At 68.0% G+C, this 221,897-nt stretch carries 226 protein-coding genes, 1 tRNA gene, 1 other RNA gene and 1 pseudogene (2 of these 229 only partly in view); 133 read left to right on the top strand and 96 right to left on the bottom strand.

The features are described 5' to 3' along the window. From ACODSL_RS01705 to ACODSL_RS01695, 3 genes are all read right to left on the bottom strand, one after another. Nucleotides 1-132, bottom strand: the start of a protein-coding gene (locus ACODSL_RS01705; protein ID WP_488898895.1) for a DUF418 domain-containing protein. It extends 1,101 nt beyond the left edge of the window; the window shows 132 of its 1,233 coding nt (coding positions 1-132); the start codon lies at nt 130-132; its stop codon lies beyond the left edge, outside the window. After that, entirely contained in the window at nt 129-779 is a 651-nt protein-coding gene (locus ACODSL_RS01700) for a TetR/AcrR family transcriptional regulator (protein ID WP_488898894.1), read from the bottom strand. Before ACODSL_RS01700 ends, ACODSL_RS01705 begins: the two co-directional genes overlap by 4 nt. Nucleotides 780-1,176: 397 nt before the next feature. After that, nucleotides 1,177-2,265, bottom strand: a complete 1,089-nt coding sequence (locus tag ACODSL_RS01695) for a hypothetical protein (RefSeq protein WP_488898893.1) — start codon at nt 2,263-2,265, stop codon at nt 1,177-1,179. Between ACODSL_RS01695 and ACODSL_RS01690 the strand changes: the two genes are divergently transcribed. Together ACODSL_RS01690 and ACODSL_RS01685 are read left to right on the top strand one after the other, a co-directional pair. Further along, nucleotides 2,248-2,799, top strand: coding sequence for a hypothetical protein (locus ACODSL_RS01690; RefSeq protein WP_488898892.1), 552 nt, complete (start codon nt 2,248-2,250; stop codon nt 2,797-2,799). The genes ACODSL_RS01695 and ACODSL_RS01690 overlap by 18 nt on opposite strands. Before the next feature lie 43 nt (nt 2,800-2,842). Beyond that, a complete protein-coding gene (locus tag ACODSL_RS01685; protein ID WP_488898891.1) occupies nt 2,843-3,853 on the top strand; it encodes a YeiH family protein in 1,011 nt (336 codons plus the stop codon). On the opposite strand, the gene ACODSL_RS01680 is transcribed toward ACODSL_RS01685, so the two are convergent. After that, complete coding sequence (locus ACODSL_RS01680; RefSeq protein ID WP_488898890.1) at nt 3,845-5,362, bottom strand: FAD-dependent oxidoreductase; 1,518 nt, start codon at nt 5,360-5,362, stop codon at nt 3,845-3,847. The genes ACODSL_RS01685 and ACODSL_RS01680 overlap by 9 nt on opposite strands. Nucleotides 5,363-5,393: 31 nt before the next feature. Beyond that, nucleotides 5,394-6,518 (bottom strand): serine hydrolase domain-containing protein, encoded by a 1,125-nt coding sequence (locus ACODSL_RS01675; RefSeq protein WP_488898889.1) that lies wholly within the window; start codon nt 6,516-6,518, stop codon nt 5,394-5,396. 428 nt (nt 6,519-6,946) lie between these two features. Here ACODSL_RS01675 and ACODSL_RS01670 point away from each other — a divergent pair, with 428 nt between their 5' ends. Then, nucleotides 6,947-9,208 (top strand): TonB-dependent receptor, encoded by a 2,262-nt coding sequence (locus tag ACODSL_RS01670; RefSeq protein WP_488898888.1) that lies wholly within the window; start codon nt 6,947-6,949, stop codon nt 9,206-9,208. Nucleotides 9,209-9,347: 139 nt separating this feature from the next. Next, nucleotides 9,348-10,004 (top strand): TetR/AcrR family transcriptional regulator, encoded by a 657-nt coding sequence (locus ACODSL_RS01665; protein WP_488898887.1) that lies wholly within the window; start codon nt 9,348-9,350, stop codon nt 10,002-10,004. 15 nt (nt 10,005-10,019) lie between these two features. Here the strand turns inward: ACODSL_RS01665 and ACODSL_RS01660 are convergent, their stop codons facing one another. Then, complete coding sequence (locus ACODSL_RS01660) at nt 10,020-10,736, bottom strand: alpha/beta fold hydrolase (RefSeq protein ID WP_488899719.1); 717 nt, start codon at nt 10,734-10,736, stop codon at nt 10,020-10,022. A 214-nt stretch (nt 10,737-10,950) separates the two neighbouring features. Between ACODSL_RS01660 and ACODSL_RS01655 the strand changes: the two genes are divergently transcribed. The 12 genes from ACODSL_RS01655 (at nt 10,951) to ACODSL_RS01600 (ending at nt 20,476) form a co-directional block, all read left to right on the top strand. Further along, complete coding sequence (locus ACODSL_RS01655) at nt 10,951-11,928, top strand: extracellular catalytic domain type 1 short-chain-length polyhydroxyalkanoate depolymerase (protein WP_488898886.1); 978 nt, start codon at nt 10,951-10,953, stop codon at nt 11,926-11,928. 33 nt (nt 11,929-11,961) lie between these two features. Beyond that, complete coding sequence (locus ACODSL_RS01650) at nt 11,962-13,128, top strand: FG-GAP repeat domain-containing protein (RefSeq protein ID WP_488898885.1); 1,167 nt, start codon at nt 11,962-11,964, stop codon at nt 13,126-13,128. Next, nucleotides 13,125-14,297 (top strand): FG-GAP repeat domain-containing protein, encoded by a 1,173-nt coding sequence (locus ACODSL_RS01645; protein WP_488898884.1) that lies wholly within the window; start codon nt 13,125-13,127, stop codon nt 14,295-14,297. Before ACODSL_RS01650 ends, ACODSL_RS01645 begins: the two co-directional genes overlap by 4 nt. A 142-nt stretch (nt 14,298-14,439) precedes the next feature. After that, a complete protein-coding gene (locus ACODSL_RS01640; RefSeq protein WP_488898883.1) occupies nt 14,440-15,774 on the top strand; it encodes a spinster family MFS transporter in 1,335 nt (444 codons plus the stop codon). 42 nt (nt 15,775-15,816) lie between these two features. Beyond that, nucleotides 15,817-16,755: an extracellular catalytic domain type 1 short-chain-length polyhydroxyalkanoate depolymerase gene (locus ACODSL_RS01635; RefSeq protein ID WP_488898882.1), complete on the top strand. Its 939-nt coding sequence runs from the start codon at nt 15,817-15,819 to the stop codon at nt 16,753-16,755. Between the two features lie 16 nt (nt 16,756-16,771). Continuing rightward, the gene (locus ACODSL_RS01630) at nt 16,772-17,287 is read left to right on the top strand and encodes an SRPBCC family protein (RefSeq protein ID WP_488898881.1); all 516 of its coding nucleotides are present in this window, start codon (nt 16,772-16,774) and stop codon (nt 17,285-17,287) included. Beyond that, a complete protein-coding gene (locus tag ACODSL_RS01625) occupies nt 17,284-18,096 on the top strand; it encodes an RNA polymerase sigma factor (protein WP_488898880.1) in 813 nt (270 codons plus the stop codon). The genes ACODSL_RS01630 and ACODSL_RS01625 overlap by 4 nt, the downstream gene beginning before the upstream one ends. 85 nt (nt 18,097-18,181) lie before the next feature. Next, a complete protein-coding gene (locus tag ACODSL_RS01620) occupies nt 18,182-18,478 on the top strand; it encodes a TetR/AcrR family transcriptional regulator (protein WP_488898879.1) in 297 nt (98 codons plus the stop codon). After that, nucleotides 18,412-18,642 (top strand): TetR/AcrR family transcriptional regulator C-terminal domain-containing protein, encoded by a 231-nt coding sequence (locus ACODSL_RS01615; protein WP_488898878.1) that lies wholly within the window; start codon nt 18,412-18,414, stop codon nt 18,640-18,642. The genes ACODSL_RS01620 and ACODSL_RS01615 overlap by 67 nt, the downstream gene beginning before the upstream one ends. Continuing rightward, nucleotides 18,597-18,764: a hypothetical protein gene (locus tag ACODSL_RS01610; RefSeq protein WP_488898877.1), complete on the top strand. Its 168-nt coding sequence runs from the start codon at nt 18,597-18,599 to the stop codon at nt 18,762-18,764. Before ACODSL_RS01615 ends, ACODSL_RS01610 begins: the two co-directional genes overlap by 46 nt. 92 nt (nt 18,765-18,856) lie before the next feature. Further along, nucleotides 18,857-20,014 carry a hypothetical protein gene (locus ACODSL_RS01605; RefSeq protein ID WP_488898876.1) on the top strand — a complete coding sequence of 386 codons (1,158 nt, stop codon included), beginning with the start codon at nt 18,857-18,859 and terminating at the stop codon, nt 20,012-20,014. An 84-nt stretch (nt 20,015-20,098) separates the two neighbouring features. Beyond that, nucleotides 20,099-20,476 carry a hypothetical protein gene (locus ACODSL_RS01600; protein WP_488898875.1) on the top strand — a complete coding sequence of 126 codons (378 nt, stop codon included), beginning with the start codon at nt 20,099-20,101 and terminating at the stop codon, nt 20,474-20,476. On the opposite strand, the gene ACODSL_RS01595 is transcribed toward ACODSL_RS01600, so the two are convergent. Further along, complete coding sequence (locus ACODSL_RS01595) at nt 20,473-21,561, bottom strand: tyrosine-type recombinase/integrase (protein ID WP_488898874.1); 1,089 nt, start codon at nt 21,559-21,561, stop codon at nt 20,473-20,475. The genes ACODSL_RS01600 and ACODSL_RS01595 overlap by 4 nt on opposite strands. 113 nt (nt 21,562-21,674) lie before the next feature. On the opposite strand from ACODSL_RS01595, the gene dusA reads away from it, so the two are divergent. Continuing rightward, nucleotides 21,675-22,667 (top strand): tRNA dihydrouridine(20/20a) synthase DusA, encoded by a 993-nt coding sequence (gene dusA, locus ACODSL_RS01590; RefSeq protein WP_488898873.1) that lies wholly within the window; start codon nt 21,675-21,677, stop codon nt 22,665-22,667. Nucleotides 22,668-22,746: 79 nt separating this feature from the next. Here dusA and ACODSL_RS01585 read toward each other — a convergent pair whose 3' ends face one another. The 4 genes from ACODSL_RS01585 to ACODSL_RS01570 all read right to left on the bottom strand — a co-directional run bounded on the left by ACODSL_RS01585 (nt 22,747) and on the right by ACODSL_RS01570 (nt 25,545). After that, entirely contained in the window at nt 22,747-24,141 is a 1,395-nt protein-coding gene (locus ACODSL_RS01585; protein ID WP_488898872.1) for a CoA transferase, read from the bottom strand. A gap of 38 nt (nt 24,142-24,179) precedes the next feature. Next, nucleotides 24,180-24,695 (bottom strand): TIGR02281 family clan AA aspartic protease, encoded by a 516-nt coding sequence (locus ACODSL_RS01580; protein ID WP_488898871.1) that lies wholly within the window; start codon nt 24,693-24,695, stop codon nt 24,180-24,182. Between the two features lie 179 nt (nt 24,696-24,874). After that, on the bottom strand, nt 24,875-25,090 hold the full coding sequence (locus ACODSL_RS01575) for a DUF1289 domain-containing protein (RefSeq protein ID WP_488898870.1): 216 nt from the start codon (nt 25,088-25,090) through the stop codon (nt 24,875-24,877). After that, complete coding sequence (locus ACODSL_RS01570; RefSeq protein WP_488898869.1) at nt 25,087-25,545, bottom strand: PaaI family thioesterase; 459 nt, start codon at nt 25,543-25,545, stop codon at nt 25,087-25,089. The genes ACODSL_RS01575 and ACODSL_RS01570 overlap by 4 nt, the downstream gene beginning before the upstream one ends. 201 nt (nt 25,546-25,746) lie before the next feature. Here ACODSL_RS01570 and ACODSL_RS01565 point away from each other — a divergent pair, with 201 nt between their 5' ends. From ACODSL_RS01565 to ACODSL_RS01540, 6 genes are all read left to right on the top strand, one after another. Continuing rightward, nucleotides 25,747-26,049 carry a hypothetical protein gene (locus tag ACODSL_RS01565; RefSeq protein WP_488898868.1) on the top strand — a complete coding sequence of 101 codons (303 nt, stop codon included), beginning with the start codon at nt 25,747-25,749 and terminating at the stop codon, nt 26,047-26,049. A gap of 225 nt (nt 26,050-26,274) precedes the next feature. After that, nucleotides 26,275-26,676: a TonB family protein gene (locus tag ACODSL_RS01560; protein WP_488898867.1), complete on the top strand. Its 402-nt coding sequence runs from the start codon at nt 26,275-26,277 to the stop codon at nt 26,674-26,676. Between the two features lie 97 nt (nt 26,677-26,773). Continuing rightward, complete coding sequence (locus tag ACODSL_RS01555) at nt 26,774-27,373, top strand: TonB family protein (RefSeq protein ID WP_488898866.1); 600 nt, start codon at nt 26,774-26,776, stop codon at nt 27,371-27,373. A 133-nt stretch (nt 27,374-27,506) separates the two neighbouring features. Continuing rightward, nucleotides 27,507-28,709, top strand: coding sequence for an acyl-CoA dehydrogenase family protein (locus ACODSL_RS01550; RefSeq protein WP_488898865.1), 1,203 nt, complete (start codon nt 27,507-27,509; stop codon nt 28,707-28,709). 36 nt (nt 28,710-28,745) lie between these two features. Then, the gene (locus tag ACODSL_RS01545; RefSeq protein ID WP_488898864.1) at nt 28,746-29,888 is read left to right on the top strand and encodes an acyl-CoA dehydrogenase family protein; all 1,143 of its coding nucleotides are present in this window, start codon (nt 28,746-28,748) and stop codon (nt 29,886-29,888) included. A 172-nt stretch (nt 29,889-30,060) separates the two neighbouring features. Next, nucleotides 30,061-32,208, top strand: coding sequence for an ATP-binding protein (locus tag ACODSL_RS01540; protein ID WP_488898863.1), 2,148 nt, complete (start codon nt 30,061-30,063; stop codon nt 32,206-32,208). Here the strand turns inward: ACODSL_RS01540 and ACODSL_RS01535 are convergent. Continuing rightward, a complete protein-coding gene (locus ACODSL_RS01535; protein WP_488898862.1) occupies nt 32,196-32,807 on the bottom strand; it encodes a TetR/AcrR family transcriptional regulator in 612 nt (203 codons plus the stop codon). The two genes, ACODSL_RS01540 and ACODSL_RS01535, sit on opposite strands and share 13 nt — an antisense overlap. Nucleotides 32,808-32,880: 73 nt before the next feature. On the opposite strand from ACODSL_RS01535, the gene ACODSL_RS01530 reads away from it, so the two are divergent. Further along, complete coding sequence (locus ACODSL_RS01530; RefSeq protein ID WP_488898861.1) at nt 32,881-33,603, top strand: DUF4386 family protein; 723 nt, start codon at nt 32,881-32,883, stop codon at nt 33,601-33,603. Between the two features lie 220 nt (nt 33,604-33,823). Beyond that, the gene (locus ACODSL_RS01525; RefSeq protein WP_488898860.1) at nt 33,824-33,955 is read left to right on the top strand and encodes a hypothetical protein; all 132 of its coding nucleotides are present in this window, start codon (nt 33,824-33,826) and stop codon (nt 33,953-33,955) included. A gap of 3 nt (nt 33,956-33,958) precedes the next feature. On the opposite strand, the gene ACODSL_RS01520 is transcribed toward ACODSL_RS01525, so the two are convergent. Further along, complete coding sequence (locus tag ACODSL_RS01520) at nt 33,959-35,746, bottom strand: ABC-F family ATP-binding cassette domain-containing protein (RefSeq protein ID WP_488898859.1); 1,788 nt, start codon at nt 35,744-35,746, stop codon at nt 33,959-33,961. A gap of 271 nt (nt 35,747-36,017) precedes the next feature. Here ACODSL_RS01520 and ACODSL_RS01515 point away from each other — a divergent pair, with 271 nt between their 5' ends. After that, nucleotides 36,018-37,778, top strand: a complete 1,761-nt coding sequence (locus tag ACODSL_RS01515) for an ATP-binding protein (RefSeq protein ID WP_488898858.1) — start codon at nt 36,018-36,020, stop codon at nt 37,776-37,778. Here ACODSL_RS01515 and ACODSL_RS01510 read toward each other — a convergent pair. Then, on the bottom strand, nt 37,766-38,245 hold the full coding sequence (locus ACODSL_RS01510) for a YcgN family cysteine cluster protein (protein WP_488899718.1): 480 nt from the start codon (nt 38,243-38,245) through the stop codon (nt 37,766-37,768). The two genes, ACODSL_RS01515 and ACODSL_RS01510, sit on opposite strands and share 13 nt — an antisense overlap. A gap of 51 nt (nt 38,246-38,296) precedes the next feature. Between ACODSL_RS01510 and pbpC the strand changes: the two genes are divergently transcribed. From pbpC to ACODSL_RS01475, 7 genes and pseudogenes are all read left to right on the top strand, one after another. Then, a complete protein-coding gene (gene pbpC, locus ACODSL_RS01505) occupies nt 38,297-40,525 on the top strand; it encodes a multimodular transpeptidase-transglycosylase PbpC (protein ID WP_488898857.1) in 2,229 nt (742 codons plus the stop codon). 156 nt (nt 40,526-40,681) lie between these two features. Further along, on the top strand, nt 40,682-41,152 hold the full coding sequence (locus ACODSL_RS01500) for a hypothetical protein (RefSeq protein WP_488898856.1): 471 nt from the start codon (nt 40,682-40,684) through the stop codon (nt 41,150-41,152). Then, nucleotides 41,130-42,218, top strand: a complete 1,089-nt coding sequence (locus ACODSL_RS01495; protein WP_488898855.1) for a terminase large subunit domain-containing protein — start codon at nt 41,130-41,132, stop codon at nt 42,216-42,218. The genes ACODSL_RS01500 and ACODSL_RS01495 overlap by 23 nt, the downstream gene beginning before the upstream one ends. Before the next feature lie 288 nt (nt 42,219-42,506). Continuing rightward, nucleotides 42,507-43,655 (top strand): phage portal protein, encoded by a 1,149-nt coding sequence (locus ACODSL_RS01490; protein ID WP_488898854.1) that lies wholly within the window; start codon nt 42,507-42,509, stop codon nt 43,653-43,655. 39 nt (nt 43,656-43,694) lie between these two features. Next, nucleotides 43,695-43,940: a hypothetical protein gene (locus tag ACODSL_RS01485; protein WP_488898853.1), complete on the top strand. Its 246-nt coding sequence runs from the start codon at nt 43,695-43,697 to the stop codon at nt 43,938-43,940. Further along, nucleotides 43,940-44,353, top strand: a pseudogene (locus ACODSL_RS01480) (HK97 family phage prohead protease); the annotation flags it as partial. The gene ACODSL_RS01485 and the pseudogene ACODSL_RS01480, both read left to right, overlap by 1 nt. Nucleotides 44,354-44,540: 187 nt before the next feature. Further along, entirely contained in the window at nt 44,541-45,770 is a 1,230-nt protein-coding gene (locus tag ACODSL_RS01475; RefSeq protein ID WP_488898852.1) for a phage major capsid protein, read from the top strand. Between the two features lie 45 nt (nt 45,771-45,815). Here the strand turns inward: ACODSL_RS01475 and ACODSL_RS01470 are convergent, their stop codons facing one another. Next, entirely contained in the window at nt 45,816-46,172 is a 357-nt protein-coding gene (locus ACODSL_RS01470; protein WP_488898851.1) for a hypothetical protein, read from the bottom strand. A 104-nt stretch (nt 46,173-46,276) separates the two neighbouring features. Here ACODSL_RS01470 and ACODSL_RS01465 point away from each other — a divergent pair, with 104 nt between their 5' ends. From ACODSL_RS01465 to ACODSL_RS01455, 3 genes are read left to right on the top strand one after another with little or no spacing between them, the layout of a single operon-like run. Next, on the top strand, nt 46,277-46,543 hold the full coding sequence (locus ACODSL_RS01465; RefSeq protein ID WP_488898850.1) for a head-tail connector protein: 267 nt from the start codon (nt 46,277-46,279) through the stop codon (nt 46,541-46,543). Continuing rightward, nucleotides 46,540-46,863, top strand: a complete 324-nt coding sequence (locus ACODSL_RS01460; RefSeq protein ID WP_488898849.1) for a head-tail adaptor protein — start codon at nt 46,540-46,542, stop codon at nt 46,861-46,863. Before ACODSL_RS01465 ends, ACODSL_RS01460 begins: the two co-directional genes overlap by 4 nt. Then, on the top strand, nt 46,860-47,267 hold the full coding sequence (locus ACODSL_RS01455) for a DUF3168 domain-containing protein (RefSeq protein ID WP_488898848.1): 408 nt from the start codon (nt 46,860-46,862) through the stop codon (nt 47,265-47,267). Before ACODSL_RS01460 ends, ACODSL_RS01455 begins: the two co-directional genes overlap by 4 nt. Here ACODSL_RS01455 and ACODSL_RS01450 read toward each other — a convergent pair. Beyond that, nucleotides 47,264-47,749, bottom strand: coding sequence for a DUF6882 domain-containing protein (locus tag ACODSL_RS01450; protein ID WP_488898847.1), 486 nt, complete (start codon nt 47,747-47,749; stop codon nt 47,264-47,266). The two genes, ACODSL_RS01455 and ACODSL_RS01450, sit on opposite strands and share 4 nt — an antisense overlap. Before the next feature lie 30 nt (nt 47,750-47,779). Here ACODSL_RS01450 and ACODSL_RS01445 point away from each other — a divergent pair, with 30 nt between their 5' ends. The 5 genes from ACODSL_RS01445 to ACODSL_RS01425 all read left to right on the top strand — a co-directional run bounded on the left by ACODSL_RS01445 (nt 47,780) and on the right by ACODSL_RS01425 (nt 49,561). Further along, the gene (locus tag ACODSL_RS01445) at nt 47,780-48,196 is read left to right on the top strand and encodes a phage major tail protein, TP901-1 family (RefSeq protein ID WP_488898846.1); all 417 of its coding nucleotides are present in this window, start codon (nt 47,780-47,782) and stop codon (nt 48,194-48,196) included. Nucleotide 48,197: 1 nt separating this feature from the next. Beyond that, the gene (locus ACODSL_RS01440; protein ID WP_488898845.1) at nt 48,198-48,482 is read left to right on the top strand and encodes a GTA-gp10 family protein; all 285 of its coding nucleotides are present in this window, start codon (nt 48,198-48,200) and stop codon (nt 48,480-48,482) included. After that, the gene (locus ACODSL_RS01435; RefSeq protein ID WP_488898844.1) at nt 48,479-48,649 is read left to right on the top strand and encodes a phage tail assembly chaperone; all 171 of its coding nucleotides are present in this window, start codon (nt 48,479-48,481) and stop codon (nt 48,647-48,649) included. The genes ACODSL_RS01440 and ACODSL_RS01435 overlap by 4 nt, the downstream gene beginning before the upstream one ends. Nucleotides 48,650-48,677: 28 nt before the next feature. Next, nucleotides 48,678-49,205 carry a phage tail tape measure protein gene (locus tag ACODSL_RS01430; RefSeq protein WP_488898843.1) on the top strand — a complete coding sequence of 176 codons (528 nt, stop codon included), beginning with the start codon at nt 48,678-48,680 and terminating at the stop codon, nt 49,203-49,205. 65 nt (nt 49,206-49,270) lie between these two features. Next, complete coding sequence (locus tag ACODSL_RS01425) at nt 49,271-49,561, top strand: hypothetical protein (RefSeq protein ID WP_488898842.1); 291 nt, start codon at nt 49,271-49,273, stop codon at nt 49,559-49,561. Here the strand turns inward: ACODSL_RS01425 and ACODSL_RS01420 are convergent. After that, nucleotides 49,558-50,025, bottom strand: a complete 468-nt coding sequence (locus ACODSL_RS01420; RefSeq protein ID WP_488898841.1) for a DUF805 domain-containing protein — start codon at nt 50,023-50,025, stop codon at nt 49,558-49,560. The two genes, ACODSL_RS01425 and ACODSL_RS01420, sit on opposite strands and share 4 nt — an antisense overlap. Before the next feature lie 80 nt (nt 50,026-50,105). Here ACODSL_RS01420 and ACODSL_RS01415 point away from each other — a divergent pair, with 80 nt between their 5' ends. The 21 genes from ACODSL_RS01415 to ACODSL_RS01315 all read left to right on the top strand — a co-directional run bounded on the left by ACODSL_RS01415 (nt 50,106) and on the right by ACODSL_RS01315 (nt 73,510). Beyond that, nucleotides 50,106-50,717, top strand: coding sequence for a phage distal tail protein, Rcc01695 family (locus ACODSL_RS01415; protein ID WP_488898840.1), 612 nt, complete (start codon nt 50,106-50,108; stop codon nt 50,715-50,717). A gap of 3 nt (nt 50,718-50,720) precedes the next feature. Then, nucleotides 50,721-51,380 carry a baseplate hub domain-containing protein gene (locus tag ACODSL_RS01410; protein ID WP_488898839.1) on the top strand — a complete coding sequence of 220 codons (660 nt, stop codon included), beginning with the start codon at nt 50,721-50,723 and terminating at the stop codon, nt 51,378-51,380. Further along, entirely contained in the window at nt 51,373-51,822 is a 450-nt protein-coding gene (locus ACODSL_RS01405) for a C40 family peptidase (protein WP_488898838.1), read from the top strand. The genes ACODSL_RS01410 and ACODSL_RS01405 overlap by 8 nt, the downstream gene beginning before the upstream one ends. 1 nt (nt 51,823) lies before the next feature. Continuing rightward, the gene (locus tag ACODSL_RS01400; protein WP_488898837.1) at nt 51,824-55,531 is read left to right on the top strand and encodes a baseplate multidomain protein megatron; all 3,708 of its coding nucleotides are present in this window, start codon (nt 51,824-51,826) and stop codon (nt 55,529-55,531) included. A gap of 52 nt (nt 55,532-55,583) precedes the next feature. After that, nucleotides 55,584-56,528: a DnaJ C-terminal domain-containing protein gene (locus tag ACODSL_RS01395; RefSeq protein ID WP_488898836.1), complete on the top strand. Its 945-nt coding sequence runs from the start codon at nt 55,584-55,586 to the stop codon at nt 56,526-56,528. A gap of 78 nt (nt 56,529-56,606) precedes the next feature. Beyond that, nucleotides 56,607-57,023, top strand: a complete 417-nt coding sequence (locus ACODSL_RS01390) for a PepSY domain-containing protein (RefSeq protein WP_488898835.1) — start codon at nt 56,607-56,609, stop codon at nt 57,021-57,023. A 7-nt stretch (nt 57,024-57,030) separates the two neighbouring features. Beyond that, the gene (locus tag ACODSL_RS01385; protein ID WP_488898834.1) at nt 57,031-57,708 is read left to right on the top strand and encodes a response regulator transcription factor; all 678 of its coding nucleotides are present in this window, start codon (nt 57,031-57,033) and stop codon (nt 57,706-57,708) included. Next, nucleotides 57,705-59,090, top strand: coding sequence for a sensor histidine kinase (locus ACODSL_RS01380; protein ID WP_488898833.1), 1,386 nt, complete (start codon nt 57,705-57,707; stop codon nt 59,088-59,090). The genes ACODSL_RS01385 and ACODSL_RS01380 overlap by 4 nt, the downstream gene beginning before the upstream one ends. Before the next feature lie 109 nt (nt 59,091-59,199). Continuing rightward, nucleotides 59,200-60,510 carry a hypothetical protein gene (locus tag ACODSL_RS01375; RefSeq protein WP_488898832.1) on the top strand — a complete coding sequence of 437 codons (1,311 nt, stop codon included), beginning with the start codon at nt 59,200-59,202 and terminating at the stop codon, nt 60,508-60,510. 59 nt (nt 60,511-60,569) lie between these two features. Next, nucleotides 60,570-61,646 (top strand): c-type cytochrome biogenesis protein CcmI, encoded by a 1,077-nt coding sequence (gene ccmI / locus ACODSL_RS01370; protein ID WP_488898831.1) that lies wholly within the window; start codon nt 60,570-60,572, stop codon nt 61,644-61,646. Beyond that, the gene (ccmE, locus tag ACODSL_RS01365) at nt 61,643-62,122 is read left to right on the top strand and encodes a cytochrome c maturation protein CcmE (RefSeq protein WP_488898830.1); all 480 of its coding nucleotides are present in this window, start codon (nt 61,643-61,645) and stop codon (nt 62,120-62,122) included. Before ccmI ends, ccmE begins: the two co-directional genes overlap by 4 nt. Continuing rightward, the gene (locus ACODSL_RS01360; protein ID WP_488898829.1) at nt 62,119-64,077 is read left to right on the top strand and encodes a heme lyase CcmF/NrfE family subunit; all 1,959 of its coding nucleotides are present in this window, start codon (nt 62,119-62,121) and stop codon (nt 64,075-64,077) included. Before ccmE ends, ACODSL_RS01360 begins: the two co-directional genes overlap by 4 nt. Further along, nucleotides 64,074-64,526: a cytochrome c-type biogenesis protein gene (locus ACODSL_RS01355; protein WP_488898828.1), complete on the top strand. Its 453-nt coding sequence runs from the start codon at nt 64,074-64,076 to the stop codon at nt 64,524-64,526. Before ACODSL_RS01360 ends, ACODSL_RS01355 begins: the two co-directional genes overlap by 4 nt. A gap of 134 nt (nt 64,527-64,660) precedes the next feature. Next, the gene (locus ACODSL_RS01350; protein ID WP_488898827.1) at nt 64,661-66,217 is read left to right on the top strand and encodes a trypsin-like peptidase domain-containing protein; all 1,557 of its coding nucleotides are present in this window, start codon (nt 64,661-64,663) and stop codon (nt 66,215-66,217) included. Nucleotides 66,218-66,404: 187 nt separating this feature from the next. Further along, nucleotides 66,405-67,076, top strand: coding sequence for a response regulator transcription factor (locus ACODSL_RS01345; RefSeq protein WP_488898826.1), 672 nt, complete (start codon nt 66,405-66,407; stop codon nt 67,074-67,076). Nucleotides 67,077-67,094: 18 nt separating this feature from the next. Next, complete coding sequence (locus ACODSL_RS01340) at nt 67,095-68,501, top strand: sensor histidine kinase (RefSeq protein ID WP_488898825.1); 1,407 nt, start codon at nt 67,095-67,097, stop codon at nt 68,499-68,501. A 40-nt stretch (nt 68,502-68,541) separates the two neighbouring features. Continuing rightward, nucleotides 68,542-71,430, top strand: coding sequence for a bifunctional [glutamine synthetase] adenylyltransferase/[glutamine synthetase]-adenylyl-L-tyrosine phosphorylase (locus ACODSL_RS01335; protein WP_488898824.1), 2,889 nt, complete (start codon nt 68,542-68,544; stop codon nt 71,428-71,430). Between the two features lie 62 nt (nt 71,431-71,492). Next, nucleotides 71,493-71,939 (top strand): EF-hand domain-containing protein, encoded by a 447-nt coding sequence (locus ACODSL_RS01330; protein WP_488898823.1) that lies wholly within the window; start codon nt 71,493-71,495, stop codon nt 71,937-71,939. Nucleotides 71,940-71,995: 56 nt separating this feature from the next. Continuing rightward, on the top strand, nt 71,996-72,547 hold the full coding sequence (locus ACODSL_RS01325; RefSeq protein ID WP_488898822.1) for an RNA polymerase sigma factor: 552 nt from the start codon (nt 71,996-71,998) through the stop codon (nt 72,545-72,547). A 4-nt stretch (nt 72,548-72,551) separates the two neighbouring features. Further along, nucleotides 72,552-72,968: a hypothetical protein gene (locus ACODSL_RS01320; RefSeq protein WP_488898821.1), complete on the top strand. Its 417-nt coding sequence runs from the start codon at nt 72,552-72,554 to the stop codon at nt 72,966-72,968. Further along, nucleotides 72,965-73,510 (top strand): periplasmic heavy metal sensor, encoded by a 546-nt coding sequence (locus tag ACODSL_RS01315; RefSeq protein WP_488898820.1) that lies wholly within the window; start codon nt 72,965-72,967, stop codon nt 73,508-73,510. The genes ACODSL_RS01320 and ACODSL_RS01315 overlap by 4 nt, the downstream gene beginning before the upstream one ends. A gap of 21 nt (nt 73,511-73,531) precedes the next feature. On the opposite strand, the gene ACODSL_RS01310 is transcribed toward ACODSL_RS01315, so the two are convergent. Further along, the gene (locus ACODSL_RS01310; protein WP_488898819.1) at nt 73,532-74,776 is read right to left on the bottom strand and encodes a tyrosinase family protein; all 1,245 of its coding nucleotides are present in this window, start codon (nt 74,774-74,776) and stop codon (nt 73,532-73,534) included. Between the two features lie 73 nt (nt 74,777-74,849). After that, nucleotides 74,850-77,348, bottom strand: coding sequence for a sensor histidine kinase (locus ACODSL_RS01305; RefSeq protein ID WP_488898818.1), 2,499 nt, complete (start codon nt 77,346-77,348; stop codon nt 74,850-74,852). 245 nt (nt 77,349-77,593) lie between these two features. Between ACODSL_RS01305 and ACODSL_RS01300 the strand changes: the two genes are divergently transcribed. Further along, nucleotides 77,594-78,520, top strand: coding sequence for an EamA family transporter (locus ACODSL_RS01300; protein WP_488898817.1), 927 nt, complete (start codon nt 77,594-77,596; stop codon nt 78,518-78,520). Here ACODSL_RS01300 and pepN read toward each other — a convergent pair. Together pepN and ACODSL_RS01290 are read right to left on the bottom strand one after the other, a co-directional pair. Then, on the bottom strand, nt 78,517-81,096 hold the full coding sequence (gene pepN, locus ACODSL_RS01295; protein WP_488898816.1) for an aminopeptidase N: 2,580 nt from the start codon (nt 81,094-81,096) through the stop codon (nt 78,517-78,519). The genes ACODSL_RS01300 and pepN overlap by 4 nt on opposite strands. A 91-nt stretch (nt 81,097-81,187) precedes the next feature. Next, complete coding sequence (locus ACODSL_RS01290) at nt 81,188-81,763, bottom strand: hypothetical protein (RefSeq protein ID WP_488898815.1); 576 nt, start codon at nt 81,761-81,763, stop codon at nt 81,188-81,190. A gap of 377 nt (nt 81,764-82,140) precedes the next feature. On the opposite strand from ACODSL_RS01290, the gene ACODSL_RS01285 reads away from it, so the two are divergent. The 4 genes from ACODSL_RS01285 to ACODSL_RS01270 all read left to right on the top strand — a co-directional run bounded on the left by ACODSL_RS01285 (nt 82,141) and on the right by ACODSL_RS01270 (nt 87,700). After that, nucleotides 82,141-83,256: an acyl-CoA dehydrogenase family protein gene (locus ACODSL_RS01285; RefSeq protein ID WP_488898814.1), complete on the top strand. Its 1,116-nt coding sequence runs from the start codon at nt 82,141-82,143 to the stop codon at nt 83,254-83,256. 17 nt (nt 83,257-83,273) lie between these two features. Further along, entirely contained in the window at nt 83,274-84,503 is a 1,230-nt protein-coding gene (locus ACODSL_RS01280) for an acyl-CoA dehydrogenase family protein (RefSeq protein ID WP_488898813.1), read from the top strand. Nucleotides 84,504-84,848: 345 nt separating this feature from the next. Then, nucleotides 84,849-86,321, top strand: a complete 1,473-nt coding sequence (locus tag ACODSL_RS01275) for a tetratricopeptide repeat protein (protein WP_488898812.1) — start codon at nt 84,849-84,851, stop codon at nt 86,319-86,321. Then, complete coding sequence (locus ACODSL_RS01270; RefSeq protein ID WP_488898811.1) at nt 86,318-87,700, top strand: hypothetical protein; 1,383 nt, start codon at nt 86,318-86,320, stop codon at nt 87,698-87,700. The genes ACODSL_RS01275 and ACODSL_RS01270 overlap by 4 nt, the downstream gene beginning before the upstream one ends. A gap of 5 nt (nt 87,701-87,705) precedes the next feature. Here ACODSL_RS01270 and ACODSL_RS01265 read toward each other — a convergent pair whose 3' ends face one another. Beyond that, complete coding sequence (locus ACODSL_RS01265) at nt 87,706-89,265, bottom strand: amidase (RefSeq protein WP_488898810.1); 1,560 nt, start codon at nt 89,263-89,265, stop codon at nt 87,706-87,708. A 157-nt stretch (nt 89,266-89,422) separates the two neighbouring features. On the opposite strand from ACODSL_RS01265, the gene ettA reads away from it, so the two are divergent. After that, the gene (gene ettA, locus ACODSL_RS01260; RefSeq protein ID WP_488898809.1) at nt 89,423-91,090 is read left to right on the top strand and encodes an energy-dependent translational throttle protein EttA; all 1,668 of its coding nucleotides are present in this window, start codon (nt 89,423-89,425) and stop codon (nt 91,088-91,090) included. 23 nt (nt 91,091-91,113) lie between these two features. On the opposite strand, the gene ACODSL_RS01255 is transcribed toward ettA, so the two are convergent. Next, nucleotides 91,114-92,070 carry a GntR family transcriptional regulator gene (locus ACODSL_RS01255; RefSeq protein ID WP_488898808.1) on the bottom strand — a complete coding sequence of 319 codons (957 nt, stop codon included), beginning with the start codon at nt 92,068-92,070 and terminating at the stop codon, nt 91,114-91,116. A gap of 195 nt (nt 92,071-92,265) precedes the next feature. Here ACODSL_RS01255 and ACODSL_RS01250 point away from each other — a divergent pair, with 195 nt between their 5' ends. From ACODSL_RS01250 to metH, 9 genes are all read left to right on the top strand, one after another. Beyond that, entirely contained in the window at nt 92,266-93,222 is a 957-nt protein-coding gene (locus tag ACODSL_RS01250; RefSeq protein ID WP_488898807.1) for a 2-hydroxyacid dehydrogenase, read from the top strand. A gap of 240 nt (nt 93,223-93,462) precedes the next feature. Continuing rightward, the gene (locus ACODSL_RS01245; RefSeq protein WP_488898806.1) at nt 93,463-93,834 is read left to right on the top strand and encodes a VOC family protein; all 372 of its coding nucleotides are present in this window, start codon (nt 93,463-93,465) and stop codon (nt 93,832-93,834) included. Nucleotides 93,835-93,865: 31 nt separating this feature from the next. Continuing rightward, entirely contained in the window at nt 93,866-94,837 is a 972-nt protein-coding gene (locus ACODSL_RS01240; protein WP_488898805.1) for an ArsR/SmtB family transcription factor, read from the top strand. Continuing rightward, entirely contained in the window at nt 94,834-95,760 is a 927-nt protein-coding gene (metF, locus tag ACODSL_RS01235) for a methylenetetrahydrofolate reductase [NAD(P)H] (protein ID WP_488898804.1), read from the top strand. The genes ACODSL_RS01240 and metF overlap by 4 nt, the downstream gene beginning before the upstream one ends. Next, nucleotides 95,757-96,617 carry a subclass B3 metallo-beta-lactamase gene (gene bla / locus ACODSL_RS01230; RefSeq protein ID WP_488898803.1) on the top strand — a complete coding sequence of 287 codons (861 nt, stop codon included), beginning with the start codon at nt 95,757-95,759 and terminating at the stop codon, nt 96,615-96,617. Before metF ends, bla begins: the two co-directional genes overlap by 4 nt. Then, nucleotides 96,614-97,678 (top strand): homocysteine S-methyltransferase family protein, encoded by a 1,065-nt coding sequence (locus tag ACODSL_RS01225; RefSeq protein WP_488898802.1) that lies wholly within the window; start codon nt 96,614-96,616, stop codon nt 97,676-97,678. Before bla ends, ACODSL_RS01225 begins: the two co-directional genes overlap by 4 nt. Nucleotides 97,679-97,701: 23 nt before the next feature. Next, complete coding sequence (locus tag ACODSL_RS01220) at nt 97,702-97,968, top strand: hypothetical protein (protein WP_488898801.1); 267 nt, start codon at nt 97,702-97,704, stop codon at nt 97,966-97,968. Continuing rightward, the gene (locus ACODSL_RS01215; RefSeq protein ID WP_488898800.1) at nt 97,968-98,357 is read left to right on the top strand and encodes a hypothetical protein; all 390 of its coding nucleotides are present in this window, start codon (nt 97,968-97,970) and stop codon (nt 98,355-98,357) included. The genes ACODSL_RS01220 and ACODSL_RS01215 overlap by 1 nt, the downstream gene beginning before the upstream one ends. Next, nucleotides 98,354-101,026, top strand: a complete 2,673-nt coding sequence (metH, locus tag ACODSL_RS01210) for a methionine synthase (RefSeq protein ID WP_488898799.1) — start codon at nt 98,354-98,356, stop codon at nt 101,024-101,026. The genes ACODSL_RS01215 and metH overlap by 4 nt, the downstream gene beginning before the upstream one ends. A 27-nt stretch (nt 101,027-101,053) precedes the next feature. Here metH and ACODSL_RS01205 read toward each other — a convergent pair whose 3' ends face one another. Both ACODSL_RS01205 and ACODSL_RS01200 read right to left on the bottom strand, forming a co-directional pair. Continuing rightward, nucleotides 101,054-101,971: a hypothetical protein gene (locus ACODSL_RS01205; protein ID WP_488898798.1), complete on the bottom strand. Its 918-nt coding sequence runs from the start codon at nt 101,969-101,971 to the stop codon at nt 101,054-101,056. A 23-nt stretch (nt 101,972-101,994) separates the two neighbouring features. Next, nucleotides 101,995-105,603, bottom strand: coding sequence for a hydantoinase B/oxoprolinase family protein (locus ACODSL_RS01200; protein WP_488898797.1), 3,609 nt, complete (start codon nt 105,601-105,603; stop codon nt 101,995-101,997). Nucleotides 105,604-105,638: 35 nt separating this feature from the next. Here ACODSL_RS01200 and ACODSL_RS01195 point away from each other — a divergent pair, with 35 nt between their 5' ends. Both ACODSL_RS01195 and ACODSL_RS01190 read left to right on the top strand, forming a co-directional pair. Continuing rightward, nucleotides 105,639-106,334: a TerB family tellurite resistance protein gene (locus ACODSL_RS01195; RefSeq protein ID WP_488898796.1), complete on the top strand. Its 696-nt coding sequence runs from the start codon at nt 105,639-105,641 to the stop codon at nt 106,332-106,334. A 168-nt stretch (nt 106,335-106,502) separates the two neighbouring features. Beyond that, nucleotides 106,503-106,742 (top strand): hypothetical protein, encoded by a 240-nt coding sequence (locus ACODSL_RS01190; protein WP_488898795.1) that lies wholly within the window; start codon nt 106,503-106,505, stop codon nt 106,740-106,742. Here ACODSL_RS01190 and ACODSL_RS01185 read toward each other — a convergent pair. From ACODSL_RS01185 to ACODSL_RS01175, 3 genes are read right to left on the bottom strand one after another with little or no spacing between them, the layout of a single operon-like run. Continuing rightward, nucleotides 106,739-107,131 (bottom strand): hypothetical protein, encoded by a 393-nt coding sequence (locus tag ACODSL_RS01185; RefSeq protein ID WP_488898794.1) that lies wholly within the window; start codon nt 107,129-107,131, stop codon nt 106,739-106,741. The two genes, ACODSL_RS01190 and ACODSL_RS01185, sit on opposite strands and share 4 nt — an antisense overlap. Before the next feature lie 36 nt (nt 107,132-107,167). Beyond that, entirely contained in the window at nt 107,168-107,551 is a 384-nt protein-coding gene (locus tag ACODSL_RS01180) for a hypothetical protein (protein ID WP_488898793.1), read from the bottom strand. Continuing rightward, entirely contained in the window at nt 107,548-107,871 is a 324-nt protein-coding gene (locus ACODSL_RS01175; protein WP_488898792.1) for an autorepressor SdpR family transcription factor, read from the bottom strand. Before ACODSL_RS01175 ends, ACODSL_RS01180 begins: the two co-directional genes overlap by 4 nt. Before the next feature lie 126 nt (nt 107,872-107,997). Between ACODSL_RS01175 and ACODSL_RS01170 the strand changes: the two genes are divergently transcribed. Both ACODSL_RS01170 and ACODSL_RS01165 read left to right on the top strand, forming a co-directional pair. Continuing rightward, a complete protein-coding gene (locus ACODSL_RS01170) occupies nt 107,998-108,285 on the top strand; it encodes a putative quinol monooxygenase (RefSeq protein ID WP_488898791.1) in 288 nt (95 codons plus the stop codon). A 5-nt stretch (nt 108,286-108,290) separates the two neighbouring features. After that, complete coding sequence (locus tag ACODSL_RS01165; RefSeq protein WP_488898790.1) at nt 108,291-109,502, top strand: acyl-CoA dehydrogenase family protein; 1,212 nt, start codon at nt 108,291-108,293, stop codon at nt 109,500-109,502. 75 nt (nt 109,503-109,577) lie between these two features. Here the strand turns inward: ACODSL_RS01165 and ACODSL_RS01160 are convergent, their stop codons facing one another. Together ACODSL_RS01160 and ACODSL_RS01155 are read right to left on the bottom strand one after the other, a co-directional pair. After that, nucleotides 109,578-110,543, bottom strand: a complete 966-nt coding sequence (locus tag ACODSL_RS01160) for a CsgG/HfaB family protein (protein WP_488898789.1) — start codon at nt 110,541-110,543, stop codon at nt 109,578-109,580. A 165-nt stretch (nt 110,544-110,708) separates the two neighbouring features. Then, a complete protein-coding gene (locus ACODSL_RS01155) occupies nt 110,709-112,565 on the bottom strand; it encodes an alpha/beta fold hydrolase (protein ID WP_488898788.1) in 1,857 nt (618 codons plus the stop codon). Nucleotides 112,566-112,742: 177 nt separating this feature from the next. Here ACODSL_RS01155 and ACODSL_RS01150 point away from each other — a divergent pair, with 177 nt between their 5' ends. After that, entirely contained in the window at nt 112,743-113,843 is a 1,101-nt protein-coding gene (locus ACODSL_RS01150; protein WP_488898787.1) for an NADH:flavin oxidoreductase, read from the top strand. Nucleotides 113,844-113,893: 50 nt separating this feature from the next. Then, nucleotides 113,894-114,757, top strand: a complete 864-nt coding sequence (locus tag ACODSL_RS01145; RefSeq protein ID WP_488898786.1) for a VOC family protein — start codon at nt 113,894-113,896, stop codon at nt 114,755-114,757. On the opposite strand, the gene ACODSL_RS01140 is transcribed toward ACODSL_RS01145, so the two are convergent. The 4 genes from ACODSL_RS01140 to ACODSL_RS01125 form a co-directional block, all read right to left on the bottom strand. Beyond that, the gene (locus tag ACODSL_RS01140; RefSeq protein WP_488898785.1) at nt 114,754-116,619 is read right to left on the bottom strand and encodes a bifunctional helix-turn-helix transcriptional regulator/alpha/beta hydrolase; all 1,866 of its coding nucleotides are present in this window, start codon (nt 116,617-116,619) and stop codon (nt 114,754-114,756) included. The two genes, ACODSL_RS01145 and ACODSL_RS01140, sit on opposite strands and share 4 nt — an antisense overlap. A gap of 65 nt (nt 116,620-116,684) precedes the next feature. Continuing rightward, a complete protein-coding gene (locus tag ACODSL_RS01135) occupies nt 116,685-118,616 on the bottom strand; it encodes a sensor histidine kinase (RefSeq protein ID WP_488898784.1) in 1,932 nt (643 codons plus the stop codon). 9 nt (nt 118,617-118,625) lie between these two features. Further along, nucleotides 118,626-119,291 carry a response regulator gene (locus ACODSL_RS01130; RefSeq protein WP_488898783.1) on the bottom strand — a complete coding sequence of 222 codons (666 nt, stop codon included), beginning with the start codon at nt 119,289-119,291 and terminating at the stop codon, nt 118,626-118,628. 136 nt (nt 119,292-119,427) lie between these two features. Then, nucleotides 119,428-119,916, bottom strand: coding sequence for a hypothetical protein (locus ACODSL_RS01125; RefSeq protein ID WP_488898782.1), 489 nt, complete (start codon nt 119,914-119,916; stop codon nt 119,428-119,430). A gap of 140 nt (nt 119,917-120,056) precedes the next feature. Here ACODSL_RS01125 and ACODSL_RS01120 point away from each other — a divergent pair, with 140 nt between their 5' ends. Next, nucleotides 120,057-120,233, top strand: a complete 177-nt coding sequence (locus ACODSL_RS01120; RefSeq protein ID WP_488898781.1) for a hypothetical protein — start codon at nt 120,057-120,059, stop codon at nt 120,231-120,233. A gap of 91 nt (nt 120,234-120,324) precedes the next feature. Further along, nucleotides 120,325-120,459, top strand: a complete 135-nt coding sequence (locus tag ACODSL_RS01115; RefSeq protein WP_488899717.1) for a hypothetical protein — start codon at nt 120,325-120,327, stop codon at nt 120,457-120,459. Nucleotides 120,460-120,553: 94 nt separating this feature from the next. On the opposite strand, the gene ACODSL_RS01110 is transcribed toward ACODSL_RS01115, so the two are convergent. The 9 genes from ACODSL_RS01110 to ACODSL_RS01070 form a co-directional block, all read right to left on the bottom strand. Next, nucleotides 120,554-121,465: an SMP-30/gluconolactonase/LRE family protein gene (locus ACODSL_RS01110; RefSeq protein WP_488898780.1), complete on the bottom strand. Its 912-nt coding sequence runs from the start codon at nt 121,463-121,465 to the stop codon at nt 120,554-120,556. 73 nt (nt 121,466-121,538) lie between these two features. After that, a complete protein-coding gene (locus ACODSL_RS01105; RefSeq protein ID WP_488898779.1) occupies nt 121,539-122,054 on the bottom strand; it encodes a dihydrofolate reductase in 516 nt (171 codons plus the stop codon). Beyond that, nucleotides 122,051-122,614 (bottom strand): hypothetical protein, encoded by a 564-nt coding sequence (locus tag ACODSL_RS01100; protein ID WP_488898778.1) that lies wholly within the window; start codon nt 122,612-122,614, stop codon nt 122,051-122,053. Before ACODSL_RS01100 ends, ACODSL_RS01105 begins: the two co-directional genes overlap by 4 nt. A 5-nt stretch (nt 122,615-122,619) precedes the next feature. Next, nucleotides 122,620-123,051, bottom strand: a complete 432-nt coding sequence (locus ACODSL_RS01095; protein WP_488898777.1) for a PaaI family thioesterase — start codon at nt 123,049-123,051, stop codon at nt 122,620-122,622. Between the two features lie 4 nt (nt 123,052-123,055). After that, nucleotides 123,056-123,199, bottom strand: coding sequence for a hypothetical protein (locus ACODSL_RS01090; protein WP_488898776.1), 144 nt, complete (start codon nt 123,197-123,199; stop codon nt 123,056-123,058). Further along, a complete protein-coding gene (locus tag ACODSL_RS01085) occupies nt 123,196-123,384 on the bottom strand; it encodes a hypothetical protein (protein WP_488898775.1) in 189 nt (62 codons plus the stop codon). The genes ACODSL_RS01090 and ACODSL_RS01085 overlap by 4 nt, the downstream gene beginning before the upstream one ends. A 126-nt stretch (nt 123,385-123,510) precedes the next feature. Then, nucleotides 123,511-124,359 carry a thymidylate synthase gene (locus ACODSL_RS01080; RefSeq protein WP_488899716.1) on the bottom strand — a complete coding sequence of 283 codons (849 nt, stop codon included), beginning with the start codon at nt 124,357-124,359 and terminating at the stop codon, nt 123,511-123,513. Nucleotides 124,360-124,427: 68 nt separating this feature from the next. Next, the gene (locus ACODSL_RS01075) at nt 124,428-124,982 is read right to left on the bottom strand and encodes a DUF924 family protein (protein ID WP_488898774.1); all 555 of its coding nucleotides are present in this window, start codon (nt 124,980-124,982) and stop codon (nt 124,428-124,430) included. Nucleotides 124,983-125,013: 31 nt separating this feature from the next. Next, nucleotides 125,014-125,583: a hypothetical protein gene (locus ACODSL_RS01070; RefSeq protein WP_488898773.1), complete on the bottom strand. Its 570-nt coding sequence runs from the start codon at nt 125,581-125,583 to the stop codon at nt 125,014-125,016. Between the two features lie 174 nt (nt 125,584-125,757). Here ACODSL_RS01070 and ACODSL_RS01065 point away from each other — a divergent pair, with 174 nt between their 5' ends. Both ACODSL_RS01065 and ilvC read left to right on the top strand, forming a co-directional pair. Continuing rightward, nucleotides 125,758-126,063: an RcnB family protein gene (locus ACODSL_RS01065; protein WP_488898772.1), complete on the top strand. Its 306-nt coding sequence runs from the start codon at nt 125,758-125,760 to the stop codon at nt 126,061-126,063. Nucleotides 126,064-126,264: 201 nt separating this feature from the next. Next, nucleotides 126,265-127,284, top strand: coding sequence for a ketol-acid reductoisomerase (gene ilvC / locus ACODSL_RS01060; RefSeq protein ID WP_488898771.1), 1,020 nt, complete (start codon nt 126,265-126,267; stop codon nt 127,282-127,284). 6 nt (nt 127,285-127,290) lie between these two features. Here ilvC and ACODSL_RS01055 read toward each other — a convergent pair whose 3' ends face one another. Then, nucleotides 127,291-128,640 carry a hypothetical protein gene (locus ACODSL_RS01055; RefSeq protein ID WP_488898770.1) on the bottom strand — a complete coding sequence of 450 codons (1,350 nt, stop codon included), beginning with the start codon at nt 128,638-128,640 and terminating at the stop codon, nt 127,291-127,293. Between the two features lie 192 nt (nt 128,641-128,832). On the opposite strand from ACODSL_RS01055, the gene ACODSL_RS01050 reads away from it, so the two are divergent. The 3 genes from ACODSL_RS01050 to ACODSL_RS01040 are packed head-to-tail and all read left to right on the top strand — an operon-like array spanning nt 128,833 to nt 130,451. Continuing rightward, nucleotides 128,833-129,246 carry a hypothetical protein gene (locus ACODSL_RS01050; RefSeq protein ID WP_488898769.1) on the top strand — a complete coding sequence of 138 codons (414 nt, stop codon included), beginning with the start codon at nt 128,833-128,835 and terminating at the stop codon, nt 129,244-129,246. A gap of 38 nt (nt 129,247-129,284) precedes the next feature. Beyond that, complete coding sequence (locus ACODSL_RS01045; protein WP_488898768.1) at nt 129,285-129,875, top strand: YceI family protein; 591 nt, start codon at nt 129,285-129,287, stop codon at nt 129,873-129,875. Between the two features lie 9 nt (nt 129,876-129,884). Then, nucleotides 129,885-130,451: a nucleoside 2-deoxyribosyltransferase gene (locus ACODSL_RS01040; protein ID WP_488898767.1), complete on the top strand. Its 567-nt coding sequence runs from the start codon at nt 129,885-129,887 to the stop codon at nt 130,449-130,451. 18 nt (nt 130,452-130,469) lie between these two features. Here ACODSL_RS01040 and ACODSL_RS01035 read toward each other — a convergent pair whose 3' ends face one another. Beyond that, nucleotides 130,470-131,219 (bottom strand): tRNA1(Val) (adenine(37)-N6)-methyltransferase, encoded by a 750-nt coding sequence (locus ACODSL_RS01035; RefSeq protein WP_488898766.1) that lies wholly within the window; start codon nt 131,217-131,219, stop codon nt 130,470-130,472. Nucleotides 131,220-131,315: 96 nt separating this feature from the next. Between ACODSL_RS01035 and ACODSL_RS01030 the strand changes: the two genes are divergently transcribed. Then, nucleotides 131,316-132,326, top strand: coding sequence for a polyprenyl synthetase family protein (locus ACODSL_RS01030; protein WP_488898765.1), 1,011 nt, complete (start codon nt 131,316-131,318; stop codon nt 132,324-132,326). A 10-nt stretch (nt 132,327-132,336) separates the two neighbouring features. Next, nucleotides 132,337-133,284 (top strand): glycosyltransferase family 9 protein, encoded by a 948-nt coding sequence (locus ACODSL_RS01025; RefSeq protein ID WP_488898764.1) that lies wholly within the window; start codon nt 132,337-132,339, stop codon nt 133,282-133,284. Here the strand turns inward: ACODSL_RS01025 and ACODSL_RS01020 are convergent. Next, entirely contained in the window at nt 133,271-133,723 is a 453-nt protein-coding gene (locus ACODSL_RS01020; protein WP_488898763.1) for a GNAT family N-acetyltransferase, read from the bottom strand. The two genes, ACODSL_RS01025 and ACODSL_RS01020, sit on opposite strands and share 14 nt — an antisense overlap. Nucleotides 133,724-133,756: 33 nt before the next feature. Here ACODSL_RS01020 and ACODSL_RS01015 point away from each other — a divergent pair, with 33 nt between their 5' ends. Further along, nucleotides 133,757-134,155, top strand: coding sequence for a YccF domain-containing protein (locus ACODSL_RS01015; RefSeq protein ID WP_488898762.1), 399 nt, complete (start codon nt 133,757-133,759; stop codon nt 134,153-134,155). 128 nt (nt 134,156-134,283) lie between these two features. On the opposite strand, the gene ACODSL_RS01010 is transcribed toward ACODSL_RS01015, so the two are convergent. After that, complete coding sequence (locus tag ACODSL_RS01010) at nt 134,284-135,036, bottom strand: AAA family ATPase (RefSeq protein ID WP_488898761.1); 753 nt, start codon at nt 135,034-135,036, stop codon at nt 134,284-134,286. A 43-nt stretch (nt 135,037-135,079) separates the two neighbouring features. Continuing rightward, nucleotides 135,080-136,471 carry a class II fumarate hydratase gene (gene fumC, locus ACODSL_RS01005; protein ID WP_488898760.1) on the bottom strand — a complete coding sequence of 464 codons (1,392 nt, stop codon included), beginning with the start codon at nt 136,469-136,471 and terminating at the stop codon, nt 135,080-135,082. 121 nt (nt 136,472-136,592) lie between these two features. Between fumC and ACODSL_RS01000 the strand changes: the two genes are divergently transcribed. The 3 genes from ACODSL_RS01000 to ACODSL_RS00990 are packed head-to-tail and all read left to right on the top strand — an operon-like array spanning nt 136,593 to nt 137,670. After that, nucleotides 136,593-136,853, top strand: coding sequence for a type II toxin-antitoxin system Phd/YefM family antitoxin (locus ACODSL_RS01000; protein ID WP_488898759.1), 261 nt, complete (start codon nt 136,593-136,595; stop codon nt 136,851-136,853). A 2-nt stretch (nt 136,854-136,855) separates the two neighbouring features. Continuing rightward, a complete protein-coding gene (locus ACODSL_RS00995) occupies nt 136,856-137,269 on the top strand; it encodes a type II toxin-antitoxin system VapC family toxin (protein WP_488898758.1) in 414 nt (137 codons plus the stop codon). Beyond that, on the top strand, nt 137,266-137,670 hold the full coding sequence (locus ACODSL_RS00990) for a RusA family crossover junction endodeoxyribonuclease (protein ID WP_488898757.1): 405 nt from the start codon (nt 137,266-137,268) through the stop codon (nt 137,668-137,670). Before ACODSL_RS00995 ends, ACODSL_RS00990 begins: the two co-directional genes overlap by 4 nt. Here the strand turns inward: ACODSL_RS00990 and ACODSL_RS00985 are convergent. From ACODSL_RS00985 to ACODSL_RS00960, 6 genes are all read right to left on the bottom strand, one after another. Beyond that, nucleotides 137,594-137,938 (bottom strand): DUF5367 family protein, encoded by a 345-nt coding sequence (locus ACODSL_RS00985; RefSeq protein WP_488898756.1) that lies wholly within the window; start codon nt 137,936-137,938, stop codon nt 137,594-137,596. The two genes, ACODSL_RS00990 and ACODSL_RS00985, sit on opposite strands and share 77 nt — an antisense overlap. A 139-nt stretch (nt 137,939-138,077) precedes the next feature. Further along, complete coding sequence (locus ACODSL_RS00980; RefSeq protein ID WP_488898755.1) at nt 138,078-139,955, bottom strand: serine hydrolase domain-containing protein; 1,878 nt, start codon at nt 139,953-139,955, stop codon at nt 138,078-138,080. Between the two features lie 227 nt (nt 139,956-140,182). Continuing rightward, nucleotides 140,183-140,983, bottom strand: coding sequence for a C13 family peptidase (locus ACODSL_RS00975; protein WP_488898754.1), 801 nt, complete (start codon nt 140,981-140,983; stop codon nt 140,183-140,185). 5 nt (nt 140,984-140,988) lie between these two features. Next, nucleotides 140,989-141,456 (bottom strand): PaaI family thioesterase, encoded by a 468-nt coding sequence (locus tag ACODSL_RS00970; protein WP_488898753.1) that lies wholly within the window; start codon nt 141,454-141,456, stop codon nt 140,989-140,991. A 7-nt stretch (nt 141,457-141,463) separates the two neighbouring features. Next, a complete protein-coding gene (locus ACODSL_RS00965) occupies nt 141,464-141,955 on the bottom strand; it encodes an SspB family protein (protein ID WP_488898752.1) in 492 nt (163 codons plus the stop codon). Between the two features lie 78 nt (nt 141,956-142,033). Next, nucleotides 142,034-142,900: a LysR substrate-binding domain-containing protein gene (locus ACODSL_RS00960; RefSeq protein ID WP_488898751.1), complete on the bottom strand. Its 867-nt coding sequence runs from the start codon at nt 142,898-142,900 to the stop codon at nt 142,034-142,036. Nucleotides 142,901-143,022: 122 nt separating this feature from the next. Here ACODSL_RS00960 and ACODSL_RS00955 point away from each other — a divergent pair, with 122 nt between their 5' ends. Beyond that, entirely contained in the window at nt 143,023-144,012 is a 990-nt protein-coding gene (locus ACODSL_RS00955) for a sodium-dependent bicarbonate transport family permease (protein ID WP_488898750.1), read from the top strand. A gap of 21 nt (nt 144,013-144,033) precedes the next feature. On the opposite strand, the gene ssrA is transcribed toward ACODSL_RS00955, so the two are convergent. Continuing rightward, nucleotides 144,034-144,397: a transfer-messenger RNA gene (gene ssrA / locus ACODSL_RS00950) on the bottom strand. A gap of 93 nt (nt 144,398-144,490) precedes the next feature. On the opposite strand from ssrA, the gene ACODSL_RS00945 reads away from it, so the two are divergent. Next, nucleotides 144,491-145,156 (top strand): aquaporin, encoded by a 666-nt coding sequence (locus ACODSL_RS00945; RefSeq protein WP_488898749.1) that lies wholly within the window; start codon nt 144,491-144,493, stop codon nt 145,154-145,156. Nucleotides 145,157-145,308: 152 nt separating this feature from the next. On the opposite strand, the gene ilvN is transcribed toward ACODSL_RS00945, so the two are convergent. The 3 genes from ilvN to miaA all read right to left on the bottom strand — a co-directional run bounded on the left by ilvN (nt 145,309) and on the right by miaA (nt 148,799). Continuing rightward, nucleotides 145,309-145,860 carry an acetolactate synthase small subunit gene (gene ilvN / locus ACODSL_RS00940; RefSeq protein ID WP_488898748.1) on the bottom strand — a complete coding sequence of 184 codons (552 nt, stop codon included), beginning with the start codon at nt 145,858-145,860 and terminating at the stop codon, nt 145,309-145,311. 8 nt (nt 145,861-145,868) lie between these two features. Continuing rightward, nucleotides 145,869-147,686: an acetolactate synthase 3 large subunit gene (locus ACODSL_RS00935; RefSeq protein WP_488898747.1), complete on the bottom strand. Its 1,818-nt coding sequence runs from the start codon at nt 147,684-147,686 to the stop codon at nt 145,869-145,871. 177 nt (nt 147,687-147,863) lie between these two features. Continuing rightward, entirely contained in the window at nt 147,864-148,799 is a 936-nt protein-coding gene (miaA, locus tag ACODSL_RS00930; protein WP_488898746.1) for a tRNA (adenosine(37)-N6)-dimethylallyltransferase MiaA, read from the bottom strand. Between the two features lie 102 nt (nt 148,800-148,901). Between miaA and serB the strand changes: the two genes are divergently transcribed. Further along, a complete protein-coding gene (gene serB / locus ACODSL_RS00925; RefSeq protein ID WP_488898745.1) occupies nt 148,902-149,792 on the top strand; it encodes a phosphoserine phosphatase SerB in 891 nt (296 codons plus the stop codon). Nucleotides 149,793-149,908: 116 nt separating this feature from the next. Here serB and hflC read toward each other — a convergent pair whose 3' ends face one another. Further along, the gene (hflC, locus tag ACODSL_RS00920; protein WP_488898744.1) at nt 149,909-150,766 is read right to left on the bottom strand and encodes a protease modulator HflC; all 858 of its coding nucleotides are present in this window, start codon (nt 150,764-150,766) and stop codon (nt 149,909-149,911) included. After that, complete coding sequence (gene hflK / locus ACODSL_RS00915) at nt 150,763-151,719, bottom strand: FtsH protease activity modulator HflK (protein ID WP_488898743.1); 957 nt, start codon at nt 151,717-151,719, stop codon at nt 150,763-150,765. Before hflK ends, hflC begins: the two co-directional genes overlap by 4 nt. Nucleotides 151,720-151,973: 254 nt before the next feature. Between hflK and ACODSL_RS00910 the strand changes: the two genes are divergently transcribed. Then, nucleotides 151,974-153,071 carry an Mrp/NBP35 family ATP-binding protein gene (locus ACODSL_RS00910; RefSeq protein WP_488898742.1) on the top strand — a complete coding sequence of 366 codons (1,098 nt, stop codon included), beginning with the start codon at nt 151,974-151,976 and terminating at the stop codon, nt 153,069-153,071. On the opposite strand, the gene ACODSL_RS00905 is transcribed toward ACODSL_RS00910, so the two are convergent. Continuing rightward, the gene (locus tag ACODSL_RS00905) at nt 153,068-154,459 is read right to left on the bottom strand and encodes an MFS transporter (RefSeq protein ID WP_488898741.1); all 1,392 of its coding nucleotides are present in this window, start codon (nt 154,457-154,459) and stop codon (nt 153,068-153,070) included. The two genes, ACODSL_RS00910 and ACODSL_RS00905, sit on opposite strands and share 4 nt — an antisense overlap. Nucleotides 154,460-154,590: 131 nt before the next feature. Here ACODSL_RS00905 and ACODSL_RS00900 point away from each other — a divergent pair, with 131 nt between their 5' ends. Continuing rightward, nucleotides 154,591-155,499, top strand: coding sequence for a hypothetical protein (locus ACODSL_RS00900; RefSeq protein ID WP_488898740.1), 909 nt, complete (start codon nt 154,591-154,593; stop codon nt 155,497-155,499). Between the two features lie 100 nt (nt 155,500-155,599). Here the strand turns inward: ACODSL_RS00900 and ACODSL_RS00895 are convergent, their stop codons facing one another. From ACODSL_RS00895 to ACODSL_RS00880, 4 genes are all read right to left on the bottom strand, one after another. Next, a complete protein-coding gene (locus ACODSL_RS00895; protein WP_488898739.1) occupies nt 155,600-156,505 on the bottom strand; it encodes an SDR family NAD(P)-dependent oxidoreductase in 906 nt (301 codons plus the stop codon). A 143-nt stretch (nt 156,506-156,648) separates the two neighbouring features. Then, entirely contained in the window at nt 156,649-157,641 is a 993-nt protein-coding gene (locus ACODSL_RS00890) for an HlyD family secretion protein (RefSeq protein WP_488898738.1), read from the bottom strand. A 17-nt stretch (nt 157,642-157,658) separates the two neighbouring features. Further along, nucleotides 157,659-158,420 (bottom strand): ABC transporter ATP-binding protein, encoded by a 762-nt coding sequence (locus tag ACODSL_RS00885; RefSeq protein ID WP_488898737.1) that lies wholly within the window; start codon nt 158,418-158,420, stop codon nt 157,659-157,661. Continuing rightward, nucleotides 158,417-159,592 (bottom strand): ABC transporter permease, encoded by a 1,176-nt coding sequence (locus ACODSL_RS00880; RefSeq protein ID WP_488898736.1) that lies wholly within the window; start codon nt 159,590-159,592, stop codon nt 158,417-158,419. The genes ACODSL_RS00885 and ACODSL_RS00880 overlap by 4 nt, the downstream gene beginning before the upstream one ends. Before the next feature lie 177 nt (nt 159,593-159,769). Between ACODSL_RS00880 and ACODSL_RS00875 the strand changes: the two genes are divergently transcribed. The 5 genes from ACODSL_RS00875 (at nt 159,770) to ACODSL_RS00855 (ending at nt 165,198) form a co-directional block, all read left to right on the top strand. Further along, on the top strand, nt 159,770-161,842 hold the full coding sequence (locus tag ACODSL_RS00875) for a S46 family peptidase (RefSeq protein WP_488898735.1): 2,073 nt from the start codon (nt 159,770-159,772) through the stop codon (nt 161,840-161,842). Between the two features lie 119 nt (nt 161,843-161,961). Then, complete coding sequence (locus ACODSL_RS00870) at nt 161,962-162,645, top strand: EF-hand domain-containing protein (RefSeq protein ID WP_488898734.1); 684 nt, start codon at nt 161,962-161,964, stop codon at nt 162,643-162,645. A 109-nt stretch (nt 162,646-162,754) separates the two neighbouring features. After that, nucleotides 162,755-164,083, top strand: a complete 1,329-nt coding sequence (locus ACODSL_RS00865; RefSeq protein WP_488898733.1) for a NupC/NupG family nucleoside CNT transporter — start codon at nt 162,755-162,757, stop codon at nt 164,081-164,083. Between the two features lie 21 nt (nt 164,084-164,104). After that, nucleotides 164,105-164,734 carry a glutathione S-transferase family protein gene (locus tag ACODSL_RS00860; RefSeq protein WP_488898732.1) on the top strand — a complete coding sequence of 210 codons (630 nt, stop codon included), beginning with the start codon at nt 164,105-164,107 and terminating at the stop codon, nt 164,732-164,734. Next, nucleotides 164,731-165,198 carry a molybdopterin-dependent oxidoreductase gene (locus ACODSL_RS00855; RefSeq protein ID WP_488898731.1) on the top strand — a complete coding sequence of 156 codons (468 nt, stop codon included), beginning with the start codon at nt 164,731-164,733 and terminating at the stop codon, nt 165,196-165,198. The genes ACODSL_RS00860 and ACODSL_RS00855 overlap by 4 nt, the downstream gene beginning before the upstream one ends. Before the next feature lie 174 nt (nt 165,199-165,372). On the opposite strand, the gene ACODSL_RS00850 is transcribed toward ACODSL_RS00855, so the two are convergent. Then, nucleotides 165,373-165,876 (bottom strand): GNAT family N-acetyltransferase, encoded by a 504-nt coding sequence (locus ACODSL_RS00850; RefSeq protein WP_488898730.1) that lies wholly within the window; start codon nt 165,874-165,876, stop codon nt 165,373-165,375. 1 nt (nt 165,877) lies between these two features. Further along, nucleotides 165,878-166,330, bottom strand: coding sequence for a PaaI family thioesterase (locus ACODSL_RS00845; protein ID WP_488898729.1), 453 nt, complete (start codon nt 166,328-166,330; stop codon nt 165,878-165,880). 77 nt (nt 166,331-166,407) lie between these two features. Between ACODSL_RS00845 and ACODSL_RS00840 the strand changes: the two genes are divergently transcribed. The 3 genes from ACODSL_RS00840 (at nt 166,408) to ACODSL_RS00830 (ending at nt 168,864) form a co-directional block, all read left to right on the top strand. After that, nucleotides 166,408-166,671, top strand: a complete 264-nt coding sequence (locus ACODSL_RS00840) for a DUF3253 domain-containing protein (protein ID WP_488898728.1) — start codon at nt 166,408-166,410, stop codon at nt 166,669-166,671. Nucleotides 166,672-166,712: 41 nt separating this feature from the next. Then, on the top strand, nt 166,713-167,705 hold the full coding sequence (locus ACODSL_RS00835) for an alpha/beta fold hydrolase (RefSeq protein ID WP_488898727.1): 993 nt from the start codon (nt 166,713-166,715) through the stop codon (nt 167,703-167,705). An 82-nt stretch (nt 167,706-167,787) separates the two neighbouring features. Then, the gene (locus ACODSL_RS00830; protein WP_488898726.1) at nt 167,788-168,864 is read left to right on the top strand and encodes a Glu/Leu/Phe/Val family dehydrogenase; all 1,077 of its coding nucleotides are present in this window, start codon (nt 167,788-167,790) and stop codon (nt 168,862-168,864) included. Nucleotides 168,865-168,867: 3 nt separating this feature from the next. On the opposite strand, the gene ACODSL_RS00825 is transcribed toward ACODSL_RS00830, so the two are convergent. The 8 genes from ACODSL_RS00825 to ACODSL_RS00790 form a co-directional block, all read right to left on the bottom strand. Beyond that, on the bottom strand, nt 168,868-170,298 hold the full coding sequence (locus ACODSL_RS00825) for an MFS transporter (RefSeq protein WP_488898725.1): 1,431 nt from the start codon (nt 170,296-170,298) through the stop codon (nt 168,868-168,870). Nucleotides 170,299-170,375: 77 nt separating this feature from the next. Continuing rightward, nucleotides 170,376-171,290, bottom strand: coding sequence for a hypothetical protein (locus tag ACODSL_RS00820; RefSeq protein WP_488898724.1), 915 nt, complete (start codon nt 171,288-171,290; stop codon nt 170,376-170,378). Between the two features lie 145 nt (nt 171,291-171,435). Then, on the bottom strand, nt 171,436-171,585 hold the full coding sequence (locus tag ACODSL_RS00815) for a hypothetical protein (RefSeq protein ID WP_488898723.1): 150 nt from the start codon (nt 171,583-171,585) through the stop codon (nt 171,436-171,438). Nucleotides 171,586-171,614: 29 nt separating this feature from the next. Then, the gene (locus ACODSL_RS00810) at nt 171,615-172,472 is read right to left on the bottom strand and encodes a transglutaminase family protein (protein WP_488898722.1); all 858 of its coding nucleotides are present in this window, start codon (nt 172,470-172,472) and stop codon (nt 171,615-171,617) included. A 41-nt stretch (nt 172,473-172,513) separates the two neighbouring features. Then, nucleotides 172,514-172,864 carry a nuclear transport factor 2 family protein gene (locus ACODSL_RS00805; protein ID WP_488898721.1) on the bottom strand — a complete coding sequence of 117 codons (351 nt, stop codon included), beginning with the start codon at nt 172,862-172,864 and terminating at the stop codon, nt 172,514-172,516. Beyond that, nucleotides 172,864-174,102, bottom strand: coding sequence for an FAD-dependent oxidoreductase (locus ACODSL_RS00800; RefSeq protein WP_488898720.1), 1,239 nt, complete (start codon nt 174,100-174,102; stop codon nt 172,864-172,866). The genes ACODSL_RS00805 and ACODSL_RS00800 overlap by 1 nt, the downstream gene beginning before the upstream one ends. A gap of 179 nt (nt 174,103-174,281) precedes the next feature. Continuing rightward, nucleotides 174,282-174,698 (bottom strand): endonuclease domain-containing protein, encoded by a 417-nt coding sequence (locus ACODSL_RS00795; protein WP_488898719.1) that lies wholly within the window; start codon nt 174,696-174,698, stop codon nt 174,282-174,284. A gap of 79 nt (nt 174,699-174,777) precedes the next feature. Beyond that, complete coding sequence (locus ACODSL_RS00790; RefSeq protein WP_488898718.1) at nt 174,778-176,889, bottom strand: acylase; 2,112 nt, start codon at nt 176,887-176,889, stop codon at nt 174,778-174,780. A 288-nt stretch (nt 176,890-177,177) separates the two neighbouring features. Here ACODSL_RS00790 and ACODSL_RS00785 point away from each other — a divergent pair, with 288 nt between their 5' ends. After that, nucleotides 177,178-179,028: a phosphoenolpyruvate carboxykinase (GTP) gene (locus tag ACODSL_RS00785; protein ID WP_488898717.1), complete on the top strand. Its 1,851-nt coding sequence runs from the start codon at nt 177,178-177,180 to the stop codon at nt 179,026-179,028. 40 nt (nt 179,029-179,068) lie between these two features. Beyond that, nucleotides 179,069-179,713, top strand: a complete 645-nt coding sequence (locus ACODSL_RS00780) for a chloramphenicol phosphotransferase CPT family protein (RefSeq protein ID WP_488898716.1) — start codon at nt 179,069-179,071, stop codon at nt 179,711-179,713. Here ACODSL_RS00780 and mdoH read toward each other — a convergent pair. The 3 genes from mdoH to ACODSL_RS00765 form a co-directional block, all read right to left on the bottom strand. After that, nucleotides 179,685-181,625, bottom strand: a complete 1,941-nt coding sequence (gene mdoH / locus ACODSL_RS00775; protein WP_488898715.1) for a glucans biosynthesis glucosyltransferase MdoH — start codon at nt 181,623-181,625, stop codon at nt 179,685-179,687. The two genes, ACODSL_RS00780 and mdoH, sit on opposite strands and share 29 nt — an antisense overlap. Before the next feature lie 176 nt (nt 181,626-181,801). Then, nucleotides 181,802-182,509, bottom strand: a complete 708-nt coding sequence (locus ACODSL_RS00770) for a DUF998 domain-containing protein (RefSeq protein WP_488898714.1) — start codon at nt 182,507-182,509, stop codon at nt 181,802-181,804. Next, nucleotides 182,506-183,708, bottom strand: coding sequence for an acyltransferase family protein (locus ACODSL_RS00765; protein ID WP_488898713.1), 1,203 nt, complete (start codon nt 183,706-183,708; stop codon nt 182,506-182,508). Before ACODSL_RS00765 ends, ACODSL_RS00770 begins: the two co-directional genes overlap by 4 nt. Nucleotides 183,709-184,072: 364 nt before the next feature. Between ACODSL_RS00765 and ACODSL_RS00760 the strand changes: the two genes are divergently transcribed. Then, nucleotides 184,073-184,858: a glutathione S-transferase family protein gene (locus ACODSL_RS00760; RefSeq protein WP_488898712.1), complete on the top strand. Its 786-nt coding sequence runs from the start codon at nt 184,073-184,075 to the stop codon at nt 184,856-184,858. 132 nt (nt 184,859-184,990) lie between these two features. Further along, nucleotides 184,991-186,493 carry a flavin-containing monooxygenase gene (locus ACODSL_RS00755; RefSeq protein WP_488898711.1) on the top strand — a complete coding sequence of 501 codons (1,503 nt, stop codon included), beginning with the start codon at nt 184,991-184,993 and terminating at the stop codon, nt 186,491-186,493. A gap of 21 nt (nt 186,494-186,514) precedes the next feature. On the opposite strand, the gene ACODSL_RS00750 is transcribed toward ACODSL_RS00755, so the two are convergent. From ACODSL_RS00750 to ACODSL_RS00730, 5 genes are all read right to left on the bottom strand, one after another. Beyond that, entirely contained in the window at nt 186,515-188,932 is a 2,418-nt protein-coding gene (locus ACODSL_RS00750; protein WP_488898710.1) for a PAS domain S-box protein, read from the bottom strand. A 64-nt stretch (nt 188,933-188,996) separates the two neighbouring features. Further along, nucleotides 188,997-189,344, bottom strand: coding sequence for a response regulator (locus ACODSL_RS00745; protein WP_488899715.1), 348 nt, complete (start codon nt 189,342-189,344; stop codon nt 188,997-188,999). Nucleotides 189,345-189,515: 171 nt separating this feature from the next. Continuing rightward, nucleotides 189,516-189,995, bottom strand: a complete 480-nt coding sequence (locus ACODSL_RS00740; protein WP_488898709.1) for a nuclear transport factor 2 family protein — start codon at nt 189,993-189,995, stop codon at nt 189,516-189,518. Further along, complete coding sequence (locus ACODSL_RS00735) at nt 189,992-190,630, bottom strand: pyridoxamine 5'-phosphate oxidase family protein (protein WP_488898708.1); 639 nt, start codon at nt 190,628-190,630, stop codon at nt 189,992-189,994. The genes ACODSL_RS00740 and ACODSL_RS00735 overlap by 4 nt, the downstream gene beginning before the upstream one ends. A gap of 55 nt (nt 190,631-190,685) precedes the next feature. Then, nucleotides 190,686-191,231: a carboxymuconolactone decarboxylase family protein gene (locus ACODSL_RS00730; protein WP_488898707.1), complete on the bottom strand. Its 546-nt coding sequence runs from the start codon at nt 191,229-191,231 to the stop codon at nt 190,686-190,688. Between the two features lie 117 nt (nt 191,232-191,348). Between ACODSL_RS00730 and ACODSL_RS00725 the strand changes: the two genes are divergently transcribed. Further along, a complete protein-coding gene (locus ACODSL_RS00725; protein WP_488898706.1) occupies nt 191,349-192,245 on the top strand; it encodes a LysR family transcriptional regulator in 897 nt (298 codons plus the stop codon). A gap of 24 nt (nt 192,246-192,269) precedes the next feature. On the opposite strand, the gene ACODSL_RS00720 is transcribed toward ACODSL_RS00725, so the two are convergent. Beyond that, a complete protein-coding gene (locus ACODSL_RS00720; RefSeq protein ID WP_488898705.1) occupies nt 192,270-192,644 on the bottom strand; it encodes a VOC family protein in 375 nt (124 codons plus the stop codon). Nucleotides 192,645-193,029: 385 nt separating this feature from the next. Between ACODSL_RS00720 and gltB the strand changes: the two genes are divergently transcribed. Both gltB and ACODSL_RS00710 read left to right on the top strand, forming a co-directional pair. Further along, on the top strand, nt 193,030-197,670 hold the full coding sequence (gene gltB / locus ACODSL_RS00715) for a glutamate synthase large subunit (RefSeq protein WP_488898704.1): 4,641 nt from the start codon (nt 193,030-193,032) through the stop codon (nt 197,668-197,670). A gap of 15 nt (nt 197,671-197,685) precedes the next feature. Continuing rightward, nucleotides 197,686-199,137 (top strand): glutamate synthase subunit beta, encoded by a 1,452-nt coding sequence (locus ACODSL_RS00710; RefSeq protein ID WP_488898703.1) that lies wholly within the window; start codon nt 197,686-197,688, stop codon nt 199,135-199,137. A 122-nt stretch (nt 199,138-199,259) separates the two neighbouring features. Here ACODSL_RS00710 and ACODSL_RS00705 read toward each other — a convergent pair. Continuing rightward, nucleotides 199,260-199,335, bottom strand: a tRNA-Lys gene (locus ACODSL_RS00705). 85 nt (nt 199,336-199,420) lie between these two features. On the opposite strand from ACODSL_RS00705, the gene ACODSL_RS00700 reads away from it, so the two are divergent. Beyond that, the gene (locus ACODSL_RS00700; RefSeq protein WP_488898702.1) at nt 199,421-199,762 is read left to right on the top strand and encodes an Hpt domain-containing protein; all 342 of its coding nucleotides are present in this window, start codon (nt 199,421-199,423) and stop codon (nt 199,760-199,762) included. On the opposite strand, the gene ACODSL_RS00695 is transcribed toward ACODSL_RS00700, so the two are convergent. Next, a complete protein-coding gene (locus ACODSL_RS00695; RefSeq protein WP_488899714.1) occupies nt 199,763-200,035 on the bottom strand; it encodes a chorismate mutase in 273 nt (90 codons plus the stop codon). Nucleotides 200,036-200,111: 76 nt separating this feature from the next. Beyond that, entirely contained in the window at nt 200,112-201,068 is a 957-nt protein-coding gene (gcvA, locus tag ACODSL_RS00690; RefSeq protein ID WP_488898701.1) for a transcriptional regulator GcvA, read from the bottom strand. 173 nt (nt 201,069-201,241) lie between these two features. On the opposite strand from gcvA, the gene cobA reads away from it, so the two are divergent. From cobA to ACODSL_RS00665, 5 genes are read left to right on the top strand one after another with little or no spacing between them, the layout of a single operon-like run. Continuing rightward, entirely contained in the window at nt 201,242-202,204 is a 963-nt protein-coding gene (cobA, locus tag ACODSL_RS00685) for a uroporphyrinogen-III C-methyltransferase (protein ID WP_488898700.1), read from the top strand. Next, complete coding sequence (locus tag ACODSL_RS00680) at nt 202,201-202,563, top strand: DUF2849 domain-containing protein (RefSeq protein ID WP_488898699.1); 363 nt, start codon at nt 202,201-202,203, stop codon at nt 202,561-202,563. The genes cobA and ACODSL_RS00680 overlap by 4 nt, the downstream gene beginning before the upstream one ends. 6 nt (nt 202,564-202,569) lie before the next feature. Further along, nucleotides 202,570-204,228 (top strand): nitrite/sulfite reductase, encoded by a 1,659-nt coding sequence (locus tag ACODSL_RS00675; RefSeq protein WP_488898698.1) that lies wholly within the window; start codon nt 202,570-202,572, stop codon nt 204,226-204,228. After that, on the top strand, nt 204,212-204,709 hold the full coding sequence (locus ACODSL_RS00670) for a DUF934 domain-containing protein (RefSeq protein WP_488898697.1): 498 nt from the start codon (nt 204,212-204,214) through the stop codon (nt 204,707-204,709). The genes ACODSL_RS00675 and ACODSL_RS00670 overlap by 17 nt, the downstream gene beginning before the upstream one ends. Beyond that, nucleotides 204,709-205,446, top strand: coding sequence for a phosphoadenylyl-sulfate reductase (locus tag ACODSL_RS00665; protein WP_488898696.1), 738 nt, complete (start codon nt 204,709-204,711; stop codon nt 205,444-205,446). The genes ACODSL_RS00670 and ACODSL_RS00665 overlap by 1 nt, the downstream gene beginning before the upstream one ends. Here ACODSL_RS00665 and ACODSL_RS00660 read toward each other — a convergent pair. Further along, nucleotides 205,443-205,733 carry a putative quinol monooxygenase gene (locus ACODSL_RS00660; protein ID WP_488898695.1) on the bottom strand — a complete coding sequence of 97 codons (291 nt, stop codon included), beginning with the start codon at nt 205,731-205,733 and terminating at the stop codon, nt 205,443-205,445. The genes ACODSL_RS00665 and ACODSL_RS00660 overlap by 4 nt on opposite strands. Before the next feature lies 1 nt (nt 205,734). Next, nucleotides 205,735-206,250: a 3D domain-containing protein gene (locus ACODSL_RS00655; RefSeq protein WP_488898694.1), complete on the bottom strand. Its 516-nt coding sequence runs from the start codon at nt 206,248-206,250 to the stop codon at nt 205,735-205,737. 93 nt (nt 206,251-206,343) lie between these two features. Here ACODSL_RS00655 and ACODSL_RS00650 point away from each other — a divergent pair, with 93 nt between their 5' ends. From ACODSL_RS00650 to ACODSL_RS00615, 8 genes are all read left to right on the top strand, one after another. Beyond that, nucleotides 206,344-206,928: a glutathione S-transferase family protein gene (locus ACODSL_RS00650; RefSeq protein ID WP_488898693.1), complete on the top strand. Its 585-nt coding sequence runs from the start codon at nt 206,344-206,346 to the stop codon at nt 206,926-206,928. Nucleotides 206,929-206,955: 27 nt separating this feature from the next. Beyond that, nucleotides 206,956-207,969: a phospholipase C/P1 nuclease family protein gene (locus ACODSL_RS00645; RefSeq protein WP_488898692.1), complete on the top strand. Its 1,014-nt coding sequence runs from the start codon at nt 206,956-206,958 to the stop codon at nt 207,967-207,969. Continuing rightward, nucleotides 207,969-208,415, top strand: a complete 447-nt coding sequence (locus tag ACODSL_RS00640) for an NUDIX domain-containing protein (RefSeq protein WP_488898691.1) — start codon at nt 207,969-207,971, stop codon at nt 208,413-208,415. Before ACODSL_RS00645 ends, ACODSL_RS00640 begins: the two co-directional genes overlap by 1 nt. 1 nt (nt 208,416) lies before the next feature. Beyond that, complete coding sequence (locus ACODSL_RS00635) at nt 208,417-209,040, top strand: class I SAM-dependent methyltransferase (RefSeq protein WP_488898690.1); 624 nt, start codon at nt 208,417-208,419, stop codon at nt 209,038-209,040. A gap of 86 nt (nt 209,041-209,126) precedes the next feature. Beyond that, nucleotides 209,127-210,002, top strand: coding sequence for a polyprenyl synthetase family protein (locus ACODSL_RS00630; RefSeq protein ID WP_488898689.1), 876 nt, complete (start codon nt 209,127-209,129; stop codon nt 210,000-210,002). Continuing rightward, nucleotides 209,999-210,937, top strand: a complete 939-nt coding sequence (locus ACODSL_RS00625) for an ABC transporter ATP-binding protein (RefSeq protein ID WP_488898688.1) — start codon at nt 209,999-210,001, stop codon at nt 210,935-210,937. The genes ACODSL_RS00630 and ACODSL_RS00625 overlap by 4 nt, the downstream gene beginning before the upstream one ends. Further along, the gene (locus ACODSL_RS00620; protein ID WP_488898687.1) at nt 210,934-212,124 is read left to right on the top strand and encodes an ABC transporter permease; all 1,191 of its coding nucleotides are present in this window, start codon (nt 210,934-210,936) and stop codon (nt 212,122-212,124) included. Before ACODSL_RS00625 ends, ACODSL_RS00620 begins: the two co-directional genes overlap by 4 nt. A gap of 8 nt (nt 212,125-212,132) precedes the next feature. Then, nucleotides 212,133-212,645 (top strand): sterol desaturase family protein, encoded by a 513-nt coding sequence (locus tag ACODSL_RS00615; protein WP_488898686.1) that lies wholly within the window; start codon nt 212,133-212,135, stop codon nt 212,643-212,645. Here ACODSL_RS00615 and ACODSL_RS00610 read toward each other — a convergent pair. The 4 genes from ACODSL_RS00610 to ACODSL_RS00595 are packed head-to-tail and all read right to left on the bottom strand — an operon-like array spanning nt 212,642 to nt 216,765. Beyond that, complete coding sequence (locus ACODSL_RS00610; RefSeq protein ID WP_488898685.1) at nt 212,642-213,577, bottom strand: phytoene/squalene synthase family protein; 936 nt, start codon at nt 213,575-213,577, stop codon at nt 212,642-212,644. The two genes, ACODSL_RS00615 and ACODSL_RS00610, sit on opposite strands and share 4 nt — an antisense overlap. After that, on the bottom strand, nt 213,574-215,061 hold the full coding sequence (locus ACODSL_RS00605) for a phytoene desaturase (RefSeq protein WP_488898684.1): 1,488 nt from the start codon (nt 215,059-215,061) through the stop codon (nt 213,574-213,576). Before ACODSL_RS00605 ends, ACODSL_RS00610 begins: the two co-directional genes overlap by 4 nt. Then, entirely contained in the window at nt 215,058-216,239 is a 1,182-nt protein-coding gene (gene crtY / locus ACODSL_RS00600; RefSeq protein ID WP_488898683.1) for a lycopene beta-cyclase CrtY, read from the bottom strand. Before crtY ends, ACODSL_RS00605 begins: the two co-directional genes overlap by 4 nt. Nucleotides 216,240-216,270: 31 nt before the next feature. Further along, nucleotides 216,271-216,765, bottom strand: a complete 495-nt coding sequence (locus tag ACODSL_RS00595) for a low affinity iron permease family protein (protein ID WP_488898682.1) — start codon at nt 216,763-216,765, stop codon at nt 216,271-216,273. Between the two features lie 70 nt (nt 216,766-216,835). On the opposite strand from ACODSL_RS00595, the gene folD reads away from it, so the two are divergent. Genes folD through ACODSL_RS00580 form a run of 3 tightly spaced genes read left to right on the top strand, consistent with a single transcriptional unit; the run spans nt 216,836 to nt 219,507 of the window. After that, nucleotides 216,836-217,732 (top strand): bifunctional methylenetetrahydrofolate dehydrogenase/methenyltetrahydrofolate cyclohydrolase FolD, encoded by an 897-nt coding sequence (gene folD / locus ACODSL_RS00590; RefSeq protein WP_488898681.1) that lies wholly within the window; start codon nt 216,836-216,838, stop codon nt 217,730-217,732. Between the two features lies 1 nt (nt 217,733). Further along, nucleotides 217,734-218,093 (top strand): c-type cytochrome, encoded by a 360-nt coding sequence (locus ACODSL_RS00585; RefSeq protein ID WP_488898680.1) that lies wholly within the window; start codon nt 217,734-217,736, stop codon nt 218,091-218,093. Between the two features lie 13 nt (nt 218,094-218,106). After that, entirely contained in the window at nt 218,107-219,507 is a 1,401-nt protein-coding gene (locus ACODSL_RS00580; RefSeq protein WP_488898679.1) for a D-arabinono-1,4-lactone oxidase, read from the top strand. 81 nt (nt 219,508-219,588) lie between these two features. Here the strand turns inward: ACODSL_RS00580 and ACODSL_RS00575 are convergent, their stop codons facing one another. The 3 genes in view from ACODSL_RS00575 to ACODSL_RS00565 are tightly spaced (each overlapping or abutting the next) and all read right to left on the bottom strand, a layout consistent with a single transcriptional unit that may run on beyond the window. Then, on the bottom strand, nt 219,589-220,209 hold the full coding sequence (locus ACODSL_RS00575) for an ABC-type transport auxiliary lipoprotein family protein (protein WP_488898678.1): 621 nt from the start codon (nt 220,207-220,209) through the stop codon (nt 219,589-219,591). Then, nucleotides 220,206-221,144: an MlaD family protein gene (locus ACODSL_RS00570; RefSeq protein WP_488898677.1), complete on the bottom strand. Its 939-nt coding sequence runs from the start codon at nt 221,142-221,144 to the stop codon at nt 220,206-220,208. Before ACODSL_RS00570 ends, ACODSL_RS00575 begins: the two co-directional genes overlap by 4 nt. Then, a protein-coding gene (locus tag ACODSL_RS00565) for an ABC transporter ATP-binding protein (protein ID WP_488898676.1) crosses the window boundary here: on the bottom strand, nt 221,144-221,897 show its 3' portion. The gene runs 59 nt beyond the window's last position; the window shows 754 of its 813 coding nt (coding positions 60-813); its start codon lies off the right edge, out of view; it ends in the stop codon at nt 221,144-221,146. Before ACODSL_RS00565 ends, ACODSL_RS00570 begins: the two co-directional genes overlap by 1 nt.

The following is a 221,897-nucleotide window of genomic DNA, read 5'->3' as shown; positions in this document are numbered from 1 at the left end:
GAACCCCGAGAAGTCGGGGATGTGCGACACGAAGATCCCGAGCAACGCGAACCCGCGCAGGGCGTCGAGGACATCGGCGCGTTCGGCGTCGGGGATCGGTCCCCCGGTCCTGGGGGCGGGTGAGCCGGTCACGGCGCGAAAGTCCCCCTCACGGTGGCCCGCAACTCGGCCATCCAGACGTCGCGCGCGGCGACGCGCGATCGTTCCGGCTCCAGGCTGGACAGCAGATGACCGAACGTGGCCGGGCGAAGCAGGATCGCGCCGAGCAGGACGATCAGGGCGTCCGGAACCGCGTGTTTGCGCAGGGCGCCTTCGCGCACGCCCCCCTCGAGCCAGCCGGCCAGCAGTTCAAGCAGCCGGCCGCCGGGCCGTCCGGTGTCGCTGGCGGGGACGCTCACGCTGAACCCGCCGCCGTCTTCGCCGACCGACATGATCCAGTGCATCATCAGGCGGGCGTCGGCGGGCCGGTCGAAGAAATGGCCGCCGGCCGCCGCGGCGAGCACTTCGACAGTCTTGAGGCTCGCCGGGCGAGACCCGTCGACCACGGCCTCGATGAGGGGCAGGACATCGTCGACAACCCGGTCCAGAACCGCGTTGGCCAGGTCGGTCTTGCTCGCGACATGCCGGTACAGGCTGCTGTTGTCGAGGCCGACGGCCTCCCCCAGCTTTCGCATGGTCATCGCCTCGAACCCGAGCTCCGCGAAGAGGGTGGTGGCGGCATCGAGGATGCGCTCGCGTTGCGATCCGGCTTCAGGACGTCGGGCGTGGGTCAGGGTCATCGCTGGCTTCAAGCAAGCGCTTGCTTGCGTGTCAAGCGGCGAGTGCGTCTGTCGCGCCGGCGGGTTTGCCTGTAGGGACGTCCGCAGGCCAACCCGACCGCTTGAGTGATGACCCCGACTACCGCCGCCCACCGCCTCTCCGTCGCGCCGATGATGGACTGGACGGAGCGTTGAATCTTTTCAAATAGTTAGGCGGTGGCGTGTGCACGGATTGCACACGAAGGTTCTACTTCGCTCCCGCCTTCGTTCGTCCGACATCCACCGATCGTCACGCACCGTGACCGCATAGTTCGCTCGATCATCCGCCGAGGCCGTCTTGGCACGCCACCAGGCGAGATCAGCGCCGAAGCTACGGCCGGTGTGCCGCAACCGATCCAACGTGCCGCCGATCCCCAACTCATGGCTCACAATCACAGTCGCAAGCGCGTTCCATTCCGCACTCGCACCTGCGTTCATCGTCGTCGGCGGCGTCGCCACCCGCGCGCCCGAGTTCCACGCCCCGTTTCACCGGGTCTATCTCGTCAGCCTCGGCGAGCGCCCAGGCGCGCCATTCAGCAAGGCCGGCGTCTCGGTCCCCGCCGCCGCCGTCCGACAGGACGTCGCTGACGAACGCCCGGATATCCTGCGCTGTGCGCCAGTCGCGTGCCTGGCGGAACAGGAGGCCGCGGCGTTCTTGCTGTTCCTTCAATTCCTGCTCACGACGCCGTCGCTCGGCTTCCTCTCGTCGCCGCACGAGCTCGGCCTCGTTTTCGGCTCGACGCTTGATAAGCCAAGCGTGGTGGGAAAACTGGCCCGCGCGATACTGCGCTTCGCCGGCGACGATGATATCGACGACGATATCGGTGAGGCGCTCTTCCAGCTTGGAGCCGTCCCCGTCGGTCCAGAGCCCGGCCACGCCGGCTTCGGGGAACTTGGATTTCAGCTCCAGCTTGAGGATGTCGACAGGCCCGGGGCGGGTCGCCCACTCACCGTGGATCGTCGGCTTGGCGCTGGGATGGTCGAGTGTGAACCCTAGATGCTGTGTTCCCACATGGACGGTGAGCTCGCGGGCCTCCTTGCCGCGCAACTCCAGCTTGGCCCCGGACCGGGCGAATGCCAGCGCCAGGCTGTTGAGCACTCGCAGCCGTCGGCGCTCGAAGGGCGAGTCGAACCGAGGCGCGTACCAGCTCGAGCTCCAGGTGTGCTCCGCCTGCTTGGCCCGCCGGCGCTCGTCCTCATCCAGAAGCTTGCGGATAGCGCCCCAGGGGGCCTCGAGGGTGCGGATTGCGGCCACCTTGCCGACCCGCTTCACGACGCGAGCACGGACCGCTTCGATCGGCTCGTCGAAGACCGGAAGGTCAGGCAACGGTTCGGCACCACGGTCGATGGTTTCGAAAAGCGAGAGCTCTCCCTCGCCCTTTCGGACACGCGGCTCAACCAGCTCAACATGGGCGTCGTCGGTGACCTTGGGACTGGCAAGACGCAATTGTTGAAGTCGCTCGTCCACCAGATCGCGGGCTCCGCCCTGATGAACCGCGGCATCCGTCCCCGCGTCCTGATCTTTGACTACAAGCGCGACTACAGTAGCGCGGATTTCGTCGGTTCGACGGGCGCCCGCGTGGTGAAGCCGCACAAGCTGCCCCTGAACCTCTTCGACACTGGGGGCATGGAGGGCTCGATGGTCCCCTGGCTCGACCGGTTTAGGTTCTTCGCGGACGTGCTGGACAAGATCTATTCGGAGATCGGCCCGGTCCAGCGGGACAAGCTCAAGAGAGCCGTCAAGTCGGCATACGAGGCCCAATGGCCTCTGGTCTTCGAGGTGCGCGGGACCTCCCTCTTTGGCTACAGCGCGGTCTGTCCACCGACCCGCCTTCCTCCTCACGTCGACGTCGAGTGTCGACCCGCCGTCCCGAGCCGTCGTCCCAGGAAAAATGCCCCCTCCGAAGAGGGGGCTAGTGCCGGGCCCGTCCGGGAAAACCAGCCCAGGGAGGAACTCACAGATCTGACTCGCCACCGCGCCAACTTCCCCTTGCCCTCATAACAATAATAGACGTAGTCGTATATAGTGGAGGTGCGTGATCCGTATGGCTGGCGAAATTCGCGACAGGATTGCGCGGGTCGGCGCGTGCGTGTGGACGGGCGCACCGGGGGTGGCGATCACGTTGGTGGGATGTCTCGCCAGTTATGCGGTGGCTGACGTTTCGGGGTTGTCGGTTGTCTTCTGCGCGGTTCTAGCCGGCCTTGTCGCCCAGCTTCCGGCGCGCCGGATTTTCGCCACGGGCGAGGACCTGTCCCGTCTCTCGTTGCAATTGGGCATCGCTTTGGTCGGAATCCGGTTGGACGCCGGCCAGGTGCTGAACATCGGCGCTGCGGCAGTTGCTCCAGCGGTCGCGGTTTCGACTGTCGTTCTCTTCGCCGGCTTCGGGATCGGCCGTCTGATGGGGCTGGAAAAGGGCGCCGCAGCGATCTCGGCCTGCGCGACGGCGATCTGTGGCGTCTCGGCCGCCATGGCGATGGCGATCATGCTCCCTCCGGGCCCGCGCCGCGACGTGTGGCTGGCTCAGACCGTCGCGGTCGTGATCGTTGTCGGCACGCTCGTAATGGCCGCGATGCCGCTCGTGGCCACGATGGCGCATCTTGAGGGCGTCCCGGCCGGCGTGTTCGTGGGCGCGGCGGTGCACGATGTGGCGCAGGCGGCTGCCGGTGGGTACACGCTCGGCGAGGACGCTGGGGCTGCGGCGGTCGCAACCAAGCTCATCCGGGTCGCCCTGTTAGGATTGGCTGTTCCCCTGGCCGGCGCCGTGCTGCTTGGAAACGGGCGCGGGCAGATGCGATGGACCCCGCCCTGGTTCATCTTCGCGTTCCTCGCGTTTTCGGTCTTGCGATCATCGATTGAGCTACCTGCGGGCGCCGTCGCGCTACTGAGCAATGCCAGTCAGTGGCTCCTCGTCGCGGCGCTCTTCGCGCTGGGGGGGCGGATATCGCTGCAGGCGCTTCTGCGAGGGGGCTGGCGACTTCCCCTCACTATGACGCTGCAAGCCTTTCTCGCCATCCTGGTCGCGCTCATCGCAACCCGATTGGCGTTCCTATCCTGATGGTTCAGCTGCCGGCGCGCGTGTCAGTGGCTCTGACCTAGCGGCATGGCGAACAGCACGACGGGCGCCGATGTAGCACTCAGAGACGTTTCCGCCTGCGACGTACAGGAATCCGAATATCCCGCCGAGCTCTCCAGCCTCGTAGAGGCCCGGAATCGGCTCACCGAAGGCGTCGAGCACTCGCCAGTGTTCGTCGTGAACCGGGCCACCCTGGGTGTTGGAGACAATTGGCCAAGCTGGGGCGTAATAGAATGGCGCGGTCCGTATCGGCATCATGCTTGGAGCCGGTCGCCCAAACTCGCCGTCCACACGGGCGTCACAGGCCGCGTTCCAACGTTCGATCGTCTGGGCGAGAACGGCCGGCGACACACCCATCAGCGTAGCCAGATCGGCGATCGAATCAGCCCGATGGATAAGCCCCGCCTCCACCTCCGCGAGGTTGTCGTCGCTCCAGCCCAGGAAGGCGTGGTCGTCATTGAAGGTGGGGAGCGCTAGAGGACATGTCTTCCGCCCATCCTCATCGAAGATCAAAGCGGACGGAATGCGAGGGAATTCTCCCTTCGCCGTGTCGTAGAATTCCATGGGCCGATGGCCGGTGTCTTGGACATAGGGCGGATACTCGTTCATGTACCGGCGACCGGCTTTGTCGACGACAATCCACGGCATCTGCATACCGTCAGGGAAGTCCATCCCTTGGATCCAGTCGGTCAGACGGGCCAGCCGAATGCCGAACGGGTAGGACGGGTCGGGATGCCGCAGGCCGTAAGTGCCGTGGTAGTGCCACATGTGCCACAGGCCAGCGCCGACCTGCTGCGCCATGCGAATGCCATCGCCGGTGTTGCCGCGATAGGCGGCCGACAGAATCTCCCGGCCCTGAAGGAACTGATGCTTGAACTCGTCCGACGCCTCGAAGCCGCCGCAGGCGAGGATGACACCGCGCCGCGCGCGGATGCTGATGGCCTGACCGTCGGCCTGGCGGGCGCGCACGCCGGCGACACGCCCGTCCAGGGACTGGATCAGCCGCTCAACAGGCGTTTCGAGTCGGACGTCGATGGCGCGGCGTGCGATGTTCTCCTCCAGAACCATGAAATGCCGCGCGCCACCGCGAAGCCCTCTGACCTTGGGGTAGTGGTCGTCGGCTTCGAAGCCCTCGATGGGCCCGTACATTACGAATCCCAGATCCTCGTACCCGTCGAGCGGATAGTTTCCGGGATACATGATCGAGGTCAGGTCGGCCGCGCATACCCGTCCGAGGGCCTCCATGTGATCGGAGATCTCCGTCATTCCCTCGGCAAACGCCATCAGGACGGCGTCGGGTGTGGTTCCCGCGCAGGTCTGACGCAAATACTGGAAGGCGCTGTCGGCGTTGCTGGCGACCCTGGCGCCGCCGCCTGAGCAGATGGAGATCCCGCCGGGCCGGGAGGCCTTCTCGAGAACCACCACCGAACAACCCAGATCTGCGGCCTCAATCGCAGCGACGGCCCCGGCGAAGCCGTATCCGACCACCACGATGTCGGCCGTGAGGTCCCATGCCAGATGATCAGGCGAAGCTGGCATAGATCGCGTCTCCGAGCCGGCGATAGCGAGCCGATGATTGTCTGTTGGGAAGCATCCGGTTGCAGAGGAACGCGACGGCCAGGCCGGTCTCGGGGTCGCCCCAGATGACGTTGGCCCCGCCGCCGGCGTGTCCAATCACGGCGGGCCGCGGCTTTGAGCCGTACATGTCAGGCGTGTCGCCAACTATGAAGCCCAGACCCCACCGTGTGGGGCTCATCAAGCGCAGGTCGACGCGTCCGGCGGGATTGGTCGGAACAGTCACCCGGGCCTGTGTTTCGGCGGAAAAATAGCGCTTCCCATCCACGACGCCGCGCATCGCCGGAATGCACATCACCCTGCCGAGCGATCGCGCGTTGGAAACCCCCGCCACCCAGGCGAGCGGCAGACCAATGCCGGCGGGCGTGTTCAGAAAGTCGCTGAACCGGGCGCGGTCGCCTTGGCGCGCGCGCACCGCTTCATCGACCGTCATCGGCGCCATTCGCGGGAATTTCGAACGCGGCAGGCCCACATAGAGATCGCTCACGCCGAGCGGCTGGAGAATGTCGCGCGCCAGCAACTTGCTGGCCCCGGCACCCTCCCACCGGTGGAGCAGTTCATCACAGACCCAGCCGATCGTAGCGGCGTGGTAGCCGTTCGCGGTTCCCGGAGCCCACACCGGGCGCATCGCCTCGACCGCGCGCGCAACGGCCTGGCGGTCGCCAAGCTGCGTTGGCGGGATCAGAGGGCCATCTGGAATGCCAGCCTGGTGGCTCAGCACATGGGCGATTGTGATGGCTTCCTTGCCGTTGGCGGCAAACTCCGGCCAGTGGAGCGCGACCGGATCTTCGAAACGGAAGCGGCCGCGATCGTGGGCCTGCATCATCACCATCGTGGTGAGCGCTTTCGTGGTCGAGCGTATCTGATAGAGCGTCTGGGCCGAGACAGGTTCGCCTTTGGCGCCGGTCGTGCCACCCAGGACTTCCATGACCAGTTCGCCGTCGCGGTAGATCGCGAGCTGCCCGCCAGGATGTTGCCCTTCGTCCAACATCTGTTGAAACAGCGCGGCGACGCCATCGAGACCGGCCGCACCAAAGCCTCGCCGATCCGCGACGGCTCGGTCGATGGACACCGATACGGCTGTGCGATTTTCCCCACCTTCGGCGCGGCTCGGCCCAAGGACGGCGGTGGCTGACGTAAGTCCGATCAGCGCGCCCGCCGTGACATCTCGGCGTGACGGACGCCGGCTCCCTTCCTGCATTCGTTTCACCTCTGCTCGTCGATGATCACCCACCGATGGATCGCGCGCTTCGAGGATCGAAGTTCCGCGCGTCCGGACGGTGCGATATTATATATACGTAGACGTATATAGTGGAGATGACCGGCGTGCAAGTCGAGCGTGTGTGCGTCGCACCAACGCATCGAAGGAGGCGCGCCCTTGCCAACTCCTTCGTCATTAATATACGTATACGTAGCTAGCTGCAAACCGAGGCCGTTGAGCCGCGGGAGAGAAGTGGGGGGCGTCTCACAACGGACGCCAGGAAACGCGAGGAGGAATAGATGATCTATCGCCATATCGTGCTGGCCTCGGCGAGCGCGCTCACATTGCTGGCCGCCGCGAGCGCGGCGGAAGCGCAGCCGGCTTCCACTGGCCAGCCGGCGGCCCCAGACACGCGTGTGGAGACCGTCGAAGGGATTACGGTCACCGCACGCAAACGCGAGGAGGCGCTTGCAGACGTGCCCGGCGCGGTTGCCGTGATTGGCGCCGAAACGCTTGAGAACCGGGGCGGGGCGACGTCGGCCGGCGAACTGTTCGCCGGCGAACCGAGCGTGCGCTTCTTTGACACCAACTCGCCCATCAACTCCGAAGTGTCACTGCGCGGGTCCTCAACGGCGCGAGGCACCAACGCCGATCCCAGCATCGGCCTCTATCGCAATGGCGCCTACATCGGCGGCGGGCGCGTGGGGGGGCGAAGCTTCACCCGTCTCGATCTGTTTGATGTGGGTCGCGTGGAAGTTCTGCGGGGCACTCAGGGCGCCCTCTACGGCCGGAACGCCGTCGGCGGCGCGATCAACATCATCTCCCAGCGCCCTCAGTTTCAACCCGGTGGCTTCATCGATTACCGCCAGGGCTTGGAGCCTGAAGGCTATCAGTTGCAAGGCGTCGTCAACATTCCGTTGAACGACGTGTTCGCGGTTCGTCTGGGCGGCGACTATGTCGATCGCAACGAGGGGTTCTTCTACAACCCTGGCAACGATGTCTATTTCGATCGGGAGTCCGGATACGCTCTGCGCGGCCAGGTCAGAATGCGGACAAGTCGACTGGACGCCAATCTGCTGGTTGAACACCAGCTGATGGATCTTCCGGCCGTATCCTATCAGATCTACATCCAGCCGACGCCGCCCCGCTTTCCGCTGGGCTACTTCCAGGAGCCGTACTCCTATCCCTGGAGCACCAAGCCATACACCAAACAGCGGTTGAACGACGCCATCCTTTCCCTCACCTACGACCTGGGCGGGGCGAGCCTGACATCGACGACATTCGTGCGGGAGCGCAAGTCAGGCTTGGCCGTGGATCTGGACGGCGTCGATGGGCCCACCGTGGCGGACCTGCAGGCGCGCGGAATCATCGTGGGAGCGATCGACTTCAACTCCTCAAGCACCACGCTCGATCTGACGACCAGCTGGTCGCAGGACGTTCGGTTGGCCGGGGCCGCGTTCGATGGCCGGCTCGACTGGATGCTCGGTGTCGAATACCTCTCCCAAGTGTCGGATTCCGAGACAATTTCCGGACGTACGCCGACTGCGGGCAACGGCCAGTCTCCTGGGACGCGGTCGCCGGTCGGGACGGAATACGAGTCGTCTGCGGCCTACGGATCGATCGGCTATGATTTCAACGAGTCGCTCAATCTGTCGGCGGAACTTCGCTACACCTCGGACACCCGATCCGTCGTCGCGCGGCGCTTTGACCTGCGGACAGGGCTGCCGTCCGGTGGAGCCGGCTTCAATGTCGACGCGAGCGACGCCTCGGACAACATCTCCTACAATCTCACCGCCGCATATCGGCTACCTGGGTCGATCCTGACCTACTTCAAGGTGGGCACCAGCTATCGAGCCGGAGGTTTCAACACCAATCTCGGTGATCCGCGTCAGCCGACCCCGATCCCGGCAGCGTATGGGGACGAAACATCAACCACCTACGAAATCGGCGTGAAGGGCGACCTGACGCCACGTCTCTATATGGCGTTCGCCGGCTATCGCTCCTATTCGCAGAACCTGATCGTTCAGGCCGACAACGGATGCAATACCACCAACCCGGTCTGTCCAACCGTCTCCACCTCATTCTTGTCCAATGCGGGTGACGGTGAGATCTGGGGTCTGGAAGTCGAGGCGATCTATCGGACCGAGATTGCCGGAAATCAGTTGCGCGCGACGTTTGGAGCCTCCCGGCAGGGCGGCGAAGTTGCGGCCGGCCTCTATCAGGGCAACGCGCTGCCCCAGATCCCCGACTGGATCGCCTCGGCGGAGCTCTACGTTCGGCGTCCGTTCGTGGCCGGAACGGAGGTCTTCGGGAACATTCGGTACAACGGCCAATGGGGCGGCATGCAGGAGCTTACGCAGCCCAGCCCGGCCATCGATGATCGCCAGTTGATCAATCTGCGAGCGGGCATCCGGATACCCAACGGCCTCGGCTCACTGGACATTTCCGCCTTCGCCAACAATGCCACCGACGAGACCTATATCGTGTTTGGCGATCGATCGACCACTCGTCGGCTTAGCCAGCCGCGCACGTTCGGCATCCAACTGCGGCAACGCTGGTAGCCGACATCGGAAGGGACGCGGCGCGCGGATCCACCAGGGTTGGTTTGCGGCGCCGCGCGGCCGCGTCTATTCTGAAAACCAGTGGGGAATCCCCAGCGCTCCGCGGGCAAGCGAGCGAGCCAATGCAGGGCGCAGAGATTTGACCGCATCAAGCCAGATCACCTCGAACCCGGTCCCGGGACTCAAGAAACGCACCCGCATGGCGCGGGGAGACCGGCGCAGCCAACTGCTCGCCGCTGCTCGCCGAATCCTCCGGGCCGACGGCGTGAAGGCCCTGACGATGGAGCGTCTCGCAGAGGCGGCGCGGATCAGCAAGCCTGTCGTGTACAGCCACTTCGAGAACCGCAGCATGCTCATCGTGGCCTTGCTTGAGGATCACTGGGCTCATCTTGATCAGGTGATCCCGCAGCGCCCCGAGGAAGGCGAGAGCTACGAGCAGCACCTGAACGTCAGCATCGGAACCTTCTTCGACGCGATCGCCGAGGGCGACGGGGTGGTGCACCTTCTCTACCGTGCTACCGACGACCCGATTATCGAACGCGCGCGCCAGGCGCGGGAACAGCGCGTAACAGCTGCCTGGGTCGCCAAGGCCATAGACCACTTCGATCTGTCGCGGAAGGACGCAGAGACGGCGGCAATGCTGTATCGGGCGACGCTCGAGGCCGCCGCGGCGCTGACCGTCAAGCGGCCCGCTGATCGCGCCAAGATCGAAGCGATCGTCGTCGAGATGAGCCTGGCGGCCGTCCGCGCCGTCGAGCGGCGACCGCGATCGGGGGGTAAGCCCGGGCGCTCCTGACATTCACTCCCGTGCCTAGATCATTGAAAGCTTGACGATCGTCTCGCTCAGCTTGTCTGGCTGTGAGAAATAGACAGAGTGGCCACCGTCGATGCTCTCCACCCGATCGACCTTCGTCTCGTTCAGAAGCCGATCCTGCAAGGGGAGCGACACCGCCCGATCCTGGGTTAAGCGGATATAGGCGCGGGGCACGCGGCCATAGCTGTCCTCGGTGAGCTTTAGCCGCGTCAGGGCCGGGCGTACGGGCTCGGGCACGAGCAGGGCGCGCGCCAAGGCGATGTCGTCCTCGCTGCAATCCGCATACAGACCTTCCCTGTAGATCGCGGGGTCGAGCCAGTCGCTCAGCGCGCGGCGATTGATGCTGACATGACCGCTCAGGGCGGAGTCGCGATCGGGCAGGTAGTCCAGCACCCGTCGCCCAGAGGGCAGCATGAGGGCGGCGAGGTAGATCGTCCGCGAGACGCGCTTCGGCGCGCGTTCCGCCAGCATCGAGGCCACAACCCCATTGCGGCTATGGACCACCACCGTCGTTTGTTCAGTGGGATGCAGCTCCGCCTCCGCTACCCGAACCATGCGATCGAGGCTCACGAAGAACGGGGTCGCCGGCGAACGACCACGGCCGGGAAGGTCAATGGCGCTGACCCGGTGGCCCTTGGCCTCGAGTCTGGGCGTCACCTTGTGCCAGCACCAGGCCCCATGCCAGCTGCCGTGAAGAAGAAGGAAATGAGTCATGGTTCGTTTTCGGGCTCCGTGTCGGGAGCGAAAATGGCTGAGCGGCGGGGAATGGCGACCCGATTCTTGCGGGCAAATCGGGAAGCGCATCCCCGCTCTCTGAAAGGTCTGGCGCCGCCAGTTGGTGATTGCGCTATATACGGTATAGTATATAGTTTATCGCTGGATGACCGAGAGACCTCAGCGGGTGTCTCGGTCGCGGAGGGTGAGTCGGATGCGGCAGACGATGACTGCTCAAAGCAAAGAGTGGCGACCAGCCTTGTTGCTGGTGCTGGCGACCGCTGCGGTCGCTTGCGCCGGCGCCGGGGCGCCGGCCGCCTCGCCCCCCTCCGCGCCATCGGGCTTCAGCCAGTATGAGATGGCGGCTCAGGGGCGGACCCGCACCTATGAGCTGTTCACGCCCGGCATCGCGGCCGAGGCCGCCCCCGCGCTCGTCATCGTCCTGCACGGCGGACGAAGCCGCGGTCGAGGCATGGAACGCCTCACCCATTTCAGCCAGGTGGCGAAGAGAGAAGGGTTTGTCGTCGCCTACCCCGATGGCGTCGATGGACAGTGGAACGATGGTCGCGGCCTGAACCAGTACACGGCCCAGCGAGAGGGCGTGGACGACGTTGCGTTCATCTCGGCGCTCGTTGACGACATCGCGCGGCGGCAGCCAATCGATCGGTCGCGGATCTATGTGACCGGCATGTCGAATGGCGGATTGATGGCGCATCGCATCGCCTGCGAGGCGCTAGGTCTTGTCGCGGCGATCGCGCCTGTCGAGGGCGTGATCCCCGAGCGGGCGGCGCAGCAGTGCCCGTCCGGCGGCGCGCCGACGCCAGTGCTGCTCATTAAAGGCGCGGACGCTCCCGTCTTCGAACAGGCATCCCGACGCTATACGGCGAAGGCGACCGCAGAGTTCTGGGCGAAGCGCAACGGCTGCGGTCCTGAACCCCTGGTCGAGGAACTCGCCGACACGGACCCGAACGATGGGACCCGAGCACGACGCGTCTCCTTCAAGGGATGTGACGGCGGAGCCGACGTGGTCTGGCTGGACATCGTGGGCGGAGGACATACTTGGCCGGGCGGCTATCAGTACCTGCCCATCGAGACCGTCGGGCGCACCAGCCGCGACCTTGACGCCACGGAGGAGATCTGGCGCTTCTTCAGCGCGCATCGGCGCGAGACGCTGCGCCAGAGTCGCGGTTGAGACCGGCGAATGAAAGCCCGAAGCGGACTCGCCTTGCTCGCCGCCTTGGCGTGGTCTCTGACCGCGCACGCGGTCGCGGGCGAGCCCCGCTTTGCGTTTCAGCCGGCCGGCGCCGTCCCGGGTCCCGTGCGCGAGCCCGGTCGTGTGTTCGGGGACTTCAAGGCAAACACCTTGCTGGTCCTCGACATCAACGATGATGGCGCTCCGGATTTCGTTGCGGCCCATTCCTTCGACGACGAGATTTCCGTCCATCTCAACGATGGCAAGGGCGGCTTCGTCTTGCGGTGCGTCGTGGCGACCGACCGCCGCCCGATCGGCCTGGGCGCCGGCGATTGGAACGGCGATGGCCGCCTCGATATCGCGGCGACGAGTTACAATCGTGCGGGTGCGACGATCCTGCTCGGCGATCCTGCCGGTTGCTTCAGCAAGGCCGGTTTCGTCGCCGCCGGTCGATCCCCGCAGGCGCTCGTTGCCGGCGACTGGGACCGGGATGGCCGCCTTGACCTGGCAATTTCCAATCGCAACGACCACACGGTCTCGATTCACTTCGGCCAGGGCGACGGTCGGTTCGGCGAGACCCAGAGGATCGATGTGGGCCGCTTCCCGTCCGGGATTGTGACCGGCGACTGGAACAGGGACGGCTTCCCGGACCTGGCCGTCGTCAATCACTACAGCCACACGCTGACGGTCTTGACCAATAGCGGGAAGGGTCGGTTCAAGGTCGGCGGAACGGTCGATATCGGCCTGTACCCCGGTGACCTCGACGCCGCGGACTTGGACAATGATGGCGCGCTCGACCTGATCGCGGTCAATGTGCGCAACAACGATATCTCGCTTCTCCTCGGCCGTGGCGACGGCGCCTTCACCTCATACGGCCGGCTGCGAACCGGCCAGGCGCCGGCTGGCATTGCCCTGGCCGATTTCGATCTTGATGGCGACGCCGATCTCGCCGTGGCGATGCGGGATGCGCCAGAGGTTATCGTCCTTCGGAATCAAGGCGGCGGGGAATTCGCCGTCGAAGCGCGACTGGGCCTGGGGGCCAATCCCATTGATGTCGGGACCGGCGACATCGACGGCGACGGCCTGGCCGATCTGCTCGTGTATCTTCCCGGCGTCCCCGAAGTGGTTCCCTTTCTCAACCGCACCGCAGGCCGAGAGAGTCGCCCGGCGACGCCCACCTTGGGGGCCACGGTTCCATGAGCCGCTTGCCGCGCTGGATCATCGGCCTGCTGGCGGCGCCCTTGGGCGCCTTTGCCGCGGCGCCTCTGGAATTTGGGAATGCCATTTTCAGTCGGAACAGCGATGCGCCGCGCGCGGCGGTGATCGGCGATTGGAACGAGGACGGACTGCCTGACTATGCGGTGACGAACACCTTCGACAACAGCGTCTCAATCGCTTTCGGACGAGGCGACGGCGCCTTCCTGGAAACCGCGGGCAAGGTGGGAGTCGGCGCCTTTCCCGATCAGATCGTGGTCGCCGATTGGGACGGGGATGGCCGCAAGGACCTGGCGGTGACCAACGCCGACGAACCGAACCTCTCCGTCCTGGTCGGCGAGCCGGGGGGCGGATTTCGCGCGTCCGCCGAGGTGGAAATCGGGCCGGGCCTTCGTGATCTCGCCGTCGTCGACTGGAACAATGACGGCCATCCCGACCTCGCCGTCGTCTCCGAAGCCGGCGCCGGCGGCTCGCTTGTGCTGCTGGAGAACCGGCGGGGCCAGTTTGCGGTCGCACACCGACTTGCCCTCGGCGGCTCTCCGATCGCGATCGAGGCCGCCGACTTCGATTGCGACCGACGTACCGATATCGCCATCGCCTTGAAGGGACCGGATCGCCTTGAGATTCGGCTCGGCCGTCATGGCTTCGGCCCTCAGGAACAGTCTGTCGCGCTTGCGGCGACGCCTGCCGCGCTCGGCATCGGTGATCTCGACGGTGACGGGGCGAGCGAGGTTGTTGTCGCATTGCCGGCCCGAAAGTCATTGCAGATCCTCAGGTACGACGGACGAGGCGGGCTTTGGAACGGAGGTTCGATCACCCTCGAGGGAGAGCCGGTTGACCTGGCGCTGGCGGACTTCGACGGCGATGGCCAACTGGACGTCGCGATAGCCATGGCGGCGCTCAACCGTGTCCAGCTCCTGCGAGGCGCAGTCGCCGCCGGCTTCATCGACGGGGGCATATTGTCGACGGGGTTGAGGCCGACGGATGTCATCGTGGGCGACTTCAATCGGGACGAGCGTCTCGATCTTCTGGTCGTCAACCACGGCGGCAAGGGCCTGAGCGCCTTTCTCAACACCGCCGCGCGACCCTCGGCGGGACGGCGCTCGGCGCCCGATCCAGCGCGGCGCGAGAGCTGCGGCGGAGGAATTCTATAACGGTCTGACGGCCTCTCGGAAGCGTCGATATCGCGCAGAGTCGACGGAGGCCAACGGCGAAATCTATACGGCTACGTCTACGCATACATATAGCAAAAAGCGGCCCTCGCTTCTGGCGATCCGGTCGGTGGGGAAACAGGAAATGGGCCAAGTACCGGAAGCATCGAGCAGCGAGGCCGCCGGCCCTACCAGAACCTATCTCGGCTACGTGCTGGGAATGTTCTTTCTGGTCGACGTCCTCAAGGTCGCCGACAAGCTCATCCTCGGCATCATCCTGGAGCCGCTCAAAGCCGATTTTCACCTCTCGGACACCCAGCTCGGGATGCTCTCCGGCCTGGCCTTCGCCATCGTCTACAGCCTCTGCGGACTGCCGATCGCGCGCTGGGCCGACAGCGGCAATCGGCGGACTATCGTAGCGCTGTGCGTAGCTGTGTGGAGCGCCGCCACGGCGGCCTGTGGTCTGGCCATGAATTTCCTGCAGCTCCTGGCCGCCCGAATTGGCGTCGCCATCGGGGAGTCCGGAATGACGCCGGCGGCCCACTCGATGATCTCGGATCTGTTCAAGCCCCATCAGCGCGGTCGCGCCCTGGCGATCTACTCCCTGGGATCGGCCTTTGGGACCTTCTTCGGGATTTCGTTCGGCGGCTATATCGCGGGCGCCTTCGGATGGCGTGCATCGCTTTTCGCCCTCGGCTTGCCGGGGCTGTTGCTTGCGCTGCTGTTCTTCCTGACGGTGCGCGAACCTCGGCGCGGCCAATCCGAAGCCCATGCTGTCGCGGACACTCCCGTGCCGTTGGCGCGGGTCCTGGCCTTCGTCTGGAACACCCGCTCCTACCGCTACCTTGTGGTGGCCGCGAGCCTGCATCTCTGCGTCACCTACGGGGTCAGCACATGGCTGGTTCCCTTCTTCATGCGGTCGCACGCGGTGAACCTGTCCGCCCTCAGCCTCGCGCTGGGCCCCATCATCGCGGTCTTTGGCGGCGCCGGCGCGCTTCTGGGCGGTTTCGTCGCCGATCGCTTCGGCAAGAAGGACGTGCGGTGGTACATATTCGCGCCCGCCCTGAGCGTGCTTGTTGTGACCCCCATGAGCGTGGGCCTCTACCTGTGGCCAGGCTACACGGGCGCGCTGGTGCTCGCCGCGGCGGTCGCCCTCTTCAATGCCACCTGGCAGGCGCCGATATTCGCCGTGATCCAGACACTCTCTCCGGTGCGCGTGCGGGCAACGGCGGTCGCCGTGTTCATCTTCTTCATCAATCTCGTCGGGTATGGCGCCGGTCCGCTCGCCGTGGGCGCGTTGAGCGACCTCATGACTCCCGACCTGGGCGCGCACGCACTCCGCTGGGTTCTCGCCGGCCTTTCGTTCATCGGCTTCCCCAGCGCGGCCCTCTTCTACTTCATCGCGTCGAAGAGCCTTGCCTCCGATATCGCCACGATTGGCCGCGCGGAGCAGCCGACGGCGGTGGATCGGGTTCACTGAAGCGCCGGGAACTGAAGAATGTGGAACCGAATGCTCTCCTTCATGCCCGCCGCCGTAGCGATGGTCGCGGTCGCGTGGGTCACCTTGGCCGCGGGTCAGGAATGCGCCCGGCCAAGGCCTCCTGGACCCGGGACCGAGGTGTGGACGGTGCGGCACGGCGGTCTCGATCGCACCTTTCTGGTCCACAAGCCCAGCGAACTGAAGAGGGGCGGGCGGCCATCGCTGATCATCGCCCTCCACGGCGGCGGCGGGACCGGCAGGGACATGGAGATAATCACCGGCCTCAGCAGGCTTGCCGACCAGGAGGGCTTTGTCGTCGTCTATCCCGACGGCGTCGGGCGCAGCTGGAACGACGGCCGTGGGCTGAAGTCGTTCCCGGCGATGCGGCGAGGGCTCGACGACGTCGGCTTCATCTCCGCCGTCATTGACGACATGATCGCCAAGGCGAACGTCGATCCGGGGCGCGTCTATGTGACCGGGATCTCCAACGGCGGGCACATGTCGCATCGTCTCGGCGCCGAGCTCTCCGACAAGATCGCGGCGATCGCGCCGGTGGCCGCCAACATGCCGACGTCGGTCGCGCAGGGTCCGGCTCCGGCCTATCCCGTGAGTGTAATCCAGTTCTTCGGGACCGAGGACCGGCATAACTACTGGAACGGAGGCGGCGCGGCGGGCGGCGAGACCCTGTCCGTCCCGGCGGCGATGGCCCTCTGGGCGCGATGGAACGGATGCGCGCAAAGGCCGAAGGTCGAGACGCTGCCAACCCTGGTGAACGATGGCACTGGCATCCGTCGGGAAGACTACGGTTCATGCCGGGGCGGAACCGACGTGGTGCTCTATGCCGTCGAGGGCGGCGGCCACAATGCGCCCGGATGGCATCAATACCTACCGGGAGAGGTTATCGGACACACCAGCCAAAACCTCGATGCGAACCGAACGATGTGGGCGTTTTTCCAGCGGCACGGGCGGGCGGCGCGCTGAGCGGGAGACCCACCAGGTGGTGCCTTGGCCCACGTCCCGGCGACCAACATTCGATGTCACAAAAGCCGATCCAGGCCGCTCTTCAGAAACAGGGCCGCAATCACGCGATCCGATCGAGGAGCTCACAATGAAGACGCATGATGTTCAATCCGTAGCCTTGGCAATCCCAAGCGCGCGAGCCTTCGAGTATGTCGCGAACCCGGCGAACCTTCCTCGCTGGACCAACGCGTTCGCCGCCGCCGACGCCACAAGCGCGATCATGCGCACGCCCGGCGGCGAAGTGGAAATACAGCTGAAGACCGTCGCCAATCACCAGGCTGGGACGATTGACTGGCTCATGACCTTCCCAGACGGGACCAACGCCGCCGCGTATTCCCGCGTGACCCCTGACGGCGAGACGAAGTGCATCTATTCCTTCGTTCTGATGGCGCCGCCGGCGCCGCTTGAAGCCCTTGAGGGCGTGCTCGAAGCGCAGATGCGAACGCTCGCTGAAGAGCTTAGGCGCCTCGGGTCGCTGCTGGAGAAGCAATGATCGTTGTCGATCCGGCATTGGTAAAGGCGGCGCGGCGGGGAAGCCGCGCCGCGCTCGGCGATCTGGTGCGCGCGCTTCAGCGCCCGATCTACAATTTGGCTTTGCGCATGCTGGCCAATCCGACGGATGCCGACGACGCCGCCCAGGAGATCATCACCAAGATCATCACCAATCTGGGCGGCCTGCGCGAGCCGGGCGCGGCGGGGGCCTGGGCGCTTCGCGTCGCGCTCCGCCACCTCGTGCGCGAGCGCATGAAGGGGCGGGTGGAAGCGATGCGCTTTTCCTTCCGCACCTTCGGTGCGGACCTCATGGACGGTCTGGAAGATGTGCCAGACGAAAACGTCGTCGATCCGGCGCTCAACGTCCTGGCGGCGCAGGTAAAGGTCGGATGCACCCTGGCGTTGCTCACCTGCCTCAGCCGGCCGATGAGGGCCGCCTACATTCTTGGGGACATATACGAACTGCCCGACATCGAGGCGGCTGCCGTGCTCGAAATCGAGCACGCCGCTTATCGACAGCGTCTGCGCCGGGCGCGCGCGCAGGTGCTGACGTTCACCCAGCACCATTGCGGGATTGTCTCCCGTGAGGCGCCTTGCCGATGTGCGGGCCGCGTCAACAAGGCGTTGGCGTCGGGTCGGGCGCGGCCTGGCGCCTGCGCGCCCGAAGTGGCGGCGCATGACGTGGCCGCTCTTCAAAGGACGATCGCCACATTGGATCGTGAACGCCGCACGGCCGTGCTCATGCGCTCAAACCCGGATTTCGGCTGGGAGGCAAAGCATCTGAACCTGCTCGACGCCGGTGCGACCTGATTGGGATCCGCCAGGCGTCTGCTTCAGCAAGATTTGTTGGCCCCATGCTGGACCGCCAAATCCCTCCACCCCGTGCTGGTTCAACATGTCTCCGACATCGACCAGCTTTGCAGCGGGCTATGCCGAGAGTTCGGTCAATAAGATCGCCGACGACACCGGCGTCTCGATCAAGACCCTCTATCGCCACTTCGAGACCAAGGACGAATTGTTTAGCGCCGTGATGCAGGCCGCCTGCGCGCCTCCCGCCAGGGCGGATGCGAAGGTGAACTGGCGGAGCCGCGCTGGCACTCCGAGCTCCCCGAGACGGTCCTGGCCATGGCGGGGGAGGAGTACCCTCGCCACGTGCTTTCCGACGAGCAATTGGCGATCTACCGGGTGGTGACTCGCGATGCGCATCGCTTTCCGGAACTGGGCGAGCGGTATCGGCGCGAGGTCATGGTCGCGGTGCCACCACGTTCGTCCACTACTTTGAGCGCTAGGCACCCGCCTTCGGATGGTCGATGCGCGATCGCTACGGCGCGGCGGCGGCGTTTGGCGGACTTCTGAAGGCGAGGTTCTTCGACGACGCTGTCCTAGGCGCGCACCGGCCGAGCCACGAGGAGATCGCCTTGCGCGCGAAGGCCGCAGCCGCCTGCATGCTGGCCCTGCTCCAGAGCAACCTCTTCTAGGCGTCCAAGACGATTTTAGATTTCGGTGCGGCTGAGAGTCGATAGCGAGGTCACCACGCTGAGGAGCGAACCTAGGAGGGGCGGAGGCCGAGATGACACGCGAGGAACTCCACGCGCAGGTCTGGTCGCAGCCAATGCGCACGTTGGCGAAAACGATGGGGATCTCGGACGTCGCTCTGGCTAAGCGATGCAGGGCAGCCAACGTGCCTGTGCCGCCGAGGGGCTGGTGGGCGCGGAAGGAAGCTGGACAGCCGGCCAACGTGGAACCGCTCCCGCCGCTGCCGTTCGCCATGGCCAACTATTTCCCGGCTGTTGACCAGCAGGCGGCTGCAGACGCGCCGCCATCGGATACGGAGCCGGAGCTGCCTGGTCTGCCGATCTTCCGTGACCTGGCGACGGTGAAGCAGGAGATCCAGGCGGCCGTCAGGGTGATCAAGGTCCCCGCGGTCCTGACAAATCCCCACCCGATCGTGGCGCGGCTTCTGAGGCAGGACGCCGAGCGGAAACCCAGCCCGTCCGTCAGCGCATACTTCGCCGACCGCCATGGACCGAAGTTCGCCAGGCCAATCCAGCAGCGCCGGCTTCGCATCCTGTCTTGCATCCTGACGGAGTTGGAACGACTGGGATGCAAGGCCAGCGGCAGCACTCATGCTGGCGAACGGTTCAGCATCAGCATCGGCGGTGCCTGGACCTACATCCTTTTCGGGATCGAAGGCGGCGCATCCGAAAGCTACTTCCACAGGGACGGCCGCAGGTTCAAACGACCTGACATCGAGCGGCTTCGGTTCGATCTGGTCGAGCATGACGACCGCATACCGCCCAAGCGCATCTGGCGGGAGGACGATGCACCCCTCGAACGACAGGCCACGGACATCGTCCTGGGCCTGCTCTTCCAGGCGGAGGACGACACCCGCAAGTGGGCCCTGATGCGGCACCAGTGGGATCTCGAGGACAGGGCGCGCAGGGCTAGGGAGGCCAAGCTTGCGGCGGAGAAAGCCGAAGCCGAGCGCATCGCGCGAGATGAAGCGGCCGCCGCAGCGCGTATCGCCTCGCTGATAGACGGGGCCGAGGACTTAGAGCGTGCGGCGCGTATCAGGCGATATGTGGACGCCGTTCGCGCTGCGAACGCATCCAGGCCCGAGTCCGTGTCCGACGAGGCGCTGGAGAGATGGACGAGATGGGCGCTGGCGGAGGCCGACACCATCGACCCGGTGGTCTCGGGGCGCTTCCTATCGGACCTGGAACCGTAGTTGAAAGGGCGGCGCCGGACGCGCCTGCGCGCACGGCTGCCCGAACGGTCGCCACCTTGCCATCTTGCGCGCTATAATGCGCTCATGAGCGAACGGGAATCCGATGCCCTGGGCTGGGTGCTGCAGCAGCGCGCGGAACGCCAGGAGATCAGCAGCCACGAAAGCTATGCGATCGGGGCGAGACCCGAGCGTCCGCTGCCCGCCGCTGGTGGCATCACCCTGAAATCCTCGGACAATGTCCTTGGCCAGCGTGGACTCGAGTTCGACGTCCGGCCAGTCGTCCTGGGCCAAGTCGAGGTCTGCGTACGGCTCACCACGCAGGCGCCAGACGCCGGTCGGCCGCACAGCAAGCGCGCATTTCTGCACGCTTCTCCAACGGCGATGCGCGAGCTGGCCTGGCAGTTGCTCGATGCCGCGGACCGGGCCGAGCAGCTCAAGCCGAAGCCGAAACCCGTCCGCTAGTCGGCGTCCTCGGGCTTCTCCGGGGGCGGCCTCCGCTCGGCAATCAGATCGTGCAGCGACTCCGGTTTCAGGTGCGTGTAGCGGCGCAGCATCTTCCAGTCCTTGTGGCCAGTCACGAGCGCGGCCTGCTGGATCTCCAGCCGGGCCTCGAACAGGCGGCTGGTGCCTTCATGCCGAAGGTCATGGAAGTGCAGGTCGACGATCCCGAGAATGCCGCAGGCCTTGGTGAACGCGGTTCCGGCGGACTTGTGATTATGCGGGAAGATGCGGTCGTCTTCGTTGCTGCGGATCGCGCGCTGCTCTTCGATCAGTTCGACGGCGTTGAAACCGGAGATGTCGAGCAGCGGGATGCGCTGGTGGTTGCCCTTCTTTTCCCTCGGGTCCTTGCGGTCCCGGATCAGCAGCATCTTGGTGCGGGGATTGTAGTCGTCCCAGCTTACCCGGAAGATCTCTTCCTGGCGCATGGCCGTCGCGATGGCGAAGCGCATGACCCGGCTCATGGGGATGCACGGGCGCCTGAGGCCGTCGAAGTGCTTGAAGAGCCTCTGAAGCTCTTCCTCCGTCGGACGCCGGTCGCGCTCGTTGCTCTTGCCGACGAGGCCCAGGCGCTTCAGCGCGATGCGCGCCAGGTCGACCTGCTCCATGCTGACGGGGAGCCCGTGGACCGCCGCCGAATGGGAGATCACCAGCCTGATCGCGCCGATATCCATGCTCACCGTCACGGGACCGGCTCCCTGGGCGGCGCGATCACGTCCGAACCTGATCAGGCGTTCGCGATCCATGTCGATGACCGGCCGCTTGCCGAGCTCACGCTTGAGCATTGCGAGGGTGGCGCACTTGGAACGGCCGGGCGCCTTGCCGACCTCCTTCATGTCCGCGATGTGCAGATCGATCAGCTGTCCGAAGGTCTTCATCCCCTTCACGCGCGTGGAGGTGGGGGCGACGCCCTGGTCGATCTGGCGCTCGGCTTCGAGCGCCCAGGTCCGCGCGTCTTCTTTGCGCTTGAAGGTCTCGCTTATATACCGGCGCTTGCGTCGGACGACGGCGCGCCAGGAACCGGACGGAAGCCTCACGAACGCGGCCAATTTCGTGTCCTCTATGTGTACAGTGAGGTGTCGAACGGTGGCGAAAAACGTCGTATCGCGTCGCAAAATCGAGTGTACACGCCGCGATCTAACTCTTTGAGACTACAAGAAAAGTGCAACAATTTCAAGCGCATAGATTGTCCGTCGCGCCGATGATGGACTGGACCGACCGGAACTGCCGGGCGTTCCATCGGGCCCTGACGCGCCGGACGCTGCTCTATACGGAGATGGTCACGACCGGCGCGGTGCTGCACGGCGACCGGGACAGGCTGCTGGGCTTCGACGCGGTCGAGCACCCGGTGGCGCTGCAACTGGGCGGGTCGGACCCCGCCGATCTCGCGGCCTCGGCCCGCATCGGCGAGGATCTCGGCTATGACGAGATCAACCTCAATGTCGGCTGCCCGTCCGACAGGGTGCAGAGCGGCCGTTTCGGCGCCTGCCTGATGCGCGAGCCCGAGCTGGTGGCCGACTGCATGGCGGCGATGAAGGCGGCGGTATCCGTGCCGGTGACCGTAAAATGCCGCATCGGCGTCGACGACCAGGACCCGGAGGAGAGCCTGTTCAGGCTGGTCGAGCTCTCCGCGGCCGCCGGCGTGGAGACCTTTGTCGTCCATGCCCGCAAGGCCTGGCTGAAGGGCCTGTCGCCGAAGGAGAACCGCGACATACCGCCGCTGGACTATCCGCTGGTCTACCGGCTGAAACAGGCGCGGCCGGACCTGACCATCGTCATCAACGGCGGGATCGCCTCGCTCGACGAGGCGCTGGCGCATCTGGATCATGTCGACGGGGTGATGCTCGGCCGCGCTGCCTATCACGAGCCGGGACTTCTGGGCGCGGCGGACGCGCGGATCTTCGGCGAGGGTGGGGCGGTCGATCCGTTCGAGGCCGTGGAGCGCTATCGGCCCTACATCGCGGCCCGGCTGGCGCAAGGCTATCACCTGGCCGGCATGACCCGGCACATGCTCGGCCTGTTCCACGGCCGCCCCGGCGCGCGGAGCTGGCGGCGGATCCTGACGGTCGAGGGTTCGAAGCCCGGCGCCGGGCTGGAAGCGATCGACGCGGCGCTGGCCGCGGTGTCACAGGCGGCCGAGCGGAGAGTCGCCTAGGGGACATGTACCGCAGGTACGTGTCCCCCAATCGAGCGCATGGGCTTAGGGGACACGTACCTGCGGTACATGTCCCCGATCACCACATCGCGTCCCCACTCCCCAGCTTCACGCTCGGCAGCGCCCATCGCGTCGGGGTCGCCGCCATCCGCACGGGTGGCCGCAGGAACGTCACCGGACCCCAGCCGCCGTCCTCATGGATCGACCAGGCCGCCAGTTCGTCGCTGGAAAAGGCCCGCGCTTCCGGGTCGCGCAGACCGAGGCCGCGTACCCACATCGCCGTCCGCGTCAGGCTGACCCGTACACGCCAGCTGCCGCCTTCGGTCGCCCGTCGTCGCAGGGCCACCATCGCGCCGAACGCCGCCAGGTAGCCCGTCGTGTAGTCGTTGACCGCCGCCGGCAGCAGGGCGGGGTCGCACCCTGCGCCCTGCACCTGCGCCATGCCGCTGACGGTCTGCGCCAGCTGCTCCCAGCCGGGGCGGGTCGCCCAGTCGCCGTCGTGGCCGTAGCAGTTGATAGAGACGTGGATCAGGCCCGGTCTCAAGGCCGCCAGCGCCTCCGCCCCGAACCCCAGCCGCTCCAGCGCGCCGCTGCGGTAGCCCTGCGAGAAGATGTCGGCCTCGCCGACGAGCGTGTTCAACCGATCACGTCCCTCCGCCGTCTTGAGGTCGAGGAAGGCGCAGCGCTTGCCGTGGCCGGTGTCGGAGACGAAGGGCTCGAAGCTCGGCAGGTTCGGCCCGGAGATGTGCAGCACGTCCGCGCCGTAGCCGGCGAGCGCGCGGGCGCAGGCGGGGCCGGCCAGCACGCGGGTCAGGTCGAGAACCCTGACGCCTGACAGCGGCGCCTCTCCGCCATCGGGGAGGGAAACAGGAGGCCCATCGCCGATGCGGGTCACCTCGACCACGGACGTGGCGGCCAGCAGCCGGCCCTGGGCCGTGGCGTCCCACTCGCCCGGCGTGCGGACCATGGCGAGGCACAGGCCGGCGTTGGCGGCGGCGTCCTCCAGATCGGGCGCGGTCCAGCGGGCGAGGGCGGCGCGGACAGCGGCCGGGGTGTCCTCGCAGCCGAGCATCGCCAGGTGTCCGACGCTCTCGTCGAAGCTGGGGTGGACATAGACCCAGCGACCGTCGCCGGTCTGGAGGAAGCCATTCGCCGCGGTCGCGGGCATCGCCCGGACCGGCGCCCGCGCCGGATCCTCGAACCGCTGGAACAGAAAACTGACCAGGCTGGCGGCGGCTTCGCGGGTGTGAGCCGAGACCGCCTGGGTCTGCCCGGTGCGGGCCTGCCACAAACCCGCGGCTTCGGCCGCCCCGGCCGCCAGCGCCGCCGCGGCGGCGTCCTCGCCGAAGAACGGCGTCGCAAGCGCGGGGGCCCGTGTCTCGATGCCGGCAAGAGGCCAGGCCTCGACGCCCGCGATGGCCGCGAGCTCGAACAGGGCCTTCACGGCGGGGTGGGAAGGATCGGAGCGTTGCATCGGCCCATAGAAGGCCGCTCCGCGCCCCGGCTCAAGACCTAGGGCTTGAGGATCAGCGCGGTGCGAGTCGCTTCGAACGAGCTCAGGCGGCCGAGATAGCTCATGCCGAGCAGCGAGGCGTTGAGACCCTTCTCGATGACCAGGGCGTCGACGTTCTCGACCCGGGCTCCGGCGACCGAGACGGCGGCCAGCTTCACGGACGCGGCGCGGGTCCTGCCGTCCGCGGTGATCACGTCATAGGCGTAGTTCAGGTGGGCGGTGTCGATGCCCAGGCGCCGGGCGTCCTCCAGCGTCAGCGACACGGCGGTGGCGCCGGTGTCGACAAGGAAGCGCACGGCCTTGCCGTCGACCTTCGCCTCGGCCCAGTAGTGACCGTCGGCCGCCTTGCGGATCGAGGCCGACCGGGCGGCTGGCGCGGCGCCGGCGGCGGTCTGGACAGCCTGGTCGGCGCGCGCCGCGGCGCTGAACTGCGCGGGGTCCATGCTCACGACGGCGCGCGCGGCGCCAACGGCCGACAATGCGCCAATCGCGGCGATCGCCACGAACCTGATCATCTCAAGACACCCCGCCATATTGGCTTCATCGAGGGCGTTTTTCGCCCCTTCGCCGAGCACCCTAGCGGGCCGGGGTTTGCAATCCGTGAAGGCGGGGAGGGGGCATGTACCGCAGGTACGTGTCCCCCAATCGAGCTGCCGCTTTAGGGGACACGTACTTTCGGTGCATATCCCCGTCGCTAAGCCAGTCCCAGCTTCTCCGGCCGGATCAGGGACCGGCGTCCGGGCAGTTCGACCATCAGCCGGTCGCGGGCGTCCTCGTCGAGGCGCGCCCAGCCGGCGATTTCCATCAGGGTGCGCTGGCACCCGAGGCACAGGCCGCTCTCTGCATCCACGATACAGACCTTCACGCAGGGCGTGGCGATGGCTTTGGGCGGGGTCTCGGGCAGGCTCATGCGGCGGCGGGGTCCGGGATGGCGTAGGCGACGGTGGCCTTGGCGGCGAGCTTGTCGCGACCTTCGGTCCACAGGGATATGTCGCAGGTGGCGATCCGCCGGCCAAGCCGCAACAGTTCCGCCTCGGCATAGAGCACGCCGGGCTTGCAGGGCCGCAGGAAGTGGATGGTCAGCGACGTGGTCACCGCCATCGCCACCTCGCCGATGTGGGCCAGCACCAGGGCGTAGGCCGCCGTATCGGCGAGACTCATCAGGGTCGGGCCCGACACCACCCCGCCGGGGCGCAGGTTCCGGCTGGCCGTGGGCAGGGTCAGCATGACCCGTCCGGGGGAGACGGACGTCACCCGCGCCATCTGGTCCGGGTCGGCCTCGGGGAAGGCGCGCTGGAGAAAGGCGTTCAGCGCGGCGGCGTCCATGCGCAGCTGGATCTTGCCGGTAACGGGTTCCTGGATCATCGCCACAGCATCGCCGTCGCGGGCTTGTGATACAAGGCGCCTTGATTGATGCAAAGTTGACATGTTTTGGACATCTTTATTGCACGGTAGAAATTCATGAACCTTATGTAATGAATTGAATCTGTCTGGTAATTAATTTGCGAATACACGGGAGTCGAAACATCATCTGCCTGCATCCAATCAGGGAGATGGAGCTTTCCCATGCGAATCCTCACGATCGCCGCCGTGGTCCTTGCGACCGCCGCCGGTACCGGCGCCGCCTTCGCCGCTGACGCCCGTCTGAGTGACGGCCAGTTCGTCCAGGTCGCCCGCTGCCGCGGTCTGGCCGCCGGCGACGACGCCGCGAAGTTCGACGCGCTCTACAAGGCCCAGAAGCGCGGTCGCGCCGACTTCGTCATCGACAAGGCCGACGCGGCCCGGTCCGACGGGGCCCGGCTTGTCCGGACCGACGCTTCGGCCGCCGCCGCGGCCCTGGCCGCTGACTGCAACAAGTTCGGAGCCTGACGCCGCAAAGCCCCAGGACGTCAGTCTCCGGGACCCGGGCGCTCCGTCTCCCCCGACGGAGCGCCCACCGTCTCCCGAACCCGGATCGCGCCGCCCGCGCGCGGCCGATCGCCTTTCCAGTTGAGCATGCTGGATTGCCTTGGCGCCCCGTTCTCGTGGACGGGGCGTTCTTTTGTATTGGCGGTCGATCAGTGGGACAGTGAGTCTTCGAGACCGGAGGCCGCCATGCTCCTCGCCCTGTTCGTCCTGTTGCTGACCGCCGCCGATCCCGCGCCGCCGGCCCGGGATCCGTCGTCCTGGCCGGCCGACCCGACGCGCCCTGTCGTCATCAGCGACAAGGACTGGATCCGCCGCCCGACCGACGCCCAGCTGGCCGAAGCCTGGCCCGCCGAGGCAAAAAGGGCCGGCGTGGACGGGCGGGCCGTGCTGAACTGCGAGGTCGCCTATGACGGCGCGATGGAGGACTGCAAGGTGTTCGTCGAAACGCCGGCCGGGAAGGGCTTCGGCGCCGCGGCCCTCAGCCTCAGCAGTCGTTTCCAGCTCAGCCCGATGGTCGACGGCCAGTCGACCACCGGCGGCCGCATGCTGGTGCCGGTGCGGTTCAGGGCGCCCGAGCCGACGGAATAGTCTGTAGGAGGCGGCATGTTCACCGGGGAAGGAGCGCTATTCTAGTTGCCCAACCGCAGGTTTAGAGCTTCTGTCCGGTACTCGGAGGAGGCCCGGCATGCTGATTTCCATTCTTGCCGCAGCGCTCATCATGGCGTTGCCCCCGGCCGTCACCAACCCGGAATGGCTGCGCCGGCCCACGCCGGACGAGGTGCAGAGTCGCTATCCTTCGAAGGCATCGAAAGACTGGGTGGAAGGGAAGGTTGTTCTGCAATGTGTGGTGCTGGTGACGGGCAAGTTGGACAGATGTACGGTTCTGTCTGAGGCGCCGGTAGACTACGACTTTGCCGGTGGAGCCCTGAGCCTGTCGCGCTTGATTGAGATGCGTCCGGGTACGGTCGACGGCGTCGCCGAGGAAAGTCTCGTCAACATCCCGATCGAGTTCCGTTTGCCTATTACCAACATGCAACGGCCCGATATGGCCGGGACGATGCGGTGCTACGGAATGATTTCGGCTCATGCCCGCAAGCTACCGAAGGACAAGCTTCTGAAGGGCGCTCTGGCGGAAGTGGTGCGCCGGGTAAAATTGCTCGCAATGTTCACCCCCTGGACACCCGACGACCTCCAAGCTCGACTGGTCATCGCCGAAGCCGACGGCGCTCGAGCATGGCAGGACGGCTTCAACGACGATCACTGCCTTCTGGTATTCTCGCCCTGAGCTTCTGCCCAAACCAGCGTCGGGGCTCGATCTTTACGTTGACGCTAGCGTCATCTTTCCAAACAACTGTTCGAGCCCTATAGTCGCCCGCGACGCGCAACGGCCCCTTGAGAGGCCGACTCCGGAGCCGCCTATGAATCTCGAATTCTCCCCCGAAGACCTCGCCTTCCGTGACGAGGTCCGCGCCTTCATCGCGCAGAACTATCCCGAGAACCTGCGCGGAAAACAGGACGAGGGAGACGACCTGACCAAGGACGACTTCCTGTCCTGGCACAAGATTCTGGCCAAGAAGGGCTGGGTCGCGCCGTCGTGGCCGAAAGAGTGGGGCGGCTGCGGCTGGACCTCGACCCAGAAGTACATCTTCTCCGAGGAAACGGCCCGGGCCGACGCCATCGCCATCCTGCCGTTCGGCGTCGCGATGGTCGCGCCGGTGATCTACACCTTCGGCACCCAGGCCCAGAAGGAACGCTTCCTGCCCAAGATTTACAACGGCGAGGAGTGGTGGTGTCAGGGTTACAGCGAACCGGGCTCGGGTTCGGACCTGGCGTCCCTGAAGACCAAGGCCGAGCGCATCACCGGCGACGACGGCAAGGAATACTATCTGGTCAACGGCCAGAAGACCTGGACCACGCTGGCCCAGCACGCCGACTGGGGCTTCTTCCTGGTCCGCACCGATCCGACCGCCAAGATCCAGTCGGGCATCAGCTTCCTGCTGATCGACATGAAGACTCCGGGCATCGAGGTGCGCCGCATCACGACCCTGGAAGGCGGCCATGAGGTCAACGAGGTCTGGCTCGAGAACGTCAAGGTGCCGGTCGAGAACCGCGTCTACGAAGAGAACCAGGGCTGGACCTGCGCCAAGTTCCTGCTCGCCCACGAGCGCTCCGGCATCGCCGGCGTCGCCCGCTCCAAGCGCGGCGTCGAGAAGATCCGCGAGATGGCCTCGGTCGAGCTGGGCGATGACGGCAAGCCGCTGATCCAGGACTCGGATTTCAAGCGCAAGGTCGCCGAGCTTGAGATCGACCTGACGGCGCTGGAGTTCACCGAACTGCGCACCCTCGCCAGCGAAAGCGCCGGCAAGGGCCCCGGTCCGGAATCCAGCCTGCTCAAGATCAAGGGCACCGAAATCCAGCAGCGCCTGACCGAGCTCGCCCTGGAGGCCTCCGGCCCCTACGGCGCGCCGTACCTGCGGGACATGGGCGACAACAGCAAGATCGGCCCCGACTACGCGGTCGGTCGCGCCGGCGCCTACTTCAACACCCGCAAGACCTCGATCTACGGTGGATCCAACGAGATCCAGCGCAACATCATCGCCAAGATGGTGCTGGGCCTCTAGGCCTCGCCCCCAATCAGAACACGTCAGGGACGCCCCATGGATTTCAATTTCACCGAAGAACAGTCCATGCTGCGCGACACGGTCGCCAGCTTCCTCCAGGACAAGTACGACTTCGACAAGCGTCGCAAGATGATCACCTCGGACGCCGGTCGTGACCCCGCGATCTGGGAAGCCTTCGCCAACGAGCTGGGCATCCTCGGCGCGCCGTTCTCGGAAGAGCTGGGCGGCCTCGGCGGCGGCGCCATCGAGAACATGATCGTCATGGAAGAGTTCGGCAAAGCCCTGGTGGTCGAGCCCTATCTCGGCACCGTGGTCATCGGCGGCGGCTTCCTGAAGCACTCGGGCTACGCCGGCGCGGCCGACATCATCGGCGGCATCATCGAGGGCAAGGTGATCATCGCTTTCGCCTATGCCGAGCCGCAGGGCCGCTACACCTGGTCGGACCTCAAGACCACGGCCAAGAAGGACGGCTCCGGCTATGTCCTGAACGGCCACAAGGCGGTCGTCATCGGCGCCCCCTGGGCCACCCACCTGATCGTCACCGCCCGCACCTCGGGCGGCCAGCGCGACGAAGCCGGCGTCTCGGTGTTCATCGTCGACAAGAACGCCAAGGGCGTGGTCACCCGTGACTACCCCACGGTCGACGGCCAGCGCGCCTCGGAAGTGTTCTTCGAGAACGTTTCGGTCGGCGCCGACGCGCTGATCGGCGTCGAAGGCGCGGGCCTGCCGCTGGTGGAAAAGGTGCTCGACGAAGCCACCGCCGCCAGCTGCGCCGAAGCGGTCGGCGCCATGCGCCAGCTGCACACGGGCACGCTCGAGTACGCCAAGCAGCGCAAGCAGTTCGGCGTGGCGATCGCCAGCTTCCAGGTGCTGCAGCACCGCATGGTCGACATGTTCATGAACGTCGAGCAGTCGGTGTCGATGACCTACATGGCCACCATCAAGCTCAGCGACGACGCGGAGCGGGCCAAGGCCGTCAGCGCCGCCAAGGTGCAGATCGGCAAGGCCTGCAAGTTCGTCGGCCAGAACGCCATCCAGATCCACGGCGGCATGGGCATGACCGACGAACTGGCCATCGGCCACTACTTCAAGCGCGCGACGATGATCGAAGGCCTGTACGGCTCGGTCGACCATCACCTGCGCCGCTATGAGGGCCTGAGCTTCGGCAAGGCGGCGTAAGGCCGCTTCAGCCACCGGCTGGACAATCAAGGGGCGGGTGTCGAAAGGCGCCCGCCCTTTTGTTTTTCGACGCCGCCGTCAATTGGAGAACGCTGATTCACCAATCAGCAATCGCTCCCGCGTCTGATGTCCTCGCGCCCACATTCGATTGGCGCGGCGGTCCGTTGCTCCCATGGTCGATCAGCCCAACACGCCGAGGCCTGAACCGGTTCTGCTGGAGCGCGAGTCGCGCACGGCGACCCTGACCCGCACCATGACGCTGATCGCCACCGGCGGTTCGCTACCGGTGATCCTCGACGCCATCGCCCGCTGCGTCGAGGCGGAGGACCCCAGCATCCTCTGCAGCATCCTGCTGCTGGACGAGAGCGGCCGCCATCTGGTCAGCGGGGCGGGGCCCAGCCTGCCCGACTTCTACAACGCGGCGATCGACGGCATCGAAATCGGCCCCTATGTCGGCTCCTGCGGCACGGCGGCCTTTACCAATTGCAGCACGATTGTTTCGGACATCCAGACCGATCCGTTGTGGCGCGACTTCAAGGATCTGGCGCGCGAGGCGGGTCTGGCGTCCTGCTGGTCCGAACCGATCCGGGACCGCGATGGCAGGGTGCTGGGCACCTTCGCCATGTATCATCGCGAGATCTGCGTTCCCGGCGAGGACGATTTCCGCTCCATCGAGGCCGCCGCCCACCTGGCGGCCATCGCCATCGAGCGAAAGAAATCCGAAGAAGCGCTGGCGGAGAGCGAGGCGCGCCATCGGCTGTTCGCCGACAATGCCACCGATCTGATCATGCTGAGCGATCGCGGCGGACGGTTGACCTACATCTCGCCGTCGGTTGCGCGGGTTACCGGCTTTCTGCCGGAGATGCTCGTCGGGCGGATGATCCGCGACCTCGTCCATGCCGAAGACTGGCCGGCGATGCAGGCCATCGGCGACCAGCTATACGCCGGCGAGATTGTCGGCGACGCACCGCGGGTCGAATACCGCGCCCGCCACAAGGACGGCCGCTGGCTCTGGTTTGAGACACGCACGACCCTGATCCATGATCCGTTGACGGGCGAGGCGACCGGGCACCTCGATGTCGCCCGTGACGTCACGGCGCGGAAGGCGCTCGAGGCGGAACTGCGGGAACGGACCCGCGAGGCCGAGGCGGCCACGGAGGCCAAGTCCCACTTCCTCGCCAACATGAGCCATGAAATCCGCACGCCGCTGACGGCGATCCTCGGGTTTTCCGGCGTACTGAGCCAGATGTCCGGATTGCCGGCGGAAGCGGCCGTTCACCTGCAGAGGATCACGACCGCCGGAGAAGCGCTGCTCGCCGTGGTCAACGACGTCCTCGACTTTTCGCGACTGGAAGCCGGCCAGCTGGACCTGGATCCGCGTCCCCTGGACCCGGCCGCCGCTGTACGGGAAACGGTTGATCTGGTGGCGACCCAGGCGGCGGCGAAACAGCTGTGGCTGGAGGTCGAGACCGATGGAGCGCTGCCCGAAGCCGTCAACGTCGACGGCGCCCGGCTGCGCCAGGTTCTGCTCAACCTGCTCGGAAATGCGGTGAAGTTCACCTCGTCGGGCGGGGTGCGCGTCACCGTCGGCCATTCGGAGGATCATGGCGGTCTGCTCAGGATTGCGGTCGAGGACACCGGACCGGGCGTCCCGCCCGACCGGCTGGACCGGCTGTTCCAGCGGTTCTCGCAGGTCGACGGCTCGATCAGCCGGCAGCACGGCGGGTCGGGACTGGGCCTGGCGATCTGCCTGGGGCTGACCGACCTCATGGGCGGCCAGATTGGCGTCGAGAGCGTCGAGGGCGAGGGATCGCGGTTCTGGTTCACGGTCGCGGCGCCGCCTGCGGCGGCCGAGGTTGCGTCGCAGGGCGTGGCGCCGGAGCCAGACTCCATGAGGCCGTCGCGTCTGTTGCTCGTCGACGATGTGGCCATCAATCGCCAGCTGGTGCTCACCATCCTGGGCGCCTTTGGTCATGACATCACCGAGGCAGGCGGCGGCGCGGAAGCCGTCGAACTGGCGGGTCAGACGCCGTTCGACCTTATCCTGATGGATGTGCAGATGCCGGGCATGGATGGCCTGACCGCCACCCGCGCAATCCGGGGTGGCGACGGTCCCAACCAGGCCACGCCCATCATCGCCTTCAGCGCCAATGTCCTGGCCGACCAGCTGGCGGCCTGCCGTGCCGCCGGTATGAACGACCACATCGCCAAGCCGATCAACCTGGCCGATCTGGTTGCGAAGGTCGGGGCGTGGACGGCAGGTGTCGGACCACTGGCGGACGATGACGGTGCGGAGTCGCGCCGGCTTCAGGCGCTGTAGACAGCCTCGGCGATCGTCGCGACCGCCGCCTCGATCCGGGCCCAGCCGGCCTCATCGAGCGCCAAGCCCGCGAACGGTCGCCCCTGTCCCCGCCGCAAGGCAAGGTGCTGGATCGCCGCGATCAGAATGGCGTTCAGGGCCGGGGCGTCGACGCCTTCGGGCCGCGGCAGGCCCGCCATGCGCTGGCCCATCCATTGCTGCATCGTGGCTGACCGGACGCCCTCCAGTTTCCGGAGCAGCGGTGAGTCCTCCGCCAGCTCCCAGGTGATCAGGCCGCGCAGCGTGGCATCGCCGTCGAGGGCCTCGCCGTAGGCGCGGGCCAGCTGGGCTATGGCCGCCCCGTAGCTGTCGCCGGATGACGGCGGGGCGGCGTCGCCGAGGGTCCAGCGAACTTCGGCGCCCAGCCGTTCGACAATGCCCTCGATCCCGCCGAAGTAGCGATAGACCAGCTTGCGGTCGACGCCGGCCGCCTCGGCCACCGCCAGCACGTTGAGCGCGGCGAAGCCCTTTTGCGCCAGCAGCCCCGCCGTCGCCTCGACGATGGCGCGCTCGGTCGCCGCGCGGTCTCGCGGGGCAGGGGATCCGTCCGGGCGGCTCATGGCGACTCACTCAATTTGACAATGTCTCACATATGGGACATATCCAGTTGTCACACAACTGGGACATATAGACATGAGCACCCTCAATGCCGCCTCCGCCCGCCGTATGGCCGGCGCCGCCATGGCCGTCTTTCCGCTCGCGGCGTCGGTTCCCTACGTCCTGCTGATCGACCGGTTCGGCTATGACGACATCCTGCGCGAGCCGCCGCTGGTGGTGCTGAGGGCCTTTCAGGCCGGTGGGCCGGAACTGGTGCTGATCTGGCTGGCCTTCGCGCTCTGCGCCGCCAGCTTTCTGTGGGTCGCCGGCTGGACGGCGGAGGCCGTGAAGGCACAGGGCGGTCGATGGCCGCTGTGGGCGACATTGGCCGGCGCGGGTTCGGCTCTTGTCCAGGCCATCGGACTGCTGCGCTGGCCGTTCGCTGTTCCGGGGCTGGCGACAACGGCGCTCGATCCGGCTGCCGATCCCGCCGCGCGGTCGGCGGCCGTGGTGGTGTTCGAGACGCTGAACCAGTTCGCCGGCGTGGCGCTCGGCGAGCACCTCGGCCAGACACTGCTGGCGGCCTGGACGTTCGCCCTGGCCTTGGCCGTGTTGCGGGGGCGGCTGGCGCCGGCGCTGTTCGGCTGGGCCGGGCTGGGCCTGGTTCCGCTGTGGATCCTCGGTCAGAGCGAGCTGCTGGCGACGGTGATCCCGGGCTTCCCGGTGGTTGAGGTGACGCCCTACGCCTTCATGGGCTGGCAAGTCTGGCTGCTCGGGCTGGGCCTGTGGTGGCTGATCCGGCCGAAAAGCGCGACGTAGCGAGAAATTATTTCTGCGCCATCTGGTTGTAAAAACGAGATAATAGCAGATCGTCAGTCCACGGAATTGATCCGAACCCGGATTAATCCTCTTGCGTCATGCGATTCGACGGGCGCAGCCTGATCCTCGACGCGCTGACGACCACGAGGGAGCTCAGAAGGAACCCGCCCTGAAGGCCGCTCCGCGTCTCTTTTGGCTAACGGCTCAAGGAGACGCCGACATGACGATTTCGAAGATGGACCACGCAATGTTGTCCTTCGGCCTTCTCGGAGGATTGCTGGTGCCGAGATCCCGCACCGCCGCTGAACGGATGCCGGCTCCCAAGCCGGGCAAGTCCAGCCGCCGCAAGTAGGCGTCAGCCGCCGAGGGCTTCGCGCTTCTCTTCGAGGTGCAGCCATTCGTCCTCGGCGGCGGCCAAGGTCGCGCGGGCCGTCTGGCCGGCCTTCATGATCCGGTCGAAGCCGGCCGGGTCGCGGCTGTAGAGGGTCGGATCGGCGAGTTGGGCCTCCAGCTTCGCGATCTCGCCCGGCAGCTTGTGGATCAGGGCGTTGAGCTCCTCGAGCCGGCGCTGGTCCTTGTAGGACAGCTTGGCGGCCGGCTTGCGCGCCTCGGCGCGGGCCGAGAGGGCCTTCGGCGCCGCCGACAACGGTTTGCTGTCGAAGAAGCCGGGGTTCTGCTCCATGAAATCGGTCCAGCCGCCGGGCGTCTCGACGACCTCGCCGCGACCGTTCAGGGCGATGGTCGAGGTGGCGAGGCGGTCGATGAAGTCGCGGTCGTGGCTGACCAGGATCAGCGTGCCGTCGAAGTCGGCCAGCAGGTCCTCAAGCAGGTCCAGCGTCTCCATGTCGAGGTCGTTCGTCGGTTCGTCGAGCACCAGCAGGTTGGCCGGGCGGGCCAGCGCCTTGGCCAGCAGCAGGCGGTTACGCTCGCCGCCCGACAGGCTGGAGACCGGCTGGCGCAGCTGCTTGTCCTGGAACAGGAACTCCTTGGCGTAGCCGGCGACGTGGCGCGGGACCCCGCGGACCAGGATCTGGTCGCCGCCCCCGTCCGTGAGCACGTCCCAGAGGGTCTGGCCCTCCTTCAGCTCGCCCCGGGCCTGGTCGATGTAGGCGATCTGCAGGCCGGTCCCGAGCTTGATCTCGCCGGCGTCGGCCGGCAGGTCGCCGAGCAGCAGCTTGACCAAGGTGGTCTTGCCCGCGCCGTTGGGGCCGACGATGGCCACCCGGTCGCCGCGCTGGATGCGGGTCGAGAAGTCCTTGACGATGACCCGGTCGCCGAACGCCTTCGACAGGCCCTTGGCCTCGGCGACCCGCTTGCCGGAGGTGTCGCCGGCGGCGAGGCCCATGGTCATCTGGCCGCGGGATTCCCGCAGGATGGTGGCCTTCTGCTGGCGCATGTCCATAAGGCGGCGGCGGCGGCCCTCGTTGCGGGCGCGCCGGCCGGTGACGCCGCGCTCGAGCCAGTGCTGCTCGCGCTCCAGCGCCTTGTTCAGACGTCGAAACTCGTCGGCCTCGGTCTGGAGGATCTGTTCGGACCACTCGTCGAAAGCGGCGAAGCCCTTATCGAGGCGGCGAACCTTGCGGCTCTCCAGCCAGAAACAGCGGCGGGTGACGCGGCCGAGGAAGGCCCGGTCGTGGCTGATGATCAGCGCCGCGCAGCGCATCTGCCCCAGTCGCTCTTCCAGCGTCTGGATGGCGAAGATGTCCATGTGGTTGGTCGGCTCGTCGAGGAGGAGCACATCCGGCTGCTCGGCGAAGCCGCGGGACAGGGCCGCGCGGCGGATTTCGCCGCCGGAGAGGCCTTGCGTGCCCTTGGCCGGGTCGAGGCCGAAGGCCATCAGCTCGGCCTCTGCCTCGTGTTGCGCCGCCCCGCCGGCGGTGGCGTAGTCCAGCAGGGTCGCGCCCGTGATCACCGGTTCCTGCGGCACGAAGACCATGCGGGCGCCCGGGCTGGCGAAACGGTCGCCGGCGTCCGGCTGGATCTGGCCCGCCAGCATGCGCAGCAGCGTCGACTTGCCCGCTCCGTTGCGGCCGACCAGCGAGGCGCGGACGCCCGGCTCGAGCGCCAGATCCACGCCGTCGAACAGCATCGTCGCGCCGTCGGCGAGACGTACGTCCTTGAGGGCGAGGATGGGAGCGGCCATGAGGCGGGTCTTTTCGGGGCGGGCGTTGGAAGGAGGGCGTCTATCCCCCTAATCACCCTGTCTGGGCAAGAGGGCGCAGGGCCACACGCCGCGCGCGTGAAACATCGGGCCGCATCCGGCGAGACTTGCGCGTTTTGAGTAGTTGCAGGCAACGAGCCCACGAAAACAGTATTTCTGACTGCGCCGCCACGGTTTGGGGGGCGTTCCAATACCTATCCTTAACGCGCGGCTCCCAAGTATCTGGACCAATTCGCACTTTCAGGGGCCGTGCGTGCTGATTTTCGACGACCATCTTGATCTGGGCGCCGCGCTTTCGTTGCGCACGCGGTCGACCGCGCTCCGGCTGGGCCTGATGGCGGCGATCGCGGTGATGCTGTGGTCGCTGTCCGGCTGGGTCTGGGCGCCGTTGTGGTGGTTCGCCTACGCCGCCCTGCAAGTCGCGCTGGTGCGGTTGCCGTCACGCGCGGACCAGCGGCCGGATGGCCGGCTCTATCTGTTGTCGACCCTCGCCTACGCCGTCGCCGGCTATCCCGCCTGGCATATGTGGCGTCATGCGGGCGACCTGGGGATCGCGGCCGCGACCATGTTCCTCTGCGGGATGCTGGTTCAGCTTGTGGTGTCGTCCCTGGGCGCGCGACGGCTGTTCTGGATGAGCGCGGCGCCGCTGATCGCCTATCTGGTGCTGATCCCGCCGCTCGCGATGGGCGCGGATCATCTGGCGGAGGGTCTGGCCGTGGCGACGTGCGCCGTAATGCTGGTCGGCTACATGGGCATCCTGTGGGTCGGCCAGCAGAAGGCGCTGGACTCCGTCCACACCGCGCGTCGCGAGGCGCTGACGGCGCAGCGGGAAGCCGAGGCGGCCAGCCAGGCCAAGACCGACTTCCTGGCGACGATGAGCCACGAACTGCGGACGCCGATGAACGCCGTGCTCGGCGCCGCCGACCTGCTCGGCCGGACCGAGCTGACCGAGGAGCAGCGCGGGCACGTCGCGATGTTGAGCGACGGCGGATCGATCCTGATGCATGTCCTCAACGACGTGCTCGATCTGGCCAAGATCGAGGCGGGCAAACTCGATATCGATCCCGCCAACGCCGATGTGCACGACTTCGTCCGTCGCTGCGCGGCGCTGTGGGCGCCGAGGGCGCAGGACAAGGGGCTGCGGTTCGAGAAGGTCATCGCGCCGGGCACGCCGCAGTTCGTCATCATCGACCCGACCCGCATCGGTCAGATCATCTTCAATCTCATCTCAAACGCCCTGAAGTTCACCGAGTCCGGGCTCGTCCGGCTGACGCTGGCCGTGGAGGAAATCCGGCCGGGCGAGGCCGAGCTGGTGTTCAGCATCTCCGATACCGGCATCGGCATGTCGGCCGAGGCCCAGAGCCGGCTGTTCAACGCCTTCGAACAGGCTGACGGATCGACCAGCCGGCGGTTCGGCGGCACGGGTCTGGGCCTGTCGATCAGCCAGAAGCTGGCGCAGATGATGGGCGGCGTGATCACCGCTGAATCCGTCGAGGGGGAGGGATCCACCTTCACCCTGCGACTGCCCTGTCAGCTTGGCGAGGTCATCGAGCCGATCGACGCCGGCGCCGTCTCGGAGCTCGAAGGCGAGGGCGGATCAGCGCGCATTCTGGTCGCCGAGGACAACCCCTCGAACCAGCGGGTCATCGAACTGTTCCTGCGTCCCATCGGAGCCCGGGTGACCCTGGTCAGCGATGGCCAGCAGGCGCTCGACGCCCTTGCTATCGAGCCGTTCGACCTGGTGCTGATGGACATGCAGATGCCTGTGATGGACGGCCTTGAGGCCACGCGCCGGCTTCGCGCCAGCGGCGGGGTCAACGCGGGGATCCCGGTGCTCGCGCTGACGGCCAATGTCATGGAAAGCCACCGCAAGGCCTGCGCGGAGGCCGGCATGACCGGTCATATCGCCAAGCCGATCGACGCGCGCCTGTTGCTGACGTCCGTGATCAACGCCTTTGATCAGGGGGCCGCGGCCCCGGCCGCCGATGACGCCCGGCGGGCTCAGGGCTCGTAGGGCTCGTCGCTCTTGTCGAGATCCAGGTCCCAGGCGGCGTACTGCAACGCATCCTCGGGCTCGTTCAGATCGTTCTCGTTGAGGGTCTGGCCGCGGATCGAGACGCCGGCCTTGTGGACGCTTTCGGGGTCTCCGGTGATCAGCGGATGCCAGGCGGGCAGGGACTTGCCCTCGTCCAGCCGGCGGTAGGCGCAGCTGGCCGGCATCCACGCCAGTTGCTCGATATTGGCCGGCGTCAGCTTGATGCAGTCCGGGACGTGATCCTTGCGATTTTCGTAGTCGGTGCAGCGGCAGAGCTGTGAATCGAGCAGCTTGCAGTGCACCCGTGTCGGGACCACCTCGCCGGTGTCTTCATCTTCGAAGCGAACAAGGCAGCAAAGTCCGCAGCCGTCGCATAGGCTCTCCCACTCGGCGGGAGTCATCTCGGCGAGAGACTTGATCTCCCAGAAGGGTTTGCGCGGCATAATGCTTGCGTCCTAAACCCCTCTACGCAGTAACCCAAGCGCGACGGCACATCCTTGAGCGACGACTGGTCCATTCCGCCGTACAGTTTCGATCCGCCGCCTGAGCCGCGTCCGGAGCCCGAGCCCGAGCCCGTCGCGCCGCCGCCCCGAAAAAAGCCAAAGACGTCAAAGCCTTCCAGAGCGCCCAAGGCGCCGAAGCCGCCAAAGGCGGCGAAGGCACCCAGGCCGAAACGCTCACTGGTCGCGCCCGGCGCCGGATTCAGCCTGTCGTCGATTTTCGACTGGATGGCCTCTCCCGGCCTTCGCTGGGTGTGGATCACGCTGCTGACGCTGTTCCTGACCGGGATGATCGCTGCGGGCGGCCTGGGGATCTTCGTCTGGCAGAAGTACCTGACCGATGTGCCGCCCTTGCCGCCGCGGGAGGCGCTGTTCGCAGTCAACCGGGCGCCCGGCATCCGCTTCCAGGACGCCAGCGGGGCGCAGATCGCCGTGCGCGGGCCGCGCTATGGCGAGCGAGTCACCCTGGACCAGCTGCCCGCCTATGTGCCGCGCGCCTTCCTGGCCGCCGAGGACCGGCGATTCTACCAGCACGGGGCGCTGGACCTGCAGGGGATTGGTCGCGCCGCCTGGATCAACTGGCGGGCCGGGCGGATCGTGCAGGGCGGCTCGACCATCACCCAGCAGATCTCCAAGGGCCTGTTCCTGACGCCGGACCAGACCGCCAAGCGCAAGCTGCAGGAAGCGGTGATGGCCCGCCGCCTGTTCAAGGTTCTGAGCCGCGACGAGATCCTTGAGCTCTATCTAAACCGCATCTTCTTCGGGGCCAACACCTACGGCATCGACGGCGCGTCCAGGGCCTACTTCGGCCATCCGGCGTCGCAGATGACGATCGCCGAGTCGGCCCTGCTGGCCAGTCTGCCCAAGGCGCCGTCGCGTCTGGCGCTGACCAAGAACATGGCCGGGGCGATGGCGCGTCAGCGGCTGATCCTGGCCAACATGCGCAAGGAACACTGGATCACCGAGGCCGAGTACCAGGCCGCCCTGGACGATACGCCCAGGCTCGCGGCCGGCGCCGTGCAGGACGAGGGCGATCTCGGCTACGTGCTGGACTACGCCACGGTCGAGGCCGTCAAGATCGCCGGGGCCAACGCGCCCGACCTCGTCGTGCGTCTGACCATCGATTCCCGGCTGCAGGCCGCCGCCGGCAAGATCGTCCGCGAGGTGATGCGCACCGACGGCGCCAAGGCCGGCGCGACCCAGGCGGCCATGATCGCCATCGCCAACGACGGGGCCATCCGGGCCATGGTCGGGGGCACTGACTTCGACTCCTCGCCGTTCAACCGGGCCGTCCAGGCGCGGCGCCAGCCCGGTTCGACCTTCAAGCCATTCGTCTACGCCGCCGCGCTCGAGCGGGGGGTGTTGCCGACCGACCAGCGGGTCGACGGACCGGTGAAGTTCGGCGAGTGGGCGCCGGAGAACTATGGCGGCGGCTATTCCGGTCCCGTGACCGTGGCGACCGCTCTGGCCAAGTCGATCAACACCGTCGCGGCCAAGCTGGGTCAGGAAGTCGGCGGGGCGGCCATGGGCGAACTGGCCAGACGCTTCGGTCTGTCAACCATTCCGCCCAATCCGGACCTGTCGATCGCGCTGGGCTCCTACGAGGTCAGCCTGCTGCAGCTGGTCAGCGCCTTCCAGGTGTTCCAGCAGGGCGGTCAGAAGCGCCCGCCCTACATCATCGAGAGCATCACCACCGTGGCCGGGGAGTCGATCTTCACCCACGATCCGGCAACGGTCGGGACCCCGGTCTACGACATCGCCAAGGCCTCGATGATGGTCAACATGATGAAGGGCGTCATCGAGCGCGGCACCGGCACGCGGGCCGCGTTCGGCCGGCCGGCCGCCGGCAAGACCGGCACCAGCCAGAACTGGCGTGACGCGTGGTTCGTCGGCTTCACGCCCGACATGACCGCCGGGGTCTGGATCGGCAACGACAACGACAAGCCGATGAACCATGTCGCCGGCGGCACGCTGCCGGCCGGGATCTGGCGGCGGTTCATGATCATCGCGCATGAGGGCCTGCCCGCGCGCGACTTCGACTGGCTGATGCCCGACCCGATCCCCGAGGAAGAGGCCGATCCGCGCAATCCGTTCTACGGCGATCTGGCCTCAGAGTTCGGTCGGGTCGCGGATTCACTGGAGCCGCCACCGGAACCGGAGGCGCCTGCCGTTCCGCCGGAGCCTGCCAGACCGCAACTGCCAAGCGGCGAGCCGATCCCCTACTAGGGAAATACGGGTGTTCGGCGCGCGTAGCGCTCGGAGTTCTAGGGAAAATGTCCGGGAACATCATGGGCTTGCGATCTTTTCAGCCTGAATTCCCAGCCTTGCCCGCTGGTCCCGTACCTTTGTGGCATGAGCGGAAAACCAGATGGAGCGGCGGGGTTGCTCGCGGGGCTGGCGGAGACGCTGGCCGCGGGATTGCTTGAGGATATCAGGACCCTCGCCGACCTCCCCAGACCCGACACCGACATCGCCCTGGAACGGCGCGTGCGGCTGCGGGGCGTGATCGCCCGCACCGCCCTGTCGATCCACAAGCTGCAGGCCGCGGAAGATAATCCCGGTGGCCCGCACGAAACGGAAGAGGCCGATATGGATGACCAACCCGACGACGCGGACACCATCGAACGCAAGTACGTGGAACTTCAGAAAAGACTCGATCGATACGCTCGCCGCAACGGGCTCGGGGCATGTCCGGACACGGATCCCGCCAGAGGACCTGAACATCGTGGACGCCAACTGGCGGACATGGGCGAACGAAGCCCAGGACCCTCCGCAGATTCCGTGGCGAACCTGGCTTCTGCTCGGCGGCCGGGGGTCGGGGAAGACCTGGGTGGGCGCCGGCTGGCTGGTTGAACAGGCCTATAAAGGCGGACGGTTCGCGCTGGTCGGAACCAGCCTGCACGACGTGCAGGAGGTGATGATCGAGGGGCCCTCGGGCCTGCGCGCCCAGAGCCCGAGAGCGCTGCGTTTTCGCCATGAAAAGTCACGGCGCCGGGTGGTCTGGGGCGAAACGGGCGCCGAGGCGCACATCTTCTCCGCCGAGGACCCCGACAGCCTGCGCGGGCCGCAGTTTCACGGCGCCTGGGCCGATGAGTTCTGCGCCTGGCGGCGGCCGGGCGAGGTGCTGGCCATGCTGCGGTTCGGGCTGCGGCTGGGAGATGATCCCCGGCTGGTAGTGACCACCACGCCCCGGCCGATCCGTGCGCTGCGGATGCTGCGGGCCGAGGCCTCTACGGTCGATACGGTGCTGCCGACGGCGACCAACGCGCACAACCTGTCGCCGGCCTTTATCGAGGGGTTGAACGCGATTTACGGCGGAACGCGGCTGGCGGCGCAGGAACTGGAGGGCCAGATCGTCGACGGCGAGGGCGCCCTCTGGCGGGCCGAGGACCTGGCGCGATGCCGGGGCGCGCGGCCGCCGGACTTCGACCGCGTGGTCGTGGCCGTCGATCCGCCGGCGACGGCGACCGGCGACGCCTGCGGCATCGTCGTGGTCGGACGGCTGGGCGAGCAGGCTTTCGTGCTGGCCGACCGGACGATGAAGGGCCTGTCGCCGATGGGCTGGGCCCGGCGGGCGGTCGAGGCGGCGAGGGATTTCGGCGCGGCGGCGATCGTCGCCGAAGCCAACCAGGGCGGCGAGATGGTCCGCGGCCTGCTGGCCCAGGCCGAGGCGCCGTGCCCGGTCAGGCTCGTCCACGCCCGCTTCAGCAAGCGGGTGCGGGCCGAACCCGTGGCGGCGCTCTATGAGCGGGGCCTGGTGGTCCACTGCGACGCCTTCCCGGCGCTGGAGGAGGAGCTGATGGCGCTGGGCTGCGACGAGGGCGGGGCGAGCCCGGACCGGGCCGATGCGCTGGTCTGGGCGTTGACGGATCTGATGCTTGGCAGGGTGGTGAAGCGGCCGCGGGTGCGGGTGTTGTAACCCCTTCGGGTCCCCCGTTTCTGTGCGGATGTAGATGGGCCCTCTGGCCTTGATGGAATGATGCGCTCCGGGCGGTCGACCTGGTCAAGGACGGCCCTTCGGGCCGCCGCTGCGCGGCCGCGAAGCGGTCCTTGAGCAGGCCGTCCGCTGGAGCAAAACTGGCGTTCAAGACATCGGGGCCTGTCCGCCACGATCAAGGTCGAGGCCATCCGACCACCTCCCGCGCATCCCTCTCCACCATGCTCAGCATGATCCCCCTCTCCCTCCCGGAGAGAAGAAAGGATTTCCATGCCCCTCTTCCCCCGTCTGCGGCGGCGACCCGCCGCGCCTGAAATCAAGGACTCGCGCGCCGCGACCCTCGTGGCGGTGACGACCGCCGGGCGGCCGGTGTGGACGCCGAGGGACTATGAGAGCCTCGCGCGGGAGGGGTTCGCGAAGAACCCGGTGGCCTATCGTTGTGTGCGGATGATCGCCGAGGCGGCGGCGTCCGTGCCGCTGACGGTGTTCGCCGGGGGGAAGCGCGCGGATGACCATCCGCTGCGGCGGCTGCTGGATCATCCGAATCCCGAACAGGGCGGGCCGGACCTGCTGGATGCCTTCTTCGGCACGCTGCAGGTCAGCGGCAACGGCTATCTGGAGGCCGCGGGGGAGGGGCCGGGCGAGCTCTACGCCCTGAGGCCCGACCGGATGAAGGTGGTGCCGGGGCGGCAGGGCTGGCCGCAGGCCTATGAGTACGGCGTGGCCGGGCGGTCCGTACGGATCGGGCGCGACGCCGACGGCTGGCTGCCGGTGCTGCATCTCAAGCTGTTCAACCCGGCCGACGACTACTACGGCGCCAGTCCGCTGGAGGCGGCGGCCTTCGCCATCGATGTGCACAACGCGTCGGGCGCCTGGAACAAGGCGCTGCTCGACAATTCGGCCCGGCCGAGCGGGGCGCTGGTCTATGCCAACTCCGAGGCCGGCGACCGGCTGAGCGAGGCGCAGTTCGAGACGCTGAAGGCCGAACTGGAGGCGCGAACGGGGCCGGCGGCGGCCGGGCGTCCGCTGCTGCTGGAGGGCGGACTGGACTGGCGGCCGATGTCGCTGTCTCCGGCCGATATGGATTTCATCGCCGGCAAGCATGCGGCGGCGCGGGAGATCGCGCTGGCGTTCGGCGTGCCGCCGCAGCTGCTGGGCATCCCCGGCGACAACACCTACGCCAACTTCCGCGAGGCCAACGGCGCCTTCTGGCGACATACCGTCGTGCCGCTGGCCGAACGGGCCGCGCGGGCGCTGACCGGCTGGCTGGGGGCGAAACACCCAGGGGCGCGTATCGCCTGCGATCTGGACGCCGTGCCGGCGCTGTCGGCCGAGCGCGATGCGCTGTGGGCGCGGCTGGAGGCGGCGACGTTCCTGACGCCGGACGAGCGGAGAAGGCTGGCGGGGCTGGAAGGGTAGCAATCCGCTCCGGCTTCGCGGGGAGGAAAGGAGACTTGCATGACCACCCCGCGCCCACGCCCGGACCGTCAGGTCACCCTGGCCGTCATCATCACCATCGCCATCCAGGCCGGCGGGGGGCTGATCTGGGCCGGGCGGGCGTCGGCGCGGATCGATGACCTGCAGCGGCGCGTCGACAGCCAGGGCGAGACCGCCGAGCGGCTGGCGCGGCTGGAAGAACAGGTGGCCGCCACGCGGATCACGCTGGAGCGGCTGGAACGCCGGCTGGAGACGGGAGAGCTGTGATGACCGGAGACACAGAAATCAGCGGCTACGCCTCGCTCTTCTGGACGCGGGATCTCAATGACGACGTCGCCGCGGCCGGCGCGTTCGGCGCCTCGCTGGCGCGGACCGGGGGCAGGGGCGTGCGGATGCTGTGCCAGCATGACGGGGATCACCCCGTGGGGGTCTGGGACGAGATTATCGAGGACACGCGAGGGCTGTTCGTCCGTGGACGGATTATAGACGCGACGCCGCAGGGTCGGCTGTGCGCGGCCCTTGTGCGGGCCGGGGCGATGGACGGACTGTCGATCGGCTTCCGCGCGGCGAAGGCTCGGCCGGACGGGACGGGCCGCCTGCGCGTGCTGACCGAGGTCGAGCTTTGGGAGGTGTCGGTGGTGACGTTTCCGATGCTGCCCGGGGCGAGGATCAGCGCCGTTGTCCCTCTCCCGGCGGGAGAGGGAGGGGCCCGGCGCGCCAGCGACGGGAGGGTGAGGGATTACGCCCTCGCCGGTTAGCACCCCTTCGACACCGTAACCCCTCAACCTCCCATCCTGCTTCGCCAAGGCTTCGCAGGACGGGCCCCTCCTTCTCCCGATGGGAGAAGGGATTCAAACTGGAGACACCATGAAAGAGACCAAACACGCGGCGGCGGAGCCCGCCGCGCGGGCCGCCATGCATGAGATCATGGCCGCCTTCGAGGCGTTCAAGGCCGCCAATGACGAGCGGCTGGGTGCGCTGGAGAGCAAGCGCGCCGACGCCCTGCTGGAGGAGAAGGTCGCGCGGATCGACGCCTCGCTGCAGGCGGCGCAGGGGCGGATGGACCGGGCCCTGGCCGATGGCCGTCGCCCGGCGCTGGCCGGCGGCGAGGGGCGGGTCATCGTGCCCGACGAGCGCAAGGCGGCCTGGGACGGCTATCTGAAGACCGGCTCGTCCTCGCTGCTGATGCTGGAAGCCAAGGGGCTGTCGGAGGGCGTGCCGACGGCCGGCGGCTATGTCGCGCCGCCCGAGACCGAGCGGCTGATCGAGCGACGGCTGCAGATGTCCTCGCCGATGCGCGACATCGCCACCGTGCGGACCATCGGGGCCGGTGTGTTTCGCAAGCCCGTGAGCACCGCCGGCATCGAGAGCGGCTGGGTGGCCGAGACCGACGCGCGGCCGGAGACCGATCCGCCCGTGCTGGCGCTGCTGGAGTTCCCGGCGGCCGACCTCTACGCCAGCCCGGCCGCGACCCAGGCCCTGCTCGATGACGCCTTCGTCAATCTCGACGAATGGCTGGCCGCCGAGTGCGAGGACGCCTTCGCCGGGCAGGAGACCGAGGCCTTCGTCAACGGCAACGGGACCAACAAGCCGAAGGGCTTCCTCAGCTACAGCAACGTCGCCGACGCCAGCCACGCCTGGGGCGACATCGGCTATGTGGCGTCCGGCGCGGCCGGGGACTTTGACGCGACCGACCCGGTCGACCGGATCATCGACCTGATCTACGCGCCCAAGGCCCAGTATCGGGCGCAGGGGCGGTTCGTGCTGAACCGGCGCACGGCGGCGAAGATCCGCAAGTTCAAGGACGCCGACGGCAGCTACATCTGGTCTCCGGCCACGGCGCCGGGCGCGCCTGCGACGCTGCTGGGCTATCCGGTGACCGAGATCGAGACCATGCCGGACGTGGCCGCGAACAGCTTCGCCCTGGCGTTCGGCGACTTCGCCAAGGGCTATCTGATCGTCGACCGGGCCGGGGTGCGGGTGCTGCGCGATCCCTATTCGGCCAAGCCCTATGTGCTGTTCTACACGACCAAGCGGGTCGGCGGCGGGGTTCAGAACTTCGACGCGATCAAGCTGATGAAGTTCGCGGCGAGCTAGCGGCAAGGGGACATGTACCGCCTTCGGTACGTGTCCCCTCCGCGCTCACAGCAACGGCGTGAAGCCGTTGGCTCGGTCGCAGCCGTTCACCTCGCGGGTGACCTGGGCGTCGTTGATTTCCTTCTTGTTCCAGCGGGTCAGCCAGGCCGCGCCCTCGTCGGTGACCGCCTTCGGCAGGGGTGCGCCGGCGGTCAGCAGGCCGGCCTTGATCATCACGTCCTTGGCCCTCTGCTCGAATGTTTTGGAGGACTTGAGCGCCTCGGGGTTGTCGACCGCGTAGCTGAACAGGTTGCGCACGGCCACGTAGCGCACCGCGCAGCCGCGCGCATCAAACCCCAGGAAGTCCGGCGCCGGGCTGGTGGCGGCCATCAGGACCGCGGCGGCGATCACGCCATGGATCATGTCTTCCTCCGTCGTGCGTCAGCCCCCTCCGGGCCGGTTGGTGACGCCAGATCAACCCAGATTTCACCATCCCACCCCCTCTGAAAGGGGGTCCTGGAGGTTCCATGCCCCCCATCACCCTCGCCGAGGCGAAGGCGTTTCTGCGTGTCGGCGACCCCGCGGAGGATGGCCTCGTGCAGCTGTTGATCGACGCCGCCGTGGCGCGGGTCGAGGCGGCTGCCGGTTTGACCCTGACAGAGGCGTCGCCGGCGCCGCTGCGGCTGTGCCTGCTGATGCTGGTCGCGCACGGCTTCGAACATCGCGAGGCCGGCGAGGCGCCGATCGGGCTGATCGAACCGTGGCTCGCGCCCTATCGCTCGGTGCGGCTGTGAGTATCGCGAGCCTGCGCACACTGGCCGTGCTGGAAGGCGCGTCCGAGGCCGAGACGGTGTTCGGCGGCCGCAACCGGACCTGGAGCCAGGTCGCCGCCCTGTGGATCGACCTGAAGCCGCTCGGGCATCGCGAAGCCGGCGACGGCGGGACGCGGCCGGCGCTGATCGAACGGGCCGAGGCCGAGGCGCGGGCGCATGCGTCCGCGGCGCGCGGTCAGCGGCTGAAGGCCGGCGGCGAGCCCTGGCGCGTGGTGGCCGTGACGCCGTCGCGGACGGCGCGGGGGCGGATGGTGCTGAGCCTCGAAAGGAGCTGGCCATGAGCCCGGATCTGGCGCTGCAGAAGGCGTTGCTTGAGCATCTGCGGGCCGATGCCGATCTGGCGGCCCTGCTCGGCGATCCGCCGCGTGTGCACGACCAGGCGCCGGCCGAACCGGTCTGGCCGCTGGTGCTGTTCGGACGGACCGAGACAAGACCCTGGGGCGGGCTGGAGGGCGAAGGGCTGGAGAATGCCCTGACCCTGACGGTGCTGTCGCGATTCGACGGGGCCGAGGAGGCGAAGGCGATCGTTGCGGCCTTGCGCGCGCGGCTGCACAACGCGGCCCTGACGCTCGAGGGCTGGCGGCTGGTCAATCTGTGCGTGACCTATGGCGACGTGTTCAGAACCGCCGACAGCCGGAGCTTCCACGGGGTGCTGAGACTGCGCGCCGTGACCGAGGCGGCCTAGGTTATGAACTCGATGTCGCGATAGAGCATGAACAACGAGCGCGGACCGTCTACCGGGCGGTAGACGCCTTTCGCCCCGGTCAGCTGGGCGGCGATGGCGGCCATGCCCCAGCCCAGGTTGGTCATGTCCGTCGTCTTCAGGCGCGGCGCCATCAGCGGCTCTATGCCGTGCGTCTCGCCCCAGGCCTTGACCTTCAGGACGTCCTCGATCGCCTCCCGGGGCCACCAGGAGCCGGCCCAGGCCCAGAGGAAATCCACGTCGGTCGCGGCGATGAGCTGGAATTCCGCCCTCACGCGCGGCCGGCCCTTGTGGCTGAAGATCAGTTCCCGGGTTGCGATGTCGTAGTCGAACCGCTCCCAGGCCATGATTCCGTATTTGGCGTTCAGCGCCTCGTTGAGGTCGGTCAGGTCGCGCACCGCCTCGCGCATGAAGGTCTGGAAGTCCGCCTTCGCCAGCGCCGCCCGTTCGTCCGCCACTTCCATTTCTGTCCCCCTGACCTGTCGGAGCCCAGCATGGCTGCTCAACGTGGAAAAGACATTCTGCTCAAGATCGGCGACGGGGGCGAGCCCCCGGGTTTCGTGACCGTTGCGGGCCTGCGGGCCCGCACGATTTCGCTGAACGCCCGAAGCATCGACGCTACGGACGGCGACAGCGCGGGGCGGTGGCGCGAGCTGCTGGCCGGGGCCGGCGTCAAACAGGCCAGCGTGTCCGGCGCCGGGGTGTTTCGCGACGCCGACTCCGACGCGCTGATCCGCGAGGTTTTCTTCGCCCAGTCGGCGCGGGCCTGGCGGTTGATCGTACCGGACTTCGGGGTGCTGGAAGGGCCGTTCCTGGTGGCTGCGCTGGAATACGCCGGCGAGCACGACGGCGAGGCGACCTGGGCGATCACCCTGGCCTCGGCCGGGGAGATCGCGTTCGAGGCGCTGTGAGATGGCGGCCAATGGCGCGCGCGGCGAGGTCGAGATGGTGCTGGCCGGGCGACCGCGCCGGCTGTGCCTGACGCTCGGGGCGCTGGCGGAGCTGGAGACGGCGTTCGCGGCTGACGGCTGGGAAGACCTGGCCGGGCGGTTGCGCGGACTGTCCGCGAAGGATCTGACGGTGGTCCTGGCGGCGCTGCTGCGCGGCGGCGGCGATGAGCCGGGGGATCTGGCGCAGGTTTCGCTGGACGAGGCCGCGCGGGCGATCGCGGCGGCCTTCACCGCGGCCGGGTCGTGACGACGTCCTGGCCGGCGATGCTGCGGCTGGCCCTGACCCTGAACATCGCACCCGAGGCTTTCTGGCGGCTGTCGCTGAAGGAATGGCGGGCGCTGACGGGTGAGGGCGCTGTCGAGGTCCTGACCCGCGCGGGGCTGGAGGCGCTTGCGATCGCGCATCCGGACTGACGGGCCATGACGGTGTGGAGATGGGACCATGAGCGACTTCGATCCCGGCGGGCTCGACGCCTTGCCGCACAAGGCCGCCGAAGCGACGGCCGCGCTGGAGGCGTTGCGCGAGCCCGCGCGACGGGCGGCTGACAGCATCGACGTGGCCTTCGCCCGGGCGGGCGAGAGCCTGAGCCGGTCGCTGGCGCGGGCGGCGGCGGACGGCAAGGTCAGCCTTGCCGAACTGGCCCAGGCCGTGCTGACCGCCGTCAACGCGGCGGCCGGGCAGGGCGGCGGCGGGCTGTCGGGCGTCGTGTCGGCGGTCCTGAAGGGCGGCTTCGCCGGCGCGCGGGCCAGCGGTGGCCCCGTAACGGCCGGCGGGGCCTACCTCGTCGGTGAGCGGGGTCCCGAAGTGTTCCGCCCGGCCGGCGCGGGTTCCGTAGATCCGGTGACCGGGGGCGGCATGACCATCAACGTCACCGTTCAGGGTGGCGCTACCGAAGGGCTGGCGCGGTCCGACGCCCAGATCGCCCAGGCCCTGGCCCGGGCAGCCAGCCTGGGCGCGCGCCGTCTGTGAGCGTTCGTCGCGTTGACATGGCCGGCCGCGCCTCTAGCGTGGCCGGCGGATCAGCGGGGAATGACATGACCGATTTCAACCGTGGCGCGCCCGCGCCGGCCAACGGCATGGCCATCGCCTCGCTGGTGCTCGGGATCGTGTCCGTCCTGATCGTATGGATCCCGATCGTGGGGATCCTAGGCACGGCCATGGCCCTGATCGGTCTGGTGCTGGGAATTATGTCCCTGCGCCGGCTTGAGGGGCGTGGCCTGGCGATCGGCGGCATTGTCTGCGCCGGCATCTCGCTGGTGATCACGGCCCTCTATCTGATGGCGTTTCTGGCCGTGATCGCGGCGGCGGCGAGCAACGCCAGCTAGGCGATCGCCGTCGGGCCCGGCTCCGGGCCATAGCGGTTCTCGCCGGGCTGGGTGTTCGACACCCCGATCCAGATCAGGAAGCCGAAGCCGATCACGAAGGCGGCGAGGAAGAACAGGAACATCCCGCCAAGGCCGGCCATGACGGCCGCCATGACCTGGGTGTCGTTCGCGTCGGCGATGCCGGCCATGATCGCCGGGCCCGCGACCGAGACAATCGCGCCGATGACCAGAGCCGGACAGCCGATGAGTGGAATGACCTGCAGGAAGCCGCTCTTGCCCATGTCGTGCAGGCGTTTGGCCGTGATGCAGACGTTGCAGTAGATCGTCACCAGGCTCAGCGCCCAGCCCACCAGCGGCACCCAGCCGAGCACGACGTTGACGCCGAGCAGCACGAGCCAGCCGATCCAGAAGGATTGCCGACCGATGCGGCCGTCCGGCGAAAAGAACAGCGTTTTCCAGTCCATGTGAGTCGCTCCCAGGTCCCGCGCGGACGGTAGACCCGCGTTCTGCGAACGAACAGGGGCGTAACCATGAGGAATTTGTCATGGCCTTTGATGAGGTTCGCCTGCCCGCGCGCCTGGCGTTCGGCTCCACCGGCGGCGTCGAAAGACGCACCGAGGTCGTCACCCTGGCGTCCGGGTCCGAGCGGCGATCGACGCCCTGGGCGCATGGCCGGCGGCGCTATCTGATCGGGGCCGGGGTGCGGTCGCTGGATGACGCCGCGACCCTGGTCGCCTTCTTCGAGGGGCGGCGGGGGCGACTGCACGGTTTTCGCTTCCGCGACTTCACCGACTTCAAGTCCTGCGCGCCGTCCGGGTCCGTGAGGCCGACCGACCAGCCGCTGGGCGTCGGCGACGGCGAGGCGCTGGTCTTCACCCTGACCAAGACCTACGCCGATGTCGCCCGGCCGATCGCAAAGCCTGTCACCGGGACGGTGCGCGTGGCCCTGGACGGGGACGAGACGACCGACTTCACCGTCGATGTCACGACGGGGCAGGTGACCTTCGCGACGGCACCCGCCGCCGGGGGCGTCCTGACTGCCGGGTTCGAATTCGACACGCCCGTGCGGTTCGACACCGACCGGATCGACGTGACGCTGGAAAGCTTTGATGCCGGTCGGGTCGTGGCCGTGCCGCTGATCGAACTGCGGATCTGACCCATGAAACCCATTCCTTCGGCGCTGGCCGCCCGGATCGAGTCCGGCCCGGCGACTCTGGCGCATGTCTGGCTGCTGACCCGCCGTGATGGCGCGCGGCTGGGCTTCACCGACCATGATCGGGAGCTGGTTCACGACGGTGTCGTCTGCCGCGCCGACAGCGGCTGGATCGCCGGCGCGGCCGACAGCCGGCTGGGATTCTCGCCCGGCGGGGCGGCGGCCAGCGGCGCGCTGGACAGCGATGACCTCGCAGAAGCCGACATCATCGCGGGGCTGTACGACGGCTGCATCGTCGACTGCCGACGGGTCGACTGGTCGGAGCCGACACTGTTCGCCGGGCTGTGGTCGGGGACGATCACCCGGCTGAAGTGGGAGGGCGGGGCGTTCGTCGCTGAAATCGAGGGGCCGCTGGCCGCGCTCGACCGGGTGGCGGGCCGTACCTATGGCCGGCTGTGCGACGCCAATCTCGGTGACATCCGTTGCGGCATTGACGCCGACCATCCCGCCTTTGCAGCGGGGTGCGACAAGCGCGCGTCCACCTGTCGGGAAAGATTCAATAATCTCATGAGCTTCCGGGGGTTTCCGACCATTCCGGGCGAGGATTTCCTGACGGCCTATCCGGCCAAGGGGGAGCGGCACAACGGGGCGTCGCGTCGTGGATAGGCGGGCCGTCGTCGTCGAGGCGCGGTCCTGGATCGGCACGCCCTACCGGCACCAGGCGTCGCGGAAGGGCGCCGGGTGTGACTGCCTCGGTCTCGTGCGGGGTGTCTGGCGATCATTGTACGGCGAAGAGCCAGAAGCGCCGCCGCCCTATGCCGCCGACTGGGCGGAGACGGGCGGGCGCGAAACGTTGCTGGAGGCCGCCAGACGGCATCTGGTCGAGATCCCCGTCACGGCCTGGCGGCCTGGCGATGTGCTGTTGTTCCGCATGAGCCCTGACGCCTGTGTGAAGCACTGCGCCATCGTATCGGCCGGTTCGGCGGGCGAGGCCAAGCGACGGATTGTACATGCCTATTGGGGCCGGGCCGTCGTCGAAAGCTGGCTCGGGCCGTGGTGGATGCGGCGGCTGGCCCATGCGTTTTCCTTTCCAGAGATGAGCGACTGACATGGCCCAGGTGATCCTCGGCGGCATCGGCGGCGCGATTGGCGGCCCCCTGGGCGCGGCGCTGGGCGCGGCCGTCGGCGGCGCGCTCGACCGGGCCGCCATCGCCAGTCTGCAGCCGGCGCGGCAGGTCGGGCCGCGTTTGCGCGAGCTGCATCTGATGGGCGCGGCTGAAGGCGCGCCGATGGCCGCCGTGTTCGGGCGGGCGCGGGTCGCCGGCCAGGTGATCTGGGCCGCGCGGTTCAAGGAGAAGCGCATCGAACGCCAGGCCGGCGGCGGGAAGGGCGGCCCGCGAACGGTCGAGTACCGCTACAGCCTGTCGTTCGCCGTTGCCCTGTGTGAGGGGCCGATCGATGGCATTGGCCGTGTCTGGGCCGACGGCAAGCCCATGGACCTGGGCGGGGTGACGATGCGGCTTCATCGCGGGACCGAGGACCAGACGCCCGACCCCCTGATCGAAGCCGTCGAAGGGGCCGCGCCGGCCTATCGTGGCTGCGCCTATGTGGTGTTCGAGGATCTGCCGCTTGAGGCCTATGGCAACCGGCCGCCGCAGCTGTCGTTCGAGGTGTTCCGCAGGCCGGAGGCCGCCGCGGGGCTGGAGGAGCGATTGACCGGCGTCTGCCTGATCCCCGGGGCGGGGGAGTTCGTCTACGCCACCGATGTCGTGCATCGCCGCGATGGCCTGACCCGGCTGACAGCGGAAAACGTCAACAACGGCGACGGGCGGCCCGACCTCCTCGTCTCGCTCGACCAGCTGCAGGCGCATCTGCCGAACCTGACCGAGGTGACGCTGGTCGTGGCCTGGTTCGGGACCAGTCTCGACGCCGCTGACTGCCAGTTCCGGCCGGGCGTCGAGCTTGCCGCCAAGACGACGACGCCGTGGGCCTGGCGCGCCGGCGGGGTCGGGCGGGGCGGGGCTCATCTGGTGTCCCGGCATGACGGCGGTCCCGCCTATGGCGGCACGCCGGCGGACCGGGCCGTGCTGCACGCGATCGCCGAGCTGAAGGCGCGCGGGCTGGAGGTGACGCTCTATCCGTTCATCCTGATGGACTGCGACGGCTATCCATGGCGCGGCAGGATTTCCGGGGAAGCCACGGATATCGCAGGATTGTTCGGATCCGCTGAACCGGATGACTTCGCGGCGGACGGTCAGTCGGTCGCCTATTCAGGCCCGGGCGACTGGGGGCTGCGACGGATGGTGCTGCACCAGGCCAGGCTGGCCCAGCTGGCCGGCGGGGTGGACGGCTTCCTGATCGGGTCGGAGCTGCGGGGGATCACAACGATCCGCGACGGCGACAGCTTCCCTGCCGTGGAGGCGCTGCGGAGCCTGGCGGCCGATTGCCGGGCGATGCTCGGGGCGGAGGCGGCGATCGGCTATGCCGCTGACTGGTCGGAGTATTTCGGGCGTCAGCCGGCGGACGGGTCCGGCGATGTGTTCTTCCACCTGGACCCGCTGTGGGCCGATGACGCGATCGATTTCGTCGGCATCGACTTCTACCCGCCGCTCGCCGACTGGCGGGACGGCGAGGCGCGCGATGCCTGGGATGTCGCCTCGGGCGAGGGGTTCGACTGGTTCTATGCCACCTGGGAAGACCGCGTCGCCCGCACCCGGACTCCGATCACGGACGACGCCTATGGCGAGCCCTGGGTGTTTCGGCCCAAGGATCTGGTGAGCTGGTGGTCCAGCGCCCATCACGACCGACCTGGCGGGGTCAGGTCGCCGACCCCGACCGCCTGGGCGCCGCGGTCCAAGCCGTTACGGCTGATCGAGTTCGGCTGCGGGGCGGTCGACAAGGGCGCCAACGCGCCCAACCTGTTCAGCGATCCCAAAAGCACCGAGAGCACCCTGCCGCCGTTTTCCAGCGGCGCGCGCGATGACGAGGGGCAGCGGCGGACGCTGGAAGCCGTGCTCGGGCACTTTTCCGAAGCCGACAACAATCCGGTGTCCCCCGTCTATGGCGGGCCGATGGTCGAGGCGATGAGCGCCTGGTGCTGGGATGCGCGACCGTTTCCTGATTTCCCAGCGCGAACGGCGGTCTGGCGGGACGGGCCCAACTGGGCGACTGGGCACTGGCTGAACGGCCGGGCCGGCGCTGCGCCGCTGGCGGACCTGGTGCGGGCGCTCGCCGCTCGCGCGGGCGTGAATGTGGACCCCGGCGATGTGACCGGCGTGGTCAGCGGCTATGTCGTCGAAGCCCCGATGCGGTTGCGGGACGCCCTGGAGCCGCTGGCGCTGGCGTTCAACTTCGACGCGGCCGAGCGGAGCGGGGTCGCCACGCTGGTGCGGCGGGACGGGCCGGTCGCCGCGAGCCTGTCAGAAGACGATTTCGCGCTTCCTGAAGGCCGGGAAGCCTGTTCTGCCGTGCGGACCCTTGAGACGCCACCGGATGAGGCGCGGCTGCGGTTCATCGACGAGACGGCCGACTACCGCACCGGCGGCCTGACCGTGCGGCGGGATCCGGCGGACGGTGGCGGCGTGCGGACCCTCGACCTGCCGATCGTTGGAACCGCCGCCCTGGCCGAGCAGGTCGGACGCCGGGTGCTGGCGCGGGAGCAGGCCGCGCGGGATGGCGTGACCGCTCATCTCTCGCCGCTTGCGGCGTTGCGGGTCGAGGCCGGTGACAGGCTGACGCTGCCGGAAGACGCGCGGGTCTGGCGGGTGGCCGCGGTGGACCTGGATGAACGGCCGCGCATCGGACTGGAAGCGGCCGAGCCGATGGTGGAGGTCGTGGGCGGTAACCCGGACTGGACGCCGGCCGCGCCGACCGAACCCGCCGGACCGCCTCTGCTCTATCTGCTCGACCTGCCGCCGCTGCCCGGCGCCGAGGACGACGCCCGGCCGCTGGTCGCCGCCGGGCTGGAGCCGTGGCGCGATCTGGATGTGCATGCCGGCGTGTCGGCCGAGGCGCTGACCGTCCGGGCGCGGCTGACGCAGCCGGCCGGGGTCGGCGAGACCCTGACCGACTTGCCGGCGGGGCCGCTTCATCGACTGGATCGCGCGGGACGGCTGACCGTGCGGCTGGAGGGAGCGACGCTGGAGAGCCGCCCGCTCTCTGCCGTGCTGGCCGGCGCCAACGCACTGGCGGTGTGCGGCGCCGGCGATGACTGGGAGATCCTGCAGTTTGTCGATGCGGAGCTTGTCGATGAGGATTGCTGGACGCTGACCGGACTGTTGCGGGGCCAGTTGGGCAGCGACCCCGCGATGGGCGGGATGACTCCGGCCGGGGCGGCCGTCGTACTGCTCGGCGAAGGATTGGCGCGGGCGGAAGCGCCGCTCGGCGAGCGGGGACTGCCGCTGGTATGGCGCGCGGCGCCGGCCGGGGGACCCCCAGGCGGGAGCGCCATGACCGAGACCGTCTTCACCTTGCGCGGACTTGCTGATCGGCCCTGGAGTCCGGTCCATCTGACGCGGGAACGGGCGCCGGACGGCGCCATCCTGTTCCGCTGGATCCGGCGGGCGCGACTGGGCGGCGATGCCTGGGGCGCCGAGCCGCCCTTGTCCGAGGAACGGGAGGTCTACCGGATCGACATTCTCGACGGTGACGTCGTGGTCCGGACGGCCGAGGTCGATTCGCCGCTCTATGTCTGGAGCAATGCGCAGCAGACGATCGATTTTCCGGGCGGCGTTCCCGATCCGCTGACGGTTCGCGTGGCCCAGGGGTCATCAAAGTTCGGCTGGGGCGCCGCGACGCAGCGGAGCCTGTGGCGCTGACCGGCGAGACGCTCTATCTGAGGCGCGACGATCTTCACCGGTGAGGGGCCCCTTGGCGCGCGATCCCTATCTTGAACTTGGCGTACCCCGCGGGGCGACCGCTGATGAGATCCGCAAGGCCTTCCGCAAGCTGGCCAAGCAGTACCATCCGGACGCCAACCAGAACGACCCGACCGCCGAGGAGAAGTTCAAGCGCGTTTCGTCCGCCTTCGACATCCTGGGCGACGAGGACAAGCGCAAGAAGTTCGACCGCGGCGAGATTGACGCCGACGGCCGCGACCAGCATCCCGGCTTCGGCGGCGGCAGTCCGTTTGGCCCGGGCGGCGCTTCCGGCGGCCGCTATCGGCCGGGCCCCGGCAGTCCCGGGTTCGAGGGCGTCGACATCAATGACATCCTCGGCGACATGTTCGGCCAGCGGGGCCCGGGCGGCCCGGGCGGCGGCGGGAGCCGGGCCGGCTTCGGTTTCGGCAATGGCGGCAAGGGCTCCGACCTTCGGGCGCATCTCGATATCGAGATCGAGGAGGCCATCCGCGGGGGCAAAAAACGCATCGCCTTTTCCGACGGTCGCACCCTGGATGTGAACATCCCCAAGGGCGCGCTCGATGGCCAGACGCTTCGGCTGAAGGGACAGGGCGCGCAGGGCCGGACCGGTCCGGGCGATGCGCTGATCGAGATCGGCATCAAGCCGCATCCGCTCTACCGGCGGGAGGGCGATGTGCTGCACATGGACCTACCCGTCTCCGTGCCCGACGCCGTGCTGGGCGGGAAGATCGATGCGCCGACCCCGGACGGTCCCGTGACCCTGACCGTGCCGAAGGGCTCGAACAGCGGCGCGCAACTGCGACTCAAGGGCCGTGGCTTCTTCAACCCCCGAGGCCAGCGCGGCGATCTGCTGGCCCGGCTGGTCGTGACCCTGCCCGATGCAGCCGATCCGGCCCTGGAAACATTCGCCCAGACCTGGCGCAAGGACCGTCCCTACTCGCCCAAACGGCGTTAGGCGTGACATCCTGACGCAAGGGCCGGATAACGTGTCCATTCAGCCCGCGTTCAGCGGAGACCCGTTAGACCCGACGACATGAAACGCCTGACTGTCCTTTTCGCGGCCCTGATGCTGACCACCGCCCTCCCGGCGGCGGCGCAGGCGCAGGCCTGCCCGAAGGGTCCGCTGGGCCAGGCCTGCCGCGAGGCGCGTCTGGGCGGCGGCCAGGGTGGTGACCGTCCCTATCCCGGCGGTGGTCGCGGCAATTCGCTCGGCGATGGCTGGGCGCCCAATGAAGACGATGCCCGCGAGGGCGTGCGCGGCGGGCGGCTCGTGCCGCTGGAAAGCGTGATCCGCAACATCTCGCGCTCGACGCCTGGGCGGCTGCTCGACGCCGGTCTCGAAGACCAGGGCGGCCGGCCGATCTATCGGGTCCGCTGGCAAGCCGCGAACGGACAACGTATCGACTTCATCGTCGACGCCCGGTCGGGCGCGATCATCGGCAGAAACTGAGGCTCCCATGCGCATCCTGCTTGTCGAGGATGATCCCGACCTGTCGCGCCAGCTGAAGCTCGCCCTCGGCGACGCCGGCTATGCCGTGGACCACGCCGCCGACGGCGAGGAGGCCCACTATCTGGGTGAAGGCGAGCCCTATGACGCCGTGATCCTCGACCTGGGCCTGCCCAAGATCGACGGCGTGTCGGTGCTCGAGCGCTGGCGGCGGGACAGTATCGCCATGCCGGTGCTGATCCTGACCGCCCGCGACAACTGGAGTCAGAAGGTCGCCGGCTTCGACGCCGGGGCCGACGACTATCTGACCAAGCCGTTCCATACCGAGGAGCTGCTGGCCCGCCTGCGGGCCTTGCTGCGCCGGTCGGCCGGGGTGGCGACGCCAAACCTCGCCTGTGGCGGCCTGCGCCTCGATCCGCGGTCGGCCCGCGCCAGCGTCAACGGCGAGCCCCTGCGGCTGACCTCGCTGGAATACCGCCTGCTGCACTACATGATCATGCACCAGGGCCGGGTGATCAGCCGCACCGAGCTGGTCGAACATCTTTACGATCAGGACTTCGACCGCGACTCCAACACCATCGAGGTGTTCATCGGCCGGGTTCGCAAAAAGATCGGACCCGATCGTATCGAGACCGTCCGCGGCCTCGGCTACCGCCTGACTCCGCTGCCCGGAGAGCCCACGGAGTGAAGCTTCCCGGCATGGGCCGCCGCTCGCTGGTCGGACGGCTGGTGTGGCTGGCCGCCGGGTGGAGCCTGGCGGTTCTCATCGTCACCGGCCTGTCGCTGACGGCTTTCTTCCAGCAGGCGGCGCTGAGCCGGTTCGATCTGGGCCTCGTCGACCTGATCGAGGGGCTGAACGCCGGTGTCAGCGTCGAGGGCGGCAAGGTCGTGGCCCCGGCCCTGACCGACACGCGAGCCCTTCGGGTCTACTCCGGTCGATACTGGCAGATCGCCGAGCCGGGGCCGAACAACACCATCAAGGTGCTGGTTCCCTCCCGGTCGCTGTTTGATCGCGAGCTGAGCATTCCCACCGAGGTCGTCGCGCAGATCGCCGCGACCCCGGCGGTGCAGGTGTTCTACAGCGCCGAAGGTCCACTGGATCAGCCTCTGCGGGCCACGGCCATGCAGGTGAAGCTGACGGGACAGGCCTCGCCGGTGATTCTGATGGCCGCCGAGGACCGCTCTCCTGTCGATCGGGAAGCCCGGCGATTCGCCGCCCTGACCGCCGGCGCGCTCGTCATCATGGGCGCAGGCATCCTCGCCGCCGTGCTCATCCAGGTGCGCGTGGGCTTGCAGCCGCTGTTCCGGTTACGGGGCGAGGTGGCGGATGTGCGCAAGGGCAAGATCGAGCGGATCGTCGGCGACTACCCGTCGGAACTCGAGCCGCTGGCCACCGAACTCAACGCGCTGGTGGCGCACAACCAGGACGTGGTCGAGCGCCAGCGCACCCATGTCGGCAACCTCGCGCATGCCCTGAAGACGCCGATCTCCGTCATGCTGACCGAAGCCAACCAGCAGCCCGGGCAGCTGTCCGAGGTGGTGTCACGACAGGCCGAGGCCATGCGGGGGCATGTCGAACACCATCTCAGGCGGGCCCGCGCGGCCGCCCGATCGCAGAGCCATGGCGAGCGAACCCTGGTGGAGCCGGTGATCGATGAACTGGCGGTGACGCTGGAGCGGATCTTCCAGGAGAAGGGTGTCGAGATTGACTGGCGTTGCCCCGAGGACCTCTGCTTCCGCGGCGAACGCCAGGATCTTCAGGAAATGGCCGGCAACATCATGGAGAACGCCGGCAAATGGTCCCGCGGTCGCGTGCGCGCCATCGCCGCCGCCGTCTCGCCCGACAGGCTGGTCATCACCGTCGAGGACGATGGGCCCGGTCTGCCGGCCGACCGGCGTGAGGAGGTTCTCAAGCGCGGCGCCCGTCTCGACGAAAGCGCGCCGGGCTCCGGACTCGGTCTTGCGATCGTTGATGAACTGGCCCGCGCCTACGGCGGTTCGCTGGTTCTCGGCGACGCGGCGATGGGCGGCCTGAGGGTCGAACTGGGGCTTCCGCGCGCGGAGACCTGAAAGCCGGTGTTTCGGGAACCGTTAACCCAATTCGGTCAGTCTCAACCTGGGGCTCAGTCGCCCTGTACGGCAGAGGCTCATGCCCGGACTTTCACCCCAAAAGATCGAGATGCTCAGGGCGCTCGTTTCGACGTCCCCGGACGAGCTGGTCCGCACGCTCGAATACGCCATCAGCGCCGATGGGGGGAATGGTCCGCTCGCCGCGATCGGCGCCATGGTGGAGGCCGAGGCTGCGGAACGCGCCCTGCGCTTCGCGGTGTTGATGCCGGTCGCACCCCTGTTCGAAACCGCCAGCGCACCGGGCGCGCCGACCTGGCCGCGCGCCGCGCTCAGGACCCTCTGGTCCGCGGTTTCCGCCGAGTCGCCGTCTCTGGTCCGGGAGGCGGCCGAGGCGTTGCATTATCTCGAACCGGAAGATCCCACGCCGGAAGTCTTTGACGCCCTCTGCTGTCACGCCGCGGACGGCCTCGAGGCCCGCAGCGAGGCGGGATACGCCGCGGCGGCTGCCCTTTGCGACGGCGCCCGGCCCGGAGGCGCGGCGGACCTTATCCTTTGCCTTCGCATGGCCCCGATCGTGCGACCGATCGTGCAACGCCTCGGCGACTGGATCCAGCGCATGACCGACGAGCGTCGGGCGACCGCGAGGCTGGCCTATCGCGACGCCACGGCGCTTGCCGGCGGGGCAGGACCCCTGCTGTTCGAAATGCTCGCGGCGCACATGAAGCAGCCCTCGCTGATCCTGCGCATCATTTCCGCCGTGATGGATCACCCGGCGGAGCGCTATCTCGCCGATTCCGAACTGGCCCGATTTGGCGAACGCGCGCTCGACAGCATCGAAACGGAGCTCGCGCTGCTTCGGGACATCAAGCCGGCGGCCGGCGTCCAGGCTGCACGTCAGGCCGGCGCCGCCGTTCAGCGCGCGATCGACGCGGCGTCCGAACTCGAAGGCTCGGTCCAGCTGTCCCGCGACGGCGCCTGGGGGCAGAGGCTGACGAAACTCAAGCAATCGGTTGCCGTGACCGTCGAAGCGCGGCTGCGCGAGATCGACGAGGCGGCGGCTCATGCCCTGCCGATCCAGAAGCTGCGCTACAGCGCCCGCCTGACCCGGACAGCGCCCAATTTCAGCGACCCGCCCGATGAGCCATCGGTGACCTGGGCCATGGGGCTCCTGACGTTCGCCGACGCCGTGCGCCCCTGCGCGCCGGTCGGCGGCTTTGGATCTGTGCGCAGCAAGGTTCTCGAGACCCTCGGCAAACGGATCGACCAGTACGTCGAAGACGTGCTCGAACAGATCCGCGCCGGCGACGTCGAGGATGACGAACGGGCCCGCGAGTTCCTGAATATCGCGGCGGACATGCTGGAACTGGCCCGGGACGACCAGAGCGCTTCAATCGTCAGACGGCGGGCTGCCGCGGCCTGATCCGCGGCGCTTTGATCCAGCCCCTCGCAACGGCGCGCGCGATCCGCTAACACCCCGCCATGTTCGCATTCTGGATCGCCGCAGCGGCCCTTTCAGCAGCAGCCGGCTGGCTGTTGTTGCGTGGCGCGCGCGCCGGCTCGCTTCGCGCGATCGGCGAAGATCCGGCCCTGGCCATTCATCGCCGTCAGCTGGCGGAAATCGACGACCTGGCCGCGCGGGACCTGCTGCCCGAGGGAGAGGTGCGGACCGCGCGCGCTGAAGTAGGCCGTCGCCTGCTGGCCGCGGCCGAAGCGCCCGTCGGGACGACAGCGCCGACCGCTGGTCGTCGCCTGGTCACGGCGATGGCGGCGGTTGTTCCCCTGGTGGCGCTCGGATTTTACTGGATCGGCGGATCACCCGGCGCGCCGGATCAGCCCTACAGGATGCGCCTGGCCGCGTGGCGCCATGCCGATCCGTCGACGCTGGACCCGCCTCGCATGGCAGCGCTGATGCGCGTGATCGTCGTCGAGCGGCCGACCGATCCCGAGGCCTTCAAGAACCTCGCGCTCGCTGAGCTTGCTTCGGGCGACGCCATGGCCGCGTCCGGCGCGCTGCGTCGCGCGGTCGCCATCGCGCCGAAGCGGGCAGACCTTTGGGCCGCCCTTGGCGAGACCTTCATGGCCGAGGGCGATGGTCGGGTCGGCGCCGACGCGCGGGCGGCGTTCAACCAGGCCCTGATCGTCGATCCCGCCTCGCTGAGCGCCCGCTACTTCCTCGCCCGTGCGGACATCGCCGACGGCAAGGTCGCGCAGGGTCTCGCGGCCTGGCGCGCGCTGCTGATGAGTCTGCCGGCCGACGACCCCTCCCGGGTCGCCCTGGCCAGCGAGATCGATGCCGTGACACGCGCCGGGGGTCTGCCTGAGACGCGTCAGGCGCCGCCGGCCCAACCCGATGCCGCCCAGATTCGCGGCATGGTCGAGGGGCTGGAGAAGCGCCTTGGAACCGATGCCGACGATCCACAGGGCTGGGTCCGGCTGGTGCGCGCCTGGTCGGTCCTGGGCGAGACCCAGCGTCGCGACGCGGCGCTCGCCAGAGGCCGCGCGCTGTACAAGACCCGCCCTGACATTCTCAAAGCGCTCGACGAGGCCGCCCAATGAGCTTCTGGCCGAAATCCCGGACGGCCCGTCGACGGTTGACCATCCTGCTGGCGGTGGCGCCGGTGCTCGCTCTGGCCGCGGGGCTGACGCTGTGGGGCCTGCGGGACTCGATCTCGCTGTTCTACACCCCGGCCCAGGCCAAGGCCGCCAATGTGGCGCCGGGACGGGCCGTACAACTGGGCGGGCTGGTCCTGCCCGGCAGTGTGGTCAAGCACCCGGACGGTCGGGTCGAGTTCGTGATTTCGGACAAGACCGACACCGCGCCGGTGAGCTTCCAGGGCGACCTGCCCGACCTTTTCCGCGAGGGGCAGGGCGTCGTCGCCGAGGGCAGCTTCGACGCTGCCGGGACTTTCGAGGCCAAGCAGGTGCTGGCAAAGCATGATGAGAAATACATGCCGCGCGAAGTGGCCGACGCGCTGAAGAAGCAGGGCGAATGGCGTGGAAGCGGGGCAGCCCCTGCCTACGGCAAGCCATGACCGCTGAACTCGGCGCCTTCGCGCTCGCCCTGGCCCTTGCCCTGTCGCTGGCCCAGACCGTGCTCGGTCTTGCCGGCGCGCGCCGGCCGGCGATCGCCGGGGCGGGGGAGGGCGCGGCTATCGGCGCCTTCTTCGGGGTGGCGGCGGCCTTCGTCGCGCTGGTGACAGCGTTCGTCACGTCCGACTTCTCGGTCGCCAACGTCGCGGCCAACTCCCACACCGCCAAGCCGCTGCTCTACAAGGTGGCCGGGAGCTGGGGCAGCCACGAGGGCTCCATGCTGCTTTGGTGCCTGATTCTGACAGGGTATGGCGCGGCCGTGGCCGGCTTCGGCAAGGGCCTGCCTCCGGGGCTGAAGAGCCGCGTCGTGGGCGTGCAGGGCCTGCTGGGCGTGCTGTTCCTAGCCTACACCGTGTTCGCGTCCAACCCGCTCGCGCGGCTGGCGGCGCCGCCGATCGAAGGCCGTTCGCTCAATCCGTTGCTGCAGGATCCGGCGCTCGCCTTCCATCCGCCGTTCCTCTACCTCGGCTATGTCGGCTTCTCGGTGGTGTTCTCATTCGCCGTGGCGGCCCTGATCGATGGACGGATCGACGCCGCCTGGGCGCGATGGGTGCGACCGTGGACCCTGGCTGCCTGGAGCTTCCTGACCGTCGGCATCGCTCTGGGCTCGTTCTGGGCCTACTACGAGCTCGGCTGGGGCGGCTGGTGGTTCTGGGATCCGGTCGAGAACGCCTCGTTCATGCCCTGGCTGATCGGCGCGGCCCTGCTGCATTCCGCGATCGTCACCGAGAAGCGCGGCGCGCTGTCGGGCTGGACGCTGTTTCTGGCGCTGGCGGCGTTCACCTTCTCCATGCTCGGCGCGTTCCTCGTGCGGTCGGGCGTGCTGACCAGCGTGCATGCCTTCGCCGTCGATCCGACACGCGGCGTGCTGTTGCTGTCGATCCTGGGCGTCTCGTCCGGGGCGGCGTTCGCGCTGTTCGCCTGGAGGGCCCCGGCGCTGGCGCCGGGTGGCGTCTTCGCGCCCGCCAGTCGCGAAAGCCTGATTGTTCTCAACAACATCCTGCTGACCGCCGCGACCGGCGCGGTGATGTTCGGGACCCTCTATCCGTTGATCTACGAGGCCTTCGCGGGCGCGCCGATCACCGTGGGGCCGCCCTATTTCAATCTGGTGTTCGGCACGCTGATGGGCCTGGCGATGCTGATCCTGCCGTTCGGTCCGCTGACCGCCTGGAAGCGGGGCAGCCTGGCCGACAGCGCCGCGCAGCTGCGGTTGGCCGGCATCGTGGCGGTGATGGTCGGGATCCTGATCCTGGCGCTGATGAGTCCGCGCAAGGCCATGGCCAGCGGCGGCGTGGCGCTCGGCGCCTGGGTCATCGCCGGCGCGGTGAGCGAGATTGTCCAGCGGACGCGGGCGTTCAAGGCGCCCTGGCCCGAAGTGGCGAGGCGTCTGACGGGCTTGCCGCGCGGGTCGTGGGGCATGACGCTCGCGCACCTCGGGCTCGGGGTGTTCATCCTGGGCGCCTGTTTCGAGACGGCCTGGAAGGTCGAGGCCGCCGAGGCCCTGTCCGTCGGCGGCCATCTGCGGCTCGGCGCGTTCGAGCTGACGCTGACGGACGTCGGCACGGTCGACGGGCCCAACTATCTCGCCGAGCGGGGGCAGCTGACGGTAACGCGGGCCGGGAAGCCGATCTGCGCGCCCGCGCCGGAGCGACGGTTCTATCCGGCCGGCAAGCAGAGCACGTCCGAGGTCGCCCTGTGCAATCTCGGCTTCAGCCAGGTCTACACGGTGCTCGGTGAGCGCCGGGCCGGGGCCAACGGAGAGCCAGCCTGGCTGGTGCGCAGCTACTACAATCCCTGGGTCCAGCTGATTTACCTCGGCCCGTTGTTGATGGCGCTGGGCGGGCTGCTCAGCCTGTCGGACCGGCGGCTTCGTTTCGCCGTGGGGCGCAAGCCGTGAGAGCGCGACTGCTGATCATCCTGACGGCCGTCATGCTGATGGCCGGGGCCGCCTCGGATCCCGCCGAGCGGCTGCAGGACCCTGCCCAGGAGGCGCGCGCCCGGGCGCTGTTCACCCAGATCCGCTGCATGGTCTGCCAGAACGAGTCGATCGACGACTCCGACGCCGAACTGGCCGGAGACCTGCGCAAGGTCGTGCGGGAACAGATCGTCGCCGGGCGGTCCGACGATCAGGTGATGGCCTTTCTGACCGACCGATACGGCGACTTCGTCCGTATGACGCCGCGGTTCGACTGGGCCAACGCGCTGCTCTGGCTGGGGCCGTTCCTGGCCGCCCTGGCCGGACTGGCGATGCTGCTGGGACGCCTGCGCCGACGCGAACCGACGCCGGCGTTGTCCGCGGAGGAAGAAACGCGGCTGGCGGCCTTGCTGGACGACGAGCCGGCGTGACACGATTGCGCCGTGATCCGGCTCCAAAAAGCGCCGTGTCGGATGACAAAGAGATAACTTGAGGGCCCGACGGCTCTCGGGCATCGAAAACTCTCAACAGAGCCCGCCGTACGCGGGTCAGGAACGGAACACAGATGGTCGCCAGGAAGACCGGTTTCTTTGTGGGCGCTGTCGCGGGCGTGGGCGTTGCATGCGCCGCGCTGGCCGGCGTCGGTTTGCGTATGTCGCCTGCCCAGGCCGCCGAGCCGGCCCAGCTGGTGAGGACTTCGGCCGCGGGGCCGGTCATGTTCGCGCCGCCGCCCGGCGCGCCGATGTCGTTCGCCGACATCTTTGAGAAGGTTTCGCCCGCCGTGGTGTCGATCGACGTCACCTCGCGGGTCGACGCCAGCGCCCTGCGTCTGCCCAACTTCCCGCTGGGGCCTAACGGCAAGCCCGGCGAACAGAACGATGACGGCGAGGACGGCGGCAATGGTCGCCCGCGCCAGCAGTCGTCAGGGTCCGGCTTCCTGATCTCGGCGGACGGCTACATCGTCACCAACAATCACGTCATCGAGGGCGCTGACGAGATCAACGTCACCCTGAAGGACGGTCGCGAGCTGAAGGCGAAGCTGATCGGTCGTGACGAGAACACCGACCTGGCCGTGATCAAGGTCGAGGGCACGGGATTCACCTTCGTGGCCTTCGAGAACGCCGCCAAGCCGCGCGTCGGCGACTGGGTCATCGCGGTGGGCAATCCGTTCGGCCTGGGCGGCACCGCCACGGCCGGCATCGTGTCCGCTTACGGCCGGAACCTGAATGATGAAAGCTCGACCTACGTCGATTACGTCCAGATTGACGCCCCGATCAACCGGGGCAACTCCGGCGGTCCGTCGTTCGACATCTATGGCCGGGTGATCGGCGTCAACAGCGCCATCTTTTCGCCGACCGGCGGCTCGGTCGGGATCGGTTTCGCCATTCCCGCCGACATCGCCGACAGCATCACCAAGCAGCTGATCGCCAACGGCAAGGTCGTGCGCGGCTATATCGGTGCGCAGATCCAGAACTTCACACCGGAGATGGGACAGGCTCTCGGTCTCGGCAGCCTCAAGGCCGCCGTGGTCAAGGCCGTGACCCCGGGCGGTCCGGCCGCCAAGGCCGGGCTGCAGGTCGACGACATCGTGCTGTCGGTCAACGGCGTCAAGGTCGAGTCCTCGACCGCGCTGACCCGTGAGGTCGGTCGCGGCGCGGCCGGTTCGGTGCTGCGACTGGAAGTCCTGCGGGACGGCCAGAACCGGGTCGTCGAAATCCGTTCCGGCGTGCGTCCCTCCAACCAGGAACTGGCCGGCGAGCTGCGGCCTGATTCCAGCGGCGGGCCCGCCGACGGCGGCAAGTCGCCCAACGGGCCGGGCGTCACGCGCGTCCAGGTGCTCGGCATGGGTCTGGTGCCGCTCGATACGGCCAGCCGTCGGCGCTACGGCATCGCCGCCGACGCCCAGGGTGTGCTGATCGACAGCCTGCGGGCTGACTCCGACGCCGCCGAGCGCGGCATCGCCGTCGGTAACGTGATCACCTCGGTGAACCTGAAGGCCGTGCGCACGCCGGCCGATGTGGCCGCCGCGGTGGAGGCTGCCAAGAAGGCCGGCCGTCCGACCATCCTGCTGTCGGTCCTGTTCAAGGGCCAGCTGGCCTCGGTTCCCGTCAAGGTGAACTAGAGGCGGCTTTGGGACGCCCTCCGGGACCCGCGCCACGCGCGCCGGTCCCGGAGGATTTCTCGTCAGCGCGGCGCACGGTTACCGGCGCGTTGCCGCATTACACTATCGTATGTTGAGATCGTCGCGGGGGGCGGAGTAGGGTCCCCCTGTCGGCGGATTCCCGTCGCCGACCCTGGCGGGGCAAAGAATGCGAATCCTGATCATCGAGGACGACCTCGAAGCGGCGGAAGCGATGGCGCGCGGCCTGTCCGAGGCGGGCTATGACTGCACCCACGCGGCGGACGGCGCGGCCGGTCTGGTCGAGGCCCAGAAACGTGGGTTCGACGTCCTGATCGTCGACCGGATGATGCCGAAAATGAACGGCGTTCAGGTCGTCGAGACCCTCCGCCGCGAGGGGGACGCGACCCCCGTGCTGTTCCTGTCTGCCCTGGGCGAGGTCGGAGACCGCGTCGACGGGTTGAAAGCCGGCGCCGACGATTATCTGGTGAAGCCCTACGCCTTCCCCGAACTGATCGCCCGGGTCGAGGCCCTATCGCGCCGTCGCGAGACCGGCGCCGTGGCGACGACCCTGAAGGTCGGTGATCTGGAAATGAACCTCATCGCCCGCACCGTGAATCGCGGGACTACCGAGATTGATCTGCAGCCGCGCGAATTCCAGCTGCTGGAGTTCATGATGCGCCACGCCGGCCAGTCGGTGACGCGCACCATGCTGCTCGAGAAGGTCTGGGAATATCATTTCGACCCCCAGACCAACGTCATCGACGTGCACATCTCCCGCCTGCGCTCGAAGATCGACAAGGGGTTTGATCGCCAGATGCTGCAGACCGTGCGCGGGGCCGGCTACCGGCTCGATCCGTAGGGCGCGGACGTCGAACCCATGCGTCTGCCCCGGATATTCCGCACCACGCCGTTCCGGCTGACGCTGCTGTTCCTCGCCATGTTCGCGGCCGCGGCCGCGGCGTTCCTGGCCTATGCCTACTTCGCCACGGCCGGAGAGGTGACCCGTCGGGCCGACGACGAGATCCGGCGGGAAATGAATTCGCTGGAGGCCATCTACCGTCGCGGTGGATCGTCCGCGCTGAACCAGGCGCTGATCGAACGGGCCGTCGGCGAGCGACCGTTCCTCTATCTGCTGCTCGACACGCATGGCCAGAAGATCACCGGCTCCATCGAGGAATCGCCGATCGGCGCGGCCAGCGGCCCCGGCGAGACCTGGACGACCTTCCAGGTCACCGACACCGATCCCGACGGCGGCGCCGTGAAACGACCCGCGCGCGGGCTGCAGGAACGGCTCGAGGGTGGCGAGGTGCTGTTCGTCGGCGCCGATGTCGGCGAGTCCGAGGGCTTCGTCACCGGCATCGTGCGGGCCCTGTGGGGCGCCGGGGCGCTGGTGATCCTGCTGGGGCTGGCCGGCGGGGTGCTGGTCAGCCGCAACGTCAGTCGGCACATGGGCGGTCTCAACGAGACCATTGCGGCGGTCCGGGCCGGCGACCTCAAGGCGCGCGCCCGGGTGCGCGGCGCCCGTGACGAGTATGACGAGCTGGCCGAGGGCCTGAACGAGATGCTCGACAGGCTGGAACGGTCGATGGGCGGGCTGCGCCACGCCGGCGACGCCATCGCCCATGATCTGCGGTCGCCCCTGACCCGCCTGCGGGCGCGCATGGAGGCGGCGCTGATCGAGGTCGAGGCCGGCAAGGGCGATCCCAAACAGGCGCTGATCCAGGCCCTCGACGACGCCGACAACGTGCTGACCACCTTCAACGCGGTGCTGGCCATCGCCCGGCTGCAGGCCGCGGGCAGCGCGCCGGACCAGACCCTGTTCGACCCCGGCCAGCTGGCCGCCGACATGGCCGAGCTCTACGAGCCGCTGTGCGAGGACAAGGGCATCGACTTCAAGGCCGAGCTGATCCCGCGGCTGACCGTAAAGGCGGCCCGGCCGATCCTCGCCCAGGCGCTGGCCAACGTCATCGACAACGCCATCAAGTACACGCCCGCCGGCGGCGCGGTGATGATGCGCGTGCGCCGGCGGTCATCGGGCGAGATCGAGTTTTCGGTCACGGACAACGGTCCGGGCGTACCTCTTGAGGACCGCAACCGGGTGGTCCAGCGCTTCGTGCGGCTGGAAAACAGCCGCAGTGAGCCTGGTTCGGGACTGGGCCTGTCGCTGGTCGCCGCTGTCGCCGAGGCGCATGGCGGGCGACTGGAGCTCGACGACGGCCCCGGCGAGTATGACGGCTTCGGCCCCGGACTGCGGGTCGCGATCGTGCTGCCACGGGTGGAGTAGGGCGCTGGCCTCGGACGCGTCGCGCGCGCACTCTGGCGGCATGACTCGTCTCGTGGATCGCCTTCAGCCCTGTGGACCGGTTCTCGACGCCAAGGCGGCCGGGCGTGCGCATGAGCTGTTGCAGGCGCGGATCGGCGGCGAAGCTCTGGAGGCGGCCTGGCCGGCGCTCGCGCCCATCTTCGGAGCATCCCCCTATCTCGCCGGACTGGCCCGGCGGCGGCCGGCGGCTTTGCGCGAGACGCTGGAAAGTGATCCCGCCGACCGCCTCGCGGGCATTCTCGACCAGGCGCGCGCCCAGGCCAACGAACCGGACGACGAGGTCGGCCGCAGAGTGCTGCGCGAGCTGAAGGCCGACCTGCATCTGCTGACCGCCATCGCCGATCTCGGCGGGGTCTGGGGGCTGGACGCGGTCACCGGAGCGCTGGCCCGGTTCGCCGACGCCGCACTTCAGGCCGCTGTCGCCCTGACCGCGCGGGCCGAGATCGAGCGCGGGCGGCTGGTCGCCGTGGAGCCCGGGCCGGCTGGACCGATCCCCGGCCTGATGATCATCGCGCTCGGCAAACACGGGGCGTTCGAGCTGAACTACTCCAGCGACATCGACATCACCTTCTTCTACGAGCCCGAGAGGCTGCCGCTGGCCGAGGGCGTTGAAGCCGGCGACGAGGCCGTCCGCATCGCCCATGGCGTCGCGCGGACGCTGCAGGACCGGACCGCTGACGGCTATGTGTTCCGGGTGGATCTGAGGCTGCGGCCGGATCCGTCCTCCACGCCGCCCGCTGTGCCGGCCCCGGCGGCCTTCGCCTACTACGAATCGGTCGGACAGAACTGGGAGCGGGCGGCCTTCATCAAGGCGCGGGCGGCGGCCGGCGATATCCCGGCGGGCGAGGCCTTCCTCGAAGAGCTGCTGCCGTTCGTCTGGCGCAAGAACCTCGACTTCGCCGCCATCGCCGACATCCATTCAATCAAACGGCAGATCCATGCCTGGAAGGTCGATGACCGGCTGACCGCCAAGGGCGCGGACCTGAAGCTGGGGCGGGGCGGCATTCGCGAGATCGAGTTCTATGCCCAGACCCAGCAGCTGATCCTGGGCGGGCGGCATCCGGACCTGCGCTCCAACCGCACGCTCGACGCCCTGGCCGCGCTGGCGGTGGCCGGACATGTGACCCAGGCGGCCGCGACCGAGCTGACCATCGCCTACCATGCGCTGCGCGCGCTGGAACACCGGGTCCAGATGCTCGCCGATGACCAGACCCACCGGCTGCCTGAGTCCGACACTGATCGCAAACGGGTCGCGGCGCTCTGGGGCTACGACAACCTTCGCAGCTTCGACGCCGCGGTCGGGAAGATCTTGCGCGGGGTGAACGCCATCTACGGCGACCTGTTCAAGGGCGAGGAAGAGCTGTCGTCGCGCTTCGGAAGCCTGATCTTCACCGGGGTCGAGGACGATCCGGAGACGCTGACGACCCTCAAGCGGATGGGGTTCTCCAACCCGCCGCAGGTGTCGCAGACCATCCGACGCTGGCATCACGGCCGGATCGCCGCGACCCGCACCGAGCGGGGCCGCGAGCTGTTCACCCGGCTGGCCCCCCGGCTGCTCGACGCGGTACAGGCCACTGGCGCGCCGGACGTGGCGTTCAACCGTTTCTCCGACTTCTTCAGCGCCCTGTCGTCGGGCGTGCAGGTCCAGTCGCTGTTCCTCGCCCAGCCGAAGCTGTTCGGGTTGGTCGTGGAGGTGATGGCCTATGCGCCGCAGCTGGCGCAGACGCTTGCCCGGCGGCCGGCGGCGCTCGACGCCCTGCTCGACAGCGCCTTCTTCCAGCCGTTCGAGGCCGGCCAGGGCGAGGCCTGGTTCAACCGCGCGATGGCCGAGGCGGAGGGGTTCGAAGAGGCCATGGACGCGGCCCGGCGGGTGCATCGGGAGCAGGCTTTCCGGGTCGGCGTTCAGGTCATGAGCGGCACGGCCAGCGCCGCCCAGGCGGGGGCCGCCTTCGCGGAACTGGCCGACCTCTGCATCAAGGGCCTGTCCGCCGCCGCGCTGGCGGAGACCGAACGACAGGGCGGCGCCTTCGACGGCGAGGTCGCGGTCGTGGCGCTTGGCAAGTGCGGCGGCCGGGAGATGACGGCGCGCTCGGATCTCGACCTGATGACGCTGTACCGGTCGACCGATCCCGCCGGGATGTCGGCGACCAAGGGCTGGAGCGCCGACACCTTCTACGCCCGGTTCACCCAGCGATTGATCGCGGCCCTGTCCGCGCCAACCGGGGAGGGCGGGCTCTACGAGGTCGACATGCAGCTGCGGCCCACGGGCAGCAAGGGTCCGGTCGCCGTCAGTCTGAATGCTTTCGAGACCTACTATGATCGCGAGGCCGAGACCTGGGAGATGCTGGCCCTCACACGAGCCCGGGTCGTCTGGTCCAGCTCGCCCGCCTTTGCGGGTGAGGCCGCCCGCGCCATCGAGTCCGCCCTGCGCCGGCCGCGCGATGCGGCGCGCACGGCCGCCGATGTGCGGGAGATGCGGGCGCTGCTGGAAGCCGAACGGCCACCGTCCGGCTTCTGGGACCTGAAGCTGTCGCCGGGCGGGCTGGTGGATGTCGAGTTCGCCGCCCAGCATCTGCAGATCGTCCATGCCGCGACGGGCGGACCGCTGGCCCAGAACACCGGCGACGCCCTGACCGCGCTGTCGGCCGCCGGATTCGGGGACCCGGCGTCGCTGGGCGACCTGACCCAGGCCTGGACCCTGCAGCAGGACCTGTCGCAGCTGCTCAAGCTCGCGCTGGAGGACTCCGCGGATCCCGAGGCCGAGCCCAAGGGGCTGCAGGCGATTCTGGCCCGGGCCGGCGGCGCGCGAACCCTGAAAGCCCTGCGGAAACGCCTGACGGAGGACCGTGTCCGGGCCCGCACGGCTTTTGACGCGATCACACAGGCCTGAGCCGACGGAAGCCGGCTGTTCGGCCGTTGAACCGTCGGGGTGCATAACGGAGCAAGCCACCGATGAAGACGATTACACTGGCCACAGTCCTGCTGGCCCTGACCGCCGGCGCCGCGCTGGCCCAGGGCGCCCCGGGCGGGCGCATGGACGCCAACGGCGACGGCAGCGTCAGCCTGGCCGAATTCAAGGCCGGCCGGGTGAAGATGATGATGCGCGGCGATGCCAACGGGGACGGGAAGCTGTCGAAGGCCGAACTGGAAGCCGGGATGGCCGCGATGGCCAAGGGCGCGGGCGCCGGCCAGGGTCAGGGCGGCGGTGGCCGGGCCGGTATGATGTTCGGCATGATGGACGCCAACAATGACGGCTTCCTGACCCGGCCGGAAATCGAGAAGATGGTCGAGCGCCGCTTCTCGCGTATCGACGTCAACGGCGATGGTTCGTTGAGCTCCAGCGAGATGGCGGCGATGCGCAGCGGCGGCATGGGCGGCCGGAGTGGCGGCGGTCATTGACTCAAAGGCTCGCCAGGCGGCGGGCCGGGGGGCGCGCTGGCGATGTGGGGAGACGTTTGGCGACGGGCGGAAGCGATCCCGACCAGGACCTGATCGCGCGGGTAGGGCGCGGCGACCCGGCCGCCATCCAGGCGCTGGTGGGCCGCAAGCTGCCGCGGATGCTGCAGCTCGCCTATCGCATGCTGAACGACGCAGCCGAGGCCGAGGACGTGGCCCAGGAAGTCTTTGTGCGGGCCTGGAAACAGGCGCCGCTCTGGATCCCGGGCGCGGCCCGGTTCGACACCTGGCTGCACCGGGTGGCGCTGAACCTCTGTTACGACCGTTTGCGTCGCCGCCGCGAGGTGGCGATGGCCGAGCCGCCGGAACAGGTCGACACCGGTCCGGCGGCCGATCGCGGGCTGATCGCGCGCGACACCGGCGCGCGGGTCAACGCGGCTCTGGCCGACCTGCCCGACCGACAGAGAGAGGCGATCACGCTCTGTCACTATCAGGAACTGACCAATATCGAGGCCGCCGCCCTGATGGGCGTGTCGGTGGATGCGCTGGAAAGCCTGCTGGCCCGGGGACGGAGAGCCCTGCGCGCCACACTCGCGGACCTGAAGGAGTAGGGCGATGAACCTGGACCGTTTCCAGACCCTGGCGGAGGCCTACGGTGGATCCATCCCCCGCTGGCCGGCCGAGGATCAGGATGCCGCCTTCGCCCTTCTGGCGGCGTCGCCGGACGCGGCCGGCCGGGCGCTTGCGCAGGCCCGGGATCTCGACGAGGCGATGGACGCCGCTCCCCGCCTGACGCCGTCGCAGGATCTGCGGCGACGGATTCTCAACGCGGCGCCCCAGGCCCGGTCGGTCCGCGCACCGGTGCAACGCTGGTTCGCCGGAGCCGGCGTCGGCGTCGGCCTCGCCGCCGTCGCCGTGGCGGGGCTCATGCTGGGCGTGAACCTGTCGGTGGCCAGCGCGGGAGAAGATGCGATGCTGCTCGCGACCGTCTACGGCTCGGACCTGACCGATGTCGCCGGAGGTGACTCTTGAACGGACGTGGCCTGCTCTTTGGTCTGATCGGCTCGCTGGCGCTGAACCTGTTTCTCGTCGGCATGGGCGCGGGAGCCTGGGTGCTCGCGCCGCGACTGATGCAGCCGATGCCGGCGGCGAGCCAGGGGCAGGGCCGACCTGCCCCGCTGTGGGCCTCGGCGCGGGCGCTCTCGCCGGAGTACCGGCCCGCGCTCAACGCCGTCCTGCGCGCGGCTGCGGCGGACAGCATCGCTGGCGTTCGCGAGGCGCGCACCATTCGTCGTCGGGCCTATGACGCGATGGCGTCGGACCATTTCGACGCTGTGGCGGTCAACGCCGACCTCGACCGGGCCCGGGCTCTTGAGCTCGCGGCGCGCGCCCGTCTCGAACGGGACATCGTGACCTATTCGGCGACCCTGCCGCGCGAGGAACGGACCAGGCTGGCGAAGGCCATGCGCGCGATATTGGACCGGGCGACCAACGCGCGATTCCGGCGGCGGCTGGATGCAGGGCAGCCCGGCGGCGATCCGGCGCAGCCCGCGCCGGCCAGAGCGGGCGACTGACCCCGCGTCCGGCCCGCGCCGTCAGGCCCGGCCCGGCTCTTCGACCTCAAGCACGACGCTGCGCAGCACCGCGCCGGCGCGCCCGTGTTGCAGGCCCAGGATCGAACCGACGTCGACCCGAAGCTCCAGCGGACCGTACCCCGGCGTGTTCCAGAGGCCATCGAGCGCGATGCGGTAGGCGGCCGCTTCGAAGCACATGCCCATCGGGATGGCGAAGATGGTGTCGCGAAACACTTCCCGGTTCTCCGCCAGCCGGCGCGCCGTGACCAGCACCATCGCTGACTTGCGCGGGTTGCACTCGATCTCGATGAAGCCGACCGCGCGGACGTCCCGGCGGTTCGCCAGAGCCGCCGGGATCTCGAGTGCGCCGGCGCCGGCCCAGATCCGGCGGGCCTCAAGGGTCTGACGCGCCGGTCGGGCGGTTCGCACGCCCTGGCGTCCGACGACAGGCGGGACGGACGGATCATGGGGATAGGTATAGCCGAAGGCGAAGGTCTCGGTGGTCGCCCCGGCGGTCATCGACGGCGCGGGCTGCCCGTCCGCATCAATGAGGCCGGACAGCACCTCCTCCTGCCAGGCCTGGGGATAGACGGCGTCGGGATTGTGTCGGCGCCAGAGCGTCCAGGCGCGGTCGACGTTGGCGTGGTGCAGCCAGAAGATCGGATCGTTGGGCGCGCGCATCAGGTCGTTCATGTCGCCGCCGACGAAGCCGTGCATCAGGTTGTGGCCGCCCCATTCGGCGGAGCCTGCGACATGCCGGGGCCCCGCATTCTCGCGTGGCGCGCCGAAGAAGGTGTCGAATGAATCGTCCAGCCGGGCCGTGTACCAGCGGCTGTTCATGACCATGCCGCGCGGCGCGACCCTGCCGGGCATCCTGAACACCGGATCCTCGTAGAACAGGGACGGGAAGGGATCGTTGGCCCAGTCCCAGTAGGGCAGCGCGAAGTCACGCTTGCCGCTGTAGCGGGCGACGATCTGTTCGAAGCGGAGGACCTGCAGGCGATGCCACGGCAGGAAGCGCCATGAGGTGTGCTGGCGATTGCGCATGTCGCTGTGGAGCGCGATCTGCGCCTCCCAGGCGCCGGATTTTCGCATCAACGGGATGGCGCGCCGCAGCGCCGCGACGTCGGGATCATCCGGCGACAGGGTCGATATCGGGCGGCGAACGCGGACCCCACCGGCGGAGGAGCCCGGCGCGGCCAACGGAATGCCGGCGGCGCCCGCCGCCGTGATCCCCGCCAGAAAGTGCCGCCGATCCAGTGTCATTGCATTCCCACACGAGGAGACTGGAACGGGAGGGGGAGAGGGTGTCAAACCTGTTCACCCGCAGGGCGTTGGCCTACGCCGCGATGACGCCTTGCAGGCGGCGGATGGGCAGGATGAAGCTGACCGTGGTGCCTTCGCCCGGGGTGCTGTCCATCTCCAGCGCGCCTTCGTGCAGCTCGATCAGCGACTTCGTCAGGGCGAGACCGAGACCCGTGCCCTGGGTGGTCTTGCTGTGCTGGCTTTCGACCTGTTCGAAGGGCTGGGCCAGGCGCGACAGGTCGTCCTTGCTGATGCCGATGCCGGTGTCCGAGACCGAGACCCGGACCCGCTCGCCCAACGTATCCTGGCGGACCTCGGCGCGGACCGTGACCCGACCGCCGCGGGGCGTGAACTTGATCGCGTTGCTGAGCAGGTTCAGCAGCACCTGCTTGACGGCGCGATAGTCGGCCTCGATCTCCGGCAGGAACGGGAAGTCGACCGTCAGGAACAGGCCGGCCGCCTCGGCGCGGTTGCGCACCAGCCGCACGGCGTCCTCGGTGACCTCTTCCAGATTCAGCGGCTCGAACTTGAGGTTCATCTTGCCGGCCTCGATCTTCGACATGTCGAGGATGTCGTTGATCAGGGCCAGCAGGTGCTGGCCGCTGTTGTGGATGTCGCCAGCGTATTCCTTGTAGCGCGGGTCGCCGAGCGGGCCGTACATCTCGGCGATCATGATCTCACTGAAGCCGTTGACCGCGTTGAGCGGCGTGCGCAGCTCGTGGGACATGTTGGCGAGGAACTCGCTCTTGGCCTTGTTGGCGGCCTCGGCGCGAACCTTCTCGTTCTCGTACTTGCGGGCCAGCTCGGCCAGCTGCTCCTGGCTGCGCTCAAGGCTGACCACGGCGTTCTGCAACTGCTCCTCGTTGAGCCGACGGGCCTCTTCCTGGGCCTTCACGGCGGAGATGTCGGTCGCCGTCATGACCAGACCGCCTTCGGCCGTGCGGCGTTCCGAGATCTGGACCCAGCGCTTGTCCATCAGTTCTGCCTCGCGAATGCCGCGCACGCCGTCGGGGCCGGCGATTTCCTGCTTGATGGCCAGCTGGACGAAGCGGTTCACGTGGTCGCGCGCTGCGCCCGGCTTGAGGATCTTGGGTTCCAGATTGAAGATGCTGCGATAGTTGCGGTTGCACATCAGCAGCCGGCCCGAACGATCCCACAGCACGAAGGCTTCGGAGACGCTTTCGATGGCGTCGCGCAGGCGGTTCTCGGCGGCCTGGGCCCTTGCCTGGGCCAGCCGCTCCTCGGTGACGTCGAGGGCCACGCCGATGATCCGGTGATGGCCGTCAACGCCGGCCTGGCCGAAGCCCTGGCCGCGGGCGTCGATCCAGATGGACTTGCCGCCCTGGCGATCCGGCACGCGGAACGAGACATCGAAGGCGCCGAACGCCGCGGCGTGGGCCAGAGCTTGCCGGACGCGCTCGCGATGATCAGGGGCAACGCGGTCAAGGACTTCCTGGCCGCTGACGACGCCGCCGCCGCCCCAGCCAAAGATCACGCCCGTCACATCCGACATGAACACCTGGTCGCCGACCAGGTCCCATTCCCAGATGCCGCAGCGCGCGGCCTCGACGGCCATCCGGAAGCGTTGTTCGCTCTCGATGAAAGCGCGCTGGGCGGCCTCGGCCTTGCGGCTCTGGCTGAACAGCAACAGGGCCAGGGCGATGCCGATGCCGAGCGGCACCAGCAGGGAGACGATGCCGTTGATCCGCTCCTGGTTGGCCTCGAGGGGACCGACCGGCGGGGCCCCGGCCACGGCGACGAGACCACCGCCGGCGGCCGGCTGGGTGGCGATGTCGACCAGCGCGCCGTCCGGACGGCGTCCGCGCACAAGGGTGTCCGTCCGGAGATCGGTCGCCGGCAGTCCGAAGGCCTCCGACACGGTGCTGGCCTGGTTGACGCCCCCGTCGCCGGCGCCGATGAGCAGGCGTCCGTCCGCGGTGGCGATGGCCGACGCCCCCCGGGCCGACGGGAATAGCGGCAGCTTCGCCAGATCCTCCGCGGTCAGGACCACGGCGCGTCCCGGCACGACGCGCGCCATGTAGAGGCGACCGGGGTCCCCGGCGGCGACGCCGACCCAAAGGCTCTTGCCGGAGGCCTGGGCAAGGCGCGCGGCACCCTTCCAGTCGGCGGCGTCGGCGCGGCCGGCCACGGCGGCGATGCCTTCGGCATTGACCACGGCCGCGGCGGACACCCCTGGACCGGCGGCGCGCAGGATGCTCTCGGCGGCGTCAATCGGGCCATCGGGCGAACGGCCCAGCAATTCGACGCCCGCCGCCAGACCGCCGCCCCGCTGGGCGACGCGGGCCTCAAGCCTGGCCGCGAGGATCTGCGCGGCGGCGTCGGGACCGCCCGATCCGGGCGTCAGCACCCAGCCACGCTGATAGCGAACAATGCCGACGGCCGCGAAGACCGCCAGCATGACGACGGCGGCGAGAATCGCGATGCGCACGAAGGCGCCCGACGGGGCACGGCTCTGCGACGCGGCAAAGGATGGCTCGCCGGCCTTTCCTGCCTTGCGACGCTTGCCCGCCAACCTGTTTCCCCAAACCCGAGTCAGTACCCCGTGAGGGGAATCTTACGGAAGCGGAGTCATCGCGTCACGGACGAATGGTCGAATTGTCCCCTGTCCCGGTCACATGGCCGCACTCCGTGGTGCGGAGGACTCACACTCCGCCGCGAAACGGGCAGGAATGCTGATTATGACGCCAGCAGAAATGCGGTGTCGAACCGCGCTCAAGCGCCTAGACCAGACGCTCGACGACCGGAGATCTTCCCGCGATGACCCCGACCTCCCTGTCCCTGCGACACGCGCTGCTGGCGCTGGCTGTCATGGCGGTCTGGGGGACCAATTTCGTGGTGATCCGGGTCGGACTGGACCATCTTCCGCCGCTGCTGTTCGCGACCCTGCGGTTCAGCGTCGCCTTTCTGCCGGCGGCCCTGTTTCTGAAAAAGCCTGACGTGCCCTGGCGCAATCTGGCGGCCTACGGCGTGCTGATCGGGGCCGGCCAGTTCGGCATGCTGTTCCTGGCCATGAAGGGTCATATCTCGCCGGGTCTGGCCTCGCTGGTGGTGCAGACCCAGGTGTTCTTCACCATCGCCCTGTCGATGCGGATCACTGGCGAAAAGGTGCGGACCTTTCAGTACGCGGCGCTGGCGCTGGCCGCCGCCGGCATCGGGGTGATCATCTGGCGCACGGACGGGTCCGCCACGCCGCTGGGAATCGCCCTGGTGCTGGTCGCCGCGATGAGCTGGGCCGGGGGCAACCTCGTCGCGCGCCGGACGCCGGGGGTGAACATGCTGGCCTATGTCGTCTGGGCCAGCCTGTTCTCGATCCCGCCGCTGCTGGCCTTTTCGCTGATCTTCGAGGGCTGGCCCGCGATCCGGACCGGCCTGATGCGCGCCGACGCCCTGACCTGGGCGGCGGTCGTCTGGCAGGCGGTCGGCAACACCATGTTCGGCTACGCCGTCTGGGGCTGGTTGCTCGCGCGTTATCCCGCCGCGACGGTCGCGCCGATGTCGTTGCTGGTCCCGGTGTTCGGCATGGCCGCCTCTGCCGTGGTCCTGCACGAGGCGCTGCCCGGCTGGAAGCTGGCCGCCGCCGGCCTGGTCATGGCCGGGCTGGCGCTGAACACCTTCTGGCCGAGGCTAGGGGACATGTACCGCAGGTACGTGTCCCCCAATCGAGCCAACAGAGAGGTTCCCTAAACCAGGGCCTTCGTCACCAGTTCGAACACGTTCTTCGACAGGCCCTCGACCGCCGCGATCCGCTCCAGCTCCGTGCGCATCAGGGCGCCGAGATCGGGCCTGTAGCGGCGCCAGCTCCCGAGAGGCTCGACGAAGCGGGCTGCGGTCATCGGGTTGACCGCGTCGGTGGCGATGATCTGGTCGGCGAGGAACCGGTAGCCGGCGCCTGACGGATCATGGAACCGGGCAGGATTGTAGCTGGCGAAGGTCCCGACCAGCGCCCGCAGGCGGTTGGGGTTGCGGCGGTCGAAGTCGGGATGGACGGTCAGCCCGAGCACCCGGCCCAGCGCCTCCTCCGAAGACTCACGGGCCTGGATGGCGAACCACTTGTCGAGCACCAGCGGCTCGTCCTTCCAGCGGGTGTGGAAATCGGCCAGCGCCTTGTCGCGGGCCTTGCCGCCCAGTTCCATCAGGGCCGCCAGGCCGCCGATGGCGTCGGTCATGTTGGCGGCGGTCTCGAAGTGGTTGGCGGCGATCTCGGCGTTGGCCGCGTGGGGGTCGACCGACAACAGGTCCAGCGCGGCGTTGCGCAGGGCGCGTCGGCCGGCGGCTTCGGCGCCGGGAGAGAACGGGCCGGCGTCGGTCAGGCCGCCATGCAGACGGCGCAGCTCGTCGCCCAGATGCACGGCCAGCCGGGCGCGCAGGAAGTCGCGGGCGTCATGGATGGCCATCGGATCGGCCGGCGACATGGCCAGCGACAGGTCGCCCTCCGACGGGAGCGACAGCAGCAGGGCCTTGAAAGCCGGATCCGACGCCTGGTCGCCGAGCGCCCGGCCCATGGCCTCGGCGAACCGCTCTTCGGCCACCTCGTCGGGGGAACCCGCGGCGCGCTTTAGAATGAGGTCCCGGGCCAGGCCCTGACCGGCCTCCCAGCGGTTGAACAGGTCCGGATCGGCGGCCAGAAGGACGTAGTAGTCCTTGTCCGGGGCGTCGGTCTTGAGGTTCACCGGCGCCGAGAAGCCGCGCAATGGTGAGATCACCGGCCGGCTCGGGGCAGGCAGGCGGATGGTCCGTTCGGCCTCTTCGAGAATGATCAGACATTCCTCGCCCATCGGCCGGCCGTCGTCGTGCAGCAGACCCAGACGGATCGGCAGCGGCAAGGGCGTCTTGTCCGATTGGCCGGGCGTCGGCGCCGTCGACTGGCGCAGGGTGATCGAGACCGTCTCGGTGTCGGCGTCGAAATGGCTGGTCAGGTCGACGGTCGGCGTGCCGGCCTGTTCGTACCAGCGGAAGAAATCACCCAGGTCCCGGCCCGACGCGTCGGCGAAGCACTGGATGAAGGCCTCGACGGTCGTCGCCTCGCCGTCGTGGCGGTCGAAATAGAGATCCATACCCTCCCGGAAGGCGTCGGCGCCCAGCAGGGTCTTGAGCATGCGAATAACCTCGCTGCCCTTCTCGTAGATCGTCGCGGTGTAGAAGTTGTCGATCTTGACGTAGCTCGACGGCCGGACGGGGTGGGCGAGGGGACCGGCGTCCTCGGAGAACTGGCGGGCGCGCAGGGCCTTCACGTCCTTGATCCGCTGCACCGCCTCGCCACGCATGTCGGCGCTGAACGACTGGTCGCGGAAGACCGTCAGGCCTTCCTTCAGGCAGAGCTGGAACCAGTCGCGGCAGGTGATCCGGTCGCCGGTCCAGTTGTGGAAGTACTCGTGGGCCACGACGCTCTCGATGCGCTCGTAGTCCATGTCCGTGGCGGTCGCCGGGTCGGCCAGCAGCAGGGCGGAGTTGAAGATGTTGAGGCCCTTGTTCTCCATGGCCCCGAAGTTGAAGTCGCGCACGGCGACGATCATGAACAGGTCGAGGTCGTACTCGCGGCCGAACGCCTCCTCGTCCCACTTCATCGCCCGTTTGAGGCTGTCCATGGCGTATTCGGCGCGGGCCGACATGCCGGGGTCGACATAGATGCGCAGGTCGACGGTGCGGCCGGTCATTGTGACGAAGCTGTCGACCAGTTCGTCGAGCTCGCCGGCCACCAGGGCGAACAGGTAGCAGGGCTTGGGGAAGGGGTCGTTCCAGACGGCGTAGTGGCGACCGTCGCCGGCAGGGCCGCTCTCGACCAGATTGCCGTTGGCCAGCAGGCGATGGAACGTCGTGTCGGCTTCCATGCGCACGGTGTAGCGGGCCAGGACGTCGGGGCGGTCGAGGAACCAGGTGATGCGGCGGAAGCCTTCGGCCTCGCACTGGGTGCAGAACCGGCCGCCCGACATGTAGAGGCCCATCAGCGCCGTGTTGGCTTTCGGGTCGATCTCCACCTCGGTTTCCAGCGTGAAGGCGTCCGGCAGGTCCGACAGGGTCAGGGTCTCGGGCGTCGCCTCGAACGGGTGCGGGGCGCCGCCGACCATGACGGCGAGAGTCTTCAAGCCTTCGCCATCGAGCACCAGCGGATCCGCGTGGTCGCCGTTGCGGCGGACCGTCAGCCGGGCCTTCACCCGCGTCGCGGCGGGCTCGAGCGCGAAGTCGAGGTAGACCTCGTCGATCAGATAGGCGGGCGGCCGGTATTCGGCCAGGCGGACGGGCTGGGGCGTTTCTGTGCGCATGGAGAGTATCTAGCGTCGTGCGGGCCGACGCGCCACGGGCGGCAGATGAAGAACGCGTGTCCCGACACCGGACTTGCTGGCGTGGCCGGGATCACGCAGCGTCGCTGGCACGCTCCGGCGTCGCCGCTGCCGCGGCAGGCACTTCCTCGACATAGCGCTCGATGGCCGCCGCGCGGCGGGCCAGCTCGGCGACGGCGGGCGGGGCGTCTTCCGGCGACTCCGAGACCATGGCGATCAGTTCGCGGGCGATGGCTCGCAGGCGCGGCGCACTCGCGATCAGGCGGGCCTGGCGCTCCATCTTGTTGGGATCGCGGTCGTATTCCGCGCCGGGCGTGCGCCAGCCGCCCCAGTCCGCCTCGTCGGTGACCACGATCGGATAGGTTCCGGGGAAGGGGTGGTGGGCGCAGTCGCCCTCCTGCTGCCACTTGTTCTTGGCCCGCATGAGCCGCCATCCGTCGCCGGGCAGGACGCCGTCGGCGTCCTCGACGCGATCCTCGGGGCGCAGTTCATGGGCGTGGAACTCGCGGCCGAGGCCGACGTCGTAGGTTACACGCACGGGCTCGTCGAAGCCCTTGGCCCAGATCGGCACGATCCGGTCGATGGTCGCCCAGGCGCCCACGCTCTCGACCCACACTTTCTGGTTCTTCTGAAAAACGGCCTTCGCCATGCACCCGCGCCATCATTCTGCCCAGAGCGCGGCAGGCGAAAGTGGAAGCCGGTTTCGCCGCCCGCCGCGCTCTGACTCTAAGTTTGGCCAGCCTTCTCACCGGTCGCGATGGAAGGTCGCGACCGGGAAGGCTGGGCTCGTCGCATAAGAACCTGAATTCATTGACGCGAGGTCAATCTTTCCCCACGCGGAAACGCCGCTACATTGCGCGCCTGAAGGTTCGCACAAACGCCCTGCGTCCTTCGAGACGCCCCGGACTCGTCCGGGGCTCCTCAGGATGACGAGCACCCGGGTCGCCCCCGATTTCGTCATGGTGAGGAGCGAGCCCCCAGGCGAGCGTCTCGAACCACGCAAAGAGGCGCCACCGGGAGAGAGACGTGAATTTCGACTATTCCGACGACCAGAAGTTCCTCAAGAACGAGGCGCGAAAGTTCCTGGAGGCGCGCTGCACCAGCGCCGCCGTCCGCAAGGTGCTCGACAACGACGACGTGTCGTTCGACGCCGACCTGTGGAAAGGCGTGGCCGAACAGGGCTGGCTGGGCGCCGCGATCCCCGAGGAATTCGGTGGTCTGGGCCTGGGCCACATCGAGCTCTGCGCCATCGCCGAGGAGATGGGCCGCGTCGTCGCGCCGATCCCCTTCGCGTCCACGGTGTTCTTCGCCGCCGAGGCCATCATGCTGGCCGGCGATGACGCCCAGAAGGCCGACCTGCTGCCCAAGATCGCCGGCGGCGAACTGATCGGTTGCTTCGCCACCTCGGAGGGGCCGGGCGTGGTCAACGCGTCGAACCTGGCCTGCAAGGTCGACGGCGGCAAGCTGACCGGTGTGAAGATCCCGGTGACCGACGGCGACATCGCTGATCTGGCCATCGTGCTGGCGAACGAGGGCGGCAAGGCCGGCCTGTTCCTGGTCGACCTGAACGGCGCAGGCGTCGGCCGCGAGACGCTCAAAAGCCTCGACCCGACCCGCGGCGTCGGCAAGCTGACCTTCAGCGGCGCTCCCGCGACCCGCCTGGGCGCGGCCGGCGAAGGTTTCACCCTGACCGAACAGATCTTCGATCGCGCGGCCGTACTGCTGGCATTCGAACAGACCGGCGGCGCCGACAAGTGCCTCGAGATGGCCAAGGACTACGCCATGGGCCGCTACGCCTTCGGCCGGGTCATCGCCGGCTACCAGGCGATCAAGCACAAGCTGGCCGACATGTACGTCAAGAACCAGGTCGCCCGCTCCAACGCCTACTACGGCGCATGGGCCTTGAACACGAACGCCGCCGAGCTACCTGTCGCCGCCTCGGCCGCCCGCATCGCCGCGTCGGAGGCCTACTGGTTCGGCAGCAAGGAAAACATCCAGACGCACGGCGGCATGGGCTTCACCTGGGAAGTCGACTGCCATCTCTACTACCGCCGCTCGCGGCAACTCGGCCTGGTGGCCGGCGCGCCGAAGGTCTGGAAGGAACGGCTGGTCAGCCAGCTTGAACGCAGGAACGCGGCGTAAGCCGGGGAGGAACGATCATGGATTTCAACGACAGCCCCGAAGAAGCCGCCTACCGCGAGAAAGCCCGCGCCTGGCTGGAAAAGAACGCCGCCGAGCACAAGGGTAACGCCAGCGCCAATGGTCGCCGGCCCAACAGCCCCGAGCACATGGCGATGGCCAAGTCCTGGCAGGCCAAGAAGGCCGAGGCCGGCTACGCCTGCATCACCTGGCCCAAGGAGTGGGGCGGCGCCGGCGGCACGCCGCTGCAGTCGGTCATTTTCGGCCAGGAAGAGTCCAAGGTCGGCGTGAACTACGGCTACTTCACCATCGGCCTGGGCATGTGCGTCCCGACCGTGATGGCCTTCGCCGACGCCGAGACCAAGACCCGCTTCGTCGGTCCGGCGATGCGCGGCGAGGAAATCTGGTGCCAGCTGTTCTCGGAACCGGCCGGCGGCTCCGACGTGGCGGCCACCCGCACCAAGGCCGTCCGTGACGGCGACGAGTGGGTGATCAACGGCCAGAAGGTCTGGACCACCGGCGCCCAGTATTGCGACTACGGCATCCTGCTGGTTCGCACCGACCCCGACGTGCCCAAGCACAAGGGCCTGACCATGTTCTGGATCGACATGCACGATCCGGCCGTGGAGGTGCGTCCGATCCACCAGGCCTCGGGCGGCAGCGAGTTCAACGAGGTCTACTTCACCGACCTGCGGGTCAAGGACAGCCAGCGTCTGGGCGAGGTCGGCGACGGCTGGAAGGTCGCGCTGGTCACCCTGATGAACGAGCGTCTCGCCGTCGGCGGCTCTTCGGGCCCTGACTACAAGACGATCATGGACCTGGCCCGCCAGGTCACCGGTCCGGGCGGCGCGGCCATCAAGGACGGCGCCTTCCGCGAGAAGCTGGCCGACTGGTACGTGGCGGCCGAGGGCCTGAAGCTGACCCGCTTCCGCACCATGACCGCGCTGTCGCGTGGCCAGACCCCGGGACCGGAAAGCTCGATCGGCAAGATCATCGCCGCCAACCAGATGCAGGACATGTCCAACCAGGGCGTGGAGATGGAGGACCAGTACGGCATCCTCGTCGATCCGGCCCAGGCGCCGATGCAGGCCGCGTTCCAGCAGTCCCTGCTGTGGGCGCCCGGCCTGCGCATCGCCGGCGGCACCGACGAGATCCTGAAGAACATCATCGCCGAACGGGTTCTTGGCCTGCCGGGCGATGTCCGCGTCGACAAGGACGTGGCCTTCAAGGACATGCCGACGGGCCGCTGATCCCGACACGGCAGTCAAACAGGAAGGGCGCGGCGCAGGTCGCGCCCTTTTCTGTTTGGCGTCGGCTGCGGCAAATTGGCCGGGAAGCGATTCTTCCACGGACGCCCTGGACCAGAGAAGAACGGTCTTTCCGATCAGTCCGGAAAGGTCGACTGGTCCAGAAAACAGACTCTGTGGCGGTTTTGCCACCCAATCGCTCGCCTGTTGGGGGAACCCTGTTCACTCTCGTCACGTGCTTGGGGATTGTTGGGCTTCCCGCCGCGTGGGCGCGCTTGACTCCCACGGGAGCCCTGCGAAGAGTCACGTTGCCGAATGGTTAACGGCGGGCTGGACGGGGGTAACAGTATGCACGAGACCAGCGACGCCATTGGCCGCCCGTACGGGACGGCGCAGGGCCCGCTGATCCGCGGCGCTTCAATCGTGGCCCTTATCGCCGCGGTCGTGATTCCCCTGGTCGGTTGCGACACCGGCGCGGACAGCTTTTTCGGCAAGCCGGGCGACACCGCCTGTCCCAGACCGCAGATTCCGACCGGCGTTGCGCCGCAGTTCAACACCCAGCAACTCGAGATCCGCGTCCTGCGTCGCCGCGCCTTCACCGGCGACTTCTTCTCCCAGCTCGAGCTGGCGCGCCGCTATGAGGGCGCGAAGGCGGCCGACAAGAATCTCGAAGACCCGGTCGAGGCGGCCGTCTGGTACGGCGTGGCGCTGTCCAACGGCGACGGCTATGCGCCGATCTCCGCCTATGGCCGCCGTTCGCCGCAGGGCGAGCAGAAGGCCATTTCCCGCTACGACGACTGCCGCGCGGTCGAACGGGCCACCGCCTACCGGTCGCTGGACCGGCTGCTGTCGCAAATGTCCTCCGAGGAGCAGGAGAAGGTCCGCGGTCGCGTGATCTACATCCTGTCGACCCAGGGCGCCCCGGGTTTCCGCACGCTGTCGCGGATGCATGACAACTTCTTCGGGCCCTTTGGCGAGCCGTCCGACAATCCGCAGGCCGGCATGGCCCGCGGCAAACCCTACAAGCCCGGCACGCCGCAGGTGCTCAATCTCTTCCCGCGCAACGACGTCGACGCCTACCTGTACAACTTCCTCGCCGTTCAGACCGGGGATGTGGGCGCCTACGTGATGCTGAAGGACTTCGAGCGATCCTCGCCGGAGCGGGCGACGGTCGGGCAGTACGTCGAGGCCAAGGCCAAGCGCTGGATCCCGCCCTACGAGTTCTATCCGCCGGAATCGCCGTCCTCGGGCGTGCCTCATTCCGACGAGAGTGACCAGATCGGCGATGCGCAGCAGGCCGCGCTGGGACGGATTCGCGAGCTGCCGTTCGTCCACATTGGCGAGGCGCTGTACTATCTGCGCGCCGCGACGCGGGCCGCGACCACCGAGGACGCCCTGTACCCGCAGGAAATCCAGGACTTCCAGGCGCGTATCGCCCGGCCGCAGACCGGCGTCCTGACGCCGATCGAGAAGGTCCGCGTGATCCAGTATGCCGCCGTCAACGGTTCGCCCAAGGCGCAGCTGGTGCTGGCGGTGATGTATGCCGAGGGCGTCGGCGTGCCGCGCGACTACGCACGCGCCTTCCACTGGTTCGCCGAGGCCGATCGTCAGGGCTCGGCGGAGGCCAAGTACGCCATGTCCACCTACTTCTCGCTCGGCGTCGCCGGCGTGGCCGACCAGGACAAGGCCAAGGCCGTCGTCTACCAGATTGATTCCGCCCTTTCGGGCTTCAAGCCGTCCGTGGGACGCCTCCAGCAGGTGCTGGCCCAGGTGTCGCGTCCGAGCCGGCCGACACCCCGCGACAGGGACTATGACCGATGAACACGCTGACTCGTTTCCTGTTGGTCTCGGGCGCCGCGGTGAGCCTGCTCGCCACGGTCAGTCCTGCTGAAGCCTTCCCGGATCAGGCCGCGGGCATCGACGCCCAGATTCGCCCCAACTTCGGCGGGCTGATCGCGCCGCCGCTGCGTCCGCGCTGGCGTCCCGATCGCGGCCGTTACAACCAGTATCGCCCCGACCGCCGGCCCTACTGGCCGTCGAACCGCACGGCCATGAGCTGGACCGCGGACTGCACCAACGCCGAAGAAGGCGACACGCCGATCAATGACGGCCTGCAGAACCTGGCCGACTACGGCACCCTGTATGTGCGCGGCGTCTGCCACGAGAGCGTCTGGATCGACCATCCGGTGACCATCGTGGGGCAGGGCGCCTCGATCTTCGACGAAGGCGCCGGCAAGCCCGCGACCATCGCGCCGCCGGACGGCCAGAACTGCATCAAGGTCAACAGCAACGTCGACGGCGTCGAGATCCGCGACATGGTGCTGACGACCGAACACGGTGGCCGGGCCAGCTGCCTGGAGACCTGGGATTCCAAGGTGGCCCTGGTTCGCACCGTGATCCGCTACTGGGGCGACACCACCGCGGTGCTGGCCACCGGCGGCAAGCTGATCCTCAGCGAGAGCTTCATCGACGCGCGGACGCTCGACGCGGCCGTGGTCGTCGACGGCGGCCTGATCGACATGAACCGCAGCCGCATTCTCGGCGAGGAAGCCGGTCTCGACCTGACGCCGGGCGTCGGCGAGAGCCGTATCATCCAGAGCGGCGTGTTCGGCCGCGACGCCGGTCTGCCCGCCGGCAACGGCATCATGGTCCACGGCCAGCGCAGCGGGTCGGGCGCGCTCAAGATCGACAACAGCATGGTCTGTGGCTGGCGCAACGGCCTGCACCTCGACCGCGCCTCGATCGTCGACGCCAGCCGCAGCCGCTTCTGCCGCAACACCGTCGGCGTCGTGTCGGACGGCGACCTGTCTCTGAGCGAGTCCGTGATCGGCGCCCGCGAAGTCGGCATCTACGCCTCGACGGGCCGCGCCGCCCTGCGCCGCAACCGGATCTATGGCTGGAGCGACCGGGCCATCTGGCTGGAGCCGGGGGTCGAGGTCGTTCGCGAGTTCAACTACGTCTACTACGACCAGTGCTGGACCCGGAACTGGTCGGATGGCGAGTTCTGCCAGCGGCCGAGCCAGCTGCCGTCAGCGGCCCGCGATGACAGCATCTACACCAGCCCCTATCGCGACTGGTGGGAAGCGGACGCCTATGACCGCGGCTATCAACGCGATGGCGTGCCGACCTTCCAGCCGCCGATCCCGCCGCCGGCCCAGCCGGCGCCGCCCAAGCGCCGCGGCGTGTTCCGCCGGAACTAGGGCCGTCAGGGCGCCGGGGCCGCAAGGACCGGCGGCTTGCGGGCTTTGGTGGCCTGTTCGAAGGCGTAGCCATAGGCCAGCAGCCGGGCTTCGCTCCATTTCGGACCGACGAAGCTCAGGCCGACCGGCAGTCCGCCCACCTGACCCATCGGTACGGTCAGGTGAGGATAACCGGCGACGGCCGCCGCGCCGCCCGCGCCACCGCCCACGTAGCGATCCTTGAGCACTGGATCGATAAGCCAGCTCGGCCCCATTGTCGGTCCGACCAGGGCAGTCACGTCGTAGGTCTTCAACAGGGCGTCGATGCCGTCCGGACCCGCCATGCGCCGCGCATCATCCCGGGCCTTGATGTAGGCGGGATCAGCCAGGCCGCCGGTCTTTTCCGCCTGCTCGAACAGCTCCTGGCCGAACAGCGGCATCTCGCGGTCGGTGTTGGCGCGGTTGAAGGCGATGACATCGGCCAGGGTGCGGGTCTTGACCTTCGCCGGGTCGGTCGAGGCCAGATAGGCGTTCATCCCGACCTTCAGTTCCGTCAGCAGCACCACCAGTTCGTTCGCGCCGATCTTGTCGCGGTTGGGGAAGCTCGGCACGTCGACCAGCGTGACGCCCTGGGCCTTGAGCGCGGCCAGCGCCTGTTCGAACACCGCGTCCGTTTCCTTGTGGAAGCCGGCGGCGTAGCGCATCACGCCGATCCTGACGCCCTTGAGCGCGTTGGGATCGAGGGCCGTGGCGTAGTCGCTCTTGCGGGCGTCGGCCTCGGCGGTGGCCGGATCGGCCGGGTCGCTGCCGGCCATGAAAGTCAGAAGGTTGGCCGCGTCGGTCACCGTCCGGGTCATCGGACCGGCGGTATCCTGGCTGGCGCTGATCGGTACGATGAAGGTGCGCGACACGAGGCCGACCGTTGGCTTCAGTCCGACCAGTCCGTTGACCGCCGAGGGGCAGGTGATCGAGCCGTCGGTCTCCGTCCCGATCGCCGCCGCCGCCAGACCGGCCGCCACGGCCGCGCCACTGCCGGCCGAGGAGCCGCAGGTCGACCGCGCCAGGTCGTAGGGATTGCGCGCCTGACCTCCGACGGCGCTCCAGCCGCTCAGCGAGTCGTCCGAGCGGATGTTGGCCCACTCCGACAGGTTGGTCTTTCCGAGGATCACCATGCCCGCCGCCCGCAGCCGGGCGATCGCCGGCGCATCGCGCCCCGTGACGTTGCCCGCCAGCGCCAGCGAGCCGGCCGTGGTCGCCATCGGGTCCAGCGTCTCGATATTGTCCTTCACCAGGATCGGCATGCCGAAGAGGGGGCCGAACGGACCCTTGCCGGCATCACGCCGGGCGTCGGCCGCCTGGGCCTGGGCCACAGCTTGCGGGTTCAACGCAATGATCGAGCGAAGCTGGGGATCAAGCGCCTTGCCGCGGGCGAGGTAGGCCCGGACGTCACGGGCGTAGGCGCCCTGGCCGGCGGCGACCTCGGCCTGCAGCTCGGTCATGGATTTGTCGGCGACGTCAACGGCCGGCGCCGCAAGGGCCGGCGTCGCGAGGGTCAACGCGAGGGCGACGGGAAGGAGAGGGCGCATTCGGGACTCCTGAAACAACGCTTCGATGGTTCCGCCGGTCATGGCCGGTTGGCAAGTCCGCCGTTCCGCCTCGAGGCGCGGGCGTTGCCTTTCCGGCCCCTGGTCGCTACATCCCGCGCCGACCCCCATTCCGATCAGACGAGAGCGAGCGACCCCTATGGCCGCGCAATACATTTTCCAGATGCAGGGCCTGACCAAGGCCTATCCCGGCGGCAAGAAGGTGTTCGAGAACATCTGGCTGTCGTTCTATCCGGACGCCAAGATCGGCGTCGTCGGCGTCAACGGCTCGGGCAAGTCGACCCTGCTGAAGATCATGGCCGGGATCGACAAGGAGTTCAGCGGCGAGGCCCGGGCGGCCGACGGCGTGAAGATGGGCTACCTCGAGCAGGAGCCGCATCTGGATGACAGCAAGACCGTCTGGGAAAACGTCATCGCCTGGTGCGACGAGAAGCTGACCGTCGACCGCTACAACCAGATCGCCATGGAGCTCGGCGAGAACTACACCGACGAGCTGATGGAGGAGATGACCGCCCTCCAGGAGAAGATCGACGCCGGCGACCTTTGGGACATCGACAGCAAGGTCGAGATGGCCATGGACGCCCTGCGCTGTCCGCCCAACGACAGTGGTGTGACCAAGCTGTCGGGCGGTGAGAAGCGCCGCGTGGCGCTGGCCCGCCTGCTGCTCAGCAAGCCCGACATGCTGCTGCTCGACGAACCGACCAACCACCTGGACGCCGAGTCCGTGGCCTGGCTGCAGCACCACCTGGAAGCCTTCCCCGGCTGCGTCATCCTCGTGACCCACGACCGCTACTTCCTCAACCAGGTGACCAGCTGGACGCTCGAGCTCGATCGCGGCAAGGGCGTGCCCTACGAGGGCAACTACTCCGGCTGGCTGGAGCAGAAGCAGAAGCGCGTCGTGCAGGAGCAGTCCGAGTCGGAGTCGCGCCAACGCGCCCTGACCAAGGAGCTGGAGTGGGTCCGCTCCAACGCCAAGGCCCGTCAGACCAAGTCCAAGGCCCGCCTGGCCGCCTATGAGCGGATGGTCTCCGAGCAGGAGAACGCCCGCGGCGCCCAGACCCACGCCGTGATCCAGATCCCGCCGGGCCCGCGCCTCGGCAACGCCGTGCTCGAGGTTTCCGACCTCGAAAAGGAGTACGGCGACAAGGTCCTGTTCAAGGGCCTGAGCTTCCGCCTGCCGCCGAACGGCATCGTCGGCGTGATCGGCCCCAACGGCGCCGGCAAGTCGACGCTGTTCAAGCTGATCACCGGTCAGGAAACACCGGACCGGGGCAGCGTGCGTCTCGGTGAGACGGTCAAGCTGGCCTATGTCGACCAGAGCCGCGACGACCTGGAGGCCAATGACACGGTCTGGAAGGCGATCAGCGGCGGCACCGACGTGATGATGGTCGGCAAGCGCGAGATCAACACCCGCGCCTATGTCGGCAGCTTCAACTTCAAGGGCGGGGACCAGCAGAAGAAGGTCGGCCAGCTGTCGGGCGGTGAGCGCAACCGCGTGCACCTGGCCAAGACCCTGGCCACCGGCGGCAACGTCATCCTGCTCGACGAACCGACCAACGACCTGGACATCGAGACGCTGCAGAACCTCGAAGAGGCGCTGGAAGAGTTCGCCGGCTGCGCCGTGGTCATCAGCCACGACCGCTGGTTCCTCGACCGCCTCTGCACCCACATCCTCGCCTTCGAGGGCGACAGCCATGTCGAGTGGTTCGAGGGCAACTTCGAGATGTACGAGGAAGACAAGAAGCGTCGCCTCGGCGCCGACAGCCTGATCCCGCACCGCATCAAGTTCCAGAAATTCACCCGCTAGGGCGTCGCCCGGCGAAATTCCGGTCAGGCGCGTTTCGCGGCCCCGTCCATATCCCGGGCGAGGGCGTCGATGTCCACGCCCAGCGCGCGGACGGCCTGGAGCAGCTGCAGGAAGCGGTGCGAGACCATCAATCCGGTCTGCAATACCGCCGGATGCTGCAGCCGTTCGACGGTAATCAGATACCCGCCGGTGACGCGCTTGACCCAGCCAGCTTCGCGGTGGAGCCGGATGCGCCTGCGCACCGTTTCGTGCGGCAGGCCCAGAGACTGGGCGAGACCCGTGATGGTCGCCGGACGACGGTGCGAGTCCGGCGGGGGGGTCTCGGCGCCGGCATAGACCCAGGCCAGATGGGGGTCGTTGGTGACCAGTTCGGCGTTTATCAGTAACAGCGTGCAGAAGATGACCGCATCGATCATAGAGCCATGGGGGTCGACGCCTGCCTCCAGCACGCGCAGCAAGAAATCGTTGATCAGCATGGCGATTGCGTCGATGCGGTCGGCGTCGGCCGGGGCCCGCAGAGTCGCCCGGGGTGAACCGCCGGCAAACTGGCTGAAGTCGAACCCGAGCGCGTGGAGGTCGCCGATGACCGTGCGCAGCGCCAGCCAGCTCGCCTCACCGTCGGCGCGGTAGTCGACCCCTTCGAGTGGCTCGGGCGCGACCATATGACCGCGGCCCTCCCTCCGCCGGACCAGCCCTGCGACCTCAAGCTCGGCCACCTTTCGCCGCGTGGTCTCGTACGGCAGGTTCATCGACTGGGCGATCGCCCGGACACTGAAGACGCGCGGGGGAAGGGGCTTGGCCACGCCAATCTGGGAAGATCGGCTCGCCTGGATGGCCGCCAGGTAGACGACCGCGCGCGTAAAGTCGCCGTCGTGCCGGCGAATCTGCCGCGCGACCAGATCGAGCAGAAATGTCGTTACGCATCGAAAGACAAGCCGCTGTTGTCGCCGCAAGCCTTCGACCGCGGAATCATCGGTCATCGTCCCCACCCGCCGGATACTGAAAACCCCATTTTCTGGAAGCGCAATCCGCCAATCGCTCTTGATCGTTGCAATCAACCGCCTCTGATCAAATCTGTGATGAAGCGGAAGCGTCGCTCAGGCGGCCAGGTCGATCGCTTGGCATACTCAGACGTCTTCGATTGACGGACCGGCCATGGGCGGCGATGTCGGGGCATGACCAATGCCCAGACCCCTCCCGTCGTTCTCATCTCGCATGAAACGCTCGCGCCGTTGCAGGGCGCGCTTGAGCCGGCCTACCGCATCATCCGTCTATGGGACCACCCGGATCGGGCGGCCTTCCTCGCTGGACCTGGTCGCGACGTGCAGGCGATTGTCCATGCGGGCGAGATCAAGCTGACGCCGGATCTGCTGGCGGACATGCCGCGCCTGGGTCTGATCGCCTGCGTGAGTGTCGGTTACGACGGCGTCGACGTCCCCTGGTGCCGCGCTCATGGCATTGCGGTCAGCCATTCGCAGGGGCTCAACGCCGAGGATGTCGCCGATCATGCGGTGGGGGCCTTCCTCGCGGCCTGGCGTGGGATCGTTCAAGGGGACCGGATGGTGCGGGAAGGGCGCTGGACACCCGCCGAACGCATGCGGCCACGTCCGGGCCTCATCGGCCGCAAGGCCGGCATCGTCGGGCTCGGCCATATCGGCGCGGCGATTGCGCGACGGGTGGAGCCGTTCGGGATGACCGTCTCCTGGTGGGGGCCGAACGACAAGGAAACCCACTGGCCCAAGGCCCAGAGCCTGCTGGCGCTGGCGCGGGACAGCGATGCCCTGTTCGTCGCCTGCCGCGGCGATGCGGCGAACCACCATCTGATCTCGGCGGCGGTCATCGAGGCGCTTGGTCCTCGCGGCTGTCTGGTCAATGTCGCGCGTGGCTCGGTGGTCGACGAGGACGCTCTCATCGCCGCGCTCAAGGACGAGCGGCTCGGCATGGCGGCCCTGGACGTTTTCGAGACCGAGCCGACACCAGCAGGGCGCTGGGCCGATGTGCCCAATACCGTCCTGACGCCGCACACCGCCGGCGGAACGCTCGAGAGCATTCCGAAGATGGTCGGTCAGACGCTGGAAAACCTGCGGCTGTTCTTCCAGGGCCAACCGTTGCTGTCGCCGGTTCAGGCCTGAAGCAGAAGCACGCCCACGCCGGCGGCCAGGAGCGCCGCGAACAGCACCGCTGCCACAAGCCGCTTTCGCGGGGTTTTCAGAACGCGGCCAAGCATCGAGAGACCTCCGAGGTGGCGGAGTCGCTCCCCGCCTGCGAAAACACTCATATCAAAGTGATATCACTTTTGCCAGTGGTGATGACGCCGCGCTTGTCCGGCAAGCTCCCTGCTGTCTAGTGTCGGAGATGGCAGGGAGGCGAGCATGACCGGTGTCCTGGGCGTAGGCGGGGTGTTCTTCAAGGCCGAGGACGGTGACGCGGTCCGCGCTTGGTATCGCGATGTCCTGGGCTTCGCGATCGAGGACTGGGGCGGCGCGATGTTCCAGCATCCGGACAAGGGTTACACCGTCTGGAGCCCATTCAAGGCGGATACCGGTTATTTCGCACCGTCGACCCAGCCGTTCATGATCAACCTGATCGTCGAGGATATGGACGGTGTTCTCGCCCGGGCCGCGCAGGCCGGCGTGACTCCGCTCGGGCGGGACGATTCGGATCCCAACGGTCGCTTCGCCTGGCTTCTTGACCCCGCGGGCATCAAGGTCGAGCTCTGGGAACCCTTGCCCGACAAGGCTTGACTTAATCATATAAAGATATCCTTATATCCCCATGGTGATGTCATCGGGACAGGCTGTGGAGATACTGCGCGCGGCGGGCGAGCCCACGCGGTTGCGCGTTCTTGCCCTTCTTGCGCGCGAGGAATTGTCGGTGCTCGAGCTGTGCACCGTGCTCGACCAGAGTCAGCCGCGTGTGTCGCGTCACCTCAAGCTGTTGGCCGAAGCTGGGTTGGTCGAACGATTTCCGGACGGGGCCTGGGTATTCTACAGGCTCGCGGCCCAGGGGCCGGGGCGGGCGCTGGCCGACCAGACGCTGGCGCTGATCGATCCCGCCGACGCGGAGCTGGCGGCCGATGCGGAACGGCTGTCGCGCGTGGCGACCGAGCGTGGCGCCGAGGCCGCCGCCTACTTCGCCCGAAACGCCGCCCGCTGGGACGAGATCCGCTCGCTGTATGTGGCCGAAGCCGAGGTCGAGGCGGAAATCCGCAAGGCCGTCGGGCCGGAGCCGCTCGGCCTGATGGTCGACCTGGGCGCCGGAACCGGCCGCATGCTGACCCTTCTGGCCGGGCAGGCGCGCCGCTCGGTCGGCCTGGACCTGTCGCAGCAGATGCTCAACATCGCGCGGGTCAATGTCGGTGAGGCCGGGCTGACGGCCTGCGAACTGCGCCACGGGGACATCTTTGCCACCGGGCTTCCAGACCGCTGTGCCGATCTGGTGACGGTCCATCAGGTGCTTCACTACCTCGGCGATCCGGCTGCCGCCGTGGCCGAAGCGGGGCGCCTGGTCGCCGCGACGGGCCGGCTGCTGATCGTCGACTTCGCCCCGCACGCGCTGGAGTATCTGCGCGAGCAGCACCAGCACCGCAGGCTTGGCTTCTCCGACGAGGAGATCGGCCGCTGGGTGGCCGCGGTCGGCCTTGAACTGGAAACCGCCGCCGCCCTGCCGCCCGCGGCCGAGGCGGGACTGACCGTGAAGATATGGACGGCCCGACGGCCTGCCCTGGCCGAGAGGAGCGCCGCATGACCCCCCCTTCAGCCCTGGGCCCGGTCGCCCGGGCCGGCGGCCGCGACAACGGCGTGCGCGTCTCGTTCGAGTTTTCGCCGCCAAAGACGCCCCAGGCGGAGGAAAGCCTGTGGGCCGCCATCCGGCGGCTGGAGCCGCTGAACCCGACGTTCGTCTCCGTGACTTACGGCGCCGGCGGCTCGACCCGCGAACGGACCCACCGGACCGTAAAGCGGATGCTCGACGAGACGACGCTGAAGCCCGCCGCCCACCTGACCTGTGTCGGAGCCTCGCGCGCCGAGGTCGACGAGGTGGTTCGGGATTACTGGGAAAGCGGCATCCGCCACATCGTCGCCCTGCGCGGCGACCCGCCGGGGGCGATCGGCGGCGCCTACGAGCCACGCGCCGACGGCTATCTCAACGCCACCGAACTGACGGCCGGTATCCTCAAGGTCGCGCCGTTTGAAGTGTCGGTCAGCCTCTATCCGCAGGTCCACCCCGAGAGCCCGGGGATCGACCACGACATCGATGTGCTGAAGGCCAAGGTCGATGCCGGGGCGACGCGGGCGATCACCCAGTTCTTCTTCGACACTGACGTGTTCCTGCGGTTCATGGACAAGGTCCGCAAGGCGGGCGTGACCATCCCGATCTCGCCGGGGATCATGCCTGTGTCCAACTTCAGGGGACTCCAGCGCATGGCCGAGCCCTGCGGCATCCCCTTGCCGGCCTGGCTGGGCGGTCTTTTCGACGGGCTGGACGACGATCCCGACACCCGACGCCTGATCGCCGGCTCGGTGGCCGCGGAGATGTGCGCGAAATTGTCCGAGGAAGGCTTCAGCGACTTCCACTTCTACACCCTCAACCGGGCGGATCTCGTCTACGCCATCTGCCGCGTGCTCGGCGTGCGGGAGGCCCCGATCGGGTCGACGGAGGCGGCGGCATGAAAAAGCGCTTCCTGATACCGATCCTCGCCGCCCTGGCCCTGACGGGTGTCGCGGTCGCCCAGGGTATGCCGCCCGAATGGATCCGGCCGACCCCGCCTCTGCAGATTGGCGACAACCTCTACTACGTCGGCAGCGAGGGCCTGTCGGCGTTCCTGATCGTCACGCCCAAGGGGCTGATCCTGATCGACGGGCCGATGGAGCAGAACGTCGCCGGCATCGAGGCCAACATAAAGGCGCTTGGCTACAAGCCGTCTGACGTGAAGATCCTGCTCAACAGCCACGCTCACTTCGACCATGCGGCGGGATTCGCGCAGCTGAAGACCGACACCGGCGCGACGTTGCTGGCCAGCGCCGGCGACAAGCCGTTGCTGGAACGCGGCATCTATCCGGGGTCTGAAGATGTGGCCTGGCTGCGCTTCAAACCGGTCAAGGTCGATGCGGTGATCAAGGACCGCGACACCGTCACCCTGGGCGGCGTGACCCTGACGGCCAACATCACGCCCGGCCATACGCCGGGCTGCACGACCTGGACCTTCCCCGTGAAGATCGACGGCGTCGTGCGCAAGGCGATGCTCTGGTGCAGCACGACGGTGGCCGCCAACCGGCTGGCGCCGAAGCCGCAGTATCCGGGGATCGTCGCCGACTATCGCGCGAGCTTCGTCCGCCTGGCGGCGATGCAGGCGGACGTCTTCCTGGCTCCGCATCCCGACCAGTTCGGCTTCGCCGAGAAGCGTGCGGCCATGGCGGCGGGCAAGCCCAGCCCGTTCGTCGATCCGACCGAACCTGGCCGTCGCATCGCCGCCTCGCGCACCGCCTTTGAAACAGAACTGGCCCGCCAGCAGGGAGCCGCCCAATGAGCCGTCAGGACCGCATCGCAGCCCTCAAGGCTGCCGCGAAACAGCGCATTCTCGTACTCGACGGGGCCTGGGGCGTGATGATCCAGCGCCAAGGACTGAGCGAGGCCGATTTCCGCGGCGAGCGCTTTGCCGACCACAACGGTCAGCTGAAGGGCAACAACGACGTCCTCTGCCTGACCCGGCCGGATATCATCGCCGGGCTGCACGACGCCTATTTCGCGGCCGGCGCCGACATCAGCGAGAGCAACACCTTCAGCGCCACCTGGATCGCCCAGCGTGACTACGGCCTGGAGAGCGCCGCCTACGACATCAACCTCGAAGGCGCCAAACTCGCCCGCGCCGCCGCCGACCGCTGGACTGAACAGACGCCGGACAAGCCGCGCTTCGCCGCCGGCTCGCTCGGGCCGCTGAACGTCATGCTGTCGATGTCGTCGGACGTGAACGATCCCGGCGCGCGCACCGTGACCTTCGACCAGGTCTACGAGGCCTATCGCGAGCAGGTGAAGGGCCTCTACGAGGGCGGGGTCGACCTGTTCCTGATCGAGACCATCACCGACACCCTGAACTGCAAGGCGGCCATCAAGGCGATCCTCGACCTGCGCGACGAAGAGGGCCACGAAGAGCTGCCGATCTGGATCAGCGGGACGATCACCGACCGTTCCGGCCGCACCCTGTCGGGCCAGACGGTCGAGGCCTTCTGGAACAGCGTGCGTCACGCCAAACCGTTCGCCATCGGCCTGAACTGCGCGCTGGGCGCGGACTTGATGCGGCCGCATATCGCCGAGCTGTCGCGCATCGCCGACACCCTGGTCGCGGCCTATCCCAACGCAGGCCTGCCCAACGCCATGGGCCAGTACGACGAAGAGCCGCACCAGACGGCCTGTTCGCTGCACGAGTGGGCCGAAAGCGGCATCGTCAACATCGTCGGCGGCTGCTGCGGCACGACGCCCGACCATATCGCCCATGTGGCGCAGTCCGTGGCCGGCATGGCCCCGCGCGCCGTTCCCGAACGCCCGACCGCCATGCGGCTGGCGGGGTTGGAAGCGTTCGAGCTGGCGTGATGAGAGCGACCAGAGCCGACCTCGTGAATAAGCTGACCGAGCTCTCCGTAAGGGATGGCTTCCCGATCACCGACACGACCGAGATCTACTACGACCTTCGCATCAGCGGTGGCGATATGGATGAGTTCACTGGCTGGCTGGAGAAGCGTTCTGGCCGTCCATTGCCAGCGGTTGTCGTTTGTCCTGGAGAGCCAGGCGACTTCTTCGGGGCGGTCGAACGATGGCTGGGTATCCGCCGCTATCCAAGCTTCACGGTCGCCGATTGCCTCCAATACCTGACGGCCGCCTGATGACCGCCCTTAAGACCGTCCTGCCCCTCGGCCCCATCGAGACCGAGATGCTGCGCGATATCCGCAGCCGGCTGAACCGGCGGGCGGTCAGCGACGCGGCGCTGTTTTCGTTGGGCGCGGCCTTCCTGACCGCCTGCGGACGCGCCGACATCCCGCCGACCACGGCCGTGCCGGCCAAGGTGCTGTCGGGTCCGCTGGTGGTGAAGATCGCCGCGACGGCCGACCTCGCCACCCTGTCGCGGCTGGTGGCGACGCTCGCCGAGCACCGCACCCTCGATCCGAAATGCTGGCCCGGCCTCGTCGCCGCCGGCGCTCCGCAAGCCATTCTCTCCCGTCGTCTGGCCCTGGCCGGGCGGGAGCCTGCCTTTGAAAGTCCCCCGTCCCAATGAGACCTGTCTTCGTAAACATCGGTGAGCGCACCAACGTCACCGGCTCGGCCAAATTCCGCAAACTGGTGGCAGAGGGCGACTATGCGGCCGCCCTGTCCGTGGCCCGCCAGCAGGTTGAGGCCGGGGCGCAGGTCATCGACATCAACATGGACGAGGGGCTGCTGGATTCGAAGGCGGCCATGGTCACCTTCCTCAACCTGATCGCCGCCGAGCCGGACATCGCCCGGGTGCCGGTGATGATCGACAGCTCCAAGTGGGAGATCATCGAGGCCGGCCTGCGCTGCGTGCAGGGCAAGGCCATCGTCAACTCGATCTCGATGAAGGCCGGCGAGGCGGAGTTCATCGCCCAGGCGAAGCTGTGCCTGCGCTACGGCGCGGCCGTGGTGGTCATGGCCTTCGACGAGGAAGGCCAGGCCGACACCGCCGACCGCAAGGTGGCCATCTGCGAGCGGGCCTATCGCATCCTCGTGGACGAGGTCGGCTTCCCGCCCGAGGACATCATCTTCGACCCGAACATCTTCGCCGTGGCGACGGGGATCGAGGAGCACGACAACTACGCCGTCGACTTCATCGAGGCGACGCGGCGGATCAAGCAGCTGCTGCCCTACGCACGGGTGTCGGGCGGGGTGTCGAACGTCTCGTTCAGCTTCCGCGGCAACGAGCCGGTGCGCCGGGCGATCCACAGCGTGTTCCTGTATCATGCGATCAACGCCGGCATGGACATGGGCATCGTCAACGCCGGCGATCTGCCGGTCTATGACGACATCGAGCCGGAGCTGCGCGAGGCCGTCGAGGACGTGATCCTCAACCGGCGTCCGAAGGCCGGCGGCTCTCAGACCGAGAGGCTGGTGGATCTGGCCCCGAAGTACAAGGGCGACGGCAGCAAGGTTCAGGTCGCTGACCAGGCTTGGCGCGGTCTGCCGGTCGCCGAGCGGCTGGCCCATGCGCTGGTCAATGGCATCACCGAGTTCATCGACGCCGACACGGAAGAGGCGCGGCTGACCGTCGAACGGCCGCTGCACGTGATCGAAGGCCCGCTGATGGACGGGATGAACATCGTCGGCGACCTGTTCGGGGCCGGAAAGATGTTCCTGCCGCAGGTGGTCAAGTCGGCCCGGGTGATGAAGCAGGCGGTGGCCTGGCTGATGCCGTTCATGGAAGCCGAGAAGGAAGGCAAGCCGCGCGAGCAGGCCGGCCGGATCCTGATGGCCACGGTGAAGGGCGATGTCCACGATATCGGCAAGAACATCGTCGGCGTGGTCCTGCAGTGTAACAACTACGAGGTCATCGACCTGGGCGTCATGGTCCCCGCCGACCGGATTCTGGACGAGGCGAAGGCCCACAACGTCGACATCATCGGCCTGTCGGGCCTGATCACTCCGTCGCTGGACGAGATGGTCTTCGTCGCCGCCGAGATGGAGCGGCGTGGCTTCGACATCCCGCTGCTGATCGGCGGGGCGACGACCAGCAAGACCCATACGGCGGTGAAGATCGCGCCGGCCTATCGCGCGGCCTCCACCACCTATGTGCTGGACGCCAGCCGGGCGGTGGGGGTGGTCTCTCAGCTACTGTCGAAGACCGACAAGGCGGCCTTCGAAGCCCAGACCCGCGCCGACTATGTGAAGGTCCGCGAGCAGTTCGCCCGGGGCCAGGAGCAGAAGACCCGCACGCCGATCGCCCGGGCGCGGGCCAACCGCTTCGCGATCGATCTGGCCGGGTCGCCGCCGCCGAGGCCGAGCTTTACCGGCACGCGAGCGTTTGACTCCTATGATCTGAAAACACTGGCGAACTACATCGACTGGACACCGTTCTTCGCCAGCTGGGAGCTGGTCGGGCGGTTCCCCGACATTCTGACGGACGACGTGGTCGGCGCGGCCGCCAGCGACCTGTGGAAGGACGCCCAGGTCATGCTGGCGAAGATCGTCGAGGAGAACTGGTTCCAGGCCCGCGGCGTGGTCGGCTTCTGGCCGGCGGAGTCGGACGGCGACGATATCGTGGTCTATGCCGACGAGAGCCGCACGACGGAGCTGGCGCGGCTGCATACCTTGCGTCAGCAGATGGCCAAGACCGGCGACAAGGCCAACGCGGCCCTGTCCGACTTCGTCGCCCCGATCGGCGGCCCGGCGGACTGGATCGGTGGTTTCGCGGTCACCGCGGGTCATGGCGAGCCGGAGATCGCCAAGCGCTTCAAGGACGCCGGCGACGACTATTCCGCCATCCTCGCCGCCGCGCTTGCCGACCGCCTGGCGGAAGCCTTCGCCGAGGCCATGCACCACCGCGTGCGGACCGAGCTGTGGGGCTACGCGCCGGACGAAGCCTTCGACCTCGATCATCTCATCGGCGAGCGCTATCGCGGCATCCGCCCGGCTCCGGGGTATCCGGCCCAGCCTGATCACACCGAAAAAGCCACGTTATTCAAGTTGTTGGACGCGGAGGCTCAGACCGGCATGAAGCTGACGGAGAGCTTCGCCATGAGCCCGGCGGCGGCGGTCAGCGGCCTCTACTTCAGCCATCCCGACGCCCACTACTTCGGCGTCGGGCGCATCGACCGCGACCAGGTCAGCGACTACGCCGCCCGTAAGGGGTGGGGCCTGGCGACCGCCGAACGCTGGCTGGCCCCGATCCTCGCGTACGATCCGGATGCAGCTGGCAGGGACGCGGCGGCCTAGAGACCGCGTCCTTCGACAGGCCAGCCGCTACTGCGCGCCGCGCAGAACAGGCTTCGCGCCCTTGCCCCTTTTCGCACGCGCCGGCGCTGGAGCGGTCGGAGCGGCAGCTTCTGGAGGCGCCGTCGCGGGCGTCGCGGCCGGCGCCGGCAGCAGGTCATCGATGGCGCTGGACGCCGCCGGGGCCGCTTCCGGGGTCGCCGGGCCTTCGGCAGGGGCCGATGCAGGCGAGTCGACGGTCGTCGCGGGGGCGTCACCACCGTCCGCCTGCGCTGGCGCGGCGGCGGGCTCGCCCTCGGGGGCGGGGGCCGCCGGGACAGGGGCCGCCTCCGTCGCCGCGACGACAGGGTCCGCCGGCGCGGCCACAGGCGCGGATCCCACCACGACCGGCTTCACGTTGTAGGTCAGGGCTTGGCCGAGCAGCAGCGACCGGGCTTCCAGCGTCTTCGCCGTTTCTCCGCATTTCGCGGGCGGCGACCAGGACATCCAGAACTGGGCGAGCTGGGCCTTGGGCACACTGGTCGCCCCGGTCCAGACGGCCCGGCCGCGACGGATGGCGTCGGCGCCCTGGGTCTGGATCGGCGACGGACTGGCCTTCTCGGCCGCCTGCATCGCGCGCACGAACAGGAGGATGTCCTGTTTCGCCTCGTCCCGCTGGGCCGGATAGACCTTGCTGAGGTTCTCCTCTGTGCCGGGCGTGGGCCAGGCCCGTTCGATGCGCGTCACTTCCGGCATGGCGAGGTCGTAGAGCTCAACGTAGGCGGAGATGGCGCCATAGCACCAGCCGACATAGCCATAGTCATCGGTCGGGGCCGAGACCGCGCCGCCCTGGATCGGAAGCGCGGCGACGTCCTGCTTGCGCGGCACGGCCGTGGCCATGGGGCCGTCGGAAGCGCCGGTGGCGGCATCCTGGGCGAACAGGGCGAGGGCGAAGAAGAGCGGGGCCATTCAAGGTCCTGAAAAAAGTTGCGTCAGGCGTCGTCGCCGATCGGATGACCGAAACCACCGCCCCCCGGGGTCTCGATCTCGACAACGTCGCCCGGCCGCACGGAAATCGAAAAGCAGCCTGTAAGTTCCCTTACAGCGCCGTCGGCGGTTCTCAAACGCTGGCGGCCGGAAAGCGCGGCGCCACCGCCACAGATTCCCTGCGGACTGTGGCTTCGGCGTGACGAGAGCAGGGCGACTTCCATCGGCGCGAGGAAGCGCATGTGGCGCACCGCGCCGTCGCCGCCGCGATGCAGACCCTCGCCGCCAGATCCGGCCCGGGTGTGGAAGGTCTCGACCCGCACGGGAAAGCGCCGCTCGAGGATCTCCGGGTCGGTCAGTCGACTGTTGGTCATGTGGCTGTGGACCGCGCTGGTTCCGGCCCGCCGCATCGTCGCGCCCGCGCCGCCGCAGATGGTCTCGTAGTACTGCCGGTCCTCATCGCCGAAGGTGAAGTTGTTCATCGAGCCCTGGCTGTTGGCCATCACGCCAAGGGCCGCATAGAGGGCGTCGACCACATGCTGGCTGGTCTCGACATTGCCGGCGACCACGGCGGCCGGCGGCTCGGGGTCGAGCATCGAGCCATGCCGGGTGATGATCTTCAGCGGCGTCAGGCAGCCCGCGTTGAGCGGGATGTCGTCGTCGACCAGGCTGCGGAAAACGTAGAGCGCGGCCGCGTCGACAATGGCCGAGGGGGCGTTGAAATTGCTCGTCAGCTGATCAGCCGAGGCGCTGAAGTCGAGCACTGCCTCGCCGGCCGCGGCGTCGACCTTGATGGTGACGACGATCTCGCCGCCGCCGTCCATCGGCACGCGGGCCTCACCGTCCTGCAGTTTCGTCAGGGCCCGGCGTACGGCCTGCTCGGCGTTCTTCTGCACGAAGGTCATGTAGCGGGCGACGGCTTCGGCGCCGTAGGCCTCGATCATCGCCGCAACCGATGCGGCGCCGGCCTGGCAGGCGGCGATCTGGGCCTTGAGGTCGGCGATGTTGCGGTCCGGCGCGCGGGCCGGCCAGCGTCCGGTCAGCAGGGCGGCGCGGGTCTCCGCCTCGAGGAACCGGCCGTCCTTCATGATCGGCACGGCGTCGAGCAGCACGCCTTCCTCGTCGAGCGTCTTCGAGAACGGCGGCATGGAGCCCGGCTGCACGCCGCCGACGTCCGCGTGGTGGCCTCGCGCGGCGACGTAGAAGGCCGGGGGCTCGGCGTCGTCCATGAACACCGGCATCACCACGGTGATATCGGGCAGGTGGGTGCCGCCGAAGTAGGGATTGTTCAGCGCGAAGGCTTCGCCGGGGCGCAGCATGGGATGGCGCGCGGTCGTCGCCCGCACGCTGGCGCCCATGCTGCCCAGATGCACCGGCATGTGCGGCGCATTGGCCACCAGCCCGCCGCCCGCGTCGAACAGGGCGCAGGAAAAGTCGAGCCGCTCCTTGATGTTGACCGAATGGGCCGTGCGCTCCAGCGCCGCCCCCATGGCCTCGGCCACGCCCATGAAACGGCGGTTGAACAGCTCCAGGGTGACGGGATCCGGCGCGTCGGCGGCGATGACGCCGGCGGTCAGCGGCGTGGTGCGGGTCAGGCGGATCAGTCCGTCGGGTTCGGCGGTGGCCCGCCAGCCGGCGGCCACGGCGATCTGGGTGTCGGACCGGATGATCAGGGCGGGGCCGTCCAGATCTTCAAGCGCGCTCGCTTGAACAACAGTCCGCTCATCCCGGCGAAGGCCGGGACCCAGGCTCTTTTCGGAATGCTCCGGGGTTGTCCGAACCTGCCCAAAAACACCTGGGTCCCGGCCTTCGCCGGGATGCGCGGCGTTATTGCCGGAGCCTTCGGTGGCCTCCACTTCCACGCTGGCGATCAGGATGGGCCGCTCCGGCTCGACAAAGCCGAAGAGCCGCTGGTGCGCCTCCTCGAAGGCGGCCTTCACGGCGGTGAGGGCGCCAGGAGCGATCGGCAGGGCCGCGTCCGCGCCGTCATAGCGCAGACGCAGGCGTCGTTCCGTGGATCCCGCGGCGGCGCCCTGGGCGGAGAGGGCTGCGCGGGCATCCTGTTCGAGGCGGTCAGCGAGCGCCCCGGCTGCGTTGAGTCCCTCGGCATCGAGGAGTGCTTCCAGCCCGGCCTGGCGCATCCCGCCCACGCGCGCCTGACCGATCCCCCAGGCCGACAGCAGGGACGCGTGGCGCGGGCTGAGCACCTCGGTGACTCCCAGCGCGTCGGCGACCTGGCAGCAGACCTGGCCGGCCGCGCCGCCGAACGCCACCAGCGCATGACCGCGCGGGTCGAAGCCGCGTTCAGTGGAGATGCGGCGCACCGCCTGTGCCATCTGTTCGACCGCGACGGCGACGAAGCCCTCGGCGGCGGCCTCGACGGAGAGGCCCATGGCCTCAGCCAGTTCGGCCAGCCGCGCGCGGGCGGCCTCCGGATCCAGGGCGGCATCGCCAGTCGGACCGAACACCGGCGGGAAGAACGCCGGGTCCAGCCGGCCAAGCACCAGATTGGCGTCGGTGACCGTCGCGGGGCCGCCTCGTCCGTAGCAGGCGGGGCCGGGGTCAGCGCCAGCGCTGGCCGGACCCGCCCGGGCGCGGAAGCCGTCGAAGGTCAGGATCGAGCCGCCGCCGGCCGCCACGGTCTCGACGTCGAGCATCGGGCTGCGCAGTTTCGCGCCGGCCACTTTCGCCGCATCGCGCCGCTCCAGCACCCCGGCGAAGCGGCAGACGTCGGTTGAGGTGCCGCCCATGTCGAAGCCGAGCACGGCCGCCGCGCCGGCGCTTTCCGCTGTGCGCGCCACCCCGACCACGCCGCCGGCCGGGCCGGAGACCACGGCGTCCTTGCCCCGGAAAGCTTCGGCGCGGACCAGCGCCCCGGCCGAGGTCATGAACCACAGCGGAGCGCCCTCAACGGCCCGGGCCACCTGGTCGACATAGGCCCGCAATACCGGCGTCAGATAGGCGTCGGCCACCGCGGTCTCGGCGCGGGGCACGAAGCGGGGCAGGGGGCTGACCTCGTGGCTTAGGGCGACGTAGTCGAATCCGGCGGCGCGGGCGATCTCGCCGGCGGCCTGTTCATGGGCCGGGTTCAGGTCGCTGTGCAGGAAGGCGATGGCGACGCTGGTGAAGCCGTCGGCGCGGGCGCGGGCCAGATCGTCGGCGAGCTTTCCGGCATTGAGCGCCGCAACGACCGCGCCGTCCGCCGCCAGCCGCTCGTCAGCTTCGATCACCCCGCTGAAGAGCGGGTCTGGCCGGATGATGTCGAGTGCGAACAGGTCGGGCCGCGACTGGTCGCCGATGACCACCGCGTCGGCGAATCCCCGCGTTGTGACCAGCAGCGTTTTCGCCCCCTTGCGCTCCAGCAGGGCGTTGGTGGCCACCGTTGTGCCCATCTTGATCGCCGCGACCCGCCCGGCGGGAAAGGGCGAGCCGGGTTCAACCGCCAGCAGGCGGCGCATCGCCTCGACCGCCGCGTCCGGGTAGGACGGCGACGCGGACAGGAGCTTGAGCGTCTGTTCCGCGCCGTCGGGCGTCCGGCCGATCACGTCGGTGAAGGTGCCGCCACGGTCGATCCAGAACGTCCAGCCGGACGCATTTTCGGCAACCGTTGTCATGTCCGCGCCACGATCATAAGCTGCAAGTTGATCCCATGAGTTTCTGGCGCACCATAGCAGGCCTCGCGGCGCGTCGCGTTGACGACGCCGAATGCCCCGACTGTCCTCCCGGCCCCCCGGGCGAGGACCCCGCCTTCACGACCGCTGTCACGGCTCTGGGCGCGAAGCTGGCCAAGGCTGACGGTCGCGCCGACCAGGACGAGTTCGACGCCTTCGCCACCGTCTTCCAGCCCGACTCGGGTTCCGAGCGCAATGTGCACCGCCTGTACGATCTGGCCCGCCAGACCACGCGGGGATTCGAGAGCTACGCCAAGCGCCTCGCCAAGCGCTACCGGAACTGCCCGCAATTGCTGGAAGATGTGCTCGACGGACTGTTCCATATCGCCAGCTCCGATGGCGCCGTGACGGTCGACGAATTGATCTATCTGGAGACCGTCTCGGACCTGTTCGGCTTCTCGCCGCTGACGTTCAGGCGGTTGAAGGCGACGCACCTGGGCGCCGGGCCGGACGATCCGTATGTGATCCTCGGCGTCCTGCCGGATGCCGCCGACGATGCGGTGCGCGCCGCCTGGCGCCAGCGGGTGTCCGACGCCCATCCCGACCGGGCGCGCGGTCGCGGCCTTCCAAGCGAGTTCATCGAGGTGGCGGAAACCAAGACCGCGGCGATCAATGCCGCGTTCGACGCCATCGTCCGGGAGCGTCGGGAACTGGCGCTGGAAGGCGCCCTCTGATCGGGCAGACGCCGAATTTTCACCCGTTTGACATGTGTTCAGTTGACGTTCAGCGGTTAACGACAAAATAGTAATTCATGGCCGCGCCTTTCGCGGCCCGCCGAGGACAAGATGGACAGACTGAACTCTGCGGGGGGGTCTCGTTCGGCCTTAAGGGGCCTGGCCTGGTTGGCCGGCGCGCTGGCCACCTGCGCCGCGCTCGCTGTCGGCGCGGTGCTGGCCGTCTTCGCCGCCGCGACCGTTGTCCTCATCGCCCTGATGTCCAGCGCCCTGCTGGCGCTCGCCGGGGTCGCGGTCCGCGCCAAGCGCACGGTCCGCTCACGTCCGGCCGGCGATCCCGACATCATTGAAGCCCGCAATGTCGGCGGCCATTCCTGGGTCGCCTACGGCTGGAACGAGCGCCGCTAGTCGGCGGGTTTCGTCGGGCCGACTCTGTTCGACAGACAGACGACAAACACCGTCACCATCGTGATCGCCACCGGCGCCATGGACAGCGGCGCGGCCAGGTCCAGGGGCGCCAAGGCCCAGATTGCCGCGAACGCGAGTCCCGACAGCGCGAAGAGCCGGCCCGACAGGCGCTTGTAGGCCTGCTGTCGCGCGGAGAGCACCGGCAGGGACTTGGGCGTGACATTGCCCTGATAGGCCAGCACCAGGCCGATCATGATCATCGACAGGCGCGTGGCGGTATCCATGCTGATGATCTCACCCTTGCTGAAGGTCGCCACTGCTGCGGCCCCCGCTGAAGTCCCGATCAGGACCGCTGCCTGGATCTGCCCGGATCTGGTGGTTTTCGTCATGGCTCGGAGGCCTTTCCTGATGGGGCCGGGGCTGCGTTAGTCAGCGGCCTTCGCGGCCCGGTTCCGCGTGGACAGGCAGTAGCTGATCACCGCGACGCCCGCGCCAAGGATCGGGACGATGGACCAGAGGTTGGCCACGTCGATCGGCGCGAACATCCAGATCCCCGTATAGGCGAGCCCGGATACGAAGAAGGCCCAGCCGGTCAGGCGATTGATGGCCCGCTTCCTGGCTGACGCCGTCGGCGCCTCCTTCGGGGTTGCGTTGCTTTGCCAGGCGGTGAGCAGGCCGATCGAGGCCATGAGCACCCGCGTCGTGAGATCCTTGCTGATGATTCCGGTCTTGTGGAGCACGGTCGCCGTCGCGGCGACCACGAACATGGCGCCGACCTGCATCAGGGCGGACTTGATGGATTTCTTCATGACGATTGCGCCTTCTTCCTGATGGCGGGGGGCGGGGGAGCGCGGCCGCCGGTCGGCTCCGCGCCCAGTCCAAAGGTGTTGGCAAACCCCATCAGCGCCTCTTCGAGCACCGAGAGCTTGAGGTAGTAGGTGATTGATTTTCCGGACTTCTCGGCGTGGATCAGGTCCGCTTCCTTCAGAACCGCGAAGTGGGCTGACATCGTCGGCTTGGACACGTCGAACTGGTCGGCGAGATCGCCGGCGGTCATCGGTCCGGCCCGCAGGAGCTGGAGCACCCGGCGCCGGGTCGGATCTGAAAGGGCCTTGAAGACACAGCTCATGAATCGATAGTTAGCTAAACATCGAAATGAGTCAAGCGCGTCGCCGGCCTCCGCAACGTCACGCTTGCACCGCCGCGCGCCGCGCCGCATTGTCGCGCCTTCAAACAAGCGTTCGGGAGCGGAACAATGATTGGCGTCGTAGCGACTTTGACGGTGGCCGAGGGCAAGGGCCCCGACCTGGAAAAGGTCTTCGCGGACCTCGCGGCCAAGGTGAAGGCCAATGAGTCCGGCTGCCTGATGTACCAGCTGACCAAGAGCCGCACCGAGCCCAACGTCTACAAGGTGCTTGAGCTGTACGCCTCCCAGGACGCCCTGACGGCGCACGGCGGCACCGACTACTTCAAGGCGGCCGGCCCCGGCATCGGCGCCTGCCTCGGCGGCCGTCCGTCCATCGAATACCTCGACGCGGTCTGATCCCGATGGACCTCGCGTTTTCGGATGACGACAAGGCCTTCCAGCGCGAGGTCCGCGACTGGATCGCCGAGAACTACGACGACGACCTGCGCCGGATGATGAGCCAGTCGAAGAACGGCTATCTCAACAAGGCCGGCCAGGTGAAGTGGCAGAAGAAGCTGGCCTCGAAGGGCTGGGCGACAGTCAACTGGCCGGTCGAGTACGGCGGCCCGGGCTTCACGCCGTCGCAGGCCTATATCTACAACATGGAGATGAGCCTGGCCGGCGTGCCGACCGCTTCGCCCATGGGCCTGAAGATGGTCGCGCCGGTGATCATGGCTTTCGGCACGGACGAGCAGAAGGCGCAGCATCTGCCGCCGATCATCAACTCCGATCTCTGGTGGTGTCAGGGCTATTCCGAGCCGGGCTCCGGGTCGGACCTCGCCAGCCTGCAGATGAAGGCCGAGCGGGACGGGGACGACTACATCCTCAACGGCTCGAAGATCTGGACAACGCATGCCCAGTGGGCCGACTGGATGTTCTGTCTGGTCCGCACGGACAACAGCGGCAAGCCGCAGAATGGGATCAGCTTTCTGCTGCTGCGGATGGATTCGCCGGGCATCTCGGTGAAGGCCCTGCCGACGCTCGACGGTCCCGCGACCAACGAGCAGGAGATCAACCAGGTCTTCTTCGACAACGTCCGGGTGCCGGTCGCCAACCGCATCGGCGAAGAGGGCAAGGGCTGGACCTACGCCAAGTACCTGCTCGAATTCGAGCGCGGCAACGCCTACGCGCCGGGGCTGATGAACCAGCTGCAGAAGGTGCGCAAGATCGCCTCGGCCGAACTGGGCTACGGTGGCGAACCGCTGATCCGCGACCGCGACTTCCAGCGCAAGCTGGCCGAGATGGAGATCCGCATCGAGTCGCTCAACGCCACGGAGATGCAGATCTTCTCGGCCATGGGCTCGGGCAAGCCGGTCGGCCCGGCCTCCTCGATGCTCAAGTGCGCGGGCTCCGAGGCGCAGCAGGCGATCACCGAACTGGCCCTGGAAGCGGTCGGCGGCTACGCCACGCCGTTCGTCCAGGACACCTGGGCGATGACCAATGACCCGCGACCCGGCCCCGACTACGCCGCGCCGGTCGCGCCCAGCTACTTCAACTACCGCAAGGCCTCGATCTACGCCGGCTCGAACGAGATCCAGCGCAACATCATGGCCAAGCTGGTGCTCGGCCTCTGATCCAGCCGTCAGGGCAATGAAAAAGGGCGGAGCGCCTGGCGCTCCGCCCTTCGTCGTTTCTGGCTGCTGACGGCCCTAGCGTGCGGTCACGAAGGCCGAGGACACCCAGCCGCGGTTGCCGTGCTCGTCGTCGACTTCCATCCAGACGCCATTGCGTCCGCCGGTCGGATAGAGGATCGCCCCGGTGGGCACGTTCAGCACCATCGACGCCGTCGGACTCGGGCCCGAGCGCATCGGCATGGACTGGGTCGCCACCATGGCGGCCGGTCCAGCGTTGGCCGAGGCGTCGGCCCCGGTCGGCATGGCGCCGGACTGCGCGTAGTGGATCAGGTCGACAAAGGCGTTGAAGTAGGCCGCCGTGATGACCTTGCCGATCTCGGTGTTGCTGTAGCCGCCGCCGGCCGCCGCGCCGAAGCCCGTGCTGCCCAGCGCGCCGCCGCCGACGCCGAAGCCGATGTCGGTCTTCTTGGCCGTGCCCTCGGCAACGTAGATCTGTTCGGTCGTGCGGGCGTCGACCACAGTGATGATCACCTGGGCTTCGGACTTCTTGGTCCGCAGCTGGCCGGCCAGGGCGCCGAAGCCGCCGGGAATCACGCTGCCCGCGATCGCGCCGATGGCGCTGCCGCCCGAGTTGGAGTTGGAGTTGGCGATGTCCGGCACAAGGAAGAAGTCCGCGGAGACAACCTGACCCCGGCCGATGTTGGAGCCGCGGGCCAGCTCGCCCGATCCGGCGAGGTCGCGTTCCTGACCACGCATCGCCAGACCGGCGTTGCGGTCGACGACGCGGAAGCAGCCGGAGCGCGAGGCGAACAGCTTGATCAGCACTTCGGGGCTGGAGAGGCCCAGCTCGGTCCACCAGCGATTGTCCGGTTCCTGGATGGCGATCACGCCCAGCGGCCTATCGCACTTCGGCATTTCCGGAGTGGCCGCGTTGGCCGGCGGCTTCTTGTCCATCCCGTACTGCGCCAGCGCAGGGCTGGCCGGGGCCAGGACCATCGTCGCCAGGGCAAGCCCTACGACGCCATCGATAATCTTGCGCACTGTTCCCTCCAGGGTTTCCCAAATTGCGTTCGACTGGCCGGTTTTCGGACCCGGAACGGCCCGTCAAGCCGTCCGACGCCGCGACCATGAAGTCAAGCCTCCGGCCATGTCAGCGGACTGTGACGCTAACGCGCCGTCGAGACGTCCCCCATTGGGGGGGACCGTTCAGGCGTTGGCGACCAGATCGGCGATCACGGCGGGGTGGGTGAAATAGACCAGGAGGCCAGCGTCATCGATGACATCGAATCGTACGTTAGGCAGGCCTCCCCAAACCTCCCGGGCGTCCGGCAGCACGAGGTGATTGCACTCCGCGACCGTCCAGCGCTCGCCGCCGACGTTGGAAGGCACCCGCCAGCCGTCCACGAACGCGCGATGCTCCGCGGAAAACCCCTGGCTGGAACGTGCGAACATGCTCTGGGCGTCGCGCACCAGCGCGTCCATGACTCCCGGGGTCTTGAGCGCCAGTTGATCGCAGGGGAGGTGGGCGAGAGACTGGCGCATGACCTTTTCCATCAGATCCGTGCGCGTCTGCCGCCGGAGGATTTCTCCGACCAGGTCGATCATGTTCGGATTTTCAACGAACGCCCGCGACAACACGCCCATCATCGACGTCGGCAGCCGCACCGACGGCAGCTTGTCCTCGCTCTGGGGCCATTTCGGATTGACCGCGATGCCCGCGAGGACCCGGTCCGGGTGCAGACTTGCGAACAGCAGGCCGGTCGGCGTGCTGGAGTCACGCATCAGAAGCTTGGCCTTGTCGATCCGCAAGGCGTCCATGACCCTGGCCATGTCGTCCGCGCCCTGCTCGAGATAGGGGCCGGCGGCCACGTCGGTCAGGCCGTAGCCGGGCCGCTGCGGAACCAACGGTCTGTATCCGCGGGCGTGCAGGGCGACGACCAGCGCGGGCGGCAGGCGTCGGCCGGTGGTCGCCCCGTGCATCACCAGAACAGGCTTTCCACTTCGGGGGCCATAGTCCGTGACGGCGATGCGACGTTCCTGCGAGGCCACGATGCGCAGGCGACCATTGGGATCAGCCGGCTCCAGCACGGTCTCCGCGGCGCCCGACAGCACGGCCAGGGCGCTGCTTTCGGCGGCCAACCTGACCAGGTCCCGGGCCTTGTTGACCCCGGTCTTGGCGAAAACGGCCTTCAGTTGACCCCGCACCGTAGCGTCCTTGACCCCCAGTTGCGCCGCGACCTCGCGCGCCGTCAGGCCCAGCGCGAAGCGGGCTGCGGCCCGGGCTTCGGCTGCGGTCGCGCCGAAGGAGGTGGCCAGGACGGCCTCAAGCGCCGGCGGGGTCGCGTGGTCCCCGCACATCAGGTCCATCATGCGGCGCACGAGGTCCGGCGAACGGCGGGCGCCCGCCTTTTTCATCGCCTTCTTCAGGGCTTCACGCGCCGTCTCGCGCCCCACGCCGATGCGGGCGGCGGCGGTATCCAGATTGGGCGCGTCGAGCAGGGCCTCGGCCAGTCGCGCCTCGAGCGGCGTCAGGCCAAACGCCTCGGAGGCCCGAGCGGCGAGGTCGCTGGCGCGCGAAGGCGCGAAACACAGCAGGGCGACACGGCGCGGCGATCCGGTCATGGCCGCGCGGCAGGCCTCGGGCAGGGGCCAGCCGGCCGCCGCGACGCCGATCCCGGCACAGGTCGCCAGCGCGGCGCCATGACCGTCCTCGACGAGCCCGGAGGCCTGACCGTCACGGACCGCCAGACGGATCAACCGTCTGAAGGCGGACATATCGGGCTTTTCGCCGAACCACTTTGAGAACAGCTCGTCGGCGAGCGCGAGTTCGCCGCTCGCCTCGACGATGGCGACACCGATGGCGGATCGTGGCGCGACAGTGGCCGAGCCCTGACCCGCGTCGAACTGGGCCGCTTCGGTCAAGGCCGCTGTCAGGGCTTCGGGATCGCGATCAAGAGCCCAGGCCATCGCCGCCCAGTCTTCAAGGATCGCCTGGGACGGTCGGCCCTCAGCCAGCCGCGCCCGCAGGATATCCGGGAAACCGTACTCGAGCGCTTTCAACACGACTCAGCCTCCATCCGGATCCCTCGACCGGATGCGTGATCACTATAGCGCACAACGGGTTCCGGTGCACAAAGCTCTCGGGACTGAATACTCCCCATAATCGGTAGGAGAATTTCTGCGTGGCGGCTGTTTCGAACAGACGTTTAAACGGATCGCCTGAATCACCCGGAGCCGCCCGTGTCCACCAATCCCCTCTTCCAGCCGATCACGATCAAGTCGCTGACCCTGAAGAACCGAATTGTCATGGCGCCCATGACCCGGTCCTTTTCGCCGGGCGGCGTGCCGACCGCCGATGTCGCGGCCTACTATGCCCGCCGCGCTCACAACGCGGTGGGCCTGATCGTCACCGAGGGCACCGGTGTTGGCCGCCCCGCGTCGCTCAATGATCGCAACGTGCCCCGCTTCCACGGGGACGCTGAACTGGCGGCCTGGAAGACAGTTTCCGACGGCGTTCACGCCGAAGGGGGCAAGATCGCGCCGCAGCTCTGGCACGTCGGCGCGGTGCGCTCGCAAGACCCGACCTGGAGCCCGGAAGGCGGCTACGACAGTCCGTCCGGGCTTTCCAGTCCTGGCCGCCAGTTCGGCGAGGCGATGAGCGATGAAGACGTCGCCGACGCGGTCGACGCTTTCGCCAGGGCGGCCGGCGCGGCCAAGGCGCTGGGCTTCGACTCGATCGAACTGCACGGCGCGCACGGCTATCTGATCGACCAGTTCTTCTGGAACGGCGTCAACCTGCGCACCGATCGCTGGGGCGGCGAGACCCTCCCCGAGCGTGCGCGATTCGCCGCAGAAATCCTGAAGTCTGTCCGCCGCGAGGTCGGCGAGGACTATCCGGTGATCATCCGCCTCTCGCAGTGGAAGCAGCAGGACTTCAATGCGCGGCTGGCCGAGACGCCCGCCGACATGGAGGCCTGGCTGCAGCCCCTGGCCGACGCCGGGGCGGATGTCTTCCACTGCTCGCAGCGTCGGTTCTGGGAGCCGGAGTTCGAGGGCAGCGACCTGAACTTTGCCGGCTGGGCCAAGAAGCTGACCGGCAAGCCGACGATCACCGTCGGGTCGGTAGGCCTGACCGGCGAGTTCATCGCCTCCTGGGGCGGCGAGGCCAGCGAGCCGGCCTCGCTGGACAACCTGATCGAACGCATGGATCGGGGCGAGTTCGACATGGTCGCCGTCGGCCGGGCCCTGCTGCAGGATCCCGAGTGGGTGGTGAAGGTCCGCGACGGCCGCACCGCCGACCTGGCGAAGTACGATCGCTCGGCGCTCGGCGTGCTTTACTAGCCGGGTTGGGGACATGTACCGACGGTACGTGTCCCCGCTGGAGACCCGCCATGCTGACCGAAATCGACCGTATCCTGCTGGCCACGCCTGACGCTGTCGGTTCGGCCATGCCGTGGCGCGACCTGCTGGGGGCTGAGTTCGTCGGCCGGGACCGGCTGGACAGCCTCGGCGCCCAGCGGATGACGCTGCGGGTCGGGACCACGGATATCGAGTTTCTGGAACCGGACGGGACCGGCGTCGTCGCCGACGAACTTGCCCGGCGTGGACGCGCGCATCTGTTCGCAGCCGGGGCCCAGAGCGAGGACGCCGTCGGCGTCGCCCGCCACGCGACCAACACGGGGGCGACCTGCGTCGAGGCCGATGACCGCCACTATGTGACCGTCAACATCGAGGGCGCGCCGATCCGGTTCGTCGTCTCGCCGACGGCGGAGCGGATGGCCGCGGGAAACGTCGACTTCCTCTACGAGGCCACCGTCCTGGCGGCCGACCAGGCTGCGGCGGTCGATCTGATCGCGCGCACCTTCAATCTCGATCGGAGCGCCTTCACGACGATCACGTCCGAGGCCTTCGGCTACACCGGCGTGCTGACCCTGTTTCATCCGGACAGGCTCCACCGGTTCGAGGTCATCACGCCGATCGACATGGACAAGACCATGGGCCGCTACTACCGGCGGGAAGGGGCGTCCTACTACATGGCCTTCGCCGAGAGCAATGCGATGCCGTTGATCGAACGGTTGGCCGTCCAGGCCGGGGCCGGGATCACGCTGGATCGGCCGGATGGCCGCGACCCGTCTCTGACCGCCGACCAGCTATGGCTGCATCCGGCGACGCTGGGCGGGATGATGCTGGGCGTATCCCGGCCGAGCATGGCCTGGCGCTGGTCCGGCAAGCCTGAACGCGTCGAACCCGTCTAGCCCGACACTGCCCGGGCCAGATGGTCAGCGAACAGCGCGACCACCGCTTCGGGATGTGAATGGTAGGCCAGCAGGCCGGCGTCCGGCAGGACCTCGAACCGGGCGCGGGGCAGGGCGGCGAACGCCGCTTCGACGCCGGGCATGGCCAGAGGACCGCACTCCACGACGAGCCAGGGGGCGTCGCCGGACAGCGCCGGCGGCTCCCAACCCCGCGCGTAGAGACCCTGCTCCTGGGCGAAGCCGTGGCTGCCCCGGGCGGCCATCGCCTGGATGTCGCGCACCATACTGGTCAGGACGCCGGGCCGATCAAGCGCCTCGCGGTCGGCGGCGACATGACTGGCCGAGCGCCGGACGATCCGCGACATCAACTCGGTGCGGGTCTGGCGACGCATCATCTCGCTGAACACGGTGACCAGTTCAGGCCGCGCCACAAAGGCCCGGGTGACGGCCCCCATCACGGTTTCCGGGCTGCGCACGCCGTGTCCCGGCCAGCGCGGATTGATCAACAGGCCGGCCGAGATGCGCGCCGGATGTCGCTGGGCGAAAGCCAGGCCGGCCGCCACGCCGTCGTCGCGGACTAACAGCGCTGTAGTCTTCAGCCGCAGGGCGTCGAGCACGGCCGCCATGTCGTCGGCGGCGGTGTCGAGATAGTCGCCGGTCGCCAGGTCAGTCAGGCCATACCCCGGACGTTGCGGCACCACGGGCCGGTAGCCGCGACGGTGCAGAGCCGCGACGAACGCCGGCGGAAGGGTCCTGCCTGTGATGGTGCCGTGCGGAACCAGCACCGCCTTGCCGCCGCGCGGTCCATAGTCCCAGAAGGCGACCCGGCGCCCGTCCCGCTGCAGCGCCAGTCGGAGGCGTCCAGCCAGTCCTTCGACCTCGGCCACGGTTTCGGAGGTGCGCGCCATCGAGTCGAGCGCCCCGGCCTCGACCGCCAGCCGCACGAAGTCCTTGGCCTTGCTGATGCCGGCCTTGGCGTAGACCGCCTTGAGCTGCCCCCGGATCGTGCTCTCCGCGGTCCCCATGACGTCCGCGACTTCCTTTGCCGTCTGGCCACGGGCGAACAGCGCCGCGGCGCGCGCTTCGGCCGGCGTGGCGCCGAAGTTCGTCACGAACACCTCGGCCAGATCCGGCGGCTCGGGCTGTTCGCCGCACATCAGGTCCAGCATCAGACGGACCAGGTCCGATGAGCGCCGGGCTCCAGTCTTTCGCTGGGCGCCGCGGATCGCGTCACGCGCCGTCTCGCGGCCCACGCCGACCCGGTCCGCCGCTGCTTCAAGACCCGGCGCATCGAGCAGGGCCTCCGCCAGTCGTGACTCCAGCGGAGTCAGGCCGAAGGCGAGGGCCGCCCGGGCTGCCAGGTCGCTGACCCGCGATGGCGCGAAGCCCAGCAGCGCCATGCGCCTGGGATCGGCCGCCAGCAGATCGAGCGCCTCGGGCGGCAATGGCCAGCGCAGCGCCATCCGGGCATTGGCCGCGCAGCCGGCGATGACGGCCCCGTCGACCGCCTCGAGAAGTCCGGAGGCCTGACCCGCCTTGCCGGCGAGTCGGAGCAGCCGCTGGGCGGCGTCGTCCTCTGCCTCGTCGCCGAACCAGGCCCGGAAGGCGGCGTCCGCCCACAGGCGCTGGCCGCGCACGCCGATGATCGCCACGCCGAGGGCCTGACCGGGGATGAGCGTGAACAGGGATTCGGACAGGTCGAGCCGGGCGGCTTCCTCCAGCACGGCGGCCAGGGCTTCCGGCTCACGGATCGCGGAGGCCTCCAGCACCTGGAAGTGTTCCAGCACCGCTTCCGCCGGGCGACCGTCGGCCAGGCGGCTGCGCAACGCTTCCGATAGCGGATACTCGGTCTTCTTGAGCACGAACCCGACGCCTCCGACCCGGCGACACACCGGCGTCGGGCAAGAGCATAGTGCAAAATCAGCGTTCAGTGACCGTCGGGCGCATCGGTCATCTGCAGGACGATCCGCGACCCGCCAGGGAAGGACCGGACGATCAGCGTCGCGCCGATCCGCGCGGCGCGATAGCGCATGTTGGCAAGGCCTCGTCCGGCCTGGACAGTGTCAGGATCGAAGCCGCCGCCATTGTCTTCCAAAGACAGCAGCACCTGGCCGGCCTCACGACGAAGCACGACCTCGATTCTGTCGGGCCTGCCGTGCTTCAGCGCGTTGGTGCAGGCTTCCTGCAGGATGCGATAGACCTGCAACGTCCGGTCGGGGCCGAAGCCGGGCGTCTCCCCGACGTCCTCGATGCGCCAGACCAGGGCGGCGCCGGCGGCCTCGCAGCGGGGCTCGAGGCGCGCCCGGAAGGCGCCGAGGGCGGTGGCCAGCGTCCCGTCGCCCTGTTCGAGCGATCCGACCACCAGCCGCAGGTCATCGAGGCTTTCCTCGAGGCCGTTCACCAACGCCGGTCCGGAGAGACGGTTGGCGCGCGCGCGCATCACCAGTCCGAGCAACTGACCGCCGATGCCGTCATGCATGTCGCGCATGATGCGCGCCCGTTCTTCCAGCAACAGGCTTTCGCGTTCGTGGCGGCGGAGGTCCTGCAGCCCGGCGAGGATTTCCCGCTCGCGCTCGGCGACCAGGGCGTTGAGCTTGTCGGCGGTCGCCGTCGCGGCTTCGAACACGCCCCGCGCCCGCGCGGCGAGCGACACCAGCAACGCCAGCGGAAAGAATGTCACGGCGGCGCCGAGGAAGACGCCGTAGCTCTTGAAGAACCGGACAGTGACGATGTCGGCGATCGCCGCCAGCAGGACGAACACAAAGGCCGAGGCGGCGATCGGATCGCTCTGCCCCCCTTTCATGTAGAAGGCGGCGAGGCGCACGAGACAGAAGGCCACGGCGAACAGGCCCAGCCAGCCAATGTCGCGATTGAGGATCTGCAGCCCGACGGCGGGATCGTACTGCAGCCTGGCGATGATCATCACCACGCCCAGTCCGATGATGATGACAGCGGCGATGCCGAGCCGGACCCGGGAGACGGGCGACCAGACACCGAGGATCATGTCGGCGGCCTTGCGGGCCACGGGCGCGCCGGGACTTGCGAACACCGACGTCCACTCGACAAAGAACCAGAGCAGAAACACAAGGGTCGCCAGAAACGCCGCCAGATAGAGGCCGGCATTGGCCAGCGGGCCCCAGGGCGGATCGGTCGCCAGCAAGCCCACATGCTGCAGCGTCCAGCTGGCGGCCAGACCCGCCAGCGACAGCAGAAGCCCGCGGGCGCCGAACAGCGGCGCGGCGCACAGGCAGAAGGCGGCCACGAAGGCGCCGATCACCGCGTTCGACAGGGGCAGGTCCGATCGCAGGAGCCGCAAGGCCAGCCAGGACGGGTAGAGGTCGCGGTATTCCCCGATGTGGAAGGCGCGCAGGTGGCCGAAGCCGATCGTGCGGGCCACCACCAGATCGACCCGAGCGCCGGGATGCGCGTAGGCCGGCGGAATACGCATCAGCTGCGGCCGTCGACTGGTCACCGTCGAGTCCAGCTGTCCCTGTCCGCCGATCAGGTCGCCGTCGATATAGAGCCAGACGTTGTCATGGGCGCTCGGAATCAGCACCGCCGGCGCGGTCAGGGCGGCGTCGGCCTCGCTGAGCCGGGTCCGGAACACCAGTGGATCGCCCCCGCAACACCGCCCGTACGGCAGGCGCCGGGTCTCCAGGGCGCCCTGTGGAAGGTCAGCGTACGATCTCTTTCCGCCATCCATGACGCCGAGCGATGCGACCAGACGACCGGGCGCCTGCTCCGCGACCGTGTTGACCCAGAACAGTCCCGCGCTGAGCAACACCTGCAGGGCGATGATGATCAGGGCCAGGGCCCAGACCCGGGATGACGGCCGGGCCGCTGTGTCGGTCAGACTCATGCGCGTTCGCTATTCCCGCAGCCGGATCAGGCCGGCCTGCACAGCTTCGAAGACGGCCTCGCTACGGGAGCTGACCGCGAGCTTGCGGTAGATCGACTTGACGTGGTCCCCCACGGTGTTGACGGAGATGCCCTGAAGCCTGGCGACTTCCTTGTAGCGAAACCCCTTGGCCAGGTCCGTCAGGACCGCCACCTCGCGGGGCGACAGGGCGGGGTCGGTCGTGCCGGGCAGGGCGCTGTCGCGGCCTCGCATCCGCGCCAGGATATGGCCGGCGACCGAGGGGCTGATCGGCGCGCCGCCTTCCAGCACGCTGCGGATGGCGTTGGCCGCCTCGGCGGGTTCAGCGCCCTTGAGCAGATAGCCGTCGGCGCCCGCCTCGATGGACTGAACCACGCTACGCGCGTCGCCGAACACGCTGATGACGATGATCCGGACGGCCGGATTGCGGGCGCTGGTCTCGCGGATCAGGTCGATGCCGCTGCCGTCAGGCAGGGCAAGATCGATCAGCAGGACATCGATATCCTGCGTCAGCAGCAGCCGGCCGCGCTCAAGGCCATCGGCGACCCCAACGACTTCGAGGTCCGGCGCGAGGCCGACGATCAACGCCAGCTCCTCGCGCAGGATCGGATCATCCTCGATGATCGCCACCCTTGCAGGCGATGTGGTCTGCGTCATCGCATCAGCCTCCCCCGGCCGGCGCCCGAGTAGAACCCGTCCGGGTGAATTGCGCCACTCCTGGCGTTCCGAACACGCAACGGCCGGCAGGGCGGGGGCCCTGCCGGCCTGAGCCGCCTCATCGGGATGAGTCTGATCAGCAGGATTTGCTGGAGACGCTCTCCACCGGGATAGACTGGCTGTTGCTGTTGCTGCCGCACTGACTTTTCGGCGCCGAATCTTCCTTGGTCGCTTCGGCCACGCCCCAGATCACAAGGCCCGCGCCAAGGGTCGCAAGCAACGGATGGGCGGCGATCCAGTGGCCCGCGCCCTCACCGAAGTTCGCCTGGAACGGCGAGTCGATCCGGCGTTGCCCGCCGGCGAAGGACAGGCTGGCCAGATCCATCGACTGCACCGCACCCTCGGCCGAGGCCTGCGAGAAGCTCAGCGCCAGCCTGGGGGCCGCGTCGCGATCCTTTGCGCGGTCGCCGAACGGCAGCGTCCAGCGCAGGGCGACCGTTTCACCCCGCATCGCCTCGTCGGCGCGCTGCTGGAAATAGCCGCGATCCTGGGCGCCCGCGGCGCTGGCGATCATGAGCACCGTGCAGAGCGCGACCGCGCCGGTTCCGACCTTTGACGATTTCATCTTTTCACCCTCCCTGGAATGTCCAGTGGGCGCAGGGTCGACGGGCTGCCCCGCCGTCGCAATCACATGAACTGGGGATGGGGCGGAACAGGCGCCGTCGCGAGTCGTTGGCTCGGAGCAACGACAGAAAGGCGACTCCCATGAGCCCCGATGACAAGAAGACCAACGACTCCCTGCCCGGCGTGATGGGCGATGGCACCGAGGAACAGAATCTCGGCCAGCCCGGTCATCCCGAGGCGCGGATCACCGAGGCAGAGGTCAAGGACGCCTTTGGCAAGGCAGACAAGCCGGCCAAGGACGGCGCCAAGCCGGCCTAGGCTGCGGAATCGGGGATACGCGCTATGATGCGTGTCCCCGCTGATCGAGATCCAGGCCGTGACCGACGCTCCTCCGCCCGACGAAACGCCGATGCAGAAGGCGCTGCGCCTGAAGAAGGCCGCGCTCGACGCCCGTCCCCAGGCGCCGCGCGGCGGCCGGTTCCAGCGCGAGCAGGCGGCGGCGCACGCCTCCTCGTCCAAGTCCAAGCCCTGGATGTCGCGCTAGGCGCCCGGGGACATGTACCGCAGGTACGTGTCCCCCAATCGAGCGGCCACGACGTTTAGGGGACACGTACTTGCGGTACATGTCCCCGTAGGAATCAGGCGTTGAAGTTCAGCTTCAGGCCCGGACGCGGCCATCTGGCCTTGTAGAGCTTGCCGGTGCCGGAGGCGGTGATCCAGGCCGTGGTCATGTCCGGACCGCCGAAGCAGATGTTGGTCACCAGGATGTCCGGGAACGGATAGTGCTCGGTCGAACCGTCCGGGTCGAAGGCGGTGATGCCGCCGTTGATGATCGTCGCCACGCAGACCTTGCCGCCTGCCTCGACGGCGAGACTGTCGAGCAACTGGAACCCGGGCAGATTGCAGATCACCCGGCCCGGCTGGAACGGCGGTGGGTCGGCGAGCACGCCGGGCTCGGCGATGTCGAAGGCCCACAGCCTGCCGAGGTTCGTGTCGGCCATGTAGACGACCTTCTCGTCCGGTGAGAGGCCAACGCCGTTGGGCGAGACGAAGTGGTCGCGCTGGCGGCTGATGTGGCTGCCGTCGGTCTTCGCATAGTAGAGCGCGCCGAACTTGCGGCCGTCGGGCGTGCTGCAACCGTGATCGGTGAACCACATGCCGCCCTGCTTGTCGAAGACCAGGTCATTGGGTCCGACCAGGCGCTTGCCGTCACAGCTGTCGTAGAGCGTCTCGACCTTGCCGGTCGCGATATCGACGCGCTGGATCATGCCGCCGACGTGGCTGGCCGGGGTCGGGCCGGGGATCAGCAGGCCCATCTGCTCGATCCACTCAAAGCTGCCGCCGTTGTTGGTGACGTAGATCGCGCCGTCCGGCCCGATGGCCGCGCCGTTCGGCCCGCCGCCGGTCTCAGCGACCACGGAGCTCTTGCCGTCGGGGGTCACGCGCGTCAGCCGCTGGCCGGCGATCTCGGTGAAGATGACCGACCCGTCCGCCATGGCGATGGGGCCTTCGGGAAACCGCAGTCCCTCCGCAACGAGCTCGATGTCCATGCGACGCACTCCCTGATTTTCTTGTTGCAGGGATAGAACCGCCTGACGCCGCGTCAGCGCAAGCGGCCTTCGGCTAGCGTCTTTCCAGAACCCGGAAGGTAAAGGCGTGGTCGTCATTCTCGCCGGCGGCGTGGGCCTCGCGACGGACCTCGGTCCAGTCGGCCTCATTGAAGGCCGGGAAAAAGGTGTCGCCGGCAGGCTCGGCGTCGACCTCGGTGAGGTACATCCGCTTCGCCCGTGGCAGGGCCATGGCATAGACGGCGGCGCCGCCGATGACGCAGACCTCCTCGGCCCCGTCCTCTTCCGCCTGCTCGCGGGCGATTTCGAGCGCTTCGCCGAAGTTGTCGCAGACCACCGCGCCGTTTGGCTCGAACGAGCCGTCCTTGGAGAGGACCAGATTCAGGCGGCCGGGCAGCGGCTTGAACGGCAGGCTGTCCCAGGTCTTTCGACCCATGATCACCGGCTTGAACATCGTCACCTGCTTGAACAGGGCGAGATCCGATTTCAGCCGCCACGGCAGCTTGCCATCGACGCCGATGACGCCGTTGCGGCCACGGGCGACGGGGCCGAGCGCGATGGGAATGGTCATGGGGCGGGGGTCCAGCCGAGGAACAGGAGGGAACGGGTCGGCTGTTCGGCTTTGCCGGTTTCCGGATAGTAGGCGAGCACGATGACGCGCGCGCCATCAGGCGTGGACAGCTGGACGGTCTGGCCGCCGCCGGCCGTGACGCCGGTTTCGGGCGCCGCGAAGCCTTCCTTGGCCGCCCAGGCGCTGATGCGTTTGACGACGCCCGCATGGTCGGCCAACGGGCCGCGCGACACGACGATACAGGCCTTCGCACCGGGAGGGGCCGGCGGCGTCGCCAGGTCAATGGTCAGGGTTCGTTCGGCGATCTCGGCGACCCACCCCTTGTCGTCCTTGATGAAGCCGGCTTCCGCGGCGGCCTTGTCCAGCGGAATGCCGCGAGCCACCGCAAGGCAGGCCTGGAAGCCGCGCCAGGCCAGCGCTTCCGCCTGTCCCGGCGCAGGCGCGGGGATTGCCGTCGGCGTCGCAGGCGCGGGTTGAGCGGCGGTCTGGGCGGCGGCCGGCAGGGCGGCGACCAGCGCGCAGGCGGCGACGAGGTGGGAGAGCGACTTCAGCATCGTCACCGTGACTACCCCGCCGCGAACGGCGTGACCATCTGCTGTGCTGCGGCCGAGGCGATCAGTTCGCCGTCGGGGCGGCGGAAAGCGGCCTCGACGTGAATGACGGACCGGGTGCGGGCGGTGACCCGGCCCTCGATGGTCAGGGTCTCGGCCTTGCCGACACGAATAAAGTCGACTCTCAGGTTCATCGTGCGAAAGGCCGCGTCCTGCGGGGCGACGGTCATGGCCGCGAAGGCCAGGATCTGGTCGGCCAGGGCGGCGATGTAGCCACCGAACATCGAACCGTCGCCGTTCAGGATATCCGCGGACGGGCTCCAGGTCTTGCGAACCCACCCCTCACCCCAGGCGTCGAGGGTTCCGAGTTTGAGCGTGGTCACCACCGGCGGCGGCTCTGCCGCTCCGGCGAGCAGGGCGTCGAGACGGTCGGTAGCCCAGGTCATGCGATCAGCGAGCCTTGCGGGCGTCGAGATAGTCGGAGAGGCGGCCGAGCGCGCGGTCGACCTTGGGCATCAGCCAGAGGAAGGGCGGGACGAGGACAATGATCATCCCGATCATGAACAGACCGGTCGAAATAAAGGGGTCATTCATCTGACTGGCTCCTTCGCTTTCATATACCGCAAAATGAATACTGCGGCGACTATGCAGGCGAGACCGATCAATAGGCCCGGAACGGTGTGACGTGGATCGATCGTCCTGGCGGGGTCGACAAGGGGCGCGACCAGCGATCCGATGAGAAAAGCCAGGCCAAGTGCATTCGACAGGTTGGCAGCCATCTTTACGCGCTCCTTCCGCACCTCGGGATCGAGATGTCGCAGGTCACGTGCCGAGGGTGGCAGGTCGCCGGTCATACGTTCAATGTGAACGAACCCGGAACAACTATCAAGTGCGTCGCGCCGTGGTTAAACCGCGATCGGCGCCTTGATACCCGGGTGAGCCTGGTACCCTTCGACGGTGAAGTCCTCGTAGTCGAAGGCGAACAGGTCGCGCTTCGGCGCCAGCTTCAGCGTCGGGAAGGGCAGGGGTTCGCGGCGAAGCTGCTCCTTCGCCTGGTCGAGATGGTTCAGATAGAGATGCGCGTCGCCGAAGGTGTGGACGAACTCGCCCGGCTGCAGGCCGACGACCTGGGCCATCATCTGGGTCAGCAGGGCGTAGCTCGCGATGTTGAACGGCACACCGAGAAACACATCGGCGCTGCGCTGGTAGAGCTGGCAGCTCAGCTTTCCGTCGGCGACGAAGAACTGGAACAGACAGTGGCAGGGCGGCAGGGCCATGTCCTCGACGTCGGCAGGGTTCCAGGCGCTGACGATGTGGCGACGGCTGTTGGGATTGGTCTTCAGGCTTTCGACCACGGCGCTGATCTGGTCGATGACCCGGCCGTCGGGCGTGGCCCAGCTGCGCCACTGGCGGCCGTAGACCGGGCCGAGCTCGCCGGCTTCGTCGGCCCATTCATTCCAGATGCTGACGCCGCGCTCCTGCAGCCAGCGGACATTGGTGTCGCCGCGCAGGAACCATAGCAGCTCCAGGATGATCGACTTGAGGTGCAGCTTCTTGGTCGTCAGCAGCGGGAAGCCGCGCGACAGGTCGAAGCGCATCTGCCGGCCGAAGACGCCGAGCGTGCCGGTGCCGGTGCGGTCGCCGCGTTCCACGCCATTGGTCATGATGTCGGCCAGCAGGCCGAGATACTGCCGTTCCGGATGGTCGGCCGGAGCCGCTTCTCGGGCGGCGATGACGGGGGCGATGGCGTTCATGACGGACGGAAGCGTCACCCCGAATCACCCTCGCGCCAAGTCACGATCGGCAATCGTCCACAGGCGGATCAGCCCGCGAAACCGCCCTCGTCGAGGAAGGCATGTTCTTCGTCGGTCGTTTCCCGGCCCATCACGGCGTTGCGGTGCGGAAAGCGACCGAAGCGGGCGATGATGTCGCGATGGAGGACGGCGAACCTGAGGGTCTCCTCATCACCCGTGGCGTCGCGCAGGGCCTCGCAGAGCCGCACGCTGAGGTCCTGGTCAGCCATGTCCTCGGAATGCTCGAACGGCAGGTAACAGAACCGCCGCAGCAGCGGCTCGATCTCCTGGTCATGGTCGGACAGCACCATGTGCCGCGCCACACGCCGCGCCATGCCGTCTGTGGCGAAGGCGTGCGGCGACTTTCGCCAGAGATTTCGCGGAAACTGGTCGAGCAGAAGAACAAGCGCCAGGCAGCCCTCCGCGTTGGCCATCCAGCCGTCGTACTCCCCGCGCGCGGCGCGAAAATGGACCGGCTCGAAGCGCAGGCGCAGCGCTTCATCGAAGCGGTAGTCCTTGCGGAACCACTTCTGCGGCCCGGCGTGTCGCCAGTAGCCGATCACATCCACGGGGGCGGCGCTCATGAGGCGAAGCTGACGCACCCCGCGAATTTGTTCAACCACGGTTCAGGTTCAGGCGCGCATCCGTACGGTTAAAGGGACATAGAGGAACCGGCGAAGCCGGCTCACGGAGCATCAGATGAAGAAGACCATCACCACCGCACTCGTTCTGACGCTGCTGGGCAGCACGGCGGCGTTCGCGGATCAGGACTACGGCGGCCGCGGTCGCGGCGACACGAGCGAGGACGCCCGCCCCGGGGACGGACCGCGCGCGCCGCGCGGCGAGCGCCGTGACGGCGGCGGTCGCGGTCAGGGCCGGGGCCAGGGCGCGCCTCAGGGTCAACCCCAGGGCCAGGCGCCGCAGAGCGGCGGCCAGGGACAATGGCAGGGTCAGGGCGGCGGACGTCCGGGCCAGGGCGGTCAAGGTCAAGGCCAGGGTCAAGGCCAGGGTGGCCAAGGCCAGTGGCAGGGTCAGGGCGGCGGACGGCCCGGTGGTCGCCCCGGCGGCCAGGGGGGCGGCCAGTGGCAAGGGCAAGGCGGCCAGGGCGGTCAGGGGCAGTGGCAAGGCCAGGGTGGCGGTCGCCCCGGCGGCCGGCCCAACGGCCAGGGCCAAGGCGGCGGCCAATGGCAGGGTCAAGGCGGCCAGGGTGGCCAGGGCCAGGGCGGCTGGGATCGCGACCGTGATGGTCGTCCCGATGGCCGGCCGGGTAGTCAGGGCCAGGGTCGCGGCGACTGGGATCGCGACGGGCGCGGCGGAGGTCAGCGCTGGGACGGACGCCGTCCGGGCGAAGGACGCGGCATGCGCGGCCGTGACCAGGGCCGGCGCTGGTACGACGAACGCTCATGGCAGCGGTCCTACCGGTCGCATAACCGCTACCGGATCCAGCCCTATCGTTACCCGAGCGGCTGGTACGCCCGGAACTGGAGCTTCGGCGACTACCTGCCGTTCGGCTGGTTCACCACCAGCTACTATCTGAACTGGGGATCGTACGGCCTGCCGTATCCGCCGATCGGCTGCGAATGGGTTCGGGTCGGCCAGGACGCCCTGCTGGTCGACATCTGGAGCGGCCGCATCCTGTCAGTCTATTACGGCATCTTCTGGTAGGTTTGCGCTGGACCAATGATGAAGCCCCGGAGGCGACTCCGGGGCTTTTTCGTATCCGCCGGCCTGCGTTTTCGCGGCGCGGAGACACGCTTTCACGCGCCGGCAGCCTTGACCTGCGCGCAAAATTCCGCTCGATAGCCCGGCCTTTGCTGCACTGCCGTTGCGCAGGTGCGGCGCAAACGTCCTGCCCGGAGAAAAATCATGCGCGTCTACTATGACCGCGACGCCGATCTGGCCCGCATTCTGGACCGGAAGATCGCGATCGTAGGCTATGGCAGCCAGGGCCATGCCCACGCGCTGAACCTCCGCGACTCCGGACTGAAGAACGTCGCCGTGGCCCTGCGCCCCGGTTCCGCCTCGGCGAAGAAGGCCGAGAGCGAAGGCCTGAAGGTCATGACCGTGGCCGAGGCCGCCGCCTGGGCCGACGGCATCATGATCCTCGCGCCGGACGAACTGCAGCGCGGCATCTACGAGAACGAGATCGCCCCCAACATCCGCGACGGCGCGGCGCTGCTGTTCGCCCACGGCCTGAACGTCCACTTCGGCCTGATCGAGCCCAAGGCCACCGTCGACGTGCTGATGGTCGCGCCCAAGGGGCCCGGCCACACGGTGCGTGGCGAATACCTCAAGGGCGGCGGCGTGCCCTGCCTGATCGCCATCCACCAGAACGCCACGGGCAACGCCATGGATCTGGGCCTGGCCTACGCCAGCGCCATCGGCGGCGGCCGCTCGGGCATCATCGAGACCAACTTCCGCGAGGAATGCGAAACCGATCTGTTCGGCGAGCAGGCTGTCCTGTGCGGCGGCCTCGTCGAACTGATCCGCGCGGGCTTCGAAACCCTGGTCGAGGCCGGCTACGCGCCGGAAATGGCCTATTTCGAATGCCTCCACGAGGTGAAGCTGATCGTCGACCTGATCTATGAAGGCGGCATCAGCAACATGAGCTACTCGATCAGCAACACGGCCGAGTATGGCGCCTACGTCAGCGGTCCGCGGGTCGTGACGCCGGACACCAAGGCCGAGATGAAGCGCATTCTCGAGGACATCCAGTCGGGCCGCTTCGTGCGCGACTTCATGCTCGAGAACCAGGTCGGTCAGCCCAGCTTCAAGGCCACCCGGCGCCGGGCTTCCGAGCACCAGATCGAGGAGGTCGGCGGTCGCCTGCGCGCCATGATGCCCTGGATCACCAAGAACCAGCTGGTCGACAAGGCGAAGAACTAGCGCCGGTCAGTTTCCCCGATACGGCCTGGATGGCGGCCGGGGCTGTCCCGCACCGCCCGTCTCGGGCCGCGGGAACGTCGTGGTCGGCCGGGTCGGCGCGAAGCGGAGGGCCGGTCGACAGGCTCGGTGCGTCGCGTCCGGCTGCTGGTTCGCCGGGCAGGCGATGCATCGGTAAGGGTTGGCGGGGTCATTGATTGTCGCGCCGACGCAGGCCGGGGGCGGGAAGCCGGCCTGACAGATACCGGCCGGGTTCAGCGTCGATCCCGCCGGGCAGGCCTGACACTGTCCGTTCACGGCCTGCTGGTTGGGCCCGCAGGGCTTGCAGCTGCCCATGCTTCCAAGGCCCGGAAGGTATTTCGGAACCTGTCCTTGCGGACAGGTGAAGCAGCTCCTGCTCGGCTTGTCCCAGACCTCCCCCTGGGGGCAGGCCCAGACACAGCTGCCGCCGCTGGCGATCTTGCCGTCGCCGCAGCTGAAGCCGCCGCCGCTCTTGACGCACTGGGTCTGGGTGTCGTTCGGGGCGGTCGCCCAGCTTGATCCGCCGGCGCCCGACTGGCTCCCGCCGCCGCCCGTGCAGGGCATGCAGGCTCCGCCGCTGGAAATCTGGCCGGGCGGGCAGTCGCCGACACAGCGCTTCTTCCCCTTGAGCGGTCCCGCGCCCCATTCGGGCCGGGTGGAGCCGGGACAGGCGCAGCCGCCTCCGGGCGCCGTATCGGCGAACCAGACGCCGACCTGGCCGCAGACGTAGAAACTGGTCGGCGCGCCCCCGTTGCCGACGCCGGCCCTGGGATCATGCGCGCTGCCCCCAAGGCCGAGAGCGCCGCCAAGGCCATCAACCGCGCCGCTGGCCAGGTTGACCCCCGCGCCATAGACATCAGCGGGATCAAATGTGCTGCCGCAATCGGCGATCAGACCGGTGATCTTGACCAGCTTCTTCGCGACCCCGCTGTTCACGACCGCGCAGGCGCAGCTGAGGTGGCCGTACGCCGCATCGGCGCCAGCGACGGCGATCAGGGACTGGGCCGGGCCGCTGTCCAGATTGTTCAGCAGGCCGGTGCAGGTCGCGGCGGATACCACGCCGGAAGCCTGGGCTCCCGCCACGGCAGCAGTCACGGTCTGGAATGTCGTGTCTTCAAGGCGCGCCAGACACTCTCCGTGGTCACGCACGAAGGCGTAGGCGAGCCTTGCGTCTGCGGGAGAAACGCTGCGGGTCAGGGCGTAGCAGGCCCCGATGTCCGCCCGGGCCGGTTCCGGCGTCAGCGGCGCCACGCCCAGCAACAGCGCCAGTGCAACGACCAGGCGCAGCGCAAGGCGCACCAGACGATCCCGCCCGTCGATGTCGGTGAAACGCGTCATGCTGGCCTCCCGATCGATACGAGTCGGCTCGTCGCCCATCTTTGTCGAACGATGCTACTCCAAATCCCGTCAACGGCCGAACGCCGCTCCCCGGGAGCCGGGCATCGGCCGGATTACGAAGAATCAACTGGTGGACAAGGCGAAGACCTGATCCATCTCAACTCGTCATTCGGCGGTCTGGAGCTTCAACCAGTGTCTCGTGTTTCTGTCAGTCTGGTCGCGGCCGCCCTTTGGGCGATGGCCGGAGTCGCCCATGCCGCGCCGCAGCCCACGGAGGTCGACTCCGTGGTCATCTTCGCCGACACCGACGTGCGGGTCATGGTCGCCGTCGGCGGCGATGTCGGCGAGAACACCTATGTCGCCAGCGCGCCTCCCGGCATGGCCTGCGGCGGCGCCCAGTACCAGTACATGACGCGCGAGAGCCGGCAGTGCTGGCTGCGCGTCCGTCGCAAGACGCCGCTCGTTCTGACGGCGCAGAACAGCGGCCACTATGGCGTCGACTGGTCTGTTCAGTGGGTGGGCTGCGAACCGATCGGCAATGGCGCGGCCTGCACCCTGACGGCCCAGAACGAGGCCCAGGTCGTGGCCCTGTTCACGCATCGGTAGTCGCACTAACCTCCACGACATTCCCTGGAGCCGTCGCCATGAAACGCCTGATCCTTGCCGCCGCCCTGGCCCTGACCGCCGCGCCGGCCCTGGCCGCCCCGGTGGCCTACGCCATCGATCCCAGCCACACCCAGACGACCTTCATGGTCGACCGGTTCGGCTTCACGACGGTCTTCGGGGCGTTCACCACCGCGTCCGGAACGATCTGGATCGACGAGGCCAGCCCGGCCAGCTCCCGCGTCGAAGCCCAGGTGACGACCGCCAGCCTCTACGCCGGCGACGCCACCCGGGAGGAGCATGTCCGCGGCGAGCGTTGGCTGAACGCCGTCGCCAGTCCGACCATCACCTTCAAGTCGACCAAGGTCCTGACGACCGGTCCGGACACGGCCGACGTCACCGGCGATTTCACGCTCAACGGCGTGACGAAGCCGGTGACCTTCAAGGTCAAGCTCAACAAGATCGGCAAGGCCCCCGGCTCCGGCAAGCCGTCGGCCGGCTTCACCATCACAGGTTCCGTGCACCGCCGTGACTTCAACGTCGGGGCCGCCGTGCCGGCCGGCCTGATCGGTGAGGACGTGCCGATCCGCATCGAGGTCCTGGCGGTTGCGTCCGCGCCCGCCGCGCCCTAGCTGGAGCGCATGAGACGCATCGAGAATATCTACCTTGCGGGACCTGAAGTCTGGTTTCCCAATGTCGGGTCGCATTTCGCCATGCGCCAGGCCATGTGCGAGAACGCGGGCTTCAGCCTGCTGCAGGCCGATACCGGGGCCCTTCGCGAGATGGAGCCGGGTGAGGTCATGGCGCGCGAGATCTACGCGGAGCGGGTGGCGCGCATGCGCCGCGCTGACGCCGCCATCGTCAATCTGACCCCCTGGCGCGGACCGGGAGCGGACACGGGCGCGGCGTTCGAGGCCGGGTTCCTGTCGGGCCTGGGCAAGCCCGTCTGGGCCTACATGAACATTAGCTATGAGCACGACGCCGAGTACCGCGACCGGGTCGACGCCCACATCGGCGCCCAGCTCGACGAGGATGGCGTCTGGCGCGACGGGGAGGGGTGCCTGATCGAGGATTTCGGTCTGCCCGAGACCCTGATGCTGTGGGCCGAGGCGCGCCGGCTGTTCGTCATCGTGACGCCCGACACGCTGGGCGACGTCACCGGGCTCCAGCTTTGTCTGGAAGCGGTGCGGGCCTACGCGGACGACTAGGAGGAGGGGGAGGTTCCCTCAGCCCCAACCCAGTTCGGCCTCACCCCGAAGGATCGCCTCGGCCTCCGCGGAGTGCTTTCCGCCCCCCTGATCGTGCAGTACCAGGGGCGGCAGCAAAACCAGCGGCGCCTTGCCGGTCTTGATCGCCCGGACCAGAACGCGCTTCGCCGGCGCGTCGGCGAAGGGCTGAACAGGTCGAACGCGGAACGAACCCGCCTTGCCGCCAAGCAGCGACAGAAGGTCGCCCAGCCGGTCGGCGCGGTGGATGACCGTGATCGTTCCGCCTTCGCGGACGGCCTTGAGCAGAAAGCCCGTCCAGGCGGCGAGACCGCCGTCGGCCATCCAGGCGCCGCTCTTTTCCTGGGCTGGCGCACGCAGGTCGTCGGGATCATCGAAAAACGGCGGATTGGCCATCACGGCGTCGAAGACCGGCAGGCCGAGTGACCGGAAACCGTCCTGGACATCGCCGCCGACAATGCTGACCCGTTTGTCAAACCCGTTCAGGGTAACGTTTTCTCTCGCCAGCGCTGCAGCCGTCGCATCGCGTTCCACACCGGTGAACACGGCTTCCGGGCGCCGGAATGCCGCTGCCAGCAGCGCCCCGCCTGCGCCACAGCCGGCCTCCAGGACCCGCGCGTTCGGTACGGCGTCGCAGGCAGCCGCCAACAGCGCTGCGTCCATGCCAGCGCGGTAGCCACGCGCCGCCTGACGCAGCAAAACCCGTCCGTCCAGCAGACGATTGTCCGTCACATTGCTCTGGTCAGACATCTCGGCCTTGCCCTCGCCCTTTCCCTGACCTATCCCGCCCCATAGGCATCCCGCAACGGCGCTGGGCCGATGCGTTGGGATGAAGGAGCGCAGGTGTTGGACGCAGCAAATGCGGCCGTGGCCCGTCCGACGGGCTCCGTCGACGGACTGGTGGAGCTGGCGTCCCAGGACATGAAGGGCGTCAACGCCCTGATCTCTGCCCGCATGCAGAGCCCGGTATCCGTGATTCCCGCGCTTGCCGATCACCTGATCAATGCGGGCGGCAAGCGCCTGCGGCCGCTTCTGACGGTCGCGACTGCGCGGCTGGTCGGGGCCGTCGATGATTCCTGCCTCAAGCTGGCGGCGGCGGTCGAGTTCATCCACACCGCCACGCTGCTGCATGACGACGTGATCGATTCCTCCCAGCTGCGCCGGGGCAAGGTCGCCGCGCACCTGATCTGGGGCGCGCCGTCGAGCGTCCTGGTCGGCGACTATCTGTTCGCACGGGCCTTCGAGCTCATGGTCGAAGCCGGGTCGCTGACGGCGCTCGACATCCTGGCCAAGGCCTCCGGCGTGATTTCCGAGGGCGAGGTTCTGCAGCTGACGCGGGCGCACGACCTGAACCTGTCGCAGGACGTCTATCTCGAGATCATCCGCGCCAAGACCGCCGAACTGTTCGCCGCGGCCGCCGAGGCCGGCGCGGTCAGCGCCGGCGCTTCCGACGAGATGCGCCGGTCGATGCGGTCCTATGGGCTGAACCTGGGCCTGGCCTTCCAGCTGGTCGACGACGCGCTGGATTACGGCGGCACGACCGAGGCGCTGGGCAAGAACGCCGGCGACGACTTCCGGGAAGGCAAGGCGACCCTGCCGCTGCTGCTGGCGATCGCCCGCACCGGCGAAGCCGAAGCCGCATTCTGGGAGCGGACGATCGGCCGTCGCGAACAGACGGACGAGGACTTCCGCCGGGCGCGAGAGCTGATTCTGCGCACCGGCGCCGCCGAGGCGACGCTCGATCTGGCGCACCAGTTCGCTGAACAGGCCAAGACCGCCCTGGCGAAGACAGACCGCAACGCCTGGCGCGCGGCGCTTGAGGATCTCGCTGATTTCGCCGTCAGCCGCCGGACCTGACGGGCGCGCCGTGACGGGCGAACGCATCCTCGTCATCAAGCTTTCGGCCCTGGGCGACTTCGTCCAGGCCAGCGGTCCGATGAAGGCCATCCGCACCGCCCATCCGGGCGCCCACCTCACATTGCTGACGACCCGGCCCTATGTCGCCATGGGCAAGGCGACTGGCTGGTTCGACGCGATCTGGGACGACGGCCGGCCCGACTGGACCGACCTCCCGGCGGTCTGGCGGTTGCTGCGCCGGTTGCGGCAGGCGCGGTTCGACCGGGTCTATGACCTGCAGACCCAGAGCCGGACGATCCGTTACTTTCAGCTGCTCTGGCCGCGCCGACCGCTGTGGTCCGGCAACGCGCCGGGTGCGGCGTTCGCCTATACCGGGCCCGACCGCGACCGCCTGCACATCCAGGACTCCCAGCGCAACCAGCTGGCCATCGCCGGGATCACGTCGGTCGGGCCTCCGGACATCAGCTGGCTGACCGGGGATGCGGCGAAGTTCGCGCTGCCGCCGGCTTACGCGCTGCTCGCGCCGGGCGGGGCGCCCCATCGGCCGGCGAAACGCTGGCCCGCTGAACGGTTCGCGGTGCTGGCGCGAGCGTTGCTGGAGCAGGGCGTCACGCCCGTCGTGCTGGGGCATGGCGAAGACGAAGCCGCGCTGGCCGGGGTCATCGTCGCCGGCGCACCGGGGGCGATCAGCCTCGTCGGCCGGACAGCCCTGGGCGACATCGCCGAACTGGGGCGCGGCGCGGCGTTGTCGGTCGGCAATGACACCGGACCGATGCACCTGGCCGTCGCGGCGGGCAGTCCAGCGGTCGTGCTGTTCTCGCGCGACAGCAATCCCGACCTCAGCGCGCCACGGCCGATCCGGCCGGAGCAGCCGGTGGAGATTCTGCGTGAGCCGGACCTGGCGGATCTGGATGTCGAACGGGTAGTGGCGGCGGTCAGGGCGATCAGGAGCCGCTAACCTCCAGTCTCGCCGCGTGGGTAATCCCTGGCCAATCGACGGCTTCAAATCCCATCGCCTCCCAGAACGGCGCGGCGGCGGCGGAGGCGGCGGCGTTGAGTGTGAGCAGCGGTGCGGTCTGGAAGCCCTGCTGCATCATGGCGCCGGCCAGGGCGCGGGCGATGCCGCCGCGCCGGTATCCCGGCTGCACATACAGCCGGCGCATGCGCATGGCCGGCTCAGCCAGTGATGGTTCCGCCGTCACCCCTCCGATTCCGGCAAGGCTGCCTTCGACCATGGCGGCGAACAAGGCCCCGCCCTCGACCGCGAACGGATCGGCCTCGGAGCCGACCTCGGCCGCCAGCATGGCCATGTTGCGCACGCCTTCCGCAGCCGCCTCGGCCAACATGACGTCGAATCCATGCGGCAGGCCCTCGAAAAGTCGTACGATGGTCACCACGTCAGACCTCTTGGTGTTTCCGGGACCCCGCTCATGCGCCTGCTGCTCAACATCCTGTGGTTTATCTTCGGCGGCTGGCTGAGCGGTCTGCTCTGGCTGCTGGGTGGCCTGGTGCTGGCCCTGACCATCGTCGGCCTGCCGTACACTGCGGCCGCGTGGCGCATCGCCGGCTTCGCCTTCTGGCCGTTCGGCAAGGAGATTGTCTCACGCGAGATCATCACCGGCGAGCACGACATCGGCACCGGTCCGCTGGGCTTCGTGCTGAACGTGATCTGGTTCCTGTTCGCCGGCTGGTACATCGCCCTGTCGCACGTCGTTGCGGCCTTCTTCGAGGCGATCACCATCATCGGCCTGCCGTTCGCCTTCAAGGACCTGCAATTGGCCCAGATCGCCTTCGCGCCGGTCGGCAAGATCGTGGTGGAGAAGCGGTAACAGGTCCTCCCCATCGGGGGAGGTGGCGCTGCGGAGCCCTGGCGACGTAGTGAAGGAGGGGGTCCGCTCCGGTCTCGGGGGACCCCCTCAGTCCGCTTGGCGGACAGCTCCCCCAAGAGGGAAGCATCTTATCGCGGTTCCGGCCCCTCGTCCTCTTCCAGCAGGATCCTGAGGAACGACTCCCGGCGATTGAGGAAGTTACGGGTCACGCTGTAGTGCTCGGTGTCCTCGTATTCGACCCGCTCCAGCCCGTGCTCCGAGGCCTGGTAGATCCAGGCGTCCGGGTAACCGAGGATGATTGGCGAATGGGTGGCGATGATCAGCTGCGAGCGGGCCAGCACCAGCTGGTGCAGCTTGGCGATGAAGGCCAGCTGGCGCTGCGGCGACAGGGCCGCTTCGGGCTCGTCCATGATGTACAGGCCGTCGCCCATCAGCCGGTTCTCGAACAGGGAGAAGAACGCCTCGCCGTGCGACTGCTCGTGTAGCGGGCGGTCGCCATAGCGGCTGCCGGCGTTCTGTTCGAGGTAGGTCGCGACGTTGAAGAAGCTCTCGGCGCGCAGGAAGAAGCCGTCATGGGCCCGCGCCTTGCCGTCGCGCACCGGCCGGATGAATTCGTGCAACGACGAGTGGCTGGCATGGGTGGCGAACCGGTGGTCCTTTGACCCGCCCTCGGCGTTGAAGCCCCAGGCCACAGCCAGGGCCTCGATCAACGTCGACTTGCCCGAGCCGTTCTCGCCGACCAGGAAGGTCACGCGCGGGTGGAACTTCAGGCTGTGCAAGCTCCGGACAACCGGCAGGTTGAACGGGTAGACGGTCTCGTCCCAGCCCTCGCGGCGCAGGAACTGCGCTTCGATCCAGTAGGGGGTGGTGAGGCCGGTCATGGCGGTTCTCGCGTCAAGCGCGGCGCAGCCTAGCCAAGGTTGTTCACCCCGGCGAGATCATCTTCTCCGGCCGCACGGCCTCGTCGAACTCTGCGTCGGTCAGGTAACCGCCGCCGACGGCTTCCTCGCGCAGGGTGGTGCCGTTCTTGTGGGCCGTCTTGGCGATCTTGGCGCAGGCGTCGTAGCCCAGCTTGCCGTTGAGGGCCGTGACCAGCATCAGCGAGTTGTCCAGGCCGCGCTTGATGTTGTCCTCGCGCGGTTCGATGCCGACGACGCAGTTGTCGGTGAAGCTGATCGCCGCGTCGGCCACGAGGCGGACCGACTGCAGGAAGTTGTAGGCCATCACCGGATTGAAGACGTTCAGTTCGAAGTGGCCGCTGGCGCCGGCGAAGGTGATCGCCGCCTGGTTCCCGAATACCTGGGTGCAGACCATGGTCAGGGCCTCGCACTGGGTCGGGTTGACCTTGCCCGGCATGATCGAGCTGCCCGGCTCGTTTTCCGGCAGGGAGAGCTCGCCGAGGCCCGAGCGCGGGCCCGAGCCGAGGAAGCGGATGTCGTTTGCGATCTTGAACAGGCTGGCGGCGACCGTATTGATCGCGCCGTGGCTGAAGACCATGGCGTCGTGGGCGGCCAGGGCCTCGAACTTGTTCGGCGCGGTGGTGAAGGCCAGGCCGGTGATGGCGGCGATCTTCTCCGCCACCAGCTCGGCGAAGCCGACGGGGGCGTTGAGGCCCGTGCCGACGGCCGTACCGCCCTGGGCCAGCTCCATCAGCGCCGGAAGGGTTTGCTCGATGCGCTGGATGCCGTTGGCGATCTGCTGGGCGTAGCCGCCGAACTCCTGGCCCAGCGTCAGCGGGGTGGCGTCCTGGGTGTGGGTGCGACCGATCTTGATGATGCCCTGCCAGGCGTCGCTCTTGGCCTTCAGGGCCGCGTGCAGGTGCTCTAGCGCCGGCAGCAGGTCGTGGACCACCTGTTCGGCGCAGGCGATGTGCATGGCCGTCGGATAGGTGTCGTTCGACGACTGGCTCATGTTGACGTGGTCGTTGGGGTGGACCGGCTTCTTGGAGCCCATCTCGCCGCCGAGCATCTCGATGGCGCGGTTCGAGATCACCTCGTTGGCGTTCATGTTCGACTGGGTGCCCGAGCCGGTCTGCCAGACGACCAGCGGGAAGTGGTCGTTCAGCTTGCCCTCGATGACCTCGTTTGCCGCCTTGACGATCGTCTCGGCGATCTTCGGTTCGAGTTTTCCCAGCGCCAGGTTGGTCTCGGCCGCCGCGCGCTTGACGATGCCGAGGGCTCGGACGACGGGCAGAGGCTGCTTTTCCCAGCCGATCTTGAAGTTGCCGAGCGAACGTTGCGACTGGGCGCCCCAGTAGCGATCGGCGGCGACCTCGATGGGGCCAAAGGTGTCGGTCTCGGTGCGCGTGGCGGTCATGATCTTTCCCGGCGAAACTTGCAGCGCCGGTTTAGCGCCGGGGCGCGAGACTGCAAGGCCGGGGTGGAGCCTTGGCGGTCAGGATGTTATGTTAGCCAGATAGTTGGCTAGGAACCAGGCGATGGAAGTCGGAATTTTCGAGGCCCGCAACCGGTTCTCGGAACTTGTCGAGGCCGCGGAGCGCGGCGAAGACGTGGTCATCACCCGCAGGGGGCGGCCCACCGTTCGCATCTCATCTGTTCACGAGGCAAATCGCCGAGCGGAACAGACGCTCAAAGCTCTCGCTCGCGCAGGCGAACTCCGCGAACGGGTCGCGAAGCGGCTTGGGCGATCCTTTACTCATGAAGAAATGATCGCTGCCCGTGACGAAGGTCGACGCTGACCATGCCCGCGGTCGCCGATGCGTCTTTCATCATGGGCGCGCTCGTCGAGGAGGAGCATACCGACTTCGTTGTGAAGGCTTTTCCGGACCTGGCGGTTGAGGGGCTGGTCGCGCCCGCTCTGATCATGTGGGAGGTGGCCAACATTTGCGCGATGAAGCAGCGGCGCCAACTTCTCACGGAAGACGAGGCTCACGAGGCGCTCGATCTGTTTTTCAGTCTGCCCATTGATCTCGATGCGGAGCTGGCAAGTCTTCCCGTCGGACTCGCGCTGGCTCGTCGTCATACGCTGACGGCCTACGACGCGGCTTATCTGGAATTGGCGACAAGGGTGGGCGGAGCGCTGGCAACCCTGGACAAGGCCCTTGCGCGGGCGGCCAGGGCGGAGGGACTCCTCGTGCTCTCGCCCTTCGCATGACCGACGACTGGACATCGCGGGGGAAGGTGCGCGCACGCGAAGGCGGCGGCGTTTTCGAGCTCGTGGTCGACGGCCTGACGACCCAGGCGAAATACTACAAGCCGCTGATCTACGAGTTCTTCCGCAAGGACTGGCGCGGCTCGCGGCCGAGTTGGGGCGACTTCGGCGTCGAGATCTACATGGACTACGAGGGCGATCCGCCCTGGATGGACCTCGACAACCTCGCGAAGGCGATCCTCGACGCCATCAAGGGCTATGCCTTCCACGACGATGCGCAGGTGGCCCGGCTGCTGGTCGAACGGCGGCCGGGCGACCGCGAACGGGTCACCGTGCGCGTGACACGGCTTTCTTCGCGCGGTCCAGAGCCATCCCCGCCAGCAGGGCGTCGCCCACCAGGATAAAGGCGCCGTAGCGGCCGATGCTGACAGGATCCCAGGCCGGGAAGATGTCCTTGAACAGCGCCAGCATGATCCCCGCGCCGATCAGGCCGGGAGCCGCGAAGATCGCCGCCGCCAGCAGGCGCTTGCGACGCGGCGTATGGCGCAGGCGCGTGGCGACATAGAACAGGAAGGTCACCGCCCCGCCGACGAGGAAGGCGTTGGCGGCGTAGAACCAGAAGGCCTTTTCAAGCAGGCCCGACCCGAACGCGGCGTACCAAGCGGTGGACATCACAAAGGCCGCCAGGCCCGCGAGACCAAAAGTCAGACCGTCTTCTTTTGACACGACAACCACCCCGAACCACCCGTTTCGATCCTTGGGATGCGAGGGCGGCGCCAAGAAGGTGGCCTATGGTCGCGGGCCTGAAAAGTCAGCTCGCCCAGGGCACGAGTGCGCCGCGGAAAAGCAGCACGAGGGACAGTCCGACGTAGATCAGGGTCGTTGCTGTGAAGCGCAGTTTGCGGCCCACCGTCCAGCTTTCGACCCGTCGTCCGCCGCGCCAGATGAACGGCAGGAGGACAAGCGTCACGGCCGACAGGATGGCCGCCACCAGGGCGCAGGAGGAGGCCGTCAGCATCCAGCCGCCCGGCCAGTCGAAGAAGATCGCCGAGACATCGTCCGCCTTGCCGGCCCAGATCGCCAGCGCGCCAATGGCAAGGATCCACAGGATCGACTGAGTCGTCTGCATCAGGCTCGCGCGACGTTGCATCGGCGTTTCGCGGTGGTCCTTCCGGTCGCGCATGAACAGGCCGCCAAGGGTCGAGAAGGCCGCGATCAGCGCCAGGACGGCCAGGTTCAGCAACCAGCCCTGCGTGCCGAAGAAGCCCGCCCGCTGGTACATCGCCGTTCCCGACGAGGGGTAATAGCCTATGGCGCGACCGTCTTTCAGGATGAAGGACATGCGCTTCCAGCCACCCAGCTCATGGAACCGGCCGGCGGTCCCGTCGGCGACCCAGAGCGAGGATCCGCCACCGCGACTGCTGATCTGCAGGTAGCCGGCGTCGGTCACGCCGACCCGGGTGCGGGCGTCGATCAGGCCGATGAACTGTTCGAGGCCACGATAGGAGCGGCGGGTGCTGATGAACTCGCCGGCGAAGACGCGGGCGTTCTGCTTCAGCCAGGGCGACCCGACCTCGGGCAGGGCCGGCGCCGGGCCATAGAAGCGCTGGACGATGCGTCCGGCGATCTGGCTGGTCAGACGCTCGCCCGTTTCGGAATTGGCGGCGATGAACACGCCCAGTTTCAGGTCGGGCACAACGATCATGCTCGAGCGGAACGACAGCAGCACGCCGTCGTGACCCCAGCCGGTGCGACCGCCCGGCAGCTGAAATTCACGGAACCCGTGCGCGAAGGCGGCCACGCCCGGCGCAGGCCGGGATTGCGCGCGACCAAAGCCCGCGGCCGTCGCCGGACCATAGATCTGGACGCCATCCAGCGTCCCCCCATTGAGGATCATGGTCATGTAGCGGGCCATGTCGGCGGCCGTGGTCGAGGCGCTCGCGGCCGGCGCGATATGGGAGGCGAACTCATAGGGGCGGGCGCGCCAGCCGGAGTCTGTCCACAGGAAGCCCGTGGCCAGGTCTGCCTTGAGGCTAGCCGACATCGGCGCAGGCAGGTCCTTGTGCGCCGGGTAGGGCTCGCGGAAGGTCGTGTGGGCCATGCCCAGCGGTCCGGTGATCTCACTCTCGATCAGTCGTTCGTAGGGCTTGCCCGAGACCCAGGACGCAGCCGCTCCGGCGAGCGCGGCGCCGTAGTTGGAATAGGCGGGCGCGACGCCGGGTTCGCGCACGCGGCGCGGGCGTTCCTGGCGCAGATAGACCAGCTGAGGCCGTACGCGATCCGCCTCGCGTTCGAACAGTTGTCCGAGGGCTCGATCCTCGAAGCCCGGTGAATGGCTCATCAGGTCGATGACGCGGACGGGATGGTCAAAGCCCTGGTCCCGGACCTGGACCTTCTCGGGAAGATAAAGGTTGATCGGCGCGTCGAGCCGCATCCTGCCGGCCTCGACCTCCTTCATCACGGCGATCCAGGTGAAGGTCTTGGAGATGGAGGCGACGCGGAACAGGGTCCGGTCAGGATCGACGGGCGCGACCGGCGCGAGGCGCGCGAACCCATAGCCCTTCTTGAGCACCACCTGACCGTTCTGGACGATCGACACGGTGACGCCGGGGATGTGATCGGCGGCCATGGCGTCGCGGACCAGGCCGTCGACATAGGCTTCCAGCTCGGCGGGCGGCAGACCCGCCACGCCCGGGCGAACCGGGAGCGGCGCGGCAACTGGCGCCGGGGCGAGGGGCGGAGGGGGCGAACTCTGCGCGGAACCGGCCGCCGGGGCGAGGCCAGTCAGAATGGATAAGGCAGCCGCGAGGGCGGCTTTGGCTGGCGATCGCAAGGAGATGTCCCCGGGGAAGAGTGTTCAGCCGACTTCTAGGGCGCCGGGGACGCGGGGCAAAGGCCGGTTTGCAAGCTCTGGAGTCAGGGCGCCTGCGCGCCACGCGCGCCGGTCGGGAACGGCATCATCCCCAGCCGCATGCGCAGCGCGCCGTCTATGGCCACCTGGGGCTCTGACGGCGGCGACAGCTGCATCTGGGTTTCGCGCCGGGCCACGCAGCCCTGGATCGCCGGTGCCAGGGCCGGAAAGTTGCGCACGGTTCCGACGGACTCGAGGAAACAGGCGTCGAAGAAGGGGTATTTGTCCTCGGAGCTGCAGCCGAACGAGCTGCGGTCCTTTCGGGCGGCCGTCATCACCATCCGCTGCGGCCCTTCAAGCCATGGAACGAAGACGCCGGAAAAGCAGGCGGAGATGATCACGATCGTCGGTCGGTCGGGGCAGGCCTCGGCGACCAGCGTGGCCATTTCCGACGGCGAGATCATGTACATCTTGCCCATCACGTCGAGCACCGCGCCCTCCGGAGAACCGTGCGAGGTGTAGTAGACCAGACAGCCGGCGGGGGCCTTGGCCGTGGCGGTCTTCAGGGCGTCGAGCATCGACTGGGCCGTCAGCCGTTCGGGCGCGGGATCCGTGTACCGCTCGGGATGGGTCGAGAACTGCGTCATGGCCTCGGGCCGGAAGCCCAGACTGACCAGCGTCGCGGCGACATCGCGCCGGGCGTTGTCGAAGGCTTCCGTCGGCCCGCCGTCATGGGCGCGCCAGTCGCCCGCGACGACGATCGAGGCCCAGTTGTTGAACGGGCTGGCCGGGGCGCTGGCGGCAAGGGCGGGGCCGGCGAACCAGAAGGCCAGCAATCCGATGATCGCGAGAAGCCCCCTGCGCACTGATCTCAGCCCTTGTACCGGGTGAACGGGGTCGGCATGGCGGTGCCGGTCGCCCGGGCCAGGGTGCGGCCCTCGGCGTCGCGCAATTCGCCCTCCGTGAAGGCGATGGTCTTGCCCCAGCGGACGACCCGGCCGACGCCCGTGATGGCGCCGGGCAGGGCGGGGCGGAAGAAGCTCGTCTTCATTTCGACGGTGGGCGCGACGCTGGTCATGCCCGAGGCGACCATGCAGGCGACGCTCATGCATTCATCAAGCATTGCGCAGAGGTAGCCGCCCTGGATCTGCTTCATCGGGTTGGTCAGCTGCTCGGTCGCCTCGAAGGCGACCTCGACCTCGCGGTCGGCCTGGCTGACCCGGACCATGCGGAAGCCCAGTAGTTCCGATCCCGGCGGCCGGCGTTTGGCATTGGCGAAACGGGCGAGAATGGCCTCGTCCGTCAGGCTTTGCGGTTCCTCGGAAGCGACGTCGCTCAAGCGCGCCTCACTTCTTGCGGAACTGATCAAGGGACACGACCTTCGGCCCTTCCGGAACCGGCGGCGGTGCAGGCTCGTCGGTTTCGGCAGGGTCGTCCATGCCGGCCGGTTCAACGTCGACCGGGGGCGGCTCGAACTGCAGCCCGAACTGGACATAGGGGTCGAAGAAGCGCGTCACCGCCGCATAGGGCACCGACAGCTTCTTCGGCGAGCCCCCGAACTTCAGCGTCACCGTGAAGAAGGTCTCGCCGGGCGCGAGGTCCCAGTACTGGTGCTGCAGGACGATGGTCATCTCGTCGGGGTACTTCCCCAGCAGATCGGGCGGGCCCGAGACGCCCGGGGCCTTGGTGCGGAAGCTGATATAGAAATGGTGATCGCCCGGAATGCCGCCCGGCGCGGCGGCGACCCTGAGCGCGGCCTTGACCACGCCGCGCAGCGCGTCCTGGGCCAGCGCCTCGTAGTTCATCAGGTCTTCGGGCGGTTTCTGTTGCTGGGCCATGACTCAAGACGCCTGTGTGAAGGCGAAGCCTAGCGGTTCCACGCGCGGGCGCAAAGCCTGGCCCGCGTTGAAAAGACTCTAGGCGGCGTCGCGCCGGTCCAGAGAGGTCAGGATGAAGTCCGCCAGTCTGTCAGCCGCGGGCGGCACGGCTGTCGAGGCGCGGAGCAGGGCGATCTCGGCGTCGGCGAGGACGGGCAGGCCGTCGCTCAGGACCGTTAGGTCGTTCGGCACCATTTCATGGGGCAGCACACTGACGCCGAGGCCGGCGCGGAGCGCGGCGAGCTGCCCGGACAGGGAAGGGCTCGTATAGGCGGCGCGCCAGGCGCGCCCGGCGGCCTCGAGCGCCATGATCGCGCGCTTTCGGTAGACGCAGGGAGACGGCGCCGCGATCAGGGGTGTGATCCCGTCGGTCCAGGAGTCCCCGTCGAGGCCGACCCAGACGAGGGGCTCGCGCCAGACACGGACGCCAAGATCGGGTCCGAGCGGCTCCCGCTTGACCAGGGCGATATCCAGCTCTCCGCCGCGCAGGCGATCCAGAAGGTTCAGGGTCAGGTCACAGGTCACGGACAGCGAGATCTTCGGATGGCTTCGCCCGAAGGCGGCCAGAACGCCCGGCAGATGGAGGGTGGCGAAGTCCTCCGGCGCGCCGAGCCGGACCTGTCCCTCGACATCATCCGCCGTCAGGCCGGCGAGAATCTCGTCGTTGAGCCGCAGAAGACGCCGCGCCTGGGGCAGGAACGCCTCGCCCTGCTCCGTGAGCGCCACATGCCTTGGATTGCGGGACAACAAGGCCTGGCCGACCTGGTCTTCCAGTCGTCGAATCTGAAGGCTGATGGCCGACTGGGTGCGGCCCAGTCGTTCTCCGGCGCGCGTGAAGCTCCTCGCTTCGGCGACAGCCAGAAACGCCCGAACGAGATCAAGGTCAAGATTGGTGAGCCGGCCCATGCGATCCCATCATATCAGAACCAAATGATTGGGATGATAACAATCAAGAATGAACATTGAAAGCGGCGCCCTACATCGGCGCGCCCGGCGAACGAGCCGGGCCTCAAGCCGGAGCCGCGATCGTGTTCAATTCCCTCGCCACCGCCCTGACGTCCGGGAGCGCCAATCTGCTGCAACCGGCCGTTCTGTTCTTCCTGCTGGGAGCCATTGCGGCGCTGGCGCGGTCTGACCTGGCCCTGCCACGCGACGCCAGCAAGGCTCTGTCTCTGTTTCTGATGCTCTGCATCGGCTTTCGCGGCGGGACGGAAGCCCGGGCGCACGGACTGGACGCCGACTTCGCCACCGCAGCGGCGCTGGGGCTCGGGCTCAGCCTCCTCCTCCCGTTCCCTGCCTACGCGCTGCTGAGGCGGGCCGGCGCCGACAGGCTGACCGCTGCGGCGACGGCGGCGCACTATGGATCGGTATCGGTCGTCACGTTCGCAGCCGCCCAGACCTATCTCGCCGCCCGGGGCGCGGAGCCGGACGGGTTCATGTCGGCGGTGCTGGCGATCATGGAAACGCCGGCCATTCTCGTGGCGCTCTGGATCGCGTCGCGCTCCGGCAAGGCGACCAGGCCGGCGAAGAGCGACACCTTGCGGGAGGTGTTCTTCAACGGGGCAAGCGTTCTGCTGATCGGCAGCTTCCTAGTCGGACTGGTCACGGGCAAAGCGGGCGAGGCGCGGCTGCACGTGTTCACCGGGCCGGTGTTCCAGGACGCCCTGTGCTTCTTCCTGCTCGACCTGGGCGTCACGGCCGCCGGCCGGTGGAAGGAAGCGGGCCGGATCCCGCCCGCCATCCTGGCCCTGGGGGTCGTGCTGCCGCTTCTGGGCGCCACAGTGGGGGCCGTCCTGGCGACCCTGGCGGGTCTGTCGCCGGGCAATGCCGCCGCCCTGACCGTCCTGGCGGCGTCATCCTCCTATATCGCCGCGCCGGCGGCCATGCGGCTCGCGCTGCCGCAGGCGGACGCCGGAACCTACCTGACCCTGTCGCTGGGCGTGACGTTTCCGTTCAACCTGATGGTCGGCATTCCGCTCTACCACGCGGCCACGACGGCTATGGCAAAGATGATTTGATGTCAGCGCTGGGTCGGGAAAGGTGGAGGGGTTCTGTTGGCAGGCCCCCTCCGGGCCCCGCCTGAGGATCTGAACCCCCAGGAGTTTAGGCTGAGTGCGCTAGCACCGCATTACGCGGCGATCGCATACTCTTCAGCGAAGTTATCGTTCGCAGTTAGTTTAATGGCCCGAGACGGTGAGCCACGCCGGGACAAAGCTACGCCTTTAGACGTCTGTCGATGCTGATCGGCCCCATACTTCCGGCGATAACCCGAAGAAGGAAATGGTGGAGCCGCCGGGAATCGCACCCGGGTCCAGTCCGCTTATTACACGCGCGTTTATGTCCATAGCCCGGGCAAGCCCGAACACGCCCAATATAGGGGCGATTGGTTTCCGGGGGAAGAACCGCCTGAATTTCGTGTCTCTTCCGGGACTCACCCAAAGGGTTCAGCCTCACCGAACACCGCTCGATGAAGCGGGGGGAACGGGAGACGCTGAAATGAACAAGTTCATCGCCGAGTTTATCGGCACGCTTGTGTTGGTTCTGTTCGGGTGCGGGGCGGCTGTGCTGGGGGGGATGGAGCACGTCGGCCAGCTGGGCATCGCCCTGGCGTTCGGCTTCGCCATCGTCGCGATGGCCTATGGCATCGGGCCGGTTTCGGGATGTCACGTCAATCCGGCGGTCAGCCTGGCGGTGTTCGTCGCGGGCCGCATGTCGGTGCGGGACATGCTGGTCTACTGGGTCGCGCAGTTCGCCGGGGCCCTGGCCGGAGCCGCGATCCTGATGATGCTGGCCAAGGACGGCGCGGCCAGCGGCCTTGGCCACAACGGCTGGGGACCGGGCTATCTGGGCGAGTATTCGATGCAGGCGGCCCTGATCTTCGAGATCGTCTTCACCGCCATCTTCGTCGTCGTCATCCTCGGCGTGACCGGGGACAAGGGGCAGGGCGCGTTCGCCGGACTGGCCATCGGCATAACTCTGGCGGTGATCCACATCGTCGGCATCCAGGTGACGGGCGTGTCGGTCAATCCGGCCCGCAGCTTCGGACCGGCGGTGCTGGTCGGCGGTCAGGCGATGTCGCAGCTGTGGCTGTTCGTCGTCGCCCCGGCGATCGGCGCGCTGATCGGGGGCGGTCTGTTCCGGTTCAATCTGTTGAAGGCGTAGCGGGCTCTCCTCTCCCGGAGGGAGAGGGGGACCATGCGGAGCATGGTGGAGAGGGAGGCGCAGGTAGTGGACTATCGTCGTCCGCCAACAGCTCTTCCCTCTCAGTCACCCTCCGGGTGACAGCTCTCCCTCGGGGAGAGCAAAGGTGTTTTCTACATCCCCTCGGCGCCGCGCTCGATGCTCAGCACGCCGGTGCGGGACAGTTCCACCAGTCCCAGGGGCCGCATCAGGTCGACGAAACTGTCGATCTTCGACGGCGCGCCGGTGATCTCGAAGACGAAGCTCTCTGAGGTCGTGTCGACCACCTTGGCGCGAAAGATATCGGACACCCGCAGGGCCTCGACGCGGTTCACGCCTTCGCCCCGCACCTTGACCAGAGCCAGCTCGCGCTCGATGCCGCGCGGGTCGCGGGTGACGTCATGCACGCGGCGGACGCTGATGACCTTGCTCAGCTGGGCCTCGATCTGGTCCAGCACATGGGGTGCGCCGCGCGTCACGATGGTGATGCGGCTGGTGTGCGACTTGCGGTCCGTTTCGGCGACCGTCAGGCTCTCGATGTTGTAGCCGCGGGCGGCGAACAGCCCGACCACACGGTGCAGGACGCCCGCCTCGTTTTCGACGAGAAGGGCGAAGGTGGCGAGGCTCTCGACCTCGTCCGTATGGGCAAGATCGTAGGCGGAGGCGGGCTGGGGATCGGTGGTCATGATCTTTCCTAGACCAGCCGCCGCCCGGCTTCGTCAATCACCGAGCCAATGTCGGCGCCGTCTTCGGGCAGGATCATCTCGTTGTGGGCCTTGCCGGACGGGATCATCGGCAGACAGTTCTCGTTCTTCTCGACGCGGCAGTCGAAGACCACCGGGCGCGGGCTGTCGATCATCTCGAGGATCTTCGCGTCCAGCTCGGCCGGGTCGCTGCAGCGGATGCCAACGGCGCCATAAGCTTCCGCCAGCTTGACGAAGTCCGGCAGGCTTTCGGAGTAGCTGTGGCTGTATCGCTCGCCGTGCAGCAGCTGCTGCCACTGGCGGACCATGCCCATCCATTCGTTGTTGAGGATGAAGATCTTGATCGGCAGGTCGTACTGGATCGCCGTCGACAGCTCCTGGATGCACATCTGGATCGAGGCTTCGCCGGCGATATCGATGACCAGGCTGTCAGGGTGGGCCAGCTGCACGCCGATGGCGGCCGGCATGCCGTAGCCCATGGTGCCCAGCCCGCCGGAGGTCATCCAGCGGTTCGGCTCCTGGAAGCGGTAGTGCTGGGCGGCCCACATCTGATGCTGGCCCACCTCGGTGGTGATGTAGGTGTCGCGGTCCTTGGTCAGCGCGTACAGCCGGTCGATGGCCTGCTGCGGCTTGATCGTGGTGTCGTTGGTGCGGAAGTTCAGGCACTGACGCGCGCGCCAGCCGTCGATCTGCCGCCACCAGTCGTCCAGCGCGTTTCGGTTCGGCTTCAGGTCCTGGGCCTTCCAGGCCGCGATCAGGTCGTCCAGCACGCTGCCGGCGTCGCCGACGATGCCGATGTCGACCCGCACGTTCTTGTTGATCGACGAGGCGTCGATATCGATGTGGATCTTCTTGCTGCCCGGCGAAAAGGCATCGAGCCGGCCGGTGACCCGGTCGTCGAAGCGTGCGCCGACGCAGATCATCACGTCGCAGTCGTGCATCGCGTTGTTCGCTTCGAACGTGCCGTGCATGCCCAGCATGCCCAGCCAGGCCGGGTCCGCCGCCGGGAAGGCGCCGAGGCCCATCAGGGTGGAGGTCACCGGCGCGCCGGTCAGCGCCGCCAGGGCGCGCAGGCTCTCGCTGGCCGCCGGGCCCGCGTTGATCACCCCGCCGCCCGTGTAAAAGATCGGCCGCCGGGCCTTGGCGATGAGTTTGGCCGCCTCGGCGATGCGGGCCGGGTCGCCCTTGGTGCGTGGCGAGTAGCCGTGGCTGAACGTGACTTCGTCCGGCCCCTGGTAGACGCCCTTCGAGAACTGAACGTCCTTGGGGATGTCGATCAGCACCGGGCCGGGCCGGCCGGTGGTGGCGATATGGAAGGCCTCGTGGATGATCCTGGGCAGGTCCGCGACGTCCTTCACCAGGTAGTTGTGCTTGGTGCAGGCGCGGGTGATGCCGACCGTATCGGCCTCCTGGAACGCGTCGGTGCCGATCAGGTGGGTGGGGACCTGGCCGGTGAAGACGACCATCGGGATCGAATCCATCAGGGCGTCGACGATGCCGGTGATGGCGTTGGTCGCGCCGGGGCCGGAAGTGACCAGCACCACGCCCGGCTTGCCGGTGGAACGGGCATAGCCCTCGGCCGCATGGGTCGCGCCCTGCTCGTGACGGACCAGGATGTGACGCAGGCGGTCGCCGTGGCGTTCGTTGTCCTGGAACAGGGCGTCATAGATCGGCAGCACCGCGCCGCCCGGATAGCCGAACAGCGTCGAGACGCCCTGGTCGATGAGCGCCTGAACGACGATCTCGGCGCCGGTCATTTCTCGGGCGGCGGTCTCGGGTGGGGCGGTTCGGGTCGTGGAGGCGGTCATGGTTCGGCTCTTGGGGGGACGAAAAAGGCAATAAAAAAGGCCCGGAAGGGGCCCTGGGTGCGCGCGACCGGCGACAGCGTGACCGTTCAGGTCACGCCGCTGTCGGCCGCTCGGTAAGTACGATGCTGGTCTTGCGCACGAAGATTGCTCCAAATCGCGTCTGATCGGAATGCCACGCTAGGCTTGCGACGTCAAGAAAGGGTTGAGCGCAAGGAATTGCCCCCAGGCGGCCTCTGGGGCCATTTCCGTGATCTTTGGCCAGTCCGGCGTCTGGTTGCGCAGCCAGGTCAACTGGCGCTTGGCGTAGCGGCGGGTTTCCTGGCGCGCCAGGTCGGCGGCCTGCTCGAGGGGCGTCTCGCCCGCCAGATGGGCGGCAAGCTCTCGCACCCCGACCGCCTTCATCACGGGCGCGAGAGGATCCAGGCCGCGCGCCAGCAGGGCGCGAACCTCCTCCAGCGCCCCGGCCGCCAGCATGGCGTCGAAGCGGGCGTCGCAGCGGGCGTAGAGCTCGGTCCGGTCCGGCACGATGGCCACGGCGCGCCACGCATCGGGCTCGAGGGCGGGGGCCGTGTCGGCCTGCCAGGCGCTGAGCGGGCGACCGGTGGCCTCCAGCACCTCCATCGCCCTTTGCAGGCGCATGCGGTCGCCGGCCTCGATGCGGCGGGCGGCGTCCGGATCGGCGCTGGCCAGCAGCTCGCGGAAGCGCGCCTCGCCGAGCGCGTCATACATCCCGGTGACGCTCTGGCGCACGGCTGCGGGCGTCGGGGTTACGTCGGCCAGCCCCTCGGTCAGGGCCTTGAAGTAGAGGCCCGTGCCGCCGACCACGACCGGCGTGCGGTCCCTGGCGAGGATGTCTTCGAGGACAGGGGAGGCGGCGCGCAGCCACCGACCGACCGACCAGCCGTCCGCGCCGTCGGCGACGCCGAACAGGTGATGCGGAACACCGGCCTGTTCCTCGACGGTGGGCCGCGCGGAGAGGACGGTCAGATCGGCGTACAGCTGCAGGGCGTCGGCGTTGACGATCTCGCCGTTTAGCGCCCGCGCCGCGCGCAGGGCCAGCGCGGACTTGCCGCTCGCGGTCGGCCCGGCGATCAGCAGGATCTGTCTCGTCATGCCCCCGCCATAAGCCAAGCGGCGCGGGTTCGCCACCTGGACAGGCGCGGCTGCAGTCCAACCAAGGTTCCCATTGCGGCGAAAGCAGGCTAGGCGGCGCGCATGCAGCTCGTCGTCACCCTTGTCGCCGCCGATCCCCATGATCTTGTCGCCGCCATGGAGGCGGTGGAGATCGCGGTGGCCGGCACGGGCGCGGCCGTGGGCGAACCGGACCTGCTGGGCCCGAACGCCGCCGATCTGCCCGTGGCGAGCGACTTTCCGGCGCTGATCCGCGAGCGGGCCGAGGGCGCGCTGGGTTGCCGCCGCGTCGATGTCTGCATCCAGCCGGTTGAAGGACGCCGCAAGCGCCTGCTGATCGCCGACATGGACTCGACCATCATCAACGTTGAATGCCTCGACGAGCTGGCCGACTTCGCCGGGGTCAAGGCGCAGGTCTCTGCCATCACCGAGCGGGCCATGGCCGGCGAGCTGGCCTTCGAGGGCGCCCTGCGCGAGCGGGTGGCGATGCTCAAGGGGTTGGGGCTCGACGCCCTGCAGGCTTGCTATGACGAACGGGTGCAGCTGAACCCCGGCGCGACGACGCTCGTCCGGACCATGGCCGCCCACGGCGCACGCTGCGTGCTGGTGTCCGGCGGCTTCACCTTCTTTACCGGCCGGGTCGCGACTGCCGCCGGTTTCCACGACAATCGCGCCAACACCCTGATCGAGGAGGGCGGCGCGCTGGCCGGACTGGTCGGCGAACCGATCCTAGGCCGTGAGGCGAAGCTGGCGGCCCTGCAGGAGGAAGTCGCGGCGCTCGGCGTCACGCCGGCCGCGGCTCTGGCGGTCGGCGACGGGGCCAACGACTTGGCGATGATCGAGGCGGCCGGGCTGGGCGTCGCCTACCGCGCCAAGCCGATCGTCGCCGCCCAGGCCGACGCCCGCATCGACCATGCCGACCTGACCGCCCTGTTGTATTACCAGGGCTACCGGCTGGAAGAGTTCGCGCTCTAGATGCTCCCCGTTGGGGGAGCTGTCAGGCCGCAGGCCTGACTGAGGGGGTCACCCGCGATCTGAGCGGACCCCCTCCGTCTCGGCTTCGCCGAGCCACCTCCCCCGAGGGGGGTGAATCAGCCCCCGCCGCCCTTGCTGAAGTAGCGGAAGAAGGCGCTGTCGGGGCTCAGGACCAGGGTGGTGTCGCCCTTGGCCATCGAGGCCTCGTAGGCCTTCATCGAACGGTAGAAGGCGGCGAAGCTGGGATCCTTGCCGAAGCTCGCGGCGAAGATCTTGGCCCGTTCGGCGTCGGCCTGACCGCGGATGGTTTCAGCCTCTTCGGTCGCCGTGGCGATGATTTCCTGCTGCTGCTGGCGACCGGTCGCGCGGATGCGGGCGGCCTCCTGCTGGCGGGCGGTCTTCATCCGGTCGAACACCGCCGCCTGGTTAGCGTCGGGCAGGTCGGCGGTGCGAATGCGCACGTCGATGACATCGATGCCGAAGCGCGAGGCCCTGGCGCGCTGGGCCAGATCATCACGCATGCGGTGCATCAGCTGGCCGCGACGCGTCGAGATGATCTGTTCCGAGCTGGCGGTGCCCAGAACCTGGCGCAGCGAGGCGTTGATGATCGGGTTCAGCTGCGCGGGAGCGGCCGCTTCGCTTCCGAGACGGGTGTAGAACCGGACCGGATCGCTGATGCGGTAACGCACGAAGGCGTCGACCATCAACCGTTCCTGGTTGCCGGCGAGGATCTCCCGGCGCGTGACCTCGAGGTTGAGATTCAGCCGGTCGAACAGGTAGGTGGTCTCGAAGAACGGGATCTTGATCTTCAGGCCCGGGCCGTCATCGGGGCCGGCGTTGACCGTGCGGACGACCTCGCCGAGGCGTACGATGACCGCCTGCTGGGTCTGGCCGACCACGTAGAAGGTCTGACTGACGACGATCAGTATGACGGCGGCGACGACGCCGTAGAACGTGCCACGTTGACTGGTCATTGGGCCGCTCCCGGCTGGCGAACCTGCGGCTGGGCGGCACCGGTCGGTGTCTGGACGCGTGGCTTGAACGTGTCGGCTGACAGGACGATCGGAGCGGTTACGCCCTTGCCGTCGATGATCACCTTGTTGGAGGACTCCAGCACGCGTTGCATGGTCTCGATATAGAGGCGGTCGCGCGTCACGCCCGGCGCCAGGCGGTACTGCTCATAGACCTGGTTGAAGCGGGCCGCCTCGCCGGCGGCCTCACGGACGACCTGGGCGCGGTATCCGAGGGCCTCCTGGCGAATTCTGGAGGCCTCGCCCCGGGCGGTGTTGGCGTAGGATTCCGCGTTCTGGCTGGCGTTGTTCACATCACGGAACGCCTCGACCACATCGGTCGGCGGCCCGGCTTCGCTGATCTGCACGCCATCGATGACGATGCCGGTGTGATAGCTGTCGAGGATGCGCTGCATCAGGGCCGCGACCTCAAGCTGGATGTTGCCGCGTCCCGGTCCGATGATCGAGTTGAGGGTGCTGCGGCCGACCACCTCGCGCATGGCGCTCTCGGCCACGGCCAGCAGGGTCTTGTCGGAGTCATCGACGCTGAACAGGTACTCGGCGGGGTTCTTCACGTACCACTGCACGGTGAAGGACAGGTCGACGATGTTCTCGTCGCCGGTCAGCATCAGGGTGTTGTCCGTAGCGCCGTTGGCGCCGTCGATGGCGGTCTGGCGCTGGTTGGTGGTGTCGACCTTGATGGCCCGTTCGAACAGCGGCAGGTGGAAGCCGACGCCAGGCCCGTAGCTCCGCGTCCAGGCGCCGAAGGTGGTGACCACCGCTTCCTGTTTGGCGCCCACGACGATGATGCCGGAGGCGAGGTAAAGCGCGACCAGCCCGCCGGCGATCAGCGGAGCCATGCGGCGCGGTGACATGTCGCCGCCCGAGCCCCCGAGCAGGGCCCGCAGCTGGGCCATCAGCTGTTGCTGGAGCTGGTCGATTTCATTGGGACCGGAGGGCCGTCGCGGGCCGGGACCGGAGGGACGTTTCGGTTCGTCCCCGGAGGGACCCTTGCCGCCCGAAGGGGGCGGAGCGCCCCAGGGGCCGGGATTGCCGTTGTCGTTCCAGGGCATGTGTCGTGCGTCGCTTTTCCGTCGTGGTTCGGCGGGCTTGCAAGCCGGCGCGGTCAAGCGGATATGAGACGCCGCGCCCGGCAAGGCAAGCTGTCCCCATGACCTTTCATACATCCGCAGACCGAGATACCGCGCTTCGCGCCCTCGACAAGATTATCGACCCCCGCTCCGGCAAGGGTCTGGCCGCGGCCGGGCTGGTCCAGGGTCTGGTCCTGCGCGAGGGGCGCGCCGGTTTCATGCTGGAGGTGCCGGCGGAGGACGCCGCGCGCTACGGCTACATCCGCGAGGCCGCCGAGAAGGCGCTGGCCGGCCTGCCGGGCGTCGAGAAGGCCCAGGTCGTGCTGACCGCGTCGGCCCCGGCTGGCGTCACGCGCCAGCGCAAGGGCGCCCGTGTCGCCGGCGATCCCAAGGCGGAGCTTAAGCCACGCAAGGAAGTCAAACGCCCCGAGAACGTCAAACGGGTCATCGCTGTCGCGAGCGGCAAGGGCGGGGTGGGCAAGTCGACCGTCGCGGTCAATCTGGCCTGCGCTTTCGCGGGTCTCGGCCTGAAGGTCGGGCTGCTGGACGCCGACGTCTACGGCCCTTCGGCCCCGCGCATGATGGGCGTCGACGGCGAGCCGCTGTTCATCGACGGCAAGCTGCAGCCGCTGCAGGCCCACGGGGTCACGGTCATGTCGATCGGCTTCCTCGTCGATGAGGGCTCGCCGATGATCTGGCGCGGGCCCATGGCCTCTTCGGCGGTCCGGCAGATGGTCAACGACGTGCGCTGGGCCACCCCGGACGCGCCGATGGACATCCTGGTCATCGACATGCCGCCAGGCACCGGCGACATCCATCTGACCCTGGTCGAGAACTTCGCGGTCGACGGCGTGGTCATCGTCTCAACGCCGCAGGAAATCGCGCTGATCGACGCCCGTCGGGCGGTTGGCATGTTCCAGAAGACGGGCGCGAAGATCCTCGGTGTTATCGAGAATATGGCGTTCTTCGCCGATCCGTCGACCGGCGCGCCGATCCCGATCTTCGGGACCGGCGGCGCGCGGGCGGAGGCTGAGTCACTGGGCGTGCCGTTGCTGGCCGAGATCCCGATCGAGATCGCCCTGCGCCAGGCCGGCGACGACGGCGCGCCGCTGACGGCCACCGGTGGCCACAGCGCGGCGGCTGACGCCTTCCGGGCCGCGGCGAAGGCGCTGCTCTAGACGGCCGGCGTAGGCGCGGCGGCGATGACGTCCGCGTCGATGATTTCCAGCTCCGCGCGGATCTCCGCGTGACGCTCACGGCTGAGGCTGTAGCCGCGCACCGCGATGGCCCCGAGCATGACCAGAATGACCGGCGCGATGGCGAAGGTCAGGGTCAGGCCAAGCATGGCGCTTTCGCTGTTCACCGCTCCCGGCGCGGCGTTGAAGCCGATGGCTCCGAGGATCCCGAAGGTGACCAGCACGGCAGACGCCGTACCGACCTTGGCCGTGCTCGACACCATCGCGTAGAGCAGACCCACACGGTCCTTACCCGTTTCCAGCCGCACCTCGTCCCCGACGTCGGCGATCATCGCCCGGACAAGGAAGCCCAGCGCGGCGAGGATGCCGCCGGCGAGGAACATGGCCGTGGCCATCAGCGGGAAGCTCTGTCCGGGGATGAAGAAGATCACGCCCTGGGCGATCGAATAGGAGGCCGCCGCCGCCATCAGGGTGCGGTGCTTTCCCCAGCGATAGGCCGCGAGCGCCCAGAGTGGCGCGCAGAACACCGCCGCGAGGATGAACAACAGCAGCATCAGGTTGGCCTGGATCAGGCTGTAGCCGCGCGCCTGCTGCATGAAGAACAGGTAGAGCGGCGAGGTGATCGCCGGACCGAAGGTGAACAGCAGGTCGGCCGCCAGCAACCGGCGCATGGTCGGTCGCAGCGCGAGGGCCGGAATCTCGCCCCAGGACAGTCGGTCGCCGGTCGCCCGCTGCGGCAGCACCGGCTCGGGCACGCCGAAGGCGACAATCAGGCAGGTGACCGGGATCGAAGCGACGATCATCAGCCCCATCATCGGCACGACGCCGGCTTCCGGAATCTTGAGCAGGGACGGCAGCAGAAGCACCGCGACCGCGCCCAGCGTGCTCGTCACATGGGCCCAGGCATAGACCCGCGAGCGCTCGTTGTAGTTGGTCGCCAACACCGCGCCCCAGGCTGATTGGGACAGGACCAACAGGGAATAGCCGACGTAGAGAACGATCAGCCAACCCAGCAGGAAGGTCTTGCTCACACCCGCTTCCGCCCGGAACAGCATCCAGACGCCGGCCATCAGGATCGGCGCGGCGAGGAGCAACCAGAAGCGGTAGCGTCCGATCTTCGTCCGCGTCCGGTCCATGAACATGCCGGCCGCCGGATCGAAGAAGATCGACATGACCTTGACGATGAAGAAGATCCCGCCGACCGCGGCCAGCGGCAACCCGAGCAGTCCGGCGTAGTGCGGCGGCAGATGGACAAGAAGCGGCGTGGTCAGGGCGCCGACGGGAATGGTCGCCATCGAGAAGGCGGCGAGAATTCCGGCTTTGACGCGAACGCCCTTGGCCGCCGACGCGGCCTGATCTTCCTGCGACAACCGTGTCTCCGGTTCTTGTCTGTTTCGTCCCTGCTCCGAATGAGAGGGCGCCCGGGCGCGACCCGCAAGGCCCTTCTGGACATGACGTAGCGGCGCCTTCAAGCTTTCGTGGAAACAGGGGAAGCCGGGCCATGTCGACGACAAGGGGATGGATCATCGTGGGGGCGCTGGCCGTGCTGGCGGCGGGTCCTGCGTGGTCCTTCGGTACGATCCACGGCCTGGGCCAGAATGCCGAGCACGAGCGGATCACGCGCCAGGGCCTCGCCAGCTTTGGCATAGGCGCCAGGACGATGGACCAGATCGCCGGGAGGCGCGGGACCTTTGGCGCCGTCGGGGCGCCGGACCGGCCGGATCGCGGCCTGATGTCGGAGAGCGCGGCGCACTGTGACAATGGCGACTGGCTGGACCTGCCCGGCTATCCCCGCGGTCAGGCCGAGGCCCGGACGGAGCTGGAAAGCTGCCGGGCCTGGATCTTCGGCTATCTGGAGCGAGCGGTCAGCGAAGCCGACGGCCTGGTGACAGCCGACATGACGATTCCCCGGGACGCCGCGGGTCTCAAGTGTTCGTTCGACGGCCGCGACCGGCGCAGCAAATGCTCGGTTTTGGAGCAACTCGGCATGGCGTTCCACGCCTCGCAGGACTTCTACTCGCATAGCAACTGGGTCGACCCGCTGCGCCGTCCGGGACAGCGCCTCGATGACCCGCCCGGCATGGGTCAGCCCTCGCCCGCCGACTGGCTGGACCCCGACTATCCAGATGCGGCCTTTCCTGGCGGTCTGATCAGTGGGTGCTACGAGGGATTCCCGGAAAGCCGTCACTGTGACGGCCGGGTGAAACACGCCACGCTGAACAAGGACACCAAGGCTTCGTCTCGCGGCGCAAACGACATCCAGCAACTGGCGATGGATGTGGCGTCGCAGGACACCCGGGCCAAGTGGACCTGGTTCGAGCAGCGGCTGGTCCGGGTCTATGGGGCCGACCGCGGCGGCAGGATCGCCTGTGTCATCAAGGCTGACGATCCGGCGCGCTGCGCGCGATGACAGAAAAAGGGACACGCACCTTCAGGCCCGTGTCCCCTCACTGAATCGCTGCCGTATCTGGATTGGGGGACACGCACCTGCGGCGCACGTCCCCGATCAATCAGCCGCCGGCCATCTTGCGGAAGAACTTCTGGCCCTGTTCGCCGCCGGCGAAATAGGCCTTCTGGCCGGCGTCGTCGGTGATCTTCGACCAGTTGTCGCGGACTTCCTCGACCGACAGGCCGCCCTCGCCGAGGTAGACGCCCTCGGTTTCGAGGATGCGCGACAGGGCGAATACACCCGCGCCGGCGGTCAGGATGGCGCCGGTGGGGGCTTCTTCCGAGACCAGGTAGACCACGCCCGGCGTGACATACTCGGGCTTCAGCTTTTCCAGCACTTCCGGCGGCATCAGGCCCTCGGTCATGCGGGTCGCGGCGACCGGGCTGATGGCGTTGATGTGGATGTTGTTCTTCTGGCCCTCGAGCTTGATGGTGTTCATGAAGCCGATGATGCCGAGCTTGGCCGCGCCGTAGTTCGACTGGCCGAAGTTGCCGTAGAGGCCCGACGAGGAGGTCGTGACGACGATCCGGCCGTAGTTCTGGGCCTTCATGATCTCCCAAACCGCCTTGGTCGGCTTCATCGTGCCCATCAGGTGCACGTTCAGGACCAGCTCGAAGTCGGCGACCTCCATCTTGGAGAACGACTTGTCCCGCAGGATGCCTGCGTTGGCGATCAGGATGTCGATGCGACCCCAGGTGTCCATGGTCTGTTTGACCATGTGGGCGACGCCGGCGTCGTCGGTGACCGACGAGCCGTTGGCGATGGCTTCGCCGCCGAAGGCCTTGATCTCGGCCACGACCGCGTCGGCCGCCGCGGAGGAGCCGCCCGAGCCGTCCATCGAGCCGCCCAGGTCGTTGACCACGACCTTGGCGCCGCGACGGGCCAGTTCCAGGGCATGCTGACGTCCGAGACCGCCGCCGGCCCCCGTGACGATCGCGACCTTACCGTCGAAGCGAATGTCGGCCATGTGAGAGTTCCTCTGCGCTGACGCCTGTTTGGATTTGGCGGCGTTTTGCGGCGCAGCAGGGGAGGCGTCAAGGGTGACCTGACGCCCGCCACGCCCGAACAGCCCCTATTGTCAGGCGACCCTGCGTGGCCGCCCGCGCCGACCTACTTCGACGGAGGACCGGCCGGCTTCGGCGCGGCGCGCTTCACGCCGGCCTGGAAGCCGGGCTTCATGAACTTCACCAGCACACGCTGGCCGATCAGCAGCGGGGCGCCGTCGGCGCTGACCACCACCTCGACCACGCGTTCGTCGCTGCGCTGGGTCGGATCGTCCGAGGCCAGCTTGCGGGCGCCGAACACCGCCGCGCGGCGCAGGACCTTGCCGACATACATCTTCGTCGGGTCGGATTCCGGCTGGATCTCGACGGCCTGGTTGTCCGTCACGTTGGGCAGGTCGGCCTCGACGATTTCGGCGCGGACGATGCGGGCGGTGTCCGGCTCGAGATCGAACATGTTGGACACGTTGAGCGTGGAGGCGCCGGCGCCGGGGTTGGCGTAGCGGCGCACGATCCGGCCATTTGTCGGCGCGCGGATCACCGTCAGTTCCAGCGCATACTCAGCTTCTCGGAGAGCGGCGGTGGCCGTGGCGACAGCGGCGCGCTGGGCGACGATCTGGGCTTCCCAGTCGCGGATTTCATCGGCCTGGCGGTCGAGGCGCTGACCGGCGACGAAGTTGCTGGCGGACAGTGATTGCAGCCGGCCCAATTCGCGACGCGAGGCGTTCAGCTTGACCTGCAGCACGCCGATCTGGGCCTGGGCCTGGGCCACCTGGGCCTGGGCGCGGCCGACCGCGAGACGGGGATCGTCGTCTTCCTGGCGGGCGAGCATCTGCCCGGCCACGACACGGTCGCCTTCCTGGACATAGACGGCCCGGACCACCCCGCCGCGACGCGCCGCGACCTGGATGATCCCGCCCTCGACGTCGGCCTTGCCGTTGCCGATCGCGGCATAGGGGCTGGGCGCGGTCTGGCTGGCCGCCGAGGCCAGCTGCTTCTTGTTGGCCGCCGCCTTGCTCTTCATGAACAGGCCGCCGCCGACCAGGACGATGGCCAGCACGGTCAGAACCCAGAACCAGCGGCTACGCAGAAAGCCGAACATGAAACGTCCCTTCAGAGTCAGTGGCTGAGCGGCGCGGGATTGGCGTCGGGCGTGCGCCGAACGTCATCCAGAATGCGGCCGTCTTCGATGTGGATCACCCGGTCGGCATAGGCCTCCAGGCGGGGGTCGTGGGTCACGCAGATCACAGCAGCGCCGTGCTCGGTGGCGGCCCGACGCAGCAGGCGGATGACCACCTGGCCGTTCTCGCCGTCGAGCGCCGAGGTGGGTTCGTCGGCGAAGATCAGGTCGGGGGCCTTGGCCAGGGCGCGGGCGATGGCCACCCGCTGCTTTTCGCCGCCAGACATCTCCGACGGCCGCTGGTTGACCTTGGAGCCGAGACCCACTTCTTCGAGCGCGGCCTGCGCGCGCTGATGGGCTTCGGCCTTGGAGGCCCCCTGGTAGTGCAGCGCGGTCATGACCTGCTGCCGGGCGGTGAGGGCGGGGAACAGGTTGAAGCCCTGGAAGATGAACCCGCAGTGGTCGAGGCGGAACCGGTCAATACGGCCGGCCGACCAACTCCACAGATCGGCGGCCTCGAGCGCCCGCACCTTGCCCTCGTCAGGCTTGAGCAGGCCCGACAGCGCGGCGATGAGGGTCGACTTGCCCGAGCCTGACGGCCCCATGACCATGGTCACATCGCCGTGGCGGGCGTCGAAATCGACGGACTTCAGAACCTCGACGAATGTCCGGCCGGTCTTGAACCGCTTGACCAGGCCCTTCGCCTCGATCGCGACATCGCCGAGCTTGTGGCCGTTCTGGTGGATCTTGCGCACGCTCATCGCAGCAGGTCCGCGGGTTGGCTGGCCTTGAGAACGCCGAGCGACAGGAAGCCGGACAACATCGCGCACCCCAGAAGGAAGGCGGCGATGAACAGGACAATGGGGAGCGGGAAGGCCATCGGCAGGCCGCCCATCTTCGCCAGGGTCCCGACGCCCCAGGTCAGGAAGCCGGACGCGATGATGCCGGTCACGCCGACCCAGAAGCTCAGCTCCAGCACGATACCGCGCAGGCTGCCCATCGAAACGCCGAGCGCGCGCAGGGAGGCGAACTCCTTGATGCTCGACATGATGGCGCCGCGAAGGGTCTGCCAGGTGATCACCACCCCGATGATCGCGCCGATGATCAGGGCGAAGATCAGGATGATGCTGATGAACTGCTCCTTGAACATCGAGCTCTGGTTGGCGTCGGCCAGTTCCTGGCGGGTCCAGGCCTTGAAGGCGCCTCCGCCGGCCTTGTTGAGCTGGGCCGCGACGATGGCGGCGCGTGACGGATCGGCGATCTTGACCATCAGCGGCCCGACCCGCTGGCCGGTGTCGGCCTCGCCGAGCATCCGCAGGGTGTCGCGCGACATGACCAGCGTCGCCTGCATCATGTTCGGATAGCCCTTGGTCACGGCGGCGATGGTAATCGTCTTGCCGTTGTAGACCGCCTTGTCGCCGACCTTGACGCCGAGCCGGGCGAGCGCGGTTTCATCGACCGCGACGGCGTAGGGCTGGCGCAGGGTCTCGATCAGGGCGTCCGAATAGTCCGTGGGAACAGTCACATAGCCGGGGATCGCGTCGATCACCGTGACATTGACGAATTCCATCTTGCGGCTCTTGGGCGGCTTCGACGGATCGGAGGGGTTGCCCTTGGGATCCTGGACGATGTTCTGGAACCGCCCGCCCGAGCCGTCGAGCGGCGCGACCTGGATGACTTCCGGATGGCGGTAGACGGTGCCCATCAGGCGACGGGGCAGGCCGGACGGGCCGCCGTTGAACAGGGCCGTGGCGCCCGGACCCAGCACCATGATGTCGGCGCGGGCGCGGTCGATCTGAGCGGTGAACGCCTTGCCGATGCCCATGAACATGCCGACGAAGGCCAGCACGAGCAGGCCGGAGAACGCGAGCGCCACCACGGCCGCCATGTAGCGGCGCCATTCGTAGATCAGCGTGGCCAGAGCCAGCGACATGACAAACACAACTCCCCGACCGTCCACCACGGGACGCGCTGCGGTTCTGTCCCGGACCGGCCTCGCGGCCAAGTTAAATCGGGGTAAGGGCTTGCCCGAAATGCTGGTCACGGGGGCGACCGCGCGCTAGTTCCCATGGGCCGACGCCCGTTTGTTCCCGTTTTCACAGGTTTTTCAATGAACCGCGCCTTCTTTGCCGCCCTCGCCGCCGCGCTTTTCAGCAGCTTCACGATCGCCCCGGCCGCGACAGCCGATGAGGGCATGTGGACCTTCGACGCCTTTCCGGCCGCGAAGCTGAAGGCCGACTACGGTGTCACGATCGACCAGCCCTGGCTGGACCGGGTGCAGGCGGCGTCGGTCCGGATTCCGGGCTGCTCGGCCTCGGTGGTGTCGAAAGAGGGTCTGGTCCTGACCAACAACCACTGCGTGGTCAGCTGTCTGGTCGCCCTGTCCGATCCGGCGTCGGATCATCTGAAGGACGGCTTTCTCACGGCGACCCGCACGGAGGAGCGAACCTGTCCCGGGATGACGGGCGAGGTGCTGGTCGCGATCACGGACGTGACGGACCGGATCAACGCCGCGACGGCCGGCCTGACCGGCGAAGCCTATGGGCTGGCGCGGGATGCGGCGACGGTCGCCGCTGAGGCGGACACCTGCAAGGCGGCGACGGGCTTCCGGTGCCAGACGGTCAGCCTCTATCGGGGCGGCCGTTACGCCGTGTACCGGTACCGTCGCTACAGCGACCTGCGTCTGGTGTTCGCGCCCGAGTTCGCGACGGCCTTCTTTGGCGGCGATCCCGACAATTTCAACTTCCCCCGGTACGACATGGATTCGGCGTTCCTGCGCCTCTACGAGGACGGCAAGCCTGTGCAGACGCCGGTTTTCCTCAAGTGGAACCCGGCCGCGCCGAAGGCCGGTGATGTGACCTTCGTCTCGGGCAATCCGGGCTCGACCGAGCGCCTGCTGACCATGAGCCAGCTGGAGACGGCGCGGGACATCGGCGTGCCGATGGCCCAGCTCCAGCGGTCGGAACTGCGTGGCCGCCTGATTGAGTTCGGCCGACGGGGGCCTGACGCCCAGCGGATCGTGGCCGACGCCATCTTCAGCACCGAGAACGGCTTCAAGGTGGCCTACGGCCGCCAGTTGGCGCTGAACGACCCGGCCTTCATGGCCGGCAAGCGCCGGGCCGAGGCCGAGCTTCGGGCAAAGGTCGCGGCCGATCCGGCCCTGGCCGCCCAGATCGGCGATCCCTGGAGCGAGCTGGAAGCCGTCCAGCTGGCCTACGCCCGCGACTACACCCCCTATCGCCAGTTTGAAGCTGACGCCGGCGGCCGCTCGCGCCTGTTCGAGTACGCCCGCAGTCTCGTCCGCGCCGCCGAGGAGCGGGCCAAGGCCCCGGGCGATCGGCTGCCCGAATTTTCCGAGACCCGCCTTCCGGCGATCCAGCGACGGGTTCTGACCCCGGCGAAGATCGAGCCGGAGCTCGAACAGCTTTACCTCGAGTTCTGGCTGCTCAAGTCGCGTGAATATCTGGTCGCTGACCCGGCCAGCGTTGACGTGTTGCTCGGAAAGGAAAGCCCGCAGGCGCTGGCGGCGCGCCTTGTGTCCGGCACGAAGCTGGGCGACCCGGCGGTGCGCAAGGCGCTTTGGGACGGGGGCCTTGACGCCATCCGGGCCTCCAGTGATCCGCTGATCCAGTACGCCCTCAGCATCGACGCCGCGGCCCGGGCCTCGCGCACCGCCTGGGAGCTGGACGTCTCCGCCCCCACGGAACGCGCCGCCGCCAGGGTCGCGAAGGCGCGGTTCGCCGTCTATGGCGCCAGCGTCTATCCCGACGCGACGTTCACCCTGCGACTGTCCTACGGCAAGGTCGCCGGCTGGTCATGGCGCGGGCGCGATGTGGGTCCCTTCACCACCTTCGGCGGCCTGTTCAAACGCGCGACCGGTTCGGATCCCTATGCCGTCGCACCGCGGTGGCTGGCGGCGAAGGACCGGCTGAATCCGGACACGGTCTACGACTTCGTCACGACCAACGACATCATCGGCGGCAACTCAGGCTCGCCGGTGATCAACGTCCGCGGCGAGGTGATCGGGGCGGCCTTCGACGGCAACATCCACAGCATCGCCGGCGCCTATGGCTACGACGGGACGGTCAACCGGACCGTCGTGGTGTCGACCGCCGCCATCACCGAAGCCTTGTCCAAGGTCTATGGCCGCGACGCGCTGGTGAAGGAACTGCTCGGGAAGTAAGCAGGTTTGTGGCCGAAACCGGACCCGGAACGGGTCTGGCAAGGGTGAGGGCGCTCCGGGCCGTTCCGGGGCGGCGTCGGCGGATACCGCGACCGGCGTCTCCTGACAGGAGGCCTCACATGTCCCCAACCAGCATAGGCGGTTCATCGGCCCTGCAGCAGCAGCTGCAGGCGATGTTCGCCAAGGCTGACCTGAACACCGACGGTCAGCTTTCAGCCAATGAGTTCCAGTCGATAGGGCAGAACCTGCCGCAGCCCGGCAGTTCCGGCTCCGCGCGGCCAATGCGCGGCGGAGAGGGCGGCGGCCAGAATTTCGCCGCTGCAACAATGGGCTCTTTATTGTCCCTGCAGGAAAACCGGGCCGAGGAAATCTTCTCGGGCGCGGACTCCAACGGTGACGGCAGCCTGACCGCCGATGAAATTGCCTCCGACATGGCCGCGCACGCCCCTCCGGGCGGGCCGTCCGGAAGCGATACGGCGACCATGGCGGCCAACCTCGTCAGCAAGGCCGACACGAACGGCGACGGCGTGCTGTCGCTCGACGAGTTCAAGGCCGCCAAGCCCCCGCATGGCCACCCGGGCGGCAAGGATGTCGATGCCGCCGCCAAGTCGAAGGATCCGCTCGACACCAATGGCGACGGCAAGGTCAGCATGGCCGAACTGCTCGCCTCGCTTCAAACGACAAGCGCCAGTCAGTCCGGCTTCTCCAACGACGCCGCCAGCCTGCTGGCCAAGCTGATCAGTCAGCTCACGGCCGACTCCGCCGCCGGAACGGCCGCGACAACGACCGCCGTCGCGGCGTAATCACGCGCCGTGGGCCGGGCAGAACGCCCGGCCCTTGCGCGGTCGCGCTCCTTCGTAGTCAATCGGCCGACTGGACGCGGGCAGGGGACTCGCGACCAAGGGGGAGTTCATGTTCCAGCCTGCCAACGCCCAGAGCCTGATAGGCGTCGCCTTCGTACTCGGCCTCTGCTGGGTGTTGTCGGAAAACCGCGGGCGGTTCCCGTTCGTGCTGACGATCGGCTCGCTGATCCTCCAGGTCGGGCTGGTTTTGCTGCTCTTTGGCCTGCCGAGGCTGGACGCCGCGCAGAACGTCTACAACCCGCTCTATTGGCTGAGCGCCGGCACCCAGGGCGCGCTGCAGGGGGCAAGCGCAGCCGTCGAAGGTCTGGGGACCGCGACGCGAGCCGGAACGAGCTTCGTGTTCGGCTTCCTCGCCGGCGGCGATCAGCCGTTCCAGGTGACGGGGCCGGGCGGCGTGTTCATCTTCGCCTTCCAGGTCATGCCGGTGATCCTGGTGGTCTGCGCCCTGTCGGCGCTGCTCTGGCACTGGAGGATCCTCAAGTGGATCACCCAGGGCTTCGGCTTCATGTTCCAGAAGATCCTCGGCCTGCGCGGGCCGATCGGTCTGGCGACTGCCGCGACGATCTTCATGGGCCAGGTCGAGGGACCGATCTTCATCCGCGCCTATCTTGATCGACTGTCGCGGTCGGAACTGTTCATGCTGATCTCCGTCGGCATGGCCTGCGTCAGCGGTTCGACCATGGTGGCCTACGCCACGATCCTGAAAGGCGTGCTGCCTGACGCGGCGGCGCATGTGCTGACCGCCTCGATCATTTCCGCCCCTGCCGGCGTGCTGCTGGCGCGGATCCTGATCCCGGCCGATCCGTTGGAGTCCAAGGACGACCTGATGGAGGCCGAGGACAAGCGCTATGACAGCTCCGTCGACGCCCTGATCAAGGGCACCGGCGACGGTCTGACCATCGTTCTTAATGTCGGCGCGACCCTGATCGTGTTCGTCGCCCTGATCGCGATGGCCGACCAGATCCTCGCCGCGCTGCCCACCCTCTGGGGGCAGCCGATGAGCATCGAGCGGGGCCTCGGCGCCCTCTTCGCGCCGCTGGCCTATGCGCTTGGCCTGCCGTGGAGCGAGGCGCCGACCGGCGGCCTGCTGCTGGGCACCAAGCTGGTGCTCACCGAGTTCACCGCCTTCATCAAGATGAGCGCGCTGCCGGCCGAAGCCCTCAGCGAACGCAGCCGGATGATCATGACCTACGCCCTGTGCGGCTTCGCCAACATCGCGTCCGTCGGCATCAATGTCGCCGGCTACAGCGTGCTGGTGCCGGCACGGCGGGCCGAGGTGATGGGCATGGTGTGGAAGGCCATGCTGGCCGGCTTCCTCGCCACCTGCCTGACCGCGTCGCTGGTCGGGCTGATGCCGGCGATGCTGTTCGGCGGCTGATAGCAGAAGGCGGGAAGCACCATGAAACTCTATGACAGCCTGCGGGCGCCGAACCCGCGTCGGGTGCGCTGGTTCCTGGCTGAGAAGGGCGCGGAAGATCAGGTCGAGATCATCGACGTGAGCATCTTCAACGGCGAGCACAAGCAGCCGGACTATGTCGGCAAGGCCGGACTCGCCAACGTGCCGATGCTGGAGATGGACGACGGGACGGCGATCACCGAGTCGGTGGCCATCTGCCGTTACCTCGAAAGCGTCTTTCCAGAGCCGAACATGTTCGGCCGCGACCCAAAGGAGACGGCCATCATCGAGATGTGGTGTCGCCGCACCGAGATGATGCTCGCGACGCCGCTGATGATGACCGTGCGCCACAGCCATCCGGCGCTGGCGGCGCTGGAGAAGCAGATCCCCGAGATCGCCGAGACCAACCGCGCCGGCGCGACGCGCACGCTGAAGTTCTTCGACCGGCGGCTGGCCGAAAGCCCGTTCATCGCGGCCGACCGGATCACGATGGCCGACATCCTCGCCGCCACGGCGATCGACTTCTCGCGCATGGCAAAATTCGCGATCCCCGAGGAGATGGCCAACGTCACGCGCTGGTACGCCGGCATGCTGGCCAGGCCCGCGGCGAAAGCCGGGACGGTGGCGGCATGATGCGCGCTGTCCTGATCGCCTTGGCGCTGGTTCTGGCGCCCGTCGCCGCGCTGGCCCAGTCGCTGACCGTGACCAGCGCCGAAGGCAAGGTCACGGTGCTGTCGCCGGAAGCGCTGGCGGCGCTGCCGCGGGCCGAGGCTCGTCTGGGCGGAAAGGTCGTCTACCAGGGCGTCACCCTGTCGGCGGTGCTGCGCGAAGCCGGCGTGCCGCAGGGCCCGCGTCTGCACGGCAAGCCGATGCAGGCCTTTGTGGTGGTGACCGGCAAGGACGGCTATCGCGCGGTGCTGTCGATCGCCGAAACCGACCCAAGCTTCCGCGACGGGCCGATCATCCTGGCTGACCGGCTCAAGACCGGACCGCTGGCAGCCGATGAGGGGCCGTTGCGGCTGGTCATCGACGCCGACGCCCGTCCGGATCGCGGCGTGCGGCAGGTGCTCTCTGTGGCGGTGGTGGCGGCGCCCTAGGGCGCTAGGCCAGGCTGTGCACGGTCGGCACGGCGATCAGCAGCCACAGGGCGCTGAGCGCGCTGGCCGCCGAGATCGCAAGTACGAGCAGGTTCTTCATCATCATCCCTCTTGAACGAGAGATGGTGTCGCCGAGGTCGAAGCGCGAGCCCAGTTAAGCTTGTGTCACCTGCATTAAATCTCGGTCATCCGGCGGCGCGGCAATGCCTCCCATTCCCGGCGGAGCATCGCGAACAGGTGCGATGAATAGTAGCCCTCGCCCTCGCGCCAGTAGACCTCCCGCACGGTCCCCTCATGCACGAAGCCTTCGCGGCGATAGATGTGCTCGGCCCGCGGATTGACGTGACTGACGTTCAGTTCGAAGCGGTTGGCGTCGGTGGCCTCGAACACATGGTCGATGACGGCCGGCAGCAGGCGACCGCTCAGACCGGCATCTGTCTCCGCCGCCGCGATCCGCTTGAGCAGCACGATCCGGTTGGGGTCGTCGAGCTTCTGCAGAATGGCGAAGGCCAACAGCCGGCCGTCCTCGCGCCAGACCAGGTAGCAGGCGTCGGTCGAGGCCATTAGGGCGGCGTGCTCGTCGGCCTCGAAGCTGCCGATGAACAGCGCATAGGCCGGAACCCGCTCGATCGCCATGATCGCGGGAATGTCCTCGGGCGTGGCGGGTTCGAGCGCCATCTCAGAGCCGCCGCGCGACCCGCTTGATCACGCCCGAGAAGGTCATCATCGGCGCGCCGCCGGTCGAGATCAGGCCGCGAATGAAGACCATCGACTTGCCGGCCTTGATCACCTCGCCGGTCGCCTCGACCAGGTCGCCTTCGTGGGCCGGGCCGACGAACTCGCCGTTCAGGCTGACCGTCACGGCGTGGCTCCCCTCGAGGTGCTCATGCGCGAGCGCGAACAGGGCGAAGTCGGCGAAGGTCATCATGCAGCCGCCGTGCATGAAGCCGCCGCCGTTCATGTGCTTGCGCTCGGCGCGGAAGGCGCAACGCGTCGTCCCGTCCTCGTCCCTGCGGAAGTAGTAGGGGCCCGACTGCGTCTCGAACGGATCGCCGTCCCAGCTGCGCCAGCCGGCCCAGGGCCCTTCCGTGGTCAGTCGCGGTCCGCTGGAGACCTCGTTTCCGCCGTCCATATGCTTGTTATCCTTTCGCGGGCCGTTCATAGCGGCGTCTCGGCCCGTTGCGAACAGGGCGTGTTGCGGGTTTCGCCATGACCTCTCCGATTGAAGACGCCATTCTCGACCTGCTGAAGGCCCTTCCGCCTGGCAAGAGCATCGACCCGTCCGAGGTCGCCAAGATCCTCCAGCCGGAACGTTGGCAGCGGATCCTCGGGCAGGTGCGGTCTACGGCCGTGGGCATGGCGCGCGCCGGAACGGTGGTCATCACCCGCCACGGCAAGCCGGCGGACCCCGACAGCTTCAAGGGCGTCTACCGCCTGCGATTGCCGCCGGCGGCGACGGAGCCGGGCGCGTAGCGGCCCTTTCTTCGCCACAGGGGCCCGGGCATTCTGAAGCCATGAACCGCCGCCTGTTCCTGCTCGCCGCCAGCGCCGCCGTGACCGGTTGCGCGCCCATGGTGCAGATGGCCGGCGCCCCGGAGCTCGGATTCAGCGGACCCCGGCTGGAGGACGACACGTTCGTCAGCTTCGACGGCGGACGGATGGGTCTCAAGCGTTGGCTGCCGGAGGGCGAGCCGTCGGTCGTGGTCGCCGCGCTCCACGGCATGAACGATTATTCCAACGCCTTCCATTTCGCGGCTCCGGTCTGGGCCGAGAGCGGCATCGCCACCTACGCCTTTGACCAGCGCGGGTTCGGACGGTCTCCCGGACGCCGCGTTTGGGCCGGCGAGGCTTTGATGTGCGAGGACCTGAGGGTGTTCGTCAGCCTGCTGCGGCAACGTCACCCGACGGCGACGGTGGTCGTGGCGGGCGAGAGCATGGGCGGCGCGGTGGCGATCGCGGCTTTCGCGTCGGACCGGCCGCCGGCCGCCGACCGGCTGGTGCTGATGGCGCCGGCGGTGTGGGGTTGGGCCAGCCAGCCGCTGCCGTTCAGGACCGCGCTGTGGTTCACCGCCCATCTGGCGGGCGAGACGGTGCTCAGGCCGCCGGGCTGGGTGGTCGATCGGGTTCATCCCAGCGACAACCACGAAGAGCTGGTGGCCATGGGGCGCGACCCGATGCTGATCTGGGGCGCGCGCAACGACACGCTCTACGGCCTGGTCGACCTGATGCAGACGGCCTGGGAGTCGACGGGCAGGATCCGCGTGCCCGTAGGCTGGTTCTACGGAGCCAATGACGAGGTCATTCCCAAGGTGGCGGCGTTCAGGGCGGCCAGTCGTCTGAAGGCGGCTGACCGCACGGCCTACTATGCGCACGGCTGGCACCTGCTGACCCGTGATCTCCAGCGCGAGGTGGTCATTGCCGACATCCGGAGTTTCATTCTCGACCCGGCCGCGCCTTTGCCGTCCGGCGCCCCGCCGATCCCGCCGCCGTTGAAACCCCACGCCTGACCGACCGTTTTGGGTTGTGAGACCGATTGACGACGCGTAAACCCGCGCGCACGAATTCCCCCTCATCAGCCCGGAACCCGGCATGTCCGTTTTCGATAATCCCGCCTTCGAGAACCACGAAGGCGTACACGCCGTCTTTGACGAAAAGACCGGCCTAAAGACGATCATCGCCGTTCACTCCACCGCCCGGGGCCCCGCCGCCGGCGGCTGCCGCATGTGGCCCTATGAGTCCGACGACGCAGCCCTGACCGACGCCCTGCGGCTGTCGCGGGCCATGTCTTTCAAGAATGCCATGGCCGACATCCCGCTGGGCGGCGGCAAGTCGGTGATCATCGGCGACGCCCGCACCCAGAAGACGCCGGCCCTGTTCGAAGCCTTCGGCCGAGCCGTGGATGGTCTGGGCGGCAAATACTGGACGGCCGAGGATGTAGGGGTCTCGCCCGACGACCTGATGAGCGCCCGCAAGCAGACCCGCTACGTCGCCGGCCTCGAGGGCCACCCGGCTGCGTCAGGCGATCCCAGCCCGGTGACGGCCGAGGGCGTGTTCCGCGGCGTGCGGCTGTGCGTCGAGCGCGCCTACGGTCGTGACCTGAAGGGCGTGCGCGTCGCGATCCAGGGCGTAGGTCATGTCGGCGCCTATCTGGCGAAGAAGCTGGCCGACGCCGGCGCAGAGCTGATCATCACCGACGTCAACGAGGCGGCCCTGGCCCAGGTCGCGGCCCGCACCGGCGCGACCATCGTGCCGCCGGCTGCGATTTTTGACGTCGAGACGGACGTGTTCGCCCCCTGCGCGCTCGGCGGCGCGGTCAACGCCGAGACGCTCTCCCGCATCAAGGGCCGGGTCGTCGCCGGCGCGGCCAACAACCAGCTGGCCTCGCCGGAGATCGGCGCGCTGCTGTTCGAGCGCGGGATGCTCTATGCGCCCGACTATGTGATCAACGGCGGCGGCATCATCAACGTCGCCGCCGAGATCGCCGCCATCGAGGCCGGCGCGGCGTTCGACCCGGCCTGGGTCGAGGGCAAACTGACCCGCCTGACGGCGACCCTTGGCGAAATACTTGATCGGTCGCTGGCCGAGAAACGTCCGACCCATGAGGTCGCCGACGAGATGGCCAAGGCGCGCATCGCCAGCGCGGAGGCGACGAGAAAGGCCGCCTGAGGCCTACTTCGCCCCGCTGATCGCCGCTCCGGCGTTGCGGTCGAGACGGTAGTAGACCAGCGCCGACAGCAGGGTCGTCGCACCGATCGCCAGATAGGGCAGGGTGAAACGGTCCGGCGTCAGCACGCCGCCCGATCCGCGCGCCAGATGCAGCATCATGCCGCCGAAACTGACCCCAAGGGCGAGGCCGATCTGCTGGGCGACCACCGACAGGGTCGAGGCCTGTGCGATCTCGTTCTGCGGCACGTCGGCGAAGGCGATCGAGTTGGTGGCGATGAACTGGCTGGAGCGCATGAAGCCCGACAGGCCCAGCGACATCATGATCAGCCAGACGGGTGTGGCCTCGCGGAAGAAGCCGGGCATGGCCGTCAGAATGGCCGTCAGGGCGACCAGCGTCAGCAGCGTCGCGCGAAAGCCCCAGCGGCGCAGCATCGGCGCGGCGAACGGGCGGGAGACGAACACGCCGAGGCCGCCCGCCAACGTCACCGAGCCCGCCTGCAACGGCGTCCAGCCGAGCGCCACCTGCAGCAGCAGAGGCATCAGAAACGGCCCCGCGCCGACGCCGAGCCGCATCAGGGTGCCGCCCAGCAGGCTGGCCCGGAACGTCGGGTAGCGCAGCAGGCCGAGATTGAGGATCGGCCGGATTTTGGCCTTCGCGAGCCGAAGGTAGCCCCAGCCGGCTGCCACCGAGGCGGCGATCAGGCCGATCTGCGCCCACCAGGGGATCAGGTTCAGGCCGCCGGTCTCCGCCACCACGACAATGCCGGTAATCGCGGCCGCGGAGAGCGCGAAGCCGCTCCAGTCGAACGGCCCCGGCGAAAGGCTGGGCAGACGCGGGACGAAGCGCAGGACCGCGATCATGCCCAGCAGGCCGATCGGAATGTTGATGAAGAAGATCCACGGCCAGTCCGCGATCGACAGCACGAAGCCTGCCAGCGGCGGGCCGATCAAGGGGCCTGCAAGAGCTGGCATGGTGAACCAGCCCATGGCGCGGATCAGGTCATTTCGGGGGGCTGAGCCCACGACGATCAGGCGCGCAACCGGCGTCATCAGCGCGCCGCCGGCGCCTTGAATGATCCGGGCCGCGACCAGTTCGCCAAGGCTGGTCGAAAAGCCGCACAGGGCCGAGCCGATGAGGAAGACGATCATCGCGCCGAGGAACACCCGGCGCGGCTGGAACCGTTCCGCCGCCCAGCCGCTGATCGGCACGAACACGGCCAGGGCCAGAATATAGGAGGTCAGCGCGAGCTTCAGGTGGACCGGGTCTGCGTGGAAGGCGCGGGCCAGGGTCGGCAGGGCGGTCGACAGGGCGGTGGAGTCGATGAACTCCATGAACAGCGCGCTGGCGACAGCGAGATAGGCGATGCGCGGCACGTCACGGGCGTGCGGCGACGGCGCATCGGACGCCGCCAGAATGGGCTCTTGATCTGGCACGCACCGGTGTTAGCGCCGCGAACCTTCGTGCTTCAAACGGAATCGGACGGGGAGGGGCGAATTACCGCCGACGCGGCCTAGTGGACGGCCGGCAGTCGCTGTTCGTAGCGGGTCTTGGGGGCCGCCTTCCCGCTGACGGTGAAGCTGACCCCGACGACCGTATCCTCGCGGGAAATGCCATAGGCGCCGATGTCACGTCGGGCGACGCTCGCGGCGATCTGCCGTGACCCCTGGCGCCAGCCGATGCCGAGCTGCGCCTTGCCGAATTCGGCCAGCTGCTCGACCGACCAGCCGGCCGGCTTCCAGCCCCGCAGCGGATCCTTCAGCAAGTTGAGGCCAAACGCCTGTCCGGATCCGGCGGCGAAGACGAACCAGCGGCCCTTCTTGCCGACGGCCTTGGTCGGGCCGACCCGAAGCGCGAGCCTGCGGATGTCGAGCGGCGAACGCGACGGACGGAAGGACAGCAGCGGCTCGTTGAAGACCGCGGACGTGACGTCGAGGCCAGACCCCGGCGCGGAGAAATCCTGATTGCTGACCGTCAGGCTGATGCGCGGCTCCGGCGCGACCGCCCGCGGCGCCGGCGAAGGCGCCAGGGCCATGCGGGCCAGCGGCACGCTCAGCGATGAGGCGACCGGCGCCGGCGTCTCCGGTTCAAGAAGCGCGAAGCGGCCGGCGTCAGGTCGCGCGGATGGACGAGACAGCTGGATCGGTTCGGGGGCGGGGGGCGCCGTCGCGACCGACACGGGTGCGGGGCCGCCGGCCAGTTCCACCGGCGCGACGTTCTCTGCCCACCGGCCGGTCGCGATAGGGGCGTCGGGGTCATCCACGGGACGCTGGGTCGCGCCGCTGAACGCGTCGCCCATCCGCGCGCCGGCGATCAGGGAATCGGAGGACAGGCCATCGGTCGCGGCGCTCATGCTCGACGCGGCCCCGAGAGCTATCGCTCCCAGCACCGTGATCGTGAACACAGCCGTGGCTGTACGCGCGCGCATGAAAGCGCAGCTCCCCACCAAATCCTGAACGCACGTTAACTACAGCGCCACGACAAACAAGCCCGCTCGCGAGGCAAGCGAGCCTGCCGGACCCGCTACACGCGAGATAGACGGCTCGAATCGGGTTGCTGCGGTGCGGTGGGGCCTAGTGGCCTGCGCGAGGCGTGATGACCCGCTTTGAAAGAGGACCGATGCAGCCCTTGTCAGGCTTTCCGCCGTGCTGAGCCGTCGGGACCACCCGGGGCGGGGAAAAGGCGCCGGCGGGATGCTTCTGTTGCTGAAAGCCGCTGGTCATCAGAGGGCTCCTGGTACGCTTACGGGTCGTCAGGCGCCGTTGACCGGCTCCAGAGCTGAAACCGTTACGGTGACATCCAGTTCCGACGGGCCGGGATTTCCAAAGATCGAGCCACTGACCGGGGCGGCCTCGGCCGGCGTGCGGGCGACCGCCACCCGGATCAGGTCCGGGGACTCGGTCAGGTCATTGGTTGGATCGAACTCGGTCCAGCCAAGGTCTGGCAGGAAAACCTCCACCCAGGCGTGGGTGGTGCCGCCACCCTTGCGGGCCCCGCCGTTGATGTAGCCGCTGACGAACCGCGCCGCGTAGCCCTGCCGACGCAGCGTCTCGATCATCAGCCAGGCCAGATCACGGCAGGCGCCGCTGCCCAGCGCGAGCGTCCGCGCCGGGGACTGAACCCCTTCCACGTGGCGTTCCTGGTAGTCGAACGCTTCGTGGATCGCCGCGGTCATGCGCATGAGCCGATCCAGCGCGGGTTCGCCAGGCCGTCCTGTCTGGTCCGCCATCCAGGCCACCAGGCGCGGATCGTCCTCGTTGGTCGCCGGCGTCATGAAGGGCGCGAGCAGCAGCCGGTCTTCGGCGGCGTAGCTGATCGGCAGGGCCGTGTGCGGGTTGTCCGGCGTCAGCGGCGCCGGGAAGCGTTCGATGACCAGCCGGCTGATGATCGACAGCGTCCGCCCGGGTGCGCCCGGCGAGAACAGGCAAACGCAGTTGCCGAGCGCATCATAGACCCAGCGGGTCTTGCCCGGCGGGGACAACGTCAGCTTCGCCTCGATGACGCGGATGGCGTGGCTGTCGCGCGGACGGAGCATGAACCGGTGCTGTCCAAAACGGACCGGCCGCTGGTAGCTGTAGCGTGTCTCGTGAAAGATGGTCAGGCGGGCCATGCGGGCGGAAAACCCCGGGCGTCGACGCCGGTTCCATCCTTTCAGGGCAGGGGGTGGACGTAGACCTCGTTCCAGCCGATGCGATCACCGTCGAATTCGACAAGGTCGAAGCCGCGCATCCGCGTCGGGCCGTCGGGTCCCTCGAACGTGCAGTACCACCGGCCACAGAAGCCGTTGTCGATCGCCCAGACCGTTTCAGGCTCGTAGGACATGGGCGGTGTGGCGGCGAACAGGCCGGTCAGGTAGCCACGCAGGGCGTCGTGGCCGACGATGCCGGCCGCCGTCTGCGGGTCCTTGTAGGTGCAGCCGGGCGCATAGAAGCCGATCAGGCCCTCGACGTCCTTTGCGGTCCACGCCGCCAGCCATCGGCGGTTGAAGTCTTCGATGTCCATCAGGTGGTCTCCAGGACGCGCGCGCGGTGTTCGGGCGTGAAGACCTCTGCGGGCAGGGTCTCCGGGCCGGCCATGACGGCGAAGCCGTGCATGCCGAGACTCGGGTCGGCGCTGGTGCGTTCGAAGTGTCGCCGGCGGCGGGCCTTGGCTTCCGCGCCGAATTCGGCGTCGAGAACCGAGGTGATGCCGGCGCAGAACCGGAGCCGACGCATGCGTTCGGCGCGCTCGGCGGCATAGTCGGCGAAGGCGGCGGGCGACCAGTCGGCGCCGCCCGTCAGCACCTCGTGCACCGTGCGGGCGTCGCGGTAGGTGATCGACTGGCCCAGTCCAACGATCGGATCGTTCCAGCCGGCGGCATCGCCGATCAGCACCACGCCTTCGGTGAACGGCTGGTCGGTCCAGGTGTCGTTGTTGAAGAAGCTCAGGACCGGTCCGGCCGGAGCCCCGGCGACGATTGTCTCGTTGACCGGGCTGCAGTCGACGCGGAAGGCCTCGAGAAACAGTCGCTGACCGTCCGGGCCCGCGAACCGGCGCTTCTGCTCGAGCGCATAGCTGCCGTAGAGCCGGACCTTTCCGTCGCCCTGCGGGAAGGCGAGAAAGCCGAAGTCATCCTCCGTGCCGATGGCCTGAAGATCATCGGGCCAGTCGGGCGCCTGGTCGACCAGCATGCCGGCGAACCAGTGGTGTGGCTTGTCCTGGTGAAGCGTGATGCCGCAGGCCTCGCGCACGGCGGAAGCGCGGCCATCGGCGCCGACAATCAGTCGGCAATGAACCGTGTGCTCGACGTCATTGTGCAGGAAGGTCACCGACGGATCGGCGCCCGGCGTGATGGCCGTCACCATCGCCCCGCGCAGGGTTTTCGCGCCGCGTCGCGTCGCTTCATCGAACAGGGTCTGGCAGTGGTGCGGATTGCCGAGTGTCAGCGGGCCCGGGATGTCGGCCGCGAAGATGCCCAGGGGCAGGGTGGCGGCCTCGGCCTCCTGCGGCGTGCGGCTCTCGTCGTAGGTGACATGCCGGGTGACATAGTGGCCGCCCGCCGCGCGCAGCGTGTCGAGCAGACCCATGCGGCGGACCTCGGCGACACCCCAGGGCGCGATCCACTCGCCGCGGACCCGGTCCTGGTAGACGTCGGTCTGCTCCAGCAGCAGCACATCGACGCCGGCCGCGGCCAGACTGGCCGCCAGCGCCGACCCGCCGACGCCGCCGCCGACGATGACCACCTCATGGGTGTCCGCCATGTCCTGTTCTCCCGTGTTTCGACTGGATCGTAGGCTCCGCACCCGTCGAGGCAACCATGACCCCGCGTCAGGCTGGACGTCCATTTTCACGACCCGCGCACGAGCGGATCCTCCCCCCCGGGGGAGGTGGCTCGGCGAAGCCGAGACGGAGGGGGTCTCGTCGCAGCCGAGTGACCCCCTCAGTCACCGCTGCGCGGTGACAGCTCCCCCAGGGGGGAGCATCCGGAGGGGCTGCCGCACGCGCTGAGTTCGGCGAGGCGGCGCCGGATCGTATCAAGCGTGGCTGTCATGTCCTTCAATACGAGCCGGGCCGGTATGCGAAGCACCTCGACGTTGGCCATCGAGAGCCATTGATCCCGTCTCGCATCGCGTTCCGGCGCGCCCGCGATGTGGTGCATCGCGCCGTCGACTTCGATCGCCAGTCGGTAGGCGTCGCAGTAGAAATCCAGCACATAAGGTCCCAAGGGGTGCTGCCGTCTGAAGCGCAGGCGTTCGAACCGGTCCTGCCGGAGCTCTCGCCACAGCAAGACCTCTGGAAGGGACATCCGCTTGCGCAACGACTTGGCTCGGGCGCGGGTGTCACGGCGCGCATCCATGGAAAGAATAAACCATAGGTGGCATAACGCGTCTACTCTTCCCGGTAGTGGAGGTGGCTCGGCGGCATATCCGGCTGAGTCAGTGGGCGCGGAATCCCGGCCGATAGGTCTCGACGATGTTGCCGGCGAGCTGGGCTTCGGTGAACAGCACCGGCTTGAACCGCTCTGCCGCGAACAGGGGGGTCTGATCGGCGTAGTGCGGCGCCGTCGCATCGAGGGTCGCCGTGCCGAACTGATGGATGCTCTGGCTGGAGAGCACGCCATTCCTGTCCCAGGAGACGAACATGATGAAGGTGTCGCCGGCCAGGGCCGTCAGCCGGCCGTCGTCTCCGGGCTTGCCGTAGACCGCTCGCAGGGTGTCGGGACCGCCGTCGATGGGCAGATCGACCGTCCCGCGGCGGATGCGGTTGACCTGGCCCCATTCCGGATCCAGCCGGCCATAGTGGGTCTTCAGCAGCTTGATTGTGTCGAGCAGCGCCTGGCGGGCCGTCGGCGCCTTGGGATCGTGGCTGTCGCGAGCGGTGATCACCGGCTGGACCGTCAGGATGGCCAGGGCCGCACCACGGCTGGTCACCTTCGTTGTGTAGTCCCACTTCGCCAGGATCGCCTGGGCGGCGGCGATGTCGGCGTCGCCCTTGGGGTCGAGGCCCAGCAACTCGCCGACGAAGGCCGCCACGGCCGAGCGGTGGCTGTAGGTCACGTCGAACTTGTAGGCCCTGAACTCCTCCGGCGTGATCTGGTCGTCGGCGGCGAAGGTCTCGACCTCGCGTAGCGAGCGGTTGGTCATGTTGGTCTGGATGCCCATGGTCGGGCTGAAGGCGTAAGGGTTGAGCCCGTCGCCAAAGGCGGTGGCCTGGAAGGGCGTGTTGTTGGCGTTGAACACCAGTCCGCCCTTCGGTTGCCAGACCTGCGGAACGCGGTCGAACGGCAGGTAGCCCTTCCAGATCAGGTCGGAACGATCACCGGGCAGGACGCCCGACCAGTCGACGCCTTCGCGCCGGTTAGGGAACAGGCCGTTGTAGACGTAGCCGATGTTCCCCTTCTCGTCGGCGTAGACGTAGTTGATGCTCGGCAGGGCCTGCAGGGCCATGGCCGCCTGCCACTGCTCAAGCGTTTCGGCCTTGTCGAGCCGCCAGTACTGCAGCGGCTGGCGCACGGTATCCATGCCGGCGTAGCGGATCGCGACCACGCCGCCCTTGGTGCGCATCGCCGGGCCATGCACCGAGCGCAGGACCTCCTTCTTCACCGTCCAGCTGAAGGGGCCCCAGATCTTGATGCGCAGCTTCGCCACGCCCTTGCCGAACCGCACCCATTTGCCGTCGAGGCGATACTCGTCCTTGTTCGCCGGATTGATGGTCAGCCGATAGATGTCGACGAGATCCGGATTGTTGACCGTATTGGCCCAGCCGAGGTGGGCGTTGTGGCCGTGCAGCATGAACGGCGAGCCCGGGAAGAAGCCGCCGGCGACGTGCCAGCCTTCACCGCTCTCGACCACGGCCTCGTACCAGGCCACCGGGCCCGTGTACGGCTGGTGCGAGTTGACGAGCAGCCGGGTCGCGCCGTCGGACGAACGGGACGGAGCCACGGCGATCCCGTTGGAGCCTTTCGGCAGGCCATCATCCGTGGCGTTGGTCAGCCGTTTCAGCTCGCCGTCGAGGCCGTAGAAGAACGGCGTCTTGAACACGAACCCGGCGGCTATGTCCTTGCCTGTCAGAGGCAGCAGGCCCGGCGTGACCTTGCCCGGATTGCGGGCGGCGTAGTAATTCACGCCGTCGGCATAGGCTTGCAGAACCGCTTTCACATCCGCCGGCAAGTCTTTGTCATAGCGTGAGTTTATGGCCGGCCAGACCCCGAGCAGGTTGACGATGTAGTCCCCCGCCGCGGCCTTTGCGCCCTCGCTGGCGGCCAGGGTCCCGCGCGTGGCCATAGCCACGGTCTGGATGGTCTCGAAGTCATCCTCCGCATGAGCGAAGGCGAGGCCGAAGGCGGCGTCGGCGTCAGTCTTGCCGAGAATGTGCGGCACACCGAAACGGTCGCGCCGGATGACGACGTCATAGGCCCGGGCCTTTTCGATCAGGGGCGTCAGCGGCGGCATGCGTGGCCCCGTCGCCAGGCTGGCGATCGCCAGTGTGACGACCGCGCCCACGACCAGCCCGACAACGGCCAGCGATCCTCTCCAGACCCAACGCATGCGACTCCCCCGGACTTTTCGGGCGATCCTGTGCTTATCCGCCCGAGGTCGCAACGCTCATCCCCATGGGCCGGGGTGACGCAGGGAAAAGCTCCCCTCCGGGGCGACCAACGCATCGCGGGGCGGCGGTATTCCCCCCCAAAGTCCTTGGTCGGAAGGTCTCGTCGGTCGCTTTCAGCTTGCCCGCAGGCCCCTTGGCGGCTACCGAGAAACTCGCGCAAGGCGTCGTTCAAGAGCCACGACAAGTGGCCTGTTCACCGACGCCCGTTACATAGGAGGACGCCGGTGATGGGCGGCGAAACCACGGCGGAGAGCCTTGCTCAGGCTCCGACCAAACATGCGCGACTGCTCGCCTGGGTGCGGGTCGTCGCGGCGCTCACCAAACCTGACGCCATTCACTGGTGCGACGGCTCCGATGAAGAGTGGACGCTGCTGACTGACCGGCTGGTCGAGGCGGGCACGCTCAAGCGGCTGAATCCGGACAAGCATCCCAACAGTTTCTATGCCGCCTCCGACCCGCGCGACGTTGCCCGCGTCGAGAGCCGCACCTTCATCTGCTCCGAGAACGAGATCGACGCCGGCCCGACCAACAACTGGGCCGACCCGGAAGAGATGCGTGACCGGCTCGCCGGCCTGTTCGACGGCTGCATGCGCGGCCGGACGATGTATGTCGTGCCGTTCTGCATGGGCCCGATCGGCTCACCGATCAGCGCGCTCGGCGTCGAGATCACCGACAGCGCCTATGTCGCCATCTCGATGCGGGTGATGACCCGCATGGGCAAACAGGCGCTCGACATGATGGGCGACGACGGCTTCTTCGTGCCCGCCGTGCACACCCTGGGCGCGCCGCTCGCGCCCGGTCAGGCCGACGTGCCGTGGCCCTGCAATGACGACAAGTGGATCGTCCACTATCCGGAAAGCCGCGAAATCTGGTCCTACGGCTCGGGCTACGGCGGCAATGCCCTGCTCGGGAAGAAGTGCTACGCCCTGCGCATCGCCAGTGTGATGGCCCGCGACGAGGGGTGGCTGGCCGAGCATATGCTGATCCTGAAGCTGACCAGTCCCAAGGGCGCGGTCCGCTTCGTGGCGGCGGCCTTCCCGAGCGCCTGCGGCAAGACCAACCTGGCCATGCTGCAGCCGACGATTCCCGGCTGGAAGGCCGAGACGATCGGCGATGACATCTGCTGGATGCGCTACGGCGACGACGGCCGCCTCTATGCCATCAACCCGGAAGCCGGCTTCTTCGGCGTGGCGCCGGGCACCGGCATGGGCACCAACCGCAACGCCATCGAGGCGCTGCACAAGAACACAGTCTTCACCAACGTGGCGCTGACCGACGACGGCGACGTCTGGTGGGAAGGCCTGACCGACGAGAAGCCCGCGCACCTGACCGACTGGCGTGGTCGCCCCTGGACGCCGGAGAGCCCGGAGCCCGCCGCCCATCCCAACGCCCGCTTCACGGTGCCTGCCGGCCAGTGCCCGGTGATCGCTGACGAATGGGATGACCCGAAGGGCGTGCCCATCAGCGCCATCCTGTTCGGCGGCCGCCGCGCCAGCGCCGTACCGCTGGTCACCGAGGCGTTCGACTGGGCCCACGGCGTGTTCATGGGCTCGACCGTCGCCTCCGAAGGCACGGCCGCCGCCGAGAACAAGGTCGGCGAGCTGCGCCGCGACCCGTTCGCCATGCTGCCGTTCTGCGGCTACAACATGGGCGACTATTTCGGCCACTGGCTGGACGTGGGCGGCAAGGCCGACGCGGCCAAACTGCCCCGCATCTTCATGGTCAACTGGTTCCGCAAAGGCGCCGACGGCCGCTTCGTCTGGCCGGGCTACGGCGAGAACAGCCGCGTGCTGAAGTGGATCTTCGACCGCCTGGAAGGCGACGCCGAAGCCGTTGACTCGCCGATCGGCCGCGTGCCGGCGCCGGGTTCGCTCGACACCGTGGGCCTGGGCCTGACCGAGGCGCAGATCAAGCTGCTCAAGACCGTCGACGTCGATGTCTGGCGTGAGGAAGCCTCGCTGATCCCGGCGTTCTACGAGCAGTTCGGCGATCGTATGCCGAAGGAACTGTGGGACCAGCTGGCGGCGCTAAAGGCGCGGCTCGAAGGCGCGGCGGCGAGGGTGACCGAGCCGGCTTAGGCAGTTGGCGTCTGATCCTGTGTCCGTCCGTTGAGACCAGATGTCGCCAGCACTCGCACCAGGCCAGATCGTGATCCTGAATGGCGCCCCGCGGTCGGGGAAGTCCAGCATCGCAGCGGCCATCCAGCTCGACTTTGATGGCGTGTGGATAAACCTCGGCGTCGACCAGACCATGCGGACGACGCCCGAGCGCTTTCAGCCCGGCATCGGCCTCCGTCCGGGAGGTGAACGTCCCGACCTGGAGCCGGTGGTGGAGGCGCTCTACTTCGCCCTGTACGACGCGATCGCCGCCCATGCCCGGCTAGGCTTCAACGTCGTGGTCGATGTCGGACACCATGACGCTTACAGCGTCCCGCGGGGCATTCTCCCGGCGTGCGCCCGTCGACTGACCGGCCTGCCGGTGCTGTTTGTCGGTGTCCGCTGTCCGATCGAAGAGATCGTCAATCGGCGGCGGGCGACCTGGGGCGACGCGCTGGCCGGCGATGGCGCGATGCGGTCGCCGGTAATGCGGTGGCAGGACGAAGTTCACCGGCCCGGCCTCTACGACCTGGAGGTCGATACGTCGAAGCTCAGCCCGAAGGATTGCGTCGAGGCGATCCGGCGGCGTCTCAATGACGGTTCAGCGCCGTCCGCCTTTCAACGCCTTGCGGAAATGCCTACTCCGCCGCCATCAGAGCCGGGTTGACGCTGCGGACGGGCATCGGGACGACTTCGCCGGTGTGATGCGCCTCGGCGGCTTCAGCCGCCATCGCAGCGCGCTCTTCCGGCGTTATCAGCAGGCCGGCATTGAACGCCTTCATCCCGGCGGCGCGGCTGGAGGTCCAGGCGGCGATCTTCGGAGCGAAGAGCATCGGCACGAAGATCGGCCAGATCCACATCAGCAGGTCCGGGCGCATGGCCAGCGGCACCAGGAAGAACATCCCGGCGAAAAACTCGTTGCGGAAGGCGACCTTGGCGTCGGCGATGTCGAGGCCGTCGGCGTCGCGGTTCTGGCTGACCCAGCCGGCGTCCTTGCCCATGAGAATCTCGAACACCGCGCGAGTGTTGCCGATCATGTAGATCGGGGCGGTCAGGGCGGAGAGGATCATCTCGGCGGCAACGCTCTTGAGCAGCACCTTGGTTCCGCCATAGGCGCGGCGCTCGTGCGGGCGGCTCAGTACCAGGGCGACGCCCATCAGCTTGGGGCCAAGCAGCATGACGGTGGTGATCAGCGAAGCCCACAGCATCGGGTTCAGCTGCGGGTGCAGGAAGTACCACCACGAGCCCCAGTCGGGCTTGTTGTGGATCTGGATGTACAGGCCGGCGACCAGCGACAGCAGCCAGATCGGCGAGGCCAGATAGGCCAGCAGGCCAACAACCAGCTGGAAGCGGCTCATCCAGTGCAGGCCCGGCGCGCGGAGCAGGGCGATGTGCTGCAGGTTGCCCTGGCACCAGCGGCGCTCGCGCTTCATGAACTCGAGAATGCTGGGCGGCGTCTCTTCGTAGCTGCCCGTCAGCGTCGGGGTGACATGCACGCCCCAGCCACCGCGGCGGAGCAGGCCGGCCTCGACCACGTCGTGGCTCATGATGTGGCCACCGAACGGCTTGCGGCCCGGCAGGCTGGGCAGGCCGCAGCAATCCGCGAACGCGCGGACGCGGACGATGGCGTTGTGGCCCCAGTAGCTGGCTTCCGAGCCCGACCACCAGGCGAGACCCGCCGAGGCGACACGGCCATACAGGCGCACGCCGAACTGCGAGGCGCGGGCGAACAGCGTCTTGCCCTCGACGATCGCCGGGGTGGTCTGGATCAGGCCGATGCCCGGATGGCGCTCCATGCCGTCAACCAGGTGCAGGATGGTCTCGCCGGTCATGGTGCTGTCGGCGTCGAGCACGATCATGTGGCTGTAGGCGCCGCCGAAGCGACGGACCCATTCCGACAGGTTGCCGACCTTGCGCTCGGTATTTTCGCGGCGGCGGCGGTAGTAGACGCGGCAGTTGGACTGCAGGCGGAAGGTCTGGAAACAGGCCCACTCGCTGGCGGCGACGCGGTCGTCGGTGCTGTCGCTGAGCACGAAGATGTCGAACGCCTGGGTGACGTTCAGCTGGGCCAGCGACCGCTCGATCTGCGCCAGCCGGCCGAACGAGGCCTTGGCGTCCTCGTTGTACAGCGGCATCAGCAGAGCGGTGCGGACCGAGGGGCGCGGTGCGACATCGCCGAAGCCGAGCTCGTCCCTGTCGCCGCGGGTCAGCAGCAGGGTCATGCCGATGACGGCGCTGCAGAACCAGCAGGAGATGGCCGTGATCAGGACCAGGAACAGCGACAGGCCCAGCACTTCGAACGGCATGAAGCCGTCCTTGGCGTAGAGGCGAACCGGCTCCCACGCGGCGACACAGGTCAGCAGCAGGGTAGCGGTGAACAGGATCGTGCGACGACGCTTGATGTCAGCGGGCGAGGTGCCCGGCGTGCGGTCGGACATCACGCCACCGGCGATCAGCGGCTGGCGCGGCATCGACAGCGGGGCCGCCGCCGGCAGGTGCTCGCGTTCGGGCGCGGACGCGTACGACGGCGCATAGGCCGGAACGTCGTACTGGATCGCCAGGTTGCTCGTGCCGTCCATGAAGACCGCCGTGATCGAAGAGGGAATTCGGGTGCTGGAACTGCCCCGAAATGTGATCACGCTTATGTTATGTTGCGGTGCGGTGACGCAAGCGGTTTTGTCCAGAACCTGTGCAAAACGAGCGCTTTTTTGCTGCGATGCTGCAATTTCGGTCGTGATCAGTTCGTGATCGAACGTCAGTCACGCAATTGAGAGGTCGCCGTGATGACGGAGGCCTCGGTCGCTGGACGATTCGCCTGTTGAGCGTCAGCCTCCGGGCTCTCTCTCGCCAGCAGGATGAGTCGCCGTTCCAGCAGGAAAGCCGCGACACCGACCCATCCGACCAGGACGATCGCGAAGGCGCGCTCCCACCAGCCGACATTCTCCGGATTGACCGTACCGGGGAACACCAGGTGCTTGGTGATTACCGTCAGGACGGCCATCAGGACGAAAACAGCGGCCAGGAACCAGCGCAGGCGATCGACGCCGCTTGCCCGCGCCAGTCCCCACAGCAGGAACAGCGGCGCGAGCTGGATTCCGAGACCGAGGTTGATCGCCAGATGGCGGGGGTCGGGCCAGTGGTAGATGCTCGAAACGACCAGACCGATCGCCGCGAGGACGAAAGCGAGCGCGGTCATCCCCGCCGGGACGCGCGGGCCGCCCAAGGCAAGGATGGCAAGGGCGAAGCCGATCCCCGCGATACCCGCGCCGATGCCCGAGAAGGCCACGCCGGCGTTGAACACCTGGGGGTGCCTCGCCCCGCCAGCCCCGAGCTCGCTCAGGAACTGGGTGGCGTGGTTGAAACCTGGGAACAGGGCCACAGCGATCAGGGTCGTGACGAGCGCCAGCACCGGTGCGGCCATGCCGACGCGGAGCAGGATCCGTCGCCGCCGGAAGGGTGTCACGCCGCCTCCACGGGCGGGTCCGCCGCCTTTGAGACCGTGGTTCCATCCGCCCGTGGCGGGGCGGCGAGCCGGACGGCCGGGTGCCGCTTCAGCCCCCACAGGGGCCGCAACGGACCGCTGCGCCGCGCCAGCTCGTAGACCAGCAGGCTGCCGCCCAGGGTCGCGGTGAGGAGCACCATGGCTTCCACGAAAGCGGGCAGGTTCAACGGCTTAACCAGGTAGACGGCGACGACCAGCAACGTCTGGTGCGCGAGGTAGCAAGGGAACACGGCGTCGGTCAGATAACGAAGCGCCGGGCCGTCCGAATTGCGCAGGTAGCGAATGCCGAAGCCAAGCACGGCGGCGATCGCCGACCATTGTTCGATCCCGTAGAGCGCATGTTTGATCAGGCCGTTGAAGGCCATGCCGCCAGGGTGGGCCGTGAACGCCATCAGCAGCGGCGTGGACACCAGGAAGGTGACCAGCGCGGCCCGGCGATTGGCCTCGAAGGTCTTCCAGACGGACTCGCGACCGGCGATGGCGAACCCGAACAGGAACACGCTCAGGGAGGTCAGGTGATTGTACCAGTCGTTCAGCAGCTGATTGGTCTGGCCGAAATGTGGATAGGCCAACTGTCGGGCCAGAGCGAAGAACACCAGGGGCAGCACCAGCAGGCGCCAGCCGCCGAACAGCCATTCGACGGCCTTCTCCAGCCGGGCAAGCCAACTCGGCCGGGTCATCAGCGCCACGGCCGCGAGGCTGTAGACGGCGATGTACTCGACAAACCAGAGGTGGTTCAGCGGAACTCCGTCGGCCAGCCCGCGCGGGCTGAACTCGCTCAGCCACCAGGGGATCAGGCCTGCCGTCCAGCTGCCCTTGTCGACAGCCTCGAGCCACGACTGCGGCGGCACCAGGATCAGGACTCCGAACAGCAGGGGCGGGACCAGCCGCGCCATACGCGCGCGCAGGACCTCACCGGGCGAATAGCGGCGGCTCATGAAGCGAAGGGCCGCGCCGGAGACCAGGAACAGCAGCGACAGTCGCCAGGGGCCGGTGGCGGCCGTGGCCTCCTCCAGCCAGCCGAACGTGTGCTGGCTGTGCACGTGCCAGTCCCACGGCGCGTAGACCAGGCTGACGTGGAACAGGATCAGCAGCCCGAACGCCGCGACGCGGATCCAGTCGAGGTCAGCGCGTCGCTGTGAGGGGGCGGGCTGGGTCATGAGCCGAGGCTGCATCGCAAAAACGGCGGAACGACGCAACCACGGCGTCCCGGCGCGATACGGTCCGATTCCTGACCATCCCCTGCGCAGGAGGGGGTTTGGGCGCACCGAATTTGTGCAGGCAGGCCCGGATTGGCCCGGGAAGGTCGCGATCCGGTCCAAGGCGGCTGACGGGCGCTGATTCCCGGTCTTCAGTGACCTTGCCTGGTTTCCTGTCGGAGGGGGTCCGGGTCCCTGCGGGCTGGTCTGTCCTGGCCGCCCGCTGTGAGAGGCCCCGGTTCAGGTGCGTTGAGCCGGGGCTATCTTCTTCGGCTTACCCAGCGTCCCCGTTGACGGACCGCGCGCGATCCCGCCCACTGGCGGCATGATCGAGCTCCTGGAACATCCGCTTTCGCCCTACGCCCAGAAGGTCAAGATCGCCCTGGCCGAAAAGGGCGTCGCCTTCACGGTGCGCACGCCCGATGCGATCGGGTCCGGGGCGACGCCGGGCGACTTCCGCGCCGCCAGTCCGCGTGGCGAGGTGCCGGTACTGTTCGCTGACGGCGGGGCCATCTTCGACTCCACCGTCATTCTGGAATTCATCGAGGACCGGTTTCCAACCCCGCCGCTGCTGCCCGCTGATCCGTTGGCCCGGGCGAGGGCGCGGATGCTCGAGGAGGTCTGCGACACCCACTACGAGGCCATCAACTGGGGTCTCTCGGAGATCACCTATTTCCGTCGCGCCGAAGGGGCGCTCGCCGGGCAGATGCTCGCGACGGCCGGTGACCAGATCGGCCGCCTGAACGCCTGGCTCGAAAAGCAGCTCGGCGATGCGGACTGGTTCGGCGGCGAGACGTTCGGCTGGGCGGACCTCAGCGCGGTTCCCTATGTCCAGGGCGCGGCCGGGTTCGGCTTCGCGCCCGCCGCGGGGACCCGCCTTGACGCCTGGCTGCAGCGATCCCGCGCCCGGCCATCGGTCGCCGCCGCCTTCGAGGCCGCCCGTGACGCGGTCAAGGCGATGACGGCCGTCGCCGGGATCGTCGATGCCGGCCTGTTCAAACGCCAGTACCGCGACCATCGCCTGGAATGGATGATCCGGTCGGGCGGCATTGACGTGGTGCTCAAAGGTCTCGAGCGCGGCAACATCCGGTTCAACGACGAGCCGGTCTGACGGCAAGCGATGGGAAAATTGGCGGTCCGCGATTGCGTCCTGTTTGATCCTGATCAACGATAACCTATCAGCGGCACCGAAACTCTGGCGCTGAACAGATCGTCCGGCTCAAGCCGGCAGAGGAAACCGCTCATGACCGACACCGCCACCCTGGCGCGGCCCGCCGCAACGACCACCGAACATTTCGACGTGCTGATCGTCGGGGCCGGCATCTCCGGCGTCGGCGGCGCCTATCACCTGAAGACCCAGTGTCCCGACAAGAGCTTCGTCGTGCTCGAGGGACTGGAGAACTTCGGCGGCACCTGGTGGATGCACCGCTACCCCGGCATCCGGTCAGACAGCGACCTCTACACCTTCGGCTATCGCTTCAAGCCCTGGGTCGGCGCGCCGATCGCCAGCGCCGAGGAAATCCTCAAATACATGGGCGAGGTGATCGACGAGAACGGGATCGATCAGCACATCCGGTACGGCCACCAGATCACCTCGGCGACCTGGTCGACGGCGGACAAGACGTGGACCATCGAGGGCGTTCGCAAGGACACCGGCGCGGCCGTCCGCTTCACCTGCAACTTCCTCTGGATGTGTCAGGGCTACTACCGCCACTCCGAAGGTTACACGCCCGAGTGGGAAGGCATGTCGACGTTCAAGGGCAAGATCGTCCATCCGCAGACCTGGCCCGAGGACCTTGAGTACAAGGGCAAGAAGGTCATCGTCATCGGCTCGGGCGCGACCGCCGCGACCCTGGTGCCGGCCATCGCCGGCGACACGGCCCACACGACGCTGCTGCAACGCTCGCCGACCTATTTCATCCCCGGCCGCAACGAGAACGAGCTGGCCAACATCCTGCGCGAACTGGAAATCGACGAGACCTGGATCCACGAGATCGTCCGCCGCAAGGTGCTGTTCGACCAGGCCGCCTTCACCAAGCGCGCCGTCGAGGAATCCGAAGCGGTCAAGAACGAGCTGCTGGAAGGCGTGCGCGCCTTCGTCGGCCCCGACTTCGACATCGCCAAGCACTTCACGCCGAAGTACCGCCCCTGGCGTCAGCGCATCGCCTTCGTGCCGGATGGCGACCTGTTCCAGGGCGTGGTCGCCGGCAAGGCCTCGGTGGTCACCGACGAGATCGAGCGCTTCACCGAAAAGGGCATCCTGCTGAAGTCGGGCGAGGAGCTGGAAGCCGACATCATCGTCACCGCCACCGGCTTCAACCTGAGCGTCCTGGGCGACATCAAGTTCGTCATCGACGGCAAGCCGCTGAATTTCGCCGACACGGTCACCTACCGCGGGATGATGTTCACCGGCGTGCCCAACATGGTCTGGGTGTTCGGCTACTTCCGCGCCAGCTGGACCCTGCGCGCCGACCTGATCGGCGACTTCGTCTGCCGCCTGCTGAACCAGATGAAGAAGAAGGGCGCCTCGGTCGTCGAGGTGAAGCTGCGTCCGGAAGACAAGGACATGCCGCTGACCGACTGGATGGACCCGGAGAACTTCAACCCCGGCTACCTGATGCGCGGCATGCATCTGCTGCCCAAGAAGGGCGACAAGCCGGAGTGGCAGCACACCCAGGACTACTGGGCCGAGAAGGACGAGCTGCCGAAGATCGATCTCGACGACGCGGCCTTCGTCTACAAATAGGGTGGCCGCCCTCTCGCCCGCTCAGGCCAGAGCGGGCGAGGGCAGGGTTTGGTCTCCCCGGATTTCCTCGAGATAGGCGGACAGCGCCGCGGCTGACATCCCGGCAGCGCCGCCGTCTGCCCTGCTGGCGGCCGCCTCAAGCGTGGCGGACATGTCGGTGATGGTCGGGAAGCCGAAGGCGCCGCCAGATCCGCGCATGTTGTGCGCGAGGTAGACGACCCGGTCGAGGTCGTGCTCCGCCAGCGCGACGTGGATCGCCAGCGCGTTTTCCCGGCAGTTCTCCAGATAGGCCGGCACGCGCTCGGCGATGCGGGCGTTGAGGCGCGGGGGCGCGCCCGGCTGGCCCTGAGCGAGACCGGCGGTTCGGCGCGACAGGGCAAACACGTCGCGGATCGCTCGCAACAGAACATCCTGCTTGATCGGCTTGGTCAGAAAGGCCGTGCAACCGGCCGCCAGACAGGTTTCCCGGTCTCCCTTCAGGGCCGACGCCGTCAGGGCGATGATCGGCGCCGGGGCGCGGCCATTGTCCTTTTCCCAGGTGCGGATGGCCCGGGTCGCCGTCAGGCCGTCCATGACCGGCATCTGGCGGTCCATCAGGACCAGATCGTAGTCACCGGTGAAGAACATATCGCAGGCGATCGCTCCGGTCGGGGCGATCGAGATCCGGTAGGGGGTGTCCGCCAGGTAGGCCATGATGATCGTGCAGTTGTCGGGGGAGTCCTCGACCAGCAGGATATTCAGGGCGGGCAGGGGAGTCCGCGCGTCAGCGCCCACCGGGAGGATTTCGGGACGGTTCTGGGGCGCCCAGATTTCGAAGGGCGCGGCGAAGGCGAACACGCTGCCTTCGCCCAGTTCGCTTTCAACCCAGATGCGCCCGCCCATCAGCTCGACGAGACGGCGCGAAATGGTCAGACCAAGGCCCGAACCGCCGAACCGGCGGGTGGTCGAGGAATCGGCCTGGGTGAATCGCTCGAAGATGCGCGCCAGTTTCTCGTGCGGGATGCCGATGCCCGTATCGGCGACAGTGAACCGCAGAGCCGCCGGCGTCGCCGGGTTTCCGTCGGGCTGAACGCGGAGTGTGACCTGGCCGACCTCTGTGAACTTTATGGCATTGCCCAGCAGATTGAGCAGGACCTGGCGCAGACGTGTCGGATCGCCGAGCAGGTCCGTGGGCGTTCCCGGCGCGATCTCGAACGTCAGGCTCAGGCCCTTCTCATGGGCCCTCGGGGCGACCATCTCGACGACCTTTTCGACCAGGTCGCCGAGCAGAAAGCCGGTCTGTTCCAGCTCCAGCTGTGAGGCTTCGACCTTGGAAAGGTCCAGGATGTCATTGATCAGGTTCAGAAGATTGTCGCCTGCACGGCGGAAGATCTGAACGTACTTGTCCTGCTCGTCGGTCAGCTCGGTCTGGGCCAGCAGGTCGGCGATGCCCATGATCGCGTTCATCGGCGTGCGGATTTCGTGGCTCATGCTGGCCAGGAAGTCCGACTTCGAGCGGCTGGCGCTTTCGGCGACGGCCCTGGCCTGCTTCAGCTCGGCCTCGACCTGCTTGCGCTCGGTGATGTCCCGCGCGGCGGCGAACACGCCCTGCAAGGTGCGGCCCCGGTCGTAGAAGGTCGTGGCGTTATAGGAGACAACGGTTTGCTGGCCGTCGCGGGCACGGGCTGTCAGCTCGTAGTCCGTGACCTTCTTCTCGCTCAGGACCCGCCTGATGCCGGCTTCGGCGCGTTCCGGATCGGTGAAATAGTCCTTGAACGGCGCGCCGATCAGCTCGTCGCGGGTGCAGCCGGTCAACGCCTCCATCTGCTTGTTCACGTCAGTGATGATGCCGTGCGGGTCGGTGGTCATCAGAGCGTCGATGTTCGATTCGATCAGCGAGCGCGTGTAGAACTGCTGGTCGCGCAAACGCTGGTCGGACTTCTTCTGCTCTTCCTCGACCAGCTTGCGGGCCGTGTTGTCCGTTCCGATCAACAGGTAGCCGATGATCGCCTCCTGCGCGTCGCGCAAGGCTGTGACCGAGACCACGGCCGGGAACCGTGTCCCGTCCTGGCGGATATAGGTCAGCTCGTAGATGTCCTCGATCCCGCGTGACGCCTTGAAAACGAGGGCTTCGAAGCCCGGCGTAATGGCCGTGGCGAGCTCGACGCTGAGCGCCTTGGCGCGGGAGATCAGTTCGGACGGGTCCGAGATGTCGGCGGGGGTGATCTTGTTGACGACGTCGGCGGCGGCATAGCCGAGCATCCGCTCGGCGCCGACGTTGAAGATCTGGATGACGCCGCGGGCGTCTGTGGCGATGCTTGAAAAGTTGGCGCTGTTGAAGATGGCGCTTTGCAGCGCGCCGGCCTTGAGCAGGGATTCCTCGGCAAGCTGACGCGAAGCGCTGTCAGGGAGCCCCGGACGATCTTTCGCCCCGGCGCCGTCACGGCCTACGGTTTTCACGTTGTCCCCCCGGCCCCGTGTCCGGAGCGCTTTTCCATCCGCCAGATCGCCCGCGAGGGCCTGGCTAGTGCAGCGCCGCGCTTACGGAGTGTCTGAGTTCCGCCTCGCCGTAGGGTTTGCGCAGGAACGTTCCGCCATCGACGAACAGCGCGTTGGTCTCGTGGGTCATCTCCGAGCCGCTGACATAGAGAACGCGCATGGCCGGCCTCAGCGCCACGCCCTGCCTCGCCACGTCGAAACCGGCCAGCAGGACTGAACCGAGACGGATATCGGTGAACAGCATGTCGATATGGCCGGCGGCCTGAAGATGCGTCAGCGCCTCGCCCACGTCGCCCGCGGAGAGCGTGTCATGTCCCTGATCAGCCAGCAGGATCTCCGCCAACTGGAGGATGAAGGAGTCGTCTTCGAGGATCAGGATCGTGGCGATGGCGACACTTTCTGTGGCGATTGCCGGCCGAAAGGCCGGTTCGCGGGTCTCACGCGGGCGTCACCGCAGTCCGGTCTTGGGGGACATAACCCTGTCGGGCGGGAATGGTTCCATGCCAACCGGATTATTATTTCCGAAGTTCCCTCCAGAGCGCGTCTAGAGACCCAGGTCGCTCAGGCCCGGATGCTCCTCAGGTCGCGTACCAGAGCGGTCCCAGTGGAATCGCCGATCGGCTTCGGTGATCGGCACGTCATTGATGCTGGCGTGGCGTTCAAGCATCAGCCCGTGGGCATCAAACAGCCAGTTCTCGTTTCCGTGGGCCCGAAACCACTGACCGTCGGCATCGCGCCACTCGTAGGCGAACCGCACGGCGATGCGGTTGTCGGTGAAGGCCCAGAGCTCCTTGATCAGGCGGTAGTCGTCCTCCCGGGACCATTTGTCGGCGAGGAAGGCGATGATCGCCGCCCGGCCTTCCAGAAAGGTGCTTCGATTGCGCCAGCGGCTGTCGGCCGAATAGGCGAGGGCGATACGCTCCGGGTCGCGTGAATTCCACGCGTCCTCGGCTTTGCGGATCTTTTCGATCGCCGCCTCGCGGGTGAAGGGCGGCAGGGGCGGGCGGCTGGTCGTGTCGGTCATGGTCGGGACTCCGGGGCGGCGCCGGCGAGCCGGTCGCGCAGGTTCTGGTTTTCGGCCTCCAGGGCCGCGAGGCGCTGACGCAGCGGCGTTGTCGCTGCCTCGATTTCGGCGACCGTGAACTGCGGCGTGATGTGTTGCGGGCAGTTCCAGTCAAAGGCCTCGACCTCGATCACGAAGGCCCGTTCAGCCCTCGCGCGGTAGTCCGGCAGGGCCAGCCGCGCCGCGAGACCGGCGTCTTCCGACAGATCCCGGGCGGTCATGCGGCCAAGCAGCTTGAGCCGGCGGCGATTGGGGTAGTCCATCAGGATCAGCGCGACACGGTTGTCGGCGGTGACGTTTCCGAGGCTCAGGTACTGGCGGTTTCCCCGGAAGTCGGCGAAGGCCAGCGTCGTGGCGTCGATCACTTTCAGAAATCCGGGCGGCCCGCCGCGATGCTGGACGTAGGGCCAGCCGGTTTCCGAGCAGGACGCCATGTAGAAGCTGTCCCGCGCCGCGATGAAGTCCGCTTCTTCGTCCGACAAGAGGTCTGCGGTGGGCCCCGCCGAAGGGCCATCGTAGGCCGCGAAGCTGCCCAGCGCCTTTCGGGCATCGAGCACGGCCGGCGTAGAGGTGATGTCGAGAAATCGACGGGTCATGGCGTCTTCCCCCGGGGACCGGCGCCGGCGAACTTGGCCGCCGGCGCCAGTGTGATCAGGCGGCTTCGGAGGACAGGACGACCGGGAAGTCGATGTCTGTCCGGGCGACGTTGTTGACGAAGTTGGTCAGAACGTTTTCGGCGACGAGCGCGACGATCTCGATGATCTGGGCGTCGCTGAAGCCGGCCATCCGCACGGCCTGGAGGTCGACATCGCTGACCTTGCCGCGGGTTTCCGCGATGGTGGCGGCGAAGCGCACCGCGGCGTGGGCCTTCGGATCGGACGAGGCGCCGCGACGGTTCAGGGCAATCTCCGCGCCGTCGATCTTCGCCAGGTTCAGGCCCAGGTAGGTGTGGGCCGACAGGCAGTAGTCGCAGCCGTTGACCTGGGCGACGGCGAGCGCGATCCGCTCGCGGGTCTTGACGTCGAGCGCCTTCGACAAGGCGCCGCTCAGGCCGAGCATGCCCTGAAGGGCGGCGGGGCTGAGGCCGACGAGGCGGAACAGGTTGGGCACGACGCCCAGTTGCTTCTCGACGGCGTCGAGCAGGGGGCGGGTTGCGTCGTGGGCGGCTTCACGGGCGGGGATGGCGATACGGGACATGGGAAACTCCGGAGTTATGGGCCGGCTCGGCCGGCGGTTCCGAAGACATACGAGCGCCACCTTCGCGCGATAATAGGTCCATTTGACAAATCATTATTGCTTATGTTGAAATAATACATGGATCACCTTCAGGCCATGCGGACCTATGTCGCCGTCGCGACCTTTGGCAGCTTCGCCGAGGCGGCCCGGCGACTGCGGCTATCGCCCTCGGCGGTGACGCGCTCGGTCGCGGACCTTGAGGATCGCCTTGGCCTGACGCTGCTGAACCGGACGACGCGATCGGTGAAGCTGACCGATCGCGGGCGGATTTATCTCGAGAGCTGCCGGCGCATTCTGGACGATCTGGATGTCGCCGAACGACAGGTCCGCGGCGAGGACGCCGCGCCGCGAGGCCTGCTGACCATCTCGGCGCCGGTCATGTTTGGTCGGCTTCACGTGCTGCCGCTGGTGACGGGCCTGCTTGCGACCTTCCCCGAGTTGGACGTCAGGCTCGCCTTGTCGGACCGCAATGCTCATTTCGTGGACGAGGGCGTGGATGTCGCGGTGCGGATCGGTGTTCTGGCCGACAGCGGGATGGTCGCCGCGCGGCTGGGCGCGGTGAGCCGGGTGCTGGTCGCCAGCCCCGGGTATCTCGCCCGCCGGGGGAGCCCGGCCATGCCGTCAGACCTGGCGTCGCACGACATCGTCGCGTTCGAGGCCATCGACGCGACCAATGACTGGCGCTTTGGCGACGAGGCTGTCCGGCTGTCGCCCCGGCTGGTCGTAAACAGCGCGGACGCCGCCATCGCCGCTGCCGAGCAGGGCGCCGGCGTCACGCGGGCCTTGTCGTATCAGGTGCAGGAGGCGATCGCGGTCGGCCGTCTTGTCCCGGTGATCGAATCGTTCAGCGCCGCCAGGTTGCCCGTCCAGGCGCTCTATCCGGCGCGGCGCGCGGCGTCACCGAACGTCGCCGCTTTCGTAAAGGTCGCGCGCGAGCGGTTTCGTGACAGCCCGCTGACCGCGCGAGGCGACTAGCGGGCTGCCAGCGCAGTCCGTTCTTTACATGCGGTGCAGGCCGCAGAGCTTGTTGCCATCCGGGTCGCGCAGATAGGCGAGGTACATCTTTCCGGTCGCGCCCGCGCGTACGCCGGGCGGATCCTCGCAGGTCGTGCCGCCGGCCGCGACGCCGGCCGCGTGCCAGGCGTCAGCCTGTTCGGGCGAGGCGCAGGCGAAGCCGATGGTGCCGCCGTTCGGCGCGGTGGCGGGCTCGCCGTTGATCGGCTTCGACACCGAGAAGATGCCGGTCGGCGTCATGTAGAAGATGCGGTGGCCGTCAACGCGCGCCGGCGGAACGCCCAGCGTGCCGAGCAGAGCGTCGTAGAAGCTCTTGGCGCGGTCGAGATCGTTTGTGCCGATCATGATGTGCGAGAACATGTGATTTTCCTCTCCCCGAGCGACGTTCAGCCCGAATCCGGCCCGTGCGCTTGTCCCTTGCAATGACGACGGTTCTTCCACGAGCCCGGCCAGCCGGGCAAGCCTTCAGCATGAGTTGATCCCGCGGGCTTTCCTGGCGTCTGCCCCGAATGTCCGATCGCCGGGTCCTGGTGATGCGGGCCCGCCGCATATTTCGTTTGGCTATTCCTTCAAATTCGCCAATTGCGCAAAAAATTACCACCCGGGTATCGCGGGGCTTCGAAATGGGAAGAAAATTACCTTTTGCGCGATCGTTCGCCTTGCCGCTAATGCCGCCTCGAATTTGCCTCGGCCGTCCATGCGACGGTCGGTCGGCAAGCCTGTGTCCAATTCCCGAGGAACCCCGATGGGCGCTCCAGATTCTCAAGGTCTCTACGACCCCCGCAACGAGCATGACGCCTGCGGCGTCGGCTTTGTGGCCAACATCAAGGGGCGCAAGTCCCATGAGGTGGTGGCCTGTGGTCTGGAGATCCTGATCAATCTCGACCACCGGGGCGCCGTGGGCGCTGATCCGCTGGTCGGGGATGGCGCCGGGATTCTGATCCAGATGCCCGATGCGCTGCTGCGCGACTGGGCGGACAAGGCGGGCGTGACCCTGCCGGCGCCGGGCGACTATGCGGTGGCCATGTGCTTCCTGCCGCGCGACCAGGAGTCGCGCGATGTCGCCGTCGCCCAGTTCGAGCATTTCCTGAAGGTCGAGGGCCAGACCTTCATCGCCTGGCGGGACGTGCCGATCGACACGACCGGCCTTGGCGAGGCCGTGCTGGCCGAGATGCCCGTGATCCGCCAGGCCATCGTCGGGCGAGGCGAGGGGACCAAGGACCAGGACGCCTTCGAGCGCAAACTGCTGACCATCCGCAAGCAGCTGCAGAACCCGCTGGCCGAGCTGGCGGTGAAGAAGAACCTGCCGGGGCTCGTCCAGCTCTACCTGCCGTCGTTCTCGACCCGGACCGTGGTCTACAAGGGCCTGCTGTTGGCCGGCCAGGTTGGGTCGTTTTACCGCGACCTGAAGGACCCGCTGACCGAGTCCGCGCTGGCCCTGGTGCACCAGCGGTTCTCGACCAACACCTTTCCGTCCTGGAAGCTGGCCCACCCCTACCGGTTCATCGCCCACAACGGCGAGATCAACACCGTGCGGGGCAACGTCAACTGGATGAACGCCCGGCGTCGCACGCTGGAGTCGGACCTGCTGGGCCCCGACCTCAACAAGATGTGGCCCCTGATTCCGCACGGCCAGTCGGACACCGCCTGTCTCGATAATGCGCTCGAGCTGCTGGTCGCCGGCGGCTATCCGCTGGCGCATGCGGTGATGATGCTGATCCCCGAAGCCTGGGCCGGCAATCCGTTGATGGATCCCAAGCGGAAGGCCTTCTACGAGTACCACGCCGCCCTGATGGAGCCGTGGGACGGCCCCGCCGCCGTAGCCTTCACCGATGGTCGCCAGATCGGCGCCACGCTGGACCGCAACGGCCTGCGTCCGGCCCGCTTCGTCATCACCGACCAGGACCATGTGATCATGGCGTCCGAGGTCGGCGTGCTGACGGTTCCCGAGGAACGTGTCGTCCGCAAATGGCGCCTGCAGCCCGGCAAGATGCTGCTGATCGACATGGAGCAGGGGCGGATCATCGAGGACGAGGAGATCAAGGCCTCCCTCGCCGACGCCGAGCCCTACGCCGAATGGCTGGCCCGCACCCAGTTCAAGCTGGAAGATCTGCCCGAGGCGCCGCCCGCCGACGCCCTGGAGGGTGGCGATCCCCGGCAGCTGCTCGATCGCCAGCAGGCCTTCGGCTACACCCAGGAAGACCTGCAGTTCTTCCTCGAGCCGATGGCCCAGACAGGCGACGATCCGATCGGCTCGATGGGCGCCGATGTGCCGATCGCGGTGCTCTCGAAGCGGCCCAAGTTGCTGTACGAGTACTTCAAACAGAACTTCGCCCAGGTCACCAACCCGCCGATCGATCCGATCCGTGAGGAACTGGTCATGAGCCTGGTGTCGATGATCGGCCCGCGGCCCAACCTGCTCGGCCGCCAGGCGGGCACGCACAAGCGGCTGGAGGTGTCACAGCCGATCCTGACCAACGAGGATCTGGCCAAGATCCGCGCGATCAGCGAACTGCTGGACGGCGCCTTCCGCACCGCCACACTCGACGCCACCTGGCCGGCCGAGGAAGGCGGCGCGGGCCTCGAGAAGGCGCTTGATCGCCTGTGTCGCGAGGCCACGGACAATGTCCTGGCCGACATGAACATCCTGATCCTGTCGGACCGCGCCACCTCGTCCGACCGCATCGCCATCCCGGCCGTCCTCGCCACGGCAGCAGTGCACCATCACCTGATCCGGCAGGGGCTGCGCATGCAGACCGGTCTGGTCATCGAGACCGGCGAAGCCCGTGAGGTGCATCACTTCTGTGTTCTGGCCGGGTATGGCGCGGAGGCGGTGAACCCCTATCTGGCGTTCGAGACGCTGGAGCATCTGCGGGTCAGAAACGACTACGCCCTGACCGCCTACGAGGTGCGCAAGAACTTCATCAAGGCCGTCGGCAAGGGTCTGCTGAAGGTCATGTCCAAGATGGGCATCTCAACCTACCAGTCCTACTGCGGCGCCCAGATCTTTGACGCGATCGGCCTGAACTCCGACGTGATCGCGCAGTATTTCACCGGCACCGCCACGACGATCGAGGGCATCGGTCTCTCCGGCATCGCCGAGGAAGCCGTCCGCCGCCACCGCGATGCGTTCGGCGACAACCCGATCTACGCCTCGATGCTCGACGTGGGCGGCACGTTCGCCTTCCGTCTGCGCGGGGAGGAGCATGCCTGGACGCCCGAGACGGTCAGCCGCCTGCAGCATGCCGTACGCGGCAACCTGCCGGACGAGTACAAGGCCTTCGCCGACGGGATCAACGAGCAGTCCCAGCGCCTGCTGACGATCCGGGGACTGATGCGGTTCCGGCCGGCCGAGACGCCGCTAGACCTCGATGATGTCGAGCCGGCCAGCGAGATCGTCAAACGCTTCGCCACCGGGGCGATGAGCTTCGGCTCCATCAGCCGTGAAGCCCACACCAACCTCGCCGTGGCGATGAACCGTATCGGCGGCAAGTCGAACACGGGGGAGGGCGGCGAGGAGGCCGACCGGTTCAGGCCGCTGCCAAACGGCGACTCGATGCGATCGGCCATCAAACAGGTCGCCTCGGGTCGCTTCGGCGTCACCGCCGAGTACCTGGTCAACGCCGACGACATTCAGATCAAGATGGCCCAGGGCGCCAAGCCCGGCGAAGGCGGTCAGTTGCCTGGTCACAAGGTCGACCGGAATATCGCCCGCGTCCGTCATTCGACGCCGGGCGTGGGGCTGATCAGCCCGCCGCCGCACCACGACATCTATTCGATCGAGGATCTGGCCCAGCTGATCCACGACCTGAAGAACGCCAACGCCAGGGCGCGTATCTCGGTAAAGCTGGTCTCCGAGGTCGGGGTTGGCACAGTCGCGGCCGGTGTCGCCAAGGCGCGGGCGGACCACATCACCATCTCCGGCTTCGAGGGCGGCACCGGCGCATCGCCGCTGACATCCCTGATCCACGCCGGCTCGCCCTGGGAGATCGGGCTGGCCGAAACGCAGCAGACCCTGCTGCTCAACGGCCTGCGCAGCCGCGTCGCGGTTCAGGCTGATGGCGGTCTTCGCACCGGTCGGGACGTCGCGGTCGCCGCCCTGCTGGGCGCCGACGAGTTCGGCTTCGCCACGGCGCCGCTGATCGCGTCGGGCTGCATCATGATGCGCAAGTGCCACCTCAACACCTGCCCTGTGGGCGTGGCGACACAGGACCCGGTGTTGCGGGCGCGGTTCACCGGCCAGCCCGAGCACGTGATCAACTACTTCTTCTTCGTCGCGGAAGAGCTGCGCGAGATCATGGCCGATCTGGGCTTCCGCACCGTCTCCGAGATGGTCGGTCAGGTCGACCGGCTGGAGATGACGGACGCCGTCGAGCACTGGAAGGCCGGCGGAGTCGACTTGTCGAAGATCCTGCACGTGGTGACGCCCGAATTCGCGACGAGCCTGTCGAACACCGACCGGCAGAACCACGAGCTGGAGAAGGCGCTCGACAACACCCTGATCGCTGACGCGGCGGCGGCGCTCGACAACGGGACGCTGGTGCGGGGTGACTACACGATCCGCAACATCAACCGTACCGTCGGGACCATGCTGTCGTCGGAGGTGGCGCGACGGTACGGCCATGCGGGCCTTCCCGAGAACACCATCAGTCTGACCTTCCACGGCACGGCGGGCCAGAGCTTCGGGGCCTTCGCGGCGCGGGGCGTCACGCTGGAGCTGATTGGCGACGGCAACGACTATGTCGGCAAGGGCTTGTCCGGCGGCCGGGTGGTCGTGCGGCAGCCGAAGGAATCCACGCGGGATCCTGTCGAGAACATCATCGTCGGCAATACCGTCCTCTACGGCGCCATCGCCGGCGAGGCCTACTTCCAGGGCGTGGCAGGCGAGCGCTTCGCGGTTCGCAATTCAGGCGCCGTGACAGTGGTCGAGGGCACCGGTGATCACGGCTGTGAGTACATGACCGGCGGCGTGGTCGTGGTGCTGGGCGCCACCGGTCGCAACTTCGCTGCCGGCATGTCGGGCGGGGTGGCCTACGTCTACGACGCCGACGGCCGGTTCCCGTCGCTGTGCAACGCCGCGATGGTCGACATCGACCCGATCGCGCCGGCCGACGACGACGAGCCGCGTGACGGCCGTCCTCTTCAGGGGGCGGTCTCGGTCGAGAACAATGGCATGGGCGACATGCTTGCGTTCGACGCCGAGCGGCTCCGCATCTTGATCGAACGCCATCGCCTCTACACGGGCAGCGCCCGGGCCGGAGAGATCCTCGACAACTGGGATGCGGCCCTCGGCCGGTTCTGGAAGGTCATGCCCAAGGACTACCGCCGGGCGCTGACGGACATGGCCAACGAACGCGCGGCGGCTGCGGCCGTCGCCGCCGAATAGAGTCGGAGCATACCCATGGGCAAGCCAACCGGCTTTCTTGAAATCGAGCGTCAGGATCGTGGCTACGAGAAGCCCGCCGAACGCCTGCGCAACTGGAACGAGTTCGTTCGGCCGCTGCCCGAGCAGACCCTGAACCAGCAGGCGTCCCGTTGCATGGATTGCGGGATACCGTTCTGCCACAGCGGCTGTCCGGTGAATAACCAGATCCCGGACTTTAACAATCTGGTCTATCGCGAGCAGTGGCGGACGGCGCTGGAGAACCTCCAGTCGACCAACAACTTCCCCGAGTTCACGGGCCGCGTCTGCCCCGCGCCCTGCGAGGCGTCCTGCACGCTGAACATCATCGACACCCCGGTGACCATCAAGACGATCGAATGCGCGATCGTCGACAAGGGCTGGGAAGAGGGCTGGATCGAGCCCCGCCCATCGCCGCGCGGCACGGGCAAGCGGGTCGCCGTCGTCGGGTCGGGCCCCGCGGGTCTCGCCTGCGCCCAGCAGCTGGCCCGCGCCGGCCACGCCCCCACGGTGTTCGAGAAGAACGACCGTGTCGGCGGCCTGCTCCGGTACGGCATTCCGGACTTCAAGATGGAGAAGCATCTGATCGACCGCCGGGTCGCCCAGATGGAAGCCGAGGGCGTGATCTTCCGCACCAGCGTGGAGATCGGCGTGAACGTCTCGGTGCAGCGCATTCTCGACGACTACGACGTCCTGGTGATGGCCGGTGGCGCGGAAAACCCGCGCGACCTGGAGGTCCCCGGCCGCGAACTGGACGGCATCCACTTCGCCATGGATTTTCTGGTCCAGCAGAACCGGCGCAACGCGGGCGACGATGAGGCGAAAGCCGCGCCCGGCGGAACCCTGTCCGCGGCCGGCAAGCATGTCGTGGTCATCGGTGGCGGCGACACCGGGTCGGACTGTATCGGCACCTCGAACCGACACGGCGCGGCGTCGGTGACCCAGCTGGAGATCATGCCCCAGCCGCCCCTGCACGAGAACAAGCAGATGACTTGGCCGGACTGGCCGATGAAGCTGCGGACCTCGACGAGCCACGAAGAAGGTTGCGAGCGCGACTTCGCCGTCGCTACCCGGCGGGCTCTCGGCTCAAACGGCAAGGTCGAGGCGCTCGAGTGCGTTCGCATGCACTGGGTTCCCGGCCGGGATGGCCGCCAGGTGCTCGAGGAGGTTCCGGGCAGCGCGTTCGAGATCAAGGCTGATCTGGTGTTGCTGGCGATGGGCTTCGTCTCGCCACGCCATACCGCCTTCACCGAACAGGCCGGCATCGAGTTCGACGCGCGCGGAGCCGTCAGGGCGCCGACCACGGACTATCGGACGACGGCGCCGAACATCTTTTCCTGCGGCGACATGCGTCGTGGCCAGTCGCTGGTGGTCTGGGCGATCCGCGAAGGCCGCCAGTGCGCCCAGGCGATCGACGCCTACCTGATGGGAGCCAGCAAGCTGCCGCGCTGAGTCGCATACGGCCCGCGCGAGCACCGGCATGGCGCGGGTCGACACGTTCCGATGGGAACCCGGCGATTTCGTACTGAAGGGACACCGAAAGCGCGGTCCTGAACCCGATCAGGACCTTGCGATGGTGGGTGCAGTAGGATTCGAACCTACGACCCGCTGATTAAGAGTCAGCTGCTCTACCAACTGAGCTATGCACCCGTATCGACGTTTCGGAACTCTGCGAGGCCCGGCGGCGAGGGCGCGGAACATAGCCGAAAAGACCGGGGACGCAAGGGCGATACTGATGGCCAGACGAGACATTACCGGCGCGGTCGATTTTCCGTATCTGGAGCAGTTCGCCGCGGGCGATTCCGGGGTGATCGACGAGGTGCTCGAGCTGTTCCAGGAGCAGGCGCAGATGTGGTCGCCGATGCTCAACGCCGCGTCCGACGGCTGGCGCGATGCGCTGCATACGGTGAAGGGCGCGGCGCGCGGCGTCGGGGCCCACGCGCTGGGCGACGCCTGTGAACGGGCGGAGCTTCAGGGCGTGCATGCGCTGCCGGACGTCCACGCGGCGCTCGATGCAGCCCTGTTCGACATCGCCGCTTACCGCCACGAGAAGGCGTTGCGTTCGCTGAAGCGCTGATCAGCCGCGCGTGCGGTCCCAGACGCCGAACTCATAGGCGATGCAGCGGTCGACCAGGGTGCGCCAGACAGGCTCGGCGATCGCTTCCGACAGGCCGGCCGCACGGGCCGCGGCCTTGACCTTGGTCACCACGTCCTCGATGCGCGCCTCGTCTCGCACGACATTGCGGTCGGGCTTGATGCGGGCGGCGGCGTCCATGTAGCCCTGACGCTCCGCGAGCAGGGCGACCAGCGCCCGGTCGAGGGCGTCAACGCCCTGGCGAACCTCGGCCATCGTTGTGCAGTCAAGCGGCGCGATGCGCCCACCCTCGGCGAGGAGGTCCGCCGCGTTCAATACATCTTTGGCCACGTCAGATACCGGCGCCGTTGTCCATGGTCTGGAGCGCCGCCTCGTGGGCGGCGGCCTCCTGTGAGAGCCAGGAGACGAACGCCTTCACCTGCGGCAGCCGCCCCTTGGTCTTGGGATGGACGACGTAATAGGCGAAGTCCACGGCGGTGGCGATGGGAAACGGCGTCACCAGACGGCCCGCGTCGAGGTCGGCCTGGGCCAGGGTGCGCTTGGCCAGGGCGACGCCCCGGCCGTTGACCGCGGCCTCGATCACCAGGCTCGACTGGTTGAAGCGTGGTCCGCGGGTCCCGTCGACCGTCTTGATGCCGCGCGCCGCCAGCCACATCGCCCAGTCGGGGCAGGAATCGTCGGCGTCGGGCGAGCCGTCGTGCAGCAGGATGTGGCCGGTCAGCTCGGACGGATCGTTGAGGGGATGGGTCGCCAGAAGCGACGGGCTGATCACCGGAATCACCGTCTCGCTGAGCAGCCGGGTGACCTCCAGGCCCGGATAGCGGCCGCCGCCATAGCGGATGGCCAGATCGACCTCGCCGCTGGCGAAGTCGACGACTTCCATGCCGGCGCTGAGCCAGACGTCGACCTGCGGCTGGGCCTCCTCGAACTTGCCCAGTCTTGGCACCAGCCATTTGGCGGCGAAGGAGGGGGCGGCGGTCAGGGTCAGGCGCCGGCCGTCGACCGCGGCGGTCAGCAGGCCGGCGGCTTCGGCCAGCCGGTCAAACGCCTCGCGCAGGGCGGGGAGGGCGGTCTGCGCCGCATCCGTCAGCAGCAGACCCTTGGGCGTGCGTTTGAACAATGCCGCGCCGACATAGTCCTCGAGGTTCTGGATCTGCTGGCTGACGGCGCCGGGCGTGACCGACAGTTCGTCCGCGGCGCGGCTGAAATTCAGGTGCCGCGCGGCGGCCTCGAAGGCCCTCAGGGCGTTCAGCGGCGGCAGCCGTCTGCGCTCGTTCGATCGTTCCATAGAAATCCTGAGGCCCCCGGCAGAACTCTTGGTTTGCGAAGTGGGCGTGGCGCTCCCAGTTTGCAACTGTTCAGAGGCGCGTCGGCCCTTTTCGCCGCTGGACAGGTGACGGGGCGGGCCTTCACGGTCCGCCCCGCTCCGATTTGTCAGGCTTATAGAGAAACTATCGCGAAATGTCCCGGGCCTCCCGCACAATCCCGTCCCGCCGCCTCGTCGCCCTGGATAGCGCGACGGTCGCCGCCAGGCCCGGTAAGGTCTGGCTGGTCGGCGCCGGACCGGGTGACCCCGAGCTACTGACCCTGAAGGCCGCGCGTCTGATCGCGGCGGCCGGGGTCATCGTGCATGACGGTTTGGTCTCCGCCGACATCCTCGCCATGGCCGCGCCGGACGCGCGGCTGATCGACGTGGCCAAGCGCAAGAGCCGCCACACCCTGCCGCAGGACGACATCAACCGCCTGCTGGTCGCCTTCGCGCTTCAGGGTCTGGACGTCGTCCGGCTGAAGGGCGGCGACCCGTTCATCTTCGGGCGCGGCGGTGAAGAGCTGGAAGAATGCCGCGCCGCGGGCGTCGTTTGCGAGGTCGTGCCCGGCGTCACCGCCGCCCTGGCCGCCTCGGCAAGCGCCGGCGCGCCGCTGACCCACCGGGGTTTGGCCCAGGCCGTGACCTTCGTGACCGGTCATGCCGCGCACGGTGAGCCGGACCTCGACTGGGATCATCTGGCGAAGGCCAACCAGACCGTCGTCATCTATATGGGGCTCTCGACCGCCGGCCTGATCGCCGACCGGCTTATGACCGCCGGCCGCGACGCCGCGACGCCGGCCCTGATCACCGTCAACGCCAGCCGTGCTGACGAAGCGCGTTATCCGACGACCCTGGGTGAGCTGGCGAGCACGGCCGAGGGCCTGTCGGGCCCGGCGCTCCTGATCGTCGGCGAGGCGATGGCGCTGTCTGTTTCAACGTCAATTCTCCCCGCTAGCGGGGAGGGGGACCCTGCGGAGCAGGGTGGAGGGGTCAGCGCCGACCGGGCCGGACCGACCGGATTTCAGGATTTTGCCGCTGGCGTTCGCGCCGCCCCCTCCACCGCCCTCCAGGCGGTCCCCCTCCCCGCGACGCGGGGAGGAAGGAGCCTTTCATGAAAGCCCTCACCGCCAATCGCCTGATCGACGGCGAGGTCGTGTTCTGGCTGGACGGCCAGTGGGTCGAGCGGTTCGCCGACGCCGAGCGCTTCGCCGACGATGACGCCGCCGGACCGGCCGCAGTCGACGCCGCGCTGGGCCAGTCGACCGTTATCGTCGAGCCCTATCTGATCGATATCGTCGAGGCGCCCGGCGGCTGGGCGCCCGTCAGCTACCGCGAGCGCCTGCGTGCGCTCGGCCCCACGAATGAACCCACACACGGCAAGCAGGCCGAGGGCGGCGCCGGCATCGAGGCGATCCTCGCGGCCACGGGCGTGGCCCGCTCGACCGGCCGTGTCGACCTGATCCGCAGGAAGTAGTCCCGCATGTATCGCTACGACGCCATCGACAAGGAATTCCTGGCCGACCGGGCCGCCGAGTTTCGCGGCCAGGTCGCGCGCCGGCTGACCGGGGAGATCACGGAAGATCAGTTCAAGCCGTTGCGGCTGATGAACGGCCTGTATCTGCAGCTGCACGCCTACATGCTGCGGATCGCCATCCCCTACGGCTCGCTGGACAGCCGGCAGATGCGCCGGATGGCCCATATCGCCCGCGTCTACGACAAGGGCTACGGCCATTTCACCACGCGCCAGAACCTGCAGCTGCACTGGATCAAGCTGGGCCAGGTGCCGGACATCCTCGACCTGCTGGCCGAGGTCGACCTGCATGCCATCCAGACCAGCGGCAACTGCATCCGCAACGTCACGGCCGACCCCTATGCCGGCGCCACGGCCGAGGAGATCGACGATCCGCGCGTCTGGTCGGAGGTGATCCGCCAGTGGTCGACGCTGCATCCCGAGTTCAGCTACCTGCCGCGCAAGTTCAAGTTCGCGGTCACGGCGGCCGCGAAGGACCGTACGGCGGCGCGGGTCCACGATATCGGCCTGGTGCTGCGCCGGGCGCGGGACGGATCGCTGGGCTTTGAGGTGATCGTCGGCGGCGGACAGGGGCGCACGCCCTACGTCGGCCCGACGATCCGCGAGCACCTGCCGGTCGACAGCCTGCTGAGCTACCTGCAGGCCATTCTGCGCGTCTACAACCGCCACGGCCGGCGGGACAACAAGTACAAGGCGCGGATCAAGATTCTCGTCGCCTCGCTCGGCGCCGAGGAGTTTGCGCGTCAGGTCGAGGAGGAGTGGGGCAAGATCGACTCGCCGCAGGCCGACCTGCCCGAGGCGGAGCTGGCCCGCATCCGCGGCGCCTTCACGCCGCTGGCCTTTGATGTCCTGCCGGCGCGATCCGAAGCGTTCGAGGCGGCGAAGTCCGGCAGCCCCGCGCTGGCGCGGTTCGCCCGCAACAACGTCAAGCCGCACAAGAAGGCCGGCTACGGCATCGTCGAGATTTCGCTGAAGGCGCACGGCGCCACACCCGGCGACGCCTCTGCCGACCAGATGGATCTCGTCGCCGATCTCGCCGAGCGCTACAGCCTCGACGACATCCGGGTGACGCATGAGCAGAACCTGGTCCTGCCGCACGTGAAGCTGGACGACCTGCCGGCCGTGCACGCGGCGCTGGCGGAGGCAGGCCTTGCCACGCCGAACATCGGCCTGATCAGCGACATCATCGCCTGCCCGGGGCTGGACTACTGCGCCCTGGCTAACGCCCGCGCCATCCCGATCGCCCAGGCCATCGCAAAGCGGTTCGAGGATGCGGACCGGTCGGAGCTGATCGGCGAGCTGAAGATCAAGATCAGCGGCTGCATCAACGCCTGTGGCCATCATCACGTCGGCAACATCGGCATCCTCGGCGTCGACAAGAAGGGCGAGGAATTCTACCAGCTCAGCCTCGGCGGCTCGGGCCAGGAAGACGCGTCGCTGGCCCAGATCCTCGGGCCCGGTATGTCGGCCGAGCGCGTGCCGGACGCCATCGAGACCCTTGTCGACACCTATCTTTCCGTCCGTCAGGGCGAGGAACGGTTCCTCGATACGGTGCGTCGCGTGGGCATGGCCCCGTTCAAGGAGGCCGTCTATGCCGACGCTCATTAAGCTCGCCGACGGCCGCTACAGCGCCGCCCCCGACAACTTCACCACCGTCGCCGACGAGGACGCGATCCCCGAAGGCCCGGTGATCCTGTCGCTGACCCGCTTCCAGGCCGAAGGCGACGCGCTGCTCTCGGCCGGTCGGCCGGTGGGCGTGAAAATCCTTCCCGACGAAGCCGTCGAGGACCTGGCCTATGACCTGCCTCGCCTGGCGGTCGTGGCGCTGGCGTTCCCCAAGTACGCCGACGGCCGGGCCTACAGCTCCGCCGCCCTCCTTCGGCAGCGCCTCGGCTATGCCGGAGAGGTGAGGGCCGTGGGCGATGTCCTGCGTGAGCAGGCGTCCAACATGGTTCGCTGCGGCATGGACGCGTTCGTCCCTGCCGACGGGTCGACGGCGGAAGACTGGGCCGTCGCCGCCGGCCGCTATCGTCATGTCTACCAGCGGGCGGTTGACGCCCGTCCGCCGGTCTTCGAGGAGCGAGGCTGATGGCCTTCGATCAACTCGAGCGGTCCCCGACCCTGGCCGCCCGCCTGGACGCCGAGCTACGCTCGGCTCACCCCCGCACGGTCATTGAAGCGGCGTTCGAGACCTTCGGGCCGAAGCTGGCGCTGGTTTCGTCCTTTGGCGCGGAATCGGCGGTGCTGCTGCATCTCGCCAGCCAGGTCAGCAAGGACATCCCGGTGCTGTTCCTCGATACCGGCATGCTGTTCGGTCAGACGCTGGACTACCGCAAACAGCTGGCCGCGCAGCTAGGCCTGACGGATGTGCGGGACCTGCGCCCGCGGTTCGCCGACATCGCCGTGCACGATCCCAAGGCGGACCTGTGGAAGACCGACACGGACGCCTGTTGCAACATCCGCAAGGTCATCCCGCTGGACAAGGCGCTGGAGGGCTTCGACGCCTGGATCACCGGCCGCAAGCGCTTCCACGGCGGTGACCGGCTGCGCCTGTCGGTGGTCGAGGAGGCGGATCACCAGATCAAGTTCAATCCCCTGGCCAACTGGGGCAAGGAAGACCTCGACGCCTACGTCGCCGAGCATGCGTTGCCGGCCCATCCGCTGGTCGCCCAAGGCTTCCCGTCGATCGGTTGCTGGCCCTGCACAAAGCCCGTCGAAGAAGGCCAGGACGTCCGCGCCGGGCGCTGGGCGGGGCAGGACAAGACCGAGTGCGGCATCCACGTCGCCCGGGCCCCGTCGCCGCCGAACGTCGGCGGGGATATCTAGCCCGCGACGTCCAGTATTTCCGGCCCCTTGGAGCCACCAGCGGAAAGGCCTCGAACCTTGCGCATGAAGTCGTTCGACTCCGGCACGGCGAAGTGGGCCTTCAAGGCCGCGCGGTCGGCCCAGCGTTCGAAAAAGAACAGCTTCAGGCCGTTTTCGCTGTCGATGTACAGATCATGGCTCAGACAGCCCGGCTCCTGGCGCGAGCGGCGGCTGTGGTCCTGGCAAAGTGCGATCAGATCGGAGAGCGTCTCGGGCCTGGCCAGAATCCATCCCGTGACGACGACCATGTCAGCGCGAGGCGACCTGGCGGTCGGCGCGGGGGCAGCCTTCAAACGTGCCGACCTTCGAGACGGTCACCGCGCGCATGTTCAGCTTCATCAGCGGGCCCATCGAGCCCTTGCCCGATCCGGTGAACAGGTCGATGCGATTGCCCTTGATCGCGCCGCCGATGTCGGAGGCGTACCAGTAGCCGTCATGGACCGAGCCGTCGGGCATCGGCATGCCGACCGTTTCCCTGATGAACAGGATGGTGCGGCGGGGGATCATGGTGCGGTCGACGGCGGCCGTGCGCATGGCCACGGTCGGGCAGCCCAGCGAGTCGCGGCCCCCAACGCCCGGCGCGCCGCCATGGTAGAGACTGGCTTTCAGAACCAGCTCAGGCGCGGCAGCCGGCGTCGTCGCGGCGGAGTCCTGGAGTGCGGTCTGGATCAGGTCTGCGATCGGATCGACCGCGGACTGCGCAAACGCTGGCGGGGTGAACAGACCCACGGACAACGCGGCGAGGCATGGCAGGATGCGTTTCAAACGCGCCCCCCTGTTTGTTTCTCGGAGGCGCTGTCTATCCGCCATCGGCGCGCGTAACAACCCTTGTCGATCAACCCACAGGAGAACGGCGATATGCTTACGGTCTACGGCGACAGCATTTCGGGCAACTGCCTGAAGGTGAAATGGACGGCGGAAAAGCTCGCGATTCCATACCGTTGGCGCGAACTCGACGTGCTGAAGGCGGAGACCCGGTCGCCCGATTTCCTCGCCCTGAATCCGGCCGGGCAGGTGCCGCTGGTCATCCTGCCGGATGGACGCGCGCTGGCCCAGTCGAACGCCATCATCGTCCATCTGGCCGAAGGATCGGCCCTGATTCCCGCCGACGCCTATGATCGCGCCAAGATGTTCGAATGGCTGTTCTGGGAGCAGTACAGCCACGAACCCTACGTCGCCGTGGCCCGGTTCCAGATGGCCTATCTGGGCAAGCCGCGCGAGGACCTCGACGCAAAACTGGTGGAGCGGGGTCGCGCGGCCCTGCAGCGGCTCGAGGACGGGCTGGAAGAGACACAATTCCTCGTCGGCGACAGCGTCAGTCTCGCCGACGTCTCATTGGTCGCCTATACCCGGGTGGCGCACGAGGGCGGTTTCGACCTCGCGGACTATCCGCGGGTCAAGGCCTGGGTTGCGCGTGTCGAGGCCGCGCTCGGGATCGTCTGACGCCGCCTGCTGCTCGGGAGTTCCGCCATGCGGGCCACACGTCGTTTCCTGGCCGCCACGGCCGCCATCGCCCTGTGCCTGACCCCGGTCGCGGCTGCGTCCTGGGGATCCAGCGGGCACCGGATTACCGGCGTCCTTGCCATTGAAGGCCTGCCAGCCGAGGTGCCCGCCTTTCTCCGCGGCCCGGCGGCGGCGGCGGCCATGGGGGAACTGGCGCGCGAGCCCGACCGCTCCAAGGCCTCGGGCAAGATCCACGACCTGAACAGGGAGCCGGCCCACAACATCGACATCGACGACCAGGGCAAGATCCTCGGGGCCATTCCCTTCACGACGCTGCCGCCGACCCGCGAGGACTATGAGGTGGCATTGCAGGCCGGCGGGACCAACAGCTGGGACGCCGGCTACCTGCAGTACGCCATCATCGATGGCTACCAGCAGCTGGTCCGCGACTTCGCCAACTGGCGCGTCGTGGCCTACGGCGAAAAGCACTCCAGCGGCGCGAAGAAGGCCTGGTTCAAGGCCGACCGTATTCGCCGGGAGCAGATTCTGATGGTCGATCTCGGCTATCTCGCCCACTTCGTAGGCGACGGCAGCCAACCCCTGCACACCTCGATCCACTACAACGGCTGGGGGGCCTATCCCAATCCGGAAGGCTTCACGACCGACAAGATCCATTCGCCGTTCGAGAGCGCCTTCATCGGCGGCGCCCTGACCGCGGACATCGCCCGCAAGGAAATGCGGCCATTCCGGAGCTGCGGCTGCCCGATCGAGCAGCGCACGATCGCCTATGTCCTCGACGCCAACAGCAAGGTCGTTCCGCTCTACCGTCTCTGGAAGGCGGGCGCGTTCCAGCCGGGTCACAAGGAGGGCGTCGACTTTGCCGCCGAGCGGCTGGCCGCCGGCGCCTCGGAAATACGCGACCTGACCGTCGAGGCCTGGCGCGAAAGCGCGACGATCAAGGCGGGCTGGCGGCCGGTCAGCGTCGCCGACGTCGAAGCCGGCAAGGTCGATCCCTACGAGGCGATGCGAGGCGTCGACTGATGCCGCAGTTCGGCGAACCACTGCCGGGGCGGGTCCATCGCGACCGGCCGGCTGCCTTCGGTATCGCCGAGCGTGAGGGCCTGATCGCCGTGGTTCGGGTGCGGCCGACCGAGGGCGGCGACTGGCTCGACCTGCCGGGCGGCGCGATCGATCCGGGCGAGGACGAGGTTCAGGCCGTTGTCCGCGAGTTCGGCGAGGAGACCGGTCTGGTCATCACACCCGGCGCCCGGATCGTCGGCGTCTCCCAGTATTTCGTCATGTCCGACGGCGAAGCGGTGAACAACCACTGCGGCGTTTACGCGGTAGCGGTGACGGGTGAGAATGCGGTGTTGAAGATCGAAGACGATCACACGCTGGTATGGGTCGCCCCGGATGAAGCCGTGCGACGGCTGCGGCACGAGGCTCATGCCTGGGCGGTAGCAAAATGGATACGGGACAAGCGCTGAGATGACCTCCTTCTACGATCGCCACATCATGCCGCGCCTGATCGGCTGCGCCTGCGCCAGCAAGCCGATCATGAAGCAGCGGGTGAAGGTCGTGCCCAGGGCCGCCGGCAAGGTGCTGGAGCTCGGCATCGGCGGCGGGCTGAACCTGCAATTCTACGACCCCTCGAAGGTCGAGAGCGTGTCGGGCGTCGACCCGTCGGCCGAGCTTCGCGCCTTTGCGCAGGACGCCGAGCGCCCCGAGGGCCTCAAGGTCGACATCCAGAAAGGGACCGCCGAAGCCCTGCCGTTCGAGAGCGGCAGCTTCGACTGCGTCGTCTGCACCTTTACCCTCTGTTCGGTTCAGTCGCCGCGCGACGCCCTGGCGGAAGCGAAGCGGGTGCTGAAGCCCGGCGGCCGATTTCTGTTCTGTGAGCACGGCCTGGCGCCCGACCCGGAGGTCGCGAAATGGCAAAACCGCCTCGAGCCGATGTGGAAAGCCATCGCCGGGGGCTGTCACCTGACGCGGCCGATCACCGCTTCGGTCGCCGAGGCCGGGCTGACCGTGACGAGCAGTGAACGAATGTATCTGCCCGGCACGCCGCGCGTGCTGGGATGGAGCGAATGGGGCGAAGCCGTCGCCGCCTGACGCCTGCATGCCCGGTTGACGCTGCGTGGGCGGGTCCGTCAAATGACCTGTCCATTTTGCGGACTCACCAACAGCGTTGCGGTGGAATGGACGACGACTCCGCCTTCATCGAGCAGTGCCGGGCCGCCGTCGAGCGGCGCCTCGCGGAGCTGACTCCGGAGCGCGCCGGCCGGCTGGGCGACGCCGCCCGATACGCCCTGCTGTCGCAGGGAAAGCGCTTCCGCCCGATGCTGACGCTCCTGGCGGCGCGGGAATTCGGCGCCGAGGCATCGGCGGCGCTGGACGCCGGCTGCGCCTTCGAGATGGTTCACACGGCGTCCCTGATCCTCGATGACCTGCCCTGCATGGACGATGCGGCCCTGCGGCGAGGGCGGGCCACGACGCACCGTGAATTCGACGAAGCGACAGCGATCCTGGCATCCGTCGGCTTGCTGAACCGGGCCTTTGGCGTGATCGCCGAGGACCCGTCCCTGTCGACATCCCTGAAGGCTGACCTCTTGCGCCGGCTGTCTGACTCCGTGGGGTTCGCGGGCCTTGTCGCCGGCCAGGCGATGGATCTCGAGGACCGCACGCGCGACCGCAGCGCCGCCGACCTGGAGCTGCTCAATCACCGCAAGACCGGCGTGCTGATCATGGCCGCCGCCGAAGCGGGAGCCCTGATCGCCGGCGCGACGCCCGACGCCGTGCGACAGGTCGGCGCGTTCGCCCGGCATCTGGGCCTGGCGTTTCAGATCCACGACGATATCGTTGATGTGACGGGCGGCGCGGACGCCGGGAAGGATGTCGGCAAGGATGCGGGTATGACGACCGTGGTCTCGGCGCTGGGGCTCGACGGCGCCCGGGCGGCGCTGGAGGCTCACCTGGCCGAGGCCGAGGCCGCTCTGCTTGCCGCCGGCGCGCGACAGCGGCTGCTGGCGCCCTACGTGATGGGGCTTTTCGAGGCGCGAAAGGCCGCGGCGTGACGGCCCCGGCGATCCTCAACGTCCGGGCCGCCAGGCACCAGTATGGCTCCCTGAAGGTCCTGCGCGGGGTCGATCTGACAATCCGTCCGGGCGAGATCTATGCCCTGCTCGGACCGAACGGAGCGGGCAAGTCGACCCTCGTCGGCGCGATCTGCGGACGGTTCAGACTGACGGAAGGGGAGGTGACGCTGGACGGCCATGACCCCTTCACGACGCCCTCGGTCCGCGCCCGCCTTGGACTTGTGCCGCAGGAAATCGGCCTCTACGGCCACATGACCGTGCGCGAGAACCTCGAGGTGTTCGGGCGGCTTTCGGGTGTGGCGCGGCGCGATATCGCGGCCGCCGTGTCCCGGGCCATGGACCTGACCCTTACCGCCGACCGTCAGGGGGATCTGGTCCGTCAGCTGTCTGGCGGTTACCGCCGCCGGGTCAACATCGCCGCGGCGATCCTGCATCGTCCACGCCTGCTGATCCTCGATGAGCCGACGGTCGGCGTGGATATCGACGCCCGCGAGGCCCTGGACACTGTGATCCGCGGCCTTCGCGACAGAGGGGTGGCGGTGCTGATCATCACCCATGACCTTGACCAGGCAGACGGGCTGGCGGACCGCGTCGGCTTCCTTCGCGAGGGCCGCAAGCTGCTGGAGGGCGCGCCGCGCGCCCTGATCGCCGAAGCCTTTGGCGAGGAGATGGAAATCCTCGTCCAGATGGACGGCGATCCCGATACCGACGCGCGGAGCCTGCTGTTGGGTGAAGGTCTGGAGCGGCGCGAGGGCTACGTGTGGGCCCGTATCGACGCCGGTGGATACAAGGGGGCGGCGGCGCTGGACAAGCGGCTGCGGGAACTTGGCATGGCGCCGCGCGAGATCCGCGTCCGCACGCCGTCCCTGCAGAACCTGTTCAGTCTTGTCGCTGACTGGAGGCGGGCCGCATGATCCTGGCCATGTTCCGGGTCATGGCGCTGGCGTTGTGGCGGGACCGGGGGGCGCTGGTGATGACCTTCCTGCTGCCGCCTGTGGTGTTCCTGATCTTCTCGGCGGTCTTCGCGGGTGCGACCGGCGAGGACGTGAAGCTGAAGCTGGCCATCGCCGACGACGCCCGTACGCCCGCGTCGCGCCGGCTCGCCGACGCCCTGTTGGCAAGTCCCGAACTGCGGGCGGAACGGGCCCTACCGGATACGGGCGAGCAGGTTCGGGCGCTGGTCAAGGCCGGCAGGGCCGACGCCGGGGTGATCCTTCGGGCTGATCCGGCCTCGCCGGACGCCCCGATCGTGATCGTTTCCGACTCCAGCCGGGCCGTCGCCGCGCCGCTGACCATGGCGCGGGTGCAACAGGTGCTGGCTGACACGCTGCCGGATGTGATGCTCGTCCGTACACTGATGGATGTCGCCCCCGCTGTCGGCGGGCTGACCCGCGGACAGGTCGCCTTCGCCGCGGCTGCCCGTGAAAAGCTGAAGACAGGTGAGGCGGCGAGCGCCGGGACCGTGCTTTTCGAGCGGGAGGCAATCTCGGGAGCCCGAAAGGGCGGCGGGACCATCGCCTACTATGCCGGCGCCGTGAGTATCCTGTTCGCCCTGTTCTCGGCCATGACCGGGGCCCTGTCGCTGATCGACGAGCGGCGCTCGGGCGTGGCCGATCGAATTCTGGCCGGTGTCCGGGGCATGGGTCCGGTCGTGACCGGCAAGTTCGCCTTCCTGATCGGTCAGGGCCTGGTTCAGGCCACGGCCATCTTCGCCACCGCCCAGATCGTCTACGGCGTGCCGGTGCTGCAACACCTGGGGCCCTGGCTGATCACGACTGTCGCAGCTTCGCTCTGCGCCGCCGGGCTGGCGCTGGGCATCGTCTCCTTCTGCCGCACGCGGGACCAGGCGCAGATGCTGTCGACCTTCATCATCCTGATCCTGGCGGCGATCGGCGGCAGCATGGTGCCGCGCTTCCTGATGCCGCCCTGGCTGCAACTGGTCGGCTGGGCCACGCCGCATGCCTGGACGATCGAGGCTTACCAGGCGATCCTGTGGCGCGACGCGGGGCTTGTGGCGGTGTATCCTGCCTGGGTCGTTCTGACAGCGGCGGGCCTGGTCGGACTGCTGTTGGCCCAGGTGGCGACGCGCTTCGTTCGCTGAGACTCCTGATGCAACTGATCGCAATCAACCTGGCCCTGTTCCTTGGCGCGCTGGCGTTCATGGAAGGCTTCGCCTTCGTCATGCACAAGTACGTCATGCACGGCTTCATGTGGGTCTGGCACAAGAGTCACCACGAGCCGCGCACAGGTCTGTTCGAGCTGAATGATCTGTTCGCCGTGGTGTTCGCCGCGCCGGCCATTCTCGGGATCTGGCTGGGCACCAACGGCGGCATGCCGCTGATGCTGCCGGTGGGACTGGGCATCACCGCCTATGGCGCGATCTATTTTCTGTTCCATGACGGACTGGTTCACCGCCGCTGGCCGATGCCGAAGGCCAGGTCCGAGTACTGGAAGCGCCTGATCCAGGCGCACCGGTTCCACCATGCCGTCCACGCCAAGGACGGGTGCGTGTCGTTCGGCTTCCTGCTCGCGCCGCCTGTCCGTCGCCTGAAGGCGCAGCTCGAAGCCCGCAACGTAGACCTCCACACGGCCGCGCCCGACGGGACCGAGGCGCCGCTCTAGATCTTGCTCCACAGCGCCGGCCGTTGGGGCGCCTTGCTCCAGCGGTCCAGCGTCGCGCCGCGTAGCGCCATCAGACCGCCGCCCAAGGCCAGACCCAGCTTCTCCGGCGTGCTGGTCGACACCCGCTCATCCCAGGCCGTCGCACCGCGCGCCACGACCTTGACGCCGATCTCGCGGTAGACGCCCCGCGCCGCCGCCACGGCCCAGGCCGAGCGGAACGGCAGGCCGCGCAGGCCCCAGCGCGCGGAGGCATAGTATGGCTCCGCCGTCTCCACCAGCCGGCGTGCGAGCCCCGCGATCGCGGCGCGGTGTTCCGGCGCGGCCACGGCCGTCTCCGGCACGCCGGCCTGCGCCAGCCAGTCAGCTGGCAGGTAGAGGCGGTCGTTCTGCGCGTCCTCGACGATGTCGCGCGCGATGTTGGTCAGCTGGAAGGCCAGGCCCAGGTCCTGCGCCCGGCGCAGGGTCTCCAGATCGTGAGGCGCGACGCCCATGACGATGGCCATCATCACCCCGACGACGCCGGCCACGTGCCAGCAATAGTCCAGCGTGTCCTCGATCGTCTCGTAGCGGCGGCCGGAGACGTCCATGGCGAAGCCGTCGATCAGCTCAATAGGATAGCGCTCGGGCAGGGCCTTGCGGCGAGCCACCTCGCGGAAGGCGGCGAACGCCGGATCCTCGGTCGGTTCGCCCGCCAGCGCCGCGCGGGTGCGGGCGTAGAGGTCGACCAGCCGCTGTTCGACCTCGTCGTGGTCCAGCACTTCGCGATCATGGCCAAGGGTCTGGCCGTCAATGACGTCGTCGCAGTAGCGGCACCAGGCGTAGAGCATCTCCGCGTCGGCGCGGGTCTGGGGATCGAACAGGGCCGCCGCCGCCGCGAAGCTTTGCGAGCCCTTCTGGATCGTTTCCCGGCTGGCGGCGGCGAGATCGGTCACGCCAGGAAATCCTCGATCATCAGGCCGGCTGTGGCGCGGGCCGACCCGACGACGCCGGGAATACCTGCTCCGGGATGAGTGCCGGCCCCGACAAAGTAGAGGTTGCCGATCTGGTCGTCGCGGTTGTGGGTCCGGAACCAGGCGCTTTGGGTCAGGATGGGCTCGAGCGAGAAAGCAGATCCCTGGAAGGCGTTGAGTTCACTCTGGAAGTCGGCCGGCGTGAAGATGCGGCTGACGACGAGATCCCGCTTGAGATTCGGGATATAGCGCTCCTCCAGATAGCCGAGGATGCGGTCGCGGTACTTCGGCCCCTCGACCGCCCAGTCGATGTTTGCTGTGCCCAGGTGCGGCACGGGCGAGAGGGCGTAGAAACTGGAACAGCCCTCCGGCGCCATGCCTTTGTCGGTGGCGCAGGGCGCGTGGACGTAGAGCGAAAAGTCGTCGGCCAGGCCGTCCTTGCCGTAGATCTCGCCGATCAGCTCGCGATAGCGCGACCCGAAGCAGATCGTGTGGTGGCGCATCTGCGGATGCTCCGCCTTCAGGCCGAAGTGGACCACGAACAGTGAAGGGCTGAAGCGCGCGCCCTTCAGCCGTCTGGCCTCCGACCGGCCGCGCGGCGTCTGGCCGAGCAGCTTTTCATAGGTGTGGACGATGTCGGCGTTGGAGGCGACGGTGTCGAACGCTTCGCTCGTCCCGTCGGCGAGGGTCACGCCGGTAACGCGGCCGGCCTCGGTGGTGATCGCCTTCACCGGCGTCGACAGCCGCAACTTGCCGCCCAGTTCCTGGAACAGCGTCGCCAGCGCGGTGATCAGGCTGTGGGTGCCACCGATCGGGAACCAGACACCGCCGCGCCGCTCCAGCGCATGGATCAGGGCGTAGATCGAAGAGGTGGCGAACGGGCTGCCCCCGACCAGCAGGGTGTGGAACGACAGCGCCTGCCGCAGGTAAGGGTCCTGCACAAAGGTGCTGACCTTGGCGTAGACGCTGCGCCAGGCCTGCAGTTTCATCAGCGCCGGGGCGGCGGCGATCATGCTCTTGATGTCGAGGAAGGGCACATGGCCCAGCTTGACGTAGCCTTCCTGGAACAGCTCTTCGGAATAGGCGAGGAAGCGCCGGTAGCCGGCGACGTCGGCGGGATTGCGAGCGGCGATCTGGGCGTCGAGCGCGGCCTGGTCGTTGACGTAGTCGAAGGTGTGTCCGTCCTCCCAGCACAGCCGGTAGAAAGGATCGACGCTGACGAGCTCGACGTAGTCCGACAGCTTGCGTCCCGAGAGGGCGAACAGCTGCTCCAGGCAATCCGGATCGGTGATCACGGTCGGGCCAGCGTCGAAGGTGAAGCCTTCCTCGTGCCAGACGTAGGCGCGGCCGCCGGGCTTGTCCCGGCCCTCGTAGAGCGTCGTGTCGAAACCGGCCGACTGCAGCCGGACGGCGAGCGCAAGCCCGCCGAACCCCGACCCGATCACCGCCGCGCGCGGCTTGGTCATGCGTGTACGCCCCCAGGAAGAACAGATTTTTCGGACAGCACGGCCAGCGCGGCCGTTATTGGCACAGGTGGTTTGCCGATCAGGATACGGGCCTTGTCGGCCAGCGTGACGCGTCCGGCGTAGAACCGCTCGATGAGTCCCTGGTTCAGCCTGTAGAACCGCTCGAGCACGATGAAACGCCGTCCCGGTTCGGCTGCGCGGAACAGCATGCGGTTCAGAAGACGGTAGTAGCCGCGCTCGCGCCAACGCTGTTTCGAACGGCCCTCGGCGCAGTCCCGCACCGATTGCGTGGTCAGGACGGGCAGGGCGGCGATTTCATCGGCGAGCCGTGCTGCGTCGGGCAGCGAGTAGCCGGTGACCGGATTGAACAGCGCCGCGCGCAGGCCGACCTGGGCAGACCGTGTCTCGCGCCAGTGGGCGTCGATGTCGCCGGCCAGCGCGATCGGCAGAATGCCGGTCTCCTCCCGGACCACCGAGGCGATGGTCCATCCCTGGCCGTCGGCATAAGCCGCGATATCAGCGCGCAGGGCCTCAGCGTCGAGCGCTTCACCATCGCTGTAGCGGGTATCCTCGATCAGCAGGCGGGTGGGCGACAGCGGCAGGCTGTAGAGAAAGCGATAGCCGTCCAGCTGGTCGACGGTGGCGTCCATGACGATCGGGCCGTTCAGACCATGCGGGGCAGCCAGCTCGACCTCCAGACCGAGGAATTTTTGCCAGCCGAGCGAGAGGGCAGGGCTGGGCGCGGGACCGCGCCCGTCGATCACGCAGGGCGCCGACAGCACCCGGCCGTCCGCCAGGACGACGGAGTCCTCATCGAGGGACAACACGCCTGCGCTGGTCCAGCCGTCCTCGCCCATCGCTGCTGAAACCACCTCGTGAAACCGGCCTGAGGGGATCGCCAGATAGGGCGTGGTCAGGGTCCGGCAATGCGTGGGAAAGCGAACCTCGTAGCGGTCCCAGCGATGGGCGACCAGCGGGGCCAGCCAGTCGCCGATGGCCGGGCTGACGTCGGTGGCGAAGTGGCTCCAGGTATGCTGGCCGCCGAAGGTCGGGTCGCGCTCGACAATGATGACCCGCAGGTCGGGGCGCAGCGTCTTGAGCCGCAGGGCGATCAGGCCGTTGGCCAGACCGCCGCCAACCAGAACGACATCGGCTGTTTCAGCGCGCGGCGAGGGCATGGCCCCGGCATAGCACGATGCCGACCGATGGCTAGGCGGGCTTGCGCTTCGAGGCGGGTTTGCGTGTGGTCGCCTTGCGTTTGGCGGGCATGGGATGGCCGGGCTGGTCCACCAGCGTGGTGGTCTCGCCCTTCTGGCGGCTCGAGCGTTTCTTGTGGAGGACGGCGTGGATCTCCTTCGCCGATCGTTCGCACTCCTCGAGGATCGCCTCGAGCTCGTCGTCGGTCAGGTGCTCGATGCCGATGAACTTGTTGTCCGAGTCGCCGACCCGGATCAGCTCGTCCAGCTTGGCGTGCAGGGCGGCGTTGTCGCGGTTCTGGGTGTTCTGGATAAGGAACACCATCAGGAAGGTGATGATGGTCGTGGAGGTGTTGATCACCAGCTGCCATGTCTCGGAGAACTTGAACACCGGCCCACAGATGGCCCAGACCAGCACGCCGATGATGCAGAGAGTGAAGGCGGCGGGTTTGCCCGTCCATTTCGACACGACGTTGGCGAAGCGGGTGAACATGCGGTTGAGCGACATGGGCGGCCTCTGATTGCGCGTGCGGCGGTGAACGGGTAGGGGCCACACTGGTTCCCACGGAGACTGTGGCATGACGCAGGCGACCCTCATCGACGGCAAGGCGTTCTCGGAACGACTGCGGGCGCAGGTGGCCGTCGAGGTCGCGGCCCTGAAGGCCGACCATGGGATCACGCCGGGGCTGGCGGTGGTGCTGGTGGGCGAGGATCCGGCCAGCGAGGTCTATGTCCGCAACAAGGGCGTCCAGTCCCAGGCGGCGGGGATGTACTCCGAGACCCACAAGCTTCCCGCCGACGCCAGCGAGGCCGATGTGCTGGCGCTGGTCGAGCGACTGAACGCCGACCCCGCGATCCATGGGCTGCTGGTGCAGTTCCCGGTCCCCGACCACCTCAGCCAGGCGCGCATCGTCGCCGCCATCTCGCCAGACAAGGATGTCGACGGCCTGACCGTGACCAACGCCGGCCGTCTGGCCAGCGGCCTGCCGGCGCTGACCTCCTGCACGCCCGTCGGCTGCATGCTGCTGCTGAAGGACGTGCTGGGGGACCTGACGGGCAAGCACGCGGTGGTCATCGGCCGCTCGAACCTGATGGGCAAGCCGATGGCGCAACTGCTGCTGGCCGCCGACTGCACCGTCACAATCGCCCACAGCCGCAGCCGCGACCTGCCGGGCATCTGTCGTCAGGCGGACATCCTCGTCGCGGCTGTGGGGCGGGCCGAGATGGTCAAGGGCGACTGGATCAAGCCGGGTGCCGCCGTCATCGACGTGGGCATTACCCGCTTCCCCTCACGCGACCCGGTGCGGGCCGCCGAAGGCAGGACGCGGCTGGTCGGGGACGTGGCCTTCGCCGAGGCCAGCCAGGTCGCCGGCTGGATCACGCCGGTGCCAGGCGGGGTCGGACCGATGACCATCGCCTGCCTGCTGCAGAACACCCTGACCGCCGCCCGGCGGTTGAACGGTCTGGAGGCCTGAGATGGGACGAACTCTGGTCATCCTCGCCCTGGCGCTGTCGGCCGTTGGCTGCGGCGCCGCGCCGGCGCCGCCACCGACGCCGGAACAGGCGGCCCTGCTGCGCCCCGCCGATCCGCGTCTGGCGGCGCTTTACGGAAGCTCCTGCAAGGCCTGCCACACCGTTCCAGACTCCGGCGCGCCGATGGTCCATGACGCCGCGGCCTGGGCTCCGCGCTGGAAGCAGGGCCTGCCGGTGCTCGTCGACCACAGCATCCAGGGATTCAACGCCATGCCGGCCGGCGGCCAGTGCGCCACTTGCACCCCGGCGGATCTGGAGGCTCTGATACGCTTCATGTCCGACCACGAAGAGTCGGCGACCTAGGGCGGGGCTTCTGATGATCTCCAGACGGCAGGCGTTGATCGCGGGTGGGGCGGGCGTCGCCGTCATCGGGGGCTCGGCCGTCGCCGTCGGTACCTTCAAGGGCGACAAGCCGGAGCCGGCCGCGCCGCCGTCGACCGATGGCAAGGGCCACACGGTCTGGCGCAACTGGTCGGGCATCCAGCACAGCTATCCGGTCCAGCGCAGCGCGCCGAAGGACGAGGGCGAACTGGCGGCACTGCTCAAGGCCGGCCCTGCGCCGATCCGGGTGACCGGCGCTGGCCACAGCTTCACCGGCCTGTGCGCCACCGACGGGACGCTGGTCTCGCTCGACGCCATGACCGGCATTCAGGCCTGGGACGGCGACGACGCTACGGTCTGGGCCGGCACGCGGCTGGGCGCCCTGGGTCCTGCGCTGGCCGAAAAGGGCCGGGCGATGGCCAACCTGCCCGACATCAACAAGCAGTCTCTGGGCGGCGCGCTGGGCACGGCGACGCACGGCACCGGCCGGACGCTGAAGGCGATCCACGGCGACGTCACGGCCCTGACGTTGGTGACGGCCGGCGGCGCGGTGCTCGACTGCGACGCAAGGACCCGGCCCGAGCTGTTCAGCGCCGCGCGGGTGTCGCTGGGATCGCTGGGGATCATTTCGAAGGCAAAGCTGTCGACCTCGGCCAACCGCCGCCTGCGCCGCCGGGTCTGGCTGGAACCGTTCGAGGAGGCGCTGGAGAAGGCGGAGGAGCGCTGGGCCACCCACCGCAATTTCGAGTTCTACGCTGTCCCGTTCACCGGCCTGGCGGCCAACATCACCCATGATGAGACCGATGATCCGGCGCTGGATCGCGGGCCGGACGCCGACACGGCCTTCCTCGACGCGCTCAAGGGTCTGCGCAACCTGCTTGGCTTCTCGACCGGCCTGCGCAAGGCGGCGGCCAAGGCGCTGCTGGGCGGAACGCCGCCGGAAACGGCCGTCGACGAAGGCTGGAAGCTGCTGTCGACCGAACGCCCGGTGCGGTTCAACGAGATGGAGTTCCATCTGCCTCACGAGACCCAGCTGGCCGCGCTGAAGGAAGTCGTCGAGACCATCGAGAAACACCGGCCCGACGTCTTCTTCCCGATCGAAGTGCGCCGCATCGCGCCCGACGACGCCTGGCTGTCGCCGTTCCAGGGCGAGCCGCGTGGCTCGGTGGCGGTGCACGCCTACTACCGTGACGACTACAAATTCTTCTTCGAGCTGATCCAGCCGATCTTCGTCAGACACGGCGGCCGGCCGCACTGGGGCAAGCTGCATGATCTGAAGGGGCCTCAGCTGGCGGCGCTCTATCCGCGCTGGAACGACTTCCTCGAAATCCGGCGCGAGCTCGATCCGGACGGGCGGCTGCTCAACCCGTATCTGACGGAGCTGTTCGGACTCTAGGGGACATGTACCGCAGGTACGTGTCCCCCAATCGAGCCGCGGGTTTAGGGGGCACGTACCTGCGGTACATGTCCCTGTGCTTCAGGCCCCGGTCGTATCCACCGCGTTGACCCAGGCGATCAGCTGGCCGAGCACCTGCGACAGGGCCGCGTTGTAGGCCGGCACGATCGCGCCGACGCGGTTTTCGCTCGCGCGAATCCGGGCGGTGAAGACCTGTTCGCCCATCAAGGCCCGGTCGCGGTTGCGGGTGATCACGCCGCGCACCGCGATAACCACCTCCGGCGCACCCTTGGGGCCGCGGTCGTAGTGGGTCTCGAACGTCTGGACATCCAGCTTCAGCGAGAAGTCCGCCTTGATGACCTCTCCACGCCCGATGAGCCTCGCCCGGCCACCGCCCTGGAAGGCGGCGGCGATCTGCTCGTCGAACAGCACCGACGCCGGTGAGACCCACCGGGCGCCGGCGATATAGGCGGCCTCGCCCTTGTCGTTGACGGTCAGCAGGCGATCAGCGGCCGAGGCGCGCGGAAAGCTGGTTCCCAGACGCAGGACGCCGAACACCGGGCCGGTCGCGGCCGGCTGCGCCGCCACCCTGGCCTCGAACCGGTACAGCTGGGCGGGCTCTGCCTTGGGAAACAGGGAGATACAGCCCGACAGGGCGATGGCCGCGAGCGCGAGCGCGGCGGCGGTCAGTCGGCGGCTCACGGTTGGACCTCCACTTCCTTGGCGGGCGATTTGGCGACGACGCCCTGCGGATTCTGTTCGACCTCGCCGACCAGCCGGTCGAGCGACTCGGCGGTAGCCTGCAGGGAGGTGATGGCGCGAGTCAGCTGCGGCAGGCCCGTGTCGGCGAACTCGCTGGTCGGACCGTCGAGCTTGCCGATCATCGTCCGGGCGTCGCGAGTAGCGGCCTTCAGTTCTGCCGCCGCGTCGCTCAACTCGGCAAGGGTGCGGCGGCCGTCGCCGTCGACCAAGCCCTTCGTGCTGCGGCTCAGCTCGGTAATCTCGGTGGCGGCCGTGTCGATGCTCTGCAGCGCCTTCTGTGCGTCGGCGATGATTTCCTTGCGTTCGCGCGCTTCCGCCGTGATCGCCTGAACGTCGTTGAGCGCCGCGCTGAACGTCTTGACGTTCTCGTCGGACAGCACCCGGTTGACCCGGTCGAGCGCCTCGATCGTACGGCTCAGCACCGTGCCGCCGCCCTGAAGCAGGTCCGACAGCGTGCTGCGCTGGGTCTGGATGACGGGGATCACGTCCTCCGGAACGGTATCCTTGAGCAGCCGCTTGGTGGCGGTGCCGGCGGTGATCTGGATGAAATTGACCCCGGTGATGCCCTGCGGCTCCAGGGTCGCGACCGAGTCCTCGCGGATAGGCACGTCTGACGTCACGCGCGTTTCGGCGATGACGCGGTTGGGATCGCGACTGTCGAGCGAGATCTTGGTCACCTCGCCGACCTTGATGCCGTTGAAGTGGACCTCTCCGCCTTCCGACAGACCGTTGACCGGGCCGACGAACAGCACGTTGTAGACATCGTAGTCGCGGTTCACCTGCAGGCGCGCGAGCCAGACGATGAACACGACCATCCCGATGACCAGAGCGAGTGAGGCGACGCCCACCAGGGCGTAATTGGCGTTTCGTTCCATCAGACGCTTTGCCCCGTCCTTTTCCGCGACTCGGCCGCGGCTCTGCCTCGCGGGCCCAGGAAGTATTCCTGAATCCACGGATGATCGGAATGTTCCAGTTCCCGCACGGGCGCGTCAGCAACGACCTTGCGGTCGGCCAGCACCGCCACGCGGGTTGTGATGGCGTAGAGGCTGTCGAGATCGTGCGTGATCATGAATACCGTGAGGTTGAGGCTCGACGACAGGTCGGCGATCAGCTCGTCGAACGCCGCGGCGGCGATCGGGTCGAGGCCGGACGTCGGCTCGTCGAGAAACAGAAGCTGTGGATCGAGGGCAAGCGCCCGCGCCAGGCCCGCCCGCTTGATCATGCCGCCGGACAATTCGGAGGGTCGCAGCGCGCCGGCGCGGGGCGGAAGGCCGGAAAGGGCGATCTTGAGATCCGCCAGTTCGTAGATCTCGGCCTTCGAGAGTTTCGTGTGTTCGAACAGCGGCGCGGCGACGTTTTCCCTAACCGACAGCGACGAGAACAGCGCGCCCTGCTGGAACAGCACGCCCCATCGGCGTTCGATCGAGGTCCAGTTCTTTCGGGTGGCGGTGTCAATGTCCTGGCCGAACAACCGCACCGTGCCGCCATCGGGCGTCTTGAGGCCGATGATGGTGTTCATCAGCACCGATTTGCCGGAGCCCGAACCGCCAACGACGCCCAGAATCTCCCCGCGATTGACCGTGAGGTCGAGATCCTGATGGATCACATGGTCGCCGAACTGCGACAGC

The organism is Caulobacter sp. FG121, from assembly GCF_057809815.1.
Note: the sequence above shows the minus strand (reverse complement) of the source record. Positions and strands in the feature narration are given on the sequence as shown.

Excerpts from the sequence above, each read along its gene's own strand:
- ACODSL_RS01700 (WP_488898894.1), bottom strand. The coding sequence starts at position 779 with ATGACCCTGACCCACGCCCGACGTCCTGAAGCCGGATCGCAACGCGAG.
- ACODSL_RS01685 (WP_488898891.1), top strand. The coding sequence starts at position 2,843 with ATGGCTGGCGAAATTCGCGACAGGATTGCGCGGGTCGGCGCGTGCGTG.
- ACODSL_RS01670 (WP_488898888.1), top strand. The coding sequence starts at position 6,947 with ATGATCTATCGCCATATCGTGCTGGCCTCGGCGAGCGCGCTCACATTG.
- ACODSL_RS01660 (WP_488899719.1), bottom strand. The coding sequence starts at position 10,736 with ATGACTCATTTCCTTCTTCTTCACGGCAGCTGGCATGGGGCCTGGTGC.
- ACODSL_RS01655 (WP_488898886.1), top strand. The coding sequence starts at position 10,951 with ATGCGGCAGACGATGACTGCTCAAAGCAAAGAGTGGCGACCAGCCTTG.
- ACODSL_RS01645 (WP_488898884.1), top strand. The coding sequence starts at position 13,125 with ATGAGCCGCTTGCCGCGCTGGATCATCGGCCTGCTGGCGGCGCCCTTG.
- ACODSL_RS01640 (WP_488898883.1), top strand. The coding sequence starts at position 14,440 with ATGGGCCAAGTACCGGAAGCATCGAGCAGCGAGGCCGCCGGCCCTACC.
- ACODSL_RS01635 (WP_488898882.1), top strand. The coding sequence starts at position 15,817 with ATGCCCGCCGCCGTAGCGATGGTCGCGGTCGCGTGGGTCACCTTGGCC.
- ACODSL_RS01625 (WP_488898880.1), top strand. The coding sequence starts at position 17,284 with ATGATCGTTGTCGATCCGGCATTGGTAAAGGCGGCGCGGCGGGGAAGC.
- ACODSL_RS01620 (WP_488898879.1), top strand. The coding sequence starts at position 18,182 with ATGTCTCCGACATCGACCAGCTTTGCAGCGGGCTATGCCGAGAGTTCG.
- ACODSL_RS01615 (WP_488898878.1), top strand. The coding sequence starts at position 18,412 with ATGGCGGGGGAGGAGTACCCTCGCCACGTGCTTTCCGACGAGCAATTG.
- ACODSL_RS01610 (WP_488898877.1), top strand. The coding sequence starts at position 18,597 with ATGCGCGATCGCTACGGCGCGGCGGCGGCGTTTGGCGGACTTCTGAAG.
- ACODSL_RS01605 (WP_488898876.1), top strand. The coding sequence starts at position 18,857 with ATGACACGCGAGGAACTCCACGCGCAGGTCTGGTCGCAGCCAATGCGC.
- ACODSL_RS01600 (WP_488898875.1), top strand. The coding sequence starts at position 20,099 with ATGAGCGAACGGGAATCCGATGCCCTGGGCTGGGTGCTGCAGCAGCGC.
- ACODSL_RS01585 (WP_488898872.1), bottom strand. The coding sequence starts at position 24,141 with ATGCAACGCTCCGATCCTTCCCACCCCGCCGTGAAGGCCCTGTTCGAG.
- ACODSL_RS01580 (WP_488898871.1), bottom strand. The coding sequence starts at position 24,695 with ATGATCAGGTTCGTGGCGATCGCCGCGATTGGCGCATTGTCGGCCGTT.
- ACODSL_RS01575 (WP_488898870.1), bottom strand. The coding sequence starts at position 25,090 with ATGAGCCTGCCCGAGACCCCGCCCAAAGCCATCGCCACGCCCTGCGTG.
- ACODSL_RS01570 (WP_488898869.1), bottom strand. The coding sequence starts at position 25,545 with ATGATCCAGGAACCCGTTACCGGCAAGATCCAGCTGCGCATGGACGCC.
- ACODSL_RS01565 (WP_488898868.1), top strand. The coding sequence starts at position 25,747 with ATGCGAATCCTCACGATCGCCGCCGTGGTCCTTGCGACCGCCGCCGGT.
- ACODSL_RS01560 (WP_488898867.1), top strand. The coding sequence starts at position 26,275 with ATGCTCCTCGCCCTGTTCGTCCTGTTGCTGACCGCCGCCGATCCCGCG.
- ACODSL_RS01555 (WP_488898866.1), top strand. The coding sequence starts at position 26,774 with ATGCTGATTTCCATTCTTGCCGCAGCGCTCATCATGGCGTTGCCCCCG.
- ACODSL_RS01550 (WP_488898865.1), top strand. The coding sequence starts at position 27,507 with ATGAATCTCGAATTCTCCCCCGAAGACCTCGCCTTCCGTGACGAGGTC.
- ACODSL_RS01545 (WP_488898864.1), top strand. The coding sequence starts at position 28,746 with ATGGATTTCAATTTCACCGAAGAACAGTCCATGCTGCGCGACACGGTC.
- ACODSL_RS01540 (WP_488898863.1), top strand. The coding sequence starts at position 30,061 with ATGGTCGATCAGCCCAACACGCCGAGGCCTGAACCGGTTCTGCTGGAG.
- ACODSL_RS01535 (WP_488898862.1), bottom strand. The coding sequence starts at position 32,807 with ATGAGCCGCCCGGACGGATCCCCTGCCCCGCGAGACCGCGCGGCGACC.
- ACODSL_RS01530 (WP_488898861.1), top strand. The coding sequence starts at position 32,881 with ATGAGCACCCTCAATGCCGCCTCCGCCCGCCGTATGGCCGGCGCCGCC.
- ACODSL_RS01525 (WP_488898860.1), top strand. The coding sequence starts at position 33,824 with ATGACGATTTCGAAGATGGACCACGCAATGTTGTCCTTCGGCCTTCTC.
- ACODSL_RS01520 (WP_488898859.1), bottom strand. The coding sequence starts at position 35,746 with ATGGCCGCTCCCATCCTCGCCCTCAAGGACGTACGTCTCGCCGACGGC.
- ACODSL_RS01490 (WP_488898854.1), top strand. The coding sequence starts at position 42,507 with ATGCCCCTCTTCCCCCGTCTGCGGCGGCGACCCGCCGCGCCTGAAATC.
- ACODSL_RS01485 (WP_488898853.1), top strand. The coding sequence starts at position 43,695 with ATGACCACCCCGCGCCCACGCCCGGACCGTCAGGTCACCCTGGCCGTC.
- ACODSL_RS01475 (WP_488898852.1), top strand. The coding sequence starts at position 44,541 with ATGAAAGAGACCAAACACGCGGCGGCGGAGCCCGCCGCGCGGGCCGCC.
- ACODSL_RS01470 (WP_488898851.1), bottom strand. The coding sequence starts at position 46,172 with ATGATCCATGGCGTGATCGCCGCCGCGGTCCTGATGGCCGCCACCAGC.
- ACODSL_RS01465 (WP_488898850.1), top strand. The coding sequence starts at position 46,277 with ATGCCCCCCATCACCCTCGCCGAGGCGAAGGCGTTTCTGCGTGTCGGC.
- ACODSL_RS01455 (WP_488898848.1), top strand. The coding sequence starts at position 46,860 with ATGAGCCCGGATCTGGCGCTGCAGAAGGCGTTGCTTGAGCATCTGCGG.
- ACODSL_RS01450 (WP_488898847.1), bottom strand. The coding sequence starts at position 47,749 with ATGGAAGTGGCGGACGAACGGGCGGCGCTGGCGAAGGCGGACTTCCAG.
- ACODSL_RS01445 (WP_488898846.1), top strand. The coding sequence starts at position 47,780 with ATGGCTGCTCAACGTGGAAAAGACATTCTGCTCAAGATCGGCGACGGG.
- ACODSL_RS01440 (WP_488898845.1), top strand. The coding sequence starts at position 48,198 with ATGGCGGCCAATGGCGCGCGCGGCGAGGTCGAGATGGTGCTGGCCGGG.
- ACODSL_RS01430 (WP_488898843.1), top strand. The coding sequence starts at position 48,678 with ATGAGCGACTTCGATCCCGGCGGGCTCGACGCCTTGCCGCACAAGGCC.
- ACODSL_RS01425 (WP_488898842.1), top strand. The coding sequence starts at position 49,271 with ATGACCGATTTCAACCGTGGCGCGCCCGCGCCGGCCAACGGCATGGCC.
- ACODSL_RS01420 (WP_488898841.1), bottom strand. The coding sequence starts at position 50,025 with ATGGACTGGAAAACGCTGTTCTTTTCGCCGGACGGCCGCATCGGTCGG.
- ACODSL_RS01415 (WP_488898840.1), top strand. The coding sequence starts at position 50,106 with ATGGCCTTTGATGAGGTTCGCCTGCCCGCGCGCCTGGCGTTCGGCTCC.
- ACODSL_RS01410 (WP_488898839.1), top strand. The coding sequence starts at position 50,721 with ATGAAACCCATTCCTTCGGCGCTGGCCGCCCGGATCGAGTCCGGCCCG.
- ACODSL_RS01400 (WP_488898837.1), top strand. The coding sequence starts at position 51,824 with ATGGCCCAGGTGATCCTCGGCGGCATCGGCGGCGCGATTGGCGGCCCC.
- ACODSL_RS01390 (WP_488898835.1), top strand. The coding sequence starts at position 56,607 with ATGAAACGCCTGACTGTCCTTTTCGCGGCCCTGATGCTGACCACCGCC.
- ACODSL_RS01385 (WP_488898834.1), top strand. The coding sequence starts at position 57,031 with ATGCGCATCCTGCTTGTCGAGGATGATCCCGACCTGTCGCGCCAGCTG.
- ACODSL_RS01375 (WP_488898832.1), top strand. The coding sequence starts at position 59,200 with ATGCTCAGGGCGCTCGTTTCGACGTCCCCGGACGAGCTGGTCCGCACG.
- ccmI (WP_488898831.1), top strand. The coding sequence starts at position 60,570 with ATGTTCGCATTCTGGATCGCCGCAGCGGCCCTTTCAGCAGCAGCCGGC.
- ccmE (WP_488898830.1), top strand. The coding sequence starts at position 61,643 with ATGAGCTTCTGGCCGAAATCCCGGACGGCCCGTCGACGGTTGACCATC.
- ACODSL_RS01360 (WP_488898829.1), top strand. The coding sequence starts at position 62,119 with ATGACCGCTGAACTCGGCGCCTTCGCGCTCGCCCTGGCCCTTGCCCTG.
- ACODSL_RS01350 (WP_488898827.1), top strand. The coding sequence starts at position 64,661 with ATGGTCGCCAGGAAGACCGGTTTCTTTGTGGGCGCTGTCGCGGGCGTG.
- ACODSL_RS01345 (WP_488898826.1), top strand. The coding sequence starts at position 66,405 with ATGCGAATCCTGATCATCGAGGACGACCTCGAAGCGGCGGAAGCGATG.
- ACODSL_RS01340 (WP_488898825.1), top strand. The coding sequence starts at position 67,095 with ATGCGTCTGCCCCGGATATTCCGCACCACGCCGTTCCGGCTGACGCTG.
- ACODSL_RS01335 (WP_488898824.1), top strand. The coding sequence starts at position 68,542 with ATGACTCGTCTCGTGGATCGCCTTCAGCCCTGTGGACCGGTTCTCGAC.
- ACODSL_RS01330 (WP_488898823.1), top strand. The coding sequence starts at position 71,493 with ATGAAGACGATTACACTGGCCACAGTCCTGCTGGCCCTGACCGCCGGC.
- ACODSL_RS01320 (WP_488898821.1), top strand. The coding sequence starts at position 72,552 with ATGAACCTGGACCGTTTCCAGACCCTGGCGGAGGCCTACGGTGGATCC.
- ACODSL_RS01310 (WP_488898819.1), bottom strand. The coding sequence starts at position 74,776 with ATGACACTGGATCGGCGGCACTTTCTGGCGGGGATCACGGCGGCGGGC.
- ACODSL_RS01300 (WP_488898817.1), top strand. The coding sequence starts at position 77,594 with ATGACCCCGACCTCCCTGTCCCTGCGACACGCGCTGCTGGCGCTGGCT.
- pepN (WP_488898816.1), bottom strand. The coding sequence starts at position 81,096 with ATGCGCACAGAAACGCCCCAGCCCGTCCGCCTGGCCGAATACCGGCCG.
- ACODSL_RS01290 (WP_488898815.1), bottom strand. The coding sequence starts at position 81,763 with ATGGCGAAGGCCGTTTTTCAGAAGAACCAGAAAGTGTGGGTCGAGAGC.
- ACODSL_RS01280 (WP_488898813.1), top strand. The coding sequence starts at position 83,274 with ATGGATTTCAACGACAGCCCCGAAGAAGCCGCCTACCGCGAGAAAGCC.
- ACODSL_RS01275 (WP_488898812.1), top strand. The coding sequence starts at position 84,849 with ATGCACGAGACCAGCGACGCCATTGGCCGCCCGTACGGGACGGCGCAG.
- ACODSL_RS01270 (WP_488898811.1), top strand. The coding sequence starts at position 86,318 with ATGAACACGCTGACTCGTTTCCTGTTGGTCTCGGGCGCCGCGGTGAGC.
- ACODSL_RS01265 (WP_488898810.1), bottom strand. The coding sequence starts at position 89,265 with ATGCGCCCTCTCCTTCCCGTCGCCCTCGCGTTGACCCTCGCGACGCCG.
- ettA (WP_488898809.1), top strand. The coding sequence starts at position 89,423 with ATGGCCGCGCAATACATTTTCCAGATGCAGGGCCTGACCAAGGCCTAT.
- ACODSL_RS01255 (WP_488898808.1), bottom strand. The coding sequence starts at position 92,070 with ATGACCGATGATTCCGCGGTCGAAGGCTTGCGGCGACAACAGCGGCTT.
- ACODSL_RS01250 (WP_488898807.1), top strand. The coding sequence starts at position 92,266 with ATGACCAATGCCCAGACCCCTCCCGTCGTTCTCATCTCGCATGAAACG.
- ACODSL_RS01245 (WP_488898806.1), top strand. The coding sequence starts at position 93,463 with ATGACCGGTGTCCTGGGCGTAGGCGGGGTGTTCTTCAAGGCCGAGGAC.
- ACODSL_RS01240 (WP_488898805.1), top strand. The coding sequence starts at position 93,866 with ATGGTGATGTCATCGGGACAGGCTGTGGAGATACTGCGCGCGGCGGGC.
- metF (WP_488898804.1), top strand. The coding sequence starts at position 94,834 with ATGACCCCCCCTTCAGCCCTGGGCCCGGTCGCCCGGGCCGGCGGCCGC.
- bla (WP_488898803.1), top strand. The coding sequence starts at position 95,757 with ATGAAAAAGCGCTTCCTGATACCGATCCTCGCCGCCCTGGCCCTGACG.
- ACODSL_RS01225 (WP_488898802.1), top strand. The coding sequence starts at position 96,614 with ATGAGCCGTCAGGACCGCATCGCAGCCCTCAAGGCTGCCGCGAAACAG.
- ACODSL_RS01215 (WP_488898800.1), top strand. The coding sequence starts at position 97,968 with ATGACCGCCCTTAAGACCGTCCTGCCCCTCGGCCCCATCGAGACCGAG.
- metH (WP_488898799.1), top strand. The coding sequence starts at position 98,354 with ATGAGACCTGTCTTCGTAAACATCGGTGAGCGCACCAACGTCACCGGC.
- ACODSL_RS01205 (WP_488898798.1), bottom strand. The coding sequence starts at position 101,971 with ATGGCCCCGCTCTTCTTCGCCCTCGCCCTGTTCGCCCAGGATGCCGCC.
- ACODSL_RS01200 (WP_488898797.1), bottom strand. The coding sequence starts at position 105,603 with ATGACAACGGTTGCCGAAAATGCGTCCGGCTGGACGTTCTGGATCGAC.
- ACODSL_RS01195 (WP_488898796.1), top strand. The coding sequence starts at position 105,639 with ATGAGTTTCTGGCGCACCATAGCAGGCCTCGCGGCGCGTCGCGTTGAC.
- ACODSL_RS01185 (WP_488898794.1), bottom strand. The coding sequence starts at position 107,131 with ATGACGAAAACCACCAGATCCGGGCAGATCCAGGCAGCGGTCCTGATC.
- ACODSL_RS01180 (WP_488898793.1), bottom strand. The coding sequence starts at position 107,551 with ATGAAGAAATCCATCAAGTCCGCCCTGATGCAGGTCGGCGCCATGTTC.
- ACODSL_RS01175 (WP_488898792.1), bottom strand. The coding sequence starts at position 107,871 with ATGAGCTGTGTCTTCAAGGCCCTTTCAGATCCGACCCGGCGCCGGGTG.
- ACODSL_RS01170 (WP_488898791.1), top strand. The coding sequence starts at position 107,998 with ATGATTGGCGTCGTAGCGACTTTGACGGTGGCCGAGGGCAAGGGCCCC.
- ACODSL_RS01165 (WP_488898790.1), top strand. The coding sequence starts at position 108,291 with ATGGACCTCGCGTTTTCGGATGACGACAAGGCCTTCCAGCGCGAGGTC.
- ACODSL_RS01145 (WP_488898786.1), top strand. The coding sequence starts at position 113,894 with ATGCTGACCGAAATCGACCGTATCCTGCTGGCCACGCCTGACGCTGTC.
- ACODSL_RS01135 (WP_488898784.1), bottom strand. The coding sequence starts at position 118,616 with ATGAGTCTGACCGACACAGCGGCCCGGCCGTCATCCCGGGTCTGGGCC.
- ACODSL_RS01130 (WP_488898783.1), bottom strand. The coding sequence starts at position 119,291 with ATGACGCAGACCACATCGCCTGCAAGGGTGGCGATCATCGAGGATGAT.
- ACODSL_RS01125 (WP_488898782.1), bottom strand. The coding sequence starts at position 119,916 with ATGAAATCGTCAAAGGTCGGAACCGGCGCGGTCGCGCTCTGCACGGTG.
- ACODSL_RS01120 (WP_488898781.1), top strand. The coding sequence starts at position 120,057 with ATGAGCCCCGATGACAAGAAGACCAACGACTCCCTGCCCGGCGTGATG.
- ACODSL_RS01115 (WP_488899717.1), top strand. The coding sequence starts at position 120,325 with ATGCAGAAGGCGCTGCGCCTGAAGAAGGCCGCGCTCGACGCCCGTCCC.
- ACODSL_RS01110 (WP_488898780.1), bottom strand. The coding sequence starts at position 121,465 with ATGGACATCGAGCTCGTTGCGGAGGGACTGCGGTTTCCCGAAGGCCCC.
- ACODSL_RS01105 (WP_488898779.1), bottom strand. The coding sequence starts at position 122,054 with ATGACCATTCCCATCGCGCTCGGCCCCGTCGCCCGTGGCCGCAACGGC.
- ACODSL_RS01095 (WP_488898777.1), bottom strand. The coding sequence starts at position 123,051 with ATGACCTGGGCTACCGACCGTCTCGACGCCCTGCTCGCCGGAGCGGCA.
- ACODSL_RS01090 (WP_488898776.1), bottom strand. The coding sequence starts at position 123,199 with ATGAATGACCCCTTTATTTCGACCGGTCTGTTCATGATCGGGATGATC.
- ACODSL_RS01085 (WP_488898775.1), bottom strand. The coding sequence starts at position 123,384 with ATGGCTGCCAACCTGTCGAATGCACTTGGCCTGGCTTTTCTCATCGGA.
- ACODSL_RS01080 (WP_488899716.1), bottom strand. The coding sequence starts at position 124,359 with ATGAACGCCATCGCCCCCGTCATCGCCGCCCGAGAAGCGGCTCCGGCC.
- ACODSL_RS01075 (WP_488898774.1), bottom strand. The coding sequence starts at position 124,982 with ATGAGCGCCGCCCCCGTGGATGTGATCGGCTACTGGCGACACGCCGGG.
- ACODSL_RS01065 (WP_488898772.1), top strand. The coding sequence starts at position 125,758 with ATGCGCGGCCGTGACCAGGGCCGGCGCTGGTACGACGAACGCTCATGG.
- ilvC (WP_488898771.1), top strand. The coding sequence starts at position 126,265 with ATGCGCGTCTACTATGACCGCGACGCCGATCTGGCCCGCATTCTGGAC.
- ACODSL_RS01055 (WP_488898770.1), bottom strand. The coding sequence starts at position 128,640 with ATGACGCGTTTCACCGACATCGACGGGCGGGATCGTCTGGTGCGCCTT.
- ACODSL_RS01045 (WP_488898768.1), top strand. The coding sequence starts at position 129,285 with ATGAAACGCCTGATCCTTGCCGCCGCCCTGGCCCTGACCGCCGCGCCG.
- ACODSL_RS01040 (WP_488898767.1), top strand. The coding sequence starts at position 129,885 with ATGAGACGCATCGAGAATATCTACCTTGCGGGACCTGAAGTCTGGTTT.
- ACODSL_RS01035 (WP_488898766.1), bottom strand. The coding sequence starts at position 131,219 with ATGTCTGACCAGAGCAATGTGACGGACAATCGTCTGCTGGACGGACGG.
- ACODSL_RS01015 (WP_488898762.1), top strand. The coding sequence starts at position 133,757 with ATGCGCCTGCTGCTCAACATCCTGTGGTTTATCTTCGGCGGCTGGCTG.
- ACODSL_RS01010 (WP_488898761.1), bottom strand. The coding sequence starts at position 135,036 with ATGACCGGCCTCACCACCCCCTACTGGATCGAAGCGCAGTTCCTGCGC.
- fumC (WP_488898760.1), bottom strand. The coding sequence starts at position 136,471 with ATGACCGCCACGCGCACCGAGACCGACACCTTTGGCCCCATCGAGGTC.
- ACODSL_RS01000 (WP_488898759.1), top strand. The coding sequence starts at position 136,593 with ATGGAAGTCGGAATTTTCGAGGCCCGCAACCGGTTCTCGGAACTTGTC.
- ACODSL_RS00995 (WP_488898758.1), top strand. The coding sequence starts at position 136,856 with ATGCCCGCGGTCGCCGATGCGTCTTTCATCATGGGCGCGCTCGTCGAG.
- ACODSL_RS00990 (WP_488898757.1), top strand. The coding sequence starts at position 137,266 with ATGACCGACGACTGGACATCGCGGGGGAAGGTGCGCGCACGCGAAGGC.
- ACODSL_RS00985 (WP_488898756.1), bottom strand. The coding sequence starts at position 137,938 with ATGTCCACCGCTTGGTACGCCGCGTTCGGGTCGGGCCTGCTTGAAAAG.
- ACODSL_RS00965 (WP_488898752.1), bottom strand. The coding sequence starts at position 141,955 with ATGGCCCAGCAACAGAAACCGCCCGAAGACCTGATGAACTACGAGGCG.
- ACODSL_RS00960 (WP_488898751.1), bottom strand. The coding sequence starts at position 142,900 with ATGGGCCGGCTCACCAATCTTGACCTTGATCTCGTTCGGGCGTTTCTG.
- ACODSL_RS00945 (WP_488898749.1), top strand. The coding sequence starts at position 144,491 with ATGAACAAGTTCATCGCCGAGTTTATCGGCACGCTTGTGTTGGTTCTG.
- ilvN (WP_488898748.1), bottom strand. The coding sequence starts at position 145,860 with ATGACCACCGATCCCCAGCCCGCCTCCGCCTACGATCTTGCCCATACG.
- ACODSL_RS00935 (WP_488898747.1), bottom strand. The coding sequence starts at position 147,686 with ATGACCGCCTCCACGACCCGAACCGCCCCACCCGAGACCGCCGCCCGA.
- miaA (WP_488898746.1), bottom strand. The coding sequence starts at position 148,799 with ATGACGAGACAGATCCTGCTGATCGCCGGGCCGACCGCGAGCGGCAAG.
- serB (WP_488898745.1), top strand. The coding sequence starts at position 148,902 with ATGCAGCTCGTCGTCACCCTTGTCGCCGCCGATCCCCATGATCTTGTC.
- hflC (WP_488898744.1), bottom strand. The coding sequence starts at position 150,766 with ATGACCAGTCAACGTGGCACGTTCTACGGCGTCGTCGCCGCCGTCATA.
- hflK (WP_488898743.1), bottom strand. The coding sequence starts at position 151,719 with ATGGCCCAGCTGCGGGCCCTGCTCGGGGGCTCGGGCGGCGACATGTCA.
- ACODSL_RS00910 (WP_488898742.1), top strand. The coding sequence starts at position 151,974 with ATGACCTTTCATACATCCGCAGACCGAGATACCGCGCTTCGCGCCCTC.
- ACODSL_RS00900 (WP_488898740.1), top strand. The coding sequence starts at position 154,591 with ATGTCGACGACAAGGGGATGGATCATCGTGGGGGCGCTGGCCGTGCTG.
- ACODSL_RS00895 (WP_488898739.1), bottom strand. The coding sequence starts at position 156,505 with ATGGCCGACATTCGCTTCGACGGTAAGGTCGCGATCGTCACGGGGGCC.
- ACODSL_RS00890 (WP_488898738.1), bottom strand. The coding sequence starts at position 157,641 with ATGTTCGGCTTTCTGCGTAGCCGCTGGTTCTGGGTTCTGACCGTGCTG.
- ACODSL_RS00885 (WP_488898737.1), bottom strand. The coding sequence starts at position 158,420 with ATGAGCGTGCGCAAGATCCACCAGAACGGCCACAAGCTCGGCGATGTC.
- ACODSL_RS00880 (WP_488898736.1), bottom strand. The coding sequence starts at position 159,592 with ATGTCGCTGGCTCTGGCCACGCTGATCTACGAATGGCGCCGCTACATG.
- ACODSL_RS00875 (WP_488898735.1), top strand. The coding sequence starts at position 159,770 with ATGAACCGCGCCTTCTTTGCCGCCCTCGCCGCCGCGCTTTTCAGCAGC.
- ACODSL_RS00870 (WP_488898734.1), top strand. The coding sequence starts at position 161,962 with ATGTCCCCAACCAGCATAGGCGGTTCATCGGCCCTGCAGCAGCAGCTG.
- ACODSL_RS00865 (WP_488898733.1), top strand. The coding sequence starts at position 162,755 with ATGTTCCAGCCTGCCAACGCCCAGAGCCTGATAGGCGTCGCCTTCGTA.
- ACODSL_RS00860 (WP_488898732.1), top strand. The coding sequence starts at position 164,105 with ATGAAACTCTATGACAGCCTGCGGGCGCCGAACCCGCGTCGGGTGCGC.
- ACODSL_RS00855 (WP_488898731.1), top strand. The coding sequence starts at position 164,731 with ATGATGCGCGCTGTCCTGATCGCCTTGGCGCTGGTTCTGGCGCCCGTC.
- ACODSL_RS00850 (WP_488898730.1), bottom strand. The coding sequence starts at position 165,876 with ATGGCGCTCGAACCCGCCACGCCCGAGGACATTCCCGCGATCATGGCG.
- ACODSL_RS00845 (WP_488898729.1), bottom strand. The coding sequence starts at position 166,330 with ATGGACGGCGGAAACGAGGTCTCCAGCGGACCGCGACTGACCACGGAA.
- ACODSL_RS00840 (WP_488898728.1), top strand. The coding sequence starts at position 166,408 with ATGACCTCTCCGATTGAAGACGCCATTCTCGACCTGCTGAAGGCCCTT.
- ACODSL_RS00835 (WP_488898727.1), top strand. The coding sequence starts at position 166,713 with ATGAACCGCCGCCTGTTCCTGCTCGCCGCCAGCGCCGCCGTGACCGGT.
- ACODSL_RS00830 (WP_488898726.1), top strand. The coding sequence starts at position 167,788 with ATGTCCGTTTTCGATAATCCCGCCTTCGAGAACCACGAAGGCGTACAC.
- ACODSL_RS00820 (WP_488898724.1), bottom strand. The coding sequence starts at position 171,290 with ATGCGCGCGCGTACAGCCACGGCTGTGTTCACGATCACGGTGCTGGGA.
- ACODSL_RS00815 (WP_488898723.1), bottom strand. The coding sequence starts at position 171,585 with ATGACCAGCGGCTTTCAGCAACAGAAGCATCCCGCCGGCGCCTTTTCC.
- ACODSL_RS00810 (WP_488898722.1), bottom strand. The coding sequence starts at position 172,472 with ATGGCCCGCCTGACCATCTTTCACGAGACACGCTACAGCTACCAGCGG.
- ACODSL_RS00805 (WP_488898721.1), bottom strand. The coding sequence starts at position 172,864 with ATGGACATCGAAGACTTCAACCGCCGATGGCTGGCGGCGTGGACCGCA.
- ACODSL_RS00800 (WP_488898720.1), bottom strand. The coding sequence starts at position 174,102 with ATGGCGGACACCCATGAGGTGGTCATCGTCGGCGGCGGCGTCGGCGGG.
- ACODSL_RS00795 (WP_488898719.1), bottom strand. The coding sequence starts at position 174,698 with ATGGATGCGCGCCGTGACACCCGCGCCCGAGCCAAGTCGTTGCGCAAG.
- ACODSL_RS00790 (WP_488898718.1), bottom strand. The coding sequence starts at position 176,889 with ATGCGTTGGGTCTGGAGAGGATCGCTGGCCGTTGTCGGGCTGGTCGTG.
- ACODSL_RS00785 (WP_488898717.1), top strand. The coding sequence starts at position 177,178 with ATGGGCGGCGAAACCACGGCGGAGAGCCTTGCTCAGGCTCCGACCAAA.
- ACODSL_RS00780 (WP_488898716.1), top strand. The coding sequence starts at position 179,069 with ATGTCGCCAGCACTCGCACCAGGCCAGATCGTGATCCTGAATGGCGCC.
- mdoH (WP_488898715.1), bottom strand. The coding sequence starts at position 181,625 with ATGGACGGCACGAGCAACCTGGCGATCCAGTACGACGTTCCGGCCTAT.
- ACODSL_RS00765 (WP_488898713.1), bottom strand. The coding sequence starts at position 183,708 with ATGACCCAGCCCGCCCCCTCACAGCGACGCGCTGACCTCGACTGGATC.
- ACODSL_RS00760 (WP_488898712.1), top strand. The coding sequence starts at position 184,073 with ATGATCGAGCTCCTGGAACATCCGCTTTCGCCCTACGCCCAGAAGGTC.
- ACODSL_RS00755 (WP_488898711.1), top strand. The coding sequence starts at position 184,991 with ATGACCGACACCGCCACCCTGGCGCGGCCCGCCGCAACGACCACCGAA.
- ACODSL_RS00740 (WP_488898709.1), bottom strand. The coding sequence starts at position 189,995 with ATGACCGACACGACCAGCCGCCCGCCCCTGCCGCCCTTCACCCGCGAG.
- ACODSL_RS00735 (WP_488898708.1), bottom strand. The coding sequence starts at position 190,630 with ATGACCCGTCGATTTCTCGACATCACCTCTACGCCGGCCGTGCTCGAT.
- ACODSL_RS00730 (WP_488898707.1), bottom strand. The coding sequence starts at position 191,231 with ATGTCCCGTATCGCCATCCCCGCCCGTGAAGCCGCCCACGACGCAACC.
- ACODSL_RS00725 (WP_488898706.1), top strand. The coding sequence starts at position 191,349 with ATGGATCACCTTCAGGCCATGCGGACCTATGTCGCCGTCGCGACCTTT.
- ACODSL_RS00720 (WP_488898705.1), bottom strand. The coding sequence starts at position 192,644 with ATGTTCTCGCACATCATGATCGGCACAAACGATCTCGACCGCGCCAAG.
- gltB (WP_488898704.1), top strand. The coding sequence starts at position 193,030 with ATGGGCGCTCCAGATTCTCAAGGTCTCTACGACCCCCGCAACGAGCAT.
- ACODSL_RS00710 (WP_488898703.1), top strand. The coding sequence starts at position 197,686 with ATGGGCAAGCCAACCGGCTTTCTTGAAATCGAGCGTCAGGATCGTGGC.
- ACODSL_RS00700 (WP_488898702.1), top strand. The coding sequence starts at position 199,421 with ATGGCCAGACGAGACATTACCGGCGCGGTCGATTTTCCGTATCTGGAG.
- ACODSL_RS00695 (WP_488899714.1), bottom strand. The coding sequence starts at position 200,035 with ATGGCCGAGGTTCGCCAGGGCGTTGACGCCCTCGACCGGGCGCTGGTC.
- gcvA (WP_488898701.1), bottom strand. The coding sequence starts at position 201,068 with ATGGAACGATCGAACGAGCGCAGACGGCTGCCGCCGCTGAACGCCCTG.
- cobA (WP_488898700.1), top strand. The coding sequence starts at position 201,242 with ATGTCCCGGGCCTCCCGCACAATCCCGTCCCGCCGCCTCGTCGCCCTG.
- ACODSL_RS00680 (WP_488898699.1), top strand. The coding sequence starts at position 202,201 with ATGAAAGCCCTCACCGCCAATCGCCTGATCGACGGCGAGGTCGTGTTC.
- ACODSL_RS00675 (WP_488898698.1), top strand. The coding sequence starts at position 202,570 with ATGTATCGCTACGACGCCATCGACAAGGAATTCCTGGCCGACCGGGCC.
- ACODSL_RS00670 (WP_488898697.1), top strand. The coding sequence starts at position 204,212 with ATGCCGACGCTCATTAAGCTCGCCGACGGCCGCTACAGCGCCGCCCCC.
- ACODSL_RS00665 (WP_488898696.1), top strand. The coding sequence starts at position 204,709 with ATGGCCTTCGATCAACTCGAGCGGTCCCCGACCCTGGCCGCCCGCCTG.
- ACODSL_RS00660 (WP_488898695.1), bottom strand. The coding sequence starts at position 205,733 with ATGGTCGTCGTCACGGGATGGATTCTGGCCAGGCCCGAGACGCTCTCC.
- ACODSL_RS00650 (WP_488898693.1), top strand. The coding sequence starts at position 206,344 with ATGCTTACGGTCTACGGCGACAGCATTTCGGGCAACTGCCTGAAGGTG.
- ACODSL_RS00645 (WP_488898692.1), top strand. The coding sequence starts at position 206,956 with ATGCGGGCCACACGTCGTTTCCTGGCCGCCACGGCCGCCATCGCCCTG.
- ACODSL_RS00640 (WP_488898691.1), top strand. The coding sequence starts at position 207,969 with ATGCCGCAGTTCGGCGAACCACTGCCGGGGCGGGTCCATCGCGACCGG.
- ACODSL_RS00635 (WP_488898690.1), top strand. The coding sequence starts at position 208,417 with ATGACCTCCTTCTACGATCGCCACATCATGCCGCGCCTGATCGGCTGC.
- ACODSL_RS00630 (WP_488898689.1), top strand. The coding sequence starts at position 209,127 with ATGGACGACGACTCCGCCTTCATCGAGCAGTGCCGGGCCGCCGTCGAG.
- ACODSL_RS00620 (WP_488898687.1), top strand. The coding sequence starts at position 210,934 with ATGATCCTGGCCATGTTCCGGGTCATGGCGCTGGCGTTGTGGCGGGAC.
- ACODSL_RS00615 (WP_488898686.1), top strand. The coding sequence starts at position 212,133 with ATGCAACTGATCGCAATCAACCTGGCCCTGTTCCTTGGCGCGCTGGCG.
- ACODSL_RS00605 (WP_488898684.1), bottom strand. The coding sequence starts at position 215,061 with ATGACCAAGCCGCGCGCGGCGGTGATCGGGTCGGGGTTCGGCGGGCTT.
- crtY (WP_488898683.1), bottom strand. The coding sequence starts at position 216,239 with ATGCCCTCGCCGCGCGCTGAAACAGCCGATGTCGTTCTGGTTGGCGGC.
- ACODSL_RS00595 (WP_488898682.1), bottom strand. The coding sequence starts at position 216,765 with ATGTCGCTCAACCGCATGTTCACCCGCTTCGCCAACGTCGTGTCGAAA.
- folD (WP_488898681.1), top strand. The coding sequence starts at position 216,836 with ATGACGCAGGCGACCCTCATCGACGGCAAGGCGTTCTCGGAACGACTG.
- ACODSL_RS00585 (WP_488898680.1), top strand. The coding sequence starts at position 217,734 with ATGGGACGAACTCTGGTCATCCTCGCCCTGGCGCTGTCGGCCGTTGGC.
- ACODSL_RS00580 (WP_488898679.1), top strand. The coding sequence starts at position 218,107 with ATGATCTCCAGACGGCAGGCGTTGATCGCGGGTGGGGCGGGCGTCGCC.
- ACODSL_RS00570 (WP_488898677.1), bottom strand. The coding sequence starts at position 221,144 with ATGGAACGAAACGCCAATTACGCCCTGGTGGGCGTCGCCTCACTCGCT.